Origin of the sequence: Pseudomonas sp. P5_152 (genome assembly GCF_033989915.1) — a bacterium.
Lineage (GTDB): Bacteria > Pseudomonadota > Gammaproteobacteria > Pseudomonadales > Pseudomonadaceae > Aquipseudomonas.
This window is the reverse complement of the sequence record NZ_JASFAH010000002.1, coordinates 2,961,272-3,160,000: the sequence shown is the minus strand read 5'-3', so window position 1 is coordinate 3,160,000 and position 198,729 is coordinate 2,961,272. Positions and strand designations below refer to the sequence as shown.

188 protein-coding genes, 1 rRNA gene and 1 pseudogene (2 of these 190 only partly in view) are annotated in these 198,729 nt (G+C 60.8%); 111 read left to right on the top strand and 79 right to left on the bottom strand.

The genetic code is table 11. The annotated features are described in order from the left end of the window. The 3 genes from QMK50_RS14550 to QMK50_RS14540 all read right to left on the bottom strand — a co-directional run. Positions 1–714, bottom strand: a 16S ribosomal RNA gene (locus tag QMK50_RS14550); it reaches 823 nt to the left of the window's first position. A 586-nt stretch (positions 715–1,300) separates the two neighbouring features. Further along, complete coding sequence (locus QMK50_RS14545; RefSeq protein WP_159993024.1) at positions 1,301–2,521, bottom strand: CaiB/BaiF CoA transferase family protein; 1,221 nt, start codon at positions 2,519–2,521, stop codon at positions 1,301–1,303. Between the two features lie 13 nt (positions 2,522–2,534). Beyond that, positions 2,535–3,716, bottom strand: a complete 1,182-nt coding sequence (locus tag QMK50_RS14540; RefSeq protein WP_095165182.1) for an acyl-CoA dehydrogenase — start codon at positions 3,714–3,716, stop codon at positions 2,535–2,537. A gap of 157 nt (positions 3,717–3,873) precedes the next feature. Here QMK50_RS14540 and QMK50_RS14535 point away from each other — a divergent pair, with 157 nt between their 5' ends. The 11 genes from QMK50_RS14535 to QMK50_RS14485 all read left to right on the top strand — a co-directional run bounded on the left by QMK50_RS14535 (position 3,874) and on the right by QMK50_RS14485 (position 14,023). Next, positions 3,874–4,794, top strand: coding sequence for a LysR family transcriptional regulator (locus tag QMK50_RS14535; protein ID WP_159993022.1), 921 nt, complete (start codon positions 3,874–3,876; stop codon positions 4,792–4,794). A 430-nt stretch (positions 4,795–5,224) separates the two neighbouring features. After that, positions 5,225–6,346, top strand: a complete 1,122-nt coding sequence (locus QMK50_RS14530; protein WP_095165179.1) for a Re/Si-specific NAD(P)(+) transhydrogenase subunit alpha — start codon at positions 5,225–5,227, stop codon at positions 6,344–6,346. Positions 6,347–6,361: 15 nt separating this feature from the next. Further along, positions 6,362–6,685 carry an NAD(P) transhydrogenase subunit alpha gene (locus tag QMK50_RS14525; protein ID WP_003187010.1) on the top strand — a complete coding sequence of 108 codons (324 nt, stop codon included), beginning with the start codon at positions 6,362–6,364 and terminating at the stop codon, positions 6,683–6,685. Then, positions 6,685–8,121, top strand: a complete 1,437-nt coding sequence (locus tag QMK50_RS14520) for an NAD(P)(+) transhydrogenase (Re/Si-specific) subunit beta (protein WP_095165178.1) — start codon at positions 6,685–6,687, stop codon at positions 8,119–8,121. The genes QMK50_RS14525 and QMK50_RS14520 overlap by 1 nt, the downstream gene beginning before the upstream one ends. Positions 8,122–8,301: 180 nt before the next feature. Further along, positions 8,302–9,795 (top strand): acetyl-CoA hydrolase/transferase family protein, encoded by a 1,494-nt coding sequence (locus QMK50_RS14515; RefSeq protein ID WP_320333363.1) that lies wholly within the window; start codon positions 8,302–8,304, stop codon positions 9,793–9,795. Positions 9,796–10,113: 318 nt separating this feature from the next. Beyond that, on the top strand, positions 10,114–10,329 hold the full coding sequence (locus QMK50_RS14510) for a DUF1127 domain-containing protein (RefSeq protein WP_095110346.1): 216 nt from the start codon (positions 10,114–10,116) through the stop codon (positions 10,327–10,329). Between the two features lie 271 nt (positions 10,330–10,600). Next, entirely contained in the window at positions 10,601–10,810 is a 210-nt protein-coding gene (locus QMK50_RS14505) for a DUF1127 domain-containing protein (protein WP_095165176.1), read from the top strand. Between the two features lie 174 nt (positions 10,811–10,984). Beyond that, the gene (locus QMK50_RS14500) at positions 10,985–11,302 is read left to right on the top strand and encodes a DUF2388 domain-containing protein (RefSeq protein ID WP_166588979.1); all 318 of its coding nucleotides are present in this window, start codon (positions 10,985–10,987) and stop codon (positions 11,300–11,302) included. 105 nt (positions 11,303–11,407) lie between these two features. Continuing rightward, complete coding sequence (locus tag QMK50_RS14495) at positions 11,408–11,716, top strand: DUF2388 domain-containing protein (protein WP_159993016.1); 309 nt, start codon at positions 11,408–11,410, stop codon at positions 11,714–11,716. A gap of 28 nt (positions 11,717–11,744) precedes the next feature. Beyond that, positions 11,745–12,065, top strand: coding sequence for a DUF2388 domain-containing protein (locus QMK50_RS14490; RefSeq protein WP_095165173.1), 321 nt, complete (start codon positions 11,745–11,747; stop codon positions 12,063–12,065). Next, positions 12,062–14,023 carry a DUF4105 domain-containing protein gene (locus QMK50_RS14485; protein ID WP_320333362.1) on the top strand — a complete coding sequence of 654 codons (1,962 nt, stop codon included), beginning with the start codon at positions 12,062–12,064 and terminating at the stop codon, positions 14,021–14,023. The genes QMK50_RS14490 and QMK50_RS14485 overlap by 4 nt, the downstream gene beginning before the upstream one ends. An 80-nt stretch (positions 14,024–14,103) precedes the next feature. Here QMK50_RS14485 and QMK50_RS14480 read toward each other — a convergent pair whose 3' ends face one another. Next, the gene (locus tag QMK50_RS14480) at positions 14,104–14,505 is read right to left on the bottom strand and encodes a GFA family protein (protein WP_159993012.1); all 402 of its coding nucleotides are present in this window, start codon (positions 14,503–14,505) and stop codon (positions 14,104–14,106) included. A 344-nt stretch (positions 14,506–14,849) separates the two neighbouring features. On the opposite strand from QMK50_RS14480, the gene QMK50_RS14475 reads away from it, so the two are divergent. The 9 genes from QMK50_RS14475 (at position 14,850) to QMK50_RS14435 (ending at position 25,052) form a co-directional block, all read left to right on the top strand. Further along, positions 14,850–16,157, top strand: a complete 1,308-nt coding sequence (locus tag QMK50_RS14475; RefSeq protein ID WP_095165169.1) for a CitMHS family transporter — start codon at positions 14,850–14,852, stop codon at positions 16,155–16,157. An 86-nt stretch (positions 16,158–16,243) separates the two neighbouring features. After that, positions 16,244–17,011, top strand: a complete 768-nt coding sequence (locus QMK50_RS14470) for a TerC family protein (protein ID WP_095165168.1) — start codon at positions 16,244–16,246, stop codon at positions 17,009–17,011. Between the two features lie 217 nt (positions 17,012–17,228). After that, positions 17,229–18,887 carry a Na/Pi cotransporter family protein gene (locus tag QMK50_RS14465; protein WP_320333361.1) on the top strand — a complete coding sequence of 553 codons (1,659 nt, stop codon included), beginning with the start codon at positions 17,229–17,231 and terminating at the stop codon, positions 18,885–18,887. An 80-nt stretch (positions 18,888–18,967) separates the two neighbouring features. Further along, positions 18,968–20,344: a pitrilysin family protein gene (locus tag QMK50_RS14460; protein WP_320333360.1), complete on the top strand. Its 1,377-nt coding sequence runs from the start codon at positions 18,968–18,970 to the stop codon at positions 20,342–20,344. 77 nt (positions 20,345–20,421) lie between these two features. Continuing rightward, positions 20,422–21,465 carry a DUF5924 family protein gene (locus tag QMK50_RS14455; RefSeq protein ID WP_159993007.1) on the top strand — a complete coding sequence of 348 codons (1,044 nt, stop codon included), beginning with the start codon at positions 20,422–20,424 and terminating at the stop codon, positions 21,463–21,465. 54 nt (positions 21,466–21,519) lie between these two features. After that, positions 21,520–22,665 carry an ABC transporter permease gene (locus tag QMK50_RS14450; RefSeq protein ID WP_320333359.1) on the top strand — a complete coding sequence of 382 codons (1,146 nt, stop codon included), beginning with the start codon at positions 21,520–21,522 and terminating at the stop codon, positions 22,663–22,665. Then, on the top strand, positions 22,662–23,465 hold the full coding sequence (locus tag QMK50_RS14445) for an ABC transporter ATP-binding protein (RefSeq protein WP_095165162.1): 804 nt from the start codon (positions 22,662–22,664) through the stop codon (positions 23,463–23,465). The genes QMK50_RS14450 and QMK50_RS14445 overlap by 4 nt, the downstream gene beginning before the upstream one ends. Before the next feature lies 1 nt (position 23,466). Next, positions 23,467–24,405 (top strand): MlaD family protein, encoded by a 939-nt coding sequence (locus QMK50_RS14440; RefSeq protein WP_095165161.1) that lies wholly within the window; start codon positions 23,467–23,469, stop codon positions 24,403–24,405. Continuing rightward, positions 24,402–25,052, top strand: coding sequence for an ABC-type transport auxiliary lipoprotein family protein (locus QMK50_RS14435; protein ID WP_320333358.1), 651 nt, complete (start codon positions 24,402–24,404; stop codon positions 25,050–25,052). The genes QMK50_RS14440 and QMK50_RS14435 overlap by 4 nt, the downstream gene beginning before the upstream one ends. A 54-nt stretch (positions 25,053–25,106) precedes the next feature. On the opposite strand, the gene QMK50_RS14430 is transcribed toward QMK50_RS14435, so the two are convergent. The 4 genes from QMK50_RS14430 to QMK50_RS14415 form a co-directional block, all read right to left on the bottom strand. Beyond that, on the bottom strand, positions 25,107–26,336 hold the full coding sequence (locus QMK50_RS14430; protein WP_320333357.1) for a nucleoside recognition domain-containing protein: 1,230 nt from the start codon (positions 26,334–26,336) through the stop codon (positions 25,107–25,109). Positions 26,337–26,461: 125 nt separating this feature from the next. After that, entirely contained in the window at positions 26,462–27,793 is a 1,332-nt protein-coding gene (gene gltP / locus QMK50_RS14425; protein ID WP_095165158.1) for a glutamate/aspartate:proton symporter GltP, read from the bottom strand. 785 nt (positions 27,794–28,578) lie between these two features. Continuing rightward, a complete protein-coding gene (locus QMK50_RS14420) occupies positions 28,579–28,743 on the bottom strand; it encodes a DUF1328 domain-containing protein (RefSeq protein WP_002555679.1) in 165 nt (54 codons plus the stop codon). Between the two features lie 72 nt (positions 28,744–28,815). Further along, complete coding sequence (locus QMK50_RS14415; RefSeq protein ID WP_320333356.1) at positions 28,816–29,103, bottom strand: hypothetical protein; 288 nt, start codon at positions 29,101–29,103, stop codon at positions 28,816–28,818. Between the two features lie 445 nt (positions 29,104–29,548). On the opposite strand from QMK50_RS14415, the gene algB reads away from it, so the two are divergent. Both algB and QMK50_RS14405 read left to right on the top strand, forming a co-directional pair. Beyond that, positions 29,549–30,895, top strand: a complete 1,347-nt coding sequence (gene algB, locus QMK50_RS14410; protein ID WP_095165156.1) for a sigma-54-dependent response regulator transcription factor AlgB — start codon at positions 29,549–29,551, stop codon at positions 30,893–30,895. 10 nt (positions 30,896–30,905) lie between these two features. Continuing rightward, the gene (locus QMK50_RS14405) at positions 30,906–32,696 is read left to right on the top strand and encodes an ATP-binding protein (protein WP_320333355.1); all 1,791 of its coding nucleotides are present in this window, start codon (positions 30,906–30,908) and stop codon (positions 32,694–32,696) included. Between the two features lie 7 nt (positions 32,697–32,703). On the opposite strand, the gene QMK50_RS14400 is transcribed toward QMK50_RS14405, so the two are convergent. The 7 genes from QMK50_RS14400 to QMK50_RS14370 form a co-directional block, all read right to left on the bottom strand. Further along, positions 32,704–34,320, bottom strand: a complete 1,617-nt coding sequence (locus QMK50_RS14400) for an EAL domain-containing protein (protein ID WP_320333354.1) — start codon at positions 34,318–34,320, stop codon at positions 32,704–32,706. A gap of 73 nt (positions 34,321–34,393) precedes the next feature. Next, positions 34,394–35,173, bottom strand: coding sequence for an N-acetylmuramoyl-L-alanine amidase (locus QMK50_RS14395; protein WP_095165152.1), 780 nt, complete (start codon positions 35,171–35,173; stop codon positions 34,394–34,396). A gap of 103 nt (positions 35,174–35,276) precedes the next feature. Further along, a complete protein-coding gene (locus tag QMK50_RS14390; protein ID WP_320333353.1) occupies positions 35,277–37,205 on the bottom strand; it encodes a diguanylate cyclase in 1,929 nt (642 codons plus the stop codon). Continuing rightward, positions 37,202–38,080: an endonuclease/exonuclease/phosphatase family protein gene (locus QMK50_RS14385; RefSeq protein ID WP_095165150.1), complete on the bottom strand. Its 879-nt coding sequence runs from the start codon at positions 38,078–38,080 to the stop codon at positions 37,202–37,204. The genes QMK50_RS14390 and QMK50_RS14385 overlap by 4 nt, the downstream gene beginning before the upstream one ends. Before the next feature lie 12 nt (positions 38,081–38,092). After that, positions 38,093–38,722: a thiol:disulfide interchange protein DsbA/DsbL gene (locus QMK50_RS14380; RefSeq protein WP_095165208.1), complete on the bottom strand. Its 630-nt coding sequence runs from the start codon at positions 38,720–38,722 to the stop codon at positions 38,093–38,095. Positions 38,723–38,922: 200 nt separating this feature from the next. Then, positions 38,923–39,528 carry a c-type cytochrome gene (locus QMK50_RS14375; RefSeq protein WP_159992995.1) on the bottom strand — a complete coding sequence of 202 codons (606 nt, stop codon included), beginning with the start codon at positions 39,526–39,528 and terminating at the stop codon, positions 38,923–38,925. A 46-nt stretch (positions 39,529–39,574) separates the two neighbouring features. Continuing rightward, positions 39,575–39,865 (bottom strand): c-type cytochrome, encoded by a 291-nt coding sequence (locus QMK50_RS14370; protein WP_095165206.1) that lies wholly within the window; start codon positions 39,863–39,865, stop codon positions 39,575–39,577. Between the two features lie 190 nt (positions 39,866–40,055). Between QMK50_RS14370 and yihA the strand changes: the two genes are divergently transcribed. After that, entirely contained in the window at positions 40,056–40,697 is a 642-nt protein-coding gene (gene yihA / locus QMK50_RS14365; protein ID WP_095165147.1) for a ribosome biogenesis GTP-binding protein YihA/YsxC, read from the top strand. 299 nt (positions 40,698–40,996) lie between these two features. On the opposite strand, the gene polA is transcribed toward yihA, so the two are convergent. Next, on the bottom strand, positions 40,997–43,810 hold the full coding sequence (gene polA, locus QMK50_RS14360) for a DNA polymerase I (RefSeq protein ID WP_320333352.1): 2,814 nt from the start codon (positions 43,808–43,810) through the stop codon (positions 40,997–40,999). A gap of 74 nt (positions 43,811–43,884) precedes the next feature. On the opposite strand from polA, the gene QMK50_RS14355 reads away from it, so the two are divergent. Together QMK50_RS14355 and QMK50_RS14350 are read left to right on the top strand one after the other, a co-directional pair. Further along, positions 43,885–44,175 (top strand): DUF2782 domain-containing protein, encoded by a 291-nt coding sequence (locus QMK50_RS14355; RefSeq protein ID WP_095165145.1) that lies wholly within the window; start codon positions 43,885–43,887, stop codon positions 44,173–44,175. Positions 44,176–44,235: 60 nt separating this feature from the next. Beyond that, the gene (locus tag QMK50_RS14350) at positions 44,236–45,186 is read left to right on the top strand and encodes a homoserine kinase (protein WP_320333351.1); all 951 of its coding nucleotides are present in this window, start codon (positions 44,236–44,238) and stop codon (positions 45,184–45,186) included. 54 nt (positions 45,187–45,240) lie between these two features. Here QMK50_RS14350 and QMK50_RS14345 read toward each other — a convergent pair whose 3' ends face one another. Further along, the gene (locus tag QMK50_RS14345) at positions 45,241–46,170 is read right to left on the bottom strand and encodes a zinc ABC transporter substrate-binding protein (protein WP_320333350.1); all 930 of its coding nucleotides are present in this window, start codon (positions 46,168–46,170) and stop codon (positions 45,241–45,243) included. A 57-nt stretch (positions 46,171–46,227) separates the two neighbouring features. Here QMK50_RS14345 and zur point away from each other — a divergent pair, with 57 nt between their 5' ends. The 4 genes from zur to QMK50_RS14325 are packed head-to-tail and all read left to right on the top strand — an operon-like array spanning position 46,228 to position 49,024. Next, the gene (zur, locus tag QMK50_RS14340) at positions 46,228–46,710 is read left to right on the top strand and encodes a zinc uptake transcriptional repressor Zur (RefSeq protein WP_095165142.1); all 483 of its coding nucleotides are present in this window, start codon (positions 46,228–46,230) and stop codon (positions 46,708–46,710) included. Then, positions 46,710–47,495: a zinc ABC transporter ATP-binding protein ZnuC gene (gene znuC, locus QMK50_RS14335; protein ID WP_159992987.1), complete on the top strand. Its 786-nt coding sequence runs from the start codon at positions 46,710–46,712 to the stop codon at positions 47,493–47,495. Before zur ends, znuC begins: the two co-directional genes overlap by 1 nt. Continuing rightward, a complete protein-coding gene (znuB, locus tag QMK50_RS14330) occupies positions 47,488–48,276 on the top strand; it encodes a zinc ABC transporter permease subunit ZnuB (RefSeq protein ID WP_095165140.1) in 789 nt (262 codons plus the stop codon). The genes znuC and znuB overlap by 8 nt, the downstream gene beginning before the upstream one ends. A 37-nt stretch (positions 48,277–48,313) precedes the next feature. Continuing rightward, positions 48,314–49,024 carry a PA5502 family lipoprotein gene (locus tag QMK50_RS14325; protein WP_320333349.1) on the top strand — a complete coding sequence of 237 codons (711 nt, stop codon included), beginning with the start codon at positions 48,314–48,316 and terminating at the stop codon, positions 49,022–49,024. Positions 49,025–49,081: 57 nt separating this feature from the next. On the opposite strand, the gene katE is transcribed toward QMK50_RS14325, so the two are convergent. After that, the gene (katE, locus tag QMK50_RS14320; protein ID WP_320333348.1) at positions 49,082–51,286 is read right to left on the bottom strand and encodes a catalase HPII; all 2,205 of its coding nucleotides are present in this window, start codon (positions 51,284–51,286) and stop codon (positions 49,082–49,084) included. Between the two features lie 198 nt (positions 51,287–51,484). Here katE and QMK50_RS14315 point away from each other — a divergent pair, with 198 nt between their 5' ends. The 3 genes from QMK50_RS14315 (at position 51,485) to QMK50_RS14305 (ending at position 54,002) form a co-directional block, all read left to right on the top strand. After that, positions 51,485–52,492, top strand: coding sequence for a methionine ABC transporter ATP-binding protein (locus QMK50_RS14315; RefSeq protein WP_095165136.1), 1,008 nt, complete (start codon positions 51,485–51,487; stop codon positions 52,490–52,492). Next, positions 52,492–53,166, top strand: a complete 675-nt coding sequence (locus QMK50_RS14310; RefSeq protein WP_095165135.1) for a methionine ABC transporter permease — start codon at positions 52,492–52,494, stop codon at positions 53,164–53,166. The genes QMK50_RS14315 and QMK50_RS14310 overlap by 1 nt, the downstream gene beginning before the upstream one ends. Positions 53,167–53,228: 62 nt before the next feature. Beyond that, on the top strand, positions 53,229–54,002 hold the full coding sequence (locus QMK50_RS14305) for a MetQ/NlpA family ABC transporter substrate-binding protein (protein ID WP_095165134.1): 774 nt from the start codon (positions 53,229–53,231) through the stop codon (positions 54,000–54,002). An 88-nt stretch (positions 54,003–54,090) separates the two neighbouring features. Here QMK50_RS14305 and QMK50_RS14300 read toward each other — a convergent pair whose 3' ends face one another. Genes QMK50_RS14300 through QMK50_RS14280 form a run of 5 tightly spaced genes read right to left on the bottom strand, consistent with a single transcriptional unit; the run spans position 54,091 to position 57,999 of the window. Continuing rightward, positions 54,091–54,726, bottom strand: a complete 636-nt coding sequence (locus tag QMK50_RS14300) for an SCO family protein (RefSeq protein WP_320333347.1) — start codon at positions 54,724–54,726, stop codon at positions 54,091–54,093. After that, positions 54,723–55,622 (bottom strand): heme o synthase, encoded by a 900-nt coding sequence (gene cyoE / locus QMK50_RS14295; protein ID WP_095165132.1) that lies wholly within the window; start codon positions 55,620–55,622, stop codon positions 54,723–54,725. The genes QMK50_RS14300 and cyoE overlap by 4 nt, the downstream gene beginning before the upstream one ends. Further along, positions 55,610–56,689, bottom strand: coding sequence for a COX15/CtaA family protein (locus QMK50_RS14290; protein ID WP_320333346.1), 1,080 nt, complete (start codon positions 56,687–56,689; stop codon positions 55,610–55,612). The genes cyoE and QMK50_RS14290 overlap by 13 nt, the downstream gene beginning before the upstream one ends. Positions 56,690–56,699: 10 nt before the next feature. Continuing rightward, positions 56,700–57,293 (bottom strand): hypothetical protein, encoded by a 594-nt coding sequence (locus QMK50_RS14285; RefSeq protein WP_320333345.1) that lies wholly within the window; start codon positions 57,291–57,293, stop codon positions 56,700–56,702. Then, the gene (locus tag QMK50_RS14280) at positions 57,259–57,999 is read right to left on the bottom strand and encodes an SURF1 family protein (RefSeq protein ID WP_320333344.1); all 741 of its coding nucleotides are present in this window, start codon (positions 57,997–57,999) and stop codon (positions 57,259–57,261) included. The genes QMK50_RS14285 and QMK50_RS14280 overlap by 35 nt, the downstream gene beginning before the upstream one ends. Positions 58,000–58,069: 70 nt before the next feature. Here QMK50_RS14280 and QMK50_RS14275 point away from each other — a divergent pair, with 70 nt between their 5' ends. Then, positions 58,070–58,273 (top strand): twin transmembrane helix small protein, encoded by a 204-nt coding sequence (locus QMK50_RS14275; RefSeq protein ID WP_095165127.1) that lies wholly within the window; start codon positions 58,070–58,072, stop codon positions 58,271–58,273. Between the two features lie 6 nt (positions 58,274–58,279). Here QMK50_RS14275 and QMK50_RS14270 read toward each other — a convergent pair whose 3' ends face one another. The 4 genes from QMK50_RS14270 to coxB all read right to left on the bottom strand — a co-directional run bounded on the left by QMK50_RS14270 (position 58,280) and on the right by coxB (position 62,597). Then, positions 58,280–59,167: a cytochrome c oxidase subunit 3 gene (locus tag QMK50_RS14270; protein WP_095165125.1), complete on the bottom strand. Its 888-nt coding sequence runs from the start codon at positions 59,165–59,167 to the stop codon at positions 58,280–58,282. A gap of 33 nt (positions 59,168–59,200) precedes the next feature. Then, a complete protein-coding gene (locus QMK50_RS14265; protein WP_095165124.1) occupies positions 59,201–59,758 on the bottom strand; it encodes a cytochrome c oxidase assembly protein in 558 nt (185 codons plus the stop codon). A 36-nt stretch (positions 59,759–59,794) separates the two neighbouring features. Further along, a complete protein-coding gene (gene ctaD, locus QMK50_RS14260; RefSeq protein WP_095165123.1) occupies positions 59,795–61,387 on the bottom strand; it encodes a cytochrome c oxidase subunit I in 1,593 nt (530 codons plus the stop codon). A gap of 82 nt (positions 61,388–61,469) precedes the next feature. Further along, a complete protein-coding gene (coxB, locus tag QMK50_RS14255; protein ID WP_159992977.1) occupies positions 61,470–62,597 on the bottom strand; it encodes a cytochrome c oxidase subunit II in 1,128 nt (375 codons plus the stop codon). A 372-nt stretch (positions 62,598–62,969) separates the two neighbouring features. On the opposite strand from coxB, the gene QMK50_RS14250 reads away from it, so the two are divergent. Further along, positions 62,970–63,620 carry a hypothetical protein gene (locus tag QMK50_RS14250; protein ID WP_095165121.1) on the top strand — a complete coding sequence of 217 codons (651 nt, stop codon included), beginning with the start codon at positions 62,970–62,972 and terminating at the stop codon, positions 63,618–63,620. Positions 63,621–63,826: 206 nt separating this feature from the next. On the opposite strand, the gene QMK50_RS14245 is transcribed toward QMK50_RS14250, so the two are convergent. Next, a complete protein-coding gene (locus QMK50_RS14245; RefSeq protein ID WP_159992975.1) occupies positions 63,827–64,558 on the bottom strand; it encodes a carbonic anhydrase in 732 nt (243 codons plus the stop codon). A gap of 367 nt (positions 64,559–64,925) precedes the next feature. On the opposite strand from QMK50_RS14245, the gene QMK50_RS14240 reads away from it, so the two are divergent. Beyond that, the gene (locus QMK50_RS14240; RefSeq protein ID WP_320333343.1) at positions 64,926–65,492 is read left to right on the top strand and encodes a hypothetical protein; all 567 of its coding nucleotides are present in this window, start codon (positions 64,926–64,928) and stop codon (positions 65,490–65,492) included. 309 nt (positions 65,493–65,801) lie between these two features. Here QMK50_RS14240 and QMK50_RS14235 read toward each other — a convergent pair whose 3' ends face one another. Then, positions 65,802–66,860 (bottom strand): PA0069 family radical SAM protein, encoded by a 1,059-nt coding sequence (locus tag QMK50_RS14235; protein ID WP_320333342.1) that lies wholly within the window; start codon positions 66,858–66,860, stop codon positions 65,802–65,804. A gap of 219 nt (positions 66,861–67,079) precedes the next feature. On the opposite strand from QMK50_RS14235, the gene QMK50_RS14230 reads away from it, so the two are divergent. After that, the gene (locus tag QMK50_RS14230) at positions 67,080–67,385 is read left to right on the top strand and encodes a hypothetical protein (protein ID WP_320333341.1); all 306 of its coding nucleotides are present in this window, start codon (positions 67,080–67,082) and stop codon (positions 67,383–67,385) included. 116 nt (positions 67,386–67,501) lie between these two features. Here QMK50_RS14230 and QMK50_RS14225 read toward each other — a convergent pair whose 3' ends face one another. Together QMK50_RS14225 and prlC are read right to left on the bottom strand one after the other, a co-directional pair. Continuing rightward, complete coding sequence (locus tag QMK50_RS14225; RefSeq protein ID WP_095165115.1) at positions 67,502–67,792, bottom strand: YheV family putative zinc ribbon protein; 291 nt, start codon at positions 67,790–67,792, stop codon at positions 67,502–67,504. Beyond that, the gene (prlC, locus tag QMK50_RS14220; RefSeq protein WP_320333340.1) at positions 67,789–69,867 is read right to left on the bottom strand and encodes an oligopeptidase A; all 2,079 of its coding nucleotides are present in this window, start codon (positions 69,865–69,867) and stop codon (positions 67,789–67,791) included. Before prlC ends, QMK50_RS14225 begins: the two co-directional genes overlap by 4 nt. Positions 69,868–69,929: 62 nt before the next feature. Between prlC and QMK50_RS14215 the strand changes: the two genes are divergently transcribed. Then, a complete protein-coding gene (locus QMK50_RS14215) occupies positions 69,930–70,475 on the top strand; it encodes a gamma carbonic anhydrase family protein (RefSeq protein WP_320333339.1) in 546 nt (181 codons plus the stop codon). 19 nt (positions 70,476–70,494) lie between these two features. After that, a complete protein-coding gene (locus QMK50_RS14210; RefSeq protein ID WP_095165113.1) occupies positions 70,495–71,148 on the top strand; it encodes an HAD family hydrolase in 654 nt (217 codons plus the stop codon). Between the two features lie 76 nt (positions 71,149–71,224). Here QMK50_RS14210 and QMK50_RS14205 read toward each other — a convergent pair whose 3' ends face one another. Beyond that, a complete protein-coding gene (locus QMK50_RS14205) occupies positions 71,225–72,298 on the bottom strand; it encodes an aminopeptidase (RefSeq protein ID WP_320333338.1) in 1,074 nt (357 codons plus the stop codon). 59 nt (positions 72,299–72,357) lie between these two features. Here QMK50_RS14205 and QMK50_RS14200 point away from each other — a divergent pair, with 59 nt between their 5' ends. Further along, entirely contained in the window at positions 72,358–72,774 is a 417-nt protein-coding gene (locus tag QMK50_RS14200) for a hypothetical protein (protein WP_320333337.1), read from the top strand. Between the two features lie 40 nt (positions 72,775–72,814). Beyond that, complete coding sequence (locus QMK50_RS14195) at positions 72,815–73,237, top strand: hypothetical protein (RefSeq protein ID WP_159992966.1); 423 nt, start codon at positions 72,815–72,817, stop codon at positions 73,235–73,237. A gap of 6 nt (positions 73,238–73,243) precedes the next feature. On the opposite strand, the gene QMK50_RS14190 is transcribed toward QMK50_RS14195, so the two are convergent. Both QMK50_RS14190 and QMK50_RS14185 read right to left on the bottom strand, forming a co-directional pair. Next, complete coding sequence (locus QMK50_RS14190; RefSeq protein ID WP_159992964.1) at positions 73,244–73,477, bottom strand: DUF1161 domain-containing protein; 234 nt, start codon at positions 73,475–73,477, stop codon at positions 73,244–73,246. Between the two features lie 184 nt (positions 73,478–73,661). After that, positions 73,662–74,093 (bottom strand): OsmC family protein, encoded by a 432-nt coding sequence (locus tag QMK50_RS14185; RefSeq protein WP_095165107.1) that lies wholly within the window; start codon positions 74,091–74,093, stop codon positions 73,662–73,664. 240 nt (positions 74,094–74,333) lie between these two features. Between QMK50_RS14185 and QMK50_RS14180 the strand changes: the two genes are divergently transcribed. Next, positions 74,334–75,335 carry an LLM class flavin-dependent oxidoreductase gene (locus tag QMK50_RS14180; protein ID WP_095165106.1) on the top strand — a complete coding sequence of 334 codons (1,002 nt, stop codon included), beginning with the start codon at positions 74,334–74,336 and terminating at the stop codon, positions 75,333–75,335. Positions 75,336–75,403: 68 nt separating this feature from the next. Here QMK50_RS14180 and QMK50_RS14175 read toward each other — a convergent pair whose 3' ends face one another. After that, positions 75,404–75,625, bottom strand: a complete 222-nt coding sequence (locus QMK50_RS14175; protein ID WP_095165105.1) for a DUF1161 domain-containing protein — start codon at positions 75,623–75,625, stop codon at positions 75,404–75,406. Positions 75,626–75,756: 131 nt separating this feature from the next. Continuing rightward, positions 75,757–75,972, bottom strand: a complete 216-nt coding sequence (locus tag QMK50_RS14170) for a dodecin (RefSeq protein WP_029290270.1) — start codon at positions 75,970–75,972, stop codon at positions 75,757–75,759. 153 nt (positions 75,973–76,125) lie between these two features. Here QMK50_RS14170 and QMK50_RS14165 point away from each other — a divergent pair, with 153 nt between their 5' ends. Then, positions 76,126–76,452, top strand: coding sequence for a DUF883 family protein (locus QMK50_RS14165; protein ID WP_095165104.1), 327 nt, complete (start codon positions 76,126–76,128; stop codon positions 76,450–76,452). Here QMK50_RS14165 and QMK50_RS14160 read toward each other — a convergent pair. Beyond that, entirely contained in the window at positions 76,449–77,342 is an 894-nt protein-coding gene (locus QMK50_RS14160; protein ID WP_320333336.1) for a LysR family transcriptional regulator, read from the bottom strand. The two genes, QMK50_RS14165 and QMK50_RS14160, sit on opposite strands and share 4 nt — an antisense overlap. A 112-nt stretch (positions 77,343–77,454) precedes the next feature. Between QMK50_RS14160 and trpB the strand changes: the two genes are divergently transcribed. Together trpB and trpA are read left to right on the top strand one after the other, a co-directional pair. After that, positions 77,455–78,675 carry a tryptophan synthase subunit beta gene (gene trpB, locus QMK50_RS14155; protein WP_320333335.1) on the top strand — a complete coding sequence of 407 codons (1,221 nt, stop codon included), beginning with the start codon at positions 77,455–77,457 and terminating at the stop codon, positions 78,673–78,675. Further along, a complete protein-coding gene (gene trpA, locus QMK50_RS14150) occupies positions 78,675–79,487 on the top strand; it encodes a tryptophan synthase subunit alpha (protein ID WP_095165101.1) in 813 nt (270 codons plus the stop codon). Before trpB ends, trpA begins: the two co-directional genes overlap by 1 nt. A 72-nt stretch (positions 79,488–79,559) precedes the next feature. Here the strand turns inward: trpA and QMK50_RS14145 are convergent, their stop codons facing one another. Further along, positions 79,560–79,886: a DOPA 4,5-dioxygenase family protein gene (locus QMK50_RS14145; RefSeq protein ID WP_095165100.1), complete on the bottom strand. Its 327-nt coding sequence runs from the start codon at positions 79,884–79,886 to the stop codon at positions 79,560–79,562. Between the two features lie 40 nt (positions 79,887–79,926). Beyond that, a complete protein-coding gene (locus QMK50_RS14140) occupies positions 79,927–80,877 on the bottom strand; it encodes a choline sulfate utilization transcriptional regulator (protein ID WP_320333334.1) in 951 nt (316 codons plus the stop codon). Positions 80,878–80,991: 114 nt separating this feature from the next. Between QMK50_RS14140 and betC the strand changes: the two genes are divergently transcribed. The 3 genes from betC to QMK50_RS14125 all read left to right on the top strand — a co-directional run bounded on the left by betC (position 80,992) and on the right by QMK50_RS14125 (position 85,101). Next, positions 80,992–82,506, top strand: a complete 1,515-nt coding sequence (betC, locus tag QMK50_RS14135) for a choline-sulfatase (protein WP_320333333.1) — start codon at positions 80,992–80,994, stop codon at positions 82,504–82,506. Between the two features lie 15 nt (positions 82,507–82,521). Further along, entirely contained in the window at positions 82,522–83,442 is a 921-nt protein-coding gene (gene choX / locus QMK50_RS14130; RefSeq protein WP_095165097.1) for a choline ABC transporter substrate-binding protein, read from the top strand. 90 nt (positions 83,443–83,532) lie between these two features. Continuing rightward, positions 83,533–85,101 carry a SulP family inorganic anion transporter gene (locus QMK50_RS14125; RefSeq protein WP_320333332.1) on the top strand — a complete coding sequence of 523 codons (1,569 nt, stop codon included), beginning with the start codon at positions 83,533–83,535 and terminating at the stop codon, positions 85,099–85,101. A 1-nt stretch (position 85,102) separates the two neighbouring features. On the opposite strand, the gene aroE is transcribed toward QMK50_RS14125, so the two are convergent. Beyond that, entirely contained in the window at positions 85,103–85,924 is an 822-nt protein-coding gene (aroE, locus tag QMK50_RS14120; RefSeq protein WP_159992956.1) for a shikimate dehydrogenase, read from the bottom strand. A gap of 85 nt (positions 85,925–86,009) precedes the next feature. After that, positions 86,010–86,927 carry an oxygen-dependent coproporphyrinogen oxidase gene (gene hemF, locus QMK50_RS14115; protein WP_095165094.1) on the bottom strand — a complete coding sequence of 306 codons (918 nt, stop codon included), beginning with the start codon at positions 86,925–86,927 and terminating at the stop codon, positions 86,010–86,012. A 164-nt stretch (positions 86,928–87,091) separates the two neighbouring features. Here hemF and QMK50_RS14110 point away from each other — a divergent pair, with 164 nt between their 5' ends. Next, positions 87,092–88,069 (top strand): NADPH:quinone reductase, encoded by a 978-nt coding sequence (locus tag QMK50_RS14110; protein WP_320333331.1) that lies wholly within the window; start codon positions 87,092–87,094, stop codon positions 88,067–88,069. A gap of 107 nt (positions 88,070–88,176) precedes the next feature. On the opposite strand, the gene QMK50_RS14105 is transcribed toward QMK50_RS14110, so the two are convergent. Beyond that, positions 88,177–88,734: an L-threonylcarbamoyladenylate synthase gene (locus tag QMK50_RS14105; RefSeq protein ID WP_095165092.1), complete on the bottom strand. Its 558-nt coding sequence runs from the start codon at positions 88,732–88,734 to the stop codon at positions 88,177–88,179. Positions 88,735–88,801: 67 nt separating this feature from the next. Beyond that, the gene (dprA, locus tag QMK50_RS14100) at positions 88,802–89,914 is read right to left on the bottom strand and encodes a DNA-processing protein DprA (protein ID WP_320333330.1); all 1,113 of its coding nucleotides are present in this window, start codon (positions 89,912–89,914) and stop codon (positions 88,802–88,804) included. Between the two features lie 324 nt (positions 89,915–90,238). On the opposite strand from dprA, the gene def reads away from it, so the two are divergent. The 5 genes from def to QMK50_RS14075 all read left to right on the top strand — a co-directional run bounded on the left by def (position 90,239) and on the right by QMK50_RS14075 (position 94,876). Further along, the gene (gene def, locus QMK50_RS14095; RefSeq protein WP_095080986.1) at positions 90,239–90,745 is read left to right on the top strand and encodes a peptide deformylase; all 507 of its coding nucleotides are present in this window, start codon (positions 90,239–90,241) and stop codon (positions 90,743–90,745) included. Between the two features lie 74 nt (positions 90,746–90,819). Then, complete coding sequence (gene fmt / locus QMK50_RS14090; protein ID WP_159992950.1) at positions 90,820–91,767, top strand: methionyl-tRNA formyltransferase; 948 nt, start codon at positions 90,820–90,822, stop codon at positions 91,765–91,767. Further along, complete coding sequence (gene rsmB / locus QMK50_RS14085; protein WP_320333329.1) at positions 91,764–93,074, top strand: 16S rRNA (cytosine(967)-C(5))-methyltransferase RsmB; 1,311 nt, start codon at positions 91,764–91,766, stop codon at positions 93,072–93,074. The genes fmt and rsmB overlap by 4 nt, the downstream gene beginning before the upstream one ends. A 22-nt stretch (positions 93,075–93,096) precedes the next feature. Then, on the top strand, positions 93,097–94,470 hold the full coding sequence (trkA, locus tag QMK50_RS14080) for a Trk system potassium transporter TrkA (RefSeq protein WP_095165088.1): 1,374 nt from the start codon (positions 93,097–93,099) through the stop codon (positions 94,468–94,470). A gap of 88 nt (positions 94,471–94,558) precedes the next feature. Next, positions 94,559–94,876, top strand: a complete 318-nt coding sequence (locus QMK50_RS14075) for a hypothetical protein (protein ID WP_320333328.1) — start codon at positions 94,559–94,561, stop codon at positions 94,874–94,876. Between the two features lie 99 nt (positions 94,877–94,975). On the opposite strand, the gene QMK50_RS14070 is transcribed toward QMK50_RS14075, so the two are convergent. Both QMK50_RS14070 and QMK50_RS14065 read right to left on the bottom strand, forming a co-directional pair. Continuing rightward, entirely contained in the window at positions 94,976–95,863 is an 888-nt protein-coding gene (locus QMK50_RS14070) for a lysophospholipid acyltransferase (protein ID WP_095165086.1), read from the bottom strand. A gap of 42 nt (positions 95,864–95,905) precedes the next feature. Continuing rightward, positions 95,906–96,463: a DNA-3-methyladenine glycosylase I gene (locus tag QMK50_RS14065; protein WP_095165085.1), complete on the bottom strand. Its 558-nt coding sequence runs from the start codon at positions 96,461–96,463 to the stop codon at positions 95,906–95,908. A gap of 81 nt (positions 96,464–96,544) precedes the next feature. Here QMK50_RS14065 and glyQ point away from each other — a divergent pair, with 81 nt between their 5' ends. The 4 genes from glyQ (at position 96,545) to QMK50_RS14045 (ending at position 100,943) form a co-directional block, all read left to right on the top strand. After that, on the top strand, positions 96,545–97,498 hold the full coding sequence (gene glyQ, locus QMK50_RS14060; RefSeq protein ID WP_008155694.1) for a glycine--tRNA ligase subunit alpha: 954 nt from the start codon (positions 96,545–96,547) through the stop codon (positions 97,496–97,498). Then, the gene (glyS, locus tag QMK50_RS14055) at positions 97,495–99,549 is read left to right on the top strand and encodes a glycine--tRNA ligase subunit beta (RefSeq protein WP_320333327.1); all 2,055 of its coding nucleotides are present in this window, start codon (positions 97,495–97,497) and stop codon (positions 99,547–99,549) included. The genes glyQ and glyS overlap by 4 nt, the downstream gene beginning before the upstream one ends. A 6-nt stretch (positions 99,550–99,555) precedes the next feature. Beyond that, positions 99,556–100,089 (top strand): D-glycero-beta-D-manno-heptose 1,7-bisphosphate 7-phosphatase, encoded by a 534-nt coding sequence (gmhB, locus tag QMK50_RS14050; RefSeq protein ID WP_095165083.1) that lies wholly within the window; start codon positions 99,556–99,558, stop codon positions 100,087–100,089. Between the two features lie 83 nt (positions 100,090–100,172). Next, positions 100,173–100,943 carry a lysophospholipid acyltransferase family protein gene (locus QMK50_RS14045; RefSeq protein ID WP_095165082.1) on the top strand — a complete coding sequence of 257 codons (771 nt, stop codon included), beginning with the start codon at positions 100,173–100,175 and terminating at the stop codon, positions 100,941–100,943. Positions 100,944–101,120: 177 nt separating this feature from the next. Here QMK50_RS14045 and QMK50_RS14040 read toward each other — a convergent pair whose 3' ends face one another. The 3 genes from QMK50_RS14040 to QMK50_RS14030 all read right to left on the bottom strand — a co-directional run bounded on the left by QMK50_RS14040 (position 101,121) and on the right by QMK50_RS14030 (position 105,091). After that, positions 101,121–103,427: a CHASE2 domain-containing protein gene (locus QMK50_RS14040; protein WP_320333326.1), complete on the bottom strand. Its 2,307-nt coding sequence runs from the start codon at positions 103,425–103,427 to the stop codon at positions 101,121–101,123. Positions 103,428–103,445: 18 nt separating this feature from the next. Further along, complete coding sequence (locus QMK50_RS14035) at positions 103,446–104,429, bottom strand: FecR domain-containing protein (RefSeq protein ID WP_320333325.1); 984 nt, start codon at positions 104,427–104,429, stop codon at positions 103,446–103,448. A gap of 371 nt (positions 104,430–104,800) precedes the next feature. Continuing rightward, positions 104,801–105,091 (bottom strand): hypothetical protein, encoded by a 291-nt coding sequence (locus tag QMK50_RS14030; RefSeq protein ID WP_320333324.1) that lies wholly within the window; start codon positions 105,089–105,091, stop codon positions 104,801–104,803. A gap of 190 nt (positions 105,092–105,281) precedes the next feature. Here QMK50_RS14030 and QMK50_RS14025 point away from each other — a divergent pair, with 190 nt between their 5' ends. After that, entirely contained in the window at positions 105,282–105,992 is a 711-nt protein-coding gene (locus QMK50_RS14025; RefSeq protein ID WP_095165078.1) for a response regulator transcription factor, read from the top strand. A 68-nt stretch (positions 105,993–106,060) separates the two neighbouring features. Here QMK50_RS14025 and gyrB read toward each other — a convergent pair whose 3' ends face one another. From gyrB to dnaA, 4 genes are read right to left on the bottom strand one after another with little or no spacing between them, the layout of a single operon-like run. Continuing rightward, the gene (gene gyrB / locus QMK50_RS14020; protein ID WP_095165077.1) at positions 106,061–108,478 is read right to left on the bottom strand and encodes a DNA topoisomerase (ATP-hydrolyzing) subunit B; all 2,418 of its coding nucleotides are present in this window, start codon (positions 108,476–108,478) and stop codon (positions 106,061–106,063) included. Between the two features lie 4 nt (positions 108,479–108,482). After that, entirely contained in the window at positions 108,483–109,586 is a 1,104-nt protein-coding gene (gene recF, locus QMK50_RS14015) for a DNA replication/repair protein RecF (RefSeq protein ID WP_019694407.1), read from the bottom strand. A gap of 20 nt (positions 109,587–109,606) precedes the next feature. Continuing rightward, the gene (gene dnaN, locus QMK50_RS14010) at positions 109,607–110,710 is read right to left on the bottom strand and encodes a DNA polymerase III subunit beta (RefSeq protein WP_095165074.1); all 1,104 of its coding nucleotides are present in this window, start codon (positions 110,708–110,710) and stop codon (positions 109,607–109,609) included. Positions 110,711–110,749: 39 nt separating this feature from the next. Next, complete coding sequence (dnaA, locus tag QMK50_RS14005) at positions 110,750–112,267, bottom strand: chromosomal replication initiator protein DnaA (protein ID WP_095165073.1); 1,518 nt, start codon at positions 112,265–112,267, stop codon at positions 110,750–110,752. 565 nt (positions 112,268–112,832) lie between these two features. Between dnaA and rpmH the strand changes: the two genes are divergently transcribed. The 21 genes from rpmH (at position 112,833) to glmS (ending at position 133,134) form a co-directional block, all read left to right on the top strand. Next, positions 112,833–112,967: a 50S ribosomal protein L34 gene (gene rpmH / locus QMK50_RS14000; RefSeq protein WP_003213577.1), complete on the top strand. Its 135-nt coding sequence runs from the start codon at positions 112,833–112,835 to the stop codon at positions 112,965–112,967. Between the two features lie 16 nt (positions 112,968–112,983). Continuing rightward, positions 112,984–113,385, top strand: a complete 402-nt coding sequence (gene rnpA, locus QMK50_RS13995; RefSeq protein WP_202982093.1) for a ribonuclease P protein component — start codon at positions 112,984–112,986, stop codon at positions 113,383–113,385. Then, on the top strand, positions 113,378–113,623 hold the full coding sequence (gene yidD, locus QMK50_RS13990) for a membrane protein insertion efficiency factor YidD (protein ID WP_010465488.1): 246 nt from the start codon (positions 113,378–113,380) through the stop codon (positions 113,621–113,623). Before rnpA ends, yidD begins: the two co-directional genes overlap by 8 nt. 2 nt (positions 113,624–113,625) lie before the next feature. After that, positions 113,626–115,299 (top strand): membrane protein insertase YidC, encoded by a 1,674-nt coding sequence (gene yidC, locus QMK50_RS13985; protein WP_095165071.1) that lies wholly within the window; start codon positions 113,626–113,628, stop codon positions 115,297–115,299. A 79-nt stretch (positions 115,300–115,378) separates the two neighbouring features. After that, positions 115,379–116,749, top strand: coding sequence for a tRNA uridine-5-carboxymethylaminomethyl(34) synthesis GTPase MnmE (mnmE, locus tag QMK50_RS13980; protein WP_320333323.1), 1,371 nt, complete (start codon positions 115,379–115,381; stop codon positions 116,747–116,749). Positions 116,750–117,377: 628 nt separating this feature from the next. Further along, on the top strand, positions 117,378–119,276 hold the full coding sequence (mnmG, locus tag QMK50_RS13975; RefSeq protein WP_095165203.1) for a tRNA uridine-5-carboxymethylaminomethyl(34) synthesis enzyme MnmG: 1,899 nt from the start codon (positions 117,378–117,380) through the stop codon (positions 119,274–119,276). Then, positions 119,273–119,917: a 16S rRNA (guanine(527)-N(7))-methyltransferase RsmG gene (gene rsmG / locus QMK50_RS13970; protein WP_095165069.1), complete on the top strand. Its 645-nt coding sequence runs from the start codon at positions 119,273–119,275 to the stop codon at positions 119,915–119,917. Before mnmG ends, rsmG begins: the two co-directional genes overlap by 4 nt. A gap of 18 nt (positions 119,918–119,935) precedes the next feature. Further along, positions 119,936–120,733: a ParA family protein gene (locus QMK50_RS13965; protein WP_095165068.1), complete on the top strand. Its 798-nt coding sequence runs from the start codon at positions 119,936–119,938 to the stop codon at positions 120,731–120,733. A 9-nt stretch (positions 120,734–120,742) separates the two neighbouring features. Then, on the top strand, positions 120,743–121,615 hold the full coding sequence (locus QMK50_RS13960) for a ParB/RepB/Spo0J family partition protein (protein WP_095165067.1): 873 nt from the start codon (positions 120,743–120,745) through the stop codon (positions 121,613–121,615). Positions 121,616–121,763: 148 nt separating this feature from the next. Beyond that, entirely contained in the window at positions 121,764–122,171 is a 408-nt protein-coding gene (locus QMK50_RS13955) for a F0F1 ATP synthase subunit I (RefSeq protein ID WP_095165066.1), read from the top strand. A gap of 16 nt (positions 122,172–122,187) precedes the next feature. Then, positions 122,188–123,057: a F0F1 ATP synthase subunit A gene (gene atpB, locus QMK50_RS13950; protein WP_095165065.1), complete on the top strand. Its 870-nt coding sequence runs from the start codon at positions 122,188–122,190 to the stop codon at positions 123,055–123,057. Between the two features lie 133 nt (positions 123,058–123,190). Next, positions 123,191–123,448: a F0F1 ATP synthase subunit C gene (gene atpE, locus QMK50_RS13945; protein ID WP_002555987.1), complete on the top strand. Its 258-nt coding sequence runs from the start codon at positions 123,191–123,193 to the stop codon at positions 123,446–123,448. A gap of 56 nt (positions 123,449–123,504) precedes the next feature. After that, a complete protein-coding gene (locus tag QMK50_RS13940) occupies positions 123,505–123,975 on the top strand; it encodes a F0F1 ATP synthase subunit B (protein WP_095146191.1) in 471 nt (156 codons plus the stop codon). A 12-nt stretch (positions 123,976–123,987) separates the two neighbouring features. Continuing rightward, a complete protein-coding gene (locus QMK50_RS13935; RefSeq protein WP_095165064.1) occupies positions 123,988–124,524 on the top strand; it encodes a F0F1 ATP synthase subunit delta in 537 nt (178 codons plus the stop codon). A 21-nt stretch (positions 124,525–124,545) separates the two neighbouring features. Beyond that, positions 124,546–126,090 (top strand): F0F1 ATP synthase subunit alpha, encoded by a 1,545-nt coding sequence (gene atpA / locus QMK50_RS13930; RefSeq protein ID WP_095165063.1) that lies wholly within the window; start codon positions 124,546–124,548, stop codon positions 126,088–126,090. 50 nt (positions 126,091–126,140) lie between these two features. Continuing rightward, entirely contained in the window at positions 126,141–127,001 is an 861-nt protein-coding gene (gene atpG / locus QMK50_RS13925; RefSeq protein ID WP_042556891.1) for a F0F1 ATP synthase subunit gamma, read from the top strand. Positions 127,002–127,028: 27 nt separating this feature from the next. Beyond that, positions 127,029–128,408 carry a F0F1 ATP synthase subunit beta gene (atpD, locus tag QMK50_RS13920; protein WP_095165062.1) on the top strand — a complete coding sequence of 460 codons (1,380 nt, stop codon included), beginning with the start codon at positions 127,029–127,031 and terminating at the stop codon, positions 128,406–128,408. 45 nt (positions 128,409–128,453) lie between these two features. Next, positions 128,454–128,879, top strand: a complete 426-nt coding sequence (locus tag QMK50_RS13915; protein WP_095165061.1) for a F0F1 ATP synthase subunit epsilon — start codon at positions 128,454–128,456, stop codon at positions 128,877–128,879. Between the two features lie 116 nt (positions 128,880–128,995). After that, positions 128,996–130,363, top strand: a complete 1,368-nt coding sequence (gene glmU / locus QMK50_RS13910) for a bifunctional UDP-N-acetylglucosamine diphosphorylase/glucosamine-1-phosphate N-acetyltransferase GlmU (protein ID WP_320333322.1) — start codon at positions 128,996–128,998, stop codon at positions 130,361–130,363. 160 nt (positions 130,364–130,523) lie between these two features. Then, on the top strand, positions 130,524–131,300 hold the full coding sequence (locus tag QMK50_RS13905) for a DeoR/GlpR family DNA-binding transcription regulator (protein ID WP_159998692.1): 777 nt from the start codon (positions 130,524–130,526) through the stop codon (positions 131,298–131,300). Position 131,301: 1 nt separating this feature from the next. After that, positions 131,302–133,134 carry a glutamine--fructose-6-phosphate transaminase (isomerizing) gene (glmS, locus tag QMK50_RS13900; protein WP_320333321.1) on the top strand — a complete coding sequence of 611 codons (1,833 nt, stop codon included), beginning with the start codon at positions 131,302–131,304 and terminating at the stop codon, positions 133,132–133,134. Positions 133,135–133,240: 106 nt separating this feature from the next. Here glmS and QMK50_RS13895 read toward each other — a convergent pair whose 3' ends face one another. Next, positions 133,241–134,203: a bifunctional GNAT family N-acetyltransferase/nucleoside diphosphate kinase regulator gene (locus QMK50_RS13895; protein ID WP_320333320.1), complete on the bottom strand. Its 963-nt coding sequence runs from the start codon at positions 134,201–134,203 to the stop codon at positions 133,241–133,243. A 135-nt stretch (positions 134,204–134,338) separates the two neighbouring features. On the opposite strand from QMK50_RS13895, the gene QMK50_RS13890 reads away from it, so the two are divergent. The 5 genes and pseudogenes from QMK50_RS13890 to QMK50_RS13870 form a co-directional block, all read left to right on the top strand. Further along, on the top strand, positions 134,339–135,250 hold the full coding sequence (locus QMK50_RS13890; protein WP_320333319.1) for a LysR family transcriptional regulator: 912 nt from the start codon (positions 134,339–134,341) through the stop codon (positions 135,248–135,250). Between the two features lie 129 nt (positions 135,251–135,379). Continuing rightward, a complete protein-coding gene (locus QMK50_RS13885; protein WP_320333318.1) occupies positions 135,380–136,597 on the top strand; it encodes an MFS transporter in 1,218 nt (405 codons plus the stop codon). Then, positions 136,551–137,453: a LysR family transcriptional regulator gene (locus QMK50_RS13880; protein ID WP_159998684.1), complete on the top strand. Its 903-nt coding sequence runs from the start codon at positions 136,551–136,553 to the stop codon at positions 137,451–137,453. The genes QMK50_RS13885 and QMK50_RS13880 overlap by 47 nt, the downstream gene beginning before the upstream one ends. A gap of 132 nt (positions 137,454–137,585) precedes the next feature. Next, positions 137,586–138,209, top strand: a complete 624-nt coding sequence (locus QMK50_RS13875; protein WP_095165053.1) for a glutathione S-transferase family protein — start codon at positions 137,586–137,588, stop codon at positions 138,207–138,209. Between the two features lie 31 nt (positions 138,210–138,240). After that, positions 138,241–139,131 (top strand): annotated as a pseudogene (locus QMK50_RS13870) (pyridoxamine 5'-phosphate oxidase family protein); the annotation flags it as partial. On the opposite strand, the gene QMK50_RS13865 reads toward QMK50_RS13870, so the two are convergent. Genes QMK50_RS13865 through QMK50_RS13835 form a run of 7 tightly spaced genes read right to left on the bottom strand, consistent with a single transcriptional unit; the run spans position 139,123 to position 146,722 of the window. Then, a complete protein-coding gene (locus tag QMK50_RS13865; protein ID WP_159998678.1) occupies positions 139,123–140,253 on the bottom strand; it encodes a glycosyltransferase family 4 protein in 1,131 nt (376 codons plus the stop codon). The pseudogene QMK50_RS13870 and the gene QMK50_RS13865 overlap by 9 nt on opposite strands. Next, positions 140,254–141,384: a glycosyltransferase family 4 protein gene (locus QMK50_RS13860; protein WP_095165050.1), complete on the bottom strand. Its 1,131-nt coding sequence runs from the start codon at positions 141,382–141,384 to the stop codon at positions 140,254–140,256. It lies immediately after the preceding gene. Further along, positions 141,368–142,744: a glycosyltransferase family 1 protein gene (locus tag QMK50_RS13855; RefSeq protein ID WP_320333317.1), complete on the bottom strand. Its 1,377-nt coding sequence runs from the start codon at positions 142,742–142,744 to the stop codon at positions 141,368–141,370. The genes QMK50_RS13860 and QMK50_RS13855 overlap by 17 nt, the downstream gene beginning before the upstream one ends. After that, the gene (locus QMK50_RS13850) at positions 142,741–144,006 is read right to left on the bottom strand and encodes an ABC transporter ATP-binding protein (RefSeq protein WP_320333316.1); all 1,266 of its coding nucleotides are present in this window, start codon (positions 144,004–144,006) and stop codon (positions 142,741–142,743) included. The genes QMK50_RS13855 and QMK50_RS13850 overlap by 4 nt, the downstream gene beginning before the upstream one ends. After that, complete coding sequence (locus QMK50_RS13845) at positions 144,006–144,803, bottom strand: ABC transporter permease (RefSeq protein WP_095165044.1); 798 nt, start codon at positions 144,801–144,803, stop codon at positions 144,006–144,008. Before QMK50_RS13845 ends, QMK50_RS13850 begins: the two co-directional genes overlap by 1 nt. Before the next feature lie 36 nt (positions 144,804–144,839). Beyond that, complete coding sequence (gene gmd / locus QMK50_RS13840) at positions 144,840–145,811, bottom strand: GDP-mannose 4,6-dehydratase (RefSeq protein ID WP_095165043.1); 972 nt, start codon at positions 145,809–145,811, stop codon at positions 144,840–144,842. Continuing rightward, positions 145,808–146,722: a GDP-mannose 4,6-dehydratase gene (locus QMK50_RS13835; RefSeq protein ID WP_320333315.1), complete on the bottom strand. Its 915-nt coding sequence runs from the start codon at positions 146,720–146,722 to the stop codon at positions 145,808–145,810. The genes gmd and QMK50_RS13835 overlap by 4 nt, the downstream gene beginning before the upstream one ends. Positions 146,723–147,149: 427 nt before the next feature. On the opposite strand from QMK50_RS13835, the gene QMK50_RS13830 reads away from it, so the two are divergent. The 7 genes from QMK50_RS13830 (at position 147,150) to QMK50_RS13800 (ending at position 156,531) form a co-directional block, all read left to right on the top strand. Further along, on the top strand, positions 147,150–148,787 hold the full coding sequence (locus QMK50_RS13830) for a glycosyltransferase (protein ID WP_159998670.1): 1,638 nt from the start codon (positions 147,150–147,152) through the stop codon (positions 148,785–148,787). Continuing rightward, positions 148,781–150,064: a glycosyltransferase gene (locus QMK50_RS13825; protein WP_320333314.1), complete on the top strand. Its 1,284-nt coding sequence runs from the start codon at positions 148,781–148,783 to the stop codon at positions 150,062–150,064. Before QMK50_RS13830 ends, QMK50_RS13825 begins: the two co-directional genes overlap by 7 nt. Beyond that, a complete protein-coding gene (locus tag QMK50_RS13820) occupies positions 150,061–150,954 on the top strand; it encodes a class I SAM-dependent methyltransferase (protein WP_095165035.1) in 894 nt (297 codons plus the stop codon). Before QMK50_RS13825 ends, QMK50_RS13820 begins: the two co-directional genes overlap by 4 nt. After that, positions 150,951–152,105 carry an acyltransferase gene (locus QMK50_RS13815; RefSeq protein ID WP_320333313.1) on the top strand — a complete coding sequence of 385 codons (1,155 nt, stop codon included), beginning with the start codon at positions 150,951–150,953 and terminating at the stop codon, positions 152,103–152,105. The genes QMK50_RS13820 and QMK50_RS13815 overlap by 4 nt, the downstream gene beginning before the upstream one ends. Next, a complete protein-coding gene (locus QMK50_RS13810) occupies positions 152,099–152,962 on the top strand; it encodes a class I SAM-dependent methyltransferase (protein WP_159998662.1) in 864 nt (287 codons plus the stop codon). The genes QMK50_RS13815 and QMK50_RS13810 overlap by 7 nt, the downstream gene beginning before the upstream one ends. Positions 152,963–153,203: 241 nt before the next feature. Continuing rightward, positions 153,204–154,403, top strand: coding sequence for a DUF3142 domain-containing protein (locus QMK50_RS13805; protein WP_320333312.1), 1,200 nt, complete (start codon positions 153,204–153,206; stop codon positions 154,401–154,403). Then, complete coding sequence (locus QMK50_RS13800) at positions 154,390–156,531, top strand: hypothetical protein (protein ID WP_320333311.1); 2,142 nt, start codon at positions 154,390–154,392, stop codon at positions 156,529–156,531. Before QMK50_RS13805 ends, QMK50_RS13800 begins: the two co-directional genes overlap by 14 nt. Positions 156,532–156,556: 25 nt before the next feature. Here the strand turns inward: QMK50_RS13800 and lpdA are convergent, their stop codons facing one another. Then, positions 156,557–157,957, bottom strand: a complete 1,401-nt coding sequence (gene lpdA, locus QMK50_RS13795) for a dihydrolipoyl dehydrogenase (RefSeq protein WP_320333310.1) — start codon at positions 157,955–157,957, stop codon at positions 156,557–156,559. Positions 157,958–158,185: 228 nt separating this feature from the next. Here lpdA and QMK50_RS13790 point away from each other — a divergent pair, with 228 nt between their 5' ends. The 5 genes from QMK50_RS13790 to cfaB all read left to right on the top strand — a co-directional run bounded on the left by QMK50_RS13790 (position 158,186) and on the right by cfaB (position 165,438). Next, the gene (locus QMK50_RS13790; RefSeq protein ID WP_320333309.1) at positions 158,186–160,138 is read left to right on the top strand and encodes a protease modulator HflK; all 1,953 of its coding nucleotides are present in this window, start codon (positions 158,186–158,188) and stop codon (positions 160,136–160,138) included. Then, the gene (locus QMK50_RS13785) at positions 160,135–161,157 is read left to right on the top strand and encodes a protease modulator HflC (RefSeq protein WP_320333308.1); all 1,023 of its coding nucleotides are present in this window, start codon (positions 160,135–160,137) and stop codon (positions 161,155–161,157) included. Before QMK50_RS13790 ends, QMK50_RS13785 begins: the two co-directional genes overlap by 4 nt. Beyond that, positions 161,154–162,212, top strand: a complete 1,059-nt coding sequence (locus QMK50_RS13780) for a protease modulator HflK (RefSeq protein ID WP_320333307.1) — start codon at positions 161,154–161,156, stop codon at positions 162,210–162,212. The genes QMK50_RS13785 and QMK50_RS13780 overlap by 4 nt, the downstream gene beginning before the upstream one ends. After that, positions 162,209–164,107 carry a cation-translocating P-type ATPase gene (locus tag QMK50_RS13775; protein ID WP_320333306.1) on the top strand — a complete coding sequence of 633 codons (1,899 nt, stop codon included), beginning with the start codon at positions 162,209–162,211 and terminating at the stop codon, positions 164,105–164,107. The genes QMK50_RS13780 and QMK50_RS13775 overlap by 4 nt, the downstream gene beginning before the upstream one ends. 143 nt (positions 164,108–164,250) lie before the next feature. Beyond that, positions 164,251–165,438, top strand: coding sequence for a C17 cyclopropane fatty acid synthase CfaB (gene cfaB, locus QMK50_RS13770; protein WP_320333305.1), 1,188 nt, complete (start codon positions 164,251–164,253; stop codon positions 165,436–165,438). On the opposite strand, the gene cls is transcribed toward cfaB, so the two are convergent. Further along, positions 165,435–166,874 (bottom strand): cardiolipin synthase, encoded by a 1,440-nt coding sequence (gene cls, locus QMK50_RS13765; RefSeq protein ID WP_159998655.1) that lies wholly within the window; start codon positions 166,872–166,874, stop codon positions 165,435–165,437. The two genes, cfaB and cls, sit on opposite strands and share 4 nt — an antisense overlap. Positions 166,875–167,005: 131 nt before the next feature. Here cls and QMK50_RS13760 point away from each other — a divergent pair, with 131 nt between their 5' ends. After that, the gene (locus QMK50_RS13760; protein WP_095165019.1) at positions 167,006–167,527 is read left to right on the top strand and encodes a DUF3617 domain-containing protein; all 522 of its coding nucleotides are present in this window, start codon (positions 167,006–167,008) and stop codon (positions 167,525–167,527) included. Here the strand turns inward: QMK50_RS13760 and QMK50_RS13755 are convergent. The 5 genes from QMK50_RS13755 to QMK50_RS13735 all read right to left on the bottom strand — a co-directional run bounded on the left by QMK50_RS13755 (position 167,524) and on the right by QMK50_RS13735 (position 171,722). Then, positions 167,524–168,423 carry a His/Gly/Thr/Pro-type tRNA ligase C-terminal domain-containing protein gene (locus tag QMK50_RS13755; RefSeq protein WP_320333304.1) on the bottom strand — a complete coding sequence of 300 codons (900 nt, stop codon included), beginning with the start codon at positions 168,421–168,423 and terminating at the stop codon, positions 167,524–167,526. The two genes, QMK50_RS13760 and QMK50_RS13755, sit on opposite strands and share 4 nt — an antisense overlap. Positions 168,424–168,460: 37 nt before the next feature. Then, positions 168,461–169,798, bottom strand: coding sequence for a dihydroorotase (locus QMK50_RS13750; protein WP_320333303.1), 1,338 nt, complete (start codon positions 169,796–169,798; stop codon positions 168,461–168,463). 2 nt (positions 169,799–169,800) lie between these two features. Then, positions 169,801–170,361 carry a carbonate dehydratase gene (locus tag QMK50_RS13745; protein WP_095165013.1) on the bottom strand — a complete coding sequence of 187 codons (561 nt, stop codon included), beginning with the start codon at positions 170,359–170,361 and terminating at the stop codon, positions 169,801–169,803. Further along, positions 170,358–171,254 (bottom strand): GTP cyclohydrolase FolE2, encoded by an 897-nt coding sequence (gene folE2 / locus QMK50_RS13740; RefSeq protein ID WP_320333302.1) that lies wholly within the window; start codon positions 171,252–171,254, stop codon positions 170,358–170,360. Before folE2 ends, QMK50_RS13745 begins: the two co-directional genes overlap by 4 nt. A 90-nt stretch (positions 171,255–171,344) precedes the next feature. Further along, positions 171,345–171,722: a glutamine synthetase gene (locus QMK50_RS13735; RefSeq protein ID WP_320333301.1), complete on the bottom strand. Its 378-nt coding sequence runs from the start codon at positions 171,720–171,722 to the stop codon at positions 171,345–171,347. Positions 171,723–171,874: 152 nt separating this feature from the next. Here QMK50_RS13735 and zigA point away from each other — a divergent pair, with 152 nt between their 5' ends. From zigA to QMK50_RS13720, 3 genes are all read left to right on the top strand, one after another. Next, positions 171,875–173,083, top strand: a complete 1,209-nt coding sequence (zigA, locus tag QMK50_RS13730) for a zinc metallochaperone GTPase ZigA (RefSeq protein ID WP_320333300.1) — start codon at positions 171,875–171,877, stop codon at positions 173,081–173,083. Beyond that, positions 173,080–173,724, top strand: coding sequence for a DUF1826 domain-containing protein (locus QMK50_RS13725; RefSeq protein ID WP_320333299.1), 645 nt, complete (start codon positions 173,080–173,082; stop codon positions 173,722–173,724). The genes zigA and QMK50_RS13725 overlap by 4 nt, the downstream gene beginning before the upstream one ends. Positions 173,725–173,812: 88 nt before the next feature. Beyond that, positions 173,813–174,784, top strand: a complete 972-nt coding sequence (locus QMK50_RS13720) for a CobW family GTP-binding protein (protein WP_320334518.1) — start codon at positions 173,813–173,815, stop codon at positions 174,782–174,784. A gap of 4 nt (positions 174,785–174,788) precedes the next feature. On the opposite strand, the gene QMK50_RS13715 is transcribed toward QMK50_RS13720, so the two are convergent. Further along, the gene (locus QMK50_RS13715) at positions 174,789–175,187 is read right to left on the bottom strand and encodes a DUF3301 domain-containing protein (RefSeq protein WP_095165005.1); all 399 of its coding nucleotides are present in this window, start codon (positions 175,185–175,187) and stop codon (positions 174,789–174,791) included. A gap of 115 nt (positions 175,188–175,302) precedes the next feature. On the opposite strand from QMK50_RS13715, the gene pdxY reads away from it, so the two are divergent. Beyond that, positions 175,303–176,175, top strand: a complete 873-nt coding sequence (gene pdxY / locus QMK50_RS13710; RefSeq protein WP_095165003.1) for a pyridoxal kinase PdxY — start codon at positions 175,303–175,305, stop codon at positions 176,173–176,175. A 4-nt stretch (positions 176,176–176,179) separates the two neighbouring features. Here the strand turns inward: pdxY and QMK50_RS13705 are convergent, their stop codons facing one another. After that, positions 176,180–176,662, bottom strand: a complete 483-nt coding sequence (locus QMK50_RS13705) for an acyl-CoA thioesterase (protein WP_095165001.1) — start codon at positions 176,660–176,662, stop codon at positions 176,180–176,182. Between the two features lie 238 nt (positions 176,663–176,900). Here QMK50_RS13705 and QMK50_RS13700 point away from each other — a divergent pair, with 238 nt between their 5' ends. After that, a complete protein-coding gene (locus QMK50_RS13700) occupies positions 176,901–178,664 on the top strand; it encodes a cation:proton antiporter (RefSeq protein WP_095164999.1) in 1,764 nt (587 codons plus the stop codon). A 151-nt stretch (positions 178,665–178,815) separates the two neighbouring features. Here the strand turns inward: QMK50_RS13700 and QMK50_RS13695 are convergent, their stop codons facing one another. The 3 genes from QMK50_RS13695 to uvrD all read right to left on the bottom strand — a co-directional run bounded on the left by QMK50_RS13695 (position 178,816) and on the right by uvrD (position 182,717). Next, the gene (locus QMK50_RS13695) at positions 178,816–179,223 is read right to left on the bottom strand and encodes an SMI1/KNR4 family protein (protein ID WP_095164997.1); all 408 of its coding nucleotides are present in this window, start codon (positions 179,221–179,223) and stop codon (positions 178,816–178,818) included. 136 nt (positions 179,224–179,359) lie between these two features. Then, on the bottom strand, positions 179,360–180,235 hold the full coding sequence (locus QMK50_RS13690; protein ID WP_095164995.1) for a Tim44 domain-containing protein: 876 nt from the start codon (positions 180,233–180,235) through the stop codon (positions 179,360–179,362). A 298-nt stretch (positions 180,236–180,533) separates the two neighbouring features. Next, positions 180,534–182,717 (bottom strand): DNA helicase II, encoded by a 2,184-nt coding sequence (gene uvrD / locus QMK50_RS13685; protein WP_159998637.1) that lies wholly within the window; start codon positions 182,715–182,717, stop codon positions 180,534–180,536. A 259-nt stretch (positions 182,718–182,976) separates the two neighbouring features. Here uvrD and QMK50_RS13680 point away from each other — a divergent pair, with 259 nt between their 5' ends. Beyond that, the gene (locus tag QMK50_RS13680; protein ID WP_320333298.1) at positions 182,977–185,844 is read left to right on the top strand and encodes a putative bifunctional diguanylate cyclase/phosphodiesterase; all 2,868 of its coding nucleotides are present in this window, start codon (positions 182,977–182,979) and stop codon (positions 185,842–185,844) included. An 80-nt stretch (positions 185,845–185,924) separates the two neighbouring features. Here the strand turns inward: QMK50_RS13680 and QMK50_RS13675 are convergent, their stop codons facing one another. Next, entirely contained in the window at positions 185,925–186,236 is a 312-nt protein-coding gene (locus tag QMK50_RS13675) for a hypothetical protein (RefSeq protein WP_320333297.1), read from the bottom strand. 347 nt (positions 186,237–186,583) lie between these two features. Between QMK50_RS13675 and hexR the strand changes: the two genes are divergently transcribed. Continuing rightward, the gene (hexR, locus tag QMK50_RS13670) at positions 186,584–187,450 is read left to right on the top strand and encodes a transcriptional regulator HexR (protein WP_095164987.1); all 867 of its coding nucleotides are present in this window, start codon (positions 186,584–186,586) and stop codon (positions 187,448–187,450) included. Positions 187,451–187,605: 155 nt separating this feature from the next. Then, positions 187,606–187,818, top strand: a complete 213-nt coding sequence (locus tag QMK50_RS13665) for a PA3496 family putative envelope integrity protein (protein ID WP_095164985.1) — start codon at positions 187,606–187,608, stop codon at positions 187,816–187,818. Here QMK50_RS13665 and QMK50_RS13660 read toward each other — a convergent pair. Then, complete coding sequence (locus tag QMK50_RS13660; RefSeq protein ID WP_095164983.1) at positions 187,760–188,722, bottom strand: LysR family transcriptional regulator; 963 nt, start codon at positions 188,720–188,722, stop codon at positions 187,760–187,762. The two genes, QMK50_RS13665 and QMK50_RS13660, sit on opposite strands and share 59 nt — an antisense overlap. Positions 188,723–188,913: 191 nt before the next feature. Between QMK50_RS13660 and QMK50_RS13655 the strand changes: the two genes are divergently transcribed. The 4 genes from QMK50_RS13655 (at position 188,914) to QMK50_RS13640 (ending at position 193,951) form a co-directional block, all read left to right on the top strand. Next, positions 188,914–190,329 carry an acetyl-CoA carboxylase biotin carboxylase subunit gene (locus QMK50_RS13655; protein ID WP_095164982.1) on the top strand — a complete coding sequence of 472 codons (1,416 nt, stop codon included), beginning with the start codon at positions 188,914–188,916 and terminating at the stop codon, positions 190,327–190,329. Between the two features lie 11 nt (positions 190,330–190,340). Continuing rightward, positions 190,341–192,146 carry a sodium-extruding oxaloacetate decarboxylase subunit alpha gene (gene oadA / locus QMK50_RS13650; protein ID WP_095164980.1) on the top strand — a complete coding sequence of 602 codons (1,806 nt, stop codon included), beginning with the start codon at positions 190,341–190,343 and terminating at the stop codon, positions 192,144–192,146. 204 nt (positions 192,147–192,350) lie between these two features. Continuing rightward, positions 192,351–193,676, top strand: a complete 1,326-nt coding sequence (locus tag QMK50_RS13645) for a type II toxin-antitoxin system HipA family toxin (protein ID WP_320333296.1) — start codon at positions 192,351–192,353, stop codon at positions 193,674–193,676. Continuing rightward, on the top strand, positions 193,673–193,951 hold the full coding sequence (locus QMK50_RS13640; protein WP_159998629.1) for a helix-turn-helix domain-containing protein: 279 nt from the start codon (positions 193,673–193,675) through the stop codon (positions 193,949–193,951). Before QMK50_RS13645 ends, QMK50_RS13640 begins: the two co-directional genes overlap by 4 nt. 69 nt (positions 193,952–194,020) lie before the next feature. On the opposite strand, the gene QMK50_RS13635 is transcribed toward QMK50_RS13640, so the two are convergent. Then, on the bottom strand, positions 194,021–194,854 hold the full coding sequence (locus tag QMK50_RS13635; RefSeq protein WP_159998627.1) for an amino acid ABC transporter permease: 834 nt from the start codon (positions 194,852–194,854) through the stop codon (positions 194,021–194,023). Further along, positions 194,851–195,672: an ABC transporter substrate-binding protein gene (locus tag QMK50_RS13630; protein ID WP_095164976.1), complete on the bottom strand. Its 822-nt coding sequence runs from the start codon at positions 195,670–195,672 to the stop codon at positions 194,851–194,853. The genes QMK50_RS13635 and QMK50_RS13630 overlap by 4 nt, the downstream gene beginning before the upstream one ends. Positions 195,673–195,785: 113 nt before the next feature. Here QMK50_RS13630 and QMK50_RS13625 point away from each other — a divergent pair, with 113 nt between their 5' ends. Continuing rightward, complete coding sequence (locus QMK50_RS13625) at positions 195,786–196,685, top strand: homocysteine S-methyltransferase family protein (RefSeq protein WP_320333295.1); 900 nt, start codon at positions 195,786–195,788, stop codon at positions 196,683–196,685. A 49-nt stretch (positions 196,686–196,734) separates the two neighbouring features. On the opposite strand, the gene QMK50_RS13620 is transcribed toward QMK50_RS13625, so the two are convergent. From QMK50_RS13620 to QMK50_RS13610, 3 genes are read right to left on the bottom strand one after another with little or no spacing between them, the layout of a single operon-like run. Continuing rightward, complete coding sequence (locus QMK50_RS13620) at positions 196,735–197,406, bottom strand: GNAT family protein (protein ID WP_320333294.1); 672 nt, start codon at positions 197,404–197,406, stop codon at positions 196,735–196,737. 17 nt (positions 197,407–197,423) lie between these two features. Further along, positions 197,424–197,870, bottom strand: coding sequence for a GNAT family N-acetyltransferase (locus tag QMK50_RS13615; RefSeq protein WP_159998623.1), 447 nt, complete (start codon positions 197,868–197,870; stop codon positions 197,424–197,426). 2 nt (positions 197,871–197,872) lie between these two features. Further along, a complete protein-coding gene (locus QMK50_RS13610; protein ID WP_320333293.1) occupies positions 197,873–198,502 on the bottom strand; it encodes an FMN-binding negative transcriptional regulator in 630 nt (209 codons plus the stop codon). Between the two features lie 91 nt (positions 198,503–198,593). Between QMK50_RS13610 and QMK50_RS13605 the strand changes: the two genes are divergently transcribed. Beyond that, positions 198,594–198,729: the beginning of a PLP-dependent aminotransferase family protein gene (locus tag QMK50_RS13605; RefSeq protein WP_320333292.1), read on the top strand. It continues 1,418 nt past the right edge of the window; the window shows 136 of its 1,554 coding nt (coding positions 1–136); it begins with the start codon at positions 198,594–198,596; the stop codon falls past the right edge of the window.

Below are 198,729 nucleotides of genomic sequence, written 5' to 3'. Positions count from 1 at the left end.
GGTGTTCCTTCCTATATCTACGCATTTCACCGCTACACAGGAAATTCCACCACCCTCTACCATACTCTAGCTTGTCAGTTTTGAATGCAGTTCCCAGGTTGAGCCCGGGGATTTCACATCCAACTTAACAAACCACCTACGCGCGCTTTACGCCCAGTAATTCCGATTAACGCTTGCACCCTCTGTATTACCGCGGCTGCTGGCACAGAGTTAGCCGGTGCTTATTCTGTCGGTAACGTCAAGACAGCAACGTATTAGGTTACTGCCCTTCCTCCCAACTTAAAGTGCTTTACAATCCGAAGACCTTCTTCACACACGCGGCATGGCTGGATCAGGCTTTCGCCCATTGTCCAATATTCCCCACTGCTGCCTCCCGTAGGAGTCTGGACCGTGTCTCAGTTCCAGTGTGACTGATCATCCTCTCAGACCAGTTACGGATCGTCGCCTTGGTGAGCCATTACCCCACCAACTAGCTAATCCGACCTAGGCTCATCTGATAGCGCAAGGCCCGAAGGTCCCCTGCTTTCTCCCGTAGGACGTATGCGGTATTAGCGTCCGTTTCCGAGCGTTATCCCCCACTACCAGGCAGATTCCTAGGCATTACTCACCCGTCCGCCGCTCTCAAGAGAAGCAAGCTTCTCTCTACCGCTCGACTTGCATGTGTTAGGCCTGCCGCCAGCGTTCAATCTGAGCCATGATCAAACTCTTCAGTTCAAACATCTTTGGGTTTTTAAGAAACCCTAAACTTGGCTCAGCAATCGTTGGTTACATCTTTGATTTCTCGCGGAGTAACTTGTGATGCTGATAATCTTTTTGACTATCAGTCTGACAGCACAAGCACCCACACGAATTGCTTGATTCAGTTGTTAAAGAGCGGTTGGTTAAGATCTTTCGTCTCAACCGAGGCGCGCATTCTACAGCAGCCTCATTTGCTGTCAAGTGGTATTTTTCAGAAGTTTTTGAAGATTTCCTCAACAACTTCAACCACTTGCGCTTCCGATCACTCGGTAGCGGGAGGCGAATTCTACAGCGTTACACGCTGCTGTCAACACCTCTTTTTCAACTCCTTTCGTGCTTCGATGAGCTGAAGCAACCTGCTGCCGAAAACTGCGTAACTCATTGTTTGCCAAGGAGTTTTCCGTTTCGACTGCGCCGGAAGTGGGGCGAATTATAGACACCTGAGATCTGCCGTCAACCTTTAATTTGGCTTTTCTATCAATGAGTTACGCAAAGCCAAAAAAGGCGGTACTGCGCCTTCTATATAAGCAAGGGCAAAACCGCTTCTATATAGAAGGGACGCCTAGAGCACACCAGATTCCTTGAAGGCGGCAACTGCAGCAGCATCCAGACCCAGCACACGCTGCAAGACCTCCAGCGTGTGTTCGCCCAACAGCGGCGGAGCGCTGTGGTACTCCACCGGTGTTTCGGACAGGCGAATCGGGCTGGCGACCTGCGGCACCCTACCCGCCAGTGCATGGGGCAGTTCTATCGCCAGCCCGCGCGCCTGGACCTGCGGATCAGCAAACACCTGCGACAGATCATTGATCGGCCCACAGGGCACACCCGCCTGCTCCAACTCAACCACCCACTGGGCGGTGGTCTTGAACACCGTGGCCTGACGAATCAGCGGAATCAGCACCGCGCGATTGGCCACCCGCAGCTTGTTGGTGGCAAACCTGGCATCGTCTGCCCACTGGGGCTGACCTGCCACTTCGGCAAACTTGCGAAACTGCCCGTCATTGCCCACCGTCAGGATGAAGTCGCCATCTGCCGTCGGGAAGTCCTGGTAAGGCACGATATTCGGGTGAGCGTTGCCCAACCGCTTGGGAGCAACCCCAGTCGTCAGGTAGTTCATGGCCTGGTTGGCCAGGCAAGCGACCTGGACATCCAGCAGCGCCATATCAATGTGCTGTCCACCACCGTCATGATCCCGATGCGCCAAAGCTGCCAGGATCGCAACAGTGGAGTAGAGCCCGGTCAGAATATCCGTCAGCGCCACACCCACCTTGACCGGCCCGGCACCTTCATCACCTTCAGGGCGGCCGGTCAGGCTCATCAAGCCCCCCAGGCCCTGAATCATGAAGTCATAACCTGCACGCTTGGCGTAGGGTCCGGTCTGGCCGAACCCAGTGATCGAGCAGTAGATCAAATCAGGATTGATCGCCTTGAGCGTCTCATAGTCCAAGCCATAAGCCGCCAGCCCCCCAACCTTGAAGTTCTCGATGAGGATGTCGGACTTGGCAGCCAGCTCGCGCACCAGGCGCTGCCCCTCAGGCCGGGTGAAGTCGATGGTCACCGATTGCTTGTTGCGGTTGGCCGAAAGGTAGTAGGCCGCCTCACTGGTGTTCTCGCCGTAGGCGTCCTTCAGGAAGGGCGGCCCCCAGGCGCGCGTGTCATCGCCGTTGCCCGGACGCTCGACCTTGATGACCTCAGCCCCCAGGTCCGCCAGGATCTGGCCAGCCCAGGGACCGGCCAATACGCGCGATAAATCCAGTACCCGCAAATGCGATAGCGCACCCATGGCCGCTCTCCTGTCAGTAGAACGCCTGGAGACCGGTCTGTGCACGGCCGAGAATCAGCGCGTGAACGTCGTGAGTACCTTCGTAGGTGTTGACCACCTCGAGGTTGACCAGGTGACGCGCCACACCGAACTCGTCGGAGATGCCGTTACCGCCGAGCATGTCGCGAGCCATGCGCACGATATCCAGGGACTTGCCGCAGGAGTTGCGCTTCATCATCGAGGTGATTTCCACCGCCGCCGTGCCTTCATCCTTCATGCGGCCAAGACGCAGGCAACTTTGCAGCGCCAGGGTGATTTCGGTCTGCATGTCCGCCAGTTTTTTCTGGATCAACTGGGTCGCCGCCAGGGGACGGCCGAACTGCTGGCGGTCCAGGGTGTATTGGCGCGCGGTGTGCCAGCAGAACTCGGCAGCACCCAGTGCACCCCAGGAGATGCCATAGCGGGCGGAGTTGAGGCAAGTGAACGGACCTTTCAGGCCACGCACGTCCGGGAAGATGTTCTCTTCTGGAACAAATACGTTGTCCATCACGATTTCGCCGGTGATGGAGGCACGCAAGCCGACCTTGCCGTGAATAGCCGGGGCGCTCAGGCCTTTCCAGCCTTTCTCGAGGACGAAGCCGCGGATATCGCCAGCATCATCCTTGCCCCAGACCACGAATACGTCGGCGATCGGGCTGTTGGTGATCCACATCTTGCTGCCGGTCAGGCTGTAGCCGCCTTCCACCTTGCGTGCACGAGTAATCATCGAACCCGGGTCGGAACCATGGTTCGGCTCGGTCAGACCGAAGCAACCAATCCACTCACCGGACGCAAGTTTCGGCAGGTACTTTTGTTTCTGCGCCTCAGTCCCGAACTCGTTGATCGGCACCATGACCAGGGAGGACTGCACACTCATCATCGAGCGATAGCCGGAGTCGACACGCTCGACCTCGCGGGCAATCAGCCCGTAGCAGACATAATTCAGGCCGCTGCCGCCGTACTGCTCGGGAATGGTCGCACCCAGCAGGCCGATCTCGCCCATTTCGCGGAAGATCGCCGGGTCGGTCTTTTCATGGCGGAAGGCTTCGAGGATGCGCGGAGCCAGCTTGTCCTGGGCAAACTGCGCTGCGCTGTCGCGCACCATGCGCTCCTCTTCAGTGAGCTGTTGATCCAGCAGCAGGGGATCGATCCAGTTGAAGCTAGCTTTACCGCCCATGAGCGTGTCCTCGCGAAGTAGGTCAAATATCGTGGACTGATCCTAGGCGTCGCTCACGGAATGGGCAAACGAGGATTTTGCATGCTGTTGTGCTAATTTCTCACTCCGTAATTGCCCAAAACGGCATACACGAGAATCATTAGTGAGGTTGCCGTACATGCGCAGGAAGATCCCCAGCACCGCCGCCCTGATCAGCTTCGAAGCCGCCGCCCGCCACGAGAGTTTTACCAAGGCCGCCCTGGAGCTTTCGCTGACCCAGGGCGCGATATGCCGACAGATCGCCAGCCTGGAGGAGTTTCTCAGTGTCGAACTGTTCCGACGCTCACGGCGCGGCGTAAAACTCACCGAAGCCGGCCTGTCTTACAGTCGCCGGGTGGCAACCCAATTGGACGCGGTTGAACGCGACACCCTGTCAGTGATGGGCCAGAAGGGCGCCAACGTGATCGAACTGGCGGTCGTGCCGACGTTTGGCACCCAATGGCTGCTGCCGCGACTCAAAGACTTCCAGGAGCAGCACCCGGAAGTAACGGTCAACCTGACCAACCGCACACGGCCCTTCTTGTTTGCCGACACCGACTTCGACGCCGCGATCTACTTCGGCGACGCCGACTGGTCCGGTACCGAATCCCACAGGCTGATGGGCGAAAACCCGATGCCGGTGTGCAGTCCGGCCTTACGCGGCCAGTTCATGCAGCTCAGCGCCGAGCAGATTGCCGACTTGCCCCTGCTGCAACAGACCACACGCCCGTACGCCTGGCGCCAGTGGTTCAACTCCCAGAACCTGAATATCCCCCGGGACATGACAGGTCCCCGTTACGAGCTATTCTCCATGCTCGCCCAGGCGGCAATGCATGACATGGGCATTGCCCTGATCCCGCCATTCCTGATCCAGCGCGAACTGGCGGAGAAAAGGCTGGTGATTGCCAACCCCCAGGCCCTGTCGAGTATCAAGGCCTATTACCTGATGATTCCTGACCGAAAGGTCGAATCCGCGTCTTTACGCGCATTTCGCGACTGGCTGATTCATCAGGCACATAGCTACAGCGTAGAGGGACAGGGGCCTACAGGCATTAGCTGACCTCGTAGTCAGCAAATTTAAAGCCCTACAGATATAACTATTTGTCGCATTTAAGCAGACTGTACGGAATACCTGCACAATCGTCCCACAGCCGCCTAACGGCGTGGCTTTCGCGCCTTAAATCAGGACCATGGTGCAACATTCATGCAGCCGATGAGCAAATCCCCAAATTTTCGCCAGAGTCCTTGCAAGTCACGGCCTACAAGGGATTAACCCGCCTGGTTGCGACATTCGGTCACGGGGTGACTTGTAGTTAATTTTCCGTCACCCGTCATAATCCCTTGAAGGGCACAAAGTTCGCCTGCAAAATGCCGCGCCCCGCCCGAAATACAGCGGGGTCGTGCTGATCGGCCGCCCCAGCCGCACCCTCCGCAGTGCGCTGGCCTTCTAAGAAAGATCGAAAGCAATAAGATCAAGCAGGAGATTTGACGTGCACATTGGTGTTCCTCTCGAAACCCAGACCGGTGAAACGCGGGTTGCTGCAACCCCGGAAACCATCAAGAAGCTGATCGGCCAGGGTCATAAAGTCACTGTGCAAAGCGGCGCCGGCATCAGCGCCAGCGTTGTCGACAGTGCTTATGAAGCGGCGGGTGCAGTGATTGGCAGTGCCAACGATGCATTTGGCGCAGAGCTGATCCTCAAGGTTGTCGCCCCCAGCGACAGCGAACTGAGCCTGATCAAAAGTGGAACCGTGCTGGTAGGCATGCTCAACCCGTTCAGCAATGAAACCATTGCCAAACTGGCCGAGCGTGGCATTACCGCGTTCTCCCTGGAAGCCGCGCCGCGTACCTCCCGCGCGCAAAGCCTTGATGTGCTCTCCTCGCAAGCCAACATTGCCGGCTATAAGGCCGTGCTGCTGGCCGCTCATCACTATCCGCGCTTCATGCCGATGCTGATGACCGCCGCAGGCACGGTAAAGGCTGCTCGCGTGCTGATTCTCGGCGCTGGCGTGGCGGGCCTGCAGGCCATCGCTACGGCGAAACGCCTGGGTGCGGTGATCGAAGCCTCCGACGTCCGTCCTGCAGTGAAAGAGCAGATCGAATCCCTGGGCGCCAAGTTCGTCGACGTTCCTTATGAAACCGACGAAGAGCGTGAATGCGCAGTTGGCGTCGGCGGTTACGCACGGCCGATGCCGGCCAGCTGGATGCAACGCCAGGCCCTGGCCGTGCACGAGCGCGCCAAGCAAGCCGACATTGTCATCACCACGGCCCTGATTCCTGGCCGCAAGGCCCCGGTACTGCTGAGCGCCGAGACTGTCGCCCAGATGAAACCGGGCTCGGTGGTCATCGACCTGGCGGCGGCACAGGGCGGTAACTGCCCACTGACCGTCGCGGACCAGGTGATCGTCGCGCACGGCGTGACCATCGCCGGCCCGACCAACCTGGCAGCCCAGGTCGGCGCAGATGCCTCGGCGCTGTATGCGCGCAACCTGCTGGACTTCCTCAAGCTGGTCTTCACCAAGGAAGGCCAGTTCGAGATCAACCTCGAAGACGACATCGTCGCCGCGTGCCTGATGTGCCGCGACGGCCAAGTCATCCGCAAAAACGCCTAAGCAGGGATTCAGACGATGGAAGAGCTTATCTCCCCCGGTATCTACAACCTGATCATCTTCGTGCTGGCGATTTATGTCGGTTACCACGTGGTCTGGAACGTTACACCCGCACTGCACACCCCCTTGATGGCGGTGACCAACGCGATCTCGGCAATCGTGATCGTCGGCGCCATGCTCGCGGCCGCGCTGACCGTGACCCCGCTGGGCAAGACCATGGGCACCCTGGCCGTCGCACTGGCGGCGGTGAACGTGTTCGGTGGCTTCCTGGTCACCCGTCGCATGCTTGAGATGTTCAAGAAAAAAGCCCCGAAAGCCGTAAAAGAAGAGGCGCCCAAGTAATGAGCATGAACCTCGTAACGACGCTCTACTTGATCGCGTCGATCTGCTTCATCCAGGCCCTCAAAGGCCTGTCGCACCCGACCACCTCGCGGCGCGGCAACCTGTTCGGCATGCTCGGCATGGCGCTGGCCATCCTCACCACCGTCGGCCTCATCTATAAGCTTGGGGCCGAGCTGGCCACCGCTGGTATCGGCTACGTGATCGTTGGCCTGCTGGTCGGCGGCACCGCCGGTTCGATCATGGCCAAACGGGTTGAAATGACCAAGATGCCAGAGCTGGTCGCCTTCATGCACAGCATGATCGGCCTGGCCGCGGTATTCATTGCCATCGCCGCGGTGGTCGAGCCGCAGTCGCTGGGCATCGTCAAGCAGTTGGGAGACGCGATTCCGGCCGGTAACCGCCTGGAGTTGTTCCTCGGTGCAGCCATCGGTGCCATCACCTTCTCCGGCTCGGTGATCGCTTTCGGCAAGCTCTCGGGCAAGTACAAGTTCCGTCTGTTCCAGGGCGCACCAGTACAGTTCAGCGGTCAGCACAAGATCAACCTGGTGCTGGGCCTGGCCACCTTGGGCCTGGGCATCACTTTCATGCTGACCGGCAACCTGGGTGCGTTTGCCCTGATGCTGGCCCTGGCCTTTGTGCTGGGCGTGCTGATCATCATCCCGATCGGTGGCGCCGACATGCCGGTAGTGGTGTCGATGCTTAACAGCTATTCCGGTTGGGCTGCGGCGGGTATCGGCTTCTCGCTGAACAACTCGATGCTGATCATCGCCGGCTCCCTGGTGGGCTCCAGCGGTGCAATCCTCTCGTACATCATGTGCAAGGCGATGAACCGTTCGTTCTTCAACGTCCTGCTGGGTGGCTTCGGCAACACCGCAGACGCTGCAGGTCCTGCCGGTTCGGCGGAAGCGCGTCCGGTGAAATCCGGTTCGGCTGACGACGCCACCTTCCTGCTGACCAACGCCGATACCGTAATCATTGTTCCGGGCTACGGCCTGGCGGTGGCACGGGCGCAGCACGCATTGAAGGAGCTGACCGAGAAGCTGACCCATCGCGGCGTGACCGTGAAATACGCGATCCACCCGGTGGCGGGGCGCATGCCTGGGCACATGAACGTCCTGCTGGCCGAGGCCGAAGTACCGTACGACCAGGTGTTCGAGATGGAAGACATCAACTCCGAGTTCGGCCAGGCCGACGTGGTACTGGTGCTCGGCGCCAACGACGTGGTCAACCCGGCGGCGAAGAACGATCCGAAGTCGCCGATCGCCGGCATGCCGATTCTGGAGGCCTTCAAGGCCAAGACCATCATCGTCAACAAGCGCTCGATGGCCAGCGGTTATGCCGGCCTGGATAACGAGCTGTTCTACCTGGACAAGACCATGATGGTCTTTGGCGACGCCAAGAAAGTCATCGAAGATATGGTCAAGGCAGTCGAATAAACACTGCTCCACGGCAATACCAAAAACCCCAGCCTCCCGTAGGCTGGGGTTTTTTATTGGCCTCGATTACCCGACCAAAGGCTCTAAATCAGGGGCCTGCATTCGACCATGGTAGCGGGACGAATGTTTTCGAAATCACTAGACTGCGCATCTTGCTTCCGTTGCCCGAGATAATAATCCATGTACCGTGACCGTATTCGCTTGCCTTCGTTGTTGGATAAGGTGATGAGCGCCGCCGAGGCTGCCGCTCTGATTGAGGACGGCATGACCGTCGGCATGAGCGGCTTCACCCGCGCCGGCGAAGCCAAGGCCGTGCCCCACGCACTGGCCGAGCGCGCCAAGGTCACGCCGCTGAAGATCAGCCTGATGACCGGCGCCAGCCTGGGCAACGACCTCGACAAACAATTGACCGAAGCGGGCGTCCTGGCCCGCCGCATGCCATTCCAGGTCGATAGCACCCTGCGCAAGGCGATCAACGCCGGCGAAGTGATGTTCATCGACCAGCACCTGTCGGAAACCGTGGAGCAGTTGCGCAACCAGCAACTGAAGCTGCCGGACATCGCAGTCATTGAAGCCGTGGCCATCACCGAACAAGGCCACATCGTGCCGACTACCTCGGTCGGCAACTCCGCCAGCTTCGCGATTTTCGCCAAACAGGTGATCGTCGAGATCAACCTGGCGCACAACCCGAACCTGGAAGGTCTGCACGACATCTATATCCCGACCTACCGTCCGACCCGCACGCCGATCCCGCTGACCCAGGTCGACGATCGCATCGGCAGCACCGCGATCCCGATTCCACCGGAAAAGATCGTCGCTATCGTCATCACCAACCAGTCGGACTCGCCATCCACGGTGCTGCCACCGGATAACGAGACCCAGGCCATCGCCGACCACCTGATCAACTTCTTCAAGCAGGAAGTGGACGCCGGCCGCATGACCAACAAACTGGGCCCGCTCCAGGCTGGCATAGGGAGCATCGCCAACTCGGTGATGTGCGGGTTGATCGATTCGCCGTTCGAAGACCTGACCATGTACTCCGAAGTGCTGCAGGACTCGACCTTCGACCTGATCGACGCCGGCAAGCTGAGCTTTGCCTCGGGCAGCTCGATCACCCTGTCGCAACGGCGCAATGCCGATGTATTTGGCAATCTGGAGCGCTACAAGGACAAACTGGTACTGCGCCCGCAGGAAATCTCCAACCACCCTGAAGTGGTGCGTCGCCTGGGCATCATCGGCATCAACACCGCGCTGGAGTTCGACCTGTACGGCAACGTCAACTCCACCCACGTCTGCGGCACGCGGATGATGAACGGCATTGGCGGCTCGGGTGACTTTGCCCGCAACGCCCACCTGGCGATCTTCGTCACCAAGTCGATTGCCAAGGGCGGCGCGATTTCCAGTGTCGTGCCAATGGTCAGCCACGTTGACCACACCGAGCACGACGTCGACATCCTGGTGACCGAGATCGGCCTTGCCGACTTGCGCGGCCTGGCCCCTCGGGAACGCGCCCGGGTGGTTATCGACAACTGTGTGCACCCGGACTACCGCGAAGCGCTCAATGAGTACTTCGAGAAGGCCTGTGCCATCGGCGGCCACACCCCGCACATCCTGCGCGAAGCCCTCAGTTGGCACATGAACCTGGAAGAAATCGGGCGCATGCTCGCCGTGTGATTGGTACAGATGGCGGCCGGCGAAAACACTTTTTTGCCGGCCCGCTATCTTTTACCCAATAGCTGACAAAAACTGTACTGCTGTACCGGTCTTTTCCTAGGTAAAAAGCCTACCTTTTCCGACTAAAACCTACAAAACGCACCATAAACGTGCATATAGGTACAGTTGCCTCAATTTAGACCAGTACACCACCCTTTAACAGTTAACTGGTCTCTCACAATACAGGTGAACTGTATCTACAGAGACTGGCCAAACGAGAGGATCATGGGCACCAGTTAAACCACTACCTAATCCCGCCACAAGCGGAAGGATGTCACCATGGAACGTACACTCAGTTCCGAACTGTTCTTCGAAGACAACGCTGTAAAAACCCAGGCTTCCATGCCTCTTCGCGTTCTCGCCAACCTGATGCTGTGGCAGCGCCGCATCTCCAGCCGCCACCAACTGGCTCGCCTGGATTCGCGTCTGCTGGCTGACGCAGGGATTAGCGAAGCGCAACGCTACGAAGAGCTGAGCAAGCCGTTCTGGCGCTAAGTTAGCGTCGCTGGCCCTGACCTTCCGGGGTCCACCGCCAGCACTCTGAATTGCACACACAAGACCCGTCGCGGGAAACCGCGACGGGTCTTGTCGTTTCAGGGCAAAAAAAACGCTGGTACAGAAGGTACTGCGCAAGATAGGTACAGTTGCAATAAATATAAAATTGCACCAGTACAATTTAACCCCAGTGTCACTGACCCGCTGAACCGCAAGGGTTCAACATGATCTCCCAAGGCTGTACTTTCAGCCTTCGCGCGAGGAATTGAGCATGGACACTTCACTCGAGATATCCCTATCGCACCGCCCACGGCGCGGCCTGCTGGGGCTGTTGACAAGGTTGATCAGGGCCACAGGCCAATGCCGGGAACGGGCGCGTACCCGCCACTTGCTGGCCCAGCTCAATGACCAGCAACTGTCCGATATCGGTATCAGCCACGCAGACCGCATGGCCGAACTGGAGCGCTCCTTCTGGCAATAGTGGACGGCAAAAGGAAGACAGGACTGTTCGAACCCCTGAACATGCGCCTAATATCCAGATACAACGTGGCGAACACTGCGCGGTACGCGTCTGATTGTTCAGGCACCGTGCGGCTCGCGGTGGTTGTCTGGCGTTTTCCAACGCCTCTTTTTTGTTCTTAACAGGAGTTACCCCATGTCCCGTCTTCGTCTGCTCAGCGCTGCAGCCCTGCTGGCCGTGGCTGCCAATTCGCACGCCACCAGCTTCATCGTCACCACGGACGCTGTAGTCGGCGCACTCAAAGCCACTTCCGACGCCACCTCCGACGTCACTTCTTCGTTCAAAGACGACAAGATCGTGCGCGCAGCCCGTGATGACGCGGCCAGCTTCGTCGCCAGCGAAGGTGCCATCCGCGGCGTTCGCCTGGAAAGTGCCCTGGAGCACATCCGCAAGCAGGTTCCACAGTTGAGCGCAACTGACGCCCAACTGGCTCAGGCTATCCTGACCATCTGATTGCAGGCTCCGGACGGGGTGGCCTGAGCTGCCCCGTTTGCCAAGGCCTGGCTCTGGGCCGGGCATTGCGCTAGCCTTGGGGCTGGTTTCCAGCTGTCCGGTCCCATGGATTTTCTTTCAAAAGCACTGTTCGTCCCCGCCACATTCATCGCCTGCTGGATCACCTCGGCCCATGCCCTGGACCTGACCACGCAGAACCTGGTCGTCACCGCCTATGCCACAAGCATGGTGACCTGCGCCCCCTTCGACCATAAACTGCTGCGCGCCGCGCACGATGATGCGGCAGCCTTTGTTGCCAGCAATGGCCAACTGCGAGGAGCGCGCCTGGAGTCGGCCCTGGTTTACCTGCACCAGAACCGGGCAAAACTTCATGCAAGTGATCTTGAACTGGCACAGGCAATTCTCGTCCAATAGTTATCCCACGTTCTTCCGGAGTCGTTCCATGCGTAGCCCGCTGATTGCTGCCACCCTCGGCCTATTGTTGTTGGCCGACATGGCCCAGGCCCAAACCCTGGTAGCCACCAGTAACATCATTATCCGTGCCTCCCAGCGCACCCTCGATTTCACCTCGGACACGACGACGTCCATCCGCGACTCGAAAGTCGTACGCGATGCCCACGACGACGCGGCAAGTTTCGTTGCCAGCAATGGCGATATTCGTGGCGCGCACCTGGAAGCAGCCTTCGACACCTTGCGCACCCGCGTGCCGGAAGCCCGCGACGCCAGTGACCAGGTACTCGCCGAAGCCATCCTCGCACTGTGAGGTCGTTCGTCACCGGGCTGCTGACCGCTGCCGCGCTGCTGTTTGGCACAACGGCCCAGGCCGGCCTGCAACTGCACCTCAAGACCGAAGGCTTGAGCCCGGCAGAACAGCAGGCCAGCCAGGCCTTGCTGGACGAGGCGATGCAGGCGCTGCCGCCGCACTTCGTCGAGCAACTGGACCGACGGATCAATGTCGGCTGGACCGACAACATGCCGGCCAACGCCTACGGCCAGGCCTCCCTGGTGTCCGAACTCGACCTCAACCGCAAGCTGCTACCTGGCTTGACGGACGGTAGCGCTGCCACTAAAAAGACCCATCGTCCCCACGGCACCGTACGCCGCGAGATGCTGGCCACGGTGCTGCACGAACTGACCCACATCTACGACCGTGCGCGTTTATGGCCCGGCCCCGAACGCCTGCTGATCCAGCGCTGTACCCGGCAGCACAACAGTTCGGGCCTGATCGGCATGCCCGATCAATGCCGCGGCCAGAACGACCGGCGCTTCACCCTCAGCGATGACCCACGCCTGCTGGACCTGGCCGGCTGGCAGCAGTACGTGGGCCGGCGCGGGGAACGTGAACAGCACAACCGCCAGATCGCACGCAGCCCGGACCTGTACGAAACCAGCAGCCCCAAGGAGTTCGTCGCGGTCAACATGGAGTACTTCCTCCTCGACCCGAGCTACGCCTGCCGCCGTCCGGCGCTGTACCGCTATTACCAGGAGCACTTTGGCTGGGCACCAGCGGCCAAGGACAACTGCGCCACGTCTTTCGCCTTTCTCAATGCCGGCAACGACTTTGGCAAACAGCCGCTGGGGCAGGTCGATCCGGAGCGGGTCTACGCCGTCGATTACCTGCTCGCCGAAGCGAACCAGAACCTCGTCAGCCGCTGGGGCCACAGCATGTTGCGCCTGGTGATCTGTGCACCCGGGCGCCCGCGTGGACCGGATTGCCGGCTGGATCTGGAATATTCCCTGGTGCTGTCCTACCGCGCCTTCGTCGGTGACGTACAGCTGTCGAGTTGGGATGGCCTGGTCGGCAAGTACCCCTCGCGGCTATTTGTGCTGCCCCTGGCACAAGTCATCGACGAGTACACCAAGACCGAATTGCGTAGCCTGGCGTCCGTCCCGCTGACCCTGTCGCGCAGCGAAATCGACGAAGTGGTGGAGCACGCTGCCGAGATGCACTGGAGCTACGACGGTAATTACTTCTTCCTGTCCAACAACTGCGCCGTAGAGAGCCTGAAACTGTTGCGCAGTGGTAGCAACAATCCGCAACTGGTCGGCCTGGACAGCATCATGCCCAACGGCCTGCTGGAAGTGCTCAAGGCCCGCGGCCTGGCCGACACCAGCGTGCTCGACGATCAACGTGAGGCCTTGCGCCTGGGTTATCGCTTCGATTCATTCCGCGACCGCTATCAAGCCATGTTCGAGGTGCTGAAAAAGCACCTGCCGATCAAGCAGGACAAGGTCGAAGACTGGTTGACTGCAAGCGCTGCCGATCGTCGTCAATGGTTCGGCCAGGCCGACCTGCGCACCAGCGCCGCCTTGCTGTTGCTGGAGCAGGCGAGCTTCCGCCAGCAGTTGCTGCTGGCCCAGAACGAAGTCAAGCAACGCTACCTCGATGCGCGGGAGCTGGAGAATGGCGGTATGGACCGGGCCAACAAGACCCTGCAGCAGATCCTCGCCAACAGCGGCTTCCTCAGTCGCCCGGCGGAGTTGCTCGACGAGGGTGGCTACGGGTTGCCGCAAGCCAACGAATGGCAACGCCTGGAAGCTGAAAGCAGCAGCCGCCAGAAGATACTGCAAGCCTTGACCGGCGACCTCGACAAAGAGGCCCGCGCCCTGCTGGAGCCGGCCCGGGCAGCGGAGATCGCCGCCAACGAAGCCAACGTCAAGCAATTGGGTGAACACCTGCGGGCACTGCACAAGGCGGCAGGCGGCCTGGAACTGCCCTGAGCCCCAGGTGCAAGGTAGCCTGCGCTGGGCATTACGAACGTCCTGCGGCCGTTGACGCAGCCTCGCAGGCTCGACAGCTGCTACAGGGTTTCTTCCGGTTCTTCGGGGAGGTGTTCGTCCAGGTGCAGCCAAGGCAATCGACTGTCGGTCCAGATATGCCGTTCGGCAGGCGCCCGCTCCGGGTGATCCAGGGTGGCAATGGTCACATCGATGCTGTCCGGGCTCAGGTGCGTAATCAATGCCAGTTGGGCACCACAATGGCCACAGAAGTAGCGCACACAGCTGGCCGAAGAGTCGTACTGCGCCGGGGTGCCCGCCAGCCACTGGAAGGCTGAACGGGGCAGGGTGATCCAGGTGGTCACCAGGCCGCCACTGACCCGCCGGCAAATCGAGCAGTGGCAATGGGCGATGTCCTGCAACGGCCCGCTGAATTGATAACGCAGCTGCCCGCAATGGCAGCCGCCGGTGTGAAGTTCGCTCATGCCGACCCTCCTGATCCCCAACTGCACCCCATCAATCCGGGGCACTGCCCAGCACTTTAAGCCTCGCCAGGCGCGCTTGCACATCTCGTCCGGTGTTTGTCTGGCGAAAGGTAGCTGAAAGGTTTGCCGATTAGGATCGCCCCCACTGCCGGCAAAAGACCGGTTGGCCAACGCGAAATCCGCAACGTTCGCCCGGCCCAATTAACAACAACAATGGTGATTCTGATGTCCGCTCGCACCCGCCTGTTCGCCCCGACTCCCTTCGTACGCCTCGTGCTTCCCGTTCTGCGCTGACCCCCAACCGGTCCGCCATTCCCTAGTCGCGCTACGTCTGGAGTATTCCCATGCTGACTTTCCTTGGCTTTGCCATGGTCATCACGTTCATGTACCTGATCATGACCAAGCGCCTGTCGGCGCTGATCGCCCTGATCATCGTGCCGATCCTGTTCGCCCTGTTTGGCGGTTTTGCGCCGAAAATCGGCCCAATGATGCTCGAAGGCATCACCAAGCTGGCCCCGACCGGGGTGATGCTGATGTTCGCCATCCTCTATTTCGCCCTGATGATCGACTCCGGCCTGTTCGACCCGGCCGTGCGCAAGATCCTCAAGCTGGTCAAGGGTGACCCGCTGAAAGTATCCGTCGGCACCGCGGTGCTGGCCCTGGTGGTGTCCCTGGACGGTGACGGCGCCACCACCTACATGATCTGCGTGGCCGCCATGCTGCCGCTGTACAGCCGCATCGGCATGAGCCCGCGCATCATGGCCGGCCTGATCATCCTGGCCGGTGGCGTGATGAACATGACCCCCTGGGGCGGTCCGACCGCACGCGCCGCCAGTGCACTGCACGTCGACCCGTCGGATATTTTTGTGCCGATGATCCCGGCGATGCTCGCCGGTGTGGTGGCGATCCTGGCGATTGCCTACATGTACGGTAAACGTGAGCGCGCGCGCCTGGGTGAACTGCATTTGATCGGCGATGAAATCGACCACAGCGAAATCAGCGTGTCACAGTTCCCGGATGCCCGTCGGCCGAAGCTGATCTGGTTCAACGGCGCCCTGACCCTGGGCCTGATGTGTGCCTTGATCGCCGGCCTGCTGCCACTGCCGGTGCTGTTCATGGTCGCGTTCAGCATCGCCATGATCGTCAACTACCCATGCCTGCAACAGCAGAAAGACCGCGTCGCGGCTCACGCCGGCAGTGTGCTGGCAGTCGTCGGGCTGATTTTCGCCGCGGGTATCTTCACCGGCATCCTGACCGGTACCGGCATGGTCGACGCGATGTCGAAAAGCCTGCTGGCAGTGATCCCGGACTTCCTCGGCCCTTACCTGGCCGTGATCACAGCCCTGGTGAGCATGCCGTTCACCTTCTTCATGTCCAACGATGCATTTTACTATGGCGTGTTACCGGTTCTTGCCGAGGCCGCCAGCCACTACGGCATCACCGCCGTGGAAATGGCCCGCGCCTCGATCGTTGGCCAACCCGTGCACCTGCTCAGTCCGCTGGTTCCATCGACCTACCTGCTGGTGGCGCTGGCCGGGATCGAGTTCGGCGATCACCAGCGCTTCACCCTCAAGTGGGCAGTTCTGGTTTGCCTGTGCATAATGTTCGCTGCGTTGCTGATGGGGATATTTCCGCTGTTCAGCACTCTATAAGAGCATCAACTCACCGCGCCGCCAGCTAGACTTCGAGTTTTGAAGCCGCTGGCGGCGTGGTTTAACACATCCTCAAAGGAATACACATGGAATGGCTGACCAACCCAGAGATCTGGGTTGCCTTCTTGACACTGACGGCCCTGGAAATCGTCCTGGGCATCGACAACATCATCATGATTTCGATCCTGGTCAGCCGCATGCCCAAGCATATGCAGGCACGCACCCGGATCTTCGGCCTGGCCCTGGCCATGGTCACCCGGATCCTGTTGCTGCTGTCGATCACCTGGGTAATGCGCCTGACCGCCGACCTGTTCGTGGTCTTCGGCCAGGGCATTTCCGGACGCGACCTGATCCTGTTCTTCGGTGGCCTGTTCCTGCTGTGGAAAAGCTCCCAGGAGATGTACCACGCACTGGAAGGTGAAGACGAAACATCCGAAGAGCCTACCGGCAAGGGCGGCAACTTCCTCTACACCATCATCCAGATCGCGATCATCGACATCGTGTTCTCCCTGGACTCGGTCATCACCGCCGTGGGCATGGTTTCTCATGTGCCGGTCATGGTCGCCGCGATCGTCGTTGCCGTCCTGGTGATGATGCTGGCTGCCGGCACCATCAGCACCTTCATCGACAAGCACCCGTCGCTGAAAATGCTGGCGCTGTCGTTCCTGCTGGTGGTCGGTACCGTGCTGATCGCCGAAGCCTTCGAAGTGCATGTGCCAAAAGGCTATGTCTACTTCGCTATGGCCTTCTCGCTGGCAGTGGAAGCGGTCAACATCAAGATGCGCACCGCAATCGCGAAAAAGCGCAAGCAGCAGGACCCTGTCAAGCTGCGCAAGGACATCCCGGGCCAGTAACCTGAACCGGATGTAGGAAGAAGGGGGCTCTCGCAAGCCCCCTTTTTTACGTCCGCATGAAGCTGTTTTCATGACAGTTTTGTTTCATTTGACGCTTTAGGCATGCGATGCTGGCGCCACGGCCGTTAGCGAACTACAGCTTAAGTACAGAATGTAGAAAATCGCGCGGTACCGCTGACTTGCCCCTTTGGGGCGCTATTCCACCAGGGGGCCTGTCATGCTGACCCTGCTCAATTTATTGTCTGCCGTGGCCTTGCTGATCTGGGGCACGCACATCGTCAGAACCGGCATCTTGCGGGTCTACGGCTCCAACTTGCGCCATGTCATTGGCCGCAACATGTCCAAGCGCTGGCTGGCCTTCATTGCCGGGATCCTGGTCACGGCCATGGTCCAGAGCAGCAACGCCACCGCGATGCTGGTGACCTCCTTTGTCGGCCAAGGCCTGATGGCACTGACCCCCGCGCTGGCGACCATGCTCGGCGCCGATGTCGGTACCGCACTGATGGCCCGCGTCCTGACTCTGGACCTGTCCTGGCTGTCGCCGCTGCTGATTTTCCTCGGGGTGATCCTGTTCCTCTCACGCAAGCAGACCCGCGTGGGCCAAATGGGTCGAGTCAGCATTGGCCTGGGACTGATCATCCTGGCACTGCAGCTGATCGTCGAAGCGGCCGCGCCGATCACCCACGCCCAGGGCGTCAAGGTGCTGTTTGCCTCCCTGACGGGCGACATCCTGCTCGATGCCTTGATCGGCGCACTGTTCGCGATGATTTCCTACTCCAGCCTGGCTGCCGTCCTGCTCACCGCGACACTCGCCGGTGCCGGGGTCATCAGCTTGCCCGTGGCCATCGGCCTGGTGATTGGCGCCAACATCGGCAGCGGGGTGCTGGCCTTCCTCAGTACCAGCATGCAGAACGCCGCTGGCCGCCAAGTGGCGCTGGGCAGCCTGCTGTACAAGTTGATCGGGCTGCTGCTGATCATTCCGGTACTCGACCCCCTCGTGCACTGGATGGACAGTCTCGACTACAGCCCGCAGGGCCTGGTGATCGGCTTTCATCTGCTCTACAACACGGCGCGCTGCCTGGTGCTGCTGCCCAGCGTCGGCCCCATGGCGCGGCTGTGTGCCTGGCTGCTGCCAGAACGCCCGGAAACCAACGGCCAGGCCAAGGCCAGGCACCTGGACCTGACCGCCCTGGTCACCCCCAGCCTGGCCCTGGCCAATGCAGCGCGGGAAACCCTGCGCATGGGCGATCTGATCGAGAACATGCTCCAAGCCATGCTCGACGTGCTGCATGGCAAGCAGACCGCGGTGCCCCAGCAAATGCGCAGCCTGAGCGATGACGTCGAGGCCCTCTACAGCGCGATCAAGCTCTACCTGGCGCAGATGCCCCGCGAAGACCTGAGTGACCAGGACAGCCGGCGCTGGGCAGAGATCATCGAACTGGCGATCAACCTGAAACTGGCCTCGGACCTGATCGAGCGCATGTTGCGCAAAGTCCAGCAGCAAAAGACCTCGCAGCGCCGCTCCTTTTCCGATGTGGGCCTGGAAGAACTCGCCGGGCTGCACCAGCAGTTGATCGCCAACCTGCGCCTGGGGCTCTCGGTGTTCCTCAGCGCCGACAAGGAAAGCGCCCGGCAATTGCTGCGTGAGAAACGGCGCTTCCGTGCCCAGGAAAGGCGCCTGGCCCACGCCCACGTCAGCCGCCTGCAACGCAAGATCGTACAAAGCATCGAGACCAGTTCCCTGCACCTGGAACTGATCGCCGACATGAAACGCTTGAACTCGCTATTCTGCAGCAGCGCCTATGTGGTGCTGGAGACCTCCGAAACCGGCGCCCTGGCGGTCGACGACATAGCTGACATCACCCATTCTCCCTGAACGTCTAGCGTTGCCAGCAGTCATTTGCAAAGCTTGAGGGAAAACCCCGCTCCCCGCATTTACCCGCCAGGAAGGTTGTTATGCGTTGTCTGTTGTTTGCGTGCCTGCTGCTGGGCTCCTCCTGCACCTGGGCCCTGGACCGTCTGCAAGTCGAGGGCTACGTGCTGCAAAACGGTCTGCAGATCCTGCTCAAGCCGAGCGCTGAGCGTGGGCATGTGGCAATCCGCCTGGTCGTCGGCGTGGGCCTCGACGACTTTTCCTGCGCCGACAAGGAACTGCCACACCTGCTGGAGCATGTGCTGTTCAGCGGTATCGATGCCGGCGGCGAAGGAGGGCTGGAGGAGCGCATGCAAGGCCTTGGCGGGGAATGGAATGCCTTCACCAGCAATGCCGACACCACCTTTGTCATCGAGGCTCCGGCGAAGAACCAGCGCAAGGTCCTCGACTTGCTCCTGGCGCTGCTGACCGAAACCCACATCGACGACAACGCGATCGATGCCGCCAAACAGGTGGTCGAACGTGAAGACGGTGGCCACTACTCCCACCTGCAGCGCTGGCTCGATCGCCAGGACCTGGGCCATACCGCCAGCAACCAGTTGGCCGTGGAACTGGGGCTCAAGTGCCAGGAGCGCTCCGAAGTCCACTCGCTGAACCGTGAACAGCTGGAACAGGTACGCCAGGAGTGGTACGCCCCCAACAACATGACACTGATCGTCGTCGGCGACCTCGATCGCCTGTTGCCGGCCTACCTGGAGCGCACCTACGGTCATCTGAAGCCGGTCGAACCCACGGTGCACCCGGCCCTGGCGCAGTTACAAAGCCCGGCCCAGGCCGAACGGAATCTGATCCACGGCTGGGTCGGCGATGCAGCCAAGCTGCACTGGCTATTCCCTGAGCCGATCCTCGACGACCAATACGACGAAACCTACGACCTGCTCAAGGATTACCTCGACTGGGCGCTTTACCGCCAGTTGCGCCTGGCCCACAGCCTGTCCTACGGCCCCGCAGCGGAGCGCGAAGTGTTTGGCGGAGTCGGCTTCATGAGCCTGAACGCGGACCTGGAGCGCGATGACCTGGCCCAGGCGCAGCAGGTACTGGCGCAGCTCAAGGCCGACCTGCTGCACAAGGGCCTCGACCCGGCCACTTTTGCGCGCCTCAAACAGGCCGCCATCGCCCGTCAGGCTTGGGCGGTGCAGGGTAATAGCGCACTGGCCGACTATTACTGGGGTGCCTTGGGCGACTTTGCAGACGGACGATTTGCCGACCCGGTCAAGCGCCTGCGTGCCGTGACGCTCAAACAGGCGAACCTGGCCCTGCGGCAACTGCTCGAACAGCCAGGATACGTGCGCATCGAAAAACCGCTGCTCAGCTATGATCAACTGACCTGGCTGCTGGGTGGGGTAGTCGGGTTATTGCTGCTCGGCGCACTGGATTGGCGCTTTCATCGCCGAACATGAAGGTGCACGGCGACCGGATGTCTCCCGGCGCTGGTATCCTAGGCGGGTTTTTCCTACGAACATTGTGAACCGCCAAAATGCCGAACCTGACCCTCTACGTCCAGCGCATCCTCGAGCTGATGAAGCGCTACCCCGGGGTCATCGCGCTCGGTGGTTTCATCTCGGGGGTCGGCAGCTTCATCCTCGTGGACCGCCAGCAAGGCCTGGCCACCTGGATCGCGATCATCATGCTGGTCAGCTGGGTCTGGCTGATGCTGGAAAACAGCCTGACGCAGTTGTTCACCAAGGTATTCAAGCGCGAGATTCCGCAGCCGCTGCTGCGCTACGCGACCCAGATGATCCACCAGGAAAGCCTGTTTTTTGTCCTGCCGTTCTTTTTCATCACCACGACCTGGAACAGCGGGCAACTGGCGTTCACCGGGCTGCTTGGCGCCGCTGCGCTGATTTCCATCACTGACCCGCTCTATTACAAATGGCTGGCCCCACGCCGCTGGTTGTTCCTGGCGATGCACACCCTGACGCTGTTTGCCGCCCTGCTGACCGCCTTGCCGATCATCCTGCACCTGACCACCTCGCAGAGTTTCAAGCTGGCGCTGGGCATTGCCATGCTCCTGTCCTTCCCGAGCCTGGCGTCGATCTTTCCGATTCGCACCGTGCGCGGTGGCCTCAGCGTGCTGTGCATCACCGTGGCGATCGGCGCCACCGGCTGGTTCCTGCGCTCCTGGGTACCGCCAGCCACCCTGTGGATGACCGAGGTGGCGATCAGCACCCAGTTGCAGGACCGCACCCCGGGCGCCAGCCTGGAGCAGGTCAGCGTCGCCCAGTTGCGGGGCGACGGCCTGTACGCCTACACCGCCATCAACGCCCCGCGCGGTCTGGACGAACGGATCTATCACGTGTGGAAATTCAACGGCAAGGAAGTCGACCGTATCGCCCTGGATATCCACGGTGGGCGCAAGGAGGGCTACCGGGCCTGGACCCACAAGCAGAACTTCCCTGGCAACCCGGCCGGAAAATGGCAGGTCCGGGTGCTGACCGAAGACGGCCAGGTGATTGGTGTGCTGCGCTTCGTGGTCACCGACACAGGTCAAGACAACCCGGCGCCGAACCAGGCAAAGTAACAAGGTTCGTGCTATTAGGTAGCACTGCGTCGCAGCCGAACAAGCAAGGAGCTTATGAGCGATACGACAACCGGCACTGCCCAGCTCGATACTTCCCACAGCCCTGCGCAGCTCAGGGTCACGGGCGACTGGACGCTTGCCCACTACGCCAACCTCAAGCAGTTGAGCGAAACCCTCAAGGGCCAGTATGACGACCGCGCCACCATTGACCTCAATGGCCTGGGCGCGCTCGACACCGCCGGTGCCTCCTTGCTGGTCGAATTGCTGGGGGCAGAGCGCCTCGGCAAAACCGCCGAGCATCCCGACTGCAGCCTGAGCGCCGCAGACCGCGCGCTGCTGCAAACGGTCTATGACTCGATGGCCGACTTCTGTGTCCCGGTAAAACAACCCGAGATCAACGTCGGCATTCAGTTGCTGACCCGGATTGGCCGGGCCGTGGACACCGTCTGGCAAGACTCGCTGAAACTGCTGGGGTTCGTCGGCCTGATCCTGGAAACCATCGCCCGCGGCCTGTTTCGTCCCTCCCGCTGGCGGATTACGCCCATGGTCGCGCACATTGAGCAGACCGGGCTTGATGCTGCTCCGATCGTCGCGCTGCTGACCTTCCTGGTGGGCGCGGTCGTGGCCTTCCTAGGCGCCACGGTGCTCGCCAGTTTTGGCGCCAGCATCTTTACCGTGGACCTGGTGGCGTTCTCGTTCCTGCGTGAATTCGGCGTGCTGCTGACCGCGATCCTCATGGCGGGCCGCACCGCCAGTGCCTTTACCGCACAAATCGGCTCGATGAAGGCCAACGAAGAAATCGACGCCATCCGCACCCTGGGCCTGGACCCGGTCGAACTGCTGGTGGTGCCGCGGGTCCTGGCGTTGCTGGTGGCCCTGCCGATGCTGACGTTCCTGGCGATGCTCTCGGGGATTGTCGGCGGCGGCGTGGTCTGCGCCCTCTCGCTGGATATCTCGCCGGCGATGTTCCTCTCGCTGCTGCAGTCGGATATCGGCGTCCAACACTTCCTGGTAGGCATGGTCAAGGCGCCGATCTTCGCCTTCCTGATCGCCGCCGTCGGCTGCCTGGAAGGCTTCAAGGTCAGCGGCAGTGCCGAGTCCGTTGGCGCCCACACCACCTCCAGCGTGGTGCAATCGATTTTCGTGGTGATCGTCCTGGATGCGGTCGCCGCACTGTTCTTTATGGAGATGGGCTGGTGAGTCGCTTACCCCGTGCGCCGACCGAGGCGGTGATCGAAGTCCGTGGGCTGTGCAATCGATTCGGCAGCCAGAGCGTGCATGAAAACCTCGACCTGGATTTGTACAAGGGCGAGATTCTCGGCGTGGTGGGTGGCTCCGGCAGCGGCAAGTCGGTGTTGCTGCGCAGCATCATTGGCCTGCGCCAGCCTAGCGAAGGGGCTGTGACGGTGTTCGGCAAGAACCTGCCGAGCCTCTCGGAGCACGAACGTTCGATGGTGGAACGGCGCTTCGGCGTGCTGTTCCAGAAGGGCGCGCTGTTTTCGTCGCTGACCGTGACGGAAAACGTCGCGCTGCCGCTGATCGAGCATGCCGGGCTGAGCCGCGCGGATGCCGAACACCTGGCCGCGGTGAAGCTGGCGCTGGCCGGGCTGCCGCTGTCGGCCGCCGACAAATACCCGGCCTCGCTGTCCGGTGGCATGATCAAGCGCGCGGCCCTGGCCCGGGCGCTGGCGCTGGACCCGGACATCCTGTTTCTCGATGAACCGACCGCCGGCCTCGACCCCATTGGCGCGGCCGCCTTCGATCAATTGATCCTGACCCTGCGCGATGCGCTGGGGCTGAGCGTGTTCCTGGTCACCCATGACCTCGACACGCTCTACACCATCACCGACCGGGTGGCGGTGCTGGCGCAGAAGAAGGTGCTGGTGGCGGATGCCATCGATGTCGTCTCGGAAACCGACGACGCCTGGATTCACGAATACTTTCATGGCCCTCGCGGCCGCGCGGCGCTTGGCGCCGCTTCACAGCTCAACGAGGTATGACATGGAAACCCGAGCCCATCATGTATTGATCGGCCTGTTCACCGTCCTGGTAGTGGCCGGTGCCTTGCTGTTCGGTCTGTGGCTGGCCAAATCCAGCGTCGACAGCGAGTTCAAGGACTACGAGGTGGTCTTCAACGAGGCGGTCAGCGGCCTGTCCAAAGGCAGCGCGGTGCAGTACAGCGGGATCAAGGTTGGCGATGTGGTGAGCCTGCGCCTGGACCCCAAGGACCCGCGCCGGGTCCTGGCACGCATCCGCCTGGGCGGCGATACCCCGATCAAGGAAGACACCCAGGCCAAGCTGGCCCTGACCGGCATCACCGGTACCTCGATCATCCAGCTCAGTGGCGGTACACCACAAAGCCCTGAATTGCGGGGCAAGGACGGCAAGTTGCCGGTGATTGTCGCCTCGCCATCGCCTATCGCGCGCCTGCTGAACAACAGCGACGACGTGATGAGCAGCATTAACCGCCTGCTGTACAACGCCAACCAGATGCTCTCGCCGGAGAACGTCGACCGCCTCGGCAAGACCCTGGCCAACCTGGAGCAAACCACCGGGGCCATTGCCGAGCAGCGGGGCGATATCCGCCAAGCCATGCAGCAACTGTCGGCCATCGGCAAACAGGCCACCGCCACCCTGGAACAGACCACCGCGCTGATGCGCAACGCCAACGGCCTGCTCAACGACCAGGGCAAGCAGATGTTCGGCAGCGCCGGACAAGCGATGAAGTCCCTGGAGCAAAGCACGGCAACCATCAATACGCTGCTGACGAGCAATCAGGACGCCCTGAGCAACGGCATGCAGGGTCTCAACGGCCTGGCGCCGGCCGTGCGCGAGTTACGCGATACCCTGAGCTCGCTGCGGGCCATCTCTCGTCGCCTGGAGTCCAACCCTAGCGGTTACCTGCTCGGCAGCGACACGGACAAGGAGTTCACACCATGAAGCGCGTCTACCGCCCATTCGCCCACGGCGCCCTGCTGGCAAGCCTGGCCCTGGCCAGCGCCTGCTCGATTCTGCCCAAGGCCGAGCCGCAGGATGTGTATCGCCTGCCTGCAACCCAAGGCCCGGCCGCCACGACGCGAGCCACTCCTGTGACGTGGTCGCTGCGTCTGGCCAAGCCGCAAGCGGGCGATGTGCTTAACAGCGCAAAAATCGCAGTGATTCCCCAAGGCGACTTGATCAGCAGCTACAAGGCCTCGCGCTGGAGCGATCCCACCCCGATCCTGCTGCGTAACCGCCTGCTCGACGGCTTCGCCGAGGATGGCCGGGTGCGCCTGCTGAGCACCGATGACAGCAACCTGCAGACTGACCTGGAACTGGCTGGCAACCTGCAGGCGTTCCAGAGTGAGTACCAGGGCAATGGCGTGCAGGTGGTGATTCGCCTGGATGCCCTGCTGGTGCGCGGCAGCGATCAGCGCATCCTCGCCAGCAAGCGCTTTGAAGTGCGCCAGCCGGTGAGTGACGTCAAGGTGCCAGGCGTGGTCACCGGGTTTGGCCAGGCCGGCGATACGCTGACCCGACAAGTGGTTGCCTGGACGGTGGAGCAGGGACAGCGGCACGCTCCCAAACCCGCAGCAGCATCCTTGTAGCAGCTGTCGAGCCCGCTTGCGGCTTGCTCGAGGAAGTCGTCAACGATAATGGGTTCAGCCAAAGAACCAGTAGCAGACCGCGATGGCCGCCAGCACCCCGGCCAGTTCCGCCAACAGCGCACACCCCACGGCGTGCCGAGCACGCTGGATACCCACCGCACCGAAGTACACCGCCAACACATAGAAGGTCGTTTCGGTGCTGCCCTGAACGGTCGCGGCCACCAGCGCCGGGAAGCTGTCGACGCCGGAGGTCTGCATGGTTTCGATCAGCATCGCCCGCGCGGCACTGCCCGAGAACGGCTTGACCATCGCGGTCGGCAGGGCGTCGACGAAGCGCGTGTCCCAGCCCGCCCACTCCACCAGATGGCGAATGCCGTCCAGGCCGAAGTCCAGCGCCCCGGAAGCCCGCAATACGCCTACCGCACACAGCATCGCCACCAGATAGGGCAGCAGGTTCTTGGCCACGTCGAAGCCTTCCTTGGCGCCTTCGACGAATGCTTCATACACCTTGACCTTGCGCAGCGCACCAATCACCAGAAACAGCATGATCAGGCCGAACAGCGTCAGGTTGCCGAGGATCGAGGACAACCCCGCCAGCGCGGTAGCTGAGAGTGTCGCCAGCAGGGCCATGAAGCCACCCAGGACCAACGCACCGGGAATCAGATAGGCAAGCACCACCGGGTCCCACAGGCGCAGGCGCTGCATGAACGCCACCGACAGCAGCCCGACCAGCGTCGAACAGCTGGTGGCCAGCAGGATCGGCAGGAACACCAGGGTCGGGTCCGGCGCGCCTTGCTGGGCGCGATACATGAAGATCGTCACCGGCAGCAACGTCAACGACGAGGCGTTGAGCACCAGGAACAGGATCTGCGCATTGCTCGCCACCGTTGCACTGGGGTTGAGCTCTTGCAGTGCCTTCATCGCCTTGAGGCCGATCGGCGTCGCCGCGTTATCCAGGCCCAGGCCGTTGGCCGCGAAGTTGAGGGTGATCAGGCCGATGGCTGGATGGCCCGCCGGCACTTCCGGCATCAGGCGCAGGAACAGCGGGCCCAGGGCCTTGGCCAACCACTCGACGATCCCGGCCTTTTCGGCGATCCGCAAAAAGCCCAGCCACAGGGTCAGGGTGCCGAACAGCAGTACCATGACCTCGACCGACAGTTTGGCCATGGCGAAAATGCTTTCCACCATCGCCGCGAAGATCCCGGCATTGCCGCCGATCAGCCACTGCGCCAATGCCGAAATGGCCGCCACGATGAAAAAGCCAAGCCACAGGCCGTTGAGCATCAGTCAAATCCCCCAGAAGATGCGGCGAATGATAGCGGGGTGGGCAGAAACGACAAACCCCGGATTTCTCCGGGGTTTGTCTGGGATCTAGGAGCAGCTGGCGCCAGCTCCTACAAGAGTCGCATTTAGTGGTTGGTCGTCTCACCAGCCGGCAGCTTGTCCTTGCTGCGCCAGTGCGGCAGGGAGTTCCAGTAACGCTGGCCCTTGGCATCGTCGTACATGCCTTCCCAACGAGAGATGACCAGTACGGCCAGGGCATTGCCGATCACGTTCAGAGCGGTACGCGCCATGTCCATGATGCGGTCGACACCGGCGATGAACGCCAGGCCTTCCAGCGGAATACCAACGCTGCCCAGGGTGGCCAGCAGGACCACGAAGGACACGCCCGGCACGCCGGCGATACCTTTGGAGGTGACCATCAGGGTCAGGACCAGCAGCAACTGCTGACTGATCGACAGGTCGATACCGTACAACTGGGCAATGAAGATTGCCGCGATGCTCTGGTACAGGGTCGAACCGTCGAGGTTGAACGAGTAGCCAGTCGGTACCACAAAGCTGCAAACGGCTTTCGGCGCGCCGTAGGCTTCCATCTTCTCGATCACGCGCGGCAGCACGGTTTCCGAGCTCGCGGTGGAGTAGGCCAACACCAGCTCATCCTTGAAGATGCGCATCAGCTTGATCACCGAGAAGCCGAACAGGCGAGCGATGATGCCCAGCACCACGAAGGCGAAGAAGGCGATGGCGAAGTAAACCAGGATCACCAGTTTGGCCAGCGGCAGCAGGGAGGCGAAGCCGAAGTTGGCCACGGTCACCGCGATCAGGGCAAACACACCGATCGGCGCGTAGTTCATGATCATGTGAGTGACCTTGAACATGCTTTCCGATACGCCCTGGAACATCTTCACCAGCGGTTCGCGCAGGTCCGACTGCAGGCTCGACAAGCCGAGACCGAACAGCACCGAGAAGAAGATGATCGGCAGCATCTCACCACGCGCCATGGCGGCAAAGATGTTCGATGGAATCAGGTTGAGGATGGTTTCGATGAACGCATGTTCATGCTGAACCTCGGCCGCCGTCGCCTGGTACTTGGAAATATCCACAGTACCCAGGGTGCTCATGTCGATGCCGGAGCCCGGATGGAACAGGTTGGCCAGCACCAGGCCCACGAGAATGGCGATGGTGGTGACGATTTCGAAGTAGATGATGGTCTTCAGGCCAATGCGCCCGAGTTTCTTCGCATCACCCACGCCAGCAATGCCGACGATCAGCGAGGAGATCACGATCGGGATCACGATCATCTTGATCAGACGGATAAAGATATCGCCCGCTGGTTGCAGGACGTTACTGATCCACCAGGCTTTTTCAGCACTGAAGTGGTTGAGCAGTGCGCCGATTGCTATACCCAGGACCAGACCGATGAGGATCTGCCAGGCGAGGCTAAGCTTTGCCTTCTTCATATCATTACCCTTACTTGCGTTTGACTCGAGCAGATGCACGAACTGGAACACCCAATGGCGTAAAAGTTTGCGCACCTGCCCCCGTATAAGGTCACCCGGAGCGCGTATTTCGGCTCTCTGGCAGGCGAAAAAAGGCGCAACTATTCCGATGCAACGGGACCACGTCTAATGCCGTAAACGCCTACCCTATGCCGAATCGGCATGAGTTTTTTTTAGTAAAACGACCGTCCCAACCGGTTCGAATACGACATTTCGGCAGGCATAAGTGCCGTGAACCGGCCATTGCAGAGCAGGGTGGTTATTAATTGACCAGTCAATTACGTACAAAAATCAGCGATTTTCCCTACGCAACGCGTCGAAAAATGGTCAGAAAATAATCGCAAATTTCTCGATATACGGTCGCCAGGAAACACTGGGAAATGGTTTGGCAGAAAGGATTGTTGTCTGTGACCCGAGCAGAATAGCTCAAGCGCTCTAACTCAGTGTTTTGCCCACGTAAGCGCGCCGCCCGTTCCCCCAGTCGAGATTGACCGGCGAACGGGCGACGCTGCTTTGCCTGACCCGGCCCTTACGCAGGCACTCCCTGTACCCGTAGGTCACTCCGATCCTGCAACAATCAGAACGTCCCGGCCCCCTGGTCATACGCGCACCTTCCTCGGGTGGGCGTAAAGGAAAGAGACGCTATCCGGCTCTTTCGGTTTTCAATTCCTGTGCTCATCCAACGAGCCCTGGCTTTGCCACCCGGCAACGGGGTGGCGCCAGTGCCTTCACGCAACCGCTCAGTGTCAGCCTCGACCGCGACGGCCGAAGAAGAAGGAAACAACAAACATCACCAGGAACACGACAAAGAGAATCTTGGCGATACCCGTGGCGGTGCCCGCGATACCACCGAAGCCCAGTACGGCAGCGACAATGGCAATGATCAAGAATGTGATTGCCCAGCTCAACATGATGACTCTCCTTACGCTTCGATTAGAGGTGCTGCGATTCCCGATGCATGGAGCCGGCACCAGGTCTGTTGCCTAGAACACCCAACGCTCCTGACGGGGCATGTCGAACTCAGGCTGGGCCTGGTCGACGTCCATCATGCGCAGGGGGGCCGCATCAGCCGTCTGGCTGCTGACGGCGCTGAAATGGGTCTGGGTGAAGTGTTGAGTCGGCGTAATCGCAGCATCGGGCTGCTGGCTGTGCTGCCAGAGCATGAATTGCTGGCCGCCGATCAAGGTGATCACCAGCGCAAGGACGGTGAACAGCCCTTGCTGGACATACAGTGGCGAAAGACGCAATTGGGCGGCACGTTGGCGATTCATCCTGAAACTCCTCCCACACTGGTGGTTATTATTGGTTTAGGGCGGACCTGCTTGAACGCCCTGGGCTATTCAGTACATTGCAGCCTGCATGCCATCTTTCCTGCCAGAAATAAACTCAATAAAATCAAACACTTAGTCTTAACTAAAAATCCAAGCTGAACGCATCCTGCACGATGCACCGAGCACGGGTCGTGCGTTCTGCACGATTGATTTGCAGCCGAGGGAAAATTTTTGGAATGTATGAGGTGCCGCAGATGTCAGAAAAGGAGACAGGTGCGCTGCAGGACTCCGATTTTTCGCTAAAAATCTAGCTATTTCATATAGTTAGCGAAGTTAAGAGGGAATAACTCCCCGGCTTTGAGCAGAAGCGACCAGAATCAACCATGCAACTTGCCCGATTTCGTCGGGACTAACTAAGATCATTCATTTAAGGAGCGTAGGAAAAATGGAATCCGCCAACGAGCATCAAGGCCGCATTCTGCTGGTGGACGATGAGTCCGCCATCCTGCGCACCTTCCGCTACTGCCTTGAAGACGAAGGCTACAGCGTCGCCACCGCCAACAGCGCTGCCCAGGCCGATGTCCTGCTGCAACGCCAAGTCTTCGACCTGTGTTTCCTCGACTTGCGCCTGGGCGAGGACAACGGCCTCGACGTGCTGGCGCAAATGCGCATCCAGGCACCCTGGATGCGCGTGGTCATCGTCACCGCTCACTCGGCCGTGGACACCGCCGTCGACGCCATTCAAGCCGGCGCCGCCGACTACCTGGTAAAACCGTGCAGCCCAGACCAACTGCGCCTGGCCACCGCCAAGCAGCTTGAAGTGCGGCAGCTCTCGGCCCGCCTTGAAGCCCTTGAAGGTGAAATGCGCAAACCCAGCGACGGTTTGGATTCCCACAGCCCGGCCATGAAGGTGGTGCTCGAAACCGCCCGCCAGGTCGCTAGCACCGACGCCAATATCCTGATACTCGGCGAGTCCGGCACCGGTAAAGGCGAGTTGGCGCGAGCCATTCATGGCTGGAGCAAGCGCGCGAAAAAATCCTGCGTGACCATCAACTGCCCGTCACTGACCGCCGAGCTGATGGAAAGCGAGCTGTTCGGCCATAGTCGGGGGGCGTTCACCGGCGCCAGCGAAAGCACCCTCGGCCGGGTTAACCAGGCAGACGGCGGCACCCTGTTCCTCGACGAGATCGGCGACTTCCCCCTGACTTTGCAGCCCAAACTGCTGCGTTTTATTCAGGACAAGGAATATGAGCGGGTCGGCGACCCGGTTACCCGGCGCGCTGATGTACGAATCCTCGCGGCCACCAACCTCAACCTGGAAGACATGGTCCGCGACGGGCGCTTCCGTGAGGACCTGCTCTACCGCCTGAACGTCATCACCCTGCACCTGCCACCGCTACGTGAGCGCGCCGAGGACATCCTGACCCTGGCCGATCGCTTCCTGGCCCGCTTCGTCAAGGAGTACGCGCGCCCGGCCCGCGGCTTCAGTGACGAGGCACGCGAAGCGCTGCTGGGCTACCGCTGGCCCGGCAACATCCGCGAACTGCGAAACGTCGTGGAGCGGGCGAGCATCATCTGTCCGCAGGAGCGGGTCGAGATCAGTCATTTGGGGATGGCCGAACAGCCCACCAACAACGCCCCGCGCATCGGCGCCGCCTTGAGCCTCGATGAGCTGGAAAAAGCCCACATCGGCGCCGTACTTGCCAGCGCCGGCACCCTCGATCAAGCAGCCAAGACCCTGGGTATCGACGCCTCGACCCTGTACCGCAAACGCAAACAGTACAACCTGTGAGCGCCCCCCTATGAAACTGGCGATGAAGTTGCGCACCCGTCTGTTTCTGAGTATCTCGGCATTGATGACCGTGGCGCTGCTCGGGCTGGTGCTCGGGCTGGTCAGCGTGATGCAGATGGCGAGTAATCAGGAGGTGCTGATCCGCGACAACTTCATCACCCTGGACCTGGGCCTCAAGCTGCGCCAGACCTTGGGCGATCAACTGATGATCATGCTCAACCAGACCCCCGACCTGGCGGCGCTGGAAAACTCCGAGCGGCACTATTTCGAGTTGCTGGATCAAGGCATCACCCATGAAAACCGCCTGGACAACGGCCACCAAGGCTTCCAGCAAGCCCGGGATGATTATCTGTCCTTCCTCAAGGCCTTCAGCGAGTCCCAGAATCTTTCCGGCAGCCTGAGCGGCAATCAGGAACTGACCGACAAATTCAACGTCTTGCGCAATGGCCTGATCGGCGAACACAAACAAGCGCTGGAGAATATCAACAGCACCCAACGCAAAGACCGCGAACGTGCGTTGCTGGTGGCCGGCTCGCTGGGCCTCGTCGGGTTGGCGGTACTGATCATCGGCTTTATCACCGCCCATGGCATCGCCCGCCGCTTCGGCGCGCCGATCGAAGCGCTGGCCAAGGCCGCCGACAATATCGGCCAGGGTAATTTCGACGTCACCCTGCCACTGTCTCCTGCGGCGGAAATGAACCTGCTGACTCGCCGCTTCGGGATCATGGCCGAAGCCTTGCGCGAACATCAGGCCACCAACGTCGATGAACTGCTGGCCGGCCAGCAGCGCCTGCAGGCGGTACTCGACAGCATCGATGACGGCTTGCTGATGATCGACCGCCAAGGCCAGCTGGAACACATGAACCCGGTAGCACAACGCCAACTGGGCTGGGATGACGACCGCCTTGGCCTGGCCCTGGGTGTCGCGCTGCAACGCCCGGAACTCGACGAACAACTGCAGTTGGTATTGCGCGGCGGTTCACTGGAGCGCGCGCCGGATGACCTGAGCATCGAGGTCGACGGTGAATCGCGCCTGCTGACCTACAGCCTGACCCCGGTCAGCCATACCGAAGGCCATATCCTCGGGGCAGTGATGGTGCTGCACGACGTCACTGAACAGCGGGCCTTCGAACGGGTGCGCAGCGAATTCGTACTGCGCGCCTCCCATGAACTGCGTACACCGGTCACCGGCATGCACATGGCCTTCGGCCTGTTTCGCGAACGCGCGCATTTTGCCGAAGACTCCCGGGAAACCGACCTGCTCGACACCGTCAACGAAGAAATGCAGCGCCTGATGCAGTTGATCAACGACCTGCTGAACTTCTCGCGGTATCAGAACGGCCTGCAAAAACTCACTCTGGCCCCCTGCAACATTGATGACTTGCTGGAGCAGGCCCAGGGCCGCTTCCTTGAACGAGCCCACGAGCAAGGCATCGAATTGCTGGTGGAAATCCAGACACCGCTGCCGCGCTTGCAAGCCGATCAGCTGCAACTGGAGCGGGTGTTGGACAACCTGATCGACAACGCCCTGCGCCATACCAGCGAAAAAGGCCAGATTCGCCTGCAGGCCCGGCGCCATGGCGAACGGGTGATTGTCAGCGTCGAAGACAATGGCGAAGGCATCGCCTATGGCCAGCAAGGCCGGATCTTCGAACCTTTTGTACAGGTCGGTCGCAAGAAAGGCGGCGCGGGGCTGGGCCTGGCGCTGTGCAAGGAAATCGTCCAGTTGCACGGCGGCCGCATGGGCGTCTACTCAAGACCGGGGCAGGGCACACAGTTTTATCTGGCGTTGCCGCTATAGCGTGCGTTCACGCCTCGTCATCAATCCGCCGTGGCACCATGCGACGGCCGCGTGTCACCAGTTCGATCAACTGCATGGCGGTCAGGGCGTGGGCGAACAGCCAGCCCTGGCCGTAGTTGACGCCTTCGCTGCTCAGGTACATGGCCTGGGCTTCGTGCTCGATGCCTTCGGCGATCACCTTGAGCTCCAGGGCATGGGCCATGCGGATGATATGGGGCGCGACGCCACTACTGGCCGCGTCATGACCTAGGGCATCGATGAAGGCCTTGTCGATTTTCAGGCAATCCACGGGTAGGGTTTGCAGATACGCCAGGCTGCAATAACCGGTGCCAAAGTCGTCGATCAACACTTGATGCCCGGCGTCGCGCAGGGCTTGCAGGTTTTCCCGGGCGACCACCACATCGATCAAGCCGCGTTCAGTGACCTCAAACGCGATCTGCCGGGCCGCCACCCGGTGCAAGGCCAGCAAGCGCGACATAACTTCGCCGATTCTCGGCACCATCACATCGCACGCCGCCAGGTTGACGGAGATGTACAGCTGCGGGTTGGCGCGCAGCAGTTGACCCAGTTGTTCCAACAGGCGCTGCAGGACGAAATCGGTGATTTGCCGGATCTGCCCGCTGTCTTCGGCCATGGGGATGAAGAGGTCGGGGCTGGTGAGGGTGCCGTCCGGTCGACGCCAGCGCAACAAGGCCTCGGCGCCCACGCAGTTGCGGCTACGCAAGTCGAAGATCGGCTGATAGAGCACTTGCAACTCGCCGCGCTTGAGGGCGCCCTGCAGCTCGCCGCCCATGGACTGGCGCTGGCGGGCCAACAGAAACACCAGCGCACCAATGCTCAAGCCCAGCATCAGGCTCGCCGGCACCAGCCACCACCACAAGGTCGGCAGGTGCATGGCGGTACGTGGAGAAATCAGCACCAGCTGATATTCCGGGTTGTTGGTCGGCATGCGGTAGATCAGGCGGTTCTGGGTGATCTGCAACGGCTCATTGCTGAACGGCGACCAGGGCTCCGACGGTGGCCAGGCTTGCGGAGCCCCCAGGACCGGGATTGCCCGGGTGCCATGGTCGAGCACTACCAGCAGGCTGCTGCCGGGTGACAGGTCGACCATATCGGTCAAATGCCCGCGAGAGGTCGCCACCCGGAAACTGCCACGCCCCAGCATCAACGCCGCGCGGTTTTCATCGGGTTCGGTGGAGGTGTTGAGCCAATAACTGTAGGTCGGCCCCTTGATGTCAGGGGGGCGGATGGCCGAGAGGGCATCCTGGTGTGGACGGTTGGAGCAGAATTGGGTTTGGTCGATGTAGGCCGCTTCATAGACGAAGCGGTAGCTGAAACTGACCTGCTGCAGGGTGGTGAACATTTTCATGTCGCAGCCGCGCAATGGCTGGGCCTCGAGGTCGTCCAGGCCTTCGCGCAACTGCCCGAACAACTGCTCGAGACGTTCGAGAAAACGTTCGCCCTGGCTGTTCATCTGTTCGCTTTCGCGCAGTTGCACCTGACGCAAAGCCACGCCCAGGCTGCCGGCCAGCAGTAAAGCAACACTCAACGCAGCCGCCAGTATCGCCAAAGACCAAGGGCGATAAAACCAACTGCGCAGGGTCTCTCGTGCGGCGGCCATCATTGAACATCCAAAGGATTACCAATGAGTTATAGCTACTGATTGAGATTTAGCGTTGACCGTCGGGCGGGCGTCATTATTTTGTCTGATTTAACACCTGCAGGATCGCCGCACTCTGCGCATCGGGCGTACCGTCGAACAGCGTCGGGCGAAAGCGCATCTGGAAGGCCGCCAGGACGTGCCGGGTGGCGACATCCAGCTCGCCGGTCTGCGGCGTGGTGTAGCCCAGGTGCGACAACTGTTCCTGGAACCAACCGATACTTGGCAACTGGGCGGCAAACTGCGCTTGCTGGCGCGCCACCGCCTGTTCATTGGGCCACAGCGCAACCCCGGCCTCGGCCAGGCGCTTCCATGGGAACAGCGGACCCGGATCGAGCTTGCGCAGTGGCGCAATGTCACTATGACCGATCACCTGCCGCGGGCTGATGCCATTGCGCTTGTTGATGTCCTTGAGCAGGAAGATCAGCGATTGCACCTGGGCTTCGCTGTAGGGATACCAGACGCGCCCAGTCGGCGTATCGGTGAACCCCGGGTTGACGATCTCGATGCCGATCGAGCTGGAGTTCAGCCAGGTGCGCCCTTGCCATTCGCTTTCCCCGGCATGCCAGGCGCGCCGATTCTCATCCACCAGCTTGTAGATGGTTGCGTTCTTGTCATCGCCCACCAGGTAATGGCTGCTGACTTCGCCACGGGTCAACAACGCCAACGAGCGCTCCAGCGAAGCGGAGGTGTAATGCACCACCACGAACTGGATCCGGTTGTCTTGATTGACCGAGGGATGGCTGGTATCGATACGCGGACCGCTGGCGCAACCGGCCAGGACTAGGAGGGATACAAGCAGGGCGATGAATTTCATGAGGAGGGCAGTACTCTGCGGACAATAATGCAACAAGCGTAACGTACCGCCCGATTCCAGACCGGCAAAAGCCCGTCATTTAAACAAAATGGGACAAATGCCCTCAGCCTGCCTCGACACGGTTGCGCCCGGCATTTTTGGCCCGGTACAGCGCCTGATCGGCTCTTTTGAGTACCAGATCGCTGTGTTCTCCCGCCTTGAACGCCGACACGCCGATGGACGCCGTGATGGTCACTGGCTCACCCTTGAAATGAAACGGGCAGGCTTCAATTGCGGCGCGCAAACTTTCCAGCAACTTGACCCCCGCTACCAGCGCGGTTGCAGGCATCAGCAGGACAAACTCTTCACCGCCAAAGCGGGCGATGAAATCCGTGCCGCGCAGGCGTTTGCGCAACACCGTGGCGATGATTTTCAGCACCTTGTCGCCGGCCAGGTGGCCGTAGTTATCGTTGATGTGCTTGAAATGGTCGAGATCGAGCATCGCCAGCAACAAGGTATTGCCGTGTTGCTGCCATTGGCCGACTTCATGCTCCAGGCGCTCGCTCCAGGCCGCGCGATTGGGCAAGCCGGTCAATGGGTCGACCAGGGCTTTCTGGCGCTGTTCTTCAAGGTGCTCGCGATATCCCTGGGCTTCCTGCTCCATGCTGGCCACCCGCGCGGCCAGGCCCTGCAGGCGCGCCGCGACTTCCTGCTCGCGCTCGTCACGTTGCTTCTGGTGCTGATCCATGGTGCTCAGCAAACCTTCAAGGTGGTTCTCGAGCACGTGCTTGAGCCCCTCGAGGTCAGCGGCCTCCTGCATGCTGCTCTGCAAGCCATCGACCTGCTCACGGATCTGCGTATCCAGTTCCCGCGCCGCCGAGCGGTTGTCGGCGTGGCCTGCGCTGGCCGCCTGCAAGTTGCTCTGAAACGACTCCAGGCGCTCGTTGAGCTGCTTGAGGTAGACCTCGAACTCATGCTGGCCACTGTCGGTGATCGCCAGCATCAACACCGCCAGATCATCGAGGATCGGCAGCAGTTCGTACCAGTTCAACCCGTTTTTCAGGCGCTCGCGCATGGCTTCGGCTTGCGGTCGATGGCGTTCGGGCAAGGACAGATCATCCAACAGCCCCAACAGCGTGCTTTCGATGTGCTTGGCCACCGAGCTATAGGATGGTTCTGGCGAATCCGGCAGCGCGTAGAACAGCTCCGGCTCGCCCGGCTGCGGTTCCTGCTCGGCAAGGACGTCTGTCAGGGCAGGGGCTGTAGGCAATTCGTCCGCTGGCGCCGGGGGCGCTTCGTCGTCCGGTTGCGCGTCAGCAGTTGCGCATTCGGCAACCGGCTCCGGCAGCGGGGCGAGGACAGGTTCCTGCAGCGACTCCACGTCAGTCTCGACCTCAAGCTGGACCTGAGGCGCCACTGTTGCTGGGGCGACTACCGCCGAAGCGGCTGATGACGGCGTCTCTATCAACAGCTCAGGGGCTGCTGGCGCAGCGTGTGTCGCAACGGCCGGCAGCAAATCCAGCTCCTGATCGCGAGCACCGAACAGACGTTGCAACAACCCCGGGCGATTGAGCTCCGCGGGATTGTCGAGAAGGTTCAGCGCCTGGCCTTGCAAGCCGCTGTACTCACCCAACAGCAGCGGTATCTCGCGGGCATGGCCGACGCGCCCATCCAGTTGCTTGGCAAAGGTCTTGAGCGGCCGGCTGACCTCACGGGGCAGGGGCAAGCGCTGCAGTTGCCGGACCAGCTCGGACAACGCCGTGCCGATTTGATCGACCCGGGTCTCGCGCCGCTGCTCGGAGTCGAGTACGGCTTTTTCCAGGCGCGGCAGCAGGGCGGCCAGGCCTGCATCCATGTCGTCGGTGCGGATGACTTCGCGCATTTCCTTCATGCACTGGTCAACAGCGCGGTCTGTGCCTTCTGCCGCCAGCGTGCTGCGCACCAGGCCACGACGCAGCAAGTCGAGGCGGGCATCCCAACGACGTTCGAGTTTTTCCTGTTGTTCGATGCTTTTGAGGTACTTCTCTTTCCAGCGGTTGGCTTCGTCGCTCATTCAGGGGTTCCGCGAGGGGCAGGACTCAACGCGGGCAATGCATCAGCCGTGAGCGAACCCGGCAGACGAATCTCTACCGCGACCGGCAGGTGATCGGAAATCGGTTGCGCCAGCACTTCGACCCGTTCGAGGGTCAGCGACGGGCTGAGTAGAATGTGGTCCAGGCAGCGTTGCGGACGCCAACTGGGGAAGGTCGCCTCGACTTGGGGCGCGAGCAGGCCCAGGTCACGCAGGGGCGAGCTTTGCAGCAGGTCACTGGCGTGGGTATTCATGTCGCCCATGAGCACCTGGTGCTTATAGTCGCCGATCAGGTCGCGAATGTACGCCAGTTGCAGGGTCCTGACCCGGGCGCCCAGTGCCAGGTGCATCATCACCACCACCAGCGCCTCTGGCCCTTCGCCAAACCGCACCAGAATCGCACCGCGCCCCTTGGGCCCGGGCAATGGGTGATCTTCGATCACCCACGGACGTAGACGGCTAAGCACGCCATTGCTGTGCTGGCCGAGCCGACCGAGGTTGCGGTTGAGCTGTTGGTACCAGTAGGGGAAGGCGCCGAGCTGGGCCAGGTGTTCGACCTGGTTGACGTAGCCTGAACGCAGGCTGCCGCCATCGGCTTCCTGCAACGCGACCAGGTCATAGTCGCCCAGCAGGTTGCCAATCTTCTGCAGATTGTCGGCACGCCCGGTGTGTGGCAGCAGATGCTGCCAGCCCCGGGTCAGGTAATGCCGATAACGCTCGGTACTGATACCGACCTGGATGTTGAAGCTGAGTAGGCGCAGGCGGCTGTCTGCGGGCAAGCCCGAGGGCTCCAGGTGGTGCTCGTTGACCCGCGGATCATGCCGGCCAACGATGCGTTCAGTACTCCAGCGGCGCATGGCGTGCGCCGCTTACTTAGCGGCGCGCTCCTTGGCGATCAACTGATCAGCCACGCTCAGGGCGCCTTCCGGGCCACCGGCGGTGCCGAGGTCAAAGCGGTACTTGCCATTGACGACCATGGTCGGTACGCCGGAGATCTGGTAGGCCTGGGCCTTTTTCTTGGCGTCCTCGACCTTGCCTTTGACGGCGAACGAATTGAAGGTGCTGAGGAACTTGTCCTTGTCGACGCCTTCGCCGACCAGGAACTCGGCCATTTCTTCCGGGGTCGCGAGTTTCTTGCCGCTGTGGATCGCTTCGAACACGGCCTTGTGGACCTTGTGCTCCACACCCATGGCTTCCAGGGTGATGAACATTTGGCCGTGGACGTTCCAGATACCGCCGAACATGGCCGGAATACGCACGAAGTTCACGTCGGCAGGCAGTTTCTCGGCCCATGGGTTGATGGTCGGCTCGAATGCATAGCAATGCGGGCAGCCATACCAGAACAGTTCCACGACTTCGATCTTGCCAGGCACCGCCACCGGAACGGCGTTGCTCAGTTCGACATATTGTTTACCGGCTTCAAGCGGTTCAGCAGCCTGGGCGGTCATGCCGAACAGGCTGGCGGTGACGAGTGCGGCGCTGAGAATCAGATTACGCATGCTTTGCTCCTGGACACATTGGCTCGCCTCGCGCGACCTGCGGTCTGGCAGGTCATGGCGGGCATCAGTTTTCTAGTGTAACGGCAGCGGCCACAAAAAAGGGCGGCCTAGGCCACCCTTTTTATGCTTGCATCGAAGGATTAATCGAGCGTTAACGTCGCGCGGGGACGATACCTCGCGCAGCGTCCGCTCAACCGGCCTTAGTGCAGGCCCTGGATGTAATTGGACACGGCTTCGATGTCCTTGTTGCTCAGCTTCGCTGCAACACTTTGCATGATTTTCGCGTCACCGTCGTTGGTACGGTTACCTTCACGGAAATCGGTCAGTTGCTTGGCGGTGTATTGCGCATGCTGACCACCCAGGTGCGGGAAGGCCGCTGCTGCGTTGCCAGCGCCGTTAGGCGAGTGGCAACCGGTGCAGGAAGGCATGCCCTGGTCCAGCTTGCCGCCGCGGAACAACTCTTCACCGCGAGCCACGACTTTCGGATCCGCTGCGCCGACGCTGCCTTTCTGGCTGGCGAAGTAGGCAGAAATATCTGCCAGGTCCTGATCACTCAGGTTGGTCAGCAGGCCGGTCATTTCCAGAACGGTGCGCTTGCCCGACTTGATGTCGTGCAGTTGCTTGTTCAGGTAACGCTCACCCTGACCCGCCAGTTTTGGAAAATTTGGCGCCATGCTGTTGCCATCCGGGCCATGGCAAGCGCCACATACTGCGGCTTTCGCCTGACCAGCAGTCGCATCACCTGCAGCATGGGCAATGCCGGAGATCCCCACGGTCAACAGCAGACTCACGATCAATTTGTTCATCAGCTAATCCAACTACGGCTAAGGGTTAAAGAGTTATGGACCGGGATCACTCGCTCATCCACTGGATGATGGCCTGGTAATCCTCGGCACTGCAGTCCATGCACAAACCACGCGGCGGCATCGCCTTGAAACCCTGGGTCACGTGTTGCACCAGCGTCTCCATACCTTGCGCCAGTCTTGGCGTCCATGCCTGCTGGTCGCCCTTTCGAGGCGCCATTGGCAGTTGGCCGGAATGACAGGCTCCACAAACACGGTTGTACACAGCTTCCGGATCCTGTGTAGCCTGCGCGCCATATAGCGGCATCAAGACACCGGCAGCTAGCAGCCATTTCGTCATAAACGACCTTTTCAGGGTTGAGAGCGTGCTGCGTTCTAATGCGCAATCAAGGTCAATCGCTCTCGTGAACTTCATCCTACGCTGGGACAAAGCGCACACAAAATCTGCGGCATTATATACTGGCGTCACTGAAACGGAAACGACGCTGCTCTTTGCGACCATTCTCGGCACCGCCCACATCGGAAATCCCATGCAACTCAAGAACCCCATCCTCGGTCTGTGCCAACAGTCCACCTTCATGCTCAGCGCTGCCAAAGTCGATCAATGCCCCGACGACGAAGGCTTCGAAGTGGCGTTCGCCGGGCGGTCCAACGCCGGTAAATCCAGTGCGCTGAACACCCTGACCCACGCCAGCCTCGCGCGCACCTCCAAGACGCCAGGGCGCACACAGCTGTTGAACTTCTTCAAGCTAGACGAAGAACGGCGTCTGGTCGACCTTCCTGGCTACGGCTACGCAAAAGTCCCGATCCCACTGAAGCAGCACTGGCAGCGCCACCTGGAAGCCTACCTGGGCAGCCGTGAGAGCCTGAAGGGTCTGATCCTGATGATGGACATCCGTCATCCAATGACCGACTTCGACCTGCTGATGCTCGATTGGGCCGTGGCCAGCGGCATGCCGATGCACATTCTGCTGACCAAAGCCGACAAGCTGACCTACGGCGCAGCGAAAAACACCCTGCTCAAGGTCCAGGCGGAAATCCGCAAAGGCTGGGGCGAAGCCGTGACCATCCAGCTGTTCTCGGCCCCCAAACGCTTGGGCCTGGAAGACGCCTACACTGTTTTGGCGGACTGGATGGAGCTTGCGGACAAGGGCGCCGAGGCGACCGAGTAAAAATCGCAGGCAAAAAAAACCCCGAATTTCATATGGGGAGGGAGAAATTCGGGGTTTAAGCTTCTGGACCGCTAGGGCGGGGTCCAGATATCTGCCAACACTTAACACAACATAGGAGCATCGAAGGGCTTCACCACCCATTCAGTAACTCTGAGTGGTGTTTCACGGGTTTAGTTCCTGTCGGCGACAAAATCGATTAGCAATAAGCCCAAGATTTTTTCGACCTAAGCGCTTTGAACCCCGCAAATGCCGCGACACTATGCCGCGGCGCTCCCCGCAAAAAATCGCGAAAAAACGGCTCAGTGAGCCTCATCCCAGTTGTTGCCAACGCCGACTTCCACCAAAAGTGGCACATCGAGGGTGGCCGCAGCGCTCATGTGCTGGCGAATTTCTTCGCGCACTTGATCGACCAGGTCCTCGCGAACTTCCAGCACCAGTTCATCGTGTACCTGCAGGATCACCCGGGCGTCCAGCCCAGAACTCTCCAGCCAGTTATCCACAGCCACCATGGCCTTCTTGATGATGTCCGCCGCCGTACCTTGCATCGGTGCGTTGATCGCGGTGCGTTCGGCACCGGCGCGCTCCTGCGGCTTATTGGAGTTGATCTCCGGCAGGTACAGCCGGCGACCGAACAGAGTCTCGACATAGCCCTGTTCCGCCGCCTGGGCGCGGGTGCGATCCATGTATTCACGCACGCCCGGGTAGCGTGCGAAATAGGTGTCGATATAGGCCTTGGCGGTCTTGGTGTCGACGCCGATGTCCTTGCCCAGCTTCTGTGCCCCCATGCCGTAGATCAGGCCGAAGTTGATGGCCTTGGCGCCGCGGCGCTGCTCGGTGGTGACATCCGCCAGCTCCACCCGGAACACTTCCGCAGCCGTCGCGGTGTGCACGTCCAGGTTGTTGCGAAAGGCATTGAGCAGGCCTTCATCGCGGGACAGGTGGGCCATGATCCGCAGCTCGATCTGCGAATAGTCCGCCGCCAGCAGTTTGTAGCCGCTCGGCGCGATGAAGGCCTGACGGATGCGCCGGCCTTCGGCGGTGCGCACCGGGATGTTCTGCAGGTTCGGATCACTGGAGGACAGCCGCCCGGTAGATGCCACCGCCTGGTGATAGGAGGTGTGGATACGGCCGGTACGGGGGTTGATCTGCTCAGGCAGTCGGTCGGTGTAGGTACTTTTGAGCTTGCTCATCGAGCGGTACTGCATCAGTACCTTGGGCAGTTGGTAGTCCTCTTCCGCGAGCTTGGCCAGTACCTCTTCGGCGGTGGACGGCTGGCCCTTGGCAGTCTTCTTCAACACCGGGTAGCCGAGTTTTTCGTAAAGAATCACTCCAAGCTGCTTGGGAGAGCCGAGGTTGAATTCCTCACCGGCAATCTCGAAGGCTTCACGCTCCAGCGCCACCAGCTTGTTGCCCAACTCGACGCTCTGTTCACCCAGCAGCTTGTCATCCACCAGCGCGCCCTGACGCTCGATCCGCGCCAGCACGGGCACCAACGGCATCTCGATATCGCTCAGGACACTGGCCAGGCTCGGGATGGCCGCCAGTTTTTCGTGCAGGGTCTGGTGCAGACGCAAGGTCACGTCGGCATCTTCAGCGGCATAAGGACCGGCCTGTTCCAGGGCGATCTGATCGAAGGTCAGTTGCTTGACGCCCTTGCCGGCGATGTCCTGGAAGCTGACGGTGGTGTGATCCAGGTACTTCTGCGCCAGGCTGTCCATGTCATGGCGGGTGGCTACGGAGTTGAGTACGTAGGACTCAAGCATGGTGTCGAAGGCAATCCCGCGCACGGTGATACCACACGCTTGATCGCCACCAATGGCGCAGTTGGCCAGGATATTCATGTCGAATTTGGCGTGCTGGCCGACCTTGAGCTTTGCAGGGTCTTCGAGCAGCGGCTTGAGCGCGCGCAAGACCGTGTCGCGATCCAACTGTTCCGGCACGCCGATGTAGGAATGAGTCAGCGGGATGTAGGCCGCTTCGTTGGCCTGCACCGCGAAGGACAGACCCACCAATTGCGCCTGCTGGGCGTCAACGCCGGTGGTCTCGGTATCGAAGGCGAACAGCTTGGCGTTGCTGAGTTTCTGCAGCCAGACCTCAAAACGCGCCTGATCGAGGATGGTTTCGTACTGCGCCTCAGCCGCCACGGGCTCTGCAACGGCTACGTCGGTCTCGACCGCGCTCAGCAGATCGGTCGCGGGCTCGGGTTGGGCCGCTGCCGCCAGCTCGACGCGCTTGGCATCGCGCTGCAACTCGTCGGACCAGCTCTTGAACTCGAGCAGGGCATACAGCTCGGCCAGTTTGTCGCGGTCCGGCTCACGCAGGTGCAGGTCGTCCAGGCCCACGTCCAGCGGTACATCGACCTTGATGGTCGCCAGCTGGTAGGACAGGAACGCCATTTCCCGGTGCTCTTCGAGCTTGGCCGGCAGGGTCTTGGCGCCACGAATCGGCAGGCTCGGGACAATATCGAGCTGCGCGTAGAGCTCGGTCAGACCGCCGTTTACCCCAACCAACAGGCCGGATGCGGTCTTGGGTCCAATCCCCGGAACGCCGGGAATGTTGTCGGAGGAGTCGCCCATCAGCGCCAGGTAGTCGATGATCTGCTCGGGAGCGACACCGAATTTCTCCTTCACGCCAGCCACGTCCATCGAACTACCGGTCATGGTATTGACCAAGGTAATGTGCCCGTCGACCAGTTGCGCCATGTCCTTGTCGCCAGTGGAAATCACCACCGGGCGGTCAGCGGCCGCGCTGCTGCGGGCCAGCGTACCGATAACATCGTCCGCCTCGACGCCTTCGACGCACAGCAGCGGGAAGCCGAGGGCGATCACGCTGGCGTGCAGGGGCTCGATCTGGACGCGCATGTCGTCAGGCATGCTCGGTCGGTTGGCCTTGTATTCGGCGTACATGTCGTCGCGAAAGGTCCCACCCTTGGCGTCGAACACGACGGCGAACGGGCTGTCCGGGTACTGCTTGCGCAGACTCTTGAGCATGTTCAGCACGCCCTTGACCGCTCCGGTCGGCAGGCCTTTGGAAGTGGTCAAAGGTGGCAGCGCGTGAAAGGCGCGGTACAGGTATGAAGAACCGTCCACCAGGACGAGGGGGGCTTGGCTCATGAGCAGGATCAACCTTTTCGGCGGGTCCGGCGCTAGAATAGCGGGACCGTTGACGACAAAGGGACAAGGTTATCATGCGCACACTCAATCGCCTGTTGCTGGCTGGCTTGTTTAGCTTCATTCCATTGGCTGCCATGGCGGCGGACGATGCACCGACTGCGGATCCGGAAGTCACCATCCGTACCGAAGGCGACAAGACCATCCAGGAGTACCGCCAGAACGGTTTCCTGTATGCGATCAAGGTCACCCCCAAGGGTGGCAAGCCGTACTTCCTGGTGCGCTCGGACGGTACGGATGCCAACTTTATTCGCTCGGATCAGCCCGATATGCTGATCCCGGCGTGGAAGATCTTTGAGTGGAAGTAGTTTCTTAACTTTAATCGGCGCTGGCTTGATCGCCGCGCCCGAACTGAGCAGTTTTTAACCATGTCTGTGTTCACCCCCCTGGCTCGGCCCGAGCTGGAAACCTTTCTCGCCCCTTATGGGCTTGGCCGCCTGCTTGATTTCCAGGGGATTGCCGCTGGTAGCGAAAACACCAATTTTTTCATCAGCCTGGAACAGGGCGAGTTCGTCCTGACCCTGGTTGAGCGCGGCCCAGTGCAGGAGATGCCGTTCTTCATCGAACTGCTGGACGTCCTGCACAACGCCAACCTGCCGGTGCCCTACGCCCTGCGCACCACCGACGGCGTCGCCTTGCGCGAGCTGGCCGGCAAACCTGCGCTGTTGCAGCCGCGGCTGGCGGGCAAGCACATCAAGGTGGCCAACGCGCAGCACTGCGCGCAAGTCGGCGAGTTGCTGGCGCACCTGCACCTGGCGACCAAGGACCAGATGATCAAGCGCAAGACCGATCGCGGCCTGGACTGGATGCTCGAAGAAGGCACGCAGTTGCTCTCGCACTTGGGCGACGAGTCGCGCCAACTGCTGCAACGCGCCCTGGACGAGATCTACGAGCAGAAGGTGAAGATCCTCGCCCTGCCACGGGCCAACATCCACGCCGACCTGTTCCGCGACAATGCGATGTTCGAAGGCACTCACCTGACCGGGTTGATCGACTTCTACAACGCCTGTTCCGGCCCGATGCTCTATGACGTGGCCATCGCCCTGAACGACTGGTGCTCGGACGACGATGGCCTGATCGACGGCCCACGCGCACGGGCCCTGCTCGGGGCCTATGCGGCGCTGCGCCCGTTCAGCGCTGCCGAGGCCGAACTGTGGCCGACCCTGCTGCGCGTGGCGTGCGTGCGGTTCTGGCTGTCACGCCTGATCGCTGCCGAATCCTTTGCCGGGCAAGACGTGCTGATTCACGATCCGATGGAATTCGAGCAGCGTCTGGCCCAGCGCCAGCAGGTCAGTACGCCGTTGCCGTTCGCGCTTTAAAAGCTTCGCGGGAGCAGGGCTCGCCCGCGATAGGACCACCACATATCTCGGCGCTTACAGCGACTCCAGACACCCTGCCAGGTCATTGCCCAGCTTATCCAACACCTGCTCATAACCCTGGGCAGTTGCTGGCGTATAGCCGCCGAGCGCATCCAGCTCGGCCAGCTTCACCGGCAAACCGGCCACCAGGGTCTCCGCTAGACGAGGGCGCAGTGGCGGTTCGCTGAACACGCAGGTCTTGCCGACGGCCTGCAGGCGCGCACGCATCGCCGCCACATGCTGGGCACCCGGCTGCACTTCGGCGGCCACGCTGAACACACCCGCATGCTTGAGACCGTAGGCCTCTTCGAAATAGTCGAACGCTTCATGGAACACGAAGTAAGGCTTGCCTTCAACCACCGCCAGGCGTGCTTTCAAACGCAGGTCCAGCGCATCGAGACGCTCATCGAAAGCCTTCAGGTTGCTTTGATAACGCGGGGCATTGGCCGGATCGGCAGCGCTCAGGTCAGTAGCGATTTTCGCCGCTATCACCCGCGCATTCGCCGGCGATAGCCACAGATGGGCATCGAGGCTGCCGGGGCGATGATCGTGATCGTGCTCGTCGGCTTCTTCGGCGTGGGAGTGATTGTCCTCGGCAAAATGGCGCAGCTTCAGGCCCGGCAGCTCCTGCAGGGCCACCGATGGCAAGTTGCGCCCCTTGAGGACTCGGGGAAGGAAACCTTCCATGTCGGGGCCGATCCAGTACAGCAGGTCTGCCGACTGCACGCGCCGTACGTCGGAAGGTCGCAAGGCGTAGTTATGGGGTGAAGCGCCCGGCGGCAACAGGACTTCCGGCACGCCGAGGCCGTCCTGCACCGCAGCGGCTATCAGCTGTACCGGCTTGATACTGGTCAGGACCCTGACTTCGGCGTGAGCGGCGTTGATCGTGAAGAAACTGGCAGCAAATGTGACAAGGATGGCAAAAAGTCTGGACACGATGACCACTCAAAGAGGCGAGAACGGGTAATATAATAACGTCTCTCACAAAATTCGTCGCCGCTCATGCCTAAAACACCGCTTGCCAGTCGTCCCCACGACCACTCCCATTGCGTGCACACCGCACTGTCCGAGGCTGATGCGATCTGCGCACGCCAAGGCTTGCGCCTGACTGCATTGCGCCGTCGGGTGCTGGAACTGGTGTGGCAGAGCCACAAGCCGCTGGGCGCCTACGACATCCTGGCAGTGCTCAGTGAGCAGGACGGCCGTCGCGCCGCGCCGCCCACCGTGTACCGCGCCCTGGACTTCCTGCTGGACAACGGCCTGGTGCATCGCATCTCGTCGCTCAACGCCTTCGTTGGCTGCAACCACCCAGGGCACGCCCACCAGGGCCAGTTCCTGATCTGCCGGGAATGCCACGCGGCTATCGAGCTGGAACAGAAAACCATCAGCGACAGCATCATCCACAGCGCCGGCGAAGTTGGCTTTGTGGTCGAAGGCCAGACGGTCGAAGTGGTCGGGCTCTGTTCGGGCTGCCAGGGGGCTTGATGAGCACTGCGTTGATTCGCCTGGAACAGGTGACGGTGACCTTTGCCGGGCAAAACGTACTGGACAACATCCAGCTCAGCGTCGAGCCAGGGCAGATCGTCACCCTGATCGGCCCCAACGGTGCCGGCAAAACTACCCTGGTGCGCGCCGTGCTCGGCCTGCTCAAGCCCGACAGCGGCAGTGTGTGGCGCAAGCCGAAGCTGCGGGTCGGCTACATGCCGCAAAAACTCCACGTCGACCCGACCCTGCCGCTGTCGGTACTGCGCTTTTTGCGCCTGGTGCCCGGCGTGGACCGGGCACGAGCCCTGGCCGCACTCAAGGAAGTCGGTGCCGAACAGGTAATCGACAGCCCGGTGCAGAGCGTCTCCGGCGGTGAAATGCAGCGCGTGCTGCTGGCCCGGGCGCTGCTGCGCGAGCCGCAGTTACTGGTGCTCGACGAGCCGGTCCAGGGTGTCGATGTCGCCGGGCAGGCCGAGCTGTACAGCTTGATCACCCGCCTGCGCGACCGTCACGGCTGCGGTGTGCTGATGGTCTCCCACGACCTGCACCTGGTGATGAGCACCACCGACCAGGTGGTCTGCCTCAATCGCCATGTCTGCTGCTCCGGCCACCCGGAGCAGGTCAGCGGCGACCCGGCCTTTGTCGAGCTGTTCGGCAAGAACGCGCAAAGCCTGGCGATCTATCACCACCATCACGATCATGCCCACGACCTGCACGGCTCGGTCGTCAGCGCGGCGCCCGCCGCTCATACCCACGTTCACGGAGATGGCTGCAAGCATGGCTGATTTTCTGTTGTATGCCCTGCTCGCAGGCCTGGCCCTGGCCGTCGTGGCTGGCCCTCTGGGATCATTCGTGGTCTGGCGGCGCATGGCCTATTTTGGCGACACCCTGTCCCACGCGGCCTTGCTTGGCGTGGCCCTGGGCTTCTTGCTGGATGTCAGCCCGACCATCGCCGTCACCGTCGGCTGCCTGTTGCTGGCCGTGCTGCTGGTGACCCTGCAACAGCGTCAACCACTGGCCTCAGACACCCTGCTAGGGATTCTTGCACCCAGCACCCTCTCTCTGGGCCTGGTGGTACTAAGCTTCATGCATGAAGTGCGGATCGACCTGATGGCCTATCTGTTCGGCGACCTGCTGGCGATCAGCCCCGGCGACCTGGCCTGGATTCTCGGCGGCAGTACGGCTGTCCTGCTGTTGCTGGTGGCGCTGTGGCGGCCATTGCTGGCCATTACCGTGCACGAAGAGCTGGCCATGGTCGAAGGCCTGCCCGTGGCGGCGTTGCGCCTGACCTTGATGCTGTTGATTGCGGTCGTGATCGCGGTGGCGATGAAAATCGTCGGGGTGTTGCTGATCACCTCATTGCTGATCATTCCGGCGGCTGCGGCACAACGCCACGCTCGCTCGCCCGAGCAAATGGCCTTGGGTGCAAGCTTGCTGGGTATACTCGCGGTCTGCGGTGGCCTGGCGCTGTCGTGGTTCAAGGACACGCCGGCCGGCCCCTCGATTGTGGTCGTTGCCGCCGCGCTGTTTCTGCTGAGTTTTGTCCTGCCCCGCCGAGGGGTGTAGACTTGCTCGTTTTTTGCGCAATCAGAGAGTCGCAGGAATGAAGCCGTTCGCCTCCCGTTATCTGCTCCTTGCTGCATTTTTGCTGCTGGGCGCCTGCCAAAGCACACCGCCAGCGCCCGAGATCCCGGACGCGCGCGCGACGGCCATCGCCCAGCTGGAACAAAGCCTGGCCAGCAATGAGCTGGCCACCGCCGAAGATCAACTGGCGACCCTGCAGGCGCATTCGCCCAACGACCAGTCCCTGGAGCAATACCAGCGCCAACTGGCCGAAGCCTATTTGCAGCGCAGCCAGATCGTCCTGCAAAAAGGTGACGTCAACGCGGCAGCCACTGCCCTTAGCCGCGCACGGGTGCTGATGCCCAAGGCGCCGGCACTGACCGGCGGCGTCAACGGTGCCATCACCGAGGCCCGTAAAGCCGAGCTGGAAAAAGCCGAGGCCGCCCTCTTGGCTGCCGCTGCCAAACCCCAGGCCAAGGTCATCGACCCGACCGCCGAAAGTACCACCGTGGCACTGAACATCACCGATAGTCGGCAACTTCGGCGCCAACTGGATGCGATTGCCGCCGATGTAGTGAATTACCAGTGTGACGTCAGCATCCAGGCACCCCGCACCCAGGATTACCCGTGGCTGGCGACCTTGCTGAGCAAGCGGGTAAAGAAACTCGACCCCGATTTTGACCTGAAGATCGAGCGGCAGATCCTGCGCCACATTCCGGCGCAAATGGTCTTGGCACCACGCAAGGATTGATAAGCGCTGTTCGCTGGCGAGCCACAAAGCGGGCGCCAGCGAAAGCGCTCTTTTTGCCTACGCCGGCACCGCCTTGGCCTTCGCCTCACGATCCCACACCCGATGCTGCCCGATCGCGGCAAAGAACCCCTTGGTCAACGTGGCACCCGCGCCCACCAACAGCCCGGCATCGGCTTGCAGCTTCAACACATCGAGCAATTGTTTGGCCTCGCCCTGCAGCGCGATCGCCTTGAGGTGCTTGTACGCCTCCAACAGGTAGTGCAGCGCCACGCCATCGGTGCTCAACGCCTTGATTGACGCAGCGCCACCCGGCACGAACACCGCATCGAAAGCCACCGACGGCAACCCTTCCATGGACCCATCCACTGGCAGGCTTTTACCATCTGCGGTTTTCACTGGCGCCGACGTCGGCCCCAACAGCTTGGCATGTGCGCCTTCTGCCTCCAGGGCTTTTTTCATGGCATTGATCGCCGCGCCATCGACGCCGTTGGCCGCCAGGATCGCGACTTTGCGGGTCTTGATGTTTTCCGGCAGCAAATTGGCCTGACTGAGCGCAGGAGAGCGCTCCAGCGCAGTTTTGCGCACTTGCACGGTGCCCGCCTTGGGTGCCGGCAGGCCGAGGTTCTGCGCTACACGCCCGGCCAGATCCAGGTCGATGTTGGCAAGGATTTCATTGACCTGCCGCGCCCGGATGAATTCACGCTCGACCTTGCCCAGCTCGAAGCTGTAGGCCGCGATGATGTGCTCCTGCTCGTGCTTGCTCATGCTGTGGAAGAACAGCCGCGCCTGGGAGAAGTGATCACTGAAGGATTCGCTGCGCTGGCGGATCTTGTTGGCGTCGATGCGCTCGGGATAGCTCTCGAAGCCGCCATCAACGGCCGCCGGAAGGGTTTCTTTCGGCCAGCCGCCATCGATGGAGTTCGGCTCATAGGCCGCGCGCCCCTTGTCGATGGTGGTGCGGTGCAACGCATCACGTTGGCCGTTGTGGAACGGCGCGATAGGACGATTGATGGGTATCTCGTGAAAATTCGGTCCGCCGAGTCGGCTGATCTGCGTGTCGGTGTAGGAAAATAGCCGGCCTTGCAGCAGCGGGTCATTGGAGAAATCGATCCCCGGCACGATATGCCCAGGACAGAACGCCACCTGCTCGGTTTCGGCGAAAAAGTTGTCCGGGTTACGGTTGAGCACCATTTTGCCCAGCGGAGTGATCGGTACCAACTCCTCGGGAATCAACTTGGTGGGGTCGAGGATGTCGAAATCGAAGGCATGCTCGTTTTCCTCCTCGATGACTTGAACCCCCAGCTCCCACTCGGGATAGTCGCCCATCTCGATCGCGTCCCACAGGTCGCGGCGATGATAGTCGGTATCTTTGCCCGCAAGCTTCTGGGCTTCATCCCACACCAGCGAGCAGGTGCCTGCGGTGGGGCGCCAGTGGAACTTTACAAAACGCGACTTACCGGCCGCATTGATCAAGCGGAAGGTGTGGACACCAAAGCCCTGCATGCTACGCAGGCTTTTGGGAATCGCCCGATCGGACATGGCCCAGATCACCATGTGCGCCGACTCTGGCTGCAGTGACACAAAATCCCAGAACGTATCGTGCGCCGAACCACCGGTAGGTATTTCGTTGTGGGGTTCGGGTTTTACGGCGTGGACGAAGTCAGGAAACTTGATGGCATCCTGGATGAAAAATACCGGCATGTTGTTGCCAACCAGGTCGAAGTTGCCTTGCTCGGTGAAGAACTTCACGGCGAACCCACGCACATCTCGCACGGTATCACCGGAGCCACGCGGGCCTTGTACCGTGGAAAACCGCACGAACACCGGTGTTTTATGCCCGGGGTCCTGTAGGAAACCGGCCTTGGTCAGCTCGGCGTGGTTCTCGTAACTCTGAAAGAAGCCATGCGCCCCGGTGCCCCGGGCATGCACGATGCGTTCGGGGATCCGCTCATGGTCAAAATGGGTGATCTTTTCCCGCATGATGAAGTCTTCGAGCAGCGAAGGCCCGCGCGCGCCAGCCTTCAAGCTATTCTGGTTATCGGCGACCTTTACCCCCTGATTGGTGCGCAACGCTTGTTCGCTGGCGTCCGAACGAAAGGCTTCCAGGCTTTGCAGCTTTGCGTTGCTGTTGGCGCGGTCCGGGGTATCGGTGCCGGCCAGTTGGCTCTTGCCGGCGTCAGGTTTTTTGGTACTCATCAGTGCTGAACTCCTCGATGGGGATTCGCGCGTACGGCGAGATCCATGAGCTAAGTCCCCAGGCACGGTCCCGGGTGTTTTTCAGTGCTGAAGTAGTGACTGACGTGGAGTGGGGCCGTTCCTTTTTTATGACCTTTGATCGCGTTATTGCCAAATGAAAGGATGAATACGAAATAAATGCTAAGAACCTCTATACGGACAGGCTAAAATGCGCGCCCGGCTAACCGCTGATCCTTTTCTAACGCGCCCCACAAGGTTCGCTACGTGATCGAGTTTCAAAACGTCCATAAAACCTACCGCGTTGCCGGTAGGGATATTCCTGCCCTGCACCCGACCAGTCTGACGATTGAGAACGGCCAGGTGTTTGGCCTGATCGGCCATTCCGGCGCAGGAAAAAGTACCCTGCTGCGCCTGATCAACCGCCTGGAAGACTCCAGCGGCGGCAAGATCATCGTCGATGGCGAGGAAGTCACTGCGCTGGACGCCAATGCGCTGCGCCGTTTCCGCCAGCAAGTCGGGATGATCTTCCAGCACTTCAACCTGCTGGCCTCCAAGACCGTGGCCGACAACGTGGCGCTGCCACTGACCCTGGCCGGTGAACTGTCGCGCGCCGACATCGATCGGCGCGTGGCCGAGTTGCTGGCCCGGGTGGGCCTGTCCGACCATGCCAAGAAATACCCGGCGCAGCTGTCGGGTGGCCAGAAGCAGCGCGTAGGCATCGCCCGCGCCCTGGCAACCAAGCCGAAGATCCTGCTGTGCGACGAAGCCACCAGTGCCCTGGACCCGCAAACCACGGCGTCGGTCCTGCAACTGCTGGCCGAGATCAACCGCGAGCTGAAACTGACCATCGTGCTGATCACCCATGAAATGGACGTGATTCGCCGGGTCTGCGACCAGGTGGCCGTGATGGACGCAGGCGTGATCGTCGAGCAAGGTCCGGTGGCCCAGGTATTCCTGCACCCCAAGCACCCGACCACCAAGCGCTTCGTCCAGGAAGACGAGCAAGTCGATGAAAGCGAACAACGCGATGACTTCGCCCACGTACCGGGCCGTATCGTGCGCCTGACCTTCCAGGGCGATGCCACCTACGCGCCGCTGCTGGGCACTGTGGCCCGCGAAACGGGGGTGGACTACAGCATCCTCGCCGGCCGCATCGACCGCATCAAAGACGTCCCTTACGGGCAACTGACCCTGGCCATCACTGGCGGTGACATGGAAGCGGCCTTTGCCCACTTCACCGCAGCCGATGTCCACATGGAGGTGCTGCGCTAATGGAACTGCTGACAAGTTTCTTCGCCAATATCGACTGGTATGAAATCTGGCTGGCCACCGGCGACACCCTGCTGATGCTTGGTGGCTCGCTGCTGTTCACCGTCTTGCTGGGCCTGCCCCTGGGCGTGCTGTTGTTCCTGTGCAGCCCGCGCCAGTTGCTCGAGGCCAAGGGCGTCTACGCGCTGCTGTCGCTGATCGTCAACATCCTGCGCTCGCTGCCGTTCATCATTCTGCTGATTGTGATGATCCCGTTCACCGTATTGATTACCGGCACTTCGCTGGGTGTCGGCGGTGCGATCCCGCCGCTGGTGGTAGGGGCTACGCCATTCTTTGCGCGCCTGGTGGAAACCGCCCTGCGTGAAGTTGATCGCGGCATCATCGAAGCCACCCAGGCGATGGGCGCCAGCACCCGCCAGATCATCACCAATGCCTTGCTGCCGGAAGCGCGCCCAGGCATCTTTGCTGCAATCACGGTGACCGCCATCACACTGGTGTCCTACACGGCGATGGCCGGTGTGGTCGGCGCCGGTGGCCTGGGTGACCTGGCGATCCGCTTCGGTTACCAACGCTTCCAGACGGACGTGATGGTAGTGACCGTGGTGTTGCTGCTGGTGCTGGTCCAGGTACTGCAAACCGTCGGCGATAAGCTGGTGGTGCACTTTTCCCGAAAATAAATGCAATCGCCGGCATCATGCTGGCAGGCGCCCGAAAGGGCGCTTCACAAGGAGTTTGCCGGATGAAAAAACTACTCGTCGCGTTCGCCGCCGTTGCCGCGTTCTCTGCCCAAGCCGCCGAAACCCTGACCGTGGCCGCCAGCCCGGTGCCGCATGCGGAAATCCTTGAGTTCGTGAAGCCGGCCCTGGCCAAGGAAGGCGTGGACTTGAAGGTCAAGGTCTTCACCGACTACGTGCAACCCAACGTACAGGTCGCGGAAAAACGCCTGGACGCCAACTTCTTCCAGCACCAGCCGTACCTCAATGAGTTCAACAAGGCCAAGGGCACTCACCTGGTGAGCGTGGCGGGCGTGCACATCGAGCCGCTGGGCGCTTACTCCAGCAAGTTCAAGGCCCTGGCCGACCTGCCTGGCGGCGCCACCGTGGTGATCCCGAACGACGCCACCAACGGCGGCCGCGCGCTGCTGCTGCTGGACAAGGCCGGCCTGATCAAGCTCAAGGATTCGACCAACATCCTGTCGACCGTCAAGGATATCGCCGAGAACAGCAAGGGCCTGAAATTCCGTGAGCTGGAAGCGGCGACCATCCCGCGCGTGCTGACCCAGGTCGACCTGGCGCTGATCAACACCAACTACGCCCTGGAAGCCAAGCTGGACCCGTCCAAGGACGCGCTGACCATCGAAGGCAAGGACTCGCCTTACGTGAACATCCTGGTAGCGCGTGAAGACGACAAGAACAGCGATGCCATGAAAAAGCTGGTAGCGGCCCTGCACACTCCAGAAGTGAAAGCCTTCATCCTGGAGAAGTACAAAGGCGCGGTACTGCCGGCGTTCTGATCTGACGAAACACGCGACAAAACAAAAGGGGCGCATTGATTGCGCCCCTTTTTTGTGCCCAAAACACCAGCCCTTGTGGGGGCGGGTGTCATTGCCGGCTGAGCATCACCGGCAGCTGCGCCACCAGCTTCGCGTTGTTCAGCGGCGCGCGGATGAAGCCACGCTGGGTGCCGTCCGGGCCGATGACGGCAAGGTTGCCGCTGTGGTCGACGGTGTAGTTGGGCTTGCTGGTGTCCGCCGGGATGAACGGGATGCTCACCGCGTTGGCGACTTTTTGCAGCTCCTCGACCGAAGTCGGGGTCAGGCCGATGAATTGCGGATCGAAGTAGCCCAGGTACTGCTTGAGCTGCTGGGGAGTATCGCGATGGGGGTCGACGCTGACCAGGATGATCTGCAACTTGTCGACCGTATCGGCCGGCAGCTCGCTCTTGATCTGGCGCAACTGGGCCAGGGTGGTCGGGCAGATGTCCGGGCAGAAGGTATAGCCGAAGAACAGCAGGCTCCACTTGCCTTTCAACTCGTTGACCATCACCGGCTGGCCATCCTGGTTGGTCATCTGCAGGGCCGGCAAGGTGCGGCTTTGCGGCAGCAGGATGATCCCGGCGTCGATCAGCGCAGTCGGGTCACCCTGGCCTTTGCCAGACAGTACCTTGTTGATGGTCAGCCCCAGGACCAGTGCGATCAGGGCAACAAGGATGAAGACAGTTTTCTGGGTTCGAGTCATAGGTTCAACATTAGGTAATGGTCTACGAGCAGGGCGATAAACAGCAGGAACAAGTAGTAAATAGAGTACTTGAAGGTGTTGATCGCCGCGTGCGGCCGAGTGCCACGGTACAGCACCACGGCCCATTGCAGAAACCTCGCGCCCAGCCCCAGCGCACAGGCCAGGTACAGCAGGCCGCTCATGTGGATCACGTACGGCATCAGGCTCACCGCCAACAGCACGCAGGTGTAGAGCAGGATGTGGACCTTGGTGTAGTGCTCGCCGTGGGTTACCGGCAACATCGGGATATCGGCCTTGGCATATTCCTCCTTGCGGTGGATCGCCAGCGCCCAGAAGTGCGGCGGGGTCCAGGCGAAGATGATCAGCACCAGCAGCAGGGGCTCTGCGCTGACGTGCCCGGTGGTGGCGACCCAGCCGAGCAAGGGTGGGGCGGCACCGGCCAGGCCGCCGATGACAATGTTCTGCGGCGTCGCACGCTTGAGGAAGCCGGTGTAGATCACCGCATAACCCAGCAAGGATGCGAGGGTCAGCCAGGCCGTCAACGGATTGGTGAACGCCAGCAACAACGCCTGGCCACTCAGTGCCAGCACCAGGGCGAAGGTCAGCGCCGCAGCGGGTGACACCCGGCCTTCCGCCAGCGGCCGCTTATGGGTGCGGGCCATGACCGCGTCGATCCGCCGATCCACCACATGATTGACCGCCGCCGCCCCTCCGGCACACAGGGCAATGCCCAGGTTGCCGAACACCAGCACGGTCCAGGGTACGCCCGCGCGGGTGGCGAGGAACATGCCGACCAGCGAGGTGATCAGCATCAACACCACCACCTTGGGCTTGGTCAGCTCCAGGTAATCGCGCCAGATCGCCTGGCTGGGCCGTTCGCCGATCAGAGTCGCCATGGCATTTCTCCTTTTATTGTTATGGGTCCGGCCGCATTTTTACGGGGGCTGAAGCGCCAGCGTCGCAGCGCCGGCTGCTTGACCCGGACCAGGCTGGTGCGGGCGTGATAGTTGACCAGCACCAGACATAGCAACAACGCCGCGCCACCCGCGTTGTGGGCCACGGCGACCGGCAGGGGCAAATGGAACAGCACGTTGCTGATACCCAGGCTGATTTGCGCCCCCAGGGCCACCAGCACCAGGCCGGCGAGGCGGGTCATGCCGACCCCCTTCAGTTGCCAGGCCAGGCCGAGCAACACCAAGGTCACCAGCAAGGCGCCGATACGGTGGGTCAGGTGGATGGCCGTGCGTGCATCGCTGTCCAACTGTCCACCCAAGTAATTGGGGCCAATGTGTTGGGTCAGGTGAAAGCCGTTGGCAAAATCCGCCGGCGGCAACCACTGGCCATGGCACGTCGGGAAGTCAATACACGCCACCGCCGCATAATTGGAGCTGACCCAGCCTCCCAGGGCGATCTGTCCGATCACCAGCAGCAAGCCGGCCGTTGCCCAGTACTGCAAGCGGCGCGGCACAATCAACGCCGGCAGCACCCCGGACAAGCGCAAGGTCAACAGAAACAGCAGGCTCAAGGTGGCAAACCCGCCGAGCAGATGCCCGGTCACCACCTGTGGCCAGAGCTTGAGCGTCACCGTCCACATGCCGAAGGCGGCCTGGGCAAACACCACTACCAGCAGGAACAACGGCAGCTTCAAGGGTTGGTCGGGATGCCGGCGATGGGTCCAGGCGCGCGCCGCCAACAGCGCGATCAGCAGGCCCAGGGTGCCGGCGAAGTAGCGATGGATCATCTCGTTCCAGCCCTTGTGGGCTTCCACCGGGGTGTCGGGAAAATGCAGCTCGGCATGGGCCAGTTGGGCTTCGCTTTTCGGCACGCTGATAAAGCCGTAGCACCCCGGCCAGTCCGGGCAGCCCAGGCCAGCGTGGGTCAGCCGGGTGTAGGCACCCAGCAACACGACAATCAGTGCCAGCAAGGTGGCAAACAGCGCGAGGCGAAATCCAGGTTTGGCCATGACGATGCCCTTATCCGATGTTCGACAGTTTCAGCAGATGGCGCAGGTCGTTGAGCAGGTCCTTGCCTTTGACAGTGGGGCCATAACGCAGCACCAGGTTGCCGTGGGGATCGATGATCCACAGCTGCGGTGCAGCCTGATCCCCGGTGGTTTTACTGAACGTGCTCAGGTCCATGGGATAGCGCTGTAGCTGCGGGTATTCGCGGGTCAGCTTGGCTTCGTAGTCGCCGCTCAAAGGTTGTGCGGCAGCCAATGCATGGCTGGCGCGGGAAGCATCGCGGCCGAGGCCGATCTGGATCTGGCGCGCCAGATACACCAGTTGCTGGCAGTCCACCGAACACGCCTTGGGCGCCGTCACCAGCACCTGCCAGCGGTCGTCCTGGGCCTGCACGCCGAGATCGGCGCGGGTCTGTCCGTTGCCGATCAGTTCACCGTGGTAACTGCGACCCTCCGGCACCCAGAACTGCAATTTGTACATGCCGGTGGCGAGGACCATCGGACCGATCACCCCCAACAGGATCAGCAGCAACTGCACGCGCCCCTTGCGCCGGCTCGATGAGGATTTCGCCTCAGACATGCTGGGTGGATTCATGGCCGCTCCCATGGTGTTTCTCCTTTGCGTTGTGCCAACCGAGATAGAGATAAAGGCCCAGTAGGGCGATCGCCATGGCGAACCACTGCACGGCATAAGCCAGGTGTTTTTCCGGTCCCATGGCCACCACCGGCCAATCAGCCTGGTAGGCCGCCGGGCCGCTTTCGGTGCGTAATTCGTAGGCGAAACCTTCACGACCCAGCGTCGCCCAAAGTTTGCCCGGCTCGACTGCGGTGACCAGTTGTGGCCAGGTCGCGGACTTCGGGTCGGCGTGCAGCTGGAAGGTCGCGCCCGGAGCGACATACACCCGGGCGTCGAGGCTCAGCACCGCCTGCGGCGTGGTGAATTGCGGTGGTGTGCGCCGGTCCGGCCATGGCAGCCAGCCACGATTGACCAGCAGCCAGAGTCCCGTCGCCTGATCCTGGAACGGTTGCAGCAACTCGACACCAACCTTGCCATCGCGCTGCCGGTTATCGAGCAGCAGACTGTGCCCGGCATCGAACTGGCCATGCAGACGCACTCGGCGAAAGGCCGGATCCTCGGTGTGCTGCAGCTCGGCGCTGGCCATCGGCTCGGCGACCCGACGCTCAGCGTAGCTGTGCAGCAGCGCGCTTTTTTCCGCGCCCCGACTCAGTTGCCAGAACCCCAGCGACACCAGTAGCGGCAGCAACAGTGCCACCACCAGCGTCGGCACGAGGCCCGGCCGGAAACGCTTCATGGCAGCGCCAGAAAGTCAGCGGGCGAGCTAGCTATACTCAAGTGCATCGCATTTCCCCCGGAGTCCCACCATGCTCAAAGCAGCCATCGTCCTGATGCTGATTGCCACGGTCGTCAGCCTGTTCAGCGGCCTGTTTTTTCTGGTCAAGGACGACAGCAGCTCACATCGCCTGGTCATCGCCTTGAGCATTCGTGTCGGCCTTGCCGCACTTACCGTTGGCCTGATCGCTTGGGGCTTCTTCAGTGGCCAACTGGTGTCTCATGCCCCCTGGTAGTGCGCCTCAGAGTACGTAGACAAAAACAAACAGGCCGATCCAGACCACGTCCACAAAGTGCCAGTACCAGCTCGCGGCCTCGAAGCCGAACTGGTGCTCGGCATCGAAGTGCCCGCGCAACACCCGCATCAGCATCACGAACAGAATCAGGGTGCCGATGGTTACGTGGGCGCCGTGGAATCCGGTGAGCATGAAGAAGGTTGCGCCGTAGATGCCCGAGCCCAGGGTCAGGCCCAGTTCGTGGTAGGCGTGGATGTATTCCTCGGCCTGGAAGCCGAGAAAGGCGCAGCCCAGCAGTACGGTCAGCGCCAGCCAGATTTTCAGCGCCCCGCGATGGCCTTTTTTCAGGGCATGGTGGGCGATGGTCACGGTGACGCTGGAGCTGACCAGGATCACCGTATTGAGCAGCGGCAGGCCCCAGGGACTGATGACGTCCTTGGGTGGCGGGAACAGCTTGGAGTCCGGGTTTTCCAGCAACGGCCAGACGAACTGGAAGTTCGGCCAGAGCATGTGCGCAATGCCCTTGGCCCCTTCACCGCCCAGCGCCGGCCCCGAGATATGCCGCACGTAGAACAGCGCACCGAAAAACGCGATGAAGAACATCACCTCGGAGAAGATGAACCAGCTCATGCCCCAGCGGAACGAGCGATCCAGCTGGGCGCTGTACAGCCCCGCACGACTTTCCTTGATCACCGCGCCAAACCAGCCAAACAGCATGTAGGCCAGCAGTAACCCCCCGACGAAAAAGATCAGCGGGCCGTGGGAATCCGGGCGCGCCGCCTTCAGATCGTTGAACCAGGTGGCCAGGCCAAACACCGTGACGAACATGCCGACGGTGGCGATGATCGGCCATTTGCTTTGGGCGGGAACGTAATAATGCTCATGAGTTGCCATTTATTGTTCTCCTTATCGGGCACGCTTGAACGTCTAGCCACCGGTCTTTTGTGCAACGGCCACGGGTGGATGACGTGCGGTGATATCGAACAGCGTGTAAGCCAGCGTCAAGTGCTTCACATCCTTGGGCATATCGCGATCAACGATGAAACGTACCGGCATCTCGATCTGCTGACCGGGCTGCAGCACTTGCTGGGTAAAACAGAAGCATTCGGTCTTGTGGAAATACATCGCCGCCGCGCTAGGTGAAATGCTCGGCACCGCCTGGGCGCTCATCGGGTGGCTGCTGGGGTTGCGGGCGATGAAAATCATCTCGTTGACCGCACCGGGGTGGACCACGATGTCATCGGACTTGGGATAAAACTCCCAGACCATGTCGATCGCATTGGTGGACAGGAACTGCACGCGTACCTGGCGCGACTCGTCCACCTGCTGCTCGCCGGAATACTGCCCGCCAGTCTTGCCATTGATTCCCAGCGCCTTGCACATCACGTCATAGATCGGCACCAGGGCAAACCCGAAGACAAACATCGCCGCCACCACCAGCAATAAGCGGGTAACCAGTTTTTTCGTGGAGATCGAATCAGCCATGATTCATGACCTCCGTCGAGAACCCTGCCGGGGCGTTCATTTCACTTCCGGCGGGGTGGTGAAGGTGTGATACGGCGCGGGCGAGGGAATGCTCCACTCCAGGCCTTCAGCGCCATCCCACGGTTTGGCCGGTGCTGGCTCGCCGCCGCGAATGGTCTTGATCACGATGAACAGGAAGAAGATCTGCGTGGCGCCAAACATGAAGGCGCCAATCGAAGACACCATGTTGAAATCGGCAAACTGCAGATTGTAGTCGGGGATCCGGCGCGGCATGCCCGCCAGCCCGACGAAGTGCATCGGGAAAAACGCCATGTTCATGCCGATGAAGGACAACCAGAAATGCAGCTTGCCCAGGGTCTCGTCATACATATGCCCGGTCCACTTGGGCATCCAGTAGTAGGCGGACGCGAAGATCCCGAAGATCGCCCCCGGCACCAGCACGTAGTGGAAGTGCGCCACCACAAAGTAAGTGTCCTGGTACTGGAAGTCCGCCGGCGCGATGGCCAGCATCAATCCGGAGAAACCGCCGATCGAGAACAGGATCACGAACGCCACGGCAAACAGCATGGGCGTCTCGAACGTCAGCGAGCCCTGCCACATGGTACTGGCCCAGTTGAACACCTTGACCCCGGTGGGTACCGCGATCAGCAGGGTGGCGTACATGAAGAACAGCTCGCCCACCAGCGGGATGCCCACCACGAACATGTGGTGCGCCCAGACGATGAACGACAGGAAGGCGATGCTCGCTGTCGCGTAGACCATCGAGGTGTAGCCAAACAACGGTTTGCGCGAAAAGGTCGGGATGATCGAGCTGACGGCACCGAAGGCCGGCAGGATCATGATGTACACCTCGGGGTGACCAAAGAACCAGAACACATGCTGGAACAGCACCGGGTCACCGCCACCGGCGGCACTGAAGAAGCTGGTGCCGAAGTGGATGTCCATCAGCATCATGGTCACGCAACCGGCCAGCACCGGCATCACCGCGATCAGCAGGAAGGCGGTGATCAGCCAGGTCCAGACGAACAATGGCATTTTCATCAGGGTCATGCCGGGGGCGCGCAGATTGAGGATGGTGGCGATCACGTTGATTGCCCCCATGATCGAACTGATACCCATCAGGTGAATCGCGAAGATGAAAAAGGTCACGCTTTCCGGGGCGTAGGTCGTGGATAGGGGCGCGTAGAAGGTCCAGCCGAAGTTCGGTCCGCCACCAGGCATGAACAAGGTCGAGACCAGCATCAGGAACGCTGCCGGCAGCAACCAGAAACTGAAGTTGTTCATCCGCGGCAGGGCCATGTCCGGCGCGCCGATCATCAGCGGGATCATCCAGTTGGCCAGGCCGACAAACGCCGGCATCACCGCGCCGAAGACCATGACCAGGCCATGCATGGTGGTCATCTGATTGAAGAACGCCGGCTCGACGATCTGCAGCCCGGGCTGGAACAGCTCGGCACGGATCACCATGGCAAACGAGCCACCGAGCAGGAACATCATGAAGCTGAACCACAGGTACAGCGTGCCGATGTCCTTGTGGTTGGTGGTCAGTACCCAGCGCATCAGGCCCTTGGCAGGGCCATGGGCGTGGTCATGGCCGGCATGACCATGGTCATCGATCACTGCACTCATGTCCTGACTCCTGTAGACGGATGGACTGGGCGGCTCGAGGCATCACGCCCCAAGCGCTCACGGGAACATGCAATCGAGCGCCTCATTTGCTTTCCTCCTGCTTGAGGGCCAGCACGTCTTTTGGCGTGACCATGTCGCCCTTGTTGTTGCCCCAGGCATTGCGCTCGTAGGTCACCACGGCAGCGATATCGACTTCCGACAGTTGCTTGCCGAACGCCGCCATGGCGGTGCCTGGCTTGCCGTGGAAGACAATGCCCAAGTGATCCGCTATGGGGCCGGTGGCGATTTTCGAACCCTTGAGCGCCGGGAACATTGGCGGCAAGCCCTGGCCTTCAGCCTGGTGACAGGCCACGCAGGTGGTGTGATAGACCTTGTCACCGCGCTCCTTGAGTTCCTCCAGCGTCCATTCCTTGCTGGTCAGCTCTTTGAGCTTGGCCGCTTCGGCCTTGCGCTCGGCCAGCCAGGTGTCGTAATCGGCCTGGCTTTTGACGTCGACCACAATGGGCATGAAGCCGTGGTCCTTGCCGCACAGTTCGGCGCACTGGCCACGGTAGATCCCAGGCTTGTCGACCCGGGTCCAGGCCTCGTTGACGAAGCCGGGGATGGCATCGCGCTTGACCGCAAAGGCCGGCACCCACCAGGAGTGAATGACATCGGCGGAGGTCACCAGAAAGCGTACCTTGGCACCGATCGGCAGCACCAATGGCTGATCGACCTCCAGCAGGTAGTGTTCGCCCTTGGTGCTCTGGTTGCGGATCTGCTCTTGCGGGGTGGCCAGGTTGCTGAAGAACTCGACGTCCTGGCCCAGGTATTTGTAGTGCCACTTCCATTGATAGCCGGTGACCTGGATATCGATATCCGGCTCACTGCTGTCGTACATCTTGATCAGGGTGGCGGTCGCCGGAACAGCCATGGCGACAAGGATGATGAAGGGCACCACGGTCCAGAGGATCTCGACCGTCGTACTTTCATGGAATTTGGCGGCCACCTGCCCGGTGGAGCGCCGATGCATGATCATCGACCAAAACATCGCACCGAAGACGATGATGCCGATCACTACACAGATCCAGAAAATGGTCATGTGCAGGTCGAAGACTGCGTGACTGATTTCAGTAGCCCCAGGCGCCATATTCACAGTCCAGGCGGCTTGCGCCTGGCTGAAAATCGACCACAACAGGAGGCCCATCCAGACTTGTGGATGTCGCATCATTGCGGGTTCCCCTTATCGTTCTTGTTATCCCGCCGGCTTTCACCTGCGTCCAAGGGAGCGGCTGCCTAGACTACGAACTTAAACCGCCAAGCCTTGCTGCACATGCAGTCGGGCGTCATCAGCTAACTTCATACAGAACCGAGTATAGACAGCGAGTGGGACCTCGCAACGCGATGGCGTAAATCAGCTGAAACACCTGGGGCTTGCGCCGCAGGCTGCGGATGGAGAAGGATGTGATCAGGTGATGGCAAATCGATATAACTTGGATGCATCAAAGGTGAAACAATTATGACAAATACGTCTTAACGGTTTTCATAAGCAAGCTAACTTATGTCTTCCCCTATTTCCTTGCCTTCGTTTCCTGGAGTTTTCATGAACACCGCCGCATTGCGCGAGCAGATTCAACGTGCCCATTTACATGAGTCCGAAACCGGTCAGCTGACCCGTCAGCTGGAAGTCCAATTGCCCCACCTGCATGCCGCTATCCAATTGCCGGACGTCGACGCCAAGGGCGTGATGACCCGTTTTGTGGCCGCCTACATCGACCAGGTCCCGGACCTGCTCGACGCTGCCAACGAAGTCGCGCGCGAAGCCGGGATCGAATCACAGATCAAGCCGGTCCTGAAGATCGCCGAACAGTTCTTCCTCCAACCGCCGGCAATCATGAACGGCCACGTAGGCCTGGACAGCCTGCTGGACGAAGCCTACCTGGCCCATCGCCTGGTAGAAGAAGTGAACGACCTCTACATCAAACATTTCGGCCAGCCACTGATCCCCTTGGACATGACTGTCGCCAACCTGATTGCCCACCAACTGATCGGCGAAGACTTCGCCAATCAACTGGATGAGGCGGTTCATCACGCCGTTGACGAAATGCTCAACGAAGACAGCTTCGCCCTGGAGTCCGTCGAAGCCTATCGGGAAAAACTCAACAGCCCGGACACCGGTGCCGCCTGGAAACGCTGGCCGTGCCTGTCGCGCCAACTGGGTGTGGGCCTGGAGCTGGATCAACCAGCCGCCTGAGCCCTCCAACACTTGTGGGAGTAGCCTTGCTTACTCCCACAAGGACTTTGACCGGCTGAACCTCAGCCAGAAACATCACCCTGCAAGCCAGCAGCTTCCTTGGCTGAAGCGCTTTCAGTCGCCCCCTCCATGAGCCTTCCCCCGGATTGATTCGGTGTGGCGAAGCCTGCACGCTTTTTCAGCCGCCCCGACCAGCCACGCAAGATCTAGAAGCGCGCCTTGGGCGTCGCCATGGGGATCGGAAGGCTACCGTCCAAAGGCAAGAAGCAGCCCTTGTCCGCGTCGTAGGCTTTTATTTCACTGGATTCGATACTGTAGACCCAGCCATGGATGAACAACTGACCGTTGGCCATGCGCGAAGCCACTGAGGGGTGAGTACGCAAATGCTGCAGCTGGGCGATCACGTTTTCTTCGGTCAGCACCTGCATGCTTTCGTGTTCGGTGGCGCACTGACAGTTGTCCTGGACCATGCTTTTGGCGACTTCCGCATGAACTAGCCAGGCTTTGACCGTGGGCATCTTTTCCAGGCTTTGCGGGTTGAGGACCGCCCGCATGGCGCCGCAATCGGAGTGCCCGCAAATGATGATGTGCTGAACACCCAGCGCCAGCACGGCGTATTCGATGGCCGTAGAAACACCGCCATTCATTTGCCCGTAAGGCGGGACGACGTTGCCCACATTGCGCGTGACGAACAGGTCGCCTGGCGCGCTTTGCGTGATGAGTTCAGGGACGATTCGCGAATCGGCACACGCGATAAACATTGCCCGTGGCCGCTGGGCCGTAGCGAGCTTCTTGAAGAGTTCTTCCTGTTGCGGGAAGACCTCATGATGAAAATGCAGAAAGCCGTCAACAATGTGCTGCAGCGCTGCATCGGCGCTTTCAGCCTCTGGAAGGGCTGAAGCCGATGCAGCCAACGGTGGCTTGTCTTTGTCACTCATCACTCATCCTCGTTGGCACATTAGGGGGGGTGCTCCAGAGTTTACATCACTCAGGTGCAATGCAAACGACGGTGGCGTCACCCACAAAGAACAAGCCAGACACCGCAATAACCCTCGGACTTAATTGAGACTGAACAAAGACAATTGAGCAGCATATGTGACAGTTCAACACTTGTGGCACGAACAATCTCTACGAATACATTAACAGCAACACCTAATCCTGACAGGGCAGCGAACAACTGATATGCCAGGCTCAAGAAACAAAGAGAAAGATTTTAAGCCTACTTTATTCTGAAATCCTCATTAATCTAACCAGCAAGTGCACCAGCACTTGAAAACTAAAAACACCTTCAAAGGAATGAACCCAATGACTGCTTTTGTCGAAACCATGAACGAACTTCGCGCCCACCACAAATCCGTGTTGGCGGGTGGCAAACAACAACCCGCTCGTAGTTTCTCCATGCCCAACGCTACCCAACTAGATGACATTTCCCCAGATGAAGCAATCGCACTGGAAGAACTGAAGTCGGAAGCAAAAATGCTGGCTACCACCCAGAATCAGAGCGTAGAGCTCAGCATTACCAACGACGCCCAAAACTTGAGCAACGCTGCGGGTGATGCAGCTGCCATTGCGACATTCAAACAGCAAATGAATGAAAGACGCGCTTACGAAAAAGAGCAATCCGAAAAAAATATCGACCGGATTTTCGATAAGGCCATTGAAATCGGCGAGCGGCACCCGAACGCACAAAAAGCAATAATGTCCACAACTGATATGATTTTCAGCCTGTTCCGAATCATGTCGGAAAAACTCAATGCCTTCATTACAAAAGTTGTAGCCGAAACTATCACGTGGGTTAAAAACGCCTTCGCCGATATCAAGTCGACTTTCAATAATATTAGCGGCTGGATTCAAGGCTGGTTTACCAGTTAATTAATTACGCTAGTAACTCTGAGCACCCGACGTCCCAGTGCTGTAATCCAAGACCAAGGACAGGCTTGGCGAGTTACGGTCAACCTGGGGCGTCGGTACATTATCCGTCTACCGCCCCCCCCCTTGATACCTGAGTAGTTGGCCGAAGGTCTGGCTAAGCGAAGCTGGCGCAACCAGCGGCTGGTAATACGTATCTCAATCGAAATCGACCACCCGGCAACAAGCGCCACAAGCGCCACAAGCCAAAAACCGACAATAACGTACCATTACGCATATTACGTACCACGACAAAACAGGCCTAATCGTTATCTACAACAACGACATCTGCGCACCCGGAGGACAAAAAGCCGTGCAATCGAGGTTGAACCCCTCACGCTGATTCAGCCCCAGCCGCTTCATTGCCTTGGCAAACCGTTGTGCCAGCAAGTCAGCGAACGGCCCCTCACCGCGCATTCGCGCGCCAAAGCGACTGTCGTACAACTCGCCGCCACGACTCTGGCGGATCAGGCTCAGCACATGCGCCGCTCGTTGCGGGTAATGCGCCGCCAGCCATTCCTCGAAGAGCGGTGCAACCTCCAACGGCAGGCGCAACATCATGTAGGCCGCACTCTGGGCACCAGCCGCCTGGGCGGCCGCCAGCAGACTCTCCAACTCGCTATCGTTGATCATCGGAATCATTGGCGAGCACAGCACGCCCACCGGAATACCCGCCTCGCGCATCACCCTGATGGCCCGTAATCGCGCCTTGGGCGCCGCTGTACGCGGTTCAAGAATGCGCTTGAGCTCATCGTCCAGACTGGTCAGGCTGATCATCACCGCCACCAGCCGCTGCGAAGCCAATTCGGTCAACAGATCCAGATCGCGCAGGATCAGCGACCCCTTGGTGATAATCGTCACTGGATGCCGATAGCGTAGTAGTACCTGGAGAATTTGCCGGGTAATTCGGTGTTCGCGCTCGATCGGCTGATAGGGGTCGGTATTTGAGCCGAGATTGATCGGCGCGCACCGGTAGCCACGCTTGGACAGTTGCTCCTCAAGCACATCGGCGGCGTTGGTTTTGGCAATCAGCCGGGTCTCGAAATCCAGACCGGGGGATAGGTCCCAATACGCATGGCTGGGCCGCGCGTAACAGTAGATGCAACCGTGCTCACAGCCCCGATAAGGATTGATCGAACGGTCGAAGGGTAAGTCTGGCGAGTTGTTGCGGGTGATGATGGTCTTCGCCGTTTCAATGCGCACCTCGGTGCCTTGGGTCAGCGGCACTTCCTGGTACCAACCATCGTCTTCGGCGACTGAGCGGCTCGACGCGAAGCGGTTGTGCGGGTTTGTTGCGGTACCACGACCGCGCGGGGGTAATGGCGAATTCATGGAGGAGCCCTTTGACTGTATGAATATACAGTACACCCCGAACCATTCTCCGCCTAGTGCCGTTCGGCACCTGCACAACGCTAATGAGCGCTCTTATAACAACACAATGAACTTGGCGACATGCTGCGTTACAACAATGAAGTGGCGATCGTCAGGTGCACCTCGATAGTATCCAGACGTTCGTTTATAACTTTGATCATTATTTAAAAGGATTTAATAATGTCGTACTTCAATCGTCGTGGCATTTTTCTGCAAAAACTGGGTCCCACTGTGGTTGATCCAGATGAAGTCCTGGTGTCCATGCAGTTTGCATTAAAAGAGTCAGGCTGGGATCAGCAAAACGAGGCGCCGACCGAGGCGTTGCTGGACTCCACCACAATTATTGCGTCCTCCTACGATGGCGGCCAGTCGTTCAGCATTGCCAACATCAACAAGGATGTCGATGATGACCGTGATATCGATGAGGATGACAAGGCAAAACTCCTGGCCTTGGCAAAAGCCTACGCCAGTATTACCAGTCCTTGAATTAAACTTATAAGTCGAATGACTTTAAAGTGGATTAAAGTTAATGGCTGATCATAAATCAGCTCATTAGACTGAACAAAGCCGGCTTCTCAGGGAGCCGGCTTTGTTAGTTGCCGTTACTGTGCCTCGTCAGTTTTTTTCTTCAACTTCGGGTTCACAAAGAACTGCACAGTCTGAACCTTGGTATCAGCCACCTTCACAGCACCGGTGTTGACCCGCGTCCCCAACTCCTTGGGAACCGACAAACCCTGCTCATTGAGTGTGTCCGAGTAACCGCACGCGACGCATTCGCGGTGCGGTACGTCGTCTTCACTCCACATCATCAATTTGTCCGGCTCGCTGCACGCCGGGCACACTGCTCCAGCGATAAAGCGCTTCTTGGTTATGCTCACAGGCCCATCACTCATGCTGCCGCGCCCTCATCCAGGCCGCTGTGGCGCAAGAGTGCGTCAATCGACGGTGCACGTCCGCGGAAGTCGACGAACAGCACCATTGGCTCCTGGGAGCCTCCACGCGCCAGGATCGCCTCACGGAAGGCCCGACCGGTCGCAGCGTTGAGTACACCTTCCTCCTCAAATCTGGAGAACGCGTCAGCCGACAGCACTTCCGCCCATTTGTAGCTGTAGTAACCCGCGGCGTAACCACCGGCAAAGATGTGCGCGAAACTGTTGGGGAAGCGGTTGTAGGCCGGCGCACGCATGACCGAGACCTCGTCGCGCACGCCCTCGAGCACCTGCAGCACACTGCGACCATCGCCGTGCGTGGCGTGCAGTTCGAAGTCGAACAGGGAAAACTCCAACTGACGCACCATCATCAGGCCCGACTGGAAGTTCTTCGCCGCGAGCATTTTCTGCAGCAAGTCCTGGGGCAGTGGCTCGCCGGTTTCATAGTGACCGGAAATCAGCGCCAGGCCTTCCGGCTCCCAGCACCAGTTCTCCATGAACTGGCTCGGCAACTCGACCGCATCCCAGGCCACACCATTGATACCGGATACACCCGCATGCTCGACTCGGGTCAGCAGGTGATGCAAGCCGTGGCCAAACTCGTGGAACAGGGTGGTGACTTCATCATGGGTCAACAGCGCCGGCTTGCCACTGTCGGCCGGGGTGAAGTTACACACCAGGTTGGCTACCGGGCTTTGCAGAACGCCCTCGGCAGTGCGACGACGGTCGCGGGCACCGTCCATCCAGGCACCACCGCGCTTGTTGGCGCGCGCGTACAGGTCGAAGAAGAAGCGGCCAACGTGCTCGCCGTTTTCCTTGATTTCGAATAGGCGAACATCCGGATGCCAGGTGTCGAATCCCGTCTGCTCGGCGATCTCGATGCCGTACAGGCGCTGGACGATAGCGAACAGACCGCCCAGTACTTTATCGATCGGGAAGTACGCGCGCAGCGCCTCTTGAGCGACGCTGTAACGCTGCTCACGGAGTTTTTCCCCGTAGAAACCACTGTCCCAGCTTTGCAGGTCAGCACAGCCCTGTTCGGCCGCATAGGCCTTCAACTGCTCCAGGTCCTGGGCGGCGAACGGCTTGCTGCGCTTGGCCAGGTCCCGCAGGAAGCTCAGGACCTGATCGCTGGACTCCGCCATTTTGGTCGCCAGGCTCAGTTCCGAGAAACTGCTGTAGCCCAGCAGTCGGGCCAGTTCCTGACGCAAGTCGAGGATCTCTTCCATCACCGGCCCGTTATCGTTCTGACCGGCGTTGGGACCCTGGTCCGACGCACGAGTGCAGTAGGCGGCGTAGACTTCTTCGCGCAATGCACGGTCATGGGCGTAGGTCATCACCGCGAAATAACTCGGAAACTCCAGGCTGATCAACCAGCCATCCAGCTCCTTGGCTTGCGCCGCGACGGCCATTTGCGCCTTGGCCGAATCCGTCAGGCCGGCGAGGGCGGCCTCCTCGGTGATGTGCTTGGTCCAGGCCTGGGTGGCATCGAGCAACTGGTTGGAAAAGCGGCTGCCCAGTTCAGACAGCTTGCTCTGCACCTCGGCATAACGCTTTTGCTCAGCCTCCGGCAGGTCGATACCCGACAGGCGGAAGTCCCGCAGGGAATGTTCGAGGATGGTTTTTTGCGCCACATCAAAGCCGGCCGCCTGCGGGCTGTTGGCCAGGGCTTCGAAGGCCTGGAACAGTTCACGGTTCTGCCCCAGCTCGGTGGAGTAGGCGCTCAGCGCTGGCAGGCAGGACTCGTAAGCTTCACGCAACTCGGCGCTGTTGCACACCGCGTTAAGGTGGCTGACCGGGCTCCAGGCGGCGCCCAGGCGGTCGTTGAGCTCATCCATCGCCAGCACCAGGCCGGCCCAGGTCGGTTCAGTGCCCTGGGTCTTGAGGAGGTCGGCAATGGCAGCGCGGTTGTCCGCGAGAATCTGTTCGATGGCCGGTTGTACATGCTCGGCGCGGATCGCCGAGAACGGCGGCAGGTCGTAGGACTGCAAAAGAGGGTTGTTCACGCTCACGGTTGGCACCTTGGCTGGAAGAAACATTGCCCCATCTTAATTACAATCGACGCCAACCGCAGCTATCAGCAACAGAGAGAGAGCCTATCGTGTCCCTTCGCAAGTATCAGAACCACACTCCCGTGCTCGACCATGGCGCGTTTGTCGACGGTTCGGCAGTGGTGATCGGCGACGTCGAAATAGGCGCCGACAGCTCCGTCTGGCCGCTGACCGTGATCCGCGGCGACATGCACCGCATCCGCATTGGCCAGCGCACCAGCGTGCAGGACGGCTGCGTACTGCACATCACCCACGCCGGGCCATTCAACCCGGACGGTTTCCCGCTGCTGATCGGCGATGACGTGACCATTGCCCACAAAGTCATGCTGCACGGCTGCACCGTCGGCAACCGGATTCTGATCGGCATGGGCAGCATTGTGATGGACGGGGCCGTGGTCGAGGACGAGGTGATCATCGGCGCGGGAAGCCTGGTGCCGCCAGGTAAACGCCTGGCCAGCGGCTTCCTGTATGTGGGCAGCCCGGTAAAACAGGCCCGGCCGTTGACCGACAAGGAGCGCGCATTCTTTACCTACAGCGCGGCCAACTACGTCAAGCTCAAAGACCTGCATCTGGCCGAAGGCTACGACCAGCTCTGACTCTCATTCGGAAATATTCATGCATTACCAAAGCGTTTTATTCGACCTTGATGGCACCCTGACCGACCCGCGCGAAGGGATCACCCGTTCCATCCAGTACGCCTTGGGCAAACTGGGGATCGATGAGCCGGACCTCGGCAAACTGGAACACTTCATCGGCCCGCCCTTGCTGCAGGCCTTCATGCAGTTCTACGCCTTCGACGAGGCCAAGGCGTGGGACGCGGTGAACTTCTACCGTGAGCGCTTCAAAGTCACCGGGCTCTATGAAAATCGGGTGTTCGATGGCGTCACACCACTGCTGGAAACCTTGAGCGGGCAGGGGCGAGAGCTGTATATCGCAACGTCGAAACCCTGGATCTTTGCCCGGGAGATCGCGCGCCACTTCGATTTCGACCGACACTTCAAGGTGATCTACGGCAGTGAGCTGGACGGCACCCGCACCGACAAGGTCGAACTGATTGCCCACCTGGTGGCCGAGGAGGGGCTGGACCCAAGCAGCACCCTGATGATCGGCGATCGTAAACACGACCTGATCGGCGCCAAGCGCAACGGCCTGGATGCCGCCGCGGTGGGCTATGGCTTTGGCAGCCTTGAAGAACTGAACGCCGAGCACCCAGCGTACTACTTCGAAACGCTGGCGCAGTTGCATCAAGCGTTTTTGCGCGACGATTAAGATTGTCATCGCGGGCAAGCCTTGCTGCTACAAGCGCCCCCCTTGTAGCAGCGAGGCTTGCCCGCGATGGCGCCCCTTAGCCAGACAACGACCTCAGGGCCGCCTTGCGCTGCTGCGCCGGTAACGCACCTAACTGTTCGACGGCGTCGTAGAACCTCTGCCAATCTCCCGCCGACTGCCTGAACAACTGGGCAAACGCCGGCACCCATTGCTCGTACAGACCGAAGGGCAGCAGACGCGCGTTGTTCATGGGGGCGTAGATCCAGGCGTCGTAACGCTTATCGCCGGCCCATTGGCTGTCACGTAGGGTTCGGTAGTCGCTGCGCAAGCGCTCGAACTCGGCGTTCTTGCGCTGGCGCATCTGCTCACTCGGCAAGGGCAGGGCGTACAGGGCCTCCAGGCGCGTGCGACAGTCCAGCAGCAACTGGGTGAACTGCTCGCGCTGTCGCACCCGGGCGTCGTTGGCCGGGGGTAACCCGCGGGCTATGCGCCATTGCCGAGTGCCTTGCTGCTCAACGAAGGTGGCAAACGACTCGTTGAACTCAGTGTCGTCCTTCAGATAAAAACGCTGATGCGCCAGCTCATGAAAAATCAGGCTGGCCAGGCGCTCGTCGCCCCAGCCCAGCATCGAATTGAGGATCGGGTCATTGAACCAACCCAAGGTTGAATAGGCCTCCACGCCACTGATCGAGACATCCATGCCCTGCAGTCGCTGCAGGGCTGCCTCGCCCCGCGCCGCACTCTGGCGGTAGTACCCGCGGTAGGCCACGCACCCGGCAATTGGGAAGCAATGGTTCTGCGGGCTGAGGGAAAATTCCGCAGTGACGAACACATTCCACACCACATAGGGGCGACCTAGGTCTGCGTAGAGGCGATAGCTCAGGTTGTCCGGCAGGTGCAGGTGCTGGCTGGCGAAGTCGCGGGCCTTTTGCGATTGCTCCAGGTGCGAGCGCAATGTCGCGTCGCTGGCCGGGTCAGCCAGCACCTTGCTGACCGGCTCACGAGCCCGCAGCAACTGCCACTGACCGCTGGCCAACTGGCTGTAGTAATCGACGCTGGCACAACCGTTGAGCAACAAAAACATCACAGCCGGAAACAAAACGCGCAAAACGCGATCAAGTAACCGATGGCTTGGAACCAGCCTGATCACATCGAATCATCCTTGGGGAGTCTGCCCGCAAGACTATCTCGCCTGACTGGAGCTTCGCTATGCGCGTGTTACTGCTGACTGGAGGCCTGCTGATGCTGGCCGGCTGTGCTGGATTGCCCCAACCCGACCCGACGCAAGCCTGGATCGACCTCGCCCCTCACCCTGAAGACACTGCATTGCAAGCGCTGGAGGTGGATGACAAAACCTCTGTGGACAAACGCTACTTCCAGGTTCCGCCCGGCCGCCATGAACTGACGGTGCGTTATCAGTTCACCGTCGATCCAACCAACATCGGCCCAAACGCCGAGCCGTTGTGGCGAGATTGTCAGTTGAGCGTGAAATTCAACGACTTCAACGCTGGCCAGCGCTATCAGTTGCAGGCTGGCAACATTGGCTTCCGTCCCTGGGCCAAACTCTACGACGAACAGCGCAAAGTGGTTGGCCAGGCGCAACCAGCGGGCTGTCAGCGCACCTGATCGGCGCTATGCTGAATACCTGACCACCCGGAACTGAATCATGCACAGGTATTTGCTGTTCTTTGCCCTCGGCGCATTGTCTGCGTGCGCCGCCAGCCCCCTGCCGGATGTCAATCCGAACATGGCCTGGGTCGACTTCGCCATGCCAACCCCCGGCGGAAAAGTCCTGATGGCCGAGCGCCTGGACAATCAACCACAGCGTGATGGGCGTTTTTTCCAGGTCACGCCGGGCAGCCATGAACTGACCGTGCGTTTTGACTTTGAAGTGTTTGGCGGTGGCATGGGCATGAACACCGACCCGCAGGAGCGGTTGTGCTACATGACCATCTCTTACGAGCATTTCGAAGCGGGCCAGCGTTACCGGCTCGAGGCCCGCTCACTGGCCTTTACCCCCAGCGCCCGGCTGTACAACGCCCAGCGCCAGCTCGTTGCCGAAGAACGTCAGGTCAATTGCGTGCCCTGAGGCGTCTTAGCGGTCGTTCTTTTGATAGATGATTTTTTTGCTACCGCCGTCGCAGGTGCCGACTACCATGTTCGGGTCATGCGCATCATCTTTGCTGACAATTTCCAGCGTATAGGACGATACGTTGTTGGCCTGGATCTTGGCTTCGATCTCGGCCTTGAGTTCTTCGCACGGTTTTGGCGCCGCCAGGGCCGATGTGGCCAGCGCACCGCAGATAACCGCCAAGGCAAAACGTTTCATGGTTGAAGCTCCCTTGAAGCAGCGCGCACGGGTGTGCGCTTGGGCTGCTGTCATTTATTCGACCACAATTTCGCCCTGGGAGTTCTGATTTGTAGGAGTCGGCTTGTTGGCGAATCTGCCAACTCGTGGTGTCAGACAGGTCCGTTTCGCTGGCAAGCCAACTCCTATGTGGGGGAGGAGAGGTTCAACTGACGAGCGTGCCATCCAGGGTGATTGTCGCGTTCAGCACCTTGGACACCGGGCAACCTTCCTTGGCTTTTTTGCTCAACTCGTCAAATTGCTGCTGGCTGGCGCCGGGGATTTTTGCCTTGAGAATCAGGTGCACGGCGGTAATCGCAAAACCACCGTCGACCTGATCCAGGGTCACCTCTGCCTGCGTATCAATGCTCTCGGCCTTAAGGCCGGCGTCGCCGAGAATCATCGAAAAGGCCATGGAGAAACAGCCTGCATGTGCTGCGCCGATCAGTTCTTCGGGGTTGGTCCCTTTACCACCCTCGAAACGCGCCTTGAAGCCGTAGGGGGCTTCCCTGAGGACCCCGGTTTCCGTGGAAATCGAGCCGATCCCTGTTTTCAGGTCACCTTCCCAATGTGCCGATGCTTTCTTCTTGATGCTCATGTGTGCCTCCTCAAGATCCGGCGCGAGAGTCGCGCCTTGATGGTTTTCGGTAGCTAAGGGTTCTGAGGATAGATGGCCGGACAAAGTTCACCCTGTCGGATAGAACCGCTTATCTGGTAGGCATTTTCAGGTCAGCTATTGAAACTCGGGTATATGCCCACATTGCATAGAACAGGCTTATACATTCGGCAGGTTTTCGTTAGTGAGAAAAGCCTGCATACCCCTTGGAGACGCAGGCTTATGAAACAACTGTCCGATATCAAGTTCTCGACCCTCGACCTGGTGCCCGTGCGGGAGAACGGCAGCCCGGCCCAATCCTTGCGCAACTCGCTGGACCTGGCGCAGCACGTCGAAAAATGGGGTTACAACCGCTTCTGGGTCGCCGAGCACCACAACATGGACGGCATTGCCAGCTCCGCCACCTCGGTGTTGCTGGGTTATCTGGCCGGCGGCACGTCGAGCATTCGTGTCGGCTCCGGCGGGGTGATGCTACCCAACCATGCACCACTGGTGATCGCCGAACAGTTCGGCACCCTGGAAAGCCTCTATCCGGGCCGGATCGACCTCGGCCTGGGCCGTGCCCCAGGTTCCGATCAACTGACCGCTCGCGCCTTGCGTCGCGAACGTTCCGGCAGCGCCGATGACTTCCCCGAAGACGTCGCCGAACTGGTGCGCTACCTCGGCCCCCGCACACCGGACCAACGCATCATCGCCATGCCCGGTACCGGCACCAACGTCCCGGTGTGGCTCCTGGGTTCCAGCCTGTTCAGCGCACAGCTGGCGGGCGAACGAGGCTTGCCCTACGCCTTTGCCTCGCATTTCGCACCGCGCTACATGCACGAGGCGATTCGCGTCTATCGCAATCACTTCAAGCCATCAGCGGTCCTCGACAAGCCCTATGTGATGCTCGGCGTACCACTGGTCGCCGCCGACACCGATGAGCAGGCCGAGTACCTGGCTACGTCGGTCTACCAGCGCATCCTCGCGCTGATGCGTGGGCAAAGCCTGGTTCAGCGCCCGCCCGTCGAGAGCATGGACGGCCTGTGGTTACCCCATGAGAAACAGGCAGTCGGGGATTTCCTCGGGCTGGCCATGGTCGGCAGTCCGGCAAAAATTCGCGGCAAGCTGGAAGTCCTGATCGAACAGACCCAGGCCGATGAACTGATCTTCACCTGCGACCTGTACGAGCACGCCGATCGCCTGCACTCCTACGAGCTGCTGGCGCAGGTGATGAGAGGCTGAGCACTTACCCCGCGCCCATAAAAAAGCCGACGCCAAAGCGTCGGCTTTTCACTTGCAGCGAATTCAAACTACTTCTTGTAGACGATTTCCTTGGAACCACCTTCACAGGTGCCTACGACTTTACCGTCAGCCGCAGTGCCCTTGTCGACGATTTCCAACGAATAACCTGACACGCCCTTGGCATCGAGTTTCGCTGCAATTTCCGCTTTCAGTTCTTCACAAGGCTTGCCGGCCGCAAGGGTTGTTCCTGCGATGCTCAGCAAACCAATAGCCAGAATCAACTTCTTCATCGGTCACATTCCCTGGTCGGATCAATAGGATTAGCGTTCAGCCCAAGGCATCAGCGCTCGCAGATTAAGTAGCGCTTTGCCACTCCCTATGGCAATCGGCCAGCTCACAAGTTCAGAAATCTAGTTCATCTTCAGCTATTCGCAATCCGGAACCCGACCTTCAGCGTCACCTGGAAGTGCGCAGCCTTGCCGTCCTTGATGTGGCCTCGGGTTTCAGTGACCTCAAACCATTCCAGGTGCTTGATGCTTTTGCTGGCCTCAGCCAAGGCATTGTTGATGGCGTCCTCGATACTGGTGGGCGAGGAGCCAACCAGTTCGACTTTCTTGTACGTGTGGTGGTCTGTCATGGCGATCTCCTTGGGTGTTCCTACAGCCTAGCAGTGATTTTCGGTATTTCTTCTGTGGGCATTTCTGCTGCTAAGGTTCATATTTTCTGCACTTTCGCGAACCGCTGGAGTCGGAACCAACACACGCTACTCAATCAATGCAGGAGAGCCATCATGGCCAACACCTCTTTACGTAAAGCCTCATTGCAAAGCATGGAAGCCGAGATCGAGAGTCTGCTCAAGTCGTTGGAAAGCCTGAAAAGTGATGCCTCGGACGAGTCGCTGAAAACCCTCAAGTCCCTCAAAAGCAATGCCGAGAGCGCGCTGAAACACTCGCGCAGCCTGCTCAGCGATGCCTACACAGAAGTCAAAGTGAAAACCCGTGAGACCGGGATCGCGACCCGCGATTACGCGCAGGAACACCCCTGGACCACCGCGGGTGTAGCCGTCGGGGCCCTGGGTTTGCTGGCGGCCTACCTGCTGTGCAAACGCGGTGATTAATCTGCCTGGCGCAGCTCATTTTTGAGCCACTGCGCCAGCTGCCGAGCGCGCCCGTCCGCGGCGCGCTTGGGTAACCACAACGCCAGTTGCGCCGGGGTTTGAGAAAACCCCCACGGCGCAACCAGGCGACCCGCCTTCACGTCCTCGGCCACCAATGGCTGTGGGGCAATCGCCACACCCAGCCCGGCCACGGCCGCCTCCAGCAAGTAATACAAATGCTCGAAACCCTGGCCGAACTTCAAGGCCCCGGGGTCGAGTTGATTGTGCTGTGCCCAACTGGGCCAGGCTTGCGGTCGCGATGTGGTATGCAACAAGGGTAATTCGAGCAAGGCACTGGCCGGTGCGTCACGCAGCGACTCATACCCGGAGAAGCGGGGGCTGAGCACCGGGCCGATTCGTTCGCTGGTCAGTTCATACACCTGCATATCCGCAGGCCATGGCGGCTCGGCGAATACCAGCAAGGCATCCAGGCCCGGACGACGCGGGTCCAGGTCACCTTCGCCGGCCGACAGGTGCAAGCGCAAATCCGGCAGATCGGCATTCAACCGCCCCAGGCGCGGAATAAACCAACGAGCCAGCAGACTACCGGAGCAGCCCAGGACAAAAGGCGCCTCGGCGTGGCCCTGAGTCAGCTCACCGCAGACCGTGCGCAGGCGCTCGAATGCCTCAGTGCTGGCGTCGCGCAGGCGTACACCGGCATCTGTGAGTTTCAGGCCGCGTCCGTCCTTGACGAACAGACTTATCCCCAAGTGCTCCTCGAGCACTTTCAGCTGCCGGCTGACTGCTCCATGGGTAACGTGCAATTGCTCCGCCGCCTGACTGACACTGTGTAGGCGGGCAGCGGCTTCGAAGGCGCGCAGGGCGTTGAGAGGGGGCAGGTCGTGGCTCATGGTATCTGTGAGTTTTCCTGACAGGTTGTGGCGATCTTATCGGTTTTCAGCCGTCGACGTCAGGGGTAGAGTGAACGCCATTGTCACTTCACGCATTCAACTGGAGCGCCCCATGACCCAGACTAATCTGCGCAACGGCCCTGACGCCAACGGCCTGTTTGGCGCGTTCGGTGGCCGCTACGTCGCCGAAACCCTGATGCCGTTGATCCTCGACCTGGCCCGCGAATACGAAGCGGCCAAGGAAGATCCGGCTTTCAAAGAAGAACTGGCTTACTTCCAGCGCGATTACGTCGGACGTCCGAGCCCGCTGTACTTTGCCGAACGCCTGACCGAGTTCTGTGGCGGCGCCAAGATCTACCTCAAGCGTGAAGAGCTGAACCACACCGGCGCACACAAGATCAACAACTGCATCGGCCAGATCCTGCTGGCACGGCGCATGGGCAAAAAACGCATCATCGCCGAGACCGGTGCCGGCATGCACGGTGTGGCCACTGCCACTGTAGCCGCGCGTTTTGGTCTGGAGTGCGTGATCTACATGGGCACCACCGACATCGAGCGCCAACAGGCCAACGTGTTTCGCATGAAACTGCTGGGTGCCGAAGTGATCCCGGTAGTGGCCGGCACCGGCACCCTGAAAGACGCAATGAACGAAGCCCTGCGTGACTGGGTGACTAACGTCGACAACACCTTCTACCTGATCGGCACCGTCGCCGGCCCGCATCCTTATCCGGCGATGGTCCGTGACTTCCAGGCCGTGATCGGCAAGGAAACCCGTGACCAGTTGCAAGCCCAGGAAGGTCGTCTGCCTGACAGCCTGGTGGCATGCATCGGCGGTGGCTCCAACGCCATGGGCCTGTTCCATCCGTTCCTCGACGAGACCAGCGTCCAGATCATCGGGGTTGAAGCGGCCGGTCATGGCATCGAAACCGGCAAGCACGCCGCCAGCCTGAACGGCGGGGTACCTGGTGTACTCCACGGCAATCGCACCTTCCTGCTGCAGGACGACGACGGCCAGATCATTGATGCCCACTCGATTTCCGCTGGCCTCGACTATCCGGGCATTGGCCCTGAGCACGCCTGGTTGCATGACATCGGTCGCGCCCAGTACACCTCTGTGACCGACGATGAAGCCCTCGACGCGTTCCACAAGTGCTGCCGCCTGGAAGGGATCATTCCGGCACTGGAAAGCGCCCACGCCCTGGCCGAAGTGTTCAAACGCGCACCGACCTTGCCCAAGGATCACCTGATGGTGGTCAACCTGTCTGGTCGTGGTGATAAGGACATGCAAACCGTAATGTTCCACATGGAACACTCTCAGCAGGAGAAACACTGATGAGCCGCCTGCAAACCCGTTTCGCCGAACTCAAAGAGCAAAACCGTGCGGCCCTGGTGACCTTTGTCACTGCTGGCGACCCAAGCTACGACACCTCCTTGGCGATCCTCAAGGGGCTGCCGGCAGCCGGCGCCGATGTAATTGAGCTCGGTATGCCATTCACCGATCCGATGGCCGATGGCCCGGCGATCCAGCTTGCGAACATCCGGGCCCTGGGCGCCAAACAGAACCTGGCGAAAACCCTGCAAATGGTTCGCGAGTTCCGAGCGAGCAACAACGACACACCACTGGTACTGATGGGCTACTTCAATCCTATTCACTATTACGGTGTTCCACGCTTCATCGCGGACGCCAAGGAAGCGGGGGTGGATGGCCTGATCGTGGTCGATCTGCCACCTGAACATAACGGCGAACTGTGCGATCCGGCCCAAGCCGCGGGCCTGGACTTTATCCGCCTGACCACCCCGACTACCGACGACGTACGCCTGCCAACCGTACTCAATGGCAGCTCCGGTTTTGTCTACTACGTCTCGGTGGCGGGTGTGACGGGCGCAGGTGCTGCCACCCTGGAGCACGTCGAAGAAGCGGTGGCCCGTTTGCGCCGCCACACCGACCTGCCGATCAGCATCGGCTTCGGCATCCGTACGCCAGAGCAAGCGGCGGCAATTGCCCGCTTGGCAGATGGGGTGGTGGTGGGTTCGGCATTGATCGACCATATCGCCAATGCCACCACGCCGGACCAGGCCATTGATGGCGTGCTGAGCCTGTGTGCGGCGCTGTCTGAAGGTGTACGCAACGCTCGCGTTGGCTAAGTTTTGATCCCGTAACAACCAAGGGCCCGGAACCATGTTCCGGGCCCTTTTTTTCTGGCGCCCGCCCACCCCTCAAAAAATCGACAGGTCCAGCGGCCGGATCGCCCCCATCCAGATCGCGTGGTCCGTGTGATCGGCCAGCTCATCCCCGGTCTCGGGATGCAGGAACACCACCAGTCCGTTGCGATGCAGCGCCAGCCACGGCAGCACCACGCCGATCAATTCCGGCCCAAAGGCCAACTGGCAGCTCCAGTCCGGGTGCGGCCCCACCGGGCGTTCGTGGACTCGACCCATTTGCAGGGGAAATAGCAGGGCAGCCTCTTCACACAGCGCCCGCGCCTGAGCAAGGGTGCTCGCGTCGAAATAAACATGGGCGTGGTAGCCCTTGATCCGTTGCATAGTGCTCTCGTCTTGCCCAATCCAAGTCCCAAGGGCAACGCTACACCGCAATGGACGGCAGGGCCAATCCTGCCAGCGACTCAGCGCTGCTGGCCTGTTCACTCATCAGCCAGTCGACGAACTGCTGGATCAACGCACTGCGGCGTTTGCGCTGGGGCAGCACCACGTAGTAACCGAACCCCGAGATCGCCGTCTCGGCAATCGGCCGCACCAAAAGCCCCTGCGCCAGCAGGTCATCGACCAAATGCCGCCAACCGATGGCCACGCCCTGACCGCCAATCGCCGCCTGAATCAACAGGGTGTAATTATCAAACCGCAATTGCCCAGGCGTCGGCGCGGTGGCGATACCCAGGCTGCGGAACACACCGCTCCAGTCGAACCAATGGCTGCTGTTCTCGCCCCGCAGATGCAATAGCGGCAACTCCAGCAAAGCGTGGGCGGGCAGGGGCGCGAGCCGCTCCTTGAGCAGCTGCGGGCTGCACACCGGGAACACTTCCTCGCTGAACAACCAGTGACTTTCACCCTGTTTGAAGCGCCCTTCGCCGAACAGCACGGCCACATCGATGTCGGGACGCAACATGTTGTGATTACGTTCGCTGGTCACCAGGCTGACATCCACCCGGGGGTTGGCCTCGTGAAAGCGATGCAGACGCGGCATCAGCCAGTAAGCGGCGAAGGCGAAATCGGTGGCCACCTGCAACACCTCATGCTGGTGCTGGGCACTGATCGCGCTCAACCCGGCCTCGATACTCTGCAGGCCGCTCTGCACCTGCTCGAACAGGATCGACCCGGCTTCGGTCAGCTCGATGCCCCGGTAGATGCGGTCGAACAAGCGTGTTGCCAATTGCTCCTCCAACCGCTTGAGCTGTTGGCTGACAGCAGGTTGGGTGGTGCCCAACTCCACTGCGGCGGCGGTGAAACTGCCATGGCGCGCTGCCGCTTCAAAGGTGCGCAACAAGTCCAGGGAGAGTTCACCAAGGGCGTCATACATAAGGTGGGCTTATCCTAGTCATTGCCGGACATGGGCTTTACCGCGAAGAGCACGGGCTACATTCTCGATCACAGCACTTTCGCATAACTGCCCACTATGGAATGCCGCTATCACATGAAGCGCAAGAACATTCTTTTCATCATGGCCGACCAAATGGCCGCGCCCTTGCTGCCGTTCTACGGCGCTTCACCGATCAAGCTGCCCAACCTGAGCCGACTGGCGGACAAGGGCGTGGTATTCGACGCTGCGTACTGCAACAGCCCGTTATGCGCACCCTCGCGCTTCACCCTGGTCAGTGGCCAGTTGCCGAGCAAGATCGGCGCCTACGACAACGCCGCAGACTTTCCCGCCGATGTGCCGACCTATGCCCACTACCTGCGTCGCCTCGGCTATCGCACCGCGCTGTCCGGCAAGATGCACTTCTGCGGCCCGGACCAACTGCATGGCTATGAAGAACGGCTGACCAGCGACATCTACCCGGCCGATTACGGTTGGGCAGTCAACTGGGATGAACCGGACGTGCGCCCGAGCTGGTATCACAACATGTCCTCAGTCCTGCAGGCCGGACCTTGCGTGCGCACCAACCAGCTGGACTTCGATGAAGAGGTGGTCTTCAAGGCCCAGCAGTACCTGTTCGACCACATCCGTGAAGACGGCGACCAACCGTTTTGCCTGACGGTGTCGATGACCCACCCACACGACCCGTACACCATTCCCAAGGCATTCTGGGATCTGTATGACGACCAGGACATCCCGCTGCCGGCGACCCCGGCGCAGGCCGACCTCGACCGACATTCCCAGCGCCTGCTCAAGGCCTACGACCTGTGGGACAAGCCACTGCCCGTGGACAAGATCCGTGATGCCCGCCGAGCCTATTTCGGCGCGTGCAGTTACATCGATGCCAACGTCGGCAAACTCCTGCAGACCCTCGAAGAGACCGGGCTGAGCGACGACACCATCATCGTGTTTTCCGGCGACCACGGCGACATGCTCGGCGAGCGTGGCCTCTGGTACAAAATGCACTGGTTCGAAATGGCCGCCCGGGTGCCGCTGCTGGTCTATGCGCCTGGCCAGTTCGCGGCCGGACGCGTCAGTGCCGCCGTGTCCACCGCCGACCTGCTCCCGACCTTCGTCGCCCTGGCCGGTGGCGAGCTGCAGCCTGGCCTGCCACTGGACGGCCGCTCGCTATTGCCGCACCTGCAGGGGCAGGGCGGCCACGATGAAGTGTTTGGTGAGTACATGGCCGAAGGCACCGTCAGCCCGTTGATGATGATCCGCCGGGGGCCCTACAAATTTATCTACAGTGAAGACGACCCCTGCCTGTTGTTCGATGTACGCAACGACCCTCGCGAACAGGAAGAGCTCAGTCACTCGCCTTCGCATCAACCGGTTTACGCCGCCTTTCTTGCCGAAGCTCGCGCCAAGTGGGATATCCCGGCGATTCACCAGCAGGTCCTGGCCAGCCAGCGCCGCCGGCGATTCGTGGCTGACGCACTGCGCCTTGGCCACCTGAAGAGCTGGGACCACCAGCCACTGGTCGACGCCAGCCAGCAGTACATGCGCAACCACATCGACCTCGATGATCTGGAGCGCAAGGCTCGTTATCCACAACCCTGCCAAAACCAATAATGTAAGGGGAAGCGCATGCAAAGGTTATCCACAGTAGTGACCGCCGGGTTACTGATGCTTGGCAGTGTTTCGGCCTGGGCCGAGCAACGTTGCGACACCGTGAAGATGGCCGACCCCGGCTGGAGCGACATCGCCGCGACCAACGCGATCACCAGCGTGCTGCTTGAGGGCATGGGGTACAAGGCCAAGATCGATACCCTGGCGGTGCCGATCATCTTTGGTGGCCTCAAGGACGGTCAGGTCGATGTCTTCCTCGGTAACTGGATGCCAGCCCAGCAGGGCTTCTATGACAAGTTCGTGGCCAGCGGCGAGGTCACCCAACTGGCGAAGAACCTCGACGGCACCGAGTTCACCCTGGCAGTTCCGGACTACGTCTGGGAGGCCGGCGTGCATGACTTCGCCGACCTGAACAAGTACGCCGAGCAGTTCGACAAGAAAATCTACGGCATCGGCTCCGGTGCACCGGCCAACCTCTCGTTGCAGGACATCATCAAGAAAAACGACTTCGACCTGGGCCAATGGAAGCTGGTGGAGTCCAGTGAGCAGGCGATGCTCGCGGAAGTCTCGCGCGCAGTGAAGAAACACAAGTTCGTGACTTTCCTCGGCTGGACTCCACACCCGATGAACGTGCAGCTGAAAATGCGCTACCTCAAGGGCGGTGAGAAGTACTTCGGCGACACCGGCAGTGTCCACACCCTGACCCGCAAGGGTTATGCCCAAGCCTGCCCGAACGTCGGCAAACTGCTGAGCAACCTGAGCTTCACCCTGGACATGGAAAACAGCATCATGGCCGAGGTGCTGAACAACAAGGTCAGCAACACCGAGGCCGCCAAGGCTTGGCTCAAGGCCAACCCGGCGGTGCTGGACAAGTGGCTGGACGGGGTGCAAACGGCAGACGGCAAAGAGGCATTGCCGGCGGTCAAGGCCAAGCTCTAAGCACTGGCCCACTGGATTGTTCCTGCACACACGTGGGAACAATCACCTTTGCCCTGATACTCTTTGGCAAAAGCCCATTCGCGAGGATTCATGGCACTCCCCAGCCGCCATTCGCTCTTTCCCTTTCTCCGCTGGCTGCCCCGGCAGACCCGCGCCAGCGTCGGCCGCGATCTTGTCGTCGGGCTGAGCGGGGCGATTCTGGCGCTGCCACAATCGATTGCCTACGCACTGATTGCCGGCCTGCCGCCGGAGTACGGCTTGTACGCCGCCATCATCCCGGTGCTGATTGCCTGCCTCTGGGGCTCCTCCTGGCATCTGATCTGCGGCCCTACGGCGGCCATCTCCATCGTCCTGTACGCCAGTGTCAGCCCGCTGGCCGTGCCCGGTTCCCAGGACTACGTCACCCTGATCCTGTTGCTGACTTTCCTCGCAGGGGTGTTCCAGTGGCTGCTCGGCCTGCTGCGGTTCGGCGCCCTGGTGAACTTCGTCTCGCATTCGGTGGTGCTGGGCTTCACCCTCGGTGCCGCGGTGGTCATCGCCCTCGGGCAACTACCAAACTTGCTGGGGCTGGACCTGCCCAGCCAGGCCACGGCACTCGACAGCCTGGTGTCGCTGGCCAGCCATCTGCATGAGCTGGACAAACCCTCGTTGGCGCTGGGCCTCGGCACATTGGCGCTGGGTGTCGCCCTGAAGCTGTGCCTGCCGCGCTGGCCGAGCCTGTTGATCACCCTGGTACTGAGCAGCCTGGTGGTCTGGCTGTGGCCCTCGTGGTTCGGTCATGTGCAACGGGTCAGCGCGTTTGTCGGGCGACTGCCACCGTTCAGCCCCTTGCCCCTGGATCTGGACTTGATCCTGCGCCTGCTGCCCAGTGCCGTGGCGGTCGGCATGCTGGGACTGGTCACCAGCCTGTCGATTGCCCGCTCGCTGTCGACACGCTCGCAACAGTTGCTCGACGCCAATCAGGAAGTCCGCGCCCAGGGTTTTTCCAACATCGTCGGCAGTTTTTTCTCCGGCTCACTGTCGGCCGGCTCCTTCACCCGCTCCGGCTTGAGTTATGAAGCCGGGGCCTGCTCACCGCTGGCGGGCGTGTTCTCGGCGCTGTGGGTAGCCCTGTTTGCACTGGCCGGAGCAAAACTCATCGCGCACATCCCGATCCCTGCCATGGCCGGCAGCATTCTGTTGATTTGCTGGGGCCTGGTGGACCACCGCGGCATTCGGGCGCTGTTTCGGGTCAGCCGTGCCGAGTTTGCGGTGATGGCGCTGACCTGCGTCGCCACGCTGCTGCTGGAGCTGCAAACGGCAATCTACGCCGGTGTGCTGGCCTCGCTGTTCTTCTACCTCAAACGCACCTCACAGCCCCGCGTACAGCAATGGCGAGAGGGCGATGAAGAGATTCTGCGGGTCGGCGGTTCGATCTTTTTCGGCGCCAGCCATTACCTGCAAGTGCGCCTGCAGCGCACCCAGGGCCTGGCGGTGGTGATCGAGGCGCAATACATCAACTTCATCGACTATTCCGGTGTGGAAATGCTCCACCAGGAAGCCCGCCGCCTGCTCAGGCAGGACCGCAGCCTGACCTTGCGTCGGGCGCGAGGGCATGTGGTCGAAGAGTTGCGCAAACTCGAAGGCGCGGAGAAATGCCCGATCCGCTTCGAGGATTGAACTACAGCGCCAATTGCCGGCGCAGTTCAGCCAACACTGGTGCCGTGTCCGGACGCACCCCGCGCCACAGGAAGAAGGCTTCGGCGGCCTGTTCGGCGAGCATGCCCAGGCCGTCCAGTGCCATGGCGGCGCCATGGGCACTGGCCCAGCGGCAGAAGGATGTTGGCTCCTTGCCGTACATCATGTCGTAGCACAGGGTCTTGCCGGGTTCGATCAGGCTGCTGGCGATCGGCGGTACATCGCCTGACAGGCTGGCCGACGTGGCGTTGATGATCAGGTCCACTGGCTCGCGCAGCCAATCGAAGCCGCTGGCCGAGACCGGGCCCAGATCGGCGAACAGCTCGGCCAGCAGCTCGGCTTTTTCCACCGTGCGATTGGCGATGATCACTGAGGCCGGATGCTCGGCCAACAACGGCTCCAGCGCACCGCGCACCGCGCCACCGGCGCCGAGCAACAGGATGCGTTTGCCGTGCAGGCTGAATCCGGCATTGACCGTCAGGTCTCGAACGAGCCCGGCGCCATCGGTGTTGTCACCCAACAGGCTGCCGTCGGCCAACTTGCTCAGGGTATTGACCGCCCCGGCCCGTTGCGCACGGGCCGTCAGTTGGCTGGCCAGGCGGTAGGCCTCTTCCTTGAAGGGCACCGTGACATTGGCCCCGCGCCCTTCAGCGAAAAATGCCGTGGCACAGCCGGAAAAATCATCGAGCGGTGCCAGCAGGGTGTTGTAGTCCAGTTGCTGTGCCGTCTGCTGGGCAAACAGGCGATGGATCAACGGCGACTTGCTGTGGCCAATCGGGTTACCGAAAACGACGTACTGATCCATCTCAAACCCTCTTGGAGCGCGCCCCTGCAGGCGCTTTTGTGCTCAACCACTTAGCGTTGTGTGCCGGCTATCCGGCGCCTGCAGATCAGGCCGAGCCCGCCAGCCAATCGCGGTCTTGCAGGAAGTACTCCGTCAGGCGCGCTTCTTCACTACCCGGCTCGGCCTTCCAGTCGTAGGCCCAGCGCACTTGCGGTGGCAGCGACATGAGGATCGACTCGGTACGCCCGCCCGACTGCAGGCCGAACAGCGTCCCACGGTCGTAAACCAGGTTGAATTCGACGTAGCGACCACGGCGAAATTCCTGAAATTCACGCTGTTGCTCGGTGTAGGCCTGGGCCTTGCGGCGCTGCACGATCGGCAGGTACGCCTCGATGTAGGCATCGCCGATGGCGCGGATGAACGCGAAGCAGGTGTCGAAATCCCACTCGTTCAGGTCATCGAAAAACAAGCCGCCGATACCCCGGGGCTCGTTGCGATGCTTGATGTGGAAATAGCTGTCGCACCACGCCTTGTAACGGCTGTAGACATCCGGCCCGAATGGCGCGCAGGCCTGGGCGGCGACACGGTGCCAATGCACGCAGTCTTCTTCGTTGCCGTAGTAAGGGGTCAGGTCGAAGCCGCCACCGAACCACCACACCGGCTCTTCACCGGGTTTTTCCGCGATGAAAAAGCGCACGTTGGCGTGGGACGTCGGCACGTGAGGGTTGTGCGGGTGGATCACCAGTGACACGCCGAGGGCCTCAAAGCCGCGTCCAGCCAACTCCGGCCGGTGTGCGCTGGCCGAGGGCGGCAGGCCGCTGCCAAACACGTGGGAAAAGTTGACGCCGCCTTTTTCGATCACCGCGCCATTTTCGATCACCCGCGTCCGTCCGCCACCGCCGGCTGGTCGGGTCCAGGCGTCTTCGACAAAGCGCGTGCCGCCGTCTTCTGTTTCCAGCGCGGCACAAATGCGGTCTTGCAGGTCGAGCAGGTAGGCTTTAACGGCTTCGGTGCGGGTAGTCATGGCATCACCTTGAATCGGGCAAAGCTACGCGGCGCTCGATCAGAACGGCAGCCGACGCAAATGGGCGCGTAGCATAACACTGCACCCGGGCCTGCCACAGTTGACGAAGATCAAGCTTAGGAGTCCGATAGGACCCTACGCAAAACCACCCAAGGAGAGTGCAGATGGCCAAACGAATCCAGTTCCGTGCCCATGGCGGCCCCGAAGTGCTTGAGTACGTGGACTATCAGCCGGCCGAGCCGGGCCCGCAGCAGGTGCGCGTGAGCAACAAGGCCATCGGCCTGAATTTCATCGATACCTATTTTCGCAGTGGCCTGTATGCGCCTCCAGCCTTGCCATCGGGCCTGGGCGCCGAGGGTGCCGGCGTGGTCGAGGCCGTCGGCAGCCAGGTCAGCCGATTTAAGGTCGGCGACCGCGTGGCCTATGGCAGCGGCCCACTGGGGGCCTACAGCGATGTACACGTACTGCCGGAAGCCAACCTGGTGCATCTGCCCGAGGCCATCAGCTTCGAACAGGCCGCCGGTGTAATGCTCAAAGGTCTGACGGTGCAATACCTGCTGCGTCAGACCTATGAACTCAAGGCTGGCGAAACCATCCTGTTCCACGCCGCTGCCGGCGGTGTCGGTTCGCTGGCCTGCCAATGGGCCAAGGCCCTGGGCGCGAAGCTGATCGGCACCGTCAGTTCACCGGAAAAGGCCGCACTGGCCAAGGCCAACGGCGCTTGGGCGACCATCGACTACAGCCATGAAAATGTCGCAGAGCGGGTACTGGAACTGACTGACGGCAAGAAGTGCCCGGTGGTCTACGACGGCGTCGGCAAAGACACCTGGCTGACCTCCCTCGACAGCACTGCACCCCGTGGGCTGGTGGTGAGTTTCGGCAATGCGTCGGGGGCGGTGGACGGGGTGAACCTGGGAATTCTCTCGGCCAAGGGTTCGCTGTACGTCACCCGACCGACCCTGGCGACCTACGCCAACAATGCAGAGAACCTGCAGCGCATGGCCGATGAGCTGTTCGAGATGATCATCAGTGGTCAGTTGCGGGTTGATATCAGCCAGCGTTATTCGCTGGCTGAAGCGGCGAAGGCCCAGACCGAGCTGTCGGCTCGACGTACCACTGGCTCGACCATTCTGCTGCCCTGAGAGTTACTGCCTCAGACAGGAGGTCTTCGCTGGCGGCTGGCGGCTTGCTCGCGAAGTGGCGTACGCGAGCAAGCTTTGCTCCTGCAGCGAACCGCAGCAGCGCGATCTCAGTCCGGACGCACCACGTGGCCGGTCGCCAGGTCGCGAATCACGCTGGGGTTCCTGCGCCCGCCGAGTTGGCCGCCCAACACCAGGTCGACTTGCCCACGGAAATATTGCTCGACGCGAATCCGCGTGCGCGCCGCCGGCCGTCCCTGAGGGTTGGCGGACGTCGACACCAGTGGCCCGACCAACGCACACAGATCGCGCACCTGCGGGTGATCGCTGACGCGCAGGGCCACGGTTTCGTGAACCCCGGTGATCCATTGCGGCAACATGTTCTGGTGGGGCACCAGCCAGGTATTCGGCCCTGGCCAGGTGCTGGCCATCCGATCGAGCCACAACTGCGGGAAGTCATCGAACAGGAAGTCGAACTGGCGAATATTGTCGGCTACCAGGATAAGGCCCTTCTCCACCGAGCGTCCCTTGATCGCCAACAGGCGATACACCGCCTCTTCATCCCAAGGGTCGCACCCCAGGCCCCAGACGGCTTCGGTTGGATAGGCAAGCACCGCCCCTGCGCGAATTCCTCGTGCGGCTTGTTGCACACGCCAACTGTTGACCATGACCGACTCTCCAAAATAAGGCTGTGCGCAGTTTACCCATCTTCCTTATAAATCCCAGTGCATGAACCTAGCTTAGGCGGGCAAACCAGCGTCCGCCTTCCGCCACCGCCCGACCTTCCATTTCCAGCTCGGTCAGCGCCACCAGCACTTTGGGCAAGGCCCAGCCGCTGGAGTCGGCCAGGGCTTCGCTGGTATGGGGCGCGGCAAACAGCAGGCACAACAGCGGGTGATCGAGTTCGGCTGGGACCGGGGCCATGACCGGGGCGACCGGCAGGTACTGCCAGCCACGCAAGCCTTCGAGAATATGCTCGATGGTCTCCACCAGGGTTGCCCCATCGCGAATCAACTGGTGGCAGCCTCGGGCAGCGGGGTGATGGATGGAGCCGGGAATCGCATAGACCTCGCGCCCTTGCTCTGCCGCCAGCCGGGCGGTGATCAACGAACCACTGGCGACACTGGCCTCGACCACCAGCACGCCCAGGGACAAACCACTGATGATCCGGTTACGCCTTGGAAAGTGGCTGGCGTGCGGCCCGGCATCCAGGGCAAATTCGGAAACCACCGCGCTACCCTGGGCAATCATCGCCTCGGCAAGGGCGCGGTTGCGCTGTGGATAAAATTTTTCCAGGCCAGTACCCAGCACGCCCACCGTCTGCCCTCCAACATCCAGCGCGGCCTGGTGCGCAGCCGCATCGATGCCCAGCGCCAAGCCACTGGTGATCACAAAACCGGCGCCTGCCAGGCTGCGGGAGAACGCCGCCGCGGTGTCCATTCCCGGCCTGGAAGCGCGACGGCTGCCGACCATCGCCAGTTGCGGTTTTTCCAGGATCGACGGATCCCCGGCGACAAACAACAAGGGCGGCGGGTCACTGATCTCGGCCAGCAACGCGGGGTAACCGGGCTGGTCAATCATCAGCAAATGCTGGCCCTCACGCTCTAGCCAGGTCATTGCGTGATGCGCGCCATCACGAATCAACGGGCTGCGCCGGGCCTCTGCGCAGGCGGCGGGCAAACCCAGGGCGCGCCAGGCACTGGCCGGGGCGCTGATGGCTTTGGAGGCCGAACCAAAGGCTTGCAGCAACTTCTGAAAACGCCGCGGCCCCAGTTCAGGCAGGAGGTGTAAACGCAGACGAGCTTCCAGTTCCGCCGGCGAAACCGGCAGGGATATAGACGACGGCATAAGATCATCCTTGATCGTAATTGCGCCTGACGAGCCAGGAACAAGCTGTGGATAAGTCTGTTGGTAACTTGTTGAGTGTTTTCCCGCCCAGAGGCCCTGGAGGGCAGGGATTTTTGCCCTGCGTGCAGGCTGTGGCGGGCGACGGCCAAAGGTTTGTGATTTCCCTCACGCAGTGAATCCCTTTATTATGTGGGCTCGCGTAAAACGCCAGAGCCGGCATGGCTCGCTCCCGCGAGGGGGCTTCGTTTTACAGCCATCGCCAGCCTCTGCGGACTGCCAGGCGATCGGCCCTGACCTTACTTCACACGTGCAGCAATTACGCTTATGGCCATTTTGAACATCCTCGAATTCCCCGACCCGCGCCTGCGCACGATCGCCAAACCGGTGACCGTAGTGGACGACGAAGTGCGGCAGTTGGTCGATGACATGTTTGAAACAATGTATGAAGCGCCAGGTATCGGCCTTGCGGCGACCCAGGTCAATGTGCACAAGCGCATCGTGGTCATGGACTTGTCCGAAGACCGCAGTGAACCGCGGGTGTTCATCAACCCCGAGTTCGAGACCCTGACCGACGAAATGGACCAGTACCAGGAAGGCTGCCTTTCGGTACCCGGCTTCTACGAAAACGTCGATCGCCCGCAGAAGGTCAAGATCAAGGCCCTGGATCGCGACGGCAAGCCGTACGAACTGATCGCCGAAGGCCTGCTGGCGGTGTGCATTCAACATGAATGCGATCACCTCAACGGCAAATTGTTCGTCGACTACCTGTCCACGCTCAAACGCGACCGGATCAAGAAGAAGCTGGAAAAGCTCCATCGCCAGAACGCTTGATTCCTTTCTTCCAAAGGCTTGCTGCGGCAAGCCTTTTTCTTTTGTGACTGCTTCTGAAACCGAGAGCCTCCTCAATGCGCATCGTCTTTGCCGGCACCCCCGAATTTGCCGCCGAACACCTCAAGGCCCTGCTCGACAGCCCTTACGAGGTCGTGGCGGTCTACACCCAACCGGACCGTCCGGCAGGTCGTGGGCAAAAGCTGATGCCAAGCCCGGTCAAGCAACTGGCCCTGGAACACAACATTCCAGTATTCCAGCCGCCAACCCTGCGCAATGCCGACGCCCAGGCCGAACTGGCCGCGCTGCAGCCGGACCTGATGGTAGTGGTCGCCTATGGCCTGATCCTGCCGCAGGTGGTGCTGGATATCCCACGCCTGGGTTGCATCAACAGCCATGCTTCCCTGTTGCCGCGCTGGCGCGGTGCGGCGCCGATCCAGCGCGCCGTCGAAGCGGGCGATGCGCAGAGCGGCGTCACCGTGATGCGCATGGAGGCGGGGCTCGACACCGGGCCGATGCTGCTCAAGGTGAGCACTGCGATCAGCGGCCAGGACACCGGCGGCACCCTGCATGACCGACTTGCCGAGATGGGCCCGCCCGCAGTGCTGCAGGCGATTGCCGGATTGGCCGCCGGTACCCTGCAAGGCGAAGTGCAGGACGACAGCCTCGCCACCTATGCGCACAAATTGAACAAGGACGAGGCGCGCATCGACTGGAGCCGCCCGGCGGTCGAACTGGAACGCCTGGTACGCGCCTTCAACCCATGGCCGATCTGCCACAGCACCCTCAATGGCGAGGCCCTGAAAGTCCTGGCCGCCCACTTGGCCGATGGCCAAGGCGCCCCGGGCGAGGTGCTCGGCGCCAGCAAGGACGGCCTGATCGTCGCCTGCGGTGAGCAAGCGCTGTGCTTGACCCGCCTGCAATTGCCCGGTGGCAAGGCCCTGAACTTCAGCGACCTGTTCAACAGCCGCCGCGAGAAATTTGCCCTGGGCACCGTGCTCGGCCAGTCGGTGGACGCGCAATGAACCCACGTCTGGCTGCCGCCAAGGCACTGGCCGCTGTCCTCAGTGGCAAAGCGTCCCTCAACAGCTCCCTGCCGACTCAACTGGACAAGGTCGAAGACCGCGATCGCGGCTTCACCCAGGACCTGGCCTTCGGTACCGCACGCTGGCAGCCACGCTTGTCGGCGCTGGCGGGAAAACTCCTGCAGAAGCCCTTCAAGGCGGCGGATGCCGATGTCGAGGCGTTGCTGCTGGTCGGCCTGTACCAACTGCTCTACACCCGGGTGCCAGCCCACGCCGCCATCGGTGAAACCGTGGGCTGCGCCGACAAGCTGAAAAAGCCCTGGGCCAAGGCCCTGATCAACGCCGTGCTGCGCCGCGCGCAACGTGAAAGCGAAGCGCTGTTGGCCGAACTCGAGCACGACCCGGTAGTACGCACCGCCCATCCACGCTGGCTGCAAAAATCCCTCAAGGCCTTCTGGCCCCTGCAGTGGGAAGCCATTTGCGCCGCGAACAACGCACACCCTCCGATGATTCTGCGGGTCAATCGCCGCCATCATGACCGCGCTGCCTACCTGCAGTTGCTGAGCCAGGCCGGGGTAGCCGCTCAGCCGTGCACCTTCAGCCAGGACGGTATCGTGCTCGAGACCCCGACTGATGTGCGCAGCCTGCCGGGCTTCAGCGAAGGCTGGATCAGCGTGCAGGACGAAGCGGCGCAACTGGCCGCCGAACTGCTGGACCTGGCGCCGGGCCAGCGAGTGCTCGACGCCTGCTGCGCACCCGGCGGCAAGACCTGCCATATCCTCGAAGTCGAGCCTGGGCTGGCCGGTGTGGTGGCGGTGGACCTCGAAGCCAAGCGCCTGGTACGGGTCAAGGAGAACCTCGAACGGCTGGGCCTGAGCGCCGAGCTGATCGCCGCCGATGGCCGCGACACCCAGGCCTGGTGGGACGGCAAGCCGTTCCAGCGGATTCTACTCGACGCGCCTTGTTCGGCGACGGGCGTAATTCGCCGGCACCCGGACATCAAGCTGACCCGCCAACCCGATGACATCGCCGCGCTGGCCGTGCTGCAAGGCGAACTGCTCGACGCGATGTGGCCAACCCTCGAGGTAGGCGGCATCTTGCTGTACGCCACCTGCTCGACACTGCCGACCGAGAACACCGACGTGATCGCAGCCTTCCTCGCGCGCACCCCCGGCGCTCGCGAACTGGACATCGCCAGCCAGGCCGGCATCAAGCAACCCCATGGTCGCCAGTTGCTGGCGCAAGAGGGTGGCCATGACGGGTTCTATTACGCCAAGCTGATCAAGATTGCCGCCGCGCGCGGTTAACCGGTTTTAAGGGAGTAGACGGATGAAGATCATCATCCTCGGCGCAGGGCAGGTGGGTGGATCACTGGCAGAACATCTGGCCAGCGAAGCGAACGACATCACTGTGGTCGACACCGACGGCGAACGCCTGCGCGATCTCGGCGATCGCCTCGACATCCGCACGGTGCAAGGTCGCGGCTCGTTGCCTACGGTGCTGCGCCAGGCCGGCGCCGACGACGCCGACATGCTGGTGGCCGTGACCAACAGCGACGAAACCAACATGGTCGCCTGCCAGGTCGCCCATACCCTGTTCCACACCCCGACCAAGATCGCCCGGGTGCGCGAGGCGTCCTACCTGACCCGCGCCGAGCTATTCGACAATGACGCGATTCCGGTCGATGTGCTGATCAGCCCGGAACAAGTAGTTACCAACTACATCAAGCGCCTGATCGAGCACCCCGGTGCGCTGCAGGTGATCGACTTTGCCGAGGGCAAGGCCCAGTTGGTGGCGGTCAAGGCCTACTACGGCGGACCGCTGGTAGGCCAGCAACTGCGCCAGTTGCGCGAACACATGCCGAACGTCGATACCCGGGTGGCGGCGATTTTCCGGCGTGACCGGCCGATCCTGCCGCAAGGCAACACCGTAATCGAGGCCGACGATGAAGTGTTTTTCATTGCCGCCCGAGCCAACATTCGCGCGGTCATGAGCGAAATGCGCCGCCTCGACGAAAGCTACAAGCGCATCGTCATCGCCGGTGGCGGGCAGATTGGCGAGCGCCTGGCCGAGGCCATCGAAAGCCGCTACCAGGTCAAGATCATCGAGATGAACCCGGCCCGCTGCCGCTATCTGTCGGACACCCTCGACAGCACCGTGGTGTTGCAGGGCAGCGCATCGGACCGCGACTTGCTGCTGGAGGAGAACATCGCCGACGCCGATATCTTCCTGGCGCTGACCAACGACGATGAAGCCAACATCATGTCTTCGCTGCTGGCCAAGCGCCTGGGTGCGAAGAAGGTCATGACCATCATCAACAACCCCGCCTATGTGGACCTGATCCAGGGCGGTGACATCGACATCGCCATCAGCCCGCAACTGGCGACCATCGGCACCTTGCTGGCTCACGTGCGTCGAGGCGACATCGTCAGCGTGCACTCACTGCGCCGGGGGGCGGCAGAAGCCATCGAGGCAATTGCCCACGGAGACGAGAAGTCGAGCAAGGTCATCGGCAAGGCCATCGAGAACATCGCATTGCCGCCAGGTACCACCATTGGCGCGATCATCCGCGACGAGGAAGTGTTGATCGCCCACGACGACACAGTGATCGAAGCCGGGGACCATGTGATTCTGTTCCTTGTGGATAAAAAGCATATTCGCGATGTGGAGAAGCTGTTCCACGTGGGATTGAGCTTCTTCTGATCGCGGATTTGCGGCGCCTGGGCGGGCCTCTTCGCGAGCAAGCCGCAAGCGGGCACCCGCTCCTACATTGGATTTAAGGAATTGAACCATGCTCGAATCCCTGGAAAAAATGCTCGCCAAAGGTGTGGATAACTCATTGCTGCGCTTCGGGCTGGGCAAGGGGTATCTGGATCTGGGAGAAAACGCCAAGGCCGCCGAACACTTCATGCGCTGCGTGGCATTCGATCCGAAATATTCTGCGGCCTGGAAGCTATTGGGCAAGGCTCAGTTGGCGCTCGCGGACTATCCGGCCGCGCGCCAGGCCTGGGAACAGGGCCTGGAAGCTGCTCGCGCCCATGGCGACAAGCAGGCCGAAAAGGAAATGACGGTGTTCCTGAAAAAGCTCGATCGCACGAGCGCCCTGTAAGGGCGCGGTGCTCTTGAGACCATCGCGGCTTTTGTGGGAGCGGGCTTGCCCGCGATGGTCGTCAACGATGACACGGGTATCCTGAAGCTCAGTGAATCTTCAGTACCAGCGCTCTTCACCCGGCGGACGCTTCTTGAAGCGCTTCATGCTCCACATGTACTGGCTCGGATACGCCCGCACATACCGTTCAACCACCTGGCTCATGGCCGCGCAGGACGTCTCGGTGTCGGTGCTGTACATCGCCTCGGGGGCGGCTTCCAGGATCACCTTGTAGCCCGAGCCGTCCGGCAGGCGCAGGGCGTGCAGGAATACCCCGACCGCCTTGCCGCCGGCGAGCATGTTCGGCACAAACTTGCTGGTCAGGGCCTTGGTGGCGAAAAAGGGCACGAAGATACCGGCCGATTCAGCCGGCTCCGGGTCAGCCGGGATCCCCACCGCGCCGCCTTTGCGCACTTCCTTGATGACACTGAGAATGCCTTCCTTGGTGGACGCCGCCACGCGATTGCCCAGTTGCACGCGCTGCTTGCGCAGCAGTTCATCCACCGCTTTGAGCTTGGGCGGACGGTAGAAAATAATCGGTTTGCACTGGCTGCAATAGAAGTGGTTGAGCACCTCCCAGTTGCCCAGGTGGCTGGTGATGCCGACTACGCCCTTGCCCGACGCCAGGGCTTCCTTGAGCACCTCCAGGCCTTCGACTTCACGCACCAGGTCGATCGAACGCTGGGCAGGCCAGATCCACGCGCAGGCGCTTTCGGTCAGGGACTTGCCGATGTCCTTGAGACTCTGGCCCACCAGGCGCTCACGCTCGGCGGGGTCCATTTCAGGGAAACACTTGGCCAGGTTGATGCGCACCACGTCGCGGGAACGGTTGGGGGTTTTCCACATGACCCAGCCAATCGCCGCGCCCACCGCTTGCACTGCCCGCCACGGGAGCAGGGCAAACAACCTTAGAGCGCCTACCAGCAAGGCGCCTTTAAACTTATCCACAGGTCACTCCTGTTGTCTGAATCCTGTTGCGAGCCGGCTATTCTAACCGCGCACCGCCAACTCGGCGTAACGATCACAATCGCGGGTGTGGTCCATGACCATGCCAGAGGCCTGCATCAGGGCATAACAAATGGTCGGCCCGACGAACGTGAAACCGGCCTTTTTCAGCCCGCGACTCATTTCCACGGCGACCGGGGTCACGGCCGGCACCTGGCTGCGATCCTGAAAATGGTTGATGGTCGGCACCCCGCCAACAAACGACCACAGAAAGCCCACCGGATCTTCCAGCGCCAGCCAGGCCTGGGCGTTGCGCCGGGCGGCATTGAGTTTCAGGCGGTTGCGGATGATCCCGGGATCGAGCATCAGGTCATCGATTTCGGCGTCGCTCATCTGCGCCACGCGCTGCACATCAAAGCCGTACAGCACCTCACGGTAGCGTTCGCGCTTCTTCAGCACAGTGATCCATGACAGTCCGGCCTGGAACCCTTCGAGCAAAAGCAACTCGAACAAGCGCTGCGCATCGCGTAGCGGTACGCCCCACTCCTGATCGTGATAGGCCATGTACAGCGGATCTTCGGAACACCAAAAGCAGCGTGGCATAAGGCTCCAGGGGGCGTGCGCACGAACGAATCGGGTATACTCCCGCTCTTTAAATCGCAGCCCAAGAAACAGGTGAATTTCGTGAGCCAGCCTACGCCAGCCGTGCGTACCTTCCAAGACTTGATCCTCGCCCTCCAGCAATACTGGGCCGAGCAAGGTTGTGTGGTACTTCAGCCCTACGATATGGAAGTAGGCGCCGGCACTTTCCATACCGCCACGTTCCTGCGCGCCATCGGCCCGGAAACCTGGAACGCCGCTTATGTGCAGCCCAGTCGTCGCCCGACTGACGGCCGCTACGGCGAAAACCCGAACCGTCTGCAGCACTACTACCAGTTCCAGGTAGTCCTGAAGCCGAACCCGGACAACTTCCAGGAGCTGTACCTGGGCTCCCTCAAGCACGTGGGCCTGGATCCGCTGGTGCACGACATCCGTTTCGTCGAAGACAACTGGGAATCGCCGACCCTCGGCGCCTGGGGTCTGGGCTGGGAAGTCTGGCTCAACGGCATGGAAGTGACCCAATTCACTTACTTCCAGCAGGCGGGCGGCATCGAGTGCTACCCGGTGACCGGCGAAATCACCTACGGCCTCGAGCGCCTGGCCATGTACCTGCAAGGCGTGGACTCGGTCTATGACCTGGTCTGGGCTGACGGCCCGATGGGCAAGGTGACCTACGGCGACGTGTTCCACCAGAACGAAGTGGAGCAGTCGACCTACAACTTCGAGCACGCCAACGTCGAGAAGCTGTTCGAACTGTTCGACTTCTACGAAAGCGAAGCCAAGCGCCTGATCGAACTCGACCAGCCGCTGCCGCTGCCAAGCTACGAAATGGTGTTGAAGGCCTCGCACACCTTCAACCTGCTGGATGCGCGCCGGGCGATCTCGGTGACCGCGCGTCAGCAATACATCCTGCGTGTGCGCACCCTGGCGCGTTCCGTTGCGCAAGCCTACCTGCTGGCGCGCGCCAAGCTGGGCTTCCCGATGGCGACACCGGACCTGCGTGATGAAGTACTGGCCAAGCTGGAGGCTGCACAATGAGTGCGCAAGATTTCCTGATTGAACTGGGCACCGAAGAGCTGCCACCCAAGGCCCTGAACACCCTGGCCGAGGCCTTCCTGGCCGGTATCGACAAGGGCCTGCAAGCTGCGGGCCTGGGCTATGAAGCCAAGCAGGTCTATGCCGCGCCACGGCGCCTGGCCGTGCTGATCAGCGCGCTGGCGACCCAGCAACCGGATCGCAGCATCAACCTCGACGGCCCGCCACGCCAGGCCGCGTTCGATGCCGAAGGCAACCCGACCCAGGCCGCCCTGGGTTTTGCCAAGAAGTGCGGTGTCGAGCTGAGCGAAATCGACCAGAGCGGCCCGAAACTGCGTTTCAGCCAGGTGATCAAGGGCAAGCCAACCGCCAGCCTGCTGCCGACCATCGTCGAAGATTCGCTCAATGACCTGCCGATTCCCAAGCGCATGCGCTGGGGTGCCCGCAAGGAAGAGTTCGTCCGTCCGACCCAATGGCTCGTCATGCTGCTGGGTGACCAGGTCATCGACTGCACCATCCTGGCCCAGAAGGCCGGTCGCGATTCCCGTGGTCACCGCTTCCACCACCCGGAAAACGTGCGCATCGGTTCGCCGGCAAGCTACCTGGCCGACCTGCGTGCCGCCTACGTGCTGGCTGACGCCAACGAGCGCCGCGAGATCATCAGCAAGCGCACCGAAGAGCTGGCCACCCGCCAGGAAGGCACGGCGATCGTTCCGCCAGCGCTGCTCGATGAAGTGACCGCGCTGGTCGAATGGCCAGTGCCGCTGGTGTGCTCGTTCGAAGAACGTTTCCTCGACGTGCCGCAAGAAGCCCTGATCACCACCATGCAGGACAACCAGAAGTACTTCTGCCTGCTGGATGCCGAAGGCAAGTTGCTGCCACGCTTCATTACCGTGGCCAACATCGAGAGCAAAGACCCGCAGCAGATCATCGACGGTAACGAGAAAGTGGTTCGCCCACGCCTGACCGATGCCGAATTCTTCTTCAAGCAAGACAAGAAGCAGAAACTCGAAGACTTCAACCTGCGCCTGCAGAACGTGGTGTTCCAGGAAAAACTGGGCAGCGTCTACGACAAGGCCGAGCGCGTTTCCAAGCTCGCCGCCTTCATCGCCCCGCACATTGGCGGCAACGCTCAATGGGCTGCGCGCGCGGGTCTGTTGTCCAAGTGCGACCTGGCGACCGAAATGGTCGGTGAGTTCCCGGAGATGCAAGGCGTCGCCGGTTACTACTACGCCCTCAACGATGGCGAGCCAGAAGACGTTGCCCTGGCCCTGAACGAGCAGTACATGCCGCGCGGTGCTGGCGCCGAGCTGCCGAGCACCCTGACCGGTGCGGCTGTGGCGATCGCCGACAAACTCGATACCCTGGTCGGCATCTTCGGTATCGGCATGCTGCCAACCGGCAGCAAAGACCCGTATGCCCTGCGCCGTGCAGCGCTGGGCGTGTTGCGCATCCTGATCGACAAGAAGCTGGAACTCGACCTGACCGACGCCGTGGCCTTCGCCGTGGCAGCCTTCGGGGCCAAGGTCAAGTCCGCAGGCCTGGCTGACTCGGTGCTGGAGTTCATCTTCGACCGCCTGCGTGCGCGTTACGAAGACGAAGGCGTGGACGTGGCTACCTACCTGTCGGTGCGTGCCCTGAACCCGGGTTCGGCGCTGGACTTCGATCAACGCGTGCAGGCGGTACAAGCCTTCCGTCAGTTGCCTGAAGCCGCCGCCCTGGCCGCGGTGAACAAGCGCGTGTCGAACCTGCTGAGCAAGCTCGAAGGCAGCGTACCGACCACGGTTGAGGCCAAGTACTTCGACAACGCCAACGAGTTCTCCCTGTACTCGGCGATCCAGCAAGCGGACCAGGCTGTGCAGCCAATGGCCGCCGCTCGCCAGTACCGTGAAGCACTGGCGCGCCTGGCAGCCCTGCGCGAGCCAGTGGATGCGTTCTTCGAAGCGGTAATGGTCAATGCCGAAGACGCCAACGTGCGGGCTAACCGTTACGCACTGCTGGCACGCTTGCGTGGCCTGTTCCTGGGCGTTGCCGACATTTCGTTGCTGGGGTAAGACCGTTTGAAACTGCTGATTCTCGATCGGGACGGGGTGATCAATCATGACTCCGACGCTTACATCAAGTCGGTGGCGGAGTGGATTCCACTGCCGGGATCGATCGCAGCCATCGCGCAGTTGAGCAAGGCCGGCTGGACGGTAGCGGTTGCTACCAACCAGTCGGGCATCGCTCGTGGCTATTACGATGTCGCCACCCTGGACGCCATGCATGCGCGCTTGCATACGCTGGTGGCCGAGCAGGGTGGCGAACTCGGCCTGATCGTCTACTGCCCCCACGGGCCGGACGCAGGCTGTGACTGTCGCAAGCCGAAACCCGGCATGCTAAAAACCATTGCCGCACATTACGACGTGCCGCTGACGGGCCTATGGTTCGTCGGCGACAGTCTCAGTGACCTGGAGGCGGCAAAAGCCGTCGACTCTCAGCCAGTCTTGGTAAAAACCGGTAAAGGCGCAAAGACTCAGGGCAAGACCCTGCCGGCAGGCACTTTGATTTTTGACGATCTGGCGGCGATTGCCGCAGAACTTATCAACAACTAGGGCGATTCTGACTTCCTGACCAAGGACTGTTCGGGAGCGCGCTTTTAGAAGGCGGGCACTGACCCGCAACGGTAATCGCGACCATGTCGATCTTGCAGGCAATCAGAACCTTTCTTTTTTACCTGCTGCTGGGCACCAGTTCGTTGCTGTGGTGCAGCCTGAGCTTTTTCATCGCGCCTTTCCTGCCGTTCAAGGCACGCTACCGTTTCATCAACGTCTACTGGTGCCGCTGCGCGCTGTGGCTGAGCAAGGTGTTCCTGGGCATCCGCTATGAAGTCAAAGGCGCCGAGAACGTCCCGGACCAGCCGTGCGTGATCCTGTCGAACCACCAGAGCACCTGGGAGACCTTCTTTCTCTCCGCGTACTTCGAGCCCTTGAGCCAAGTGCTCAAGCGCGAGTTGCTGTTCGTGCCGTTCTTCGGCTGGGCAATGGCCATGCTGCGCCCGATCGCCATCGACCGCGACAACCCGAAGGCCGCCCTCAAGCATGTCGCCAAGAAGGGTGACGAACTGCTCAAGGACAAGGTCTGGGTGCTGATTTTCCCGGAAGGCACCCGCGTACCGTTTGGTACTGTCGGCAAGTTCTCCCGGGGCGGTACGGCGCTGGCGGTCAACGCCCAGTTGCCGGTGCTGCCGATTGCGCACAACGCTGGCAAGTTCTGGCCGAAAACCGGCTGGGCGAAGAAGCCGGGGGTTATCACCGTGGTCATCGGAGCGCCAATGTACGCCGAAGGCAGCGGACCACGGGCCGTTGCCGAGTTGAACGACCGCGCTGCCGCATGGAATGAGCAGACCCAGCGCGACATGGGCTCACTGCCGCCACTGTCCGCTGCGGTGGATAAACAAGCGCAGTAATTCTGTGGATAACCTGTGCACGGATTTCCTGCTGAATGCTTTATTCTTTGTCTAACTTAATGATTTATATGCATATTTCTTAAGCTGATAAAACGCCGTAAAACGTGCATAAGTTTTCCTAGTGATAAAAAAACCGGCCATGGATGCCGGTTTTTTTATGCCCGTTCGAACCACCAATCAATCCCCCAGTAACGGCAACTCAACCCGGAAAGTCGTGCCCTCGGCGACCCGGCTTTGACAGAGGATCCGCCCGCCATGGCGATCCACTACCGCCTTGACCATCGACAGCCCCAGGCCCAAGCCTTCACTGCCCTGCGAGGATGCAAAGCGCCGGTACTGGCTGAACAGTTCGGGTAGCTCCTCAGCCGCGATACCCTGGCCCTGGTCACTGATCTCACAGCTGAGCCAGCCCTGTGCACAACTGACCCGCAGCCGTACCTGGCTCCCGGCCGGGCTGTACTTGATGGCGTTCTCCAACAGATTGAACAGGGCCCGGGTCAGCAGCGACTGGTCCGCCAGCACCATGCCTTCGGCTTCGTCATCCAGGTCATGCAGCAGCTCGATCTGTTTCAGCTGGGCGCTGCTCATGGCTTGATCGAATGCGTCGAGCACCAACATTGCGAACATGCTCGGCGCGAACTGATAGGCCTCCGATTCCGCCTTGGCCAGTTGTACGAAGGCTTCGGTCAGGCCCAGGGCCTTGCGCACCTGTAGCTCGATCTGACTGTGCAGGTGCGGGTCCGCGCTGCCTTGTTGATGCTGCACGTCGAGCAGGGCCAGGATCGCCGAGTGCGGCGCACGCAGATCATGGGAAAGAAAGCGCAGCAGCACCGCGCGCTGTTCCTCGGCCTCACGCTCAAGGCTCAGGTCGGTCAGGCTGAGCAGCCAGCCAATCGCCACGCCGCCTTCAGCCGGCAGCAACGGCGCCAGCTCCAGCCGCAGACTGCGTCCCTGGTGGTCGCGAAACTCGCTGCTGCCCAGGGTCGAAACCGCCGGCAAAGCCCCTTCCTCCAGCCCTGGATAACCTAGTCCGGCCAGGCGGGCCACCAGTGGCTCACCCACCAGGTCATCGGCGAACAGCGCGCGGGCATTGCGGTTGGCCAACAGCACTTGGCCATCCGGTCCGCTGATCAAGGTCGCCACTGGCAAGTACTCCAGGCCATCGGCAATAAACCGCCGAGTATCGCGGGTGCGACTCATGGCCTGTTCCAGGGCGACAATCTGTCCCTGAAGTACATCGCCAGCCGGGGCCGCTGTACGACGGCGCTCGGGGAGTACCTTGGGTTCGTTATCCAGCCTCTCCAGTTCCCAGCCGAAATAGGCGAGTACCGCATTCAGGCGACGCCAGTTCCAGATCAGATAGCCCAGTAGCATCCCCAGCAGGCTGGCCATCGGCGACCACCACCATCCTGCCCGCAGCAATAACGCAGAGACCAGCAGGGCACTCGCCATGCCGCCCAGGGTCAACCACAGCGCGCGCCGCGGCCGGAACAGCAGCAGGGCCAGCAGTCCGGCAACCAGGGCTGTGGATAAACTCAGCGTCCAGCCATTGCCCAGCACCAGGATGCTGCGCTTTTGCAGCAGGCCGTTGAGCAGATTGGCCTGGATCTCGATGCCCGGTGTGGTGCCGAGGCTCGCTGACTGTGGTGTCACATAGCGGTCGCCCAGGCCCGGCGCGGTGGACCCGATCAGAATCAAGCGGTCGCGCAACAGTTGCGCTGGCACGTCCCCACGCAACACGCTGGCGTAAGGCACTGTGGGAAATCCACCAGGCTGGCTGATGAACGGAATACGCACGCTATTGGCCCGTTGCCAGCCTTGCACCGTCTGCGGCGCAGACGAGCCGGGCAGGGCGGTAGGAGCGTCGGTGCTCGCTTGATAGAGCAGCCACGCCAATTGCGCTCGCAGTTGCGGCGCCGGACCTTCACGCAGGTAGACACTGCGTACCTTGCCGTCAGCGTCCGCTTCGGCATTGATGTGTCCGACCCCTTTGGCGCATTGGCTCAAGGGTGCCACGGGTTCGATCTCACCCAGTGGTTGGTCAAAGCGAGCGGCCCCTTCGCGCAGCAACGGAATGTACACATTGCCGGCCCGGCAGAGTGCCTGGGCCAGGCGCTGGTCATTCTCGGGGGAGGGGTCCGGCTCGCTGAAGATCACATCGAACAACACGCCCTTGGGCTCGGCCGCGGTCAACCGGTCGAGCAGGTCGGCGTGCACGGTCCGCGGCCAGGGCCACTTGCCGAGTTGCTGCAGGCTGTAGTCGTCGATGGTCACGATGAGAATGCGCGGGTCGACCGGCAGCGGGCTCAAGCGTCGCAGGTTGTCGTACAGCAAGTTGCTCAGGGTCAGGCCGTGGCTCAGGGACAATACCGCCGTCAGCGGCAGCAGGATCAGGCTGACCCCTAGCCATTCGCGGACCATTCGCCGAAACAATCGCTGCGCCTGGGTCGGCTCGCGACCTTCCTTCCTTGGCCAGCGCGTCATCGGCCCATCGCCGCGGCGCTATTGGACCCGTGAGGGGCTGGGGTAATAGAAGATGTCATATACCCCGGTTTCTCCTTCAAGCCCCTGCTGATCGAATGCCGAGAGCCGAACGTGATAATAAAACGCCTTCAATCCGCTGAAATTGATCTCTGGCGTAGCGGAAAACTGTTCCTGCTTGATGTTCATGAACCCGGTATCGGTGGCGACCTGGGCCCGATAACGCGTGGCGCCTTCCAGCGGTTTCATGATCAATTTCCAGACCGGTGTCGGGCCCGTCTGCCCGGCCTGGCCGAGCAATCGAGGGGCCGGGAGCAGGTCGCTGGGAGTCAACTTGCCTTCCTTCTGGATGCGCAGCCCCTGGCGAGCCATGACCTGTACTTCATCATCCGCGCGGGGAACGGGCAAGGGTTTGCCCGCAGGTTTTTTCGCCAGCTCATCCCGGTCCACGGCCACCTGGCCATTGAGCACCTCGAGCAGCGAGTGCCCGGTAGCATCGTTGCGCACCCGAAAGTGGGTACCGCGAACGCCGAGCACACCTACCGGTGTGACGATCTGGAAACGATCATAGTCGCTGGCGCGCTTGATCACATAAGACTCGACCTGACCTTGTTGCAGAAGGACCTGAGGCACCTTGAGCTCATCGTTGAGGCTCAGGGTGACCTGGGAGCTGGAGGGCAGGACGATACGCGAGCCATCACCCAGGGACAGGCTGACAAAGGCTGTAGGAGAAGTCTTCACGCCTTCCTCCTCATCCACCGTCATGCCTTCCTCCAGCGCCACCTGCTGGCCCTTGCGATCAAGCTTCCAGGCTTCGCCCGTCAGGTGTTCGACCGTAGCGGGCAGCGGTTGGCCGCGGCATTGCTGCTGGTCATCGATGTAGGGCAGGCGCTTGGCGCTGGAAGAGGCGGCAGTGGCGCTCTGGGTCAACGGACCGACCAGGCCTGCCACGAGCAACAGGCAAGTACCCAAGTGGCGACAGTGCAAGGAGGAGATTGGAGTCATGGGATTCGCTTTGGCGCATTTTCTGAAAATCTGTTCGAGCCGCTGAGTCAACAGCAGCACGCACCATACCTGACGGGGCGCTGCGCCAGGTAGGCAGATTTGCACAGACCTGAAGGGATTGAGGTGACACGTCCCTGTGTCGGCCGGATCTGCCAGGATCCAGCGTGGATCTTGAGCGGCTCCCTGTTTTCCCCCTGGACTGCAGACCGCAAGCGAACCGGCGATCGGCGGTCCCGCCAGGTTGGCGTCGACACTCCCTGTGTCGGAGCACTTCCGAATGCTCCATTGCCGCTCGACACTTACGAATTTACCTACACCAATGACCGAAAAGTCGATTCTGCATATTTGTTCAGAATTCTCCGTCCAGCCCTTCAGAACACCCAGCGCGGTTGGTCTTCCCGGGTTCGCAAACGCGTACCCTGGTCGCCGTCCTCGGCGCCGCTGACCGGGGCAAAGCCTCGTGAATCACTGAAGCCGACATTGATCACTGCCGGGCTGTAGTAGCGTGGCGCCTGCGCCACGGGCGCAGCCGCGGTGCTGGAGTTCACCGTGGGCGAAGCCATCCCCATACTGGTGAAAAATGCCAAACACAGGCACCGGGTCAGCACCACGCCCAAGGTCACCTTCGACATCCCGGCGCGAAGATCCAACCTGCTAACCATCGTTCCTTTCCTTGCGCCATCGAGTCAGATTTTGGCCAGTTACCGGCTAATTGATATCAGCGTAACCAGCCATCACTCGACCTGGAGCAAATCGCCATAATTGTTCAGATTCAACCAATCAGCCTAAACTCGCTCCGGCACGGCCTTGCCTTGCCCGTCCACACTTCACGAAATAAAGGAACGACCCCGAATGCGTGTCGCCATACTGGATGACGAACCCGCCGAGCTACGCCGGGTGGAACAGACACTGCGACAGATGCCGGAAGCCGGGGAAGACGCCTGGAGCTTGCACAGTTTCGAGCGCGGCGAGGAACTGTTGCGGCAACTGCGGCGCGAGACCTTTGACCTGTTGATCCTCGACTGGCAAGTGCCAGACCTCAGTGGCCTGGCGCTGTTGCGCTGGACGCGCGAGCATATGGAAGCCCCGCCGGCGGCGATCATGCTCACCAGCCGCGATGCCGAGAGCGATATTGTCCAGGCGCTTAACGCCGGGGCAGACGACTACCTCAGCAAACCCTTTCGCCCCAACGAGCTCAAGGCCCGGGTCAATGCGGTGCTGCGCCGCCATGGCGTGTTGCGCAACGCCGCCAGCGAAGTGCAGAGCTTCAACGACCTGGTGTTCGATGACGCCGAGCTCACGGTCACCCGTGCCGGTATCCCCATCAGTTGTACCGAGCGCGAGTACCGCCTGGCACGCTGCCTGTTCGCCAACCTGGGTCGACCGTTGTCCCGGGAATACCTGTACCAGCGTTTCTGGACCCATGAAGAAATGGTCTCTTCCCGACCGCTGGACACCCATATCTACCGCTTGCGCAACAAGCTGGGGCTGACCGCCGACCGGGGTTGGCAACTGCTGACGATCTACGGTTACGGCTATCGACTGGAAAGCGTCAGCGCCTGAAACCAGCGAGCAATAAAAAAGGCCAACGCGATGCGTTGGCCTTTTTGTTTACTGCAGGAGAAACCGGATCAGAAGTCCAGGTTCGACACTGCCAGAGCGTTGCTTTCGATGAAGTCACGGCGTGGCTCGACCGCATCACCCATCAGGGTGTTGAAGATCTGGTCCGCGCCAATGGCGTCTTCGATGGTCACTTTGAGCATCCGGCGCTGTGCTGGGTCCATGGTGGTTTCCCACAGCTGATCCGGGTTCATCTCGCCCAGACCTTTGTAGCGCTGGATGGTATGGCGCTTGGTGCTTTCGTTCATCAGCCACTCAAGGGCTTCCTTGAACTCGGTGATGGCTTTCTTGCGCTCGCCACGCTGGATGTACGCACCGTCGTCCAGCAGGGTGCTCAGTTGCGCGCCCAGGGAGACCACGGTCTTGTAGTCATTACTGCCGAAGAAGTCGCGGTTGAAAGTGACGTAGTTCGACAGGCCGTGGGAGATCAGTTCGACCTCCGGCAGCCAGACGTTACGCTCACGGTCTTCACGCAGGCTGGCCTTGTAGACCAGGCCCGACTTCTCGACGGTCCGCAGACGTACTTCGTACTGGGCCAGCCAATCCTGCATCGCTGCGTGATCGGACAACTGCTCCATGCTCACTGCCGGCAGGTAGATGAAGTGCTCCGTCAGCTCCTGCGGGTACAGACGCGACAGACGCTTGAGGGTCTTCATCACCAGGCGGAAGTCATTCACCAAGCGCTCAAGGGCCTCACCGGAGATACCTGGTGCGTCCTCGTTCAGGTGCAGGCTCGCATCTTCCAGGGCCGACTGCGTCATGTACTCTTCCATGGCGTCGTCGTCTTTGATGTACTGCTCTTGCTTGCCTTTCTTCACCTTGTACAACGGCGGCTGGGCGATGTAGATGTAGCCACGCTCGATCAGCTCCGGCAACTGACGGAAGAAGAAGGTCAGCAGCAGGGTACGGATGTGCGAACCGTCGACGTCAGCATCGGTCATGATGATGATGTTGTGATAACGCAACTTGTCGATGTTGTACTCGTCACGGCCGATACCGCAGCCCAGCGCGGTAATCAAGGTGCCCACTTCCTGGGAAGAGATCATCTTGTCGAAGCGTGCCTTCTCCACGTTGAGGATCTTGCCCTTGAGCGGCAGGATGGCCTGGGTGCGACGGTTACGACCCTGCTTGGCGGAACCGCCAGCAGAGTCACCTTCCACCAGGTACAGTTCGGAGAGGGCAGGGTCTTTTTCCTGGCAGTCCGCCAGTTTGCCCGGCAGGCCGGCGATATCCAGCGCACCTTTACGACGCGTCATCTCACGAGCTTTACGCGCCGCTTCACGGGCACGGGCGGCGTCGATCATCTTGCCGACTACCAGCTTGGCTTCGTTCGGGTTTTCCAGCAGGAAGTCCGAGAAGTACTTGCCCATTTCCTGTTCGACCGCGGTCTTCACTTCGGAAGAAACCAGCTTGTCCTTGGTCTGGGAACTGAACTTCGGATCCGGCACTTTCACCGAAATGATTGCGGTCAGGCCTTCACGCGCATCGTCACCAGTGGTGGCGACTTTGTGCTTCTTGGCCAGGCCTTCGGCTTCGATGTAGGTGTTCAGGTTACGCGTTAGCGCGGAGCGGAAACCCACCAGGTGGGTGCCGCCATCGCGCTGGGGAATGTTGTTGGTGAAGCACAACAGGTTCTCGTTGAAGCTGTCGTTCCACTGCAGGGCGATTTCCACGCCAATGCCGTCTTCACGCTGGATGTTGAAGTGGAACACCTGGTTGACCGCAGTCTTGTTGGTGTTCAGGTATTCAACGAACGCACGCAGGCCGCCTTCGTACTTGAACAGTTCTTCCTTGCCGCTGCGCTCATCCTTGAGGACGATACCCACACCGGAGTTGAGGAACGACAGTTCACGAATCCGCTTGGCCAGGATGTCCCAGCTGAAGTGGATGTTCTTGAAGGTTTCAGCCGATGGCTTGAAGTGGATCTGGGTACCGGTGGTCTCGCTTTCGCCAACGATCTTCATCGGCTCCTGCGGAACGCCGTGCACGTAGGTCTGTTCCCAGATCTTGCCGCTACGGCGAACGGTCAGGATCAGTTCTTCAGACAGTGCGTTCACTACCGACACACCTACACCGTGCAGACCGCCGGATACTTTGTAGGAGTTGTCGTCGAATTTACCGCCGGCGTGCAGCACGGTCATGATGACCTCGGCTGCCGAAACGCCTTCTTCTTTGTGCACGTCTACCGGAATGCCGCGACCGTTGTCGCGTACGGTGATCGATTCATCAGGGTGGATGATGATGCTGATGTCGTCGCAATGGCCAGCCAAAGCTTCGTCGATCGAGTTATCGACCACCTCGAACACCATGTGGTGCAGACCGCTGCCATCGTCTGTGTCACCAATGTACATACCGGGACGTTTGCGTACGGCATCCAGGCCTTTCAGCACTTTAATGCTCGTTGAGTCGTACGTATTTTCTTCGCTCATGCCTTCACTCCCGATGGTCGTGGGTCTGGGTGATACGGCCCTGTTCCACGTGGAACAAAGCGACTGGCGTTTCCGTCTGCCAGCCTTCCCTCAATAATTCGTGGTCTACACAGGTGATGAACACCTGGCAGCGTAAGTCTTCCAGCAAACGGCAAAGCGCGCGGCGGTGCTGCTCATCCAGTTCGGACGGCAAATCATCCACCAGATAAATACATTGGCCGCGCCGGGCCTGGCTGACCAAATGCCCTTGGGCGATCCGCAGGGCGCAAACCACCAACTTCTGCTGACCCCGGGACAAGATGTCCGCGGCATTGTGCGCGCCTAATCTAAGGCGCAAATCAGCGCGTTGCGGTCCGGCCTGGGTATGCCCCATTTGCTGATCCCGGTGAACGGACGCGGCGAGCACTGCACTCAGTTCCCGCTCTTTGTCCCAACCCCGGTAATAGCTAAGCGTTAAGCCCTCGAGTTCGACGAGTTCGCTCAAGGTCTGTTCAAAGACTGGTTTCAAGGCTTTGATGTAAGCGCGGCGGTATTCATCAATTTCAGCGCTGGCCTGGCACAATTCTCTGTCCCAAACCGCTTGCGAAACGGCGTCAAGTGTACCATGCCGCAGCCAAGAGTTTCTCTGGCGCAGGGCCTTCTGCAAGCGCTGCCAGGTGGACATGAAGCGCGGTTCCACGTGGAACACCCCCCAGTCCAGGAACTGACGGCGAATCTTCGGCGCACCTTCCAACAGGCGAAAACTGTCCGGGTTGATCAATTGCAGTGGCAGGATTTCTGCGAGTTGTGCGGCACTACGGGCGTTCTGCCCATCGATGCGAATCTGAAACTCGCCTTGCCGATCACGGGAAATCCCCAGCGCACTGTGGCCGCCTTCGGCCAATTCGACCTGGCCGAATACCGTACAGGCCAACTGTTCGTACTGGATCACCGGTAGCAGGCGGGTACTGCGAAACGAACGGGCGAGCCCCAGCAGATGGATGGCTTCCAACACACTGGTTTTTCCGCTGCCGTTGGCGCCGTACAGAATATTGATGCGGGGGGAGGGGGAGAAGGTCACCGGGTGCAGATTGCGCACCGCGGTGACCGAGACGCGACTGAGGGACATCTAGCGGCTGCTGAACATGTTTACAGGCGCATCGGCATGACAACGTAAGCCGAGTCGTCGTTGTCGGACTCTTGCACCAGCGCACTGCTGTTGGAGTCAGACAGGATCAAGCGCACCTGCTCGGTGGTCATCACGCCCAGCACGTCCAGCAAATAGCTGACGTTGAAGCCGATTTCCAGGGAGCCGCCGTTGTACTCAACGCCTACTTCTTCTTCCGCCTCTTCCTGTTCCGGGTTGTTTGCCTGGATCTTCAGCTGACCATTGGCCAGTTGCAGGCGAATGCCGCGGTACTTCTCGTTGGACAGAATCGCCGTACGGCTGAATGCTTCACGCAGGGCCTGGCGATCGCCCAGTACCAGCTTGTCGCCGCCTTTTGGCAGGACGCGCTCGTAATCCGGGAACTTGCCATCGACCAGTTTCGAGGTAAAGGTAAATTCACCGGTGGTGGCACGGATGTGGTGTTGGCCCAACACGATGCTCACGTTGCCGTCTGGCTCTGTCAGCAGGCGTGCCAGTTCCAGGATACCTTTGCGTGGCACGATCACCTGGTGGCGATCCGGTTGGCCGATGTCAGCCTGCATCGAACACATGGCCAGACGGTGACCATCGGTAGCCACGGCGCGGATGATCCCGGCGGACACTTCCAGCAGCATGCCGTTGAGGTAGTAGCGAACATCCTGCTGCGCCATGGCAAAGCTGGTGCGCTCGATCAAACGACGCAGTTTGCTTTGCGCCAGGGTGCACGTCAGCGAACCCGGGCCTTCTTCCACGGTAGGGAAGTCGTTGGCTGGCAGGGTCGACAGGGTAAAACGGCTACGACCGGCCTTGACCACCAGCTTCTGCTCATCGAGCTTGATGTCGATCAGCGCGTCGTTCGGCAGGCTCTTGCAGATGTCCATCAGCTTGCGTGCCGGGACAGTGATTTCGCCCGGCTCGGCCGGTTCTTCAAGTTGCACACGACCGACCAGCTCGACTTCCAGGTCGGTACCGGTCAGCGACAACTGCTGGCCTTCGACAACCAGCAGCACGTTGGAAAGCACCGGCAAGGTCTGTCGGCGCTCGACGACGCCTGCGACCAGTTGCAGGGGTTTCAACAGGGCTTCGCGTTGAATGGTGAAATGCATGGTCTAGTCCCTTGCCTTAATAAGCTGCGCTGGTGTTCATCAAGTGGTCAGTGTACGCAGCAGGTTCTTGTAGTCCTCGCGGATGTCCGCGTCGGATTCCTTAAGTTCGTTGATCTTGCGGCAGGCGTGCAACACCGTGGTGTGATCGCGACCGCCAAACACATCACCGATTTCCGGCAGGCTGTGGTTGGTCAGTTCCTTGGACAGGGCCATGGCCACTTGACGTGGACGGGCCACCGAACGCGAACGGCGTTTGGACAGCAAGTCGGAAATCTTGATCTTGTAGTACTCGGCGACGGTGCGCTGAATGTTATCCACAGAGACCAGTTTGTCCTGGAGCGCCAACAGGTCTTTCAGGGATTCGCGAATCAACTCGATGGTGATGTCGCGGCCCATGAAGTGCGAGTGCGCGATAACACGCTTGAGCGCGCCTTCGAGTTCACGCACGTTGGAGCGAATGCGCTGGGCGATGAAGAACGCGGCATCGTGCGGCAGGTCGACTTTGGCCTGGTCGGCTTTCTTCATCAGAATCGCGACGCGGGTTTCCAGTTCAGGAGGCTCGACGGCAACCGTCAGGCCCCAGCCGAAGCGCGACTTCAAGCGCTCTTCAAGGCCTTCGATCTCCTTGGGATAACGGTCACTGGTGAGGATGACCTGCTGGCCACCTTCAAGCAGGGCGTTGAACGTGTGGAAAAACTCTTCCTGGGAACGTTCCTTGCGGGCGAAGAACTGAATGTCATCGATGAGCAGGGCGTCCACCGAACGGTAGAAACGCTTGAACTCGTTGATCGCATTCAGTTGCAGCGCCTTGACCATGTCGGCCACGAAGCGCTCGGAATGCAGGTACACGACCTTGGCATTCGGATTCTTCTTTAATAGATGGTTACCCACAGCGTGCATCAAGTGAGTTTTACCCAAGCCAACGCCGCCATACAGGAACAGCGGGTTGTAACCGTGCTTGGGATTATCCGCGACCTGCCAGGCCGCAGCGCGGGCCAGCTGGTTGGACTTACCCTCGACGAAATTCTCGAAGGTAAAGGTCCGGTTCAGGTAACTGGTGTGCTTGAGCGCACCTTCTACCTGCACGGTACGTTGTTCGGCACGCACCGGGGCCTGTTGCGAACTGGCGCCAGCCATCGGATCGAAGCTGTCGCGGGACGGCTCTTCATTGACCTCGACGATTTTCTGCGTCGAACGCTTGCTGGTTGGAGCCGGCGTTGGCGTATTGACCGGTGCCGGCGCCGCTGCAGCCTGGGCTTGCGATGCCGCAGCAGCCAAAGGTGCATTGGGCGCGGCCCGCGGTGCCGAACTGCGTTTGCTGCCTATTAATAAGGAAAGCGCAGGCGCCATGCCGTTGCCATGCTCATCCAGCAGTTCGAGCACGCGGCTCAGGTACTTTTCATTGACCCAGTCGAGAACAAAGCGATTCGGTGCGTAGACACGCAACTCGTCGCCTTCGGCTTCGACCTGTAGTGGACGGATCCAAGTGTTGAATTGTTGGGCAGGCAGCTCATCGCGCAAAAGCTCCACGCACTGCTGCCAAAGTTCCACTGACACGGATATCCCCTAAGTTGAAAGCCGGTGAGGCAAAAACAAGCGGCCATTGTAGCGACCGGACGCAGACTTATCCACACGTAGCTTGATCACAGGTGCAGAAGAATCAAGGTTTTATCGGCAAAAAAGGCGACCAATGGTCTGTGCATAAGCTCTGTGGATAACCACGCCTAAGCTCGTTGTACAAGTGGGGGCGAAACTCGGTGGATAACCTGCCTGTGGATAACCACCTGTTTCACCCACAGCTTATCCGACAGCGCAGCACAGGCTGACCACCGCTTTCCACGGTAGTTGTCATTCTCTGTACAGCACGAGATAGAAGGGCTAAAGCCAGTTATCCACAGATAGAGGCGGGCCTAGCTTTTATAAGCTTTACAGAAAAGCTTTAAATACTTTCCTTCTTTATTTTTATATCTAGCTGTCCACCTTTCAAGGACGAACCACCCGAATACCCATTTAAAGGAAACCTTGGTTGGAAATTGACCTAGAGGCTTGCTTTCTCTAGAATCCCCGGTCTCTTAAAACGGGGGCCATTCCGGCCCGTTGTGGACGAACCAGGTAACACGACATGAAACGTACTTTCCAACCAAGCACTATCAAACGCGCTCGTACCCACGGTTTCCGTGCTCGCATGGCTACCAAAAACGGCCGCGCAGTCCTGTCGCGTCGTCGCGCCAAAGGTCGTGCGCGTCTGGCAGTTTGATAATCCGGTACTGGAGGTGAGTCAGGACTTCAGTCGGGAAAAGCGCTTGCTGACCCCCCGGCATTTCAAGGCAGTCTTTGACTCCCCTACCGGCAAGGTTCCGGGGAAAAATCTCCTGCTCCTTGCACGCACCAACGATCTCGATCACCCCCGTCTCGGGCTGGTTATCGGGAAAAAGAGTGTGAAACTCTCCGTTGAGCGAAATCGCCTCAAACGTCTGATGCGCGAATCGTTTCGCCTCCACCAGGATTCTCTGGTTGGGTGGGATATCGTGATCGTCGCGCGCAAAGGTTTGGGCGAAGTAGAAAACCCCGAATTGATTCAGCATTTCGGCAAACTCTGGAAACGTCTGGCACGCAGCAAGCCAGAGCCAGCAGTCAAAGCCGAAACTGTAGGGGTAGACAGCACTGATGCGTAAACTGGCACTCGTTCCGATCCAGTTTTATCGCTATGCCATTAGTCCTCTGATGGCCAGTCACTGTCGTTTCTACCCCAGTTGTTCCTGCTACGCGTATGAAGCCATTGAAAATCATGGCCTTCTGCGCGGTGGCTGGCTGACCTTTCGTCGTTTAGGTCGCTGTCATCCGTGGAATCCCGGTGGTTATGACCCGGTTCCGCCTATCCCTACCTCCCGTTCTTCTTCGATGGCCGAGTAATCATGGATATTAAACGCACGATCCTGATCGTCGCCCTGGCAATCGTGTCCTACGTCATGGTCCTGAAATGGAACCAGGACTACGGCCAAGCTGCCCTGCCGACTCAGAATGTTGCTGCCAATCAGAATGCCCCGGCTATTCCGGACGGTACCAACGCTTCCGCCAGTGCCGATGTACCCAGCGCAAATACCGATACCAGCACCCCTACCGAAACTCCGGTAGTGGCTAGTAAAGATCTCATCCACGTAAAAACGGATGTGCTCGAACTGGCTATCGATCCTCAGGGTGGTGATATCGCCCAACTGATGCTGCCGCTGTATCCACGTCGCCAGGACCATCCGGAAATTCCGTTCCAGCTGTTCGATAACGGCAGTGAACGTACTTATCTGGCGCAAAGTGGCCTGACCGGTACCAACGGTCCTGATGCTCGCCCGACCGGTCGTCCGGTTTACTCGTCCGAACAGAAGACTTATCAACTGGCTGATGGCCAGAACCAGCTCAACGTTGACCTCAAATTCAGCGATGGCGGTGTCAATTACATCAAGCGCTTCAGCTTCACTCGCGGTTTGTACGATCTGAAAGTTACTTATCTGATCGACAACACCAGCGACAAGGCCTGGACTGGCAACCTGTTTGCCCAGCTCAAGCGTGATGCCAGTGCCGATCCTTCTTCCACCACAGCCACCGGCACCGCCACTTACCTGGGCGCCGCCCTGTGGACAAGTGCAGAGCCGTACAAAAAAGTGTCGATGAAAGATATCGACAAGGCTGCGCTGAAAGAAACCGTCAATGGTGGCTGGGTCGCCTGGCTGCAACACTACTTCGTAACGGCCTGGATTCCAGCCAAGAACGACAGCAACGTGGTGCAGACTCGCAAAGACAACCAGGGCAACTACATCATCGGTTTCACTGGCCCGGCTTTGACCATTGCGCCAGGTGCCAAGGCTGAAACCAGCGCAACCCTGTACGCTGGTCCGAAAAGCCAGGCAGTACTGAAAGAGTTATCCCCAGGTCTGGAACTGACGGTCGACTACGGCATTCTGTGGTTCATCGCTCAACCGATCTTCTGGCTGCTGCAACATATCCACGCCATTGTGGGTAACTGGGGCTGGTCGATCATCTTCCTGACCATGCTGATCAAAGGGATCTTCTTCCCGCTGTCGGCTGCCAGCTACAAGTCCATGGCACGCATGCGTGCAGTGGCACCAAAATTGGCTGCGCTGAAAGAGCAACATGGCGATGACCGGCAGAAAATGTCGCAAGCCATGATGGAGCTGTACAAGAAAGAGAAGATCAATCCGCTGGGTGGTTGCTTGCCAATCCTCGTGCAGATGCCGGTTTTCCTCTCGCTGTACTGGGTACTCCTGGAAAGCGTGGAAATGCGCCAAGCGCCATTCATGCTGTGGATTACCGACCTGTCGATCAAGGATCCGTTCTTCATTCTGCCGATCATCATGGGTGCCACCATGTTCATCCAGCAGCAGCTGAACCCGACTCCTCCGGATCCGATGCAGGCCAAGGTGATGAAGCTGATGCCAATCATCTTCACCTTCTTCTTCCTGTGGTTCCCTGCGGGCCTGGTGCTGTATTGGGTTGTGAACAACTGCCTGTCGATCGCACAACAGTGGTACATCACTCGCAAAGTTGAAGCGGCGACAAAAAAAGCCGACGCGTAACTTGCTCAGTATGTAACCATTCAAAACGCCCCCTCGTGGGGCGTTTTGCTATCTGCCATTTTTATCGGGATATCGGTTTATGAGCGCTCCTCGTGAAACCATCGCCGCCGTCGCCACCGCCCAGGGCCGTGGGGGCGTCGGTATCGTTCGTATTTCCGGGCCGCTGGCGCGTCATGCGGCACAGGCCATCAGTGGTCGTGAGCTGAAGCCGCGTTTTGCCCATTACGGTCCGTTTCTCAGCGCCGAGGATGAAGTCCTGGATGAAGGTATTGCCCTGTATTTCCCAGGGCCCAACTCCTTCACCGGTGAAGACGTGCTGGAACTGCAAGGCCACGGCGGACCGATTGTCCTGGACATGTTGCTGCAGCGTTGCCTGCAACTGGGTTGTCGTCTGGCCCGGCCAGGGGAGTTCAGCGAGCGCGCGTTCCTCAACGACAAGCTCGACCTGGCCCAGGCCGAAGCCATTGCCGACCTCATCGAGGCCAGCTCCGCGCAAGCCGCGCGCAATGCCCTGCGTTCCCTGCAAGGGGCGTTTTCCCAGCGTGTGCATAACCTCACCGAACAATTGATTGCCTTGCGTATCTATGTCGAAGCGGCGATCGACTTCCCGGAAGAGGAGATCGATTTCCTTGCCGATGGCCATGTGCTGTCCATGCTCGATGCCGTGCGCGAGGAGTTGGCCAAGGTATTGCGTGAAGCTGGGCAGGGCGCGTTGTTGCGCGATGGCATGACCGTGGTCATCGCCGGCCGTCCGAATGCCGGCAAGTCGAGCCTGCTCAATGCATTGGCCGGTCGTGAAGCCGCGATCGTCACCGAGATCGCCGGCACCACCCGGGATATCCTGCGCGAACATATCCACATCGATGGCATGCCGCTGCACGTGGTCGACACTGCGGGTCTTCGCGATACCGATGACCAGGTCGAGAAGATTGGCGTGGAGCGGGCGTTGAAGGCGATCAGCGAAGCCGACCGGGTGTTGCTGGTGGTCGACGCTACGGCCCCTGAAGCCCTTGATCCATTTGCCCTGTGGCCTGAGTTCCTGGAACAGCGCCCGGAGCCGGGCAAAGTCACCCTGATCCGCAACAAGGCCGACCTCACGGGTCAGGCTATTGGGCTGCAGGTCTGCGACGATGGGCACGTCACCATCAGCCTCAGTGCCAAGTCCGCAGGCGAAGGCCTGGAGCTACTGCGTGACCACCTCAAGGCCTGCATGGGCTACGAGCAGACCTCAGAAAGCAGTTTCAGCGCCCGTCGTCGTCACCTTGAAGCCTTGCGCCATGCCAGTGACTCGCTTGAACATGGGCGTGCGCAGCTGACATTGGCCGGCGCCGGCGAGTTGTTGGCCGAAGATTTGCGCCAGGCACAGCAGTCACTGGGTGAAATTACCGGTGAATTCAGCTCAGATGACCTGCTGGGCAGGATCTTTTCCAGCTTCTGCATCGGTAAATAACGCTCCCTTCCCAAGATAGGAGCCTGCGATCTAGTCATCTTTTGATGCTTCTACCCGTGCTTGCGTCTCTCTCGGGCGGATGAATCGTTAAAAGATCGCAGGCTTTCACCAGCTCTTACCGCTGTTAATCCATTTTTCTTCTTTCGTTGCCATGGGATTTTTTCGCCAGGGTGGTTTGCCCGTGGGCGAGATTTGCCTTTTTACGGTTTTTCTGTGGATTAAGCCCTGTGAATAACTGCCACTAAGGTCAGTTGATAACAGGGCCTGAAAACTGAGTAAAACTACCTCTGTGGATAACCACCCCATTCATCCACAGGCTTAGACCGGTTATCCCATGCCCTCAAGGCCACATGATCACAGACTTTCAAACCGCTGTACACAGTGTAAATAAAGGCTTGTAGGATTCTATCCACAGAAATGTAGCTGTATAGAAATAAACATAAAAACAAAGATCTTATAAATTTCTTTCTTTTTAATTTCTATTGTTCGTGACTTACCCACAGCTGGTTAAATTTTGTGCAAAGGGTTCTTTAGGAAGGGCGAAGTCCCTATACTTGTCGACCAGGTCCAAAAACCTGAGCTCAAACCATTTCTGAATTACCTAACTGAAGCAGGCACGAGGTGCGTGGTGGATTTCCCTTCCCGTTTTGAAGTGATCGTCATCGGCGGCGGTCATGCCGGTACCGAGGCAGCACTTGCATCAGCACGTATGGGGGCAAAAACCCTGTTGCTGACGCATAACGTGGAAACCCTCGGTGCCATGAGCTGCAACCCCGCAATTGGCGGGATCGGCAAAAGCCACCTGGTCAAGGAAATCGACGCCCTCGGCGGCGCGATGGCCATGGCCACCGATAAGGGTGGTATCCAATTTCGCGTGTTGAACAGCCGCAAAGGCCCAGCCGTGCGCGCTACTCGCGCCCAGGCTGACCGCGTGTTGTACAAGGCTGCGGTTCGCGAGATTCTCGAGAACCAGCCGAACCTGTGGATATTTCAACAGGCAGCGGACGACCTGATTGTCGAACAGGAGCAGGTACGCGGTGTTGTCACCCAAATGGGCCTGCGTTTCTTCGCCGACTCCGTGGTTTTGACGACCGGTACTTTCCTTGGTGGACTTATCCACATCGGTTTGCAGAATTTCTCCGGCGGTCGCGCCGGTGATCCGCCGTCGATTGCCCTGGCTCACCGTCTGCGTGAACTGCCGCTGCGCGTGGGTCGCTTGAAAACCGGTACGCCACCGCGCATTGATGGCCGATCTGTGGATTTCTCGGTGATGACCGAGCAACCCGGTGATACGCCGATTCCGGTGATGTCGTTCATGGGCAACAAGGAACAGCATCCCAAGCAGGTCAGTTGCTGGATTACCCACACCAACGCCCGTACCCACGAAATCATTGCCGCGAACCTCGACCGTTCGCCGATGTATTCCGCTGCCGGTGAGATCGAAGGCATTGGTCCGCGTTACTGCCCATCGATCGAAGACAAGATCCACCGCTTTGCCGACAAGCAAAGCCACCAGGTGTTTATCGAGCCGGAAGGTCTGACCACCCACGAGCTTTACCCGAACGGGATATCCACAAGCTTGCCGTTCGACGTGCAATTGCAGATCGTGCAATCGATCCGCGGCATGGAGAACGCGCACATCGTGCGTCCGGGCTACGCGATCGAGTACGACTACTTCGATCCGCGCGACCTGAAGTACAGCCTGGAAACCAAGGTGATCGGCGGTCTGTTTTTCGCCGGGCAGATCAACGGCACCACCGGTTACGAAGAAGCCGGCGCCCAAGGTTTGCTGGCCGGGGCCAATGCCGCACTGCGTGCACAGGGCAAAGACGCCTGGTGCCCGCGTCGCGATGAAGCCTACATCGGCGTATTGGTCGACGATCTGATTACCCTCGGGACCCAGGAACCGTATCGGATGTTCACTTCCCGCGCCGAATATCGGTTGATCTTGCGCGAAGACAACGCCGACCTGCGCTTGACCGAAAAAGGTCGCGAGCTGGGCCTGGTCGATGACGCGCGTTGGGCAGCATTCTGCAAAAAACGCGAAAGTATCGAACTCGAAGAGCAGCGCCTGAAAAGTACCTGGGTTCGCCCGGGCACCGAGCAGGGCGATGCGATTGCGGAAAAATTCGGCACCCCGCTGACCCACGAATACAACTTGCTGAACCTGCTGACCCGTCCGGAAATCGACTACGCTGGCCTGATCTCGGTCACAGGCGTCGGTGCAGACGATCCACAGGTTGCCGAGCAGGTCGAGATCAAGACCAAATACGCCGGTTACATCGATCGCCAACAGGATGAAATCGCTCGTCTGCGGGCCAGCGAAGACACCAAACTGCCTGTGGATATCGATTACACGACCATCTCCGGTCTCTCCAAGGAGATCCAGGGCAAGCTCGGTGCAACCCGTCCGGAAACACTGGGCCAGGCTTCGCGGATTCCGGGCGTGACGCCGGCAGCCATTTCGCTGTTGATGATTCATTTGAAAAAACGCGGCGCGGGCCGTCAGTTGGAGCAAAGCGCTTGAGTTCGTTGGTCACCTTGCAACACGCCGAAGAGTTATCCACAGGTGCACGCCAGCTCGGTGTCAACCTGAGTGAAGCCCAGCACGCCCAATTGCTGGGTTACCTGGCCCTGTTGATCAAATGGAACAAGGCCTACAACCTCACCGCGGTGCGTGATCCGGACGAAATGGTCTCGCGCCATTTGCTCGACAGCCTGAGCGTGATGTCCTTCATCGAAAACGGCCGTTGGCTGGATGTCGGCAGTGGTGGCGGCATGCCGGGTATTCCCCTGGCCATCCTGTTTCCAGAGTCGCAAGTCACCTGCCTGGACAGCAATGGCAAGAAAACCCGCTTCCTGACCCAGGTCAAACTCGAACTCAAACTGGATAACCTGCAAGTTATCCACAGTCGCGTCGAAGCCTTCCAGCCTGAGCTGCCATTCAACGGGATCATCTCCCGGGCCTTCAGCAGCATGGAGAATTTCAGCAACTGGACGCGCCACCTCGGCGACACCGATACACGTTGGCTGGCAATGAAGGGCGTTCATCCCGCGGATGAGCTGGTAGCATTGCCGGCAGACTTCCACCTCGATAGCGAACACGCCTTGGCCGTACCTGGTTGCCAAGGCCAACGCCATCTGCTGATACTGCGCCGCACGGCATGATTGGGAACACAAGCAAGAATGGCTAAGGTATTCGCGATAGCGAACCAAAAGGGTGGTGTGGGCAAGACCACCACCTGCATCAACCTCGCAGCATCCCTGGTCGCCACCAAGCGCCGGGTGCTGTTGATCGATCTCGATCCACAGGGCAACGCCACCATGGGTAGCGGTGTGGATAAACACGGCCTGGAAAACTCGGTCTACGACTTGTTGATCGGCGAATGCGACCTGACCCAGGCCATGCATTTCTCCGAACACGGTGGTTACCAGCTGTTGCCGGCGAACCGCGACCTGACCGCGGCGGAAGTGGTCCTGCTGGAAATGCAGATGAAGGAAAGCCGCCTGCGCAGCGCCTTGGCGCCGATTCGCGAGAGCTATGACTACATCCTGATCGACTGCCCGCCGTCGCTGTCGATGCTCACCCTGAATGCATTGGTCGCCGCAGATGGGGTCATTATCCCCATGCAGTGTGAATACTTTGCACTCGAAGGCTTGAGCGACCTTGTGGATAACATCAAGCGCATCGCCGAACTGCTGAACCCGAACCTCAAGGTCGAAGGCCTGCTGCGGACTATGTATGACCCGCGCCTGAGCCTGATGAACGATGTTTCGGCCCAGCTCAAGGAACACTTCGGCGAGCAGTTGTACGACACGGTCATCCCACGCAACATCCGCCTGGCCGAAGCACCCAGCTATGGCATGCCTGCGCTGGCGTACGACAAATCATCGCGAGGCGCGATTGCCTACCTGGCATTGGCAGGCGAGATGGTTCGCCGTCAACGCAAAAACTCACGTGCCGCCGCTGCTCAGGCAACTTAAGGAATCCCCATGGCCGTCAAGAAACGAGGTCTCGGACGTGGACTGGATGCACTGCTGAGTGGTCCGACTGTCAGCTCGCTGGAAGAACAGGCCGTGCAGGCCGACTTGCGCGAGCTGCAGCACTTGCCACTGGACCTGCTCCAGCGCGGCAAGTACCAGCCCCGCCGGGACATGGACCCGCAGGCGCTGGAAGAGCTGGCGCAGTCGATCAAGAGCCAGGGCGTGATGCAGCCGATCGTGGTTCGTCCCATCGGCGCCGGGCGCTTTGAGATCATTGCCGGTGAGCGCCGCTGGCGCGCCAGCCAGCAGGCCGGGCAGGAAACCATCCCGGCGATGGTGCGTGACGTGTCGGATGAAACCGCTATCGCCATGGCCCTGATCGAGAACATCCAGCGCGAGGACCTCAATCCAATCGAGGAAGCTGTCGCCCTGCAGCGTTTGCAGCAGGAGTTCCAGCTGACTCAGCAGCAAGTGGCCGAAGCCGTGGGCAAGTCCCGGGTGACAGTCGCTAACCTGTTGCGCCTGATTGCCTTGCCAGAAGTCATCAAGACCATGTTGTCCCACGGCGACCTGGAAATGGGTCATGCCCGTGCTTTGCTCGGGTTACCGGAAAATCAACAGGTTGAAGGGGCGCGACACGTTGTCGCACGGGGCCTCACCGTACGCCAGACAGAAGCCCTGGTTCGCCAGTGGCTCAGTGGCAAGCCGGAGGTCGCCGAACCGGTCAAGGCCGACCCGGATATCGCCCGCCTTGAACAGCGTCTGGCAGAGCGCCTAGGCTCTGCGGTGCAGATCCGCCACGGGAAGAAGGGAAAAGGTCAGTTGGTAATCGGCTATAACTCACTGGATGAGCTTCAAGGTGTCCTTGCACACATCCGCTGAAACATTTCCTCATGTAGCGTGCAGTCGGAAATCACTACCTGACAGTTGAATAGGGGCTGAACCGCCCCTATACTCTGCGCGCATTTTGTCGGCACAAATTATGCCAAGTTATTGAATTCTGGCAGCCGACCTTTGAGGAGCAAGATCGATGGAAAGCCGCACGCCAAACCGCTTGCCGTTCCATCGCCTGGCGGTTTTTCCGGTGTTACTGGCTCAATTTGTCGTTTTGCTGCTGGCCGCTTTGGCGCTTTGGCAATGGCATGGAGTCGTAGCCGGGTACTCAGGACTCTGCGGAGGCCTGATAGCCTTGCTTCCCAATGTTTATTTCGCTCATAGGGCATTTCGGTTTTCCGGGGCCCGGGCAGCTCAAGCCATCGTCCGGTCTTTTTATGCCGGCGAGGCGGGCAAACTGATTTTGACGGCAGTGCTTTTTGCATTGACGTTCGCAGGTGTGAAGCCACTGGCGCCGTTAGCAGTCTTCGGCGTCTTTGTGTTGACCCAACTGGTCAGCTGGTTCGCTCCCCTGCTGATGAGAACAAGACTTTCGAGACCTTAGGGCGTTTGAGGCAACCATGGCAGAAACAACCGCTTCGGGCTATATCCAGCACCACTTGCAGAACCTGACCTTCGGTCAGCACCCTACCGGCGGCTGGGGCTTTGCCCACACCGCAGCAGAAGCCAAAGAAATGGGCTTCTGGGCTTTCCACGTCGATACCCTCGGCTGGTCGGTCGCATTGGGTCTGATTTTCGTACTTCTTTTCCGCATGGCGGCGAAGAAAGCGACTTCCGGTCAACCAGGTGCTTTGCAGAACTTCGTTGAAGTATTGGTCGAATTCGTCGATGGCAGCGTGAAAGACAGCTTCCATGGCCGTAGCCCGGTGATTGCACCGCTGGCACTGACCATCTTCGTCTGGGTCTTCCTGATGAACGCCGTCGACCTGATCCCGGTTGACTGGATTCCTCAGCTGGCCATGATGATCTCTGGCGATCCGCACATTCCGTTCCGTGCCGTATCGACCACTGACCCGAACGCTACCCTGGGCATGGCCCTGTCGGTGTTCGCGTTGATCATTTTCTACAGCATCAAGGTCAAGGGCATCGGCGGTTTCATCGGCGAACTGACCCTGCACCCGTTCGGCAGCAAGAACGTCTTCGTTCAAGCCCTGCTGATCCCGGTGAACTTCCTGCTGGAGTTCGTGACGCTGATCGCCAAGCCAATCTCGCTGGCCCTGCGTCTGTTCGGCAACATGTATGCCGGCGAACTGGTGTTCATTCTGATCGCTGTGATGTTCGGCAGTGGTCTGCTCTGGCTTAGCGGCCTGGGCGTAGTTCTGCAGTGGGCGTGGGCTGTGTTCCACATCCTGATCATCACCCTGCAGGCGTTTATCTTCATGATGCTGACCATCGTCTACCTGTCGATGGCGCACGAAGAGAACCATTAAGACCAGCTTAGGCTAGTCTGATGTCCCTCTCGTCTCGGCGGGAGGGGGCCCATCACGGGCACGATGAAACGATTTGTTTTACCGCTTTAATCTAAAAAACCTAAACCATACGACGTAAAAGTCGGGAGGAAAGATGGAAACTGTAGTTGGTCTAACCGCTATCGCTGTTGCACTGTTGATCGGCCTGGGCGCACTGGGTACCGCAATTGGTTTCGGCCTGTTGGGCGGCAAGTTCCTGGAAGGCGCAGCGCGTCAGCCAGAAATGGTTCCAATGCTGCAAGTTAAAATGTTCATCGTTGCCGGTCTGCTCGACGCCGTAACCATGATCGGTGTTGGTATTGCTCTGTTCTTCACTTTCGCGAACCCATTCGTTGGTCAACTCGCTGGCTAATCACTCGAACCTTCGAGTGATTGGTGTGATGTGCAACGAACGAGCGAGGTGTTGGCGTGAACATTAATGCAACCCTGATTGGCCAGTCCGTTGCGTTCTTAATTTTTGTACTTTTTTGCATGAAGTTCGTGTGGCCTCCGGTCATTGCGGCTTTGCACGAACGTCAGAAGAAGATCGCGGATGGACTGGACGCTGCCGCCCGAGCAGCTCGCGACCTGGAGTTGGCCCAAGATAAAGCGGGTCAACAACTGCGCGAAGCAAAAACTCAGGCAGCCGAAATCATTGAGCAAGCCAAGAAGCGCGGCAATCAGATCGTTGAAGAGGCTGTTGAAAAAGCCCGTATCGACGCTGAACGCGTAAAGGTTCAGGCTCAGGCCGAGATCGAGCAGGAAATCAACAGTGTCAAAGACGCGCTGCGTACCCAACTGGGTGCACTGGCCGTTGGCGGCGCCGAGAAGATCCTGGGTGCCACAATCGATCAAAACGCGCACGCGGAGCTGGTAAACAAACTGGCTGCTGAAATTTAAGCGAGGGCGATCATGGCAGAATTGACCACGTTGGCCCGACCTTACGCTAAGGCAGCCTTCGAGCACGCCCAGGCCCACCAGCAACTGGCCTCTTGGTCAGCCATGCTCGGCCTGGCTGCAGCAGTGTCGCAAGACGACACCATGCAGCGCGTGCTCAAGGCCCCGCGACTGACGAGCGCAGACAAGGCCGCCACGTTTATTGACGTGTGCGGCGACAAGTTTGATGCCAAGGCACAGAACTTCATCAACATCGTTGCCGAAAACGACCGTCTCCCGCTGTTGCCGGAGATCGCCGCTCTGTTTGACCTGTACAAGGCTGAACAAGAGAAGTCGGTAGATGTAGAAGTCACCAGTGCTTTTGCATTGAACCAAGAACAGCAAGACAAACTCGCCAAGGTTCTCAGTGCACGACTCAACCGGGAAGTGCGCCTGCAAGTTGCGGAGGATGCCGCCCTGATTGGTGGTGTCATCATTCGCGCCGGCGACCTGGTAATCGATGGCTCGATTCGCGGAAAACTCGCGAATCTTGCCGAAGCATTGAAATCTTGAGTTTGAAGGGGCAGCAGAGCAATGCAGCAACTCAATCCTTCCGAAATAAGTGAAATTATCAAGGGCCGCATCGAAAAGCTCGATGTGACCTCCCAAGCCCGTAACGAAGGCACTGTCGTCAGCGTATCTGACGGTATCGTGCGGATTCACGGTCTGGCCGACGTAATGTACGGCGAGATGATCGAGTTTCCGGGCGGCGTCTTCGGTATGGCTCTCAACCTGGAGCAGGACTCCGTAGGTGCCGTTGTATTGGGCGCATACCAGTCCCTGGCTGAAGGCATGAGCGCCAAGTGCACCGGCCGCATCCTCGAAGTTCCGGTTGGTAAGGAACTGCTGGGTCGCGTAGTCGACGCACTGGGTAACCCAGTTGACGGCAAAGGTCCGCTGAACAACACCGAGACCGATGCGGTCGAGAAAGTTGCTCCAGGCGTGATCTGGCGTAAGTCGGTAGACCAGCCTGTACAGACTGGCTACAAGGCTGTCGATGCCATGATCCCAGTCGGCCGTGGCCAGCGTGAGCTGATCATCGGTGACCGTCAGATCGGTAAAACCGCTCTGGCGATCGACGCGATCATCAACCAGAAAGACAGCGGCATCTTCTGCGTATACGTAGCGATCGGTCAGAAACAATCGACCATCGCCAACGTGGTTCGCAAGCTGGAAGAAAACGGCGCACTGGCTAACACCATCGTCGTGGCTGCGAGCGCCTCGGAATCTGCAGCACTGCAGTTCCTGGCACCGTACTCCGGTTGCACCATGGGTGAATTCTTCCGCGACCGCGGTGAAGACGCGCTGATCGTTTATGACGATCTGTCCAAGCAAGCAGTGGCTTACCGCCAGATTTCCCTGCTGCTGCGCCGTCCACCAGGCCGTGAAGCTTACCCAGGCGACGTGTTCTATCTCCACTCCCGTCTGCTGGAGCGCGCATCCCGCGTTTCGGAAGAATACGTAGAGAAGTTCACCAACGGCGCAGTGACCGGCAAAACCGGTTCCCTGACCGCACTGCCGATCATCGAAACCCAGGCTGGCGACGTTTCCGCGTTCGTTCCGACCAACGTGATTTCCATCACCGACGGTCAGATCTTCCTGGAATCGGCCATGTTCAACTCCGGGATCCGTCCTGCTGTGAACGCCGGTGTTTCGGTATCCCGTGTGGGTGGTGCCGCTCAGACCAAGATCATCAAGAAGCTGTCCGGTGGCATCCGTACCGCTCTGGCTCAGTACCGTGAACTGGCGGCATTCGCCCAGTTCGCTTCTGACCTGGACGAAGCGACCCGTAAGCAACTTGAGCATGGTCAGCGCGTTACCGAGCTGATGAAGCAGAAGCAATACGCACCAATGTCGATTGCTGACATGGCGCTGTCGCTGTATGCCGCTGAGCGTGGGTTCCTGACTGACGTTGAAATCGCCAAGATCGGCAGCTTCGAACAAGCGCTGATTGCTTTCTTCAACCGCGATCACGCCGATTTGATGGCGAAGATCAACGTGAAGGGTGACTTCAATGACGAAATCGACGCTGGCATGAAAGCCGGTATCGAGAAGTTCAAGGCCACCCAAACCTGGTAAGCCGCAGCGGGAGCCGCAAGGCTCCCGCTTGCTAACCTGATAGGTGTTACATGGCAGGCGCAAAAGAGATTCGCAGTAAGATTGCGAGCATCAAAAGCACGCAAAAGATTACCAGCGCCATGGAAAAAGTGGCGGTCAGCAAAATGCGCAAGGCACAAATGCGCATGGCTGCTAGCCGTCCTTACGCGGAGCGCATCCGCCAGGTTATTGGTCATCTGGCCAACGCCAACCCGGAATATCGCCACCCCTTCATGATCGACCGTGAAATCAAGCGCGTCGGTTACGTAGTAGTGAGCAGTGACCGTGGTCTGTGTGGTGGCTTGAACACCAACCTGTTCAAGGCCCTGGTCAAGGACATGGCGGTAAACCGCGAAAATGGCGTCGAGATCGATCTGTGTGTTGTTGGTAGCAAGGGTGCGGCTTTCTTCCGCAACTTCGGCGGTAACGTCGTAGCAGCTATCAGCCACCTGGGTGAAGAGCCATCGATCAATGATCTGATCGGCAGCGTCAAGGTGATGCTGGATGCCTACCTGGACGGCCGTATCGACCGCCTGAGCGTGGTATCCAACAAGTTCATCAACACCATGACGCAACAGCCTACCGTGGAGCAGTTGATTCCGCTGGTGGCAACCCCGGATCAAGGACTCAAGCACCACTGGGACTATCTCTACGAACCGGATGCCAAGGAGCTGCTGGACGGCTTGATGGTCCGTTACGTGGAGTCGCAGGTCTACCAGGCGGTGGTCGAGAACAACGCAGCTGAACAAGCGGCGCGGATGATCGCAATGAAGAACGCTACCGACAACGCCGGTGACTTGATCAGCGATTTGCAGCTGATCTACAACAAGGCGCGTCAGGCTGCGATCACCCAAGAGATCTCGGAAATCGTCGGCGGCGCTGCCGCGGTTTAACGGTTCAAATATTCAGAGGATCCAGCTATGAGTAGCGGACGTATCGTTCAAATCATCGGCGCCGTTATCGACGTGGAATTTCCACGCGACAGCGTACCGAGCATCTACAACGCGCTGACAGTTCAAAGCGCGGCCGCAACCACTCTGGAAGTTCAGCAACAGCTGGGCGACGGCGTGGTTCGTACCATTGCGATGGGCTCCACCGAGGGCTTGAAGCGTGGTCTGGACGTCATCGACTCCGGCGCAGCCATTTCCGTACCAGTCGGTAAAGCGACCCTGGGCCGGATCATGGACGTTCTGGGCAACCCGATCGACGAAGCAGGTCCAATCGACACCGAAGAGCGCTGGGGCATTCACCGTCCTGCGCCAACCTTCGCAGAACAAGCGGGCGGCAACGACCTGCTGGAAACCGGCATCAAGGTTATCGACCTGGTTTGCCCGTTCGCCAAGGGCGGTAAAGTTGGTCTGTTCGGTGGTGCCGGTGTAGGCAAAACCGTAAACATGATGGAACTGATCCGTAACATCGCCATCGAGCACAGCGGTTATTCCGTGTTCGCCGGTGTGGGTGAGCGTACTCGTGAGGGTAACGACTTCTACCACGAGATGAAGGACTCCAACGTTCTGGACAAAGTGGCACTGGTTTACGGTCAGATGAACGAGCCGCCGGGTAACCGTCTGCGCGTAGCACTGACTGGCCTGACCATGGCCGAGAAGTTCCGTGACGAAGGTAACGACGTTCTGCTGTTCGTCGACAACATCTATCGTTACACCCTGGCCGGTACTGAAGTATCCGCACTGCTGGGCCGTATGCCTTCTGCAGTAGGTTACCAGCCGACCCTGGCTGAAGAGATGGGTACTCTGCAAGAGCGCATCACTTCGACCAAAAACGGTTCGATCACCTCGATCCAAGCGGTATACGTACCTGCGGATGACTTGACTGACCCGTCGCCAGCGACCACCTTCGCCCACTTGGACGCCACCGTCGTTCTGTCCCGTGACATCGCTTCCCTGGGTATCTACCCAGCGGTAGACCCACTGGACTCGACTTCGCGTCAGTTGGACCCGAACGTGATCGGTCAGGACCACTACGACACCGCTCGCGGCGTACAGTATGTTCTGCAGCGTTACAAAGAACTGAAGGACATCATCGCGATCCTGGGTATGGACGAGCTGTCGGAAGCCGACAAGCAGTTGGTAAACCGTGCTCGTAAGATCCAGCGTTTCTTGTCGCAGCCGTTCTTCGTGGCTGAAGTCTTCACCGGTGCCTCGGGTAAATACGTTTCCCTGAAAGACACCATTGCTGGCTTCAAAGGCATCCTCAACGGTGACTACGACCACCTGCCAGAACAAGCGTTCTACATGGTTGGCGGCATCGAAGAAGCGATCGAGAAAGCCAAGAAACTGTAATCCAGGCGCCCGGCGACGGGCGCTAATTTAGGTTGAGGCAATCAGATGGCTATGACAGTCCATTGCGACATCGTCAGCGCGGAAGGAGAAATCTTTTCCGGTCTGGTCGAGATGGTGATTGCGCACGGTGCACTGGGTGATCTTGGTATCGCCCTGGGTCACGCGCCGCTGATCACTAATCTGAAACCGGGTCCGATCCGCCTGATCAAGCAAGGCGGGGAAGCCGAGGTGTTCTACATCTCCGGTGGTTTCCTCGAGGTTCAGCCGAATATGGTCAAGGTACTTGCCGATACCGTGCAACGTGCTGCCGACCTGGATGAAGCCTCCGCTCAGGAAGCCGTCAAGGCTGCCGAGAAGGCCCTGCATGAGCGCGGCGCCGAGTTCGATTACGGCTCTGCTTCCGCACGTCTGGCCGAGGCTGCAGCTCAGCTGCGCACCGTCCAGCAGATCCGCAAGAAGTTCGGCGGCTAATCGCCTCCCGCTTGTTGTGTGATTGATTAAAAAGGGTAGCCTCGGCTACCCTTTTTCTTTTTCTGCAATTCACCATTTGGTCGCAGCCGCTGACCATCCCGGATTGGTAGCCAGTCATGTCATTAGAAATCGTTATCCTCGCCGCAGGTCAAGGCACCCGCATGCGTTCAGCCTTGCCCAAGGTGCTTCATCCCGTGGCAGGTAACTCGATGCTTGGCCATGTTATCCACAGCGCCCGGCAACTCCAGCCCGAGCGCATTCACGTGGTGATCGGCCATGGTGCCGACGCCGTGCGTGAGCGCCTGGCGGCGGATGACCTGAATTTTGTCCTGCAGGACCAGCAACTGGGTACTGGCCATGCCGTAGCCCAGGCCGTGCCGTTCATCACGGCCGACACTGTGTTGATTCTCTACGGCGATGTGCCGCTGATCGAAGTCGAGACCCTGCAACGCCTGCTTACCCACGTAGCGCCCCAGCAATTGGGCTTGTTGACGGTCGAGCTGGATGACCCGACCGGTTATGGCCGGATCGTGCGTGACTCGGCTGGCAAAGTCACCGCCATCGTCGAGCAAAAAGACGCCAATGAGACCGAGCGGGCCATCACCGAAGGCAACACCGGGATTCTCGCGGTGCCTTTCGAGCGTCTGGGTGACTGGATGAGCCGGTTGTCCAACAACAACGCCCAGGGCGAGTACTACCTGACTGACGTAATTGCCATGGCTGTCAGCGATGGCCTGGTGGTGGCTACCGAACAACCCCACGACGCCATGGAAGTGCAGGGCGCCAATGACCGCAAGCAACTCGCTGAACTCGAGCGTCATTACCAGCTGCGAGCCAGCCGTCGACTGATGGCCCAGGGGGTGACATTGCGCGATCCGGCCCGGTTTGATGTGCGTGGCGAAGTGACCGTCGGTCGGGATGTGCTGATCGATATCAACGTGATTCTCGAGGGTCGCGTGGTCATCGAGGACGACGTCGAGATCGGCCCGAACTGCGTGATCAAGGACAGCACCCTGCGCAAAGGCGTGGTGGTCAAGGCCAACAGTCACATTGATGGCGCGATTCTGGGGGAAGGCAGCGATGCCGGCCCGTTCGCCCGCCTGCGTCCCGGCACGGTCCTGGAAGCGCGGGCCCATGTGGGTAACTTTGTCGAACTGAAAAATGCCCTCCTCGGGGAAGGCGCCAAAGCCGGTCACCTGACCTACCTGGGTGACGCTGAAATCGGTGCGCGCAGCAACATCGGCGCAGGTACCATCACCTGCAACTACGACGGCGCCAACAAATGGAAAACCGTGTTGGGCGAAGACGTGTTCATTGGCTCCAACAACTCCCTGGTTGCGCCTGTGGATATCTCTGCCGGTGCAACCACCGCGGCCGGATCGACCATCACCGCCAATGTGGATAAGTCCCAACTGGCCGTGGCCAGGGCCAGGCAGAAAAATATCGACGGTTGGAAACGTCCGGAGAAGATCAAGAAGGTCTGATTTATCCACAGGCTCATGATCCACTCTATTCGCGGGCAAGCCTTCTCCTGGTAGGAGCAAGGCTTGCCCGCGAAGCTTTTTTCTTCTTTCCCGCTTGACGAAGTTTCGCTGATAGGTTTTTATTGCTTTCGTTATCTTTCGAAACGAAACTTACCAAACCATGTCGAAACGCAACACGCCCCTACGCCGACACAATATCCTTGCCTTGCTCACCGAGCAGGGTGAAGTCAGTGTGGATGAGTTGGCCAAACGCTTCGAAACCTCGGAAGTGACGATCCGCAAGGATCTGGCTGCACTGGAAAGCCATGGCCTGCTGCTGCGGCGTTATGGCGGCGCAATCACCATGCCCCAGGAGCTGGTCAGCGATCCCGGCCAGCCGGTTTCCCAGTACAAACAGGCCATCGCTCGCGCCGCCGTGCAGCGGATTCGCGAGCATGCGCGCATCATCATCGACAGTGGTAGTACCACAGCAGCGATGATTCCCCAGTTGGGCCTGCAGCCCGGTCTGGTGGTCATGACCAACTCCCTGCATGTGGCCAACGCCTTGAGCGAGCTGGAACATGAGCCCGTGCTGTTGATGACTGGCGGAACCTGGGACCCCCATTCCGAGTCATTCCAGGGGCAGGTGGCCGAACAGGTCCTGCGCTCTTATGATTTTGACCAGTTGTTCATCGGTGCCGACGGCATCGACCTGGTGCGCGGTACCACCACCTTCAATGAGCTACTCGGCCTCAGCCGGGTCATGGCCGATGTAGCCCGCGAAGTGATCGTGATGGTCGAATCCGACAAGATCGGACGCAAGATTCCTAACCTGGAGCTGCCATGGAGCAGCGTCCATACCCTTATTACCGATGACCGCCTGCCCATCGAAGCGCGCGATCAGATTCAGGCCCGCGGCATTCACTTGATTTGCGCGGCAGTCAGCCAGGAGAAATAACATGTGTGGAATTGTTGGCGCAGTAGCGGAACGTAATATCACCGCCATTTTGCTCGAAGGCCTCAAGCGCCTCGAATACCGCGGCTACGACAGCGCCGGTGTGGCAGTCTTCACCAACGACAATACGCTGGAGCGTGTGCGTCGTCCGGGCAAGGTCAGTGAGCTGGATCAGGCCCTGGAAACCACACCACTGGTCGGCCGCCTGGGTATCGCCCACACCCGCTGGGCAACTCACGGCGCCCCGTGCGAACGTAACGCCCACCCGCATTTTTCCGGCGACCTGGCGGTGGTGCACAACGGCATCATCGAGAACCACGAAGCCCTGCGCGAACAACTCAAGGCCTTAGGTTATGTGTTCACCTCGGACACCGATACCGAAGTCATCGCCCACCTGCTCAACCACAAGCTCAAGGACCAGCCGGACCTGACCGCCGCCCTCAAGGCCACGGTCAAGGAACTGCACGGTGCCTATGGCCTGGCCGTGATCAGCGCCCAACAGCCGGATCGCCTGGTTGCCGCCCGCAGTGGCAGCCCGCTGGTGATCGGCCTCGGCCTGGGCGAGAACTTCCTGGCTTCCGACCAACTGGCCCTGCGTCAAGTCACCGACCGCTTCATGTACCTGGAAGAAGGCGACATCGCCGAAATCCAGCGTGACCGTGTGCAGATCTGGGATGTCGACGGCAAGGCCGTGGAACGCGAGTCGGTGCAGTACCGCGACAACGCCGAATCGGCCGAGAAGGGCGAGTACCGGCACTTCATGCTCAAGGAAATCCACGAGCAACCGTCCGTGGTCCAGCGCACCCTGGAAGGGCGCCTGAGCCAGAACCAGGTACTGGTACAGGCCTTCGGCCCGCAAGCCGCCGAGCTCTTCGCCAAAGTGCGCAACGTGCAGATTGTTGCCTGTGGCACCAGTTACCACGCCGGCATGGTTGCCCGGTACTGGCTCGAAGAGCTGGCGGGGATCCCGTGCCAGGTCGAAGTCGCCAGCGAGTTCCGCTATCGCAAGGTGGTGGTGCAACCCGACTCCCTGTTCGTGACCATCTCCCAGTCCGGCGAGACCGCCGACACCCTGGCCGCCCTGCGTAACGCCAAGGAACTGGGCTTCCTCGCCAGCCTGGCGATCTGCAACGTCGGTATCAGCTCGCTGGTGCGTGAATCCGACCTGACCCTGCTGACCCAGGCCGGTCGTGAAATTGGCGTGGCTTCGACCAAAGCCTTCACCACCCAACTGGTCGGCCTGTTGCTGTTGACCCTGTCCCTGGGTCAGGTCCGCGGCACCCTCGCCCCAGGCGTGGAAGCCGAACTGGTCGAAGAACTGCGTCGCCTGCCAATTCGCCTGGGCGAAGCCCTGGCCATGGACGGTATCGTCGAGAAAGTCGCGGAACTGTTCGCCGAGAAGCACCACACGCTGTTCCTGGGCCGTGGCGCACAGTTCCCGGTGGCGATGGAAGGGGCGCTCAAGCTCAAGGAAATCTCCTACATCCACGCCGAAGCCTACCCGGCGGGCGAGCTCAAGCACGGCCCATTGGCCCTGGTCGACAACGATATGCCAGTGGTCACCGTGGCGCCGAACAACGAGCTGCTGGAGAAACTCAAATCCAACCTGCAGGAAGTTCGCGCCCGTGGCGGCCAGTTGATCGTGTTTGCCGACGAGAAAGCCGGCATGAGCAACGGCGAAGGCACCCACGTGGTGAACATGCCGCATATTCACGACATCCTGTCGCCGATCCTCTACACCATTCCGTTGCAACTGCTGTCGTACTACGTCGCCGTGCTCAAGGGCACTGACGTCGACCAGCCACGCAACCTGGCCAAGTCGGTGACTGTGGAATAAGTTATCCACAGCGAAATAAAAACGGTCCGTTCAGGCACGCAAAGCGAGGCCCCCGTCCTATAGGGATCCTCGCGCCTGATGGACGACCACTGAGTAAAAGACGCAATTACAGGTGGAAATCGCCCGCCGCCTCCGGCTGGTAAAGCACTTTCCTGATTTCAATCCGGCGGGTTCGATCAGAAATTCGCCAGTCGATGGCGTCCCCCTCCTGATAGCCCAGGATGGCGGCGCCGATGTCGGAATACACGGAATGCTTCCCTGCGTTGCTGTCCGCATCTTCGGGGTAGACCAGGACCACTTCGATCTCTTCGTCGTCCAGCTGCAGCAAGGCCCTGGAGTTCATCGTGACGACATTGCATGCCACCTGCTGCGGCTTGACGACAATGGCTCGCTCAAGCTCGTGTTCGAGTTCAACCACGGTCGGGCCTTGCTCGAGCACGATTAGACTCTCGAGCCTGGCCTTGTCGATTTCAGTGATGTAGATCCTGGTGGAGTCGTCAACGGCACCTTCTCGCAAGCGCTGGAGGTAGCGCCCCGCCGTCATGGAAAATGACTTCAATGTCGGCGTTTCGCTCTCAAGCACAAAGCCGCTGCGCAGAAAGGCTTTCAGCGAGCGCGCGTTGTCCGGGTGGATCTTGGCGATGAGTTTCTCGGCCCGCATGTCGAGGAAGGCCAGTTTCATGCCTTCGCGGATCGTGCGGGCGCCAAGGTTTCGGCCCCATTTGTCGCTGTCTCCGATGACCAGGACTATCTCGCAATTTGAGCCGGTCTTGATCAGACGGACAAAGCCCACCGGGGCGTCATACCGGTCATAAGCCATGAAGAATCGGCCGCCCCGGTTGAATAGATGGGTCAGGATCGGCGATTGAGTCCGATCGATGACTTGCTCGATGGAGCGGGAAACATCACGCGAATCGCTCAGATAGCAGGTGACGCGCTCATCCTCCAACCAATCCATCAGCGTCAGTGCGTGCGCCCGAGTAATTTCAGGGCACAGCGAAATGAAAGGCTTGTTCATCTTCACCACATTTATTTGTAAAGGATGAAAGCCCTTCATGGCTATGGCCATGACGGTTCTTTCGGCAACCGGCTATTTTAAGACATATCGCGAGTAATGCCGAACCCGAACCCGTCAAGCGCTCAAGCCTCGATGAAGCCGACTATCAGTCAGAATGATCAAATCAATAAGACTTTGGAGGTTTCAATGATCGAAACTCGCCTGCTACAGCAGTTCATTGCCGTTGCCGAAGAACTGCACTTCAATCGGGCTGCGGTGCGCCTGCATATGGCTCAACCGCCCCTGAGCCAAGCCATTCGCCGGCTGGAGAGCGAGATTGGTTTCCCGCTGTTCGAGCGCACGAACCGCAGCGTGTTGTTGACGCCTGCCGGCACAGCATTTCTGCAGACTGCCAGGTGTATTCTTCAGTCTCTCGATGAGGGCGTGACGCATACCCGGCGTGTCGCCGAAGGGCTCGAGGGCCACCTCACGATGACATTCATCAACATTGTGTCCTATGCCCCGTTGCTGCGGGCGCTACGCGGCTTCCGGCTCGCGTCGCCAGGGGTAGCGTTTACCATGAAGGAGGCCACGACCCACGAGCAGGTGGAGGCGCTGGAGAGCGGCGCTGCTGATATCGGCTTCATGCGCACACCGGGGACGACCACGCCCCATCTGCGCTTCGAGACTATCCTGCGTGAGCCGATATGCGTCGCGCTGCCTGCTGGGCATCGGTTCGAGGACCACGCGTCCATCGAGTTGGCGTTACTCAAGGACGAGGCTTTCGTGGCGTCGCCCCGACCGCTGGGGCAAGGCTTTCACGATCAACTTATCGGTCTTTGCCAAGCCGCAGGGTTCCTGCCAAACATTGTTCAACAAGCACGGCAGTTGCAAACCTTGATCGCGTTAGTGGCCAGCGGGTTCGGCATTGCCCTGATACCCGCATCGCTGGCGATAGGAATGCATGAAGACATTGTCTTTCGCCCCATCATCGTGGATGCGCCAGAAGAACTGCTGCATTTGGACCTGCTGATGGCGTGGAACGCGAATCAGGATTCGCCGATCCGGGACCGGCTAATCGAGGCAGTCCGAGGCGCTGTTCTGCCACTGACCCATTGAGACGTTCAGCGTCTTGTTTCGCGATAAAAACAGTATTTTACCAACATAAACGCTGGCACTACTGTACGGCAGCACCCGATCCCAGAGTGAGCCCAAGGTCACTCCACTATTGTCGAACCAGGGACTGCCATGCCTGCCGCCATTTATGTCTTTTCATTGTGTACCTTTGCATTCGGCCTCTCCGAGTTTGTCGTCGCAGGTTTGGTTTCCGCCATCGCGGCCGACCTTGACTCAAAAATTGCTGCAGTTGGCACCGCTATTGCCGCTTATGCCATGGGCGCAGCCATTGGCGCACCGTTCATCACAGCCCTCGTCTCGCATTGGAGGGACAAGCACATTCTGATGCTTGCCATGGCGGTCCTCGCTGTCGGCAGCGTGCTGATGAGCCTTTCGCCGAATCTGTCGATGCTGCTGGTGATCCGGTTTCTGGTGGGCCTGGGCCATGGTGTTTTCATGGCGGTAGCATCGGATGCCGCGACGAAGCTGGTTGATCAGAAGCGTTCGGGACGGGCGCTATCCGTGGTGTGGATAGGATTGACCCTCGCGCTCGCCTTCGGCGTCCCGATTGGCACGTTTCTGGGCAGCATCTGGTCATGGCGGGGCATTTTCATGTCTATCGGGGTACTCAGCCTGTTGAGCATGCTCGGACTGCTGCTTTTCATGACCAGCAGCACAGAGCCTTCGGACGGCAGGCAAGCGAGCGCATGGAAAGGGATCAAGGCCATCACCCATCCGCAATTGCTCATCACCGCCGGCATCGGCGTACTGGTGAGCATTGCGACCTTTTCATTCTTCACCTTCGTCTCTCCCTACTTGCTGAGAATCACCGAGGTGGACGTGCAGCGGCTGAGTCTGGGCATGCTGCTGTTTGGCCTGTGCTCCATCGTGGGGAATCTGCTTGGCGGCTATCTTGTGGACAAGATGGACGCGAACCGCAGCACCGTGATGGCATTGGCGGGCTTGGCCATAAACTTGATCGGACTTTATTGGTTTAGTGACTCTGCGCTCATGATGACGCTCTTGGTCGGCACATTGGGGGTCTTTTTCTTTTCCATCGTGACCATGTTGACACTGCGTCTGCTGAAACAGGCCCAGTGCTATATCCCGGAATCAACCGCCGTGGCCGCCGGATTGAATATCGCGTCCTTCAACCTGGGCACAGCACTGGGTGGAGTACTCGGCAGCATCACCATTGCGTTCGGCAGCTTGTCGCACATCCCGCTAGTAGGAGCGTTGGTTGCTGCGTTGGCAGCCTCTGTGCTTTTCTTGCAAACCAAGCACTCCAGCCCGAGGACAGGCAGTGGACCGTTTTCAGGAAATGCAGGTGTTCATGGCCGTGGCCCATGACCAGGGCTTCGCGGCGGCAGCCCGGCGCCTTGGGCTGTCGGCTGCCAGCGTGACCCGGGCGGTGGCGGCGCTGGAAGTGCGGATCGGTGCGCAGTTGCTGATTCGCACCACGCGCACTGTGCAACTGACAGAAGCGGGGCAGCGGTACCTGGAAGACTGTCGACGGATTCTCGCCGACATTCAGGACGCCGAAGAGTCGGCGGCGGGTAGTCATGCCGACCCCCGGGGGCAATTGACGATTACCGCGCCGGTGCTGTTTGGCGATTTGTATGTCACGCCGGTAGTGGTGGGCTTTCTTGAGCAGTATCCGCAGGTCAGCATCAATGCATTGCTGGTCGACCGGGTGGTGAGCCTGGTCGAGGAGGGCGTTGATGTTGCGGTGCGTATTGGCGAGCTGCCGGACAGCAGCCAGTACGCGATTGCGGTCGGTGAGGTACGCCGGGTGGTGTGTGGCTCTGCCGACTACCTCAGGCGTTTTGGTCGCCCCCTGCACCCAGAGGAACTCGCCCGCGCGCGGATTATTGCCACCTCTGCCATCGGGCAGCAGCGCAGTTGGCCCTTTATGGCGGCGGGCGCCTCGATGAGTGTGCGCCTGGAGCCACGCATGGTGGTGACGGCCAATCAGGCGGCCATCACGGCAGCAACCCTGGGCCTGGGGTTGACCCGCGTGTTGTCCTATCAGGTGGCGGACAAGGTGGCAGCCGGTGAGCTGGAAATTGTCCTCGAGGATTTTGAGCTGCCGCCGTTGCCTATCCACGTGGTGTATCAAGGTGGGCGCAAGGCACCGGCGCGGGTGCGCAGTTTTGTCGACTACGCAGTGCAGGCGCTGCGCGAGCATCCGGCATTACGCGGCTGAAGCATTATTGCGGTGGTTGAAATGGTGGATTGCCTTTTCTGGTGATTCTGTTGTTTTTTCAGCTGACGCAAGATGGACCCCATCAGCGCGGTTCGCTCCTGAGCGGCGCGATTTCCCCCTCTGGAGTCGACCATGCACAGCATCAAACTCTACAACTTCCCTCGCTCCGGCCACGCCCATCGGGTGGAGCTGATGCTGTCTTTACTGGATTTGCCCACCGAACTGATTTTTGTCGATCTGGCGAAAGGTGAGCACAAGCAAGCCGATTTCCTCGCGTTGAATGCGTTTGGCCAGGTACCGGTGATCGATGATCAAGGCGTGGTGCTGGCTGATTCCAACGCCATTTTGCTGTATCTGGCGCAAAAATATGGCCAGGGCCGTTGGCTGCCTGCCGACCCCGTGGGCGCTGCCCGGGTGCAGCGCTGGTTGTCGGTGGCGGCCGGGCCAATCGCCTATGGCCCGGCCGCCGCGCGCCTGATCACGGTATTTGGCGCCTCCCACAACGCGCAAGAAGTCATCGCCCGCGCCCACGCACTGCTCAAGGTGATGGATCAGGAACTCGCCACCTCCCGCTACCTGGTGGGTGATGAGCCGACCATCGCGGATGTTGCCGGCTACAGCTACATCGCCCACGCCCCGGAAGGCAATGTTGCCCTGGACGAGTACACCAACGTGCGGGCGTGGCTGGCGCGAATCGAAGCGCTGCCGGGTTTCGTGGCGATGCCTCGCACTGTCGCCGGCCTGCAAACCGCCTGAAACTGCGCCAAGTGCGCAGGGGAGTTGTGTGATGGACGTTTCACCCTGGCACGCAGGTGAGCGGCAGTTGCAAACCCTGGTGGGAGTTGCTGAACGCATGGAGGCGTTCGGGCGCAAGGTGATCCGCACCGAGATGCCGGAGCAACATCGCCAGTTCTATGCTCAGTTACCCTTCATGCTGTTCGGTGCAGTCGACGCCCAAGGTAATCCTTGGGCCAGCGTTCTCGAGGGCCCACCCGGTTTTGCCCATTCACCGCAACCTGCGCGGTTGCGCCTGGACAGCCTGCCCAGTCTCGATGATCCGGCGCAGGTACGGGCCGGCGCGGCGATCGGGTTACTGGGGATCGAACTGCACAGTCGTCGGCGCAACCGCCTCAATGGCCGGGTGTTGACGGTCGACGAGTTGGGGTTGAGTGTTGCGGTCGAGCAGGCCTTCGGCAATTGCCCGCAGTACATCCACCTCCGCCAGTTCGAGTCAGTGCCGCTGGCCGACCCGTCCGCGCGCATCGTGCACTACCTGGATGCCCTGGATGACGCGGCCCGGGCGCTGATTCGCACAGTCGACACGTTCTTTGTCGCCAGCTATGTGGATGTGGATAACTCACGGGCGGTGGATGTTTCCCATCGTGGTGGTGATGCCGGTTTTGTCCAGGTGCAGGGCAATCGCCTGACCATCCCCGACTTTGCCGGCAACCGCCACTTCAATACCTTGGGCAACCTGCTGCTCAATCCCCGAGCGGGGCTGCTGTTCATCGATTTCACCACGGGTGATGTGCTGCAGCTCAGTGGTCGTAGCGAAATCATCCTCGACGGGCCGCAAGTGGCGGCCTGCCAAGGCGCTGAAAGGCTGTGGACGCTGCAGGTGGAGCAGGTCGTGCGGCGTCCGGCGGCGCTGGCTCTACGCTGGCGCCGTTCAGGCATAGGACAGTGACTTCTCGGCCAGCACTTCCTCGTATAACGCCGCCCACTGGCGACCCATTTCTTCAGCGCTGAACAACTGCCGGTAACGAGCCTCGGCCTTGATGCCCATGGCGGCGGCCTGTTGCGGGTTATCCCACAGGGTACGCATGGCCTGGCGCAAGGCCGGAGGATCGCTCGGTGGCACCACCAGCCCGGTTTCGCCGTGACTGTTGATATAGCTGGTACCGGTACCGATCTCACTGGAGATCATCGGTTTGCCATACATCGCCCCTTCCAGCAGCGAAATGCCAAAGGCTTCCGAGCGCAGGTGCGAAGGAAAGACGATGGCATAGCTCAGCTCCAGCAAGGCGGCTTTGTCCTCATCGTCGAGACGACCGAGGAACTGGATATTGCGCAGGCCCAGTGCGGCGGCCTGCGCGTGCAATTCGGCCTCCAGCGGCCCGGCACCGACGATCACCACCGGGTAATCGACACCCTTGAGGGCTTCGAGCAGGATGTGCAGCCCTTTGTAGTAGCGCATCACCCCGACGAACAGGAAAAAGCGCTCGCCCAGGCGCTCCCGCCAACGGGCCATACGCTCAGGGTCGGACTTGGGGTAGGCGGCCTTGTTCAGGCCATAGGGAATGACCCGGGTCTTGTCCGGGAATTTTTTCAGCACTTCGCTGGTATGCAGGTAGTTCGGCGAGGCTGCGACAATCCGATCGGCGCTGGCCAGAAACCGCGTCATCAACGGTTGGTAGAGTTTGAGCAGGAGCTTCTGGCGGATGATGTCCGAGTGGTAGGTCACCACGCTCGGTTTGTTCATGCCGCTGAGAAAATGCACTACATCCATGAACGGCCAGGGGAAGTGATAGTTGATCACGTCAGCTTCGGCCGCCAGCTCACGAAACTGTTTGAGCACGCTGTAGGAGAACCCGGTGGAGGCGATCTGTACATCGAGTTTGGCTCGGTGCACCTGGTGCTGGCCAAATGGGATAACCGCCGGCACGGGGTTGGCGCTCAATGTCAGCACCTGGCTCTCGATGCCATGGGCGGCGCCACTTTCACAGAGTTCGAACATTACGTGCTCGATGCCGCCGACGGTTTCCGACAGATAGGTTTTATAGAAATGTAGGACGCGCATTCAACCTCCTAAAACCTGGCGATAGGCGCGCGCGGTGAGCGTCGCGCAGCGATCCCAGGAAAAAAGCTTCGCCTGTTGCAGCCCGGCTTCTCGGCTTACCTGCCAATGCACTTGATCGTCGGCCAGCCGGCTCATGGCATCACGCAAGCCGTGCAGGTCCTCGGGTTCAATATAGTTGCCCGCAGCCCCCGCGACCTCCGGCATGGCCGAGCGTCGGGTGAGGATGATCGGGGTACCACTGGCCATGGCCTCCAGCACGGGCAGGCCAAAACCTTCATAGATCGATGGAAATACCAGGGCCCGGGCGCCGGCCACCAAGTGGGCGACTTCCTCATCGGGCAGGTACCCGAGCAGGCAGACATGCCCGCTGGCCAGGCCTTTGCGCAGTTCATCGTCGAGCTGCTGGGCTTTCCAGCCGGCCATCCCGACAATCAGCAAGGGCATGCGCTGGCGCAGCGATTCCGGCAGTTGGGCATGGGCGCGCAGCGCCAGCCCGAGGTTCTTGCGCGGCTCCAGGGTGCCGACACACAGGAAGTAGCCGCGCGGCTCCACCCCATGCGCCTGCAGCACCGGGTGCAAGGTCGAGTCGGTACGGGGGTGAAAACGCGGAGCGACTCCCAGGGGGGCGACCACGAAGCGTTCCGGGCCGAGGCCAAAATACGCTTGTGCCTCATCGGCAATGAACTGGGAATCGGTGAGGATCAGGCTGGCCTGTTTCACCCCCTGTTCCAGGCGTCGCTCGATCTCTTTCAAGCGTGCCGCCGGCTGGGTGGCGGGGTAGTGCACGTGCGTCAGGTCATGCAGGGTGACGACCGTCGGCCCCTTGAATGCAAGCGGCCACAGGCTCGGTTCGTGGTACAGCTGGATGTTGCCGGGGCGGCCCTGATCGAAGCGCCGTTGCTCCAGCCAGCGGCGTGCCTGATACGCACCGGGGATCTGCCGCAGCACCGGGCTCAGCCGTGAGTAACCGGGCATCGCGGCGCTCGGCAGCTGGGAGCTCCAGCCCCAGCCGTGGAACAACGACAGCGTGATGTCCGGTTCCTGGCCGAGGGCGTTGACCAGCTCCGCCAGGTAATGGCCAATGCCAGTGCGTGGCGCCTGCAGGATTCGCGCATTAAGAGCAATCTGCATGCTGCCTCTCAACCGTCGTCGGGGTCTTGCGCACATGGCGCAGGACGCGCTCCACCAGTTGTGCACTGGCCTCGCGCCAGCCCAGCCAGCGCCACTCCTTGACGTCGCGCTCCGCCGGGAAGGTGCCGGTGGTTTCCATCTGTGTCATCAGGTCGACCAGGGTCTGCGGGTCATCCAGGTCGAAATACGCCATGAACGGACCACCGATCTCGCGGAACACCGGGATGTCACTGCCCATCGCCGGCAAACCGCGCTGCATGGCCTCCACCAGCGGCAGGCCGAACCCTTCGACATAGGACGGGAAGACCAGCGCGGTGGCGTTGGAGTAGGCGTACTCCAGGCTCTTGTCGGTGAGGTCATTGAACATGAACAGGCGTTGGTTGAGCTGCGGGTGCTGGCGGATCCGCTCGATCAGCGCATCGCACTTCCAACCGATGCGCCCGGCAATGCACAGCCGCGCGCGCGAACCTTTGGCCCAGGCCAGCTCGAACGCATCGAGCAGGTAGGCGTGGTTCTTGCGCGGCTCGATGGTGCTGACCATCAGGTACACCGGGTCTTTGTTCTTGAACATCTGCTTGAGGGCCGGCTCCACCGGCAACGCGTCGTCGGTCAGGTCCAGCTCGCTGCCCAGGTGAAAGTGGTCGAACCAGCGTTGCGCCACTTGCTCGGGCCCGACACGGCGCAGCATCTCATCGCGTACCTGATCGGCAATGGTCGCGGAAATCGCCACGTAACCGTCGGCGGTCTTCGCGATCCAGTCGAACCAGTCGTTGAACACCCGGACCAGCCCGGCGTCGCAGAACTGCGGGTGGGTCAGCGGGATCAAGTCATAGATCACCGAGACAATGCCCACGCCATCGCGCTTGAGTTGTTCGGCCAAGGGGAAAAAATCGGCGTGCCAGGAAGAGTCCAGGAGCACCAGTTGATCGCCCGCCTGATGCTGCAGGGGTTGGCAGCGGGTGGGGATCTCCTGGCGCCTGAGGCAGAAATCGAGCAGCCGGATCGGCACGCTCAACGCGGCAAATGCCGCCAGCCGGCAGCCTACATACAACACTCGGCGAGCGAACAGGGATTGGCGAAACGGCGTGCGCCGCTCCAGCGTGCGGTGCATCAGCCAGAACCGGTTGGCGATCTGCTCCAGCCGTACGCGCACGCCCATCAGGTCCAGCTTGGGCACCTTGAGTGGCGCCAGGCTGGTCACTTGATACAGCGCGCCCTTGAGCATCACCACGGGAATGCATTCGACGGCCGGGTTGTTTCTTGGCAGCTCGGTAATGACGTTGCGCACCACGCGCTGGATACCCGAGTTGGCTTGCGGGTGTTCGAACACATAGGTGCATTCAACCAGCAGTCGTGTCATGGGGCGGTCTCCGGCGCCTGAGGTTGTACCGAGGTTTCTGATGAACGGGTGATGCTGGTTTGTGCCTCCAGCCACGAGCAGCCGACAAAGTCTTCCTGGCGGTTGTTGATCACGTGGAACACCAGGCCGTAATCGCGCCATTCGAAGTTGCGGTCCAGGTGCGAGTCCAGGCGTGACAGGCTCAGGGCCACGGAGTAGTTGCCCTTGCCCAGGCGCATGGGGAACGCAAAGCGGTAAGTCACCCGCTCGCCGGCGTGCAGGTCCGTCAGCGCCTGGTCGAGACGGTGGGTGTTGATGCCGTAGATCGCCTGGCCGAGGCGGTCCTTGATCATGAAGCCCAGCACTAGGCGCTCGATGTCCTGGCGCACGTCCACTTGCACCTCCAGGACCATGGGCTGGCCGACTTCGGCGACTTCCACCGAACGCTGGCGCTGGTCCAGCAGGCGCACACTGTGGATGGTCGCTTCACCGGTACCGGAGATGGTTTGCACCTGGCCGTTGGCGAGCATTTCCTGGCGCACGATCTGGCCTTCGCGCTCGGCGAGCATGGCGTTGTAGTAGTCCATGACTTCTTCCGGCTTGCCGTGCATGGCCATGCGGCCCTTCTCCAGGAGGATCGCGGTGTCGCAGATCGACTGGATGGCCGAGCGATCGTGGGACACGATCAGCAACGTGGTGCCGGCGCGGCGAAAGCTGCGGATGCGTTCGAAGCTCTTGTGCTGGAAGTAGGCATCACCGACCGACAGCGCTTCATCGACGATCAGGATGTCGGGTCGGCGCGCGGTAGCCACACTGAACGCCAGGCGCATCTGCATGCCACTGGAATAGGTGCGCACCGGGTGATCGATGGCTTCGCCGATCTCGGCAAACCCTTCGATCTCCGGCATCAGCGCCTCGATCTCCTCGACCTGCATACCCAGCAACTGACCGGCCATGAAGGCGTTCTGCCGACCGGTAAAGTCCGGGTGGAAACCCATGCCCAATTCCAGCAGGGCCGCCACCCGGCCTTGCAGATGAATCTGCCCGCAGGTGGGCTGGGTAGTGCCGGTGATCATTTTCAACAGGGTACTTTTGCCGGCACCGTTGACCCCGACAATGCCCACGGCTTCACCGGCCGGGATTTCGAAATCGATGCCTTGCAGCACCCAATGCTGTTGATGGCGAGGACGGGAGAAGGGCACCAGCCATTCAATCAGCCGGCTCCAGCGGTTCGGGTATTGTTTGTAGGCCTTGCCCAGGCCACTGACGCGTATGGTTCCCATCAGAGCTCATCCACCATTTCACCGACGCGCTGGCGGAAAAGCCGCAGCCCCATCACACAGAACAGCAGGCCGATCACCAGCACGGGGGTCAGCGAACTCCAGTCCGGCCACTGGTTGTAGAGAAACACATTCTGGTAGCTGTGCATCAAGGCGGTCAGCGGGTTGAGCGCCAGGACGCGCTGGATGCCTTCGGGCAGGATCGACATCGGGTAGACGATCGGCGTCAGCCAGAACCAGAACTGCAGGAGGATGCCGAAGAATTGCCCGACATCCCGGAAGAACACGTTCAGTACGCCAAGAATCATCCCCAGTCCGGCCGAGAACATCACTTGCAGAGCCAGCAACGGCACCAGCGCCAACAACGCCATGCCGGGCAAGCGCCCGGTGATCAGCAAAAAGCCCAGGAACAGGCCGAGGATGATTGCGAAGTTGATCCCGGCGTTGAGCAGCACAATCACCGGCAGGCAAATCCTGGGGAAGCTGATCTTCTTCAGCAAGTTGGCATTTTCCAGGAACATGCTCTGGCTGCGCAGGGTGATCTCGGAGAACAGCCCCCAGGTCAGCAGCCCGGCGCACAGGTACACGCTATAGGCCAGCCCATCCTCCACGCCCGGCAACCGGGCGCGCATGATCTGGGAGAAGATCACCGTGTACACCACGATCATCGACAGTGGGTTGAGCACGGTCCACAAGGCACCGAACAGAGAGTTGCGATAACGCGACTGGAACTCGCGCTTGACGCTGCCGAGGATGAAACCCCGATAGCTGCGCAGTGAGCGATAGAGGTTGAGGAGCATTCAGACTGTCCTGCCGTACTGATCTTCGAACATGACCTACTCCTTGGCGACGCGTTTCATGTCCGCTTCCATCATCATGCGGATCAGGGTCTGCAAATCGGTTTTCGGTTTCCAGCCCAACAGCCGTTGTGCCTTGGCCGGATTACCGAGCAACACGTCGACTTCGGCCGGGCGGAAAAACGCCGGGTCGATCTTCACGAAGTCGCGGTAGTTGAGGCCCACATGATCGAAGGCGATCTGGCACATCTCGCGCACCGTGGTGGTGATGCCGGTGGCAACCACATAGTCGTCGGCCTTGTCCTGTTGCAGCATCAGCCACATGGCTTCGACATAGTCACCGGCAAAACCCCAGTCGCGCTTGGCGTCGATGTTGCCCAGGCGCAGTTCCTGCTGTTTGCCCTGCTTGATGCGGGCGGCTGCGTCGGTGACCTTGCGCGTCACGAACTCGATTCCGCGCAGCGGCGATTCGTGGTTGAACAGGATGCCGCTGCTGGCGTGCAGGTTGAAGCTTTCGCGGTAGTTCACCGTGATCCAGTGGCCGTAGAGCTTGGCCACGCCGTAGGGGCTGCGTGGATAGAACGGAGTGTTTTCGTCCTGCTGTGCGGCCTGGATCAAGCCAAACATCTCGCTGGTCGAGGCCTGGTAGAAACGGGTGTGTGGACTGAACTGGCGAATCGCTTCAAGCAGGTGGGTCACGCCCAGGCCGTCAACGATTCCAGTGGTCACGGGTTGGTCCCAGGACGCCGCGACAAAACTTTGCGCCGCCAGGTTGTACACCTCATCGGGTGCCGACTTGATTACTGCGCGCTGCACCGAGCAGGCGTCGGCCATGTCGCCGTCCAGGTAGTGGATATCACCTTCCACACCCATTTCCCGCAGGCGCCAGCGCGAGTCGCTGCTGCGCCGTGCGACCAGGCCAAAAACCTGGTAGCCCTTGTCGAGCAACAGTTTGGCCAGATAGGCGCCATCCTGGCCGGTGATCCCTGTGATCAGTGCACTTTTTGTCATTCTTGTCGTACCCGTGACTCCCAGTCGGACAGGATCGCCCGCAAGGATTGTTGTGTTGTAAGTTCAGGCGCCCATCCGGTGGTCTGGTGCAGCCGGGCATGGCTGCCGCAGACACGCCGCTGCTCGGCACGGCGCAGGCGCGCAGGGTCTTGAATCAGTTGCACTGGGACCTGGGCCAGATCGGCCAATTGCTCGATCAGGCCACGTACGCTCTGCTCGATGCCGGAGCAGATGTTGTACACCTGCCCAGGCTCGCCCTTCGCCAGCAAGGCCAGGTAGGCCGACACCACGTCCGCGACGTCGAGGAAGTCGCGCGTCACATCGATATCGCCGACCTGCAGTTGCGCCGGTTGCAGGCCTTGTTTGATCCGGCAGATCTGCCGGGCGGCGCTGGCGACGACAAAACTGTCCATTTGCCCGGTGCCAATGTGGTTGAACGGGCGCGCGACAAGTACCGGCCAGCCCTCGGTCATGCCCCATTGCAGGCACAACAATTCTGCCGAGAGCTTGCTCACTGCATAGGGGTTGCGCGGGCAGGGTGGCTGGTGTTCGTCGATGGGCAAGGCGCTTTCGCTGACCTGGCCATACACATCGCCTGAACTGACATACAGGAAGGTGCCGCTGAAGCCGCGAGCCTTGAGTGCTTGCAACAGGTGGAGGGTGCCCAGCAGGTTGACCTGCAAGGTATTGGCCGGGTCACGGAAGGCTTCGGGAACGAAGGTTTGCCCCGCCAGGTGAATCACCGCATCGGGCAGTTCTGGCCATAGGCCTTCGAGGCTTTTTGGCTCGCGCAGGTCGTAGCCCGGGGCAACAGGTAGCAGTTGCCACTGCGAGTCGACAGCGTTCAGGCGTGATTGGATATGACGGCCGACGAATCCATTCAGGCCTGTAACGAACAGACGCTTTTTCAAGCAACAGCCCCTCAATCGGTAAACTTTGCCATACCCCAATCATTTCGTTGGGCGAACCCGAAAAGCCGTGCTCACTTTTCGGAAGGTTCTGATATGCAAAGTCGTTGTTGTAGTTGTTTGCGTCAATCTGTGCCAATTGCGCGGCAATTTCAACAGGTCTTAACGTGACTGGGCAGTTCTCGTCAGGACCGTCGGATTTATTCATCGCCGGTGTTCACGAATCCCCAACGGATGTGTTTAGAATGCCCCTCAGCACGATTGCCCAGCGATCAGCAAAGTGGTCCTTCGACCACACAAAGCTGACCACAAAAACAAGAACGTAGACGGGCATGCAGGCGCTGGACGAACTGCGCTATGGCGGGTAAATCCAGGGCTGTGCCGTCATAAGAATGAGGCTGCCGAAAAGGCGGTTTCAGCGTGGGATGCCATGAATTTCATTCTTTACTCGGATGTGAACGAGCGCTCGATCAGCCAGAGCCTCGGCCGTCCTGAATACAGCTACTACTTTGTCCTCAAGGCTTATCGTCCGGTCCTTGAAAGCCTGGGTCGGGTCCATATGGTGGACGCGATCAGCGAAGTCGACCCACTTTTTCGACGCCTCGCCGCCGAGGGTGAAGAAAGCCTGTTCCTTTCGTTCGCACCGCCACACAAGACGCCTACCGACCTGAGCTGCCCGACGATTTGCGTGGTTGCCTGGGAGTTCGACACCATTCCCACCGAGCACTGGGACAACGACCCCCGGCAGGACTGGAGCCATACCCTGGCGCAGCATGGCCGGGTCATCACCTTGTCCAGCCATACGGCGCAGGCGATGCGTCGGGCCTTGGGCGAAGACTTCCCGGTGCTGGTGCTGCCGACCCCGCTCTGGGAACGGTTCGCCGATATTCGCCAACAGTCCGCGAGCCAGCCGGTCAACCCCGGCACCACCTTGCAGACCCTGGGCTGCATCATCGACAGCCGCACGTTGGGGCTTTCGGCGGACGGCCTGATCGCGCCGATCGTCGCTGAGGCTGAACCGCAACCTGGGCCCGCTCTTGAGCCTGGGGCGGTGGTCCCGGCGCCATTGCTGACCTGGCGTCGGCGTCTGTTTATCACCAAACATTACCTGCGCCAGAGTCTGCGCGAGGCTGCCGGCCAACCCTTGCGCCGGCAGTTGGTGATCTTTCGCCATTACCTGCACCAGGTCTACGGCGAAGGTTTTCGTGATTTGCTGCCGCAAAGCCTGCGAGCACGCCTGCGCGGCGAGCGACCTGCCGCCGAAGTATCGCCGCCTGCCCCGGTAGTGGAAGTGGTTGAAAGGGCGCATGTGCCCCTCGAGGATTCACACCCGCAAGCGGTGTTTCCCGACACCGATCAAGTGGTCGAAATTCAGGTCGAGGGGGTGGTGTACGTCAGCGTGTTCAACCCCGACGACGGACGCAAGAACTGGCACCACGTGATCACTGCATTCTGCTGGGCCATGCGCGATGTCGAAGACGCCACCCTGGTGTTGAAGATGACCCAGAAAGACCTGTCCACCTACTACGTGCACATGCTGACCCTGCTGTCGCAGTTGTCGCCCTTCAGTTGCCGGGTGGTGGTCATCCACGGCTACCTGGACGACCAGCAGTTTGCCCGGCTGTACGGCGCCGCCAGTTTTTATGTCAATGCCTCGCGCTGCGAAGGGCTGTGCCTGCCACTGATGGAGTTCATGGCCTGTGGCAAGCCGGTGATCGCCCCTCGGCATACGGCGATGCTGGACTACATCGACGACCGCGTGGCCTTTATCGTCGACTCCAGCCAGGAGCCGACTGTGTGGCCGCAGGACAGCCGGATCCTGTTCCGCACCGTCTACCAGCGTCCCGATTGGGGATCGCTGAAAAATGCCTACCTGGCCAGTTATCACATGGCCAAGGCGCAGCCCGAGCGTTACCAGGCCATGGCCAGTGCGGCCAACGAGCGGATGCGCGACTACTGCAATTTCCCAGGGGTGCAGCAACGCCTGGCGGACTTCCTGCGACTGCAACAGCCAACCAACCCGGTGCCTGAGTCGCCGGTCGCGACCGCAGGGGCGGCCTCATGCTGATCATCATTCATTCGGAAACCAACAAAAGTAACATCGAGCAGAATCTCGGCCGTCCCGAGTACAGCTACTACTTTGTGCTCAAGGAGTTCCGTCCGGTACTGGAGCGGCTGGGGCAGGTGATCGAGGTCAGCAACCCCGACGAACTGGTCGACCGCCTGTATTTCGACTGCCAAAGCCGTGGCGAAGACTGCGTGTTCCTGTCGTTCTCGCCGCCCCATCGCACACCGATCCACTACGCCTGTCCGACCATTCCGGTGTTTGCCTGGGAGTTCAGCACCATTCCCACCGACACCTGGCAGGGCGAACCCCGGCACGACTGGCGCCTGGTGCTGGATCAGGTCGGCGCCGCGATTACCCATTCCAGTTTTACCGTGACCGCGGTGCGTGATGCCATGGGCCCGGACTACCCGATCAGCGCGATTCCGGCGCCGGTCTGGGACCGTTTTGCCGGGCGCGGGCGCGCGCTCGGGCAGCAGCCGTTGGCCGAACAGGTCAGCCTCAGCCTGCGTGGCCTGCTGATCGACAGCCGCAACCTGGACCTGCGGCCGTATGGCCCGGTGGCGTTGCGTGAAGGCCAGCCGGTGGATTTCGCCGCGCCTGCCGGCGAGCACGAACTGGTGCTCGACGGGGTGATCTACACCTCGGTGTTCAACCCCTACGATGGGCGCAAGAACTGGCAGGACATGCTCAGCGCGTTCTGCACCACGTTCCGCGAGTGTGCCGATGCCACCCTGGTGCTCAAGCTCACGCACCACGACATCACCGACGCCTTGAATGACATGCTGCACCACCTCTACAAGAACCAGGACTACCGTTGCCGCATTGTGTTGATCCACGGCTTTCTCGCCGATGCGGACTATGAGCGCCTGGTGCAGGCCACCAGCTTTGTGGTCAACAGTTCATTCGGTGAAGGCCAGTGCCTGCCGCTGATGGAGTTCATGTCCTGCGGCAAGCCGGCGGTCGCCCCGTGCAACACGGCGATGGCCGATTACATCGATGGGCAAAACACCTTCATCGTCAACTCGACCGACGAACTCACCGCCTGGCCCCATGACCCGCGTGCGGCCTACCGCACCCTGCGATACGTCACCAACTGGGATTCGCTGTGTTCGGCCTACCAGGCCAGCTATCAGGTGGCGCGTCACGATGCGCCACGCTATGCACGCATGTCGGACCATGCCGTCAGTCGTCTGCAGGCGTTCTGCAGTCAAGCGGTTACCGAGCAGCGCTTGCAGGCGTTTCTGGCAAGCGTGATCGCCCAGGCGAAACCAGCATGATCGGCCGCCTGCTCGACTGGCTGCGTCCTGCGCCCGTCCCGGTAGCGGAGCCAGTACCGGCCCCGGTCCCGGTGGTATCGCCGCGTGATTGTGGTTTCACCGATGCGGTACTCGACGGCTGGTTTCTCGGCGGTACTGGGGAATTGCTCAAGGGCTTTGCGATTGGCGCCGACGACACCCTGCTCGACGTCGGTTGTGGCGAGGGCGCGGCGACCTTGTTTGCAGTGCGCCAGGGCGCCGCGGTGATTTTTACCGACAGCGAACAGGACAAGGTCCGCGAACTGGCACGCCAGGTGGATGCCATGACCCAGGCCCCAGCCCTTGGCCTGGTCAGCAACAGCTTGCCGCTGCCGCTGGCGGACGGCTGTGCGAGCAAAGTGGTGTGCATGGAAGTGCTGGAGCACGTCGATACCCCCGAGCAGTTCATGGCCGAGCTGGTGCGCATGGGTCGTCCCGGTGCCCAGTACTTGCTCAGCGTGCCCGCGCCGGTGGGTGAGCACCTGCAACGAGGCATCGCGCCTGCCGCCTATTTCCAGGCGCCGAACCATGTGCAGATCTTTTCCCATGAACGCTTTGCCGCCCTGGTCGAAGACGCGGGGCTGATCATTGAACACCGCCAGGCCACCGGCTTCTTCTGGGTCATGGGCATGATCTTCTTCTGGGCCAGCGAGCGTGCGGCGGGGCGGGATATGGCGGGCGCGGTGCGTGACCGGATCCAGGCGCCTTACCCGCCCCTGATGGAAGGCTGGGCCCGCACCTGGCATGACTTGCTGATGCAGCCCGACGGGTTGGCCATCAAGCAGGTGCTGGACCAGTTCATGCCCAAGAGCCAGGTGATCATCGCGCGCAAGCCCATGGCTGGCGAAGTAACGCCGGGGAGCGCGGGATGAGTGACAAGCGGATCATGGACATCGAACTGTTGCGCGGCATTGCCGTGCTCGGGGTGCTGTTCCATCACCTGCAAGACAGCCTGTTCGCCGGGCAGGTCCCGCTGTTGCAAGCCATCCATGCCCTGGGCCAGCCCTGGTGGGGCGTCGATCTGTTTTTCGCGATTTCCGGGTTTGTCATCGCGCGCAGCCTGATCCCCGCGCTGCAGGGCTGCAGTACGCGCCAGGAGTGCTGGGAGCAGACCCGCAATTTCTGGCTGCGGCGCGCCTTTCGACTCTTGCCGTCGGCCTGGTTATGGCTAGCGCTGATGCTCCTGGCCTGCCTGTTCATCAACCGCTCAGGCGCCTTCGGTACCCTGGCCGCCAACCTGCAGGCGACGCTGGCCGGGGTGTTGCAGTACGCCAACTTCCGTTTCGCCGACAGCTTCTTCCACTATGAGTACGGCACCAGCTTCGTGTACTGGAGCCTGTCCCTGGAGGAGCAGTTCTACCTGTTGTTTCCGTTGTTGATCCTGGTCTGCCGCAAACATCTGGTGTGGGCCTTGCTGGCCCTGGTGGCGGTGCAGTTGCTGACGTTGCGCACGCCGATCCTGATGGTGCTCCGCACCGACGCGCTGGCGTTGGGGGTGTTGCTGGCCATGTGGAGTGCACAACCTTCCTACCGCCGTTGGCAGCCGACCTTCTTGCGCCGGCCCTGGGCAGGTATCGCGGTGCTGGTGGCCATTGCCATGTTGATGAGCTTTCTGGCGACCGATCGTTTCACCTTCACCTCCTACCGCATCGGCGCCATCGCGCTGCTCAGTGCGGTGCTGGTCTGGCTGGCGTCCTACAACTGTGACTACCTGATGCCACCGGGGCTGTTCAAGCGGGTGATGACCTGGATCGGCAGTCGCTCCTATGGCATCTACCTGATCCATATCCCGGCCTATGCGCTGGTGCGCGAATTGATCTTTCGCTTGCAGGCGGCGTCTTTGCCGAGCCCGGCCGGCCACCCGATCATCACGATCTTGCTGGCGTTCGGACTGATCGTGCTGTTGAGCGAGCTCAACTACCGCTTTATCGAAATGCCCATGCGTAATCGCGGCGCGGCGTTGGTCAAACGCTTGAGTGCGTCCCGAGCGGCCACCCCATCCCCAGGAGTCACCTCATGCTGAGCCTGTTGAAGAAGCTGGCGGGGGGCGCTGTTGCCCCCGCTGCGGCCTGTCCCCCTGCGCCAGCCGCGCCCCCCGCGGCAACGCCTGCGCCGGCACCCAAGGTCGATCCCTACATGCTGGGCCTGCGCGATGCGGTGCTCAGTGGCTGGTTCAACCAGCAGACCGGCGAACTGTTCACCGGCTTCCCGGTAACGGCCGCTGACACGCTGCTGGACGTGGGGTGTGGTGACGGTGGCAACGTGCACTTCTGTGCTACCCGGGGGGCGCACATCATCATTGCCGACATCGACGCGGCCAAGGTCGAAGCCACTCGCCTGCGCCTGGGCGATACCATCGCGGCCAGCGTCGAGTGCCACGTCACCGACTGCGCGCCACTGCCGATTGCCGATCAGACGGCGACCCGGGTGGTGTCCACCGAGGTCATCGAACACGTCGACGACCCCGCGCAGTTTCTCGCCGAACTGGTGCGCGTCGGCAAGCCGGGCGCGCTCTATCTGCTGAGTGTCCCGCACCCCAGTTCGGAAAACCTGCAGAAAGACATCGCCGCCCCCGAGTACTTCCAGAAGCCTAACCACATCCGCATCATCAGCGAAGATCAGTTCAAGCAGATGGTCAGCGACGCCGGGCTGGAAGTGCTCAGCCACAGCCAGTACGGCTTTTACTGGTCGCTGTGGATGATGTTGTTCTGGGAAGCCAAGGTCGACCTGAGCAGTCCCGACCATCCGCTGCTCAACCACTGGGCCGAGACCTGGGCGGCGGTCCTGGAGTCGCCACGCGGCGAGCAGATCAAGCAGGCGCTGGATGGCGTAGTCGCAAAAAGTCAGGTGATCATTGCCCGCAAGCCATTGGCTGCGTAGGCTGACGCACCGGCCCGGCTGTGTGTGGGTGTTGATGCGGATGCGGATGCGGGTATGTGGGGTATGGGTGTAGGAGCGAGCTCGCTCGCGATGGACGTTAACGATGACGCGTGCTGTCTGAAAAAACCCGTCGCTCTTGAGTTTTTCGCGAGCAAGCTCGCTCCTACGCCCATACCCCATACCCCATACCCCATACCCCACCCCCAGCGGGCCAGGTCAGTCCTTCAGCCACGGGCCCATAATGTCTTCGATTTATCTTCTGCGTCGTGCGCTGTTGTTCAGCCTCGCGCTCCTGGGCGGTTGCCAGCAGTCGACCGCGCCCCCCCTCGATCAACAGCTCTACATCTGGCAGCGCCAATGGACCACCGCCCATGCCGAGGCGCTGGCGCAATCGCGTGCCGATTTTTCCACCCTGCGGGTCTTCGCCCTGCAGACTTATCCACAAGGCGGCTGGCGTCGCGCGCAGATCGATGGGCCGTTGTTGCAGCGTGACGGCCGGTCGCTGGTTGCGGTGGTCCGCCTGGATGGCCAGCTCAAGCACCTGGACCCGGTCGATACCACGGCGCAGATCCTGCAAATGGTCGCCGATTGGCAGGCCTTGGGCTTGACGCTGGCAGGTGTGGAAATCGATCACGATGCCGGGACCGCGCGATTGCCGGCCTATCGCGAGTTCCTGCTGGGTTTGCGCCAGGCCTTGCCCGCCTCCTTGAAGCTGAGCATCACGGCCTTGCCGGCCTGGCTCGACAGTCCCGAGCTGGCGGCCTTGCTGGCGGCGGTCGACAGCAGCGTCTTGCAAGTGCACGCGGTGAGCCGTCCGGAGCTTGGCCTGTTCGACCCGGTGCAAGCCAAGCAATGGGCTGAGCGCTGGAGCCGCATCACTCGGCAACCGTTTTACCTGGCATTGCCGGCCTATGGCATCGCCCTGCTGCCGGGAGAGGGCGGGGCGCCCCTGGTGGAGAGTGAAGTGCCGATCGAACGAGTCGGCCAGCGCCGCGAACTGATGGCCGACCCGCAACAACTGGCGACACTGGCCAGCCAGTTGCGTGCCGAGCCGCCGCCACACCTGGCCGGATTGATCTGGTTTCGCCTGCCGCTCAAGGGCGACCGGCGTGCCTGGAGCCTGACAACCCTGGGTGCCGTGGCGCGCGGCGAGCAACTGCGCAGCCGCCTGGCGTTGAACCTTTCCAGCCAGCAAGGTCTGTACGACATCGTGGTCAGAAATGACGGCAACCTCGACGGCACCTTGCCGCAACGGGTGACCCTGGCCGTCAGCCAATGCGTCGCCGTAGATGCGCTCAACGGCTATGCCGTACAGCAGACGCCCGGACAACTGAGTTTCAGCCGCCTCAGGGACGGCCGTTTGCCCGCCGGTGCCGAGCGCACCCTGGGTTGGGCACGCTGCACACAAATTGATCAAGGAGGTTCACATGTATTCCCGTAACTGGTCGCGGCATTTGCTCGCGTTGAGTCTGTTTCTGCCGCTGGGCACTGCCACCGCCTGTGGTCCGGACTTTCCACTGCGCCTGTTGGGCGACCGGGCAATGACCCTGGGTGAGTTGCCGGAAGGCAGTTTCCAGTTCGAGATCAATCGCCTGGGCAAGGTCATCGCCGGCCTGAAACCAGCGGCGACAACTGGCCTCAGCCGCGATTACGACAGTGACCTGGACCCTTACGTACAGGCCCGGATCAACGCTGAACAGCTGGGCCTGACTGATGCGCAGCGCGCGCAGGTAACCCGGCTGCGAACCCTGCAGGACGCGCACCAGGTGTTGGCCGAGAGTGCCGGCCTGGCCCCGGAACTCAGCCTCTATACCGCCGGTGCGGTGGCGTTCAACACTGGCGATGCGACCACGGCAGCCGACTACTTCCGCCAGGTGCTGGCGCTCCCGGCCGATCAACGCGCCCTGCGCAGCACCTGGGCCGCGTACTCGCTCGGCCGGGCATTGATGGCTATCAATCAGCAGGCCAGCGAGCAGCATCAACCCGCCAGCCAAGACGTCTTGCAACAAGCCCGTCAGGCCTTTATCCAGGCCCGTCAACTGAGTGTCGACGGCTTCAGTGACCCGCTCGAACTGGGTATTGCCAGCCTCGGTGAAGAAGCGCGACTGGTGCGCCAGGCGGGTGACTGGAACAGTGCCGTCGAGTTGTACGCGACCCAGAGCCGGCAAGGTTCGCCCGTCGGCTACAGCTCCCTCAAGCAGTTGATCGATGAGCTCAATGCCATGCCTGAGGCGCAGCTCATCCCCTTGCTCGAAGGCCAGGCGGTCCAGCAATTGGTCACGGCGGCGTTGATCAGCCACGTAGGCTGGTCCTTCGGTGAGCAACCGCCGGCTGAACAGAAAATCATCAAGGCCCTGATACAGAGCACTACCGGCAGCCTGGAAAATGCTGACCGCCTGGCGGCGCTGAACTACCAGATCGGTGATTACGCCACCAGCAAAACCCTGCTCGAGCATGCCGGTGACGGTGGCCTGGCCTGGTGGCTGCGGGCAAAAATGGCGCTGCGCGACGGCGACAAGGCCTTGGCTGCCAGTGCGTATGCCAAGGCGGCCAAAGCCTTTCCCCAGGATGAAGACTGGGGCCTGCGCAACACCGCCAGCGGTGACTATGAAGCGCTGAAGCCTGGCTGCCGGGTCGAGGGTGAAAGTGCCTTGCTGGCATTGGAGCGCGGCGACTACCTGCAGGCATTCGAGCAGTTGTACCGCAGCCAGGACCTGTATTGGCAGGACGCCGCGCTGGTTGCGGAGCGGGTGCTGACGGTGGACGAACTCAAGCAGTTCGTGGACCAGCAAGTGCCGGCCCCCGCACCACTGACCCAGGAGCAGCGTGACAACTACGAGCCCCTGCCGGTGAGCGCGCGCTTGCGCGACCTGTTGGGCCGGCGTTTGCTGCGCGAGGAGCGTTATGCCGAGGCCGCGGCGTACTTCGACAACCCTGGGCTGCAGGCGCTGGCCAAGGAGTACGTGGGCTTGCGCGAAACCGCGCAGTCGAGCTGGTGGCCGACCAAACGCGCCGCAGCCTTCTATGACGCGGGCCGGTTGGCCCGGGAACACGGCATGGAGCTGCTCGGCTACGAGCTGGCCCCGGATTTCGCCACCTTCGATGGCAACTTCAGCCTCGACATCCCCGAGATCAAGGTCGCCCCCCTGATCGCCCTCGGCGAAGTCCAGCGTCAGCACGCCAGCGTCGCCCAGCCAAACGAGCGCTTCCACTATCGCTACGTCGCCACCGCGCTGGCGAGCCAGGCGGCCGACCTGCTGCCCCATACCAGCCAGGCCTTCGCCGCCGTGCTGTGCAAGGCCTCGGGCTGGGGCACCGGCCTGGAGGACCAGCGTGCGTTGTACCGGCGCTACGTCGAGCAGGGGCCTTATGTGCCGTGGGCAGAGAACTTTGGCCAGCAGTGTGAGGAGCCGGACTTCGCCGCCGCCAACCAGCGCTACGTGACCGAGGCAGTGGACAACGTGCGTTCGGACCTGCGGCCGTACAAGCGCGTGCTGCAGGTCGGCGGGCTGCTTCTGGTGGGGGTAGCGGGCCTGTTGTTGCTGCGGCGCCGGCGCCAGGCTTCTTGAACCCGGGGCGACGGCGCGGATGTAGCTACATCTGCGTCGCCAGCCCTGCGACATCCATTGCCGCCTGCCGCAACGCTTCGGAACGCGTCGGGTGCGGGTGGCAGGTCAGGGCTATGTCTTCGGCGCTGGCGCTGAACTCCATGGCCACACAGAACTCGCCAATCATCTCACTGACACTGGGGCCCACCAGGTGCACGCCCAGGACTTCATCGGTGCGCTCGTCGGCCAGGACCTTGGCGAAACCCTCGGTCTCGTGGTTGATCTTGGCGCGACTGTTGGCGGTAAAAGGGAATTTGCCGACCTTGTACGCGCGACCTTGCGCCTTGAGTTGCTCTTCGGTCATGCCGACGCTGGCCAGCTCCGGCAGGGTGTAGATGACACTGGGGATCAGCGCGTAATTAACTTCGCCAGCCTTGCCGACGATCTGCTCGACGCACGCCATGGCCTCGTCTTCGGCCTTGTGGGCGAGCATCGGCCCTGACGTGACATCACCAATCACCCAGACCCCGGCGGCGTCGGTACGATGGCCGTGGTTGGCGAGCATCCCGCGAGCGTCCGTGGCGAGGCCGACGTTCTCCAGGCCCAGGCCCTGGGTAAACGGCCGGCGCCCGATGGCCACCAGCACATAATCGGCTTCGAGGACTTCTGCGCTGCCGCCGGTCGCGGCCTCCACGTGAACGTGCACTCCGGTGGCTGAAGGGGTGGCGGCCGTGACTTTGCAACCGAGCTTGAACTCGATGCCCTGTTTGCCGAGGGCGCGTTGCAGGGTCTTGCCTGCTTCGACATCGACTCCCGGGCAAATGCGGTCCAGGTATTCAATCACGGTGACCTGAGCCCCCAGTCGCCGCCAGACCGAGCCCAGTTCCAGGCCAATTACCCCGGCCCCGATCACCACCAGATGCCTGGGCACTTCGGCAAGCGACAGGGCACCCGTGGAGTCGAGGATGCGCTGGTTATCGATCGTTACCCCGGGCAGCGGTGTCGGTTCCGAGCCGGTGGCGATGATGATGTCCTTGGCTTGCAGGTCACGCTGGTTGCCTTGGCTGTCCGTCACGCGGACCTGGCCCGGCCCGGTTATCTGGCCCCAACCCTTGATCCAGTCGACCTTGTGCTTGCGAAACAGGAATTCGATGCCCTTGGTCAGCGCCGCCACGCTTTGATCTTTGTTCTGCATCATTTGAGCGAGATTGAGGGTCGGCTGAACCTCGATGCCGAGGTTGGCGAACGCTGGCCCGCTTGCTGCTTCATAAAGCTGCGAGGCGTGCAGCAGAGCCTTGGACGGCATGCAGCCGACGTTCAGGCAGGTTCCGCCCAGAGTCGCGCGACCCTCGACGCAGGCCGCCTTGAGGCCCAACTGCCCGGCGCGGATCGCTGCGTTATAGCCACCGGGGCCACCCCCGAGAATCACGACGTCATAGGTACTCACGGCAGTACTCCTGCATAGGCATTCGATGGAAGAGGCGGGGCTTAAACCCGGCGGGCGATTAATATTATGAATGTAATATTCACCCGTCAAGACGTCTGTCTGGGAGAGGTCAAACAGCATGACAAAAATTTAACGAATACTGTTATATCGTAACGCTATGATCTGCGCGCGAAGGTCCGTGGGCGCAGCCCAAGAGCCGCTGCCTGCCATAGAAGTGATTGAGGTGTTATGCAAGTCGATCTCCAAGCGCACGGGGTGAGCGTCGAACAACTGCCGCGTTTTCAACAGGCTGTGTTTCACCAGCGGCGGTTGACGCGCATGGCGATAGGGCTGTTTGCACTGGCCCTGATCGGCCTGCTGGCGGCGTGCTTCATCGGCCTGTTTACGCCACTGTCGTTGTGGCTGCCGCTGCTGGTCAATCAAGCCTCGGCGCTGCTGATGCTGGTGGCCGGGTTGCAGTCGGCGGGGTGGGTCAGCCAGTGGCGGGCGCGGGCGCTGGTCCCGCCTGTGGTTGTCGTGGCTGAGTCGGCCGATGAGCCCCAGGGCTGGTACGAGCGCTTGCTGAGCCGCCTGGGCGAGCGCGGGGCAGGGCTATTGCAACAAATCGGCGCCCCAACCTTGTGGCTCGGTGGCTGGGCTTTGCTGGTGCTGTTTTGCGTGGTACAGGCTTGGAACCTGGAGTTACCGGCTGCGGAGTTGGGTCTGGCGGGGAATATCGGGGCGGCGATGTCGCTACTGCTGGCCTTTGTGTTGCTGGTGTACGAGCGTCAACTGGCTCAGGAACAACCTGCCCAGTGGCCCGAAGCGGGGTCGTTGGCGCAGTTGGTGCGGGTGGCGATCATCGGCCTGGTGAGCAGCGCGTTGTGCCTCTTGTTCAGCAGTGCAGCCACCGTCTGGGGCGTACGTGTGGCGGTGTTGATCGGACTGTTGCCTGGCCTGGTCGCCGCCGAGTTGCTGTTGCGCGCAGTGTTGGCGCTGTTCAGTCCCCAGCGCGATCACGTGGAACCCCGGCTGCTGGCACGCAGCCTCGTTGCCGATCTGCTGCGTTGGCCGCCGCAACCATTGCTGACGCTACAGCACGAATTGCACCACAGGTTTGGTATCGATCTGCGGCAGGTTTGGGCGTTCAGCTACATGCGCCGGGCATTCCTGCCAGTGTTTGCGTTGGTGCTGCTGATTGGCTGGTTGCTCACCGCAGTGCAGCAGATTCCCCTGCAGGGAAGGGGGATCTATGAGCGCTTCGGCAAACCGGTGCAGGTCTTGGGCCCGGGCTTGCACGCAGGTCTGCCATGGCCTTTGGGACGTGTGCTGGGTGTCGAGTACGGCGTGGTGCATGAGTTGGCCAGCAGTGCAGTTGAAACGCAAGTGCTGAGCGTTGCCGAACCTGCCGAAGGCCAAGCGCCAGACACTGCCAACCGTTTGTGGGACGCCAGTCATGTCAACGACAAGTCCCAGGTGATCGCCAGCCGCAGCAACCAGCAACAGGGCCTGCAGATCGTCAACATGGATGTGCGTTTTGTGTATCGCATCGGCTTGAGTGACCAGGCCGCGCTGGCCGCCACCTACAACAGTGCCGATATCCCCACGCTGATCCGCAGCACCGCCAGCCGGATTCTGTTGCACGACTTTGCCTCGCGTACCCTCGATGGTTTGCTCGGTGCTGATCGGGTTGGCCTGGCCGAGGACATCGGCCGCGCGGTGCAGGCAGACTTGCAGGCCCTGGACAGCGGCGTGGAAATTCTCGCCACCGTAGTGGAGGCCATTCACCCACCGGCGGGTGCGGCCAACGCCTATCACGGCGTGCAAGCGGCGCAGATCGCCGCTCAGGCGTTGATTGCCCGTGAGCGTGGAGCCGCTGCCGAACAGAGCAACGAGGCGCAGTTGCAGGCCAGTGTCCGCCACGATCAGGCGCTCGCTACGGCGCACGAAATCAACGCCACGGCCCAGGCCGCTGACCGCCGGTTTGCCGCCGAGCGCAAGGCCTACGCCATCGCTGGCCAGGCATTCATCCTCGAGCAGTACCTGGCCCAATTGACCCAAGGCTTGGCCAAAGCCCGATTGTTGGTCCTTGACCATCGCCTGGGTGGCGGCAGCGCCCCGACCATCGACCTCAGACGCTTCGCCCCACCGGTTGACCCGACGCCGTCGCGCCCAACCGTCCAGCCAGGAGCTGCCCATTGAGCCAGTCAACTTCCCACCCGCCTCACGATCACGGCCACTGCGGACATTCCCATGGTCACCACCACCATCATCACGACCCCGCCGAGGCCGGGCCTATGCCCTGGCGGCGAATGGCCTGGGCTGCCTTGCTGGTCCTGTTCGCAGTGGCCGCGGCGAGCCTGGTACAGGTGCGTTCCGGCGAAGCCACAGTGATCACCCGCTTCGGTAATCCAGCGCGGGTGCTGCTGGAGCCGGGACTCAACTGGCGCTGGCCGGCGCCGTTTGAGGCGGCGATCCCGGTGGACCTGCGGCTGCGCACCACCTCCAGCGGCTTGCAAGACGTCGGCACCCGGGATGGCCTGCGCATCATCGTCCAGGCCTATGTCGCCTGGCAGGTGCAGGGCGACCCGGAGCATGTGCAGCGCTTCATGCGGGCAGTGCAGAACCAGCCGGACGAAGCTGCGCGGCAGATTCGCACGTTTGTCGGCTCAGCCCTGGAAACCAGTGCCGCCAGTATTGACCTGGCCAACCTGGTCAATACCGACGCCAGCAAGGTGCAGATCGCCGGTTTCGAGGCGCAGCTACGTCAGCAGATTGATCAGCAACTGCTCCGTACCTATGGCGTGCGCGTGCTGCAAGTGGGCCTTGAACGCCTGACACTCCCGTCGGTGACCCTCACGGCCACCGTCGACCGGATGCGTGCGGAGCGCGAAACCATCGCCACCGAACGCACGGCGATCGGCAAGCGTGAGGCTGCGCAAATCCGTTCGGCGGCCGAACGGGATGCGCGCATCGTCCAGGCCGATGCCACGGTCAAGGCGGCTGACATCGAAGCGCAATCGCGGGTCGAAGCGGCGCAGATCTACGGCAAGGCCTATGCCGGCTCGCCCCAGCTGTACAACGTGCTGCGTTCACTGGACACCTTGGGCACGGTGGTGACCCCGGGCAGCCAACTGATTCTGCGCACCGATGCCGCGCCGTTTCGGGTGCTGGTCGACGGGCCACCGACAGTTGCCCCCGCGTCCGGGTCGCAGCCATGAGTGGGGTTCCACGTGGAACAAGTGGGCAGGACAGTCCGTGGATTCAAGCTGGGCGCCTGACCTTTCTGGCGCTGTATGGGGTGACTGTCCTGGCGGCATTGGCTTGGGCCTTTTCCAATGTGCGCCAGATTGAATCGCAAGAGCGGGCGGTAGTCTTGCACTTCGGGGCGCTCGATCGGATACAGACTGCCGGCTTGCTGCTGGCCTGGCCACGACCCTTCGAACAGGTGATTCTGCTGCCGGCGGCGGACCGGGTACTGGAGCGGCACGTAGAAAGTCTGCTTCGTTCCGAGGCCGCACTGAAGGGCGAACGCGCCGCGAGTTTCGCCACCCCCATGAGCGATGCACTGGCCGGCTCCGGGTATCTGCTCACCGGCGATGCCGGGGTGGTGCAACTGGATGTGCGGGTGTTTTACCGGGTGACCGAACCGTATGCCTTTGTCCTGCAGGCCGAGCACGTGTTGCCGGCGCTGGATCGGCTGGTCACGCGCAGCGCCGTGGCGCTCACGGCCGCACGGGACCTGGACACCATTCTGGTCGCGCGACCGGAATTGATCGGCATCGACAATCAGGCCGCCGAACGCCGCGAACGCTTGCGTGGCGATCTGCTGCACGGGATCAACCAGCGCCTGGCTGAACTGGTCGCCACGGGGCAGGGCCTGGGTATCGAGGTGGCGCGCGTGGATGTGCAGTCGAGTCTGCCAGCCCCGGCCGTCAATGCATTCAATGCGGTGCTGACGTCCAGCCAGCAGGCCGACAAAGCTGTGGCCAATGCCAGGACCGATGCTGAGAAGCTCAACCAGGGCGCCACCCAGCAAGCCGACCGCACCTTGCAGGTGGCTCACGCGCAAGCCAGTGAGCGGCTGGCCAAAGCCTCGGCCGATACCGCCAGCGTGCTCAGCCTGGGCCAGGCGCAACAGCAAGGCACTGACCCGCAGATGCTGCTGCGCCTCTACCGGGAGCGTATCCCCGGCATTCTCAGGCAGGCCGGTTCGGTTACGACGATCAACCCCCAAGACGATTCCCGCCTGATCATTCAGGGAGCTCAACAATGACCCCCGTGACCGCTGCCGCACCGAGCCTGCTGACCCGCGACGAACAACGCCAGGCGGCGCGCCAGTTGACGCTGGCGATGCTAGCCCTGGGCTTGCTCGGCCTGGGTTTGGTCTGGCGCTGGCTGGCGCCGGAGCAGCCTGCAGTCAGCCAATTGCTGCTGGGCGTGGCGTCGTTGCTGGTGGCTGTGCCGGTCATGCGTTCGGCCTGGTTCAGCCTGCGTTACCCGAGTCTGCACGGGATCACCGACCAGTTGATCGCCCTGGCCATGCTCGGCGCCTGGGCCACCGGCGACCTGCTGACGGCCGCACTGTTGCCGATCATCATGATCTTCGGCCACGTGCTTGAAGAGCGCAGCGTGATCGGTTCGCAGGAGGCGATCGATGCCCTGGGCCGGCTGACCCGCAGTCAGGCGCGCCGGGTTCAGGCTGATGGCTCGATCCTCGAAATCGACAACGACGCGTTGCAGGCAGGCGACACGGTGGAAGTGCGCGCCGGTGACCGAGTGCCTGCCGATGGCCGGGTAGTGGCGGGGCAGGCGAGTCTGGATACGGCACCTATTACGGGTGAGTCGGTGCCGCTGGAGGCGCGTGTCGGCATGCCGGTCTTCGGCGGGGCGATCAACCTCGATGGCTGGTTGCGTCTGGAGGTCACGCGCACAGGCCATGACTCGACCCTGGGCAAAGTCATCGCACTGATGCAAGGCGCCGAGCGTTCGAAGCCACCGATCACGCGCTTGCTGGAGCGATACGCCGGGAGCTACCGGGTGCTGGTGTTGCTGCTAGCCGCCGTGACCTGGTTCGTCACCAACGATGCCCAGGCCATGCTCGCGGTGCTGGTGGCGGCCTGTCCCTGCGCCCTGGTGTTGTCGGCGCCGGCCACCGCCATTGCCGGGATCGCCGTGGCGGCGCGGCATGGCATCCTGATCCGCAGCTCGGCGTTTCTCGAAGAACTGGCAGACCTGACGTCATTGGTGGTCGACAAGACCGGCACCTTGACCCTGGGCAGTTTGCGCCTGCAATCGATCGACAGCCCGCTCGAGGATCACCAGACCTTGCTGGCCCTGGCCGCCAGCCTCGGTTCGGCCAGTAGCCATCCGGTCAGCCGCGCATTGGCCGGCCTGGTCGCCCAGGCGCAATGGCTGCCCCTGAGCGACATCCGGGAGCGCCAGGGCCTGGGGGTGATCGCCAGGACCACACAGGGTGAGGCCGCACTCGGCCGTCCTGAGTTGTTCAGCCAATTGGGCATCTGCACCGCACCGGTCCCCGATCACGACGGGCCGATTGCCGGCCTGGCATTGAACGGACGGTTCCTCGCCTGGTTGCTGCTGGCCGACAGCGTCAGGCCGCAAGCGCGGCAGGCCTTGAGCGAGTTGCGTGAACTGGGCCTGGGCCGTCAGGTGCTGCTGACCGGCGATCGCCAGAGCGTCGCCGACAGCTTGGCCAAGGAAGTCGGCATCAGCGACGTGCAGGCCCAGGCATTGCCGCAAGACAAGCTGAACCGGGTGCTGCAGGAAATCGCCAGCGGCTTCCGACCGATGGTGGTAGGCGATGGCATCAATGATTCGCTGGCACTCAAGGCCGGGGTAGTCGGGGTCGCCATGGGCGCGGGTGGAGCGGACATCGCGCTGGCGTCTGCTGACATTGTGCTGATCGGCAGTGACTTGCGCCGTCTCGGCACGTGTGTGCGGCTCAGCCGTCAATGTCGCAAGACCTTGCAGGTCAACGTCGTGATCGGACTGGGTTGGACCCTGGCCATTGTTGCATTTGCCGCGTTTGGCTGGCTCGGTGCGGCCGGGGCAATGATCGCGGCGATCCTGCACAACCTCAGCACGCTGTTGGTTTTGGGCAATGCCGGGCGGTTGCTGCGGTTTCAGGAGTCCTTGGACAAATTGTGAGCAATCGGCTTTATCGAACTGAAACCAGAAATGACAGTCAACCGCAGTGAGGGCGTGCCTGCGCAGCTGTCTGATTCGATAGCCAGCTAATTTTCTACTATGGTCTACCCTCATTTCAGACGTCTGAAACAAGGGGAATTTTCATGCTCGCGCAACTTCCACCGGCCTTACAGAATCTGCAACTGCCGCTTCGCTTGCGACTCTGGGACGGCCACGAATTTAACCTGGGCCCTGCGCCCAGTGTCACGATTGTGGTCAAGGACCCGCAAATGGTCGCGCAATTTACCCACCCCAGCCTGGACCTGTTGGGCGCGGCCTTCGTCGAGGGCAAGCTCGAACTCGAAGGTTCGATCAGCGACGTGATCCGGGTGTGTGATGAGTGGAGCCAGGCCCTGCTCAACGAAGACGATGACGACCAGCCGGTACGCAGCGTGCATGACAAGGCCACCGATGCGGCGGCGATCTCCTACCACTACGACCTGTCGAATGCCTTCTACCAGCTGTGGCTGGACAGCGACATGGCCTATTCCTGTGCCTATTTCGAAACCGGCAGCGAATCCCTGGAGCAGGCCCAGCAAGCAAAATTCCGCCACCTGTGCCGCAAGCTGCGGCTGCAACCGGGTGAATACTTGCTGGATGTCGGCTGCGGCTGGGGCGGGTTGGCGCGGTATGCGGCGCGGGAATTCGGGGTCAGGGTGTTCGGCGTGACCCTGAGCAAAGAGCAACTGGCGTTGGCTCGGCAGCGGGTCAGCGACGAAGGGCTGGAGGATCTGGTGGAGTTGCAACTGCTCGACTATCGCGACCTGCCGCAGGATGGCCGATTCGACAAGGTGGTAAGCGTCGGCATGTTCGAACACGTCGGCCACGCCAACCTGGCGCAGTACTGCCAGACTTTATTTGGTGCGGTCCGCGAAGGCGGCCTGGTGATGAACCACGGGATTACCGCCAAGCATATCGATGGTCGGCCAGTGGGGCGAGGCGCCGGCGAGTTCATCGAGCGTTATGTGTTCCCCAATGGCGAGCTACCCCATCTGTCGATGATCTCGGCCGAGATCAGCGAGGTGGGCCTGGAAATAGTCGATGTCGAAAGCTTGCGCCTGCACTACGCGCGCACTCTGGATCACTGGAGCGAGCGCCTGGAAGACAACCTTGAAGCTGCGGCCAAAGAGGTGCCGGAGCAAGCGCTGCGGATCTGGCGGCTGTACCTGGCAGGCTGCGCCTACGCGTTCGCGCGGGGCTGGATCAACCTGCACCAGATCCTGGCGGTCAAGGCCCATGCCGATGGCAGCCACGAGCTGCCCTGGACCCGGGACGATATCTACACGACCTAGAGAATCGGCGAAATCAGGCGGGCGACCCGCATGCCGAGCTGCCTGAGGCGATGGGTCTCCCGGCCTTCGTCCTCGTTGATCTCGTGGGACAGGGCGAAGTCGGCGTTGAGCATCTGTTCGACTTCGCCGGCAAAGGCGCTGTCGACGGTCAACAACATCACCTCGAAATTCAGCCGGAACGAACGGTTGTCCAGGTTGGCGCTGCCGATGGCGCTGATTTCGCTGTCGACCAGCACTACCTTCTGATGCAGGAACCCCGGTTGATAACGGAACACCCGGACCCCGGCCCGTACGGCTTCAAAGGCATACAGGCTGGAGGCGGCATAGACGATGCGGTGATCCGGTCGCGACGGCAGCAGCAACCGCACATCGACGCCACGCAGGACCGCCAGGCGCAGCGCGGCAAATACCGCTTCATCGGGGATGAAGTACGGGCTGGTGATCCACACGCGCTGCGTGGCGGCATGAATCGCTTCGACGAAGAACAACGAGCAGGTTTCGTAGGGGTCTGCCGGGCCGCTGGCCAACAACTGGCACAGCACGCCGTCGTCGGGATAGCTCTGTGGCAGGATCAATGGCGGCAGTTCGCGCGCCGCCCAGAACCAGTCTTCGGCGAACGATTCCTGCATGCAGGCCACCACCGGACCGCTGACCGCCACGTGGGTGTCGCGCCATGGCGAGAGCGGGGGCTTGGCGCCCAGGTATTCGTCGCCGACGTTATGCCCACCGACGAAGCCTTGCCGGCCGTCGACCACCACGATCTTGCGATGGTTGCGAAAGTTCACCTGGAACCGATTGAGCCAGCCGCTGCGGGTGGCAAACGCTTTGACCTGGACACCAGCATCGCGCAGCTCCTGCACGTAGCGGTGGGGCAGGGAGTGGCTACCGATGCGGTCATAGAGCAGGTAGACCGCGACCCCTTGCGCGGCTTTTTTGATCAGCAGGCTTTGCAGGCGCCGCCCGAGCTGGTCGTCATGGACAATGAAGAACTGGATCAGCACCGCTTCCCGGGCCTGCTCGATGGCTTCGAAGATCGCGTCGAAGGTGGCCTGGCCATTGATCAGCAGGCGCAGTTGGTTGTTCGCCAGGCACGGCATGCGCCCCAGCTTCGGCATGGCGCGCAGCGAGTCGTAGGCATTGGAGGCACGGGCGGTCAGCGCTTCCTCGACCCATGGGCGCCAGTTCAGGTCGGCGATGGCCTTGCGCATCTCTTCGTTGGCCTGGCGCCGGGCCTTGATGTACGCATCGAAGGTGCTGCGTCCGAACACCAGGTAGGGAATGAGCGTCAGGTAGGGAATGAAGATCAACGACAGGGCCCAGGCAATCGAGCCTTGGGCGGTCCTGACGGTCAGCACGGCGTGGACTGCGGCCATCGTGCCCAGGGAGTGAATGAGCGTGATCAGGTAGGCAAAAAGATGGGGGCCAAAAAAATCCATGGGGCAACCTTGCTCCGGAGAATTCAATGCGTAACAGACCATGTTCTTCGATGAATGTCGCTATTTAATTCGCTATGCAACCGAAGTAGATTGGCGACGTCTAACGGCCATTACTGACTAGGAGTTACTCAATGAACGTACGTCTGCTGGGTTTGGCCATGGCTGTTGGCTTGTCACTTCCTGTGGCCGCTCAGGCGCAGATGCTGCAACCGGGTCTGTGGGAATTGACCTCCAGCAACATGAAGGTCGACAACCAGAATCTGCCGGACCTGCAATTGATCCTCGGGCAGTTGGGTAACCAGATGACCCCGGCACAAAAGGCCGCCTTGGAGAAACAGGGGATCAACATGGGCGGCAAGGGCATCCGCGTTTGCCTGACACCCGAGCAAGTGAAAACCGACGATATTCCGCTGCAGGACGCGCAGTCGGGCTGCAAGCAAGAGATCACCGACCGCAGCGCTAACCAGTGGAAGTTTCGCTTCAGTTGCCCGAAAGCCCAGGGTTCCGGTGTTGCCACCTTCCTCAGCGACCGCGAGTTCAATACCAAGGTCAATGGCACCTTCAATGCCACCGGCATCCAGCAACAGGGCAGCATGGACACCCGTGCCGTGTGGCTGGGGCAGGATTGCGGCACCGTCAAGCCGCGGGCTTAAGCGCTTTGCTGTGGGGCGGCGCAATGCCGCCCGTCACTGGCCTTCAGCAGATAGTCGCACACCGCCTGCACACTCATCCTGCCCAGGTTGTCTCCAAAGCCGTCGCGCAGGCTGACAAAACCGCCCTCCATCTCCCGTTGCCCAATCACCAGCACATACTCCACGCCCTGCGATCGATGCTGGCGGATCTTGCTGACGATATGCTCGTTGCGCAGGTCCGAGTGAGCGTGCACCCCGGCGCGGCGCAGGGTGTCGGTCAGCGCTTGGCTGTAGTCGATCTGGCGTTCATCGATGTTGATGACGACCAGTTGCGGGGTGGCTTGCCACGCCTGCAACTCCTGCTGGTCGGTCCAGCACACGCCATAGATGCGTTGCGTTCCCTTGCCACTCAAGTGGGTCAGGGCAAACGCGTTCATCACCCGGGTGGTGGGCACATAGGGGCCTGCGGCCAGCGCGGTGCCGTCCATCGACCAGTAGCTCGCCAGCACGTAATGCAGTGAATGGTTGGCGGCGGCCAGCGCGATCATCCGGGTCTCGATTCGTTGCAGATCTTCAGGGCCCAAGGCTCGCGCCAGGGTGAAATCACAGTAGAAACCATCACCGACTGACGCTGCGGCAACCAGCTCGGCCTTGGCATGCAGTTGCTTGAGCGCCATGCCCAGCAGCAGTGCGCAGGAGCGCCGCAGAATCTCCAGGCCTTGCGGTTCGCGGGCGGTGATGAGGCTGACGCGGGCGTCCTGGCGGATCATGAACGCGCAGTCCACCAACAGGCCGTTCACCCGTCCGGCGACCGCTGCTTTCGCTAGCCCCGGGCCTATGCTCGAGGCCAGCTCCGATACTGAGAGCGCCTGGTCGTACTCGCGCACGGTCCCATCGGCCAAGGTGATTTTCAGCATGCTCAGTGACCCCCGGCAGTTTTACGCAAAACCGGATTCAACGCATGAACCGTAAAGGTAAACCCTGGCAGCCGTCATTAATACTTTCGGCGTGCCAGGCGATTTGTCCCGAGACCAGAGTAGTGCTGACGCTGTGGCGAAACTGCCGTCCGGCAAACGGCGTCCAGGCGCATTGCGCGAGAATCGGCTGCTGGTCGACCGCCTTGCCCCCAGGTTCGGGACGGATCAGCACCAGGTCGGCCCAGTATCCTTCGCGCAGGTAACCGCGATCGGGAATGGCAAACAGGTCCGCTACCCGATGGCTGGTTTTCGCCACCAGCGTCGGCAGCGGAATCAGGCCGTCGGCCACCAGTTCCAACAGCGCGGGGAGGGCGTGTTGCACCAGTGGCAAGCCGGCGGGTGCCTGTGGATAAGGCAGCTGTTTCTGCGCCCAGGTATGCGGCGCATGGTCGCTGTCGATGACATCCAGACGGTGACTCAGCAGGGCCCGGCGCAACGCATCGCGGTCAGCCTGGGTCTTGATGGCCGGGTTGCACTTGATCAGGTTGCCCAGGCGTGGATAGTCACGATCATCGAACAACAGGTGATGCAGGCAGACCTCTGCGCTGATGTGTTTCTGCGCCAGGGGCCGGTCATCGAACAGCGCCAGTTCGCGGGCGGTGGTCAGGTGCAGGACGTGCAGGCGAGTGCCAAACCGCTTGGCCAGGTCGACGGCCAGGGAGGATGACCGAAAGCACGCCTCGGCATCACGAATCAGCGGGTGGGCGCTGGCGGGCACACTGTCGCCGTAACGTTCGGCGAATTCGCTCTCGTTGAGGCGGATGCTGGGGCTGTGTTCGCAATGGGCCAGGAGCAAGGTCGGCACCTCGGCAAACAGCCGTTCCAGAACGCGCGGGTCATCCACCAGCATGTTCCCGGTGGACGCGCCCATGAACACTTTGACCCCTGCCACCTCACTGGGGTTGAGCGCCGCGACGGTGTCCAGGTTGTCGTTGCTGACGCCGAAGTGGAAGCCGTAGTTGGCCACCGAATGCATCGCCGCCCGGCATTTTTTATCGGCCAGCGCTGCCAGGGTCAAGGTCGCCGGATGGGTGTTGGGCATGTCCATGAAACTGGTAATGCCACCGGCCACCGCTGCCCGCGACTCGCTGTAGAAGCTACCTTTTTCCGGCGCCCCCGGATCACGGAAATGCACCTGGTCGTCGATCATCCCCGGCAGCAGCCATTGGCCTTTGGCGTCGATTTGCACCGCAGCGTTTTCGCCGTCGATGCTGCTGGCAATTTTCACGATGCGTCCATGATCCACCAGCAGATCGGCATCGAATACTCGTCCTTCGTTGACCAGTCGCGCATTGCGAATCAGCACACTGGCCATGCTCAAAACTCGTTCTGCAAGGCTTTGTAGCCTCGCACCAGATCGACGTTGGTGCGTGCCACATCTTCGGAAAACTCCGAGGCGCTGACGCTGACCGGCGGGAACTGGGACAGGTCGGTGTGGGGGCCGATGCGGGTGGTGGAGGGCACATAGAAATCCCTGGGCAAGTCGCGGCCATCGACCACCGAGTTGTGCCGCACGACACAACCGTCGGCGACCGCACAGTTGAACAGCACGCTGTTGAAACCGATGAACACCCGATTACCGACGGTGCAGGGGCCGTGGACGATGGAGCGGTGGGCGATGGAACTGAACTCGCCGATGGTCACCGCCGCACCGGATTTGGAGTGGATGACCACGCCGTCCTGGATATTCGAATTGGCGCCGATGGTGATCGGTTGCATCTGGCCCGACTCATCGACTTCGTCGGCCCGAATCACCGCGTAGGGGCCGACGAACACGTTCTCGCCGATTACCACCTTGCCGCAGATGATTGCGGTTTTATCGACGTAGGCGGACTCGGCAATGCGCGGCAAGTCGCCGGAGGGATTCTTGCGGATCATGGTTGCTCCCGGCGCCAGTGACTTTCGGCGACTGCATCATGGGCGTGCAGGCTTTCGGCGTGGACCACGCGCACATCGAACGCCTGCAGCCCCGGGAAGCGTTGCAGCGCCAGGTGCAGGCGGCGTGCAGCGTCCTCGCAGAACATCAGGTTTTGCCCGTTGGCCAGGGCGAAGGCCTGCTCGTCCGCGCGCTTGACTGCGGTTTGTACCGCGGTGCCCAGGGCGGCTTCGGCGTGGTTGATGGCGGCGATCAGCGGCAGATCGTCGAGCGTCCCGTCCAGGTGCAAGCACAACTGGGCCGTGCTGCGCTGACTGTGGGGGGTGGCGACTATGCCGCGGGTGGAACCAAGCCAAGCCAGCACTTCGGCGTGCTGCAAAGGTGTGTTGGCAAAGTCATCGACGAACTGCTGCTGAATCAGTTGCCTGGACAGCGCCGCGGAGCAGGGGCAGGTGGAGGAGTAACTGACATCGACACGCAGTTCCACGTGGAACACCGCCCCTTGCAGGCGCGCATCGAGGCTGATCGGGTAACTTTTCCAGCCGGCCAATGGGCTGACCAAGGCTGGGCGCTGCAGCAGGATATCACTGTGAATACGCAGGTAAGCCGAGGTCGCCAGGCCTTGATGGCTGTCGAGAAAATCTTGCAGTACGCGGCGCAGGAGCGCGGGTGTCAGGTTCTCCTGCTCCAGCATGGCCAGTGCCAGGTACAGGCGCGACATATGTATGCCACGGGCTTGCGCGTCATCGAGGCTGACGCCGGCATCGGCTTTGGCATTCAGGCGCTGGTCGTCGAATAGAACAGGAAGAGCAATGCCGCACATGCCCACCCAGTCCAGGGGCAAGGATTGGCGTGCGGCCTGCGCGGCGATATCCGGCAGAGTCAGCGCATTCATGAGCGGGTCCGTCGTAGGAAATGATTTCGAATGTTATATTATAACAATCAAATCGACGACAGCTTTTTCAAGCCATGTCCCCTATTGCCCTCAACAGCCCGTCAGGCGGCTGCAGGTGAAACGGGCGCTGGCTCCCCCTGAACTGGAAAACCGGTTAAGGGTGGTCCAGCCAACACGCCGGCTGTAGCCGACCCAGGCCTCGCCATCGGAGGCCAGGCCAGTGAAGAACGTGAGCTGGCCGTAACGGCTGGTGGTTTGCGCCCAGTACCGTTTGCCGTTTTGTTCAAAGCCGCGCATGTAGGTGGTATTGCCCGCGGTGGCGACGCTGTAGGCATTGCCTTGCGGGTCGACGCAGGCCAGCAGGGTGGCGCTGCGGGTACAGGTAGCCAGCCCCGGTAGTTGCGCCCAGGCATCGGCCGCGAACAGCAGCAAAAGGCCGGACAAGGTGCATTTCAGGACGTAGGGCATGGGGTTTCTCGGGCAGGTGGCAGGGCCAAGGATTGCGCCCTTCGTCGCGGGCGACAAGCACGGATTGGCTTATTTGCATTGTTATACTATAACATTTGCGTCTTGCCTGATCTGTGATCTCCCGTGACGCCTGCTGCCCAGAGGACTACCTGATGCCCAATCGCCTTCCCGTTACCGTGCTCTCCGGCTTTCTCGGCGCCGGAAAAAGCACCCTGCTCAATTATGTCCTGCGCAACCGCGAGCATCTGCGGGTCGCGGTGATCGTCAACGACATGAGCGAAATCAACATCGACGGCAGCGAGGTGCAGCGCGATGTCAGCCTGAACCGCGCCGAAGAAAAACTGGTGGAGATGAGCAACGGCTGCATTTGCTGCACCCTGCGTGAGGACTTGCTGGAAGAAGTCAGCAAACTGGCCCGGGACGGTCGCTTCGATTACCTGCTGATCGAGTCCACCGGGATTTCCGAGCCTTTGCCGGTGGCGGAGACTTTCACCTTCCGTGATGAACAGGGGCAGAGCCTGGCCGACATCGCGCGGCTCGACACCATGGTCACGGTGGTCGACGGGATGAACTTCCTGCTTGATTACCAGGCCGCCGAAAGCCTCGCCTCCCGCGGGCAGACCCTGGGCGAGGACGATGAGCGTTCGATCACCGATCTGCTGATCGAGCAGATTGAGTTCGCCGATGTGCTGCTGATCAGCAAGATTGACCTAATCAGCAGTGCCGAACGGGAGGAGTTGATCGCCATCCTCAAGCGCCTGAATGCCCAGGCGCAGATCATCCCCATGGTCATGGGCGAGGTGCCGTTGCGGCAGATCCTCAATACCGGGCGTTTCGATTTTGCCAAGGCGGCCCAGGCGCCGGGCTGGCTCCAGGAGTTGCGTGGCGAGCATGTGCCGGAAACCACCGAGTACGGCATCGCCTCAACGGCTTACCGGGCTCGCCGGCCGTTTCATCCCCAGCGTTTTTTCAGCTTTATCGACCGGCCGTGGGTGAACGGCAAACTGCTGCGCTCCAAGGGCTTTTTCTGGCTGGCCAGCAAGCACCAGGATGCCGGCAGCTGGTCCCAGGCAGGCGGCTTGATGCGCCACGGTTTTGCTGGGCGTTGGTGGCGTTTTGTACCGAAAGAGCAGTGGCCGGACGATCAGGAAAGCACCGCGGCGATCATGCAAAATTGGCTGCCTGGCACCGGCGATTGTCGCCAGGAGCTGGTGTTCATCGGGCAGAACATCGACTTTGCCCAGCTCACTGCAGAGCTGGATGACTGCCTGCTCAGCGCTGACGAAATGGCCATGGGCGTGGAGGGGTGGCGCTCGCTGGCTGATCCCTTCGGTCCCTGGTTCGACGAGGAGGCGGCATGAGCCGGGCGCCTGCGCTCCAGGCCCGGCCGTTGGTCCGCCAAGCCATTGGTCAGACCCCCGAAGTGTTCACCCGGATCCTTGAGGACGGCACCAACCTGGCGCTGTGGCAGCGTCGGTTGCCATTGCATATCGTCGATTTCGCCACGCTGTTGTTGTCGCTTAACCAGCCGTTGGCCGAATCGCTGGTGGTCGAATTGGCCAATGATGAGGCGCAACCCGACCTGCGCAACCTGGCGGCTTGTTGCAGTGATCTGCAGGGCTATGAGGGATTTATCGCCGATGTTGCCTGGCTGATCAGTGCCTTTGCCTGCCTGCTCGGGGCACGGCGGATCGGGGTGCGGGTGCGCACCCTGGATAAAGCCATGTGTCCTCGTTTTCACGTCGACCATGTGCCAGTGCGGCTGATCACCACCTACGCGGGGGTCGGTAGCCAGTGGCTGGAAGAGGGCATGATCGAGCGTCAGCTCCTGGGCAATCCGCAAGCCGAGCCTGGGCAGTGCCAACAGATGCTCGGTGGTGAAGTGGCGTTGCTCAAGGGGGAGAAGTGGCAGGGCAACGAAGGCGCGGGCCTGATCCACCGTTCGCCGGCCCTGGCGGCGGGAGAGCGCCGCCTGATCCTGACGCTGGACTGGCTGGCGTGAGTCAGGTGGCGATAGTGAATCGGCCGGCGCTCAGGCATATTGCGATGATCTTCCTGTGATGCCGCTCTCTGCCGTGAAATCGCCAAGCCTGTTGCAGAACATCCCTACCCACGTGATTGCCGGCCCCCTGGGTGCCGGCAAGACCAGCCTGATTCGTCACTTGCTGGCGCAGCGGCCGGCGCACGAACGTTGGGCGGTGCTGATCAACGAGTTCGGACAGATCGGCCTCGACGCCGCACTGTTGACCACCGGCGCTGATGGCATTGCGCTGGGAGAAGTGGCCGGCGGCTGCCTGTGCTGCGTGAATGGCGCACCTTTCCAGATCGGCCTGGGTCGGTTGCTGCGCCGCTCACGTCCCGATCGCCTGTTCATCGAACCTTCGGGTCTCGGCCATCCGGCACAGTTGCTCCGGCAATTGAGCGAGGCTCCCTGGCAAGGGGTGCTGGCGCTCCAGCCGAGCGTGATGGTGCTCGACGCCCAGGCGCTGGCCGCCGGCAAGCCATTGCCCGCCGCGCAACAACAAGCGCTGCCCAGCGCCGGGCTGTTGCTGCTGAACAAGGCCGAGCACCTGGCTGCGGACCAACGGCAACGAATTAGCGGGTTGTTGCCCCAGTGCCCGCTGATCTGGACCGAGCACGGTCGGTTGCCATTGCGCGAGCTGCCAGGCGGGCAAAGCCAGGCCCAAGCGCTTGTGGATAACTTTACTGCCGCCAGGGGCGTGGCGCCCGCTCCATTGATCTGGACCGACCCGGCCTCGCCAATCTGTTTGAGTCAGCAGCAGGAAGGGGGGTGGAGCATCGGTTGGCGCTGGCACTCGAGCCAGGTATTCGATCGCCAGCGCCTTGCCGCTTGGCTGCAGTGCCTCACCTGGCGTCGGGCCAAACTGGTTATCCACAGCGCCGAAGGCTGGATATCCGCCAATGCCCTGGATAACGCGGCGCTGGATTGGCGGACCAGTGAGTGGCGCCAGGATTCACGCCTGGAGTTGATCTTCGAGGCGCCGCAAGCGGTGGATGAACTGCAACAGGCGCTGGCCGCTTGCCGGGTGACGCTGGCTTGAGGCCTTAGGGACGCTGCTTGCTGTGATCCTGGCGCCACTGGCTCAGCTCGATCACTTCGGCGCTTGGCATCGCCGGTTTTTCATCATAGGGCATCGGGTAGGGCGCGAGCTCGATCTGTGCGCTGTGCTGGCCGAACTGGGTGATGGTACCGGCATGCCGGGTTTCGCCGGTCACGGTGAACTCAAAATTGTAGATCCGGGCCAGGCGGCGTCGGCCGTTGGCATCTTTGACGAACGCGATTTTCTTCAGCGCCACGTTGCCGTCGAGCAATTCGATGTCGAGTTTGGCGCAGTGGCGCTTGACCCGTTCCAGCGCTCGCTCGCGCAAGCCGTGGTTGTGCCACAGCCATGCTGCACCGGTCGCCAGCAGCATCAGCACGAAGATATTTCCCAGGGTCAGCATCAAACGCACTCCAACTAATTGGCACCAGCTTAACTGCGACATTGGCCTGTCGTACAGGCTGCGTTTAGTCGCATACTGCGCGGCTCGAATTTCAATCGTTTTACGGAAATCCCGCATGAAACGTACACCGCATCTGCTCGCCATCCAGTCCCACGTGGTTTTCGGTCATGCTGGCAACAGCGCCGCGGTTTTCCCGATGCAGCGGGTTGGGGTGAACGTCTGGCCGCTGAATACGGTGCAGTTCTCCAACCACACGCAATACGGCCAGTGGGCCGGCGAGGTGTTGGCGCCCCAGCAGATTCCTGCGCTGGTGGAAGGGATTGCCGCCATCGGCGAGCTGGGCAATTGCGACGCAGTGCTGTCGGGTTACCTGGGCAGCGCGGCGCAGGGGCGAGCGATCCTCAGTGGCGTGGCGCGGATCAAGGCGACCAACCCACAGGCGCTGTACCTCTGCGATCCGGTCATGGGCCATGCCGAGAAGGGTTGCATCGTGCCCGCCGAAGTCAGCGACTTCCTGCTCAACGAAGCGGCGGCCGTGGCTGATTTCATGTGCCCGAACCAACTGGAGCTCGACAGCTTCTCCGGGCGCAAGCCGCAGTCGCTGTTCGATTGCCTGGGCATGGCCCGCGCTTTGTTGGCGCGTGGCCCCAAGGCGGTACTGGTCAAGCACCTGGATTATCCCGGCAAGCTGGCGGACGGCTTCGAAATGCTGCTGGTGACCGCCGAAGGCAGCTGGCACCTGCGTCGTCCGCTGTTGGCGTTCCCGCGCCAGCCGGTGGGCGTGGGCGACCTGACGTCGGGGTTGTTCCTGGCGCGGGTGCTAATGGGCGACAGCCTGGTGGCCGCGTTCGAGTTTGCCGCAGCGGCGGTGCATGAAGTACTGCTGGAAACCCAGGCCTGCGCCAGCTACGAGCTGGAGCTGGTCCGGGCCCAGGACCGCATCGCCCATCCGCGGGTGAAGTTCGAAGCCACTGCGATCAGCCTCTGATTGCTCAGACGTCGGCCTTGATTTCCTGGTAGCGCTTTTCCAGTTCCTGGCGGACCTGGCGCCGCTGTTTGCCCTGGATGTAGCGGCGGCGGTCTTCGCTGTTCTGCGGTTGCAGCGGTGGCACCGCCGCGGGCTTGCGCTGGTCGTCGACCGCCACCATGGTGAAGAAGCAACTGTTGGTGTGGCGCACCGAGCGCTCGCGGATGTTTTCGGTCACCACCTTGATGCCCACCTCCATCGAGGTGTTGCCGGTGTAGTTGACCGACGCCAGGAATGTCACCAGCTCACCGACGTGAATCGGCTCGCGGAAAATCACCTGGTCCACCGACAGGGTCACCACGTACCGGCCGGCATAACGGCTGGCGCACGCGTAGGCTACTTCGTCGAGGTACTTGAGCAGGGTACCGCCGTGGACATTGCCAGAGAAGTTGGCCATGTCGGGGGTCATCAGTACTGTCATCGACAGCTGGGCATTTCCGGGTTCCATAGCACACTCACGGTTCTAGGCAGGGATTCAGGGGCGTACCTCTGCGGGCACTTGAGCTGTTTTTCAAAGCATCCTTAACGGGACGCCGCGCCGCTCGCGGTCGTCACGCTTGTATCCATCTGTTTCCATATATTGCACCGCGTTTCTGCCGGAAGTCGCGGTGTTACCCTTCAAAAGCCCGTTCGACAGGCTTTTTCTCGCGTCACGCCTACAGCATCCCCATCAAGGAGCCTTCGCCATGCATGCCATCAGTTTCATTCAGGATTTGGCAGTGATCATGCTGGTGGCGGGGGTGGTGACCGTACTGTTCCATCGCTTCAAGCAGCCCGTGGTCCTGGGGTACATCGTTGCCGGCTTCATCATTGGCCCGCACACCCCGCCATTCGGCCTGATCCATGACGAGCAGACCATCAAGACCCTGGCCGAGCTGGGGGTGATTTTCCTGATGTTCTGCCTCGGCCTCGAGTTCAGCTTGCGCAAGTTGTTCAAGGTCGGCGCTACGGCGTTTATCGCGGCGTTCCTGGAAATCGTGCTGATGATCTGGATCGGCTACGAAATTGGCCGCTGGTTCGACTGGAACACCATGGATTCGCTGTTTCTCGGGGCGATCCTGGCGATCTCCTCGACCACCATCATCGTCAAGGCGCTCAACGACCTGAAGATGAAGAACGAGCGTTTTGCCCAGCTGATTTTTGGCGTGCTGATCGTCGAGGACATCCTGGGGATCGGTATCATTGCCTTGCTGTCGAGCATCGCGGTGAGCGGTACCGTGAGTTCGGGCGAGGTGTTTTCCACCGTCGGCAAACTCTCGCTGTTCATGATCGTCGCGCTGGTCATCGGCATCCTGCTGGTGCCGCGGCTGCTGGCCTACGTGGCGAAATTCGAAAGCAATGAAATGCTGCTGATCACCGTGCTGGGCCTGTGTTTCGGCTTTTGCCTGCTGGTGGTCAAGCTGGAGTACAGCATGGTGCTGGGGGCGTTCCTGATTGGCGCGATCATGGCTGAATCGCGGCAATTGCTGAAAATCGAGCGCCTGATCGAACCCGTTCGCGACTTGTTCAGCGCAATCTTTTTTGTCGCCATTGGCCTGATGCTCGATCCGCTGATTCTATTGCAGTACGCCTGGCCGATTGCGGTGATCACCGTCGCCGTGGTGCTGGGCAAGATGCTGTCCTGCGGCCTGGGGGCCTTTATTGCCGGCAACGACGGACGCACCTCGCTGCGGGTTGGCATGGGCCTGTCACAGATCGGTGAGTTCTCCTTCATCATCGCGGCGCTGGGCATGACCTTGCAGGTCACCAGCAATTTCCTCTACCCGGTGGCGGTCGCCGTCTCGGTGATCACCACGCTGCTGACGCCGTACCTGATTCGCGCGGCTGACCCACTCTCGATCAAGCTCGCCGCGGTCATACCGACGCGCCTTGGCCGGGTGCTGGGAATGTATGGCGAATGGTTGCGCAGTATCCAGCCGCAGGGTGAGGGCGCGCTGCTGGCGTCGATGATCCGGCGGATTCTGCTGCAGGTGGGGGTGAACCTGGCGCTGGTGGTGGCGATCTTCCTGTCGGGCGGTTTTTTCGCCGAACGCATGTCGGCTTATCTGCAGGACTGGATCAGCGATCCGAGCTGGCAGAAGGCCTTGATCTGGGGTGGGGCATTGCTGGTGTCGCTGCCTTTCCTGATTGCCGCCTATCGCAAGATCAAGGCGCTCTCGATGCTGCTGGCGGAAATGGGGGTGAAGCCGGAGATGGCTGGCCGCCACACACAACGGGTGCGCCGGGTGATCGCTGAAGTGATCCCGATTCTCTCGCTGCTGGTGATTTTCCTGCTGCTGGCAGCCTTGTCGGCCAGTATTTTACCGACCAACAAGTTGCTGTTGCTGATTGCCGTGGTCACCGCCGCGGTGGCGGCGCTCCTCTGGCGCTGGTTCATCCGTGTGCATACGCGGATGCAGGTGGCCCTGCTGGAAACCCTGGACAACCACAAGGAGTCGTCCGGCCATTGAAGCGCAGATCCGTAGACCCGTAGCAGCTGCCGAGCCTGCGAACCTGCGTTCGGCGGCGTAGCCGTCGCTTGTTCGAGGGGCCTGGCGGTTGCTGCGCAACCGAACGCAGGCTTCGCCAGTTGCTACAACAACCTCACGCAGGGGGCCAGACTCAGCTTTCCAGCCAGACGTCCCGCGCCCAGTGCCATACCGATTCCCAGGTTTCTTCGGCAACCAGTTCGTCTTCGGCTTGCCACAGCACCACGGTGCCGTCTTCTTCGACGCAGTAGTAGTCGTCACCATCCTGGCAGATAGGGATCAGGCTACGGTCCACGCCTGCGTCCCAGGCGTTGGCGGCAACGTCCGGCAGGTAGGTGTGGGATTGTGGGTCTGTGACAGTTACAGGTTCCAGGCTGCCGTAGACCACGTCGCTGACGGTCAGCAGGAATTCCCTGAAGACAAACGGGATGTCGATGAACAGTTGTTCCTCGATTTCCACCAGTTGGTCTTCGTCAGGCAGCTCCAAGGGCACCGGTACCGGTTCGTTGGCTTCTCGCAGTTGTTCGATGATTTCTTCCACGTCCGGGATCCTCTTGCTCAATGGCGCGGTTTGGTTGGGGCGGTTTATACAGTAGCTTGCTATAGATGCAACCGCGAAATAGAAAACCCCAGCCGAGGCTGGGGTTTTTATTACTGCATGCGAACCGCGCGAGGTATTAGCCGTTCTGGCGAATACCGGCGACCAGCCAAGGCTGGTTGTCGCCTTGCGGACGTTCCATGTTCCAGCTTTCGCTGAACACTTCGCCCTGGTCGAAACGCGAGGTTTTCGACACGCCGCTGAAGGTCAGGGTGGCGATTGTCTTGTCGGCGCGATCATCTACGCCGTCCAGTTGCACGGTGAGGTTGTCGATGTAGGTCGACTGGAAGCCGTCGCCCAGGTCGGCACGTTCGCGCTTGAGGAACTCCAGCAGTTGTGGGGTCACGAACTCGGCGATCTTGTCCATTTCGTTGGCGTCCCAGTGCTGCTGCAGGGACTGGAAGTGGTTGCGCGCGGCTTCAATGAAGCGCTCTTCGTTGAACCAGGCCGGAGCGTTGATCACCGGACGAGCAGCAGCCGGAGCGGCCGAACCACCGAAGATCGAACCCATGGCAGGCTTGTTCTCGAACACTTCACGCTGCATTGGCGCGTGACCGGCCGGGGCCAGGTGCTCTTGCTGCTTGCGACGACGAGCGGCGATGAAGCGGAAGATCACGAAGGCGATGACCGCCATGATCAGGATGTCGAAGATCTGCATGCCCTGGAAGCCACCGCCCATGAACATGGAGGCCAGCAGGCCGCCAGCGGCGATACCGGCCAGCGGGCCGAGCCAGCGCGAAGCACCGCCGGCCTTGGCCGCAGCGCCAGCGGCACCGGCAGCACCAGCGGTCGCCGCAGCGCCGCCCATGCCAGGAGAAGAAGGAGCCATTTGGCTGGTCTGGTGAGTCGGCGCAGCGCCGGAGCTCTTGCCGCCACCAAAGCGCTTGGCGTTGGCGTCCAGGCTCATCGTCAGGCCGATGCACAACGCCATGGCGATGCTAAGAAAACGTTTCATAAAGGGAATTCCCATTTGTGGATGGCACGCGCGCCATGTTGCACAGGTGAAGTGTTGCTGGCTAGCGGCAGAGTGTTTCGGGCTTTTGCCTGACAGGCTGGGTTCAGCTCAACCGGCCTGCGTAGGGCTATGTACTTTTGTCTGTGGGATGGGCCGACAAGTTCAGAAGGACTAGGAGCAAAGATCAACGCCACATCCTCTGAGCGAGCCTGCTCGCGAATACACGCGCCGCGGTGTAGCTATTCGCAAGCAGACGAAGCGCCGCCCGGCGCTCTCCCACAAGGACGCGCTCGCGCCTTTAGATCGCTTCCAGCTTGGCGTAGCCGAGCATCAGCCACTTGCTGCCTTCGCTGAAGTTCACTTGCACCCGGGCCTGGGCCCCGGCGCCTTCGAAGTTGAGAATCACCCCTTCGCCGAACACCGCGTGCTGCACTTGCTGGCCGAGGCTGAACGCGGTTTCGGGGATTTCCGTGCCGGCGAACATACTGCTCGAGCTCTGCTTCTGGCCACCGCCGAACGGCCGGCTGACGCTATTGGACAGCCGCACTTCCTGAATCAGGCCCTTGGGTACTTCGCGTACGAAACGCGAGACCTTGTTGTAGGTCTCGCTGCCATACAGGCGCCGGGTTTCAGCGTAGGTCATCACCAGGTTCTGCATGGCGCGGGTAATGCCGACGTACGCCAGGCGACGCTCCTCTTCAAGACGGCCGGGCTCTTCCAGGCTCATCTTGTGCGGGAACAGACCCTCTTCCATACCGACCAGGAACACGTAGGGGAATTCCAGGCCCTTGGCGCTGTGCAGGGTCATCAACTGGATGCTGTCTTCGTGCTCGTCGGCCTGGGTATCGCCGGCCTCCAGGGAGGCATGGCCGAGGAAAGCAGCCAGTGGCGTCAGCTCTTCGTCTTCTTCGCTGTTCTCGAAGTTGCGCGCGGCGCTGACCAATTCCTCAAGGTTTTCTACCCGGGCCTGGCCTTTCTCGCCTTTTTCCGCTTCGTGGTAGGCAATCAGCCCCGACTGCTCGATGACGGTCTGGGTCATCAAGTGCAGCGGCATCTCGGCGGTTTTCGCCGCCAGGTTGTCGATCAGCTCGATGAAGGCGCCCAGGGCGCCGGCAGCGCGGCCAGTCAGGCCTTTATTGGCGATCAGCAAGCGCATGGCTTCCCACATCGACACATCGCTGTGGCGAGCGTGGTCGCGGATGGCTTCGACGGTTTTCTCGCCAATGCCACGCGCCGGAACGTTGATCACCCGCTCCAGGGCCGCGTCGTTGCCGCGCCCTTCAAGCAAGCGCAGGTAAGCCATGGCGTTCTTGATTTCAGCACGTTCGAAGAAGCGCTGGCCGCCATAGATGCGGTACGGGATGCGTTCGCGCAGCAGGGCTTCTTCCAACACCCGAGACTGGGCGTTGGAGCGGTACAAAATCGCGATATCGCTGCGCGCCAAGCCGGTTTTCAGCGCGCTTTCGATGGTTTCGACAACGTAGCGGGCTTCGTCGTGTTCATTAAAGGCGGCGTAGAGGTTGATCGCTTCGCCTTCACCGCCATCGGTCCACAACTCTTTGCCCATGCGCCCGGTATTGTTGGCGATCAGGGCGTTCGCCGCCTTGAGGATACCGGCGGTGGAGCGATAGTTCTGCTCCAGGCGAATGGTCTCGGCATCCGGGAAGTCATCGGAGTACTGATAGATGTTCTCGATTTTCGCCCCGCGCCAGCCGTAGATCGACTGGTCGTCGTCACCCACCACCATCAGGCTGTCGCCGCCCTTGGCCAGCAGGCGCAACCAGGCGTACTGCACGGCGTTGGTGTCCTGGAACTCGTCTACCAGGATATGGCGGAAGCGTTTCTGGTAGTGCGCCAGCAAGCCCGGATGGTCGCGCCACAGGTCGAGGGCGCGCAGCAGCAACTCGGAGAAGTCGATGACACCAGCGCGCAGGCACGCGGCCTCGTAGGCCTCATAGATGCTGCGCATGGTGCCCAGGAACAGGTCGCCACTGGCTTGAATGTGTTGTGGACGCAGGCCTTCGTCTTTCTGGCCGTTGATGAACCACTGGGCCTGGCGGGCCGGCCAGCGCTGCTCGTCGAGGCCCAGCTCACGGATCACCCGTTTGACCAGCCGCTGCTGGTCGTCGCTGTCGAGGATCTGGAACGTCTGGCTCAGGCCGGCTTCCTGCCAGTGCGCCCGCAACAGGCGGTGCGCCAGGCCGTGGAAGGTGCCGACCCACATGCCGGCCGGGTTGATACCCATCAGTTGCTCGATGCGATGGCGCATCTCGGCAGCAGCCTTGTTGGTGAAGGTCACCGACAGGATTGAGTGAGGCGAGGCGTTTTCGACCTGGATCAACCAGGCGATACGGTGCACCAGCACACGGGTTTTACCGGAGCCAGCACCGGCCAGGACCAACTGACGACCCACGGAGGCAGCTACGGCCTGGCGTTGGGCATCGTTGAGTGAGTTCAGCAAAAGGGAGAGGTCATCGCGCATCGGGGCATTCTAGGGTGCCGCGTCAAACCGGGCAAACCGAGCTTTGCATTAACCGATGAAAGAGTTGCCGAGGGCGACCGCCCAGTCACGCGGCAGCGGCCCTTACAGGCCGTGGCTCTGCGGTTTTGCGCGGTTTTGCCAGGCACTCGCTTTCGTCGATTTTATCCCTCGCGCCAGTTTGGTCAGGGTGCTTGCTTGTGTATGCTCCGTCGACGTTTCGGGCACGTATGCCCCCTCTATAAGAACAAGAATATCGCCTATGACCTTCAGCTCCAGCCTGGCAGGATCCTTCGTGGAGCCGCAGGTTATCCGCAAGCAGTACGCCATGGAGATGGCGGTCGAGCGCACGCGTATGCTGTACCAGGGCTCGCTGCTGCCCACCTTGCTGATGCTGCTCAATGGCCTGGTCTGTGCCGGTTTGCTGTGGGACCCGCAGCGTTATCTGCAGGTCAGTGCCTGGCTGGTCTGGTTACTGTTGCTGGTGGCATTGCGGGTGATCCAGGTGGCAGCCTTCGATTCGGCCATGCCCAGCCGCCAGGCGCAGCCGATCTGGCGGCGCATGTTCCTGCTGGGGTCGGCCCTCAGTGGCCTGACCTTGGCCGCAGCCGGTATCGCCCTGGTGCCCACCGACAGTTTCCTGCAGCAAGCCTGGGTGTTTGGCCTGATCGGCGCGGCCACCCTGTGCGCCAGTGTCGCTTACGCGGTCAGCCTGTCGGCCTTCCTGTCCTTTACGTTGCCCTGCCTGCTGCCGGCCATCGGCTATCTGTTCTGGGGCGGCGATCAACAGCAGCAGGGCTGGGGCTGGCTCGGCCTGATTCTGCTGGGCTCCTTGAGTGTGGTGGCGTGGCAGGTCAACCGGCTGATTGGACGAGGGTTGTTGCGCCGCTTTCAGAATCAGGCGCTGATCGAGCATTTGCGGCAGGCGCAAAGCGGTAGTGACCAGCTCAACCAGGACCTGGCGCGGGAAATCGACCAGCGCCGCCAGGCCGAAGCCGAGCTGCGCACCGCGCAAGTCGGCCTGGAGACTCGGGTGGCGCAACGCAGCCTCGAACTGGACGCCGCCAACCAGGCGCTGAGCAAAAGCGAAGCGCGCCTGGCGCTGGCGTTGAAGGCCAGCGAACTGGGCTTGTGGGACTGGAATCTGCAAACCGACGAAGTGCATCACACCCAGCTCAAGGAATTGTTCGGGATCGAGCCCGAGTTCATCACCGAGATGCTCAGCCACCTCAAGCCGCGCCTGCATCCCTCGGACTTGCCGCCGCTGCGGCGGGCACTGGTCGCGCATTTGAAGGGGCGCAGCGAGGATTACCAGATCGAGTACCGCGTGCGTCACGGGGACGGGCATTGGGTCTGGATTGAGGACCGGGGGCGCGCGGTGGAGCGCGGCCCTGACGGTCGTGTGCTGCGCATGGTTGGCACGCGGCGCGACATCAGCGCCAGCAAAGGCCTGGAAGAGCAGCGCCAGTTGGCGGCCACGGTGTTTGAGGCAGCAAGCGAAGGCATTGTGATTTTCGATCCGAATTACGCGTTGATTGCGGTCAATCAGGCGTTCAGCCGGGTAACTGGCTATCAGGCCGAGGACCTGCTGGGGCGCAATGTGATCGAGCTTCCCTGCAGTCGTGACGCCCGCCGCCACTACCCAACGATTCATCAGGCGCTGGAACAAAACGGCAGTTGGCAGGGCGAGTTGGTGGAGGCGCGCAAGAACGGCGAACTCTACCCGCAATGGTTGCAGCTGAACGTAGTGCGCGATTCTCGGGGAACTGTGAGCCATATTGTGGGCTTCTTCGCCGATCTCTCCACTCGGCGCGAATCCGAAGAGCGCATGCGCTACCTGACCCACTACGACGAGCTCACCGGGCTGGCCAACCGTGCGCTGTTCCGTGAGCGCCTGCAGGACGCTCATCAGCGGGTGCGCCAGGGCGGTCGCAGCTTGGCGCTGCTGCACATCAACCTGGATCGTTTCAAATTGCTCAACGACAGCCTGGGCCATGATGTGGCCGACCAGTTGTTGCAGAAAATGGCCCGGCGCCTGGTGAACGCGCTGCCGGAAGCGGACACCATCGCCCGTTTGTCCGGGGATGAGTTTGCCGTGCTGTTTGATGCCTATGGCAGCCTGTCGAGTCTGGCGCGGGTCGCCACCCGGTTGGCGGCCAAGCTGCGGGTGCCGCTGAGCATTGATGGGCAGGAGCTGGTAATTAGCGCCTCGATGGGCATCAGCATGCTGCCGGACAACGCGCGGGAGATTCCCGCGTTGGTCAGCCAGTCGAACATGGCCATGCAGCACGCCAAGCACCTGGGTGGCAATAATTTCCAGTTCTACACCGACAGCCTGCAGGCCAGCACCCTTGAGCGCCTGCAACTGGAAAACCAGTTGCGCAAGGCCGTCGAGGAGCGACAGCTGAAAGTCTATTACCAGCCCAAGCAGTGTCTGGCCAGCGGTCGCCTGAACGCTGCCGAAGCGCTGGTGCGCTGGGACCATCCGACCATGGGGCAGGTGCCGCCGGCTGAGTTCATCGGTTTGGCAGAGGAAACCGGGTTGATCGGCCCGATTGGCGAATTCGTGTTGCGTCAGGCCTGCTGGCAGGCATGCGAGTGGCAGCGCCAGGGGCTGGCGCCGATCCGGGTTTCGGTGAATTTGTCGGTGCATCAATTGCGCCAGGGCAAACTGGTCAGCCTGGTGCGCCAGGTCCTCGAGGAAACCGGCCTGGAGCCACGCTACCTGGAGCTGGAACTGACCGAAAGCCAGTTGCTCGACAGCGTCGAACACATCATTGCTACCTTTCAGCAACTGCGAGACCTGGGAGTGAAGCTGGCCATCGATGACTTTGGCACCGGTTACTCGTCGTTGAGTTACCTCAAGCGCATTCCGGTGGACTACGTGAAGATTGACCAGGCGTTTATCCGCGGCCTGGGCGAGGGCAGTGCCGATGCGGCAATCACCCGGGCAATCATTGCCATGGCCCATGGCTTGTCGTTGAAGGTAGTGGCTGAAGGTGTGGAGCGAAGGGAGCAACTTGAGTTTCTCAAGAATGAGCGCTGCGACGAGGTTCAGGGCTACCTGATCAGTCGGCCAATGGAGGCGCAAGATTTAGCGGTTCTGCTAAGAGCGCAACGCATCGAATGAATTGTTATCGCAGTATCGTGCCTCCCAACGGTAATAGTTGACCGGCGGGAGGCCCGGCAATATGTAAGGGTTACAAGTTATTAGTTGGTTGTCATGATGTTGTCGATGAGGTGCAATAATGCGCCATCATAAAAGATGCCGACGCCAGTTGCGTCGTAGTTTCCAGTAACTTTGTACTCTACAAGTTTGTCTGTTAAAACCGCCAGTGAAGAACCATCGGCCCGTTCAAGGACCAGCTCCAGAGGCAGGAAAGGAGTGTCTTGTACCTTGCTTGGCACCAATTTTGGTGTAATGCCGGAGTTGGCAACAGTTACTGTGCCAAATACTCGGAACGAAGCGGCACCTGGCATGCGGTCAATTTGTGCGTTCCAGTTTTTTGTTTGAATGCTCATCGTATTTATTCCTTATGATTAAATTGTCTTGCTCCTGCGCAATCAATCTAACAAGGTCAGCTTTGTTGTGGGTGGTATTTATCTAGTGGCTATGTAAGTTCATATATTGATCTTTATTTGTTATTTCATTGTTCCCTGAACTTCCAATGGCCGAATCGGAGGCTGTCGTTTTCTGGTGAGCTTGGTCGATCACGGGGTTACATCTGTCGACGAGGGCTACATGAGGTGCCCGCAGCGGAAATCGAGGGATTCGCAAGCGCATTGAGCAGGCAAAAAACGGATTCTTGTAGTATAACTACAAGCTTGCTACATCCCCGGCGCCCGCCCATAACAATGAGTCCTGCCCTTTGAACCTGTTGCAACATATCGCCCAGTCTCGCCACCTGTTACGCAAATCGGAACTCAAGGTTGCCGACCACGTGCTGCTTGACCCTGCGGCAGTGATGCACAGCTCCATGGCTGATCTTGCCCACAGCGTTGGCATCAGCGAACCGACCATCGTGCGCTTCTGTCGTGCCATCGGCTGTTCGGGTTTCCAGGACTTAAAGCTGAAGCTGGCGCAAAGCCTGGCCGCCGGTGCGAGTTTCGGCCAGTTTGCGATCCACGAAGACGATTCGGTCGCCGACTACAGCCTGAAAATTTTCGACACCACCCTGCACACCCTGATGGAGGTTCGCGAGAAACTCGATCCGATCGAACTGCAGCGGGCCGTGACGCTCATGTCCCAGGCCCAGCGTGTCGAGTTCTACGGTTTTGGTGCATCTGGCGCGGTGGCGGCGGATGCCCAGCATAAATTCTTTCGCTTGCTGCTGACGGCTGCAGCGTATTCCGACCCGCACATGCAGGCGATGTCGGCGGTCACGTTGAAACCCTCTGATGTGGCGATCTGCATCTCCCAGTCCGGGCGTTCCAAGGACCTGCTGATCACCGCCAATCTGGTGCGTGAGAGCGGTGCGTCGTTGATCACCTTGTGCCCGAGCCAGACGCCGCTGGCCGAGCTGTCGACCGTCAACCTGGCGATCGATGTGCATGAGGACACCGAAATCTACACCCCGCTGACCTCGCGTATCGCCCACCTGGTGGTGATCGACGTGTTGGCCATGGGCGTGGCCATGGCGCGTGGCCCGAGCCTGGTCAACCACCTCAAGAGCGTCAAGCGCAGCCTGCGCAGCTTGCGCTTGTCGCCCAAGTCGGTGAAGGCGCTGGACGACTGATTTCGATCGCGATGGTGGCAGGTCTTGGCGATCTTATCGCGAGCCTGCTCGCCAAGACGTCTGCCAATGTTCACATCCCTGTAACCCACGCGCAGCCAAACCGTCATCCCTGCGGCCTATCTTGAAACTCCCGTACTCGCCTTGGGAGACTCGAAATGGCCCAGCCCTACGAAGAACGCAACAGCGCTATCAAAACCCGCCGTCAGCAGGAAGACCAGCGCCGCATGGCGTTCCGCCGCGCGATTGAAGATCGTTGTGAGCGCCGGCAACTTCTCGCCGAGATTGGCGATTTTTCCGACAGCCTTGAGCTCAATTACTGGCAAGCGAGCCCGGCAGCTTCGCGTCGAAGCGCTCAACCAGCGCGCTGATCTGCACCCGTTCATTGCGGATAAATCCCAGGAACGCATGCGCGACCGGTGACAGGCGCTTGGCTTTGGCCTGCACCACGCACCAGCTGCGATACAACGGCAGCTCTTCGACCGGCAGCTCCTTGAGCCCGCCGGTCGCCAACTCCAGGTTCAGGGCGTGTCGCGTCAACAGCGCCACGCCCAGACCTGCCACCACACATTCGCGCTGGGCCTCGGCCGACGAGACCTCCTGGGTCTGGTTGAAGTGCACGCGCTTTTCCTTGAAATACTCTTCACAGGCCAGGCGCGTCCCGGAACCAGGCTCGCGCAACAGCAAGGTGTAAGGCTCAAGGTCCTGCAAGCGCAGGGGGCCCATGTGGCACAGCGGGTGGTCAGGCGGGGCGACGGCGACAATCGGGTTATTGAGGAAGGGCAGGAATTCCAGGCCCATGTCCTGCGGCACCATGGACATGATCACCAGGTCGTCGCGGTTATCCGACAGGCGCCGGATCACTTGCCCACGGTTGACTACCGTCAGTTGCAAATTGACTTCCGGGTGCTGGCGCTTGAAGGCGGCGAACAGATGGGGGACGAAGTACTTGGCGCTGGATTCCACCGCCAGCTTCAGCTGTCCTTGCAGCGAACCCTGCATGTCGGACAGCTGCATATCGAGGTTTTCCAGGCGGCCAAAAATGTCCCGACTGGCGCGCTGTAACGCTTCAGCTGCTTCGGTCATGTAGAGCTTTTTACCGACATAATCGAACAATGGCTGCCCAACCAGCTCTTCAAGCTGACGAATTTGTAGGCTGACGGCCGGTTGTGTGAGTGACATTTCCTCAGCTGCGCGGCTGTAGGAACGTAAATCGCAGACTTCATTGAAGATTTGCAATTGCCGTAATGTCATACGCATCAATGACTTACGCATTATATAGGTGCTCTGGTGGCGGGCCTGTCGCTCAACTATAAGTCTTTACTTATAGCTAACCCAATAATTATTGATTTTTGTTAATCCCTTGCGCGGGATAGTGTGGCTCTGCGACTGGCTTGAAACATTTAGTCACTCGCCGACCCGGTCTAGCGGGTCGTGGGTAGCAACCGGCTCAAGGGAAACTCCAAGTGATAACTAAGATCCTGATCGCCAACCGTGGTGAAATTGCCGTACGAATCGTACGTGCTTGCGCCGAGATGGGCATTCGCTCGGTTGCCATTTATTCCGACGCCGACCGTCATGCCTTGCATGTGAAGCGCGCCGATGAGGCCCACAGCATCGGAGCCGAGCCATTGGCCGGTTACCTAAACCCGCGCAAGCTGGTGAACCTGGCCGTGGAAACCGGTTGCGACGCGTTGCACCCAGGTTATGGGTTCCTCTCGGAAAACGCCGAACTGGCAGATATCTGCGCAGAACGCGGGATCAAGTTCATCGGCCCGTCGGCAGAAGTCATTCGCCGCATGGGCGACAAGACTGAAGCGCGCCGCAGCATGATCAAGGCCGGCGTGCCAGTAACCCCAGGCACCGAAGGCAACGTCGCGGGCATCGAAGAAGCCCTCACCGAAGGCGACCGCATCGGCTACCCGGTGATGCTCAAGGCCACTTCCGGTGGTGGCGGCCGTGGTATTCGTCGCTGCAACAGCCGCGAAGAACTCGAACAGAACTTCCCTCGCGTCATTTCCGAGGCCACCAAGGCCTTCGGTTCGGCGGAAGTGTTCCTGGAAAAATGCATCGTCAATCCCAAGCACATCGAAGCGCAGATCCTCGGCGACAGCTTTGGCAACGTGGTGCACCTGTTCGAGCGCGACTGCTCGATCCAGCGCCGTAACCAGAAGCTGATCGAAATCGCCCCCAGCCCACAACTGACCCCGGAACAGCGCGCCTACATCGGCGACCTGTCGGTGCGCGCAGCCAAGGCCGTGGGCTACGAAAACGCCGGCACCGTGGAGTTCCTGCTCGCCGAGGGCGAGGTGTACTTCATGGAAATGAACACCCGGGTGCAGGTGGAACACACCATCACCGAGGAAATCACCGGCATCGACATTGTCCGTGAGCAGATCCGCATTGCTTCCGGCCTGCCACTGTCGGTGAAACAGGAAGACATTCATCACCGTGGTTTCGCGTTGCAGTTCCGCATCAACGCCGAAGACCCGAAGAACAACTTCCTGCCCAGCTTCGGCAAGATCACTCGCTACTACGCCCCCGGCGGCCCTGGCGTGCGTACCGACACGGCGATCTACACCGGCTACACCATTCCACCGTTCTACGATTCGATGTGCCTGAAACTGGTGGTTTGGGCTTTGACCTGGGAAGAGGCCATGGACCGTGGCTTGCGCGCCCTCGACGACATGCGCCTGCAGGGGGTCAAGACCACCGCTGCGTACTATCAGGAAATCCTGCGCAACCCGGAATTCCGTAGCGGCCAGTTCAATACCAGCTTCGTTGAAAGCCACCCGGAACTGACCAACTACTCGATCAAGCGCAAACCCGAAGAGCTGGCCCTGGCCATCGCCGCCGCCATCGCCGCCCACGCAGGCCTGTGAGGAATATAACAATGTCCAAGATCCACGTTACCGACACCATCCTGCGCGACGCCCACCAGTCGCTGCTCGCCACCCGCATGCGCACCGAAGACATGCTGCCGATCTGCGACAAGCTCGACAAAGTCGGCTACTGGTCGCTGGAATGCTGGGGCGGCGCCACCTTCGATGCCTGCGTACGTTTCCTCAAGGAAGACCCGTGGGAGCGCCTGCGTAAACTGCGCGCCGCCTTGCCTAACACTCGCCTGCAGATGCTCCTGCGCGGCCAGAACCTGCTGGGCTACCGCCATTACAGCGACGACGTGGTCAAGGCCTTCGTCGCCAAGGCCGCGGTCAACGGCATCGACGTGTTCCGCATCTTCGACGCGATGAACGACGTGCGTAACCTGCGGGTGGCCATCGAAGCGGTGAAAGCTGCCGGCAAGCACGCCCAGGGCACCATCGCCTACACCACCAGCCCGGTGCACACCATCGAAGCGTTCGTGGCCCAGGCCAAGCAGATGGAAGCCATGGGTTGCGACTCGGTGGCAATCAAGGACATGGCCGGCCTGTTGACCCCGTACGCCACCGGCGAACTGGTCAAGGCACTCAAGGCCGAACAGTCGCTGCCCGTGTTCATTCACAGCCACGACACTGCCGGCCTGGCCGCGATGTGCCAACTCAAGGCCATCGAAAACGGTGCCGAGCACATTGATACCGCCATCTCCAGCTTCGCCTGGGGCACCAGCCATCCGGGTACCGAGTCGATGGTTGCCGCCCTTAAAGGCAGCGAGTTCGACACCGGCCTGAACCTGGAACTGCTGCAAGAGATCGGCCTGTACTTCTACGCCGTGCGCAAGAAGTACCACCAGTTCGAAAGCGAGTTCACCGCGGTCGATACCCGCGTGCAAGTCAACCAGGTACCGGGCGGGATGATTTCCAACCTGGCCAACCAGTTGAAAGAGCAGGGCGCCCTGAACCGCATGAGCGAAGTGCTGGCGGAAATCCCGCGGGTGCGCCATGACCTCGGCTACCCGCCGCTGGTGACCCCGACTTCGCAGATCGTTGGCACCCAGGCGTTCTTCAACGTGCTGGCCGGCGAGCGCTACAAGACCATCACCAACGAGGTGAAGCTGTACCTGCAAGGCGGTTACGGCAAGGCGCCGGGTGCCGTCGACGAGAACCTGCGTCGCCAGGCAATCGGCAGCGAGGAAGTGATCGACGTTCGTCCGGCCGACCTGTTGAAGCCGGAAATGACCAAGCTGCGTGGCGAAATCGGCGCGCTGGCCAAGTCCGAAGAAGACGTGCTGACCTACGCCATGTTCCCGGACATCGGACGCAAGTTCCTCGAAGAGCGCGAAGCCGGCACCCTGACTCCGGAAGTGCTGCTGCCGATTCCTGAAGCTGGCGGCGTGACCTCGGCGGGTGGCGAAGGCGTGCCGACCGAATTCGTCATCGATGTGCACGGCGAAACCTACCGCGTCGATATCACCGGGGTGGGCGTCAAGGCCGAAGGCAAGCGTCACTTCTACCTGTCCATCGACGGCATGCCGGAAGAAGTGGTGTTCGAACCGCTCAACGAATTTGTCGGCGGTGGCAGCAGCAAGCGCAAGCAAGCCACGGCCCCCGGCCACGTCAGCACCACCATGCCGGGCAACATCGTCGATGTGCTGGTCAAGGAAGGCGACACTGTGAAAGCCGGCCAGGCCGTGCTGATCACCGAAGCGATGAAGATGGAAACCGAAGTGCAATCGGCCATCGCCGGCAAGGTCACCGCCATTCACGTGGCCAAGGGCGACCGGGTCAACCCGGGCGAAATCCTGATCGAGATCGAAGGCTGATTTAACGCCTTCATCTGCAACGTTTTACCTCGGGGGAGCACATGCTCCCCTTTTTTTTGCATTTAAATGCACTTGGATTTTGTAATCTATCGTTTGATCTGCACTTTAATGCGTTCTTTGATAGATGATCCGAGCATATCTGCACTATATTGCAATCAATGAGCGAATCTACGCTTTCTGTATGCATTAAATTGCAGGTCCATCATGTACAACCTGACCCTTCAGATCCACACAGCCGGACATTGGCGAGACGCCATGACCCTGGTTTTTGCGCAGCCGCAAAAAGGCTTCGAAGGCCCGTGCCGGTTCGCTTACAAGCGGGATTACATCGTCGATAATTTCGATTTCATGCAGTCACCTTTTGCGCAAGCCGTCAGCGCCAGGTTGCCGCTGGATTGGGACAGTGTGTCGTTGAACAAGGCACCGGCATTCTTGCATGACATTGCCCCGGCCGGTGCGGCCAAACGCTTCCTGATGGAGCGTTTGGGGCAGCAAAAGCCGGATGAGGTAAGTGCCGATTTGCTTTTATTGTGTCGCAGCACGCCAGCACCAATTGGCAATATGCGCATCAAGGAGTCGGCTGAAGTGCTGGATAACCGACCACCAATGGGGTTCCGTCGGGAGGAAGTGATTGCCCGTGATAACAGCTTCCTTGAATACGCATATGAGCAAGGCGCGGCGATAGGTGGGGCGACAGGGGCGGGTGGAGAAGCCCCCAAACTGCTGATGGCCGAAGACCATGAGGGTTTGTTGTACCCGGACGCTGTGCTGGATGACGAAAACACTGTGCGTCATTGGTTTGTGAAGTTTGCCCGGAACAAGGCACGCCAGACGGATCAGGATATTCTCAGGAGCGAATTTCACTACTACCAGGCCTTGCAGGCTCTGGGGATCGAGACCATTGCGGCAGAGGGCTTAGCCTTGGAGGAGGCGAGCAAGCCCAGTTTGTGGATGCAACGTTTTGACCGAGTCGTCACCAGGCAGGGCGTCGAACGTCTGGCGGTCGAATCAATCTATTCACTGGCTGGAGTAACCATCCCAGGCAGTTACATGAGCCATCTGGACGTGCTTCAGTTACTGGTAAATCTGTGGAAACAGGCTGGCCAGGCGGAGCAGATACCGGACCTGGTCGCGGACTATTTGCGGCGCGATCTGATCAATAAAATTCTCGGCAACTCGGATAACCACGGGCGCAACACGTCGATCATCCGTGAGGCGGCTTCCGTTCGTCTGGCGCCGATCTATGACTTGGCGCCCATGGTGATGGACGAAGAGGGTGTGACGCGCACCAGCAAATGGCCGAAAGCGTTGGAAGTGGCTGGAGAGATCGATTGGCGCGGGGTATGCCAAGCGTTGTCGGGTATCACCGACCCACAGCATGCATTTGAGCGCTTGCGCCAGGATGCAGACCATCTACTGGCGCTACCGGACATTCTGAGCGCCAGCGGCTTGCCTGACGTCACCATGAACCACCCAAGTATTGCGTTGAGAAACCTTGAGCAACGTTTGAAAAACTGGGGGCTCAAATGACGCTTTCCATTGATGTCAGGGCTCAATTGATCGAGAACATTCAAGCGGGGTTGGGCGACGGCTCTCTGGAGCTGGGCGAAGCTGTACGCCGTTTGCGGATTGAGGTCACCGGCCTGCACCAGAGTCAGTTCGCCAGGATGTGTAAAATTTCGGTGCGCACGCTGGTGCATATCGAACACGGAGAAGGCAATCAAACCCTCAAGTCGTTGAATGCGGTACTGAGGCCATTTGGATTGCAGATGGGCGTGGTCAAGGTTAAGCGCACAATCAGTTGAGCATGGCAGCATGTGATCGACGGTGGCGCGAGTGAGCAGATGTGCTATCTCGCGCCTGCTGCCTTGGGCTCAACCGCGCTTGGCGTAAGCCTTGCCGTAATGTTTTTCCATGCGCGCCTGAATCAGCTCCAGGCCGATCGACATCAGCCAGTAGATGATCGCCGCGGTGCTGAGCATTTCGATGTAACGGTAGCTGGAGCGGCCGTAGGACTGTGCCAGGAACATCACTTCCCAGACCCCCATCACCGAAATCAGCGACGAATCCTTGAGCATCGAGATGAACTGGTTGGTGGTGGGCGGGATGATGGTGCGCATGGCTTGTGGCAGGGTCACGCGCCAGAAGATCACGCTCTCGCGCATGCCCAGGGCGAGCGAGGCTTCACGTTGGCCGTAGGGGACACCCAGGATGCCGGCGCGGAAGATCTCGCTCAGGTACGCGCCGTAGTTCAGCGACAGGGCAATGATGCCGGCGGCGATGGCGCCCGGGACGATGCCCAGTTGTGGCAGGCCGAGGTAGATCAGCAGGATCTGGATCAGTAGCGGTGTGCCGCGAAAGAATGACGCGTAAAAGCTGGCGATGCCGAAGGCCACGGCGCTGTTCGACAGGCGCCCGAGCGCGGTGACGAAGCCCAGCAACGATGAAGCAACAATCGAGCACAGGCACAGGAACAGGGTCAGCGCGGCCCCTTGCAGGAAACCATTGGGGGCCAGGTGCAGGCCCACCAGGTTCGGAAGCTTGTCGAGGATGATCGAGAACTTCAGGTCGAAGCTCAGGAAGAAGCTGGCGAACAACCCGAACATCGCCGCCCAGGTCAGGTACAGGCGAGTGCGAAAACCGCAGAGGCGCTTGAGCAACGACTCAGCCACCGGTTGCGGTGGCTGGGGAGGAGGGAAGGAAGTCATTGGCTGATGTCGGCGCCGATCCATTTCTGCGACAGCTGGCTCAAGGTGCCGTCCTGTTTCAGTTGGGCGAACACCTCACGCACCTTGGCGTCCCACTGGGCATCGCCTTTCTCGATGGCCACCGAGTTGGGCTCCGAATACAGCGGCTCGCCGGCGAGCTTGAAGCGTTGGTCCTGGGTCAGGCGCGGCTGGGCGGTGACCAGGTTGGTGAGGATTGCATCCAGGCGCACACCGGCCCCCAGGCCGAGGTCCTGGAAGGCCACGTTGTCGGTGTCGTAGGGGGCGATCTGCACGTTCTCGAACGGGTACTGCAACTGGGTGTCTTCGGCGCCTTCGATCACCAGGTTCTTGTTCAGGTAGCTTTCGTAGCTGGAGGCGCTGGTGAGGCCGACCTTCTTGTCGCTCAGATCCTTGGCCCCGTGAATGCGCTCATCCTTGGCGTTGACCACGATCACCGCTGGCGAGGCGTAGTACTGCACCGGGAAGTCGAACACTTCGGCGCGGGCCTTGCTCGGGGTCATGGAGCAGATGCAGATGTCGTATCGACCGCTCCAGCGCCCGGCGGCGATCACGTCCCAGGACGGAGTTTCCAGGCGTAGCTTGACCCCAAGCTTGTCGGCAACGGCCTTGGCCACGTCCACGTCGAAACCATCGAGCTGGTTCTGTTCGTTGAGGAACGAGAAGGGCGGGTAGCTCTCCATCAGCACCCCTACCAACTCCTTTTTCTGCTCGACCCGGTCCAGGGTTGCGCCGCCAAACGCTTGGGTGGAGGCAGCCAGAATCGTTAGGCCCAGGGCCAGCAGTGGTTGAAATTTCACGGTCGATCCCTGAACAAAAAAGAGGTTGTGATTAACTGAATGGTGCGTATTAAATAGTTATAAGTCTGACTCTGATAGTGAGTTATTTTCATAAGCATATGAGTGAAAAGCATATGGGCGTAGCAAGGACAGTGATTCTGGATGGCGGCATGGGCCGTGAGCTGCAACGCCGAGGAGCGCCATTCAGGCAGCCCGAGTGGTCGGCGCTGGCGCTGAGCGAAGCGCCGCAGGCGGTCGAGGCGGTGCATGCGGCTTATATCGAAAGCGGTGCCAATGTGATCACCAGCAACAGTTACGCAGTGGTGCCGTTTCATATCGGCGAAGCGCGTTTTGCGGCTGAAGGTGAGGCGCTTGCCGCCTTGGCCGGTGAGTTGGCGCGCCGGGCAGTGGACGCTTCGGGTAAACCAGTGCGTGTCGCGGGCTCCTTGCCGCCGCTGTTCGGTTCCTATCGTCCGGACCTGTTCGACGCTGCGCGAGCCAGCGAATTGCTCACGCCTTTGGTCAAGGGCCTGGCGCCCCATGTCGACCTGTGGCTGGCTGAAACCCAGAGTTCGATCGCCGAAGCGCGGGCGATTCACGCCGGGTTGCCCAAGGATGGCAAACCGTTCTGGCTGTCCTTTACCCTCAAGGACGAAGACACCGATGACGTGCCGCGCCTGCGTTCCGGCGAGCCCGTCGCCGAGGCTGCTGCGGTGGCGGCCGAGTTGGGGGTCCAGACCCTGCTGTTCAACTGCAGCCAACCGGAAGTGATCGGGGCGGCAATCGACGCTGCACGGCAAACCTTCGCCCGGTTGGCTGTGGACATTGATATCGGGGCATATGCCAACGCTTTTCCGCCGCAACCCAAAGAGGCCACGGCCAACGATGGCCTGGACCCGCTGCGCGATGACCTGGATCCGCCGGGCTATCTGCACTGGGCGGCCGACTGGCAGCAGCGTGGCGCCAGTCACCTGGGCGGCTGCTGCGGCATCGGCCCGGAGCACATCGCGGTGCTGGCGCAGAAACTGGTTTAAGCAGTTAGGGCAAAAGATCGCAGCCTGCGATCTTTTGCCCTCAAAGCACTTAGGCGCGGCACTCCACCAGGGTCTTCACCTGCCCCGAGTCCGTCTGGTTGTCATCTGCCAACCACTTCTGGAACCCCGCGCCAATCGTCGGCCATTCCGAGTCCAGGATCGAATACCACGCGGTGTCGCGGTTCTGGCCCTTGACCACCATGTGCTGGCGAAACACCCCTTCAAAGCTGAAGCCCAGGCGCTCGGCGGCGTACTTGGAGCGGGCGTTGGCGTTGTTGCACTTCCACTCCAGGCGGCGGTAGCCCAGGGCAAATGCCTCCTTGGCCAGCAGGTACACGGCCTCGGTGCTTTTCGGTGAGCGCTGCATCGGTGCGCCAAAAGTAACGTGGCCGATTTCGACGCGGCCCTGGGCCGGGACGATCGACATCAGGCTGAGCATTCCCTGTACGTCGCCGCTGGCGCGATCGATGACGGTGAAAAAATACGGGTCGCTGTGGGCGGCGTGGTTGTTCAGCCAGGCATCGAAGACGCTGCGCTCCGGGAACGGGCCGTAAGGCAGGTAGTCCCAGAGTTTCGGGTCGGCGCCGGGGCCTTGCAGGGCCTTGAACAGACCCTCGCCATGGCGCGCCGGGTCAAGTTTCTCCAGGCAGATGAAGCGCCCTTCGAGCCGTTGCGCAGAGGGCGGCGGGGCGCCTTGCCAGTCTGCAAGTGAAGTCGACATGTTGTTCTCCTTGAACCTTAAAGGGCTTTACGAAACTGGATGAAGCCAGGGCGTTCGGCGATGCGCTCGTAGAGTTGGATCGCGGTGGCATTGGTTTCGTGGGTCAGCCAGTGCACCTTGCAGCAGCCCTCGGCCTTGGCGGTACTGTAGACGAATTCGATCAGTTGACGGCCGACTCCAGTGCCGCGGGTTTGCGCTGCCACAAACAGGTCTTGCAGGTAGCAGGAGCTTTCGATGCTCCAGTTCGAGCGGTGGTAGATGAAGTTCACCATGCCTATCGCCTTGCCGTCAGCCCAGGCCAGCGCTGCATGGGTCGGCTCGCTCGGGTCGAGCATGCGCTGCCAGGTGCTGTGGCTGACGGTGTCCGGCAGCTCGGTGTTGTAGAAGCCCAGGTAGGCCTGCCACAACGGCAGCCAGGCGGCGTGGTCGTCGGCGCTGACGCGGCGAATCTCGATCTGACTCATGTTCATTCCTTTGGCATCAAGTGGGCGAGTGCCTGGTCATGCGGGTCGGGGCTGGCAGCCAGCCCTTCACGTACGCCGGCGATATCAGTGGTGCTGCGGTTCTGGCTGAGCTTGCGCTTGCCTTCCAGGCGCTGGATGGGCAGGGCGAAGCCGACGATGGCCTTGAGCATGCCGTCGATGTAATCGGTGGGCGCGTCGGCGAGTTTCCACGGCTGGGCGCGGGCGCTTTCATGGCGCTCGGTCAGGGCGCCCACCAGGTGGCGCAGGCGCTCGGTATCGGTGAACACCTCGGCCGTGCCGTAGGCGTGCACGGCGATGTAGTTCCAGGTCGGCACGACCTTGCCGTGCTCGGCTTTGCTGGGATAAAACCCGGGGCTCACGTAAGCGTCGGCGCCAGCAAAGATCACCAACGCTTCGGCGCCGCCCTGGAGCTCCTGCCACTGCCGATTGGCCCGGGCAAAGTGACCATAAAGGGTGCCATGGGGACCTTCGTCGACTTGTAACAGCAACGGTAAATGGCTGGCTTGCAGGCCCTGTTCGCCATGGGTTACCAGCAGTGCGAGGCGGCTGCCGAGCATTTGTTGCTGCAGTTCGGGCAAATCTTCGAGGGCAAAGGCACTGGGCGTGTACATGGAAAAATTCCTTGGCGAATGCCAGCATCCTAGGCAGGCTATTGGTCTGTTGTAAGAGCCATTAACGGCTAATTTCATAGGTCCATTACCCATGACGAACGTGCCGCCTTCCTTGTCGTTCAACCCCGCAGGCATCGAGTTGGATCGACGCCAGGGCTTGAGCCGCCAGCTCTACCAGGCCTTGCGCATGCGCGTACTCGACGGTCGCCTGGTCAGCGGGACACGTT

What these genes read in the sequence shown, in the direction of transcription:
- QMK50_RS14545 (WP_159993024.1), bottom strand. Translation starts at nt 2,521, where the DNA reads ATGGGTGCGCTATCGCATTTGCGGGTACTGGATTTATCGCGCGTATTG.
- QMK50_RS14540 (WP_095165182.1), bottom strand. Translation starts at nt 3,716, where the DNA reads ATGGGCGGTAAAGCTAGCTTCAACTGGATCGATCCCCTGCTGCTGGAT.
- QMK50_RS14535 (WP_159993022.1), top strand. Translation starts at nt 3,874, where the DNA reads ATGCGCAGGAAGATCCCCAGCACCGCCGCCCTGATCAGCTTCGAAGCC.
- QMK50_RS14525 (WP_003187010.1), top strand. Translation starts at nt 6,362, where the DNA reads ATGGAAGAGCTTATCTCCCCCGGTATCTACAACCTGATCATCTTCGTG.
- QMK50_RS14520 (WP_095165178.1), top strand. Translation starts at nt 6,685, where the DNA reads ATGAGCATGAACCTCGTAACGACGCTCTACTTGATCGCGTCGATCTGC.
- QMK50_RS14515 (WP_320333363.1), top strand. Translation starts at nt 8,302, where the DNA reads ATGTACCGTGACCGTATTCGCTTGCCTTCGTTGTTGGATAAGGTGATG.
- QMK50_RS14510 (WP_095110346.1), top strand. Translation starts at nt 10,114, where the DNA reads ATGGAACGTACACTCAGTTCCGAACTGTTCTTCGAAGACAACGCTGTA.
- QMK50_RS14505 (WP_095165176.1), top strand. Translation starts at nt 10,601, where the DNA reads ATGGACACTTCACTCGAGATATCCCTATCGCACCGCCCACGGCGCGGC.
- QMK50_RS14500 (WP_166588979.1), top strand. Translation starts at nt 10,985, where the DNA reads ATGTCCCGTCTTCGTCTGCTCAGCGCTGCAGCCCTGCTGGCCGTGGCT.
- QMK50_RS14495 (WP_159993016.1), top strand. Translation starts at nt 11,408, where the DNA reads ATGGATTTTCTTTCAAAAGCACTGTTCGTCCCCGCCACATTCATCGCC.
- QMK50_RS14490 (WP_095165173.1), top strand. Translation starts at nt 11,745, where the DNA reads ATGCGTAGCCCGCTGATTGCTGCCACCCTCGGCCTATTGTTGTTGGCC.
- QMK50_RS14480 (WP_159993012.1), bottom strand. Translation starts at nt 14,505, where the DNA reads ATGAGCGAACTTCACACCGGCGGCTGCCATTGCGGGCAGCTGCGTTAT.
- QMK50_RS14475 (WP_095165169.1), top strand. Translation starts at nt 14,850, where the DNA reads ATGCTGACTTTCCTTGGCTTTGCCATGGTCATCACGTTCATGTACCTG.
- QMK50_RS14470 (WP_095165168.1), top strand. Translation starts at nt 16,244, where the DNA reads ATGGAATGGCTGACCAACCCAGAGATCTGGGTTGCCTTCTTGACACTG.
- QMK50_RS14465 (WP_320333361.1), top strand. Translation starts at nt 17,229, where the DNA reads ATGCTGACCCTGCTCAATTTATTGTCTGCCGTGGCCTTGCTGATCTGG.
- QMK50_RS14460 (WP_320333360.1), top strand. Translation starts at nt 18,968, where the DNA reads ATGCGTTGTCTGTTGTTTGCGTGCCTGCTGCTGGGCTCCTCCTGCACC.
- QMK50_RS14455 (WP_159993007.1), top strand. Translation starts at nt 20,422, where the DNA reads ATGCCGAACCTGACCCTCTACGTCCAGCGCATCCTCGAGCTGATGAAG.
- QMK50_RS14450 (WP_320333359.1), top strand. Translation starts at nt 21,520, where the DNA reads ATGAGCGATACGACAACCGGCACTGCCCAGCTCGATACTTCCCACAGC.
- QMK50_RS14440 (WP_095165161.1), top strand. Translation starts at nt 23,467, where the DNA reads ATGGAAACCCGAGCCCATCATGTATTGATCGGCCTGTTCACCGTCCTG.
- QMK50_RS14435 (WP_320333358.1), top strand. Translation starts at nt 24,402, where the DNA reads ATGAAGCGCGTCTACCGCCCATTCGCCCACGGCGCCCTGCTGGCAAGC.
- QMK50_RS14430 (WP_320333357.1), bottom strand. Translation starts at nt 26,336, where the DNA reads ATGCTCAACGGCCTGTGGCTTGGCTTTTTCATCGTGGCGGCCATTTCG.
- gltP (WP_095165158.1), bottom strand. Translation starts at nt 27,793, where the DNA reads ATGAAGAAGGCAAAGCTTAGCCTCGCCTGGCAGATCCTCATCGGTCTG.
- QMK50_RS14420 (WP_002555679.1), bottom strand. Translation starts at nt 28,743, where the DNA reads ATGTTGAGCTGGGCAATCACATTCTTGATCATTGCCATTGTCGCTGCC.
- QMK50_RS14415 (WP_320333356.1), bottom strand. Translation starts at nt 29,103, where the DNA reads ATGAATCGCCAACGTGCCGCCCAATTGCGTCTTTCGCCACTGTATGTC.
- algB (WP_095165156.1), top strand. Translation starts at nt 29,549, where the DNA reads ATGGAATCCGCCAACGAGCATCAAGGCCGCATTCTGCTGGTGGACGAT.
- QMK50_RS14405 (WP_320333355.1), top strand. Translation starts at nt 30,906, where the DNA reads ATGAAACTGGCGATGAAGTTGCGCACCCGTCTGTTTCTGAGTATCTCG.
- QMK50_RS14400 (WP_320333354.1), bottom strand. Translation starts at nt 34,320, where the DNA reads ATGATGGCCGCCGCACGAGAGACCCTGCGCAGTTGGTTTTATCGCCCT.
- QMK50_RS14395 (WP_095165152.1), bottom strand. Translation starts at nt 35,173, where the DNA reads ATGAAATTCATCGCCCTGCTTGTATCCCTCCTAGTCCTGGCCGGTTGC.
- QMK50_RS14390 (WP_320333353.1), bottom strand. Translation starts at nt 37,205, where the DNA reads ATGAGCGACGAAGCCAACCGCTGGAAAGAGAAGTACCTCAAAAGCATC.
- QMK50_RS14385 (WP_095165150.1), bottom strand. Translation starts at nt 38,080, where the DNA reads ATGCGCCGCTGGAGTACTGAACGCATCGTTGGCCGGCATGATCCGCGG.
- QMK50_RS14380 (WP_095165208.1), bottom strand. Translation starts at nt 38,722, where the DNA reads ATGCGTAATCTGATTCTCAGCGCCGCACTCGTCACCGCCAGCCTGTTC.
- QMK50_RS14375 (WP_159992995.1), bottom strand. Translation starts at nt 39,528, where the DNA reads ATGAACAAATTGATCGTGAGTCTGCTGTTGACCGTGGGGATCTCCGGC.
- QMK50_RS14370 (WP_095165206.1), bottom strand. Translation starts at nt 39,865, where the DNA reads ATGACGAAATGGCTGCTAGCTGCCGGTGTCTTGATGCCGCTATATGGC.
- yihA (WP_095165147.1), top strand. Translation starts at nt 40,056, where the DNA reads ATGCAACTCAAGAACCCCATCCTCGGTCTGTGCCAACAGTCCACCTTC.
- polA (WP_320333352.1), bottom strand. Translation starts at nt 43,810, where the DNA reads ATGAGCCAAGCCCCCCTCGTCCTGGTGGACGGTTCTTCATACCTGTAC.
- QMK50_RS14355 (WP_095165145.1), top strand. Translation starts at nt 43,885, where the DNA reads ATGCGCACACTCAATCGCCTGTTGCTGGCTGGCTTGTTTAGCTTCATT.
- QMK50_RS14350 (WP_320333351.1), top strand. Translation starts at nt 44,236, where the DNA reads ATGTCTGTGTTCACCCCCCTGGCTCGGCCCGAGCTGGAAACCTTTCTC.
- zur (WP_095165142.1), top strand. Translation starts at nt 46,228, where the DNA reads ATGCCTAAAACACCGCTTGCCAGTCGTCCCCACGACCACTCCCATTGC.
- znuC (WP_159992987.1), top strand. Translation starts at nt 46,710, where the DNA reads ATGAGCACTGCGTTGATTCGCCTGGAACAGGTGACGGTGACCTTTGCC.
- znuB (WP_095165140.1), top strand. Translation starts at nt 47,488, where the DNA reads ATGGCTGATTTTCTGTTGTATGCCCTGCTCGCAGGCCTGGCCCTGGCC.
- QMK50_RS14325 (WP_320333349.1), top strand. Translation starts at nt 48,314, where the DNA reads ATGAAGCCGTTCGCCTCCCGTTATCTGCTCCTTGCTGCATTTTTGCTG.
- QMK50_RS14310 (WP_095165135.1), top strand. Translation starts at nt 52,492, where the DNA reads ATGGAACTGCTGACAAGTTTCTTCGCCAATATCGACTGGTATGAAATC.
- QMK50_RS14305 (WP_095165134.1), top strand. Translation starts at nt 53,229, where the DNA reads ATGAAAAAACTACTCGTCGCGTTCGCCGCCGTTGCCGCGTTCTCTGCC.
- QMK50_RS14300 (WP_320333347.1), bottom strand. Translation starts at nt 54,726, where the DNA reads ATGACTCGAACCCAGAAAACTGTCTTCATCCTTGTTGCCCTGATCGCA.
- cyoE (WP_095165132.1), bottom strand. Translation starts at nt 55,622, where the DNA reads ATGGCGACTCTGATCGGCGAACGGCCCAGCCAGGCGATCTGGCGCGAT.
- QMK50_RS14290 (WP_320333346.1), bottom strand. Translation starts at nt 56,689, where the DNA reads ATGGCCAAACCTGGATTTCGCCTCGCGCTGTTTGCCACCTTGCTGGCA.
- QMK50_RS14285 (WP_320333345.1), bottom strand. Translation starts at nt 57,293, where the DNA reads ATGGGAGCGGCCATGAATCCACCCAGCATGTCTGAGGCGAAATCCTCA.
- QMK50_RS14280 (WP_320333344.1), bottom strand. Translation starts at nt 57,999, where the DNA reads ATGAAGCGTTTCCGGCCGGGCCTCGTGCCGACGCTGGTGGTGGCACTG.
- QMK50_RS14275 (WP_095165127.1), top strand. Translation starts at nt 58,070, where the DNA reads ATGCTCAAAGCAGCCATCGTCCTGATGCTGATTGCCACGGTCGTCAGC.
- QMK50_RS14270 (WP_095165125.1), bottom strand. Translation starts at nt 59,167, where the DNA reads ATGGCAACTCATGAGCATTATTACGTTCCCGCCCAAAGCAAATGGCCG.
- QMK50_RS14265 (WP_095165124.1), bottom strand. Translation starts at nt 59,758, where the DNA reads ATGGCTGATTCGATCTCCACGAAAAAACTGGTTACCCGCTTATTGCTG.
- ctaD (WP_095165123.1), bottom strand. Translation starts at nt 61,387, where the DNA reads ATGAGTGCAGTGATCGATGACCATGGTCATGCCGGCCATGACCACGCC.
- coxB (WP_159992977.1), bottom strand. Translation starts at nt 62,597, where the DNA reads ATGATGCGACATCCACAAGTCTGGATGGGCCTCCTGTTGTGGTCGATT.
- QMK50_RS14250 (WP_095165121.1), top strand. Translation starts at nt 62,970, where the DNA reads ATGAACACCGCCGCATTGCGCGAGCAGATTCAACGTGCCCATTTACAT.
- QMK50_RS14245 (WP_159992975.1), bottom strand. Translation starts at nt 64,558, where the DNA reads ATGAGTGACAAAGACAAGCCACCGTTGGCTGCATCGGCTTCAGCCCTT.
- QMK50_RS14240 (WP_320333343.1), top strand. Translation starts at nt 64,926, where the DNA reads ATGACTGCTTTTGTCGAAACCATGAACGAACTTCGCGCCCACCACAAA.
- QMK50_RS14235 (WP_320333342.1), bottom strand. Translation starts at nt 66,860, where the DNA reads ATGAATTCGCCATTACCCCCGCGCGGTCGTGGTACCGCAACAAACCCG.
- QMK50_RS14230 (WP_320333341.1), top strand. Translation starts at nt 67,080, where the DNA reads ATGTCGTACTTCAATCGTCGTGGCATTTTTCTGCAAAAACTGGGTCCC.
- QMK50_RS14225 (WP_095165115.1), bottom strand. Translation starts at nt 67,792, where the DNA reads ATGAGTGATGGGCCTGTGAGCATAACCAAGAAGCGCTTTATCGCTGGA.
- prlC (WP_320333340.1), bottom strand. Translation starts at nt 69,867, where the DNA reads ATGTTTCTTCCAGCCAAGGTGCCAACCGTGAGCGTGAACAACCCTCTT.
- QMK50_RS14210 (WP_095165113.1), top strand. Translation starts at nt 70,495, where the DNA reads ATGCATTACCAAAGCGTTTTATTCGACCTTGATGGCACCCTGACCGAC.
- QMK50_RS14200 (WP_320333337.1), top strand. Translation starts at nt 72,358, where the DNA reads ATGCGCGTGTTACTGCTGACTGGAGGCCTGCTGATGCTGGCCGGCTGT.
- QMK50_RS14195 (WP_159992966.1), top strand. Translation starts at nt 72,815, where the DNA reads ATGCACAGGTATTTGCTGTTCTTTGCCCTCGGCGCATTGTCTGCGTGC.
- QMK50_RS14190 (WP_159992964.1), bottom strand. Translation starts at nt 73,477, where the DNA reads ATGAAACGTTTTGCCTTGGCGGTTATCTGCGGTGCGCTGGCCACATCG.
- QMK50_RS14185 (WP_095165107.1), bottom strand. Translation starts at nt 74,093, where the DNA reads ATGAGCATCAAGAAGAAAGCATCGGCACATTGGGAAGGTGACCTGAAA.
- QMK50_RS14180 (WP_095165106.1), top strand. Translation starts at nt 74,334, where the DNA reads ATGAAACAACTGTCCGATATCAAGTTCTCGACCCTCGACCTGGTGCCC.
- QMK50_RS14175 (WP_095165105.1), bottom strand. Translation starts at nt 75,625, where the DNA reads ATGAAGAAGTTGATTCTGGCTATTGGTTTGCTGAGCATCGCAGGAACA.
- QMK50_RS14170 (WP_029290270.1), bottom strand. Translation starts at nt 75,972, where the DNA reads ATGACAGACCACCACACGTACAAGAAAGTCGAACTGGTTGGCTCCTCG.
- QMK50_RS14165 (WP_095165104.1), top strand. Translation starts at nt 76,126, where the DNA reads ATGGCCAACACCTCTTTACGTAAAGCCTCATTGCAAAGCATGGAAGCC.
- QMK50_RS14160 (WP_320333336.1), bottom strand. Translation starts at nt 77,342, where the DNA reads ATGAGCCACGACCTGCCCCCTCTCAACGCCCTGCGCGCCTTCGAAGCC.
- trpB (WP_320333335.1), top strand. Translation starts at nt 77,455, where the DNA reads ATGACCCAGACTAATCTGCGCAACGGCCCTGACGCCAACGGCCTGTTT.
- trpA (WP_095165101.1), top strand. Translation starts at nt 78,675, where the DNA reads ATGAGCCGCCTGCAAACCCGTTTCGCCGAACTCAAAGAGCAAAACCGT.
- QMK50_RS14145 (WP_095165100.1), bottom strand. Translation starts at nt 79,886, where the DNA reads ATGCAACGGATCAAGGGCTACCACGCCCATGTTTATTTCGACGCGAGC.
- QMK50_RS14140 (WP_320333334.1), bottom strand. Translation starts at nt 80,877, where the DNA reads ATGTATGACGCCCTTGGTGAACTCTCCCTGGACTTGTTGCGCACCTTT.
- betC (WP_320333333.1), top strand. Translation starts at nt 80,992, where the DNA reads ATGAAGCGCAAGAACATTCTTTTCATCATGGCCGACCAAATGGCCGCG.
- choX (WP_095165097.1), top strand. Translation starts at nt 82,522, where the DNA reads ATGCAAAGGTTATCCACAGTAGTGACCGCCGGGTTACTGATGCTTGGC.
- QMK50_RS14125 (WP_320333332.1), top strand. Translation starts at nt 83,533, where the DNA reads ATGGCACTCCCCAGCCGCCATTCGCTCTTTCCCTTTCTCCGCTGGCTG.
- aroE (WP_159992956.1), bottom strand. Translation starts at nt 85,924, where the DNA reads ATGGATCAGTACGTCGTTTTCGGTAACCCGATTGGCCACAGCAAGTCG.
- hemF (WP_095165094.1), bottom strand. Translation starts at nt 86,927, where the DNA reads ATGACTACCCGCACCGAAGCCGTTAAAGCCTACCTGCTCGACCTGCAA.
- QMK50_RS14110 (WP_320333331.1), top strand. Translation starts at nt 87,092, where the DNA reads ATGGCCAAACGAATCCAGTTCCGTGCCCATGGCGGCCCCGAAGTGCTT.
- QMK50_RS14105 (WP_095165092.1), bottom strand. Translation starts at nt 88,734, where the DNA reads ATGGTCAACAGTTGGCGTGTGCAACAAGCCGCACGAGGAATTCGCGCA.
- dprA (WP_320333330.1), bottom strand. Translation starts at nt 89,914, where the DNA reads ATGCCGTCGTCTATATCCCTGCCGGTTTCGCCGGCGGAACTGGAAGCT.
- def (WP_095080986.1), top strand. Translation starts at nt 90,239, where the DNA reads ATGGCCATTTTGAACATCCTCGAATTCCCCGACCCGCGCCTGCGCACG.
- fmt (WP_159992950.1), top strand. Translation starts at nt 90,820, where the DNA reads ATGCGCATCGTCTTTGCCGGCACCCCCGAATTTGCCGCCGAACACCTC.
- rsmB (WP_320333329.1), top strand. Translation starts at nt 91,764, where the DNA reads ATGAACCCACGTCTGGCTGCCGCCAAGGCACTGGCCGCTGTCCTCAGT.
- trkA (WP_095165088.1), top strand. Translation starts at nt 93,097, where the DNA reads ATGAAGATCATCATCCTCGGCGCAGGGCAGGTGGGTGGATCACTGGCA.
- QMK50_RS14075 (WP_320333328.1), top strand. Translation starts at nt 94,559, where the DNA reads ATGCTCGAATCCCTGGAAAAAATGCTCGCCAAAGGTGTGGATAACTCA.
- QMK50_RS14065 (WP_095165085.1), bottom strand. Translation starts at nt 96,463, where the DNA reads ATGCCACGCTGCTTTTGGTGTTCCGAAGATCCGCTGTACATGGCCTAT.
- glyS (WP_320333327.1), top strand. Translation starts at nt 97,495, where the DNA reads ATGAGTGCGCAAGATTTCCTGATTGAACTGGGCACCGAAGAGCTGCCA.
- QMK50_RS14045 (WP_095165082.1), top strand. Translation starts at nt 100,173, where the DNA reads ATGTCGATCTTGCAGGCAATCAGAACCTTTCTTTTTTACCTGCTGCTG.
- QMK50_RS14040 (WP_320333326.1), bottom strand. Translation starts at nt 103,427, where the DNA reads ATGACGCGCTGGCCAAGGAAGGAAGGTCGCGAGCCGACCCAGGCGCAG.
- QMK50_RS14035 (WP_320333325.1), bottom strand. Translation starts at nt 104,429, where the DNA reads ATGACTCCAATCTCCTCCTTGCACTGTCGCCACTTGGGTACTTGCCTG.
- QMK50_RS14030 (WP_320333324.1), bottom strand. Translation starts at nt 105,091, where the DNA reads ATGGTTAGCAGGTTGGATCTTCGCGCCGGGATGTCGAAGGTGACCTTG.
- QMK50_RS14025 (WP_095165078.1), top strand. Translation starts at nt 105,282, where the DNA reads ATGCGTGTCGCCATACTGGATGACGAACCCGCCGAGCTACGCCGGGTG.
- gyrB (WP_095165077.1), bottom strand. Translation starts at nt 108,478, where the DNA reads ATGAGCGAAGAAAATACGTACGACTCAACGAGCATTAAAGTGCTGAAA.
- recF (WP_019694407.1), bottom strand. Translation starts at nt 109,586, where the DNA reads ATGTCCCTCAGTCGCGTCTCGGTCACCGCGGTGCGCAATCTGCACCCG.
- dnaN (WP_095165074.1), bottom strand. Translation starts at nt 110,710, where the DNA reads ATGCATTTCACCATTCAACGCGAAGCCCTGTTGAAACCCCTGCAACTG.
- rpmH (WP_003213577.1), top strand. Translation starts at nt 112,833, where the DNA reads ATGAAACGTACTTTCCAACCAAGCACTATCAAACGCGCTCGTACCCAC.
- yidD (WP_010465488.1), top strand. Translation starts at nt 113,378, where the DNA reads ATGCGTAAACTGGCACTCGTTCCGATCCAGTTTTATCGCTATGCCATT.
- yidC (WP_095165071.1), top strand. Translation starts at nt 113,626, where the DNA reads ATGGATATTAAACGCACGATCCTGATCGTCGCCCTGGCAATCGTGTCC.
- mnmE (WP_320333323.1), top strand. Translation starts at nt 115,379, where the DNA reads ATGAGCGCTCCTCGTGAAACCATCGCCGCCGTCGCCACCGCCCAGGGC.
- QMK50_RS13965 (WP_095165068.1), top strand. Translation starts at nt 119,936, where the DNA reads ATGGCTAAGGTATTCGCGATAGCGAACCAAAAGGGTGGTGTGGGCAAG.
- QMK50_RS13960 (WP_095165067.1), top strand. Translation starts at nt 120,743, where the DNA reads ATGGCCGTCAAGAAACGAGGTCTCGGACGTGGACTGGATGCACTGCTG.
- QMK50_RS13955 (WP_095165066.1), top strand. Translation starts at nt 121,764, where the DNA reads ATGGAAAGCCGCACGCCAAACCGCTTGCCGTTCCATCGCCTGGCGGTT.
- atpB (WP_095165065.1), top strand. Translation starts at nt 122,188, where the DNA reads ATGGCAGAAACAACCGCTTCGGGCTATATCCAGCACCACTTGCAGAAC.
- atpE (WP_002555987.1), top strand. Translation starts at nt 123,191, where the DNA reads ATGGAAACTGTAGTTGGTCTAACCGCTATCGCTGTTGCACTGTTGATC.
- QMK50_RS13935 (WP_095165064.1), top strand. Translation starts at nt 123,988, where the DNA reads ATGGCAGAATTGACCACGTTGGCCCGACCTTACGCTAAGGCAGCCTTC.
- atpA (WP_095165063.1), top strand. Translation starts at nt 124,546, where the DNA reads ATGCAGCAACTCAATCCTTCCGAAATAAGTGAAATTATCAAGGGCCGC.
- atpG (WP_042556891.1), top strand. Translation starts at nt 126,141, where the DNA reads ATGGCAGGCGCAAAAGAGATTCGCAGTAAGATTGCGAGCATCAAAAGC.
- atpD (WP_095165062.1), top strand. Translation starts at nt 127,029, where the DNA reads ATGAGTAGCGGACGTATCGTTCAAATCATCGGCGCCGTTATCGACGTG.
- QMK50_RS13915 (WP_095165061.1), top strand. Translation starts at nt 128,454, where the DNA reads ATGGCTATGACAGTCCATTGCGACATCGTCAGCGCGGAAGGAGAAATC.
- glmU (WP_320333322.1), top strand. Translation starts at nt 128,996, where the DNA reads ATGTCATTAGAAATCGTTATCCTCGCCGCAGGTCAAGGCACCCGCATG.
- QMK50_RS13905 (WP_159998692.1), top strand. Translation starts at nt 130,524, where the DNA reads ATGTCGAAACGCAACACGCCCCTACGCCGACACAATATCCTTGCCTTG.
- glmS (WP_320333321.1), top strand. Translation starts at nt 131,302, where the DNA reads ATGTGTGGAATTGTTGGCGCAGTAGCGGAACGTAATATCACCGCCATT.
- QMK50_RS13895 (WP_320333320.1), bottom strand. Translation starts at nt 134,203, where the DNA reads ATGGCCATAGCCATGAAGGGCTTTCATCCTTTACAAATAAATGTGGTG.
- QMK50_RS13890 (WP_320333319.1), top strand. Translation starts at nt 134,339, where the DNA reads ATGATCGAAACTCGCCTGCTACAGCAGTTCATTGCCGTTGCCGAAGAA.
- QMK50_RS13885 (WP_320333318.1), top strand. Translation starts at nt 135,380, where the DNA reads ATGCCTGCCGCCATTTATGTCTTTTCATTGTGTACCTTTGCATTCGGC.
- QMK50_RS13875 (WP_095165053.1), top strand. Translation starts at nt 137,586, where the DNA reads ATGCACAGCATCAAACTCTACAACTTCCCTCGCTCCGGCCACGCCCAT.
- QMK50_RS13865 (WP_159998678.1), bottom strand. Translation starts at nt 140,253, where the DNA reads ATGCGCGTCCTACATTTCTATAAAACCTATCTGTCGGAAACCGTCGGC.
- QMK50_RS13860 (WP_095165050.1), bottom strand. Translation starts at nt 141,384, where the DNA reads ATGCAGATTGCTCTTAATGCGCGAATCCTGCAGGCGCCACGCACTGGC.
- QMK50_RS13855 (WP_320333317.1), bottom strand. Translation starts at nt 142,744, where the DNA reads ATGACACGACTGCTGGTTGAATGCACCTATGTGTTCGAACACCCGCAA.
- QMK50_RS13850 (WP_320333316.1), bottom strand. Translation starts at nt 144,006, where the DNA reads ATGGGAACCATACGCGTCAGTGGCCTGGGCAAGGCCTACAAACAATAC.
- QMK50_RS13845 (WP_095165044.1), bottom strand. Translation starts at nt 144,803, where the DNA reads ATGCTCCTCAACCTCTATCGCTCACTGCGCAGCTATCGGGGTTTCATC.
- gmd (WP_095165043.1), bottom strand. Translation starts at nt 145,811, where the DNA reads ATGACAAAAAGTGCACTGATCACAGGGATCACCGGCCAGGATGGCGCC.
- QMK50_RS13830 (WP_159998670.1), top strand. Translation starts at nt 147,150, where the DNA reads ATGAATTTCATTCTTTACTCGGATGTGAACGAGCGCTCGATCAGCCAG.
- QMK50_RS13825 (WP_320333314.1), top strand. Translation starts at nt 148,781, where the DNA reads ATGCTGATCATCATTCATTCGGAAACCAACAAAAGTAACATCGAGCAG.
- QMK50_RS13820 (WP_095165035.1), top strand. Translation starts at nt 150,061, where the DNA reads ATGATCGGCCGCCTGCTCGACTGGCTGCGTCCTGCGCCCGTCCCGGTA.
- QMK50_RS13815 (WP_320333313.1), top strand. Translation starts at nt 150,951, where the DNA reads ATGAGTGACAAGCGGATCATGGACATCGAACTGTTGCGCGGCATTGCC.
- QMK50_RS13810 (WP_159998662.1), top strand. Translation starts at nt 152,099, where the DNA reads ATGCTGAGCCTGTTGAAGAAGCTGGCGGGGGGCGCTGTTGCCCCCGCT.
- QMK50_RS13805 (WP_320333312.1), top strand. Translation starts at nt 153,204, where the DNA reads ATGTCTTCGATTTATCTTCTGCGTCGTGCGCTGTTGTTCAGCCTCGCG.
- QMK50_RS13800 (WP_320333311.1), top strand. Translation starts at nt 154,390, where the DNA reads ATGTATTCCCGTAACTGGTCGCGGCATTTGCTCGCGTTGAGTCTGTTT.
- QMK50_RS13790 (WP_320333309.1), top strand. Translation starts at nt 158,186, where the DNA reads ATGCAAGTCGATCTCCAAGCGCACGGGGTGAGCGTCGAACAACTGCCG.
- QMK50_RS13780 (WP_320333307.1), top strand. Translation starts at nt 161,154, where the DNA reads ATGAGTGGGGTTCCACGTGGAACAAGTGGGCAGGACAGTCCGTGGATT.
- QMK50_RS13775 (WP_320333306.1), top strand. Translation starts at nt 162,209, where the DNA reads ATGACCCCCGTGACCGCTGCCGCACCGAGCCTGCTGACCCGCGACGAA.
- cfaB (WP_320333305.1), top strand. Translation starts at nt 164,251, where the DNA reads ATGCTCGCGCAACTTCCACCGGCCTTACAGAATCTGCAACTGCCGCTT.
- cls (WP_159998655.1), bottom strand. Translation starts at nt 166,874, where the DNA reads ATGGATTTTTTTGGCCCCCATCTTTTTGCCTACCTGATCACGCTCATT.
- QMK50_RS13760 (WP_095165019.1), top strand. Translation starts at nt 167,006, where the DNA reads ATGAACGTACGTCTGCTGGGTTTGGCCATGGCTGTTGGCTTGTCACTT.
- QMK50_RS13755 (WP_320333304.1), bottom strand. Translation starts at nt 168,423, where the DNA reads ATGCTGAAAATCACCTTGGCCGATGGGACCGTGCGCGAGTACGACCAG.
- QMK50_RS13750 (WP_320333303.1), bottom strand. Translation starts at nt 169,798, where the DNA reads ATGGCCAGTGTGCTGATTCGCAATGCGCGACTGGTCAACGAAGGACGA.
- QMK50_RS13745 (WP_095165013.1), bottom strand. Translation starts at nt 170,361, where the DNA reads ATGATCCGCAAGAATCCCTCCGGCGACTTGCCGCGCATTGCCGAGTCC.
- folE2 (WP_320333302.1), bottom strand. Translation starts at nt 171,254, where the DNA reads ATGAATGCGCTGACTCTGCCGGATATCGCCGCGCAGGCCGCACGCCAA.
- QMK50_RS13735 (WP_320333301.1), bottom strand. Translation starts at nt 171,722, where the DNA reads ATGCCCTACGTCCTGAAATGCACCTTGTCCGGCCTTTTGCTGCTGTTC.
- zigA (WP_320333300.1), top strand. Translation starts at nt 171,875, where the DNA reads ATGCCCAATCGCCTTCCCGTTACCGTGCTCTCCGGCTTTCTCGGCGCC.
- QMK50_RS13725 (WP_320333299.1), top strand. Translation starts at nt 173,080, where the DNA reads ATGAGCCGGGCGCCTGCGCTCCAGGCCCGGCCGTTGGTCCGCCAAGCC.
- QMK50_RS13715 (WP_095165005.1), bottom strand. Translation starts at nt 175,187, where the DNA reads ATGCTGACCCTGGGAAATATCTTCGTGCTGATGCTGCTGGCGACCGGT.
- pdxY (WP_095165003.1), top strand. Translation starts at nt 175,303, where the DNA reads ATGAAACGTACACCGCATCTGCTCGCCATCCAGTCCCACGTGGTTTTC.
- QMK50_RS13705 (WP_095165001.1), bottom strand. Translation starts at nt 176,662, where the DNA reads ATGGAACCCGGAAATGCCCAGCTGTCGATGACAGTACTGATGACCCCC.
- QMK50_RS13700 (WP_095164999.1), top strand. Translation starts at nt 176,901, where the DNA reads ATGCATGCCATCAGTTTCATTCAGGATTTGGCAGTGATCATGCTGGTG.
- QMK50_RS13690 (WP_095164995.1), bottom strand. Translation starts at nt 180,235, where the DNA reads ATGAAACGTTTTCTTAGCATCGCCATGGCGTTGTGCATCGGCCTGACG.
- uvrD (WP_159998637.1), bottom strand. Translation starts at nt 182,717, where the DNA reads ATGCGCGATGACCTCTCCCTTTTGCTGAACTCACTCAACGATGCCCAA.
- QMK50_RS13680 (WP_320333298.1), top strand. Translation starts at nt 182,977, where the DNA reads ATGACCTTCAGCTCCAGCCTGGCAGGATCCTTCGTGGAGCCGCAGGTT.
- QMK50_RS13675 (WP_320333297.1), bottom strand. Translation starts at nt 186,236, where the DNA reads ATGAGCATTCAAACAAAAAACTGGAACGCACAAATTGACCGCATGCCA.
- QMK50_RS13665 (WP_095164985.1), top strand. Translation starts at nt 187,606, where the DNA reads ATGGCCCAGCCCTACGAAGAACGCAACAGCGCTATCAAAACCCGCCGT.
- QMK50_RS13660 (WP_095164983.1), bottom strand. Translation starts at nt 188,722, where the DNA reads ATGCGTAAGTCATTGATGCGTATGACATTACGGCAATTGCAAATCTTC.
- oadA (WP_095164980.1), top strand. Translation starts at nt 190,341, where the DNA reads ATGTCCAAGATCCACGTTACCGACACCATCCTGCGCGACGCCCACCAG.
- QMK50_RS13645 (WP_320333296.1), top strand. Translation starts at nt 192,351, where the DNA reads ATGTACAACCTGACCCTTCAGATCCACACAGCCGGACATTGGCGAGAC.
- QMK50_RS13640 (WP_159998629.1), top strand. Translation starts at nt 193,673, where the DNA reads ATGACGCTTTCCATTGATGTCAGGGCTCAATTGATCGAGAACATTCAA.
- QMK50_RS13635 (WP_159998627.1), bottom strand. Translation starts at nt 194,854, where the DNA reads ATGACTTCCTTCCCTCCTCCCCAGCCACCGCAACCGGTGGCTGAGTCG.
- QMK50_RS13625 (WP_320333295.1), top strand. Translation starts at nt 195,786, where the DNA reads ATGGGCGTAGCAAGGACAGTGATTCTGGATGGCGGCATGGGCCGTGAG.
- QMK50_RS13620 (WP_320333294.1), bottom strand. Translation starts at nt 197,406, where the DNA reads ATGTCGACTTCACTTGCAGACTGGCAAGGCGCCCCGCCGCCCTCTGCG.
- QMK50_RS13615 (WP_159998623.1), bottom strand. Translation starts at nt 197,870, where the DNA reads ATGAGTCAGATCGAGATTCGCCGCGTCAGCGCCGACGACCACGCCGCC.
- QMK50_RS13610 (WP_320333293.1), bottom strand. Translation starts at nt 198,502, where the DNA reads ATGTACACGCCCAGTGCCTTTGCCCTCGAAGATTTGCCCGAACTGCAG.